The organism is Pseudomonas sp. AA-38 (genome assembly GCF_029457475.1).
GTDB lineage: Bacteria > Pseudomonadota > Gammaproteobacteria > Pseudomonadales > Pseudomonadaceae > Aquipseudomonas.
This window is the reverse complement of record NZ_CP120359.1, coordinates 229,804-458,216: the sequence shown is the minus strand read 5'-3', so window position 1 is coordinate 458,216 and position 228,413 is coordinate 229,804. Positions and strand designations below refer to the sequence as shown.

The 228,413-nt window shown below is 64.6% G+C and carries 202 protein-coding genes, 1 tRNA gene, 1 pseudogene and 1 riboswitch (1 of these 205 running past the window's edge); of the genes and pseudogenes, 96 read left to right on the top strand and 108 right to left on the bottom strand.

Going from position 1 to position 228,413, the window contains the following annotated elements:
* The first annotated feature begins 90 nt into the window (after positions 1-90).
* On the top strand, positions 91-486 hold the full coding sequence (locus PVE35_RS02075) for a YkgJ family cysteine cluster protein (protein WP_013713689.1): 396 nt from the start codon (positions 91-93) through the stop codon (positions 484-486).
* Between the two features lie 3 nt (positions 487-489).
* Here the strand turns inward: PVE35_RS02075 and PVE35_RS02070 are convergent, their stop codons facing one another.
* The 4 genes from PVE35_RS02070 to choX form a co-directional block, all read right to left on the bottom strand.
* Positions 490-966 (bottom strand): thioesterase family protein, encoded by a 477-nt coding sequence (locus PVE35_RS02070; protein ID WP_277373615.1) that lies wholly within the window; start codon positions 964-966, stop codon positions 490-492.
* A 122-nt stretch (positions 967-1,088) separates the two neighbouring features.
* Positions 1,089-2,054: an L-carnitine dehydrogenase gene (locus tag PVE35_RS02065; RefSeq protein ID WP_268180863.1), complete on the bottom strand. Its 966-nt coding sequence runs from the start codon at positions 2,052-2,054 to the stop codon at positions 1,089-1,091.
* A 118-nt stretch (positions 2,055-2,172) separates the two neighbouring features.
* Positions 2,173-3,057, bottom strand: coding sequence for a 3-keto-5-aminohexanoate cleavage protein (locus tag PVE35_RS02060; RefSeq protein ID WP_277373614.1), 885 nt, complete (start codon positions 3,055-3,057; stop codon positions 2,173-2,175).
* A 96-nt stretch (positions 3,058-3,153) separates the two neighbouring features.
* The gene (gene choX / locus PVE35_RS02055) at positions 3,154-4,086 is read right to left on the bottom strand and encodes a choline ABC transporter substrate-binding protein (protein ID WP_277373613.1); all 933 of its coding nucleotides are present in this window, start codon (positions 4,084-4,086) and stop codon (positions 3,154-3,156) included.
* Positions 4,087-4,312: 226 nt separating this feature from the next.
* Here choX and PVE35_RS02050 point away from each other — a divergent pair, with 226 nt between their 5' ends.
* Positions 4,313-5,263 carry a GlxA family transcriptional regulator gene (locus tag PVE35_RS02050; RefSeq protein WP_277373612.1) on the top strand — a complete coding sequence of 317 codons (951 nt, stop codon included), beginning with the start codon at positions 4,313-4,315 and terminating at the stop codon, positions 5,261-5,263.
* 34 nt (positions 5,264-5,297) lie between these two features.
* Here PVE35_RS02050 and PVE35_RS02045 read toward each other — a convergent pair whose 3' ends face one another.
* Genes PVE35_RS02045 through PVE35_RS02030 form a run of 4 tightly spaced genes read right to left on the bottom strand, consistent with a single transcriptional unit; the run spans position 5,298 to position 10,424 of the window.
* Entirely contained in the window at positions 5,298-5,519 is a 222-nt protein-coding gene (locus PVE35_RS02045) for a formate dehydrogenase subunit delta (protein WP_268180859.1), read from the bottom strand.
* A complete protein-coding gene (gene fdhF / locus PVE35_RS02040) occupies positions 5,516-8,392 on the bottom strand; it encodes a formate dehydrogenase subunit alpha (RefSeq protein ID WP_277373611.1) in 2,877 nt (958 codons plus the stop codon). Before fdhF ends, PVE35_RS02045 begins: the two co-directional genes overlap by 4 nt.
* Positions 8,389-9,948: a formate dehydrogenase beta subunit gene (locus PVE35_RS02035; protein WP_277373610.1), complete on the bottom strand. Its 1,560-nt coding sequence runs from the start codon at positions 9,946-9,948 to the stop codon at positions 8,389-8,391. Before PVE35_RS02035 ends, fdhF begins: the two co-directional genes overlap by 4 nt.
* Positions 9,942-10,424 carry a formate dehydrogenase subunit gamma gene (locus PVE35_RS02030; RefSeq protein WP_268180856.1) on the bottom strand — a complete coding sequence of 161 codons (483 nt, stop codon included), beginning with the start codon at positions 10,422-10,424 and terminating at the stop codon, positions 9,942-9,944. The genes PVE35_RS02035 and PVE35_RS02030 overlap by 7 nt, the downstream gene beginning before the upstream one ends.
* Before the next feature lie 487 nt (positions 10,425-10,911).
* Between PVE35_RS02030 and PVE35_RS02025 the strand changes: the two genes are divergently transcribed.
* The 7 genes from PVE35_RS02025 to PVE35_RS01995 all read left to right on the top strand — a co-directional run bounded on the left by PVE35_RS02025 (position 10,912) and on the right by PVE35_RS01995 (position 19,302).
* Positions 10,912-11,889 carry a dipeptidase gene (locus tag PVE35_RS02025; RefSeq protein ID WP_013713683.1) on the top strand — a complete coding sequence of 326 codons (978 nt, stop codon included), beginning with the start codon at positions 10,912-10,914 and terminating at the stop codon, positions 11,887-11,889.
* Positions 11,890-12,058: 169 nt separating this feature from the next.
* The gene (locus PVE35_RS02020) at positions 12,059-12,589 is read left to right on the top strand and encodes a 4-vinyl reductase (RefSeq protein ID WP_268180855.1); all 531 of its coding nucleotides are present in this window, start codon (positions 12,059-12,061) and stop codon (positions 12,587-12,589) included.
* A 100-nt stretch (positions 12,590-12,689) separates the two neighbouring features.
* On the top strand, positions 12,690-14,750 hold the full coding sequence (dgcA, locus tag PVE35_RS02015) for a dimethylglycine demethylation protein DgcA (protein WP_268180854.1): 2,061 nt from the start codon (positions 12,690-12,692) through the stop codon (positions 14,748-14,750).
* 101 nt (positions 14,751-14,851) lie between these two features.
* Positions 14,852-16,813: a dimethylglycine demethylation protein DgcB gene (gene dgcB, locus PVE35_RS02010; RefSeq protein ID WP_277373609.1), complete on the top strand. Its 1,962-nt coding sequence runs from the start codon at positions 14,852-14,854 to the stop codon at positions 16,811-16,813.
* Between the two features lie 37 nt (positions 16,814-16,850).
* On the top strand, positions 16,851-18,083 hold the full coding sequence (locus PVE35_RS02005; RefSeq protein WP_277373608.1) for an electron transfer flavoprotein subunit alpha/FixB family protein: 1,233 nt from the start codon (positions 16,851-16,853) through the stop codon (positions 18,081-18,083).
* A gap of 30 nt (positions 18,084-18,113) precedes the next feature.
* Complete coding sequence (locus PVE35_RS02000) at positions 18,114-18,887, top strand: electron transfer flavoprotein subunit beta (protein WP_277373607.1); 774 nt, start codon at positions 18,114-18,116, stop codon at positions 18,885-18,887.
* 163 nt (positions 18,888-19,050) lie between these two features.
* The gene (locus tag PVE35_RS01995) at positions 19,051-19,302 is read left to right on the top strand and encodes a hypothetical protein (RefSeq protein WP_268180850.1); all 252 of its coding nucleotides are present in this window, start codon (positions 19,051-19,053) and stop codon (positions 19,300-19,302) included.
* Positions 19,303-19,464: 162 nt separating this feature from the next.
* Here the strand turns inward: PVE35_RS01995 and PVE35_RS01990 are convergent, their stop codons facing one another.
* Positions 19,465-20,556 (bottom strand): GlxA family transcriptional regulator, encoded by a 1,092-nt coding sequence (locus tag PVE35_RS01990; RefSeq protein WP_268180848.1) that lies wholly within the window; start codon positions 20,554-20,556, stop codon positions 19,465-19,467.
* 671 nt (positions 20,557-21,227) lie between these two features.
* On the opposite strand from PVE35_RS01990, the gene PVE35_RS01985 reads away from it, so the two are divergent.
* From PVE35_RS01985 to PVE35_RS01935, 11 genes are all read left to right on the top strand, one after another.
* Positions 21,228-22,124, top strand: coding sequence for a glycine betaine ABC transporter substrate-binding protein (locus tag PVE35_RS01985; RefSeq protein ID WP_268180846.1), 897 nt, complete (start codon positions 21,228-21,230; stop codon positions 22,122-22,124).
* A 944-nt stretch (positions 22,125-23,068) separates the two neighbouring features.
* A complete protein-coding gene (locus PVE35_RS01980) occupies positions 23,069-24,274 on the top strand; it encodes a glycine betaine/L-proline ABC transporter ATP-binding protein (RefSeq protein ID WP_268180845.1) in 1,206 nt (401 codons plus the stop codon).
* On the top strand, positions 24,267-25,151 hold the full coding sequence (locus PVE35_RS01975) for a proline/glycine betaine ABC transporter permease (protein ID WP_268180844.1): 885 nt from the start codon (positions 24,267-24,269) through the stop codon (positions 25,149-25,151). Before PVE35_RS01980 ends, PVE35_RS01975 begins: the two co-directional genes overlap by 8 nt.
* Positions 25,152-25,179: 28 nt before the next feature.
* Complete coding sequence (locus PVE35_RS01970; RefSeq protein ID WP_277373606.1) at positions 25,180-26,124, top strand: choline ABC transporter substrate-binding protein; 945 nt, start codon at positions 25,180-25,182, stop codon at positions 26,122-26,124.
* Between the two features lie 211 nt (positions 26,125-26,335).
* Positions 26,336-27,187 (top strand): glycine betaine ABC transporter substrate-binding protein, encoded by an 852-nt coding sequence (locus PVE35_RS01965; protein ID WP_268180842.1) that lies wholly within the window; start codon positions 26,336-26,338, stop codon positions 27,185-27,187.
* A 135-nt stretch (positions 27,188-27,322) separates the two neighbouring features.
* Entirely contained in the window at positions 27,323-27,913 is a 591-nt protein-coding gene (gene betI, locus PVE35_RS01960; RefSeq protein ID WP_268180840.1) for a transcriptional regulator BetI, read from the top strand.
* A gap of 199 nt (positions 27,914-28,112) precedes the next feature.
* Positions 28,113-29,585, top strand: coding sequence for a betaine-aldehyde dehydrogenase (betB, locus tag PVE35_RS01955; protein WP_268180838.1), 1,473 nt, complete (start codon positions 28,113-28,115; stop codon positions 29,583-29,585).
* Positions 29,586-29,680: 95 nt separating this feature from the next.
* On the top strand, positions 29,681-31,372 hold the full coding sequence (gene betA, locus PVE35_RS01950) for a choline dehydrogenase (RefSeq protein WP_277373605.1): 1,692 nt from the start codon (positions 29,681-29,683) through the stop codon (positions 31,370-31,372).
* 175 nt (positions 31,373-31,547) lie between these two features.
* Positions 31,548-32,963 carry a multidrug transporter subunit MdtD gene (gene mdtD, locus PVE35_RS01945; protein ID WP_268180834.1) on the top strand — a complete coding sequence of 472 codons (1,416 nt, stop codon included), beginning with the start codon at positions 31,548-31,550 and terminating at the stop codon, positions 32,961-32,963.
* A gap of 50 nt (positions 32,964-33,013) precedes the next feature.
* Positions 33,014-34,387: an ATP-dependent RNA helicase DbpA gene (gene dbpA / locus PVE35_RS01940; RefSeq protein WP_277373604.1), complete on the top strand. Its 1,374-nt coding sequence runs from the start codon at positions 33,014-33,016 to the stop codon at positions 34,385-34,387.
* Between the two features lie 346 nt (positions 34,388-34,733).
* A complete protein-coding gene (locus tag PVE35_RS01935) occupies positions 34,734-35,969 on the top strand; it encodes a diguanylate cyclase (protein WP_268180830.1) in 1,236 nt (411 codons plus the stop codon).
* A gap of 294 nt (positions 35,970-36,263) precedes the next feature.
* Here PVE35_RS01935 and PVE35_RS01930 read toward each other — a convergent pair whose 3' ends face one another.
* Positions 36,264-37,001, bottom strand: a complete 738-nt coding sequence (locus PVE35_RS01930) for a transporter substrate-binding domain-containing protein (RefSeq protein ID WP_277374843.1) — start codon at positions 36,999-37,001, stop codon at positions 36,264-36,266.
* Between the two features lie 225 nt (positions 37,002-37,226).
* Between PVE35_RS01930 and PVE35_RS01925 the strand changes: the two genes are divergently transcribed.
* Together PVE35_RS01925 and PVE35_RS01920 are read left to right on the top strand one after the other, a co-directional pair.
* Entirely contained in the window at positions 37,227-38,363 is a 1,137-nt protein-coding gene (locus PVE35_RS01925; protein WP_277374842.1) for an NAD(P)/FAD-dependent oxidoreductase, read from the top strand.
* Positions 38,364-38,474: 111 nt separating this feature from the next.
* A complete protein-coding gene (locus PVE35_RS01920) occupies positions 38,475-40,286 on the top strand; it encodes an SLC13 family permease (protein WP_277373603.1) in 1,812 nt (603 codons plus the stop codon).
* A 27-nt stretch (positions 40,287-40,313) separates the two neighbouring features.
* Here PVE35_RS01920 and PVE35_RS01915 read toward each other — a convergent pair whose 3' ends face one another.
* Complete coding sequence (locus PVE35_RS01915) at positions 40,314-41,048, bottom strand: glutathione S-transferase N-terminal domain-containing protein (RefSeq protein ID WP_277373602.1); 735 nt, start codon at positions 41,046-41,048, stop codon at positions 40,314-40,316.
* 962 nt (positions 41,049-42,010) lie between these two features.
* Between PVE35_RS01915 and yccS the strand changes: the two genes are divergently transcribed.
* The 4 genes from yccS (at position 42,011) to PVE35_RS01895 (ending at position 47,218) form a co-directional block, all read left to right on the top strand.
* Entirely contained in the window at positions 42,011-44,188 is a 2,178-nt protein-coding gene (yccS, locus tag PVE35_RS01910) for a YccS family putative transporter (RefSeq protein ID WP_268180825.1), read from the top strand.
* 198 nt (positions 44,189-44,386) lie between these two features.
* Positions 44,387-46,093 (top strand): diguanylate cyclase, encoded by a 1,707-nt coding sequence (locus PVE35_RS01905; RefSeq protein ID WP_268180823.1) that lies wholly within the window; start codon positions 44,387-44,389, stop codon positions 46,091-46,093.
* 62 nt (positions 46,094-46,155) lie between these two features.
* Positions 46,156-46,638, top strand: coding sequence for a transcription elongation factor GreAB (locus PVE35_RS01900; RefSeq protein ID WP_268180821.1), 483 nt, complete (start codon positions 46,156-46,158; stop codon positions 46,636-46,638).
* Between the two features lie 346 nt (positions 46,639-46,984).
* Positions 46,985-47,218: a DUF2789 domain-containing protein gene (locus tag PVE35_RS01895; protein ID WP_277373601.1), complete on the top strand. Its 234-nt coding sequence runs from the start codon at positions 46,985-46,987 to the stop codon at positions 47,216-47,218.
* Between the two features lie 82 nt (positions 47,219-47,300).
* Here the strand turns inward: PVE35_RS01895 and PVE35_RS01890 are convergent, their stop codons facing one another.
* Genes PVE35_RS01890 through PVE35_RS01880 form a run of 3 tightly spaced genes read right to left on the bottom strand, consistent with a single transcriptional unit; the run spans position 47,301 to position 49,428 of the window.
* Positions 47,301-47,792, bottom strand: a complete 492-nt coding sequence (locus PVE35_RS01890) for a M48 family metallopeptidase (RefSeq protein ID WP_268180817.1) — start codon at positions 47,790-47,792, stop codon at positions 47,301-47,303.
* A 45-nt stretch (positions 47,793-47,837) separates the two neighbouring features.
* The gene (locus PVE35_RS01885; protein ID WP_277373600.1) at positions 47,838-48,938 is read right to left on the bottom strand and encodes a PQQ-dependent sugar dehydrogenase; all 1,101 of its coding nucleotides are present in this window, start codon (positions 48,936-48,938) and stop codon (positions 47,838-47,840) included.
* Positions 48,939-48,951: 13 nt separating this feature from the next.
* Positions 48,952-49,428, bottom strand: a complete 477-nt coding sequence (locus tag PVE35_RS01880; RefSeq protein WP_268180814.1) for a hypothetical protein — start codon at positions 49,426-49,428, stop codon at positions 48,952-48,954.
* Positions 49,429-49,786: 358 nt separating this feature from the next.
* Here PVE35_RS01880 and PVE35_RS01875 point away from each other — a divergent pair, with 358 nt between their 5' ends.
* Positions 49,787-50,470 (top strand): polysaccharide lyase family 7 protein, encoded by a 684-nt coding sequence (locus PVE35_RS01875; RefSeq protein WP_268180813.1) that lies wholly within the window; start codon positions 49,787-49,789, stop codon positions 50,468-50,470.
* Positions 50,471-50,556: 86 nt separating this feature from the next.
* Here PVE35_RS01875 and fba read toward each other — a convergent pair whose 3' ends face one another.
* The 7 genes from fba to PVE35_RS01840 all read right to left on the bottom strand — a co-directional run bounded on the left by fba (position 50,557) and on the right by PVE35_RS01840 (position 58,126).
* Entirely contained in the window at positions 50,557-51,621 is a 1,065-nt protein-coding gene (gene fba, locus PVE35_RS01870; protein WP_268180811.1) for a class II fructose-bisphosphate aldolase, read from the bottom strand.
* 169 nt (positions 51,622-51,790) lie between these two features.
* Positions 51,791-52,084: an MliC family protein gene (locus PVE35_RS01865; protein ID WP_268184167.1), complete on the bottom strand. Its 294-nt coding sequence runs from the start codon at positions 52,082-52,084 to the stop codon at positions 51,791-51,793.
* Positions 52,085-52,127: 43 nt separating this feature from the next.
* Positions 52,128-52,313, bottom strand: coding sequence for a hypothetical protein (locus PVE35_RS01860; RefSeq protein WP_268180809.1), 186 nt, complete (start codon positions 52,311-52,313; stop codon positions 52,128-52,130).
* 99 nt (positions 52,314-52,412) lie between these two features.
* Complete coding sequence (locus PVE35_RS01855) at positions 52,413-53,573, bottom strand: phosphoglycerate kinase (protein ID WP_268180807.1); 1,161 nt, start codon at positions 53,571-53,573, stop codon at positions 52,413-52,415.
* Between the two features lie 86 nt (positions 53,574-53,659).
* On the bottom strand, positions 53,660-54,775 hold the full coding sequence (epd, locus tag PVE35_RS01850; RefSeq protein WP_277373599.1) for an erythrose-4-phosphate dehydrogenase: 1,116 nt from the start codon (positions 54,773-54,775) through the stop codon (positions 53,660-53,662).
* Positions 54,776-54,860: 85 nt separating this feature from the next.
* Complete coding sequence (gene tkt / locus PVE35_RS01845) at positions 54,861-56,861, bottom strand: transketolase (RefSeq protein ID WP_277373598.1); 2,001 nt, start codon at positions 56,859-56,861, stop codon at positions 54,861-54,863.
* A gap of 110 nt (positions 56,862-56,971) precedes the next feature.
* Positions 56,972-58,126, bottom strand: a complete 1,155-nt coding sequence (locus PVE35_RS01840; protein WP_277373597.1) for a TDT family transporter — start codon at positions 58,124-58,126, stop codon at positions 56,972-56,974.
* 111 nt (positions 58,127-58,237) lie between these two features.
* On the opposite strand from PVE35_RS01840, the gene PVE35_RS01835 reads away from it, so the two are divergent.
* The 3 genes from PVE35_RS01835 (at position 58,238) to metK (ending at position 61,388) form a co-directional block, all read left to right on the top strand.
* Positions 58,238-59,119 carry a LysR family transcriptional regulator gene (locus PVE35_RS01835; protein WP_277373596.1) on the top strand — a complete coding sequence of 294 codons (882 nt, stop codon included), beginning with the start codon at positions 58,238-58,240 and terminating at the stop codon, positions 59,117-59,119.
* A 74-nt stretch (positions 59,120-59,193) separates the two neighbouring features.
* Complete coding sequence (locus PVE35_RS01830; RefSeq protein WP_277373595.1) at positions 59,194-60,201, top strand: metalloregulator ArsR/SmtB family transcription factor; 1,008 nt, start codon at positions 59,194-59,196, stop codon at positions 60,199-60,201.
* Entirely contained in the window at positions 60,198-61,388 is a 1,191-nt protein-coding gene (gene metK / locus PVE35_RS01825; protein WP_268180795.1) for a methionine adenosyltransferase, read from the top strand. Before PVE35_RS01830 ends, metK begins: the two co-directional genes overlap by 4 nt.
* Before the next feature lie 250 nt (positions 61,389-61,638).
* Here metK and PVE35_RS01820 read toward each other — a convergent pair whose 3' ends face one another.
* Positions 61,639-61,857, bottom strand: a complete 219-nt coding sequence (locus tag PVE35_RS01820) for a hypothetical protein (RefSeq protein ID WP_277373594.1) — start codon at positions 61,855-61,857, stop codon at positions 61,639-61,641.
* A gap of 97 nt (positions 61,858-61,954) precedes the next feature.
* Between PVE35_RS01820 and ligB the strand changes: the two genes are divergently transcribed.
* Together ligB and PVE35_RS01810 are read left to right on the top strand one after the other, a co-directional pair.
* A complete protein-coding gene (gene ligB, locus PVE35_RS01815; protein WP_277373593.1) occupies positions 61,955-63,697 on the top strand; it encodes an NAD-dependent DNA ligase LigB in 1,743 nt (580 codons plus the stop codon).
* Positions 63,698-63,716: 19 nt separating this feature from the next.
* Positions 63,717-64,136 carry a DUF1090 domain-containing protein gene (locus tag PVE35_RS01810; RefSeq protein ID WP_268180789.1) on the top strand — a complete coding sequence of 140 codons (420 nt, stop codon included), beginning with the start codon at positions 63,717-63,719 and terminating at the stop codon, positions 64,134-64,136.
* Here PVE35_RS01810 and PVE35_RS01805 read toward each other — a convergent pair.
* Entirely contained in the window at positions 64,130-64,579 is a 450-nt protein-coding gene (locus tag PVE35_RS01805; protein ID WP_277373592.1) for a cytochrome c, read from the bottom strand. The two genes, PVE35_RS01810 and PVE35_RS01805, sit on opposite strands and share 7 nt — an antisense overlap.
* A gap of 138 nt (positions 64,580-64,717) precedes the next feature.
* On the bottom strand, positions 64,718-65,104 hold the full coding sequence (locus PVE35_RS01800; protein ID WP_268180786.1) for an MAPEG family protein: 387 nt from the start codon (positions 65,102-65,104) through the stop codon (positions 64,718-64,720).
* A 257-nt stretch (positions 65,105-65,361) separates the two neighbouring features.
* Here PVE35_RS01800 and PVE35_RS01795 point away from each other — a divergent pair, with 257 nt between their 5' ends.
* Complete coding sequence (locus PVE35_RS01795; RefSeq protein ID WP_277373591.1) at positions 65,362-65,724, top strand: cupin domain-containing protein; 363 nt, start codon at positions 65,362-65,364, stop codon at positions 65,722-65,724.
* Between the two features lie 47 nt (positions 65,725-65,771).
* Here the strand turns inward: PVE35_RS01795 and PVE35_RS01790 are convergent, their stop codons facing one another.
* Positions 65,772-67,100, bottom strand: a complete 1,329-nt coding sequence (locus tag PVE35_RS01790; protein ID WP_277373590.1) for a tetratricopeptide repeat protein — start codon at positions 67,098-67,100, stop codon at positions 65,772-65,774.
* A gap of 237 nt (positions 67,101-67,337) precedes the next feature.
* A riboswitch (S-adenosyl-L-homocysteine riboswitch) is annotated at positions 67,338-67,429 on the top strand.
* A 21-nt stretch (positions 67,430-67,450) separates the two neighbouring features.
* Between PVE35_RS01790 and ahcY the strand changes: the two genes are divergently transcribed.
* The 4 genes from ahcY (at position 67,451) to PVE35_RS01770 (ending at position 73,385) form a co-directional block, all read left to right on the top strand.
* The gene (gene ahcY, locus PVE35_RS01785; protein WP_277373589.1) at positions 67,451-68,842 is read left to right on the top strand and encodes an adenosylhomocysteinase; all 1,392 of its coding nucleotides are present in this window, start codon (positions 67,451-67,453) and stop codon (positions 68,840-68,842) included.
* Between the two features lie 96 nt (positions 68,843-68,938).
* Positions 68,939-69,784, top strand: coding sequence for a methylenetetrahydrofolate reductase [NAD(P)H] (metF, locus tag PVE35_RS01780; protein ID WP_277373588.1), 846 nt, complete (start codon positions 68,939-68,941; stop codon positions 69,782-69,784).
* A 77-nt stretch (positions 69,785-69,861) separates the two neighbouring features.
* Positions 69,862-71,235, top strand: a complete 1,374-nt coding sequence (gene ppnN / locus PVE35_RS01775; RefSeq protein ID WP_277373587.1) for a nucleotide 5'-monophosphate nucleosidase PpnN — start codon at positions 69,862-69,864, stop codon at positions 71,233-71,235.
* A gap of 269 nt (positions 71,236-71,504) precedes the next feature.
* Positions 71,505-73,385 (top strand): DEAD/DEAH box helicase, encoded by a 1,881-nt coding sequence (locus PVE35_RS01770; protein WP_277373586.1) that lies wholly within the window; start codon positions 71,505-71,507, stop codon positions 73,383-73,385.
* A gap of 228 nt (positions 73,386-73,613) precedes the next feature.
* On the opposite strand, the gene PVE35_RS01765 is transcribed toward PVE35_RS01770, so the two are convergent.
* Positions 73,614-74,189: a YceI family protein gene (locus PVE35_RS01765; RefSeq protein WP_277373585.1), complete on the bottom strand. Its 576-nt coding sequence runs from the start codon at positions 74,187-74,189 to the stop codon at positions 73,614-73,616.
* Positions 74,190-74,245: 56 nt separating this feature from the next.
* Complete coding sequence (locus tag PVE35_RS01760; protein ID WP_268180773.1) at positions 74,246-74,791, bottom strand: cytochrome b; 546 nt, start codon at positions 74,789-74,791, stop codon at positions 74,246-74,248.
* Between the two features lie 249 nt (positions 74,792-75,040).
* On the opposite strand from PVE35_RS01760, the gene PVE35_RS01755 reads away from it, so the two are divergent.
* The 3 genes from PVE35_RS01755 to PVE35_RS01745 all read left to right on the top strand — a co-directional run bounded on the left by PVE35_RS01755 (position 75,041) and on the right by PVE35_RS01745 (position 78,960).
* Complete coding sequence (locus PVE35_RS01755; RefSeq protein WP_277373584.1) at positions 75,041-76,444, top strand: adenosylmethionine--8-amino-7-oxononanoate transaminase; 1,404 nt, start codon at positions 75,041-75,043, stop codon at positions 76,442-76,444.
* A gap of 98 nt (positions 76,445-76,542) precedes the next feature.
* Complete coding sequence (locus tag PVE35_RS01750; protein WP_277373583.1) at positions 76,543-77,268, top strand: 16S rRNA (uracil(1498)-N(3))-methyltransferase; 726 nt, start codon at positions 76,543-76,545, stop codon at positions 77,266-77,268.
* 207 nt (positions 77,269-77,475) lie between these two features.
* On the top strand, positions 77,476-78,960 hold the full coding sequence (locus PVE35_RS01745; protein WP_268180767.1) for an alanine/glycine:cation symporter family protein: 1,485 nt from the start codon (positions 77,476-77,478) through the stop codon (positions 78,958-78,960).
* Positions 78,961-80,005: 1,045 nt separating this feature from the next.
* Here PVE35_RS01745 and PVE35_RS01740 read toward each other — a convergent pair.
* The 10 genes from PVE35_RS01740 to pilG form a co-directional block, all read right to left on the bottom strand.
* Positions 80,006-80,617: a LysE family translocator gene (locus PVE35_RS01740; RefSeq protein WP_277373582.1), complete on the bottom strand. Its 612-nt coding sequence runs from the start codon at positions 80,615-80,617 to the stop codon at positions 80,006-80,008.
* 70 nt (positions 80,618-80,687) lie between these two features.
* Complete coding sequence (locus PVE35_RS01735; RefSeq protein ID WP_277373581.1) at positions 80,688-81,494, bottom strand: AraC family transcriptional regulator; 807 nt, start codon at positions 81,492-81,494, stop codon at positions 80,688-80,690.
* Positions 81,478-81,948 (bottom strand): chemotaxis protein CheW, encoded by a 471-nt coding sequence (locus PVE35_RS01730; RefSeq protein ID WP_268179609.1) that lies wholly within the window; start codon positions 81,946-81,948, stop codon positions 81,478-81,480. Before PVE35_RS01730 ends, PVE35_RS01735 begins: the two co-directional genes overlap by 17 nt.
* A gap of 10 nt (positions 81,949-81,958) precedes the next feature.
* Complete coding sequence (locus PVE35_RS01725; RefSeq protein ID WP_268179611.1) at positions 81,959-82,978, bottom strand: chemotaxis protein CheB; 1,020 nt, start codon at positions 82,976-82,978, stop codon at positions 81,959-81,961.
* On the bottom strand, positions 82,975-90,216 hold the full coding sequence (locus tag PVE35_RS01720) for an Hpt domain-containing protein (RefSeq protein ID WP_277373580.1): 7,242 nt from the start codon (positions 90,214-90,216) through the stop codon (positions 82,975-82,977). Before PVE35_RS01720 ends, PVE35_RS01725 begins: the two co-directional genes overlap by 4 nt.
* 25 nt (positions 90,217-90,241) lie before the next feature.
* On the bottom strand, positions 90,242-91,102 hold the full coding sequence (locus PVE35_RS01715) for a protein-glutamate O-methyltransferase (RefSeq protein ID WP_268184410.1): 861 nt from the start codon (positions 91,100-91,102) through the stop codon (positions 90,242-90,244).
* Between the two features lie 66 nt (positions 91,103-91,168).
* Complete coding sequence (locus PVE35_RS01710; protein ID WP_268179615.1) at positions 91,169-93,205, bottom strand: methyl-accepting chemotaxis protein; 2,037 nt, start codon at positions 93,203-93,205, stop codon at positions 91,169-91,171.
* Between the two features lie 84 nt (positions 93,206-93,289).
* Positions 93,290-93,826: a chemotaxis protein CheW gene (locus tag PVE35_RS01705; RefSeq protein WP_268179617.1), complete on the bottom strand. Its 537-nt coding sequence runs from the start codon at positions 93,824-93,826 to the stop codon at positions 93,290-93,292.
* A gap of 108 nt (positions 93,827-93,934) precedes the next feature.
* On the bottom strand, positions 93,935-94,300 hold the full coding sequence (gene pilH / locus PVE35_RS01700) for a twitching motility response regulator PilH (protein ID WP_268179619.1): 366 nt from the start codon (positions 94,298-94,300) through the stop codon (positions 93,935-93,937).
* A 46-nt stretch (positions 94,301-94,346) separates the two neighbouring features.
* On the bottom strand, positions 94,347-94,754 hold the full coding sequence (gene pilG, locus PVE35_RS01695) for a twitching motility response regulator PilG (protein WP_268179621.1): 408 nt from the start codon (positions 94,752-94,754) through the stop codon (positions 94,347-94,349).
* A gap of 245 nt (positions 94,755-94,999) precedes the next feature.
* Here pilG and gshB point away from each other — a divergent pair, with 245 nt between their 5' ends.
* The 8 genes from gshB to PVE35_RS01655 all read left to right on the top strand — a co-directional run bounded on the left by gshB (position 95,000) and on the right by PVE35_RS01655 (position 103,072).
* Positions 95,000-95,956, top strand: a complete 957-nt coding sequence (gene gshB, locus PVE35_RS01690; RefSeq protein WP_268179623.1) for a glutathione synthase — start codon at positions 95,000-95,002, stop codon at positions 95,954-95,956.
* Positions 95,957-96,042: 86 nt separating this feature from the next.
* Positions 96,043-96,939 carry an energy transducer TonB gene (locus PVE35_RS01685; RefSeq protein WP_277373579.1) on the top strand — a complete coding sequence of 299 codons (897 nt, stop codon included), beginning with the start codon at positions 96,043-96,045 and terminating at the stop codon, positions 96,937-96,939.
* A gap of 110 nt (positions 96,940-97,049) precedes the next feature.
* The gene (locus tag PVE35_RS01680) at positions 97,050-97,619 is read left to right on the top strand and encodes a YqgE/AlgH family protein (protein WP_268179626.1); all 570 of its coding nucleotides are present in this window, start codon (positions 97,050-97,052) and stop codon (positions 97,617-97,619) included.
* The gene (gene ruvX, locus PVE35_RS01675) at positions 97,616-98,053 is read left to right on the top strand and encodes a Holliday junction resolvase RuvX (RefSeq protein ID WP_268184412.1); all 438 of its coding nucleotides are present in this window, start codon (positions 97,616-97,618) and stop codon (positions 98,051-98,053) included. The genes PVE35_RS01680 and ruvX overlap by 4 nt, the downstream gene beginning before the upstream one ends.
* A gap of 26 nt (positions 98,054-98,079) precedes the next feature.
* Entirely contained in the window at positions 98,080-98,586 is a 507-nt protein-coding gene (gene pyrR / locus PVE35_RS01670; RefSeq protein WP_268179627.1) for a bifunctional pyr operon transcriptional regulator/uracil phosphoribosyltransferase PyrR, read from the top strand.
* A gap of 11 nt (positions 98,587-98,597) precedes the next feature.
* Positions 98,598-99,605 (top strand): aspartate carbamoyltransferase catalytic subunit, encoded by a 1,008-nt coding sequence (locus tag PVE35_RS01665; RefSeq protein ID WP_268179629.1) that lies wholly within the window; start codon positions 98,598-98,600, stop codon positions 99,603-99,605.
* A complete protein-coding gene (locus PVE35_RS01660) occupies positions 99,605-100,876 on the top strand; it encodes a dihydroorotase (protein WP_277373578.1) in 1,272 nt (423 codons plus the stop codon). Before PVE35_RS01665 ends, PVE35_RS01660 begins: the two co-directional genes overlap by 1 nt.
* 288 nt (positions 100,877-101,164) lie before the next feature.
* Positions 101,165-103,072: a beta-ketoacyl synthase gene (locus tag PVE35_RS01655; RefSeq protein WP_277373577.1), complete on the top strand. Its 1,908-nt coding sequence runs from the start codon at positions 101,165-101,167 to the stop codon at positions 103,070-103,072.
* 141 nt (positions 103,073-103,213) lie between these two features.
* Here the strand turns inward: PVE35_RS01655 and cysQ are convergent, their stop codons facing one another.
* Together cysQ and nudE are read right to left on the bottom strand one after the other, a co-directional pair.
* The gene (gene cysQ, locus PVE35_RS01650; protein ID WP_268179632.1) at positions 103,214-104,032 is read right to left on the bottom strand and encodes a 3'(2'),5'-bisphosphate nucleotidase CysQ; all 819 of its coding nucleotides are present in this window, start codon (positions 104,030-104,032) and stop codon (positions 103,214-103,216) included.
* Positions 104,029-104,595 carry an ADP compounds hydrolase NudE gene (nudE, locus tag PVE35_RS01645; protein ID WP_268179634.1) on the bottom strand — a complete coding sequence of 189 codons (567 nt, stop codon included), beginning with the start codon at positions 104,593-104,595 and terminating at the stop codon, positions 104,029-104,031. Before nudE ends, cysQ begins: the two co-directional genes overlap by 4 nt.
* Before the next feature lie 125 nt (positions 104,596-104,720).
* Between nudE and yrfG the strand changes: the two genes are divergently transcribed.
* The gene (yrfG, locus tag PVE35_RS01640; protein WP_277373576.1) at positions 104,721-105,377 is read left to right on the top strand and encodes a GMP/IMP nucleotidase; all 657 of its coding nucleotides are present in this window, start codon (positions 104,721-104,723) and stop codon (positions 105,375-105,377) included.
* 8 nt (positions 105,378-105,385) lie between these two features.
* Here yrfG and PVE35_RS01635 read toward each other — a convergent pair whose 3' ends face one another.
* Positions 105,386-106,426, bottom strand: coding sequence for a zinc-dependent alcohol dehydrogenase family protein (locus PVE35_RS01635; RefSeq protein WP_268179637.1), 1,041 nt, complete (start codon positions 106,424-106,426; stop codon positions 105,386-105,388).
* A 136-nt stretch (positions 106,427-106,562) separates the two neighbouring features.
* Between PVE35_RS01635 and PVE35_RS01630 the strand changes: the two genes are divergently transcribed.
* From PVE35_RS01630 to PVE35_RS01610, 5 genes are all read left to right on the top strand, one after another.
* Positions 106,563-107,042, top strand: coding sequence for an Lrp/AsnC family transcriptional regulator (locus tag PVE35_RS01630; protein ID WP_268179639.1), 480 nt, complete (start codon positions 106,563-106,565; stop codon positions 107,040-107,042).
* Between the two features lie 76 nt (positions 107,043-107,118).
* A complete protein-coding gene (locus PVE35_RS01625) occupies positions 107,119-108,015 on the top strand; it encodes a LysR family transcriptional regulator (RefSeq protein ID WP_268179641.1) in 897 nt (298 codons plus the stop codon).
* Between the two features lie 95 nt (positions 108,016-108,110).
* A complete protein-coding gene (fdhD, locus tag PVE35_RS01620) occupies positions 108,111-108,926 on the top strand; it encodes a formate dehydrogenase accessory sulfurtransferase FdhD (protein ID WP_268179643.1) in 816 nt (271 codons plus the stop codon).
* The gene (locus tag PVE35_RS01615; protein ID WP_277373575.1) at positions 108,923-111,253 is read left to right on the top strand and encodes an FdhF/YdeP family oxidoreductase; all 2,331 of its coding nucleotides are present in this window, start codon (positions 108,923-108,925) and stop codon (positions 111,251-111,253) included. The genes fdhD and PVE35_RS01615 overlap by 4 nt, the downstream gene beginning before the upstream one ends.
* A gap of 77 nt (positions 111,254-111,330) precedes the next feature.
* Positions 111,331-111,768 carry a hypothetical protein gene (locus PVE35_RS01610; RefSeq protein WP_277373574.1) on the top strand — a complete coding sequence of 146 codons (438 nt, stop codon included), beginning with the start codon at positions 111,331-111,333 and terminating at the stop codon, positions 111,766-111,768.
* Here PVE35_RS01610 and PVE35_RS01605 read toward each other — a convergent pair.
* The 6 genes from PVE35_RS01605 to PVE35_RS01580 form a co-directional block, all read right to left on the bottom strand.
* Positions 111,762-112,532: a DUF4824 family protein gene (locus PVE35_RS01605; RefSeq protein WP_277373573.1), complete on the bottom strand. Its 771-nt coding sequence runs from the start codon at positions 112,530-112,532 to the stop codon at positions 111,762-111,764. The genes PVE35_RS01610 and PVE35_RS01605 overlap by 7 nt on opposite strands.
* On the bottom strand, positions 112,529-113,593 hold the full coding sequence (locus PVE35_RS01600) for a DUF2157 domain-containing protein (RefSeq protein ID WP_277373572.1): 1,065 nt from the start codon (positions 113,591-113,593) through the stop codon (positions 112,529-112,531). The genes PVE35_RS01605 and PVE35_RS01600 overlap by 4 nt, the downstream gene beginning before the upstream one ends.
* Before the next feature lie 106 nt (positions 113,594-113,699).
* Positions 113,700-114,134, bottom strand: coding sequence for a thioesterase family protein (locus tag PVE35_RS01595; RefSeq protein ID WP_277373571.1), 435 nt, complete (start codon positions 114,132-114,134; stop codon positions 113,700-113,702).
* 97 nt (positions 114,135-114,231) lie between these two features.
* Positions 114,232-115,395, bottom strand: coding sequence for an iron-containing alcohol dehydrogenase (locus PVE35_RS01590; RefSeq protein ID WP_277373570.1), 1,164 nt, complete (start codon positions 115,393-115,395; stop codon positions 114,232-114,234).
* A gap of 121 nt (positions 115,396-115,516) precedes the next feature.
* A complete protein-coding gene (locus PVE35_RS01585) occupies positions 115,517-117,307 on the bottom strand; it encodes an acyl-CoA dehydrogenase C-terminal domain-containing protein (protein WP_277373569.1) in 1,791 nt (596 codons plus the stop codon).
* The gene (locus PVE35_RS01580) at positions 117,304-118,545 is read right to left on the bottom strand and encodes a 3-hydroxyacyl-CoA dehydrogenase (RefSeq protein ID WP_277373568.1); all 1,242 of its coding nucleotides are present in this window, start codon (positions 118,543-118,545) and stop codon (positions 117,304-117,306) included. The genes PVE35_RS01585 and PVE35_RS01580 overlap by 4 nt, the downstream gene beginning before the upstream one ends.
* Before the next feature lie 97 nt (positions 118,546-118,642).
* On the opposite strand from PVE35_RS01580, the gene PVE35_RS01575 reads away from it, so the two are divergent.
* Positions 118,643-119,551 (top strand): LysR family transcriptional regulator, encoded by a 909-nt coding sequence (locus tag PVE35_RS01575; RefSeq protein ID WP_277373567.1) that lies wholly within the window; start codon positions 118,643-118,645, stop codon positions 119,549-119,551.
* Here PVE35_RS01575 and PVE35_RS01570 read toward each other — a convergent pair.
* From PVE35_RS01570 to PVE35_RS01560, 3 genes are all read right to left on the bottom strand, one after another.
* Positions 119,548-120,831 (bottom strand): MFS transporter, encoded by a 1,284-nt coding sequence (locus PVE35_RS01570; protein WP_277373566.1) that lies wholly within the window; start codon positions 120,829-120,831, stop codon positions 119,548-119,550. The two genes, PVE35_RS01575 and PVE35_RS01570, sit on opposite strands and share 4 nt — an antisense overlap.
* A gap of 1 nt (position 120,832) precedes the next feature.
* The gene (locus PVE35_RS01565) at positions 120,833-121,753 is read right to left on the bottom strand and encodes an aldo/keto reductase (protein WP_277373565.1); all 921 of its coding nucleotides are present in this window, start codon (positions 121,751-121,753) and stop codon (positions 120,833-120,835) included.
* A gap of 221 nt (positions 121,754-121,974) precedes the next feature.
* Positions 121,975-122,142, bottom strand: coding sequence for a hypothetical protein (locus tag PVE35_RS01560; RefSeq protein ID WP_268179662.1), 168 nt, complete (start codon positions 122,140-122,142; stop codon positions 121,975-121,977).
* Between the two features lie 261 nt (positions 122,143-122,403).
* On the opposite strand from PVE35_RS01560, the gene PVE35_RS01555 reads away from it, so the two are divergent.
* The 5 genes from PVE35_RS01555 to PVE35_RS01535 are packed head-to-tail and all read left to right on the top strand — an operon-like array spanning position 122,404 to position 126,344.
* Complete coding sequence (locus PVE35_RS01555; protein WP_268179664.1) at positions 122,404-122,880, top strand: hypothetical protein; 477 nt, start codon at positions 122,404-122,406, stop codon at positions 122,878-122,880.
* 46 nt (positions 122,881-122,926) lie between these two features.
* Positions 122,927-124,048, top strand: a complete 1,122-nt coding sequence (locus tag PVE35_RS01550) for an ABC transporter permease (protein ID WP_277373564.1) — start codon at positions 122,927-122,929, stop codon at positions 124,046-124,048.
* A complete protein-coding gene (locus PVE35_RS01545) occupies positions 124,045-124,830 on the top strand; it encodes an ATP-binding cassette domain-containing protein (RefSeq protein ID WP_277373563.1) in 786 nt (261 codons plus the stop codon). The genes PVE35_RS01550 and PVE35_RS01545 overlap by 4 nt, the downstream gene beginning before the upstream one ends.
* Entirely contained in the window at positions 124,831-125,748 is a 918-nt protein-coding gene (locus tag PVE35_RS01540; RefSeq protein WP_277373562.1) for an MlaD family protein, read from the top strand. It abuts the gene before it with no gap.
* Positions 125,745-126,344: an ABC-type transport auxiliary lipoprotein family protein gene (locus tag PVE35_RS01535; protein ID WP_277373561.1), complete on the top strand. Its 600-nt coding sequence runs from the start codon at positions 125,745-125,747 to the stop codon at positions 126,342-126,344. Before PVE35_RS01540 ends, PVE35_RS01535 begins: the two co-directional genes overlap by 4 nt.
* 116 nt (positions 126,345-126,460) lie before the next feature.
* Here the strand turns inward: PVE35_RS01535 and PVE35_RS01530 are convergent, their stop codons facing one another.
* The 3 genes from PVE35_RS01530 to hslO all read right to left on the bottom strand — a co-directional run bounded on the left by PVE35_RS01530 (position 126,461) and on the right by hslO (position 131,164).
* Positions 126,461-128,383 carry a RecQ family ATP-dependent DNA helicase gene (locus tag PVE35_RS01530; protein WP_277373560.1) on the bottom strand — a complete coding sequence of 641 codons (1,923 nt, stop codon included), beginning with the start codon at positions 128,381-128,383 and terminating at the stop codon, positions 126,461-126,463.
* Between the two features lie 182 nt (positions 128,384-128,565).
* Complete coding sequence (locus PVE35_RS01525) at positions 128,566-130,107, bottom strand: phosphoenolpyruvate carboxykinase (protein ID WP_277373559.1); 1,542 nt, start codon at positions 130,105-130,107, stop codon at positions 128,566-128,568.
* Between the two features lie 169 nt (positions 130,108-130,276).
* Positions 130,277-131,164: an Hsp33 family molecular chaperone HslO gene (hslO, locus tag PVE35_RS01520; protein ID WP_277373558.1), complete on the bottom strand. Its 888-nt coding sequence runs from the start codon at positions 131,162-131,164 to the stop codon at positions 130,277-130,279.
* 197 nt (positions 131,165-131,361) lie between these two features.
* Between hslO and PVE35_RS01515 the strand changes: the two genes are divergently transcribed.
* Positions 131,362-132,156 carry a phosphatase PAP2 family protein gene (locus PVE35_RS01515; protein WP_277373557.1) on the top strand — a complete coding sequence of 265 codons (795 nt, stop codon included), beginning with the start codon at positions 131,362-131,364 and terminating at the stop codon, positions 132,154-132,156.
* Between the two features lie 7 nt (positions 132,157-132,163).
* Here the strand turns inward: PVE35_RS01515 and PVE35_RS01510 are convergent, their stop codons facing one another.
* Positions 132,164-132,595 carry a S4 domain-containing protein gene (locus tag PVE35_RS01510; RefSeq protein WP_268179679.1) on the bottom strand — a complete coding sequence of 144 codons (432 nt, stop codon included), beginning with the start codon at positions 132,593-132,595 and terminating at the stop codon, positions 132,164-132,166.
* Between the two features lie 186 nt (positions 132,596-132,781).
* Between PVE35_RS01510 and PVE35_RS01505 the strand changes: the two genes are divergently transcribed.
* From PVE35_RS01505 to PVE35_RS01495, 3 genes are read left to right on the top strand one after another with little or no spacing between them, the layout of a single operon-like run.
* Positions 132,782-133,189, top strand: coding sequence for an ATP-dependent zinc protease (locus tag PVE35_RS01505; RefSeq protein ID WP_268184413.1), 408 nt, complete (start codon positions 132,782-132,784; stop codon positions 133,187-133,189).
* Positions 133,186-134,091 carry a 30S ribosomal protein S6--L-glutamate ligase gene (gene rimK / locus PVE35_RS01500; RefSeq protein ID WP_268179680.1) on the top strand — a complete coding sequence of 302 codons (906 nt, stop codon included), beginning with the start codon at positions 133,186-133,188 and terminating at the stop codon, positions 134,089-134,091. The genes PVE35_RS01505 and rimK overlap by 4 nt, the downstream gene beginning before the upstream one ends.
* Positions 134,088-134,984 (top strand): LD-carboxypeptidase, encoded by an 897-nt coding sequence (locus PVE35_RS01495; RefSeq protein WP_277373556.1) that lies wholly within the window; start codon positions 134,088-134,090, stop codon positions 134,982-134,984. The genes rimK and PVE35_RS01495 overlap by 4 nt, the downstream gene beginning before the upstream one ends.
* A gap of 15 nt (positions 134,985-134,999) precedes the next feature.
* Here PVE35_RS01495 and PVE35_RS01490 read toward each other — a convergent pair whose 3' ends face one another.
* Both PVE35_RS01490 and ompR read right to left on the bottom strand, forming a co-directional pair.
* Positions 135,000-136,316 (bottom strand): ATP-binding protein, encoded by a 1,317-nt coding sequence (locus PVE35_RS01490; protein WP_268179684.1) that lies wholly within the window; start codon positions 136,314-136,316, stop codon positions 135,000-135,002.
* Between the two features lie 103 nt (positions 136,317-136,419).
* On the bottom strand, positions 136,420-137,157 hold the full coding sequence (ompR, locus tag PVE35_RS01485; protein WP_268179685.1) for a two-component system response regulator OmpR: 738 nt from the start codon (positions 137,155-137,157) through the stop codon (positions 136,420-136,422).
* Positions 137,158-137,362: 205 nt separating this feature from the next.
* On the opposite strand from ompR, the gene PVE35_RS01480 reads away from it, so the two are divergent.
* The 4 genes from PVE35_RS01480 (at position 137,363) to PVE35_RS01465 (ending at position 142,124) form a co-directional block, all read left to right on the top strand.
* On the top strand, positions 137,363-139,690 hold the full coding sequence (locus tag PVE35_RS01480; RefSeq protein WP_268179686.1) for a Tex family protein: 2,328 nt from the start codon (positions 137,363-137,365) through the stop codon (positions 139,688-139,690).
* On the top strand, positions 139,687-140,073 hold the full coding sequence (locus tag PVE35_RS01475; protein WP_277373555.1) for a PaaI family thioesterase: 387 nt from the start codon (positions 139,687-139,689) through the stop codon (positions 140,071-140,073). The genes PVE35_RS01480 and PVE35_RS01475 overlap by 4 nt, the downstream gene beginning before the upstream one ends.
* 160 nt (positions 140,074-140,233) lie before the next feature.
* Positions 140,234-141,814 carry a glutamate--cysteine ligase gene (gene gshA, locus PVE35_RS01470; protein WP_277373554.1) on the top strand — a complete coding sequence of 527 codons (1,581 nt, stop codon included), beginning with the start codon at positions 140,234-140,236 and terminating at the stop codon, positions 141,812-141,814.
* Positions 141,815-141,923: 109 nt separating this feature from the next.
* The gene (locus PVE35_RS01465) at positions 141,924-142,124 is read left to right on the top strand and encodes a ribosome modulation factor (protein WP_277373553.1); all 201 of its coding nucleotides are present in this window, start codon (positions 141,924-141,926) and stop codon (positions 142,122-142,124) included.
* Between the two features lie 60 nt (positions 142,125-142,184).
* Here PVE35_RS01465 and argA read toward each other — a convergent pair whose 3' ends face one another.
* From argA to PVE35_RS01445, 4 genes are all read right to left on the bottom strand, one after another.
* The gene (gene argA, locus PVE35_RS01460; RefSeq protein ID WP_277373552.1) at positions 142,185-143,483 is read right to left on the bottom strand and encodes an amino-acid N-acetyltransferase; all 1,299 of its coding nucleotides are present in this window, start codon (positions 143,481-143,483) and stop codon (positions 142,185-142,187) included.
* A 69-nt stretch (positions 143,484-143,552) separates the two neighbouring features.
* Positions 143,553-144,719: an acetylornithine deacetylase gene (argE, locus tag PVE35_RS01455; protein ID WP_268179695.1), complete on the bottom strand. Its 1,167-nt coding sequence runs from the start codon at positions 144,717-144,719 to the stop codon at positions 143,553-143,555.
* A gap of 69 nt (positions 144,720-144,788) precedes the next feature.
* Positions 144,789-146,060: an inorganic phosphate transporter gene (locus PVE35_RS01450; RefSeq protein WP_277373551.1), complete on the bottom strand. Its 1,272-nt coding sequence runs from the start codon at positions 146,058-146,060 to the stop codon at positions 144,789-144,791.
* 39 nt (positions 146,061-146,099) lie between these two features.
* Positions 146,100-146,777: a TIGR00153 family protein gene (locus PVE35_RS01445; RefSeq protein WP_268179699.1), complete on the bottom strand. Its 678-nt coding sequence runs from the start codon at positions 146,775-146,777 to the stop codon at positions 146,100-146,102.
* A 113-nt stretch (positions 146,778-146,890) separates the two neighbouring features.
* On the opposite strand from PVE35_RS01445, the gene PVE35_RS01440 reads away from it, so the two are divergent.
* Together PVE35_RS01440 and PVE35_RS01435 are read left to right on the top strand one after the other, a co-directional pair.
* On the top strand, positions 146,891-148,246 hold the full coding sequence (locus tag PVE35_RS01440) for an inorganic triphosphatase (RefSeq protein WP_268179700.1): 1,356 nt from the start codon (positions 146,891-146,893) through the stop codon (positions 148,244-148,246).
* A gap of 67 nt (positions 148,247-148,313) precedes the next feature.
* Positions 148,314-148,982: a DUF502 domain-containing protein gene (locus PVE35_RS01435; RefSeq protein WP_277373550.1), complete on the top strand. Its 669-nt coding sequence runs from the start codon at positions 148,314-148,316 to the stop codon at positions 148,980-148,982.
* 14 nt (positions 148,983-148,996) lie between these two features.
* Here the strand turns inward: PVE35_RS01435 and PVE35_RS01430 are convergent, their stop codons facing one another.
* The gene (locus PVE35_RS01430; RefSeq protein WP_277373549.1) at positions 148,997-149,464 is read right to left on the bottom strand and encodes an Lrp/AsnC family transcriptional regulator; all 468 of its coding nucleotides are present in this window, start codon (positions 149,462-149,464) and stop codon (positions 148,997-148,999) included.
* Positions 149,465-149,591: 127 nt separating this feature from the next.
* On the opposite strand from PVE35_RS01430, the gene PVE35_RS01425 reads away from it, so the two are divergent.
* From PVE35_RS01425 to PVE35_RS01410, 4 genes are all read left to right on the top strand, one after another.
* On the top strand, positions 149,592-149,918 hold the full coding sequence (locus tag PVE35_RS01425) for a hypothetical protein (protein ID WP_268179706.1): 327 nt from the start codon (positions 149,592-149,594) through the stop codon (positions 149,916-149,918).
* Positions 149,919-150,064: 146 nt separating this feature from the next.
* Positions 150,065-151,849, top strand: a complete 1,785-nt coding sequence (locus PVE35_RS01420; RefSeq protein WP_277373548.1) for a GspE/PulE family protein — start codon at positions 150,065-150,067, stop codon at positions 151,847-151,849.
* Between the two features lie 237 nt (positions 151,850-152,086).
* Complete coding sequence (locus PVE35_RS01415; protein ID WP_268179709.1) at positions 152,087-152,332, top strand: NfeD family protein; 246 nt, start codon at positions 152,087-152,089, stop codon at positions 152,330-152,332.
* Between the two features lie 102 nt (positions 152,333-152,434).
* Positions 152,435-152,770 carry a DUF2388 domain-containing protein gene (locus tag PVE35_RS01410; RefSeq protein WP_268179710.1) on the top strand — a complete coding sequence of 112 codons (336 nt, stop codon included), beginning with the start codon at positions 152,435-152,437 and terminating at the stop codon, positions 152,768-152,770.
* 131 nt (positions 152,771-152,901) lie between these two features.
* On the opposite strand, the gene PVE35_RS01405 is transcribed toward PVE35_RS01410, so the two are convergent.
* From PVE35_RS01405 to desA, 3 genes are all read right to left on the bottom strand, one after another.
* Positions 152,902-154,200, bottom strand: a complete 1,299-nt coding sequence (locus PVE35_RS01405; RefSeq protein WP_277373547.1) for an OprD family porin — start codon at positions 154,198-154,200, stop codon at positions 152,902-152,904.
* Positions 154,201-154,624: 424 nt separating this feature from the next.
* A complete protein-coding gene (locus tag PVE35_RS01400; protein ID WP_277373546.1) occupies positions 154,625-155,596 on the bottom strand; it encodes a sensor domain-containing diguanylate cyclase in 972 nt (323 codons plus the stop codon).
* A gap of 106 nt (positions 155,597-155,702) precedes the next feature.
* The gene (desA, locus tag PVE35_RS01395; RefSeq protein ID WP_277373545.1) at positions 155,703-156,893 is read right to left on the bottom strand and encodes a delta-9 fatty acid desaturase DesA; all 1,191 of its coding nucleotides are present in this window, start codon (positions 156,891-156,893) and stop codon (positions 155,703-155,705) included.
* Between the two features lie 178 nt (positions 156,894-157,071).
* Between desA and PVE35_RS01390 the strand changes: the two genes are divergently transcribed.
* Positions 157,072-159,363: a GGDEF domain-containing phosphodiesterase gene (locus tag PVE35_RS01390; RefSeq protein WP_277373544.1), complete on the top strand. Its 2,292-nt coding sequence runs from the start codon at positions 157,072-157,074 to the stop codon at positions 159,361-159,363.
* Between the two features lie 4 nt (positions 159,364-159,367).
* On the opposite strand, the gene cysW is transcribed toward PVE35_RS01390, so the two are convergent.
* The 10 genes and pseudogenes from cysW to PVE35_RS01340 form a co-directional block, all read right to left on the bottom strand.
* The gene (cysW, locus tag PVE35_RS01385) at positions 159,368-160,195 is read right to left on the bottom strand and encodes a sulfate ABC transporter permease subunit CysW (RefSeq protein WP_268180612.1); all 828 of its coding nucleotides are present in this window, start codon (positions 160,193-160,195) and stop codon (positions 159,368-159,370) included.
* The gene (gene cysT, locus PVE35_RS01380) at positions 160,192-161,031 is read right to left on the bottom strand and encodes a sulfate ABC transporter permease subunit CysT (protein WP_268180610.1); all 840 of its coding nucleotides are present in this window, start codon (positions 161,029-161,031) and stop codon (positions 160,192-160,194) included. The genes cysW and cysT overlap by 4 nt, the downstream gene beginning before the upstream one ends.
* Positions 161,032-161,286: 255 nt before the next feature.
* Positions 161,287-162,303 carry a thiosulfate ABC transporter substrate-binding protein CysP gene (cysP, locus tag PVE35_RS01375; RefSeq protein ID WP_277373543.1) on the bottom strand — a complete coding sequence of 339 codons (1,017 nt, stop codon included), beginning with the start codon at positions 162,301-162,303 and terminating at the stop codon, positions 161,287-161,289.
* 230 nt (positions 162,304-162,533) lie between these two features.
* Positions 162,534-162,749 carry a TOBE domain-containing protein gene (locus PVE35_RS01370; RefSeq protein ID WP_003242436.1) on the bottom strand — a complete coding sequence of 72 codons (216 nt, stop codon included), beginning with the start codon at positions 162,747-162,749 and terminating at the stop codon, positions 162,534-162,536.
* 150 nt (positions 162,750-162,899) lie between these two features.
* Positions 162,900-163,664, bottom strand: a pseudogene (gene ssuB, locus PVE35_RS01365) (aliphatic sulfonates ABC transporter ATP-binding protein); the annotation flags it as partial.
* The gene (gene ssuC, locus PVE35_RS01360; protein ID WP_277373542.1) at positions 163,661-164,455 is read right to left on the bottom strand and encodes an aliphatic sulfonate ABC transporter permease SsuC; all 795 of its coding nucleotides are present in this window, start codon (positions 164,453-164,455) and stop codon (positions 163,661-163,663) included. The pseudogene ssuB and the gene ssuC, both read right to left, overlap by 4 nt.
* 241 nt (positions 164,456-164,696) lie before the next feature.
* On the bottom strand, positions 164,697-165,845 hold the full coding sequence (gene ssuD, locus PVE35_RS01355; protein WP_277373541.1) for an FMNH2-dependent alkanesulfonate monooxygenase: 1,149 nt from the start codon (positions 165,843-165,845) through the stop codon (positions 164,697-164,699).
* Positions 165,846-165,903: 58 nt separating this feature from the next.
* Positions 165,904-166,869, bottom strand: a complete 966-nt coding sequence (locus PVE35_RS01350) for a sulfonate ABC transporter substrate-binding protein (RefSeq protein WP_277373540.1) — start codon at positions 166,867-166,869, stop codon at positions 165,904-165,906.
* 163 nt (positions 166,870-167,032) lie between these two features.
* Positions 167,033-167,626 (bottom strand): NADPH-dependent FMN reductase, encoded by a 594-nt coding sequence (gene ssuE / locus PVE35_RS01345; protein WP_268180603.1) that lies wholly within the window; start codon positions 167,624-167,626, stop codon positions 167,033-167,035.
* Between the two features lie 9 nt (positions 167,627-167,635).
* Positions 167,636-168,274, bottom strand: a complete 639-nt coding sequence (locus tag PVE35_RS01340; protein WP_277373539.1) for a peroxiredoxin — start codon at positions 168,272-168,274, stop codon at positions 167,636-167,638.
* Between the two features lie 291 nt (positions 168,275-168,565).
* Between PVE35_RS01340 and PVE35_RS01335 the strand changes: the two genes are divergently transcribed.
* Entirely contained in the window at positions 168,566-169,591 is a 1,026-nt protein-coding gene (locus tag PVE35_RS01335; protein WP_277373538.1) for an AraC family transcriptional regulator, read from the top strand.
* Between the two features lie 148 nt (positions 169,592-169,739).
* Here the strand turns inward: PVE35_RS01335 and PVE35_RS01330 are convergent, their stop codons facing one another.
* A complete protein-coding gene (locus tag PVE35_RS01330) occupies positions 169,740-170,723 on the bottom strand; it encodes an AraC family transcriptional regulator (protein WP_277373537.1) in 984 nt (327 codons plus the stop codon).
* Between the two features lie 206 nt (positions 170,724-170,929).
* On the opposite strand from PVE35_RS01330, the gene antA reads away from it, so the two are divergent.
* From antA to antC, 3 genes are read left to right on the top strand one after another with little or no spacing between them, the layout of a single operon-like run.
* The gene (gene antA, locus PVE35_RS01325; protein WP_277373536.1) at positions 170,930-172,318 is read left to right on the top strand and encodes an anthranilate 1,2-dioxygenase large subunit; all 1,389 of its coding nucleotides are present in this window, start codon (positions 170,930-170,932) and stop codon (positions 172,316-172,318) included.
* Positions 172,315-172,809 (top strand): anthranilate 1,2-dioxygenase small subunit, encoded by a 495-nt coding sequence (gene antB, locus PVE35_RS01320; protein WP_277373535.1) that lies wholly within the window; start codon positions 172,315-172,317, stop codon positions 172,807-172,809. Before antA ends, antB begins: the two co-directional genes overlap by 4 nt.
* 10 nt (positions 172,810-172,819) lie before the next feature.
* A complete protein-coding gene (gene antC, locus PVE35_RS01315) occupies positions 172,820-173,854 on the top strand; it encodes an anthranilate 1,2-dioxygenase electron transfer component AntC (protein ID WP_277373534.1) in 1,035 nt (344 codons plus the stop codon).
* Positions 173,855-173,953: 99 nt separating this feature from the next.
* Here the strand turns inward: antC and PVE35_RS01310 are convergent, their stop codons facing one another.
* The 12 genes from PVE35_RS01310 to kdpF all read right to left on the bottom strand — a co-directional run bounded on the left by PVE35_RS01310 (position 173,954) and on the right by kdpF (position 188,446).
* Positions 173,954-175,468 carry a PAS domain-containing methyl-accepting chemotaxis protein gene (locus PVE35_RS01310; RefSeq protein ID WP_277373533.1) on the bottom strand — a complete coding sequence of 505 codons (1,515 nt, stop codon included), beginning with the start codon at positions 175,466-175,468 and terminating at the stop codon, positions 173,954-173,956.
* Between the two features lie 140 nt (positions 175,469-175,608).
* On the bottom strand, positions 175,609-176,541 hold the full coding sequence (locus PVE35_RS01305; RefSeq protein WP_277373532.1) for a transporter: 933 nt from the start codon (positions 176,539-176,541) through the stop codon (positions 175,609-175,611).
* A gap of 35 nt (positions 176,542-176,576) precedes the next feature.
* The gene (locus tag PVE35_RS01300; protein WP_268180589.1) at positions 176,577-177,098 is read right to left on the bottom strand and encodes a flavin reductase family protein; all 522 of its coding nucleotides are present in this window, start codon (positions 177,096-177,098) and stop codon (positions 176,577-176,579) included.
* A gap of 13 nt (positions 177,099-177,111) precedes the next feature.
* The gene (locus PVE35_RS01295) at positions 177,112-178,350 is read right to left on the bottom strand and encodes a styrene monooxygenase/indole monooxygenase family protein (protein ID WP_277373531.1); all 1,239 of its coding nucleotides are present in this window, start codon (positions 178,348-178,350) and stop codon (positions 177,112-177,114) included.
* A 77-nt stretch (positions 178,351-178,427) separates the two neighbouring features.
* Complete coding sequence (locus tag PVE35_RS01290) at positions 178,428-179,222, bottom strand: SDR family oxidoreductase (protein WP_277373530.1); 795 nt, start codon at positions 179,220-179,222, stop codon at positions 178,428-178,430.
* 3 nt (positions 179,223-179,225) lie between these two features.
* Entirely contained in the window at positions 179,226-180,473 is a 1,248-nt protein-coding gene (locus PVE35_RS01285; protein ID WP_277373529.1) for a dienelactone hydrolase family protein, read from the bottom strand.
* A gap of 100 nt (positions 180,474-180,573) precedes the next feature.
* Positions 180,574-181,266 carry a response regulator gene (locus PVE35_RS01280; RefSeq protein WP_277373528.1) on the bottom strand — a complete coding sequence of 231 codons (693 nt, stop codon included), beginning with the start codon at positions 181,264-181,266 and terminating at the stop codon, positions 180,574-180,576.
* On the bottom strand, positions 181,266-183,917 hold the full coding sequence (locus PVE35_RS01275; RefSeq protein ID WP_277373527.1) for a sensor histidine kinase KdpD: 2,652 nt from the start codon (positions 183,915-183,917) through the stop codon (positions 181,266-181,268). The genes PVE35_RS01280 and PVE35_RS01275 overlap by 1 nt, the downstream gene beginning before the upstream one ends.
* A 10-nt stretch (positions 183,918-183,927) precedes the next feature.
* Positions 183,928-184,485 (bottom strand): potassium-transporting ATPase subunit KdpC, encoded by a 558-nt coding sequence (gene kdpC, locus PVE35_RS01270; RefSeq protein WP_277373526.1) that lies wholly within the window; start codon positions 184,483-184,485, stop codon positions 183,928-183,930.
* A gap of 101 nt (positions 184,486-184,586) precedes the next feature.
* Positions 184,587-186,644 (bottom strand): potassium-transporting ATPase subunit KdpB, encoded by a 2,058-nt coding sequence (kdpB, locus tag PVE35_RS01265; RefSeq protein WP_277373525.1) that lies wholly within the window; start codon positions 186,642-186,644, stop codon positions 184,587-184,589.
* A 13-nt stretch (positions 186,645-186,657) separates the two neighbouring features.
* Positions 186,658-188,346 carry a potassium-transporting ATPase subunit KdpA gene (gene kdpA / locus PVE35_RS01260; protein WP_277373524.1) on the bottom strand — a complete coding sequence of 563 codons (1,689 nt, stop codon included), beginning with the start codon at positions 188,344-188,346 and terminating at the stop codon, positions 186,658-186,660.
* 10 nt (positions 188,347-188,356) lie between these two features.
* Complete coding sequence (gene kdpF, locus PVE35_RS01255; protein WP_017676012.1) at positions 188,357-188,446, bottom strand: K(+)-transporting ATPase subunit F; 90 nt, start codon at positions 188,444-188,446, stop codon at positions 188,357-188,359.
* A gap of 1,059 nt (positions 188,447-189,505) precedes the next feature.
* On the opposite strand from kdpF, the gene PVE35_RS01250 reads away from it, so the two are divergent.
* The gene (locus PVE35_RS01250; protein WP_277373523.1) at positions 189,506-190,054 is read left to right on the top strand and encodes a HEPN domain-containing protein; all 549 of its coding nucleotides are present in this window, start codon (positions 189,506-189,508) and stop codon (positions 190,052-190,054) included.
* A gap of 104 nt (positions 190,055-190,158) precedes the next feature.
* Positions 190,159-190,563 carry a hypothetical protein gene (locus PVE35_RS01245; protein ID WP_277373522.1) on the top strand — a complete coding sequence of 135 codons (405 nt, stop codon included), beginning with the start codon at positions 190,159-190,161 and terminating at the stop codon, positions 190,561-190,563.
* 244 nt (positions 190,564-190,807) lie between these two features.
* On the opposite strand, the gene PVE35_RS01240 is transcribed toward PVE35_RS01245, so the two are convergent.
* The gene (locus PVE35_RS01240; protein WP_277373521.1) at positions 190,808-191,677 is read right to left on the bottom strand and encodes a LysR family transcriptional regulator; all 870 of its coding nucleotides are present in this window, start codon (positions 191,675-191,677) and stop codon (positions 190,808-190,810) included.
* Positions 191,678-191,831: 154 nt separating this feature from the next.
* Between PVE35_RS01240 and PVE35_RS01235 the strand changes: the two genes are divergently transcribed.
* Both PVE35_RS01235 and PVE35_RS01230 read left to right on the top strand, forming a co-directional pair.
* Positions 191,832-192,809: a hypothetical protein gene (locus PVE35_RS01235; protein ID WP_268180572.1), complete on the top strand. Its 978-nt coding sequence runs from the start codon at positions 191,832-191,834 to the stop codon at positions 192,807-192,809.
* A 128-nt stretch (positions 192,810-192,937) separates the two neighbouring features.
* On the top strand, positions 192,938-193,705 hold the full coding sequence (locus PVE35_RS01230) for a sulfite exporter TauE/SafE family protein (protein ID WP_268180570.1): 768 nt from the start codon (positions 192,938-192,940) through the stop codon (positions 193,703-193,705).
* Positions 193,706-193,928: 223 nt separating this feature from the next.
* On the opposite strand, the gene PVE35_RS01225 is transcribed toward PVE35_RS01230, so the two are convergent.
* The 4 genes from PVE35_RS01225 to PVE35_RS01210 all read right to left on the bottom strand — a co-directional run bounded on the left by PVE35_RS01225 (position 193,929) and on the right by PVE35_RS01210 (position 198,478).
* Positions 193,929-194,744: an ABC transporter ATP-binding protein gene (locus PVE35_RS01225; RefSeq protein WP_268180569.1), complete on the bottom strand. Its 816-nt coding sequence runs from the start codon at positions 194,742-194,744 to the stop codon at positions 193,929-193,931.
* Positions 194,741-195,793, bottom strand: a complete 1,053-nt coding sequence (locus tag PVE35_RS01220; protein WP_277373520.1) for an iron ABC transporter permease — start codon at positions 195,791-195,793, stop codon at positions 194,741-194,743. The genes PVE35_RS01225 and PVE35_RS01220 overlap by 4 nt, the downstream gene beginning before the upstream one ends.
* Positions 195,794-195,802: 9 nt before the next feature.
* Positions 195,803-196,795 (bottom strand): ABC transporter substrate-binding protein, encoded by a 993-nt coding sequence (locus PVE35_RS01215; protein WP_277373519.1) that lies wholly within the window; start codon positions 196,793-196,795, stop codon positions 195,803-195,805.
* 444 nt (positions 196,796-197,239) lie between these two features.
* Positions 197,240-198,478, bottom strand: coding sequence for an MFS transporter (locus tag PVE35_RS01210; protein ID WP_268180563.1), 1,239 nt, complete (start codon positions 198,476-198,478; stop codon positions 197,240-197,242).
* 256 nt (positions 198,479-198,734) lie between these two features.
* Between PVE35_RS01210 and PVE35_RS01205 the strand changes: the two genes are divergently transcribed.
* On the top strand, positions 198,735-199,364 hold the full coding sequence (locus PVE35_RS01205; RefSeq protein WP_277373518.1) for a class I SAM-dependent methyltransferase: 630 nt from the start codon (positions 198,735-198,737) through the stop codon (positions 199,362-199,364).
* A gap of 6 nt (positions 199,365-199,370) precedes the next feature.
* Here the strand turns inward: PVE35_RS01205 and PVE35_RS01200 are convergent, their stop codons facing one another.
* The 10 genes from PVE35_RS01200 to dadA all read right to left on the bottom strand — a co-directional run bounded on the left by PVE35_RS01200 (position 199,371) and on the right by dadA (position 209,794).
* A complete protein-coding gene (locus PVE35_RS01200; protein WP_277373517.1) occupies positions 199,371-199,676 on the bottom strand; it encodes an NIPSNAP family protein in 306 nt (101 codons plus the stop codon).
* A 106-nt stretch (positions 199,677-199,782) separates the two neighbouring features.
* Positions 199,783-201,924, bottom strand: coding sequence for an acetyl-CoA hydrolase/transferase C-terminal domain-containing protein (locus PVE35_RS01195; RefSeq protein ID WP_277373516.1), 2,142 nt, complete (start codon positions 201,922-201,924; stop codon positions 199,783-199,785).
* Between the two features lie 203 nt (positions 201,925-202,127).
* Positions 202,128-203,444 (bottom strand): FAD-binding oxidoreductase, encoded by a 1,317-nt coding sequence (locus tag PVE35_RS01190; RefSeq protein WP_277373515.1) that lies wholly within the window; start codon positions 203,442-203,444, stop codon positions 202,128-202,130.
* Positions 203,445-203,545: 101 nt separating this feature from the next.
* The gene (locus PVE35_RS01185; protein ID WP_277373514.1) at positions 203,546-204,913 is read right to left on the bottom strand and encodes a glutamine synthetase family protein; all 1,368 of its coding nucleotides are present in this window, start codon (positions 204,911-204,913) and stop codon (positions 203,546-203,548) included.
* 121 nt (positions 204,914-205,034) lie between these two features.
* Positions 205,035-205,214, bottom strand: coding sequence for a hypothetical protein (locus PVE35_RS01180; protein WP_277374945.1), 180 nt, complete (start codon positions 205,212-205,214; stop codon positions 205,035-205,037).
* Positions 205,215-205,348: 134 nt separating this feature from the next.
* On the bottom strand, positions 205,349-205,771 hold the full coding sequence (locus tag PVE35_RS01175) for a c-type cytochrome (protein ID WP_346772060.1): 423 nt from the start codon (positions 205,769-205,771) through the stop codon (positions 205,349-205,351).
* Between the two features lie 192 nt (positions 205,772-205,963).
* The gene (locus PVE35_RS01170; RefSeq protein ID WP_268180555.1) at positions 205,964-206,512 is read right to left on the bottom strand and encodes a cupin domain-containing protein; all 549 of its coding nucleotides are present in this window, start codon (positions 206,510-206,512) and stop codon (positions 205,964-205,966) included.
* A 251-nt stretch (positions 206,513-206,763) separates the two neighbouring features.
* Positions 206,764-207,837, bottom strand: coding sequence for an alanine racemase (gene alr, locus PVE35_RS01165; protein WP_277373513.1), 1,074 nt, complete (start codon positions 207,835-207,837; stop codon positions 206,764-206,766).
* Positions 207,838-208,108: 271 nt separating this feature from the next.
* On the bottom strand, positions 208,109-208,456 hold the full coding sequence (locus tag PVE35_RS01160; protein WP_268180551.1) for a RidA family protein: 348 nt from the start codon (positions 208,454-208,456) through the stop codon (positions 208,109-208,111).
* 39 nt (positions 208,457-208,495) lie between these two features.
* Positions 208,496-209,794: a D-amino acid dehydrogenase gene (dadA, locus tag PVE35_RS01155; protein WP_268180549.1), complete on the bottom strand. Its 1,299-nt coding sequence runs from the start codon at positions 209,792-209,794 to the stop codon at positions 208,496-208,498.
* 156 nt (positions 209,795-209,950) lie between these two features.
* Here dadA and dadR point away from each other — a divergent pair, with 156 nt between their 5' ends.
* On the top strand, positions 209,951-210,439 hold the full coding sequence (gene dadR, locus PVE35_RS01150) for a transcriptional regulator DadR (RefSeq protein WP_197857795.1): 489 nt from the start codon (positions 209,951-209,953) through the stop codon (positions 210,437-210,439).
* Between the two features lie 61 nt (positions 210,440-210,500).
* Here the strand turns inward: dadR and PVE35_RS01145 are convergent, their stop codons facing one another.
* Complete coding sequence (locus PVE35_RS01145) at positions 210,501-210,854, bottom strand: YkgJ family cysteine cluster protein (protein WP_074677774.1); 354 nt, start codon at positions 210,852-210,854, stop codon at positions 210,501-210,503.
* 190 nt (positions 210,855-211,044) lie between these two features.
* Here PVE35_RS01145 and PVE35_RS01140 point away from each other — a divergent pair, with 190 nt between their 5' ends.
* Positions 211,045-212,346 carry an FAD-binding oxidoreductase gene (locus PVE35_RS01140; RefSeq protein WP_277373512.1) on the top strand — a complete coding sequence of 434 codons (1,302 nt, stop codon included), beginning with the start codon at positions 211,045-211,047 and terminating at the stop codon, positions 212,344-212,346.
* A 163-nt stretch (positions 212,347-212,509) separates the two neighbouring features.
* Here the strand turns inward: PVE35_RS01140 and PVE35_RS01135 are convergent, their stop codons facing one another.
* The gene (locus tag PVE35_RS01135; protein WP_277373511.1) at positions 212,510-212,728 is read right to left on the bottom strand and encodes a DUF1127 domain-containing protein; all 219 of its coding nucleotides are present in this window, start codon (positions 212,726-212,728) and stop codon (positions 212,510-212,512) included.
* A 162-nt stretch (positions 212,729-212,890) separates the two neighbouring features.
* Here PVE35_RS01135 and PVE35_RS01130 point away from each other — a divergent pair, with 162 nt between their 5' ends.
* Positions 212,891-214,342 (top strand): PLP-dependent aminotransferase family protein, encoded by a 1,452-nt coding sequence (locus tag PVE35_RS01130; RefSeq protein WP_277373510.1) that lies wholly within the window; start codon positions 212,891-212,893, stop codon positions 214,340-214,342.
* A 148-nt stretch (positions 214,343-214,490) separates the two neighbouring features.
* Here the strand turns inward: PVE35_RS01130 and PVE35_RS01125 are convergent, their stop codons facing one another.
* Positions 214,491-215,648, bottom strand: a complete 1,158-nt coding sequence (locus tag PVE35_RS01125; protein WP_277373509.1) for an MFS transporter — start codon at positions 215,646-215,648, stop codon at positions 214,491-214,493.
* 107 nt (positions 215,649-215,755) lie between these two features.
* Complete coding sequence (locus PVE35_RS01120; protein ID WP_277373508.1) at positions 215,756-217,249, bottom strand: aldehyde dehydrogenase; 1,494 nt, start codon at positions 217,247-217,249, stop codon at positions 215,756-215,758.
* Positions 217,250-217,494: 245 nt separating this feature from the next.
* Here PVE35_RS01120 and PVE35_RS01115 point away from each other — a divergent pair, with 245 nt between their 5' ends.
* The gene (locus PVE35_RS01115; protein WP_268180538.1) at positions 217,495-217,854 is read left to right on the top strand and encodes a cupin domain-containing protein; all 360 of its coding nucleotides are present in this window, start codon (positions 217,495-217,497) and stop codon (positions 217,852-217,854) included.
* Between the two features lie 350 nt (positions 217,855-218,204).
* Positions 218,205-219,290 carry a methyl-accepting chemotaxis protein gene (locus PVE35_RS01110; RefSeq protein WP_277373507.1) on the top strand — a complete coding sequence of 362 codons (1,086 nt, stop codon included), beginning with the start codon at positions 218,205-218,207 and terminating at the stop codon, positions 219,288-219,290.
* Between the two features lie 258 nt (positions 219,291-219,548).
* Here PVE35_RS01110 and gabT read toward each other — a convergent pair whose 3' ends face one another.
* Positions 219,549-220,829, bottom strand: a complete 1,281-nt coding sequence (gene gabT, locus PVE35_RS01105; protein WP_268180536.1) for a 4-aminobutyrate--2-oxoglutarate transaminase — start codon at positions 220,827-220,829, stop codon at positions 219,549-219,551.
* Positions 220,830-221,056: 227 nt separating this feature from the next.
* The gene (gene gabD, locus PVE35_RS01100; RefSeq protein ID WP_277373506.1) at positions 221,057-222,508 is read right to left on the bottom strand and encodes an NADP-dependent succinate-semialdehyde dehydrogenase; all 1,452 of its coding nucleotides are present in this window, start codon (positions 222,506-222,508) and stop codon (positions 221,057-221,059) included.
* A gap of 342 nt (positions 222,509-222,850) precedes the next feature.
* On the opposite strand from gabD, the gene PVE35_RS01095 reads away from it, so the two are divergent.
* From PVE35_RS01095 to PVE35_RS01085, 3 genes are all read left to right on the top strand, one after another.
* Positions 222,851-222,927: transfer RNA gene (locus PVE35_RS01095), tRNA-Arg, on the top strand.
* Positions 222,928-223,079: 152 nt separating this feature from the next.
* Positions 223,080-223,253 (top strand): hypothetical protein, encoded by a 174-nt coding sequence (locus PVE35_RS01090; protein ID WP_277373505.1) that lies wholly within the window; start codon positions 223,080-223,082, stop codon positions 223,251-223,253.
* A complete protein-coding gene (locus PVE35_RS01085) occupies positions 223,235-223,423 on the top strand; it encodes a hypothetical protein (RefSeq protein ID WP_277373503.1) in 189 nt (62 codons plus the stop codon). The genes PVE35_RS01090 and PVE35_RS01085 overlap by 19 nt, the downstream gene beginning before the upstream one ends.
* Positions 223,424-223,432: 9 nt before the next feature.
* Here the strand turns inward: PVE35_RS01085 and PVE35_RS01080 are convergent, their stop codons facing one another.
* A complete protein-coding gene (locus PVE35_RS01080; protein ID WP_277373502.1) occupies positions 223,433-224,863 on the bottom strand; it encodes an HD domain-containing phosphohydrolase in 1,431 nt (476 codons plus the stop codon).
* A gap of 98 nt (positions 224,864-224,961) precedes the next feature.
* Here PVE35_RS01080 and PVE35_RS01075 point away from each other — a divergent pair, with 98 nt between their 5' ends.
* From PVE35_RS01075 to PVE35_RS01060, 4 genes are all read left to right on the top strand, one after another.
* Positions 224,962-225,732, top strand: a complete 771-nt coding sequence (locus PVE35_RS01075) for an alpha/beta hydrolase (protein ID WP_277373501.1) — start codon at positions 224,962-224,964, stop codon at positions 225,730-225,732.
* Between the two features lie 248 nt (positions 225,733-225,980).
* Positions 225,981-227,102 carry a Fic family protein gene (locus tag PVE35_RS01070; protein WP_277373500.1) on the top strand — a complete coding sequence of 374 codons (1,122 nt, stop codon included), beginning with the start codon at positions 225,981-225,983 and terminating at the stop codon, positions 227,100-227,102.
* Positions 227,103-227,272: 170 nt separating this feature from the next.
* A complete protein-coding gene (locus tag PVE35_RS01065) occupies positions 227,273-228,187 on the top strand; it encodes an NERD domain-containing protein (protein WP_277373499.1) in 915 nt (304 codons plus the stop codon).
* A 112-nt stretch (positions 228,188-228,299) separates the two neighbouring features.
* Positions 228,300-228,413, top strand: the start of a protein-coding gene (locus PVE35_RS01060; protein WP_277373498.1) for a nucleoid-associated protein. It continues 894 nt past the right edge of the window; 114 of the gene's 1,008 nt are visible here — the first part of the coding sequence; its start codon is at positions 228,300-228,302; the stop codon falls past the right edge of the window.

Below are 228,413 nucleotides of genomic sequence, written 5' to 3'. Positions count from 1 at the left end.
CAACCGCCAGCCGGTGCTTCACAAACGCCAAACGCCCGCTATCATCGCCGCCCCGTGACAGCAGCGGCACAGACCGCACCATAGCCAACCATGATCAAACCCCGCCTGATAGCCGCTGCAGAGATAGACCGCCTGGAAACCTGGGCCAAATACACGGCCGACATGTGCCATAGCTGCATGTCCAGTTGCTGTACCCTGCCGGTGGAGGTACGCCTGAACGACCTGATCCGCCTGGAGCTGGTGGACGAATTCGAGCGTAGCGAGCCGCCGAAAAACATCGCCAAGCGCCTGCAGAAGGATGGCGTGGTCGAGCGCTTCAACCAGAAGTCGGGCATCTTCACCCTGACGCGCATGTCCAACAACGACTGCCTGTTCCTCGACCGCAAGACGCGCCTGTGCACCGTCTACGAGAAGCGCCCGGACACCTGCCGTCATCACCCCAAGGTTGGCCCACGGCCAGGGTATTGCGCATACAAGCCAAAATAATGCTCAGCGGCGCAAGCCGATAACCCGCCCCACACAGGTGGGTTGCGCCAACGCCTGATGCTCGCGGGCCAATCGCGCCACGCTGCCAGCCACCTGCTCGTCGAAGAGCGCCGCACGGCCCAAGGCGCTGTCGATGTTCATCAGCATCTGCTCGCTTTCCGCCAGGCTGGCGTCTTCGCCAGGTCGGTACAGCGCATGGTGGATATGCAGGCGTTTGGCGTCATGCGCCAGCAATTGGGTACGCACCTCGACCAGCTCGCTCGCCTTCACTTCCGCCAGGAAGTTGAGGTGGCACTCCAGGGTGTACAGGGTATGCCCGGTGCGGGCGCGACCGGCCTCGTCCAGGCCCAGCGCATCCATCAGCGCATCGGTGGCATGGCTGAAGATCAGCAGGTAGAAGGCATCGCGCAGATGGCCGTTGTAGTCGACCCAGTCGATGGAGATGGTGGTTTGGTAGCTGGTCAGCGGCTTGGCTGGCATACAGGCGACTCCTGAAATGCCCCTCTCCCCCAGCCCCTCTCCCGCAAGCGGGAGAGGGGGGCGGTTCGGAGCCGTTGGATATCTCCGCGTAGGGTGCGCTGTGCGCACCGGGAGTGGCTCGGTTACTCGGCGAAGGCGAAACCATGCCTGGCCTTGGTCTGGCGGATCGCCTCCAGCACCGCCAGCAGGCAGTCGTCACGGTAGCGCTCCAGGGCATACAGGCTGCGCTCGCCCTGCTGCTCGGCCGTGCCTTCGACCACCGCGTCGATCAGTCCTTCGGTCAGCTCCGGTGCCTCTAGGTATGTCCAGGGCAGCTTCAGCGCGGGGCCGAACTGGGCCATGAAGTGGCGCATGCCGGCCGGGCCGCCGGCCAGGGTGTAGGTCAGGAAGCTGCCCATGAACGACCAGCGCAGGCCAGCGCCAAAGCGGATCGCATCGTCGATCTCACCGGTGGTGGCCACGCCGTCGTTGACCAGGTGCAGCGCCTCACGCCATAGCGCTTCGAGCAGGCGGTCGGCGATGAAACCCGGCACCTCCTTACGCACGTGCAGCGGGCGCATGCCCAGGCCCTCGTAGACCTGCATGGCCGCCTGCACCGCCTCGGGCGAAGTCTTCGCCCCGCCCACCACCTCCACCAGCGGCAACAGGTACACCGGGTTGAACGGATGGCCGACCACGCAGCGCTCGGGATGCGTGGCATCTGCGTAGAACTCGCTGGGCAGCAGGCCCGAGGTGCTGGAGCCGATCAGCACGTCCGGGCGTGCGGCGGCGCTGATCTTGGCGTGCAGCTCGCACTTGAGGTCGAGTCGCTCGGGGGCGCTCTCCTGAATGAAGTCGGCATCACGCACGCAGTCTTCGATGCTGCTGACGAAGCGCAGGCGCTCAAGCGAGGCGCCGGGCGCCAGCCCCTGTTCTTGCAGCGCCGGCCAGGCATTGGCCAGGCGCGTGCGCAGCGCCTGCTCGGCGCCGGGGGCCGGGTCCCAGGCGATGACGTCGAGGCCATGGGCCAGGGCGCGGGCGATCCAGCCGGCGCCGATCACGCCGGTGCCGAGGGCGGCGAAGGTCTTGATATCGGTAACGAAGCTCATCTCGGGTTCCTTGCTGACTATGGCCCGGAGGCAATCCGGGAGAATTTCACCTGCCAATCCCCGGATTTCATCCGGGCTACGGGAATGGGCCCTCTCCCATAAAGGGAAGAGAAAATCGCTAGCGACGCTTGAGCTTCATCTTTTCCCGCCCCTCGGCCGGGGTCAGGGCGCGGCCGCCGAGGCGTTCGATGATCTCGATGGCGCGCTCGACCAACTGGCCGTTGCTGGCGTGCACGCCGCGATCCAGCCAGATGTTGTCCTCCAGCCCCACCCGCACATGGCCGCCGAGCAGCATGGCCTGGGCCACCATGGGCATCTGCATGCGGCCGATGCCGAAGCCGGCCCAGGTAATGCTCGGCGGCAGGTTATCGGCCATGGCCTTCATGCTGGTGGTGTCGGCCGGCGCGCCCCAGGGAATGCCCAGGCATAGCTGGATCAGCGGGTCGTCCAGCAGGCCTTCCTTGATCATCTGTTTGGCGAACCACAGGTGGCCGGTGTCGAAAATCTCCAGCTCGGCCTTCACCCCCAGCTCGGTGATACGCCTGGCACCGGCACGCAGTTGTGCGGGAGTGGAGACGTAGATGAAGTCGCCATCGCCGAAATTCAGCGTGCCGCAATCCAGGGTGCAGATTTCCGGCAGCAGCTCCTCGACATGCGCCAGGCGGGTGAGCGGCCCGACCAGGTCGGTGCCGGCGCCGAATTCCAGCGGCTGCTCGCCGCGGCCGATTTCCAGATCGCCACCCATGCCGGCGGTGAGGTTGATGATCACGTCGGTGTCGCTCTCGCGGATGCGCTCGACCACTTCGCGATACAGCGCCACGTCGCGGCTCGGCTTGCCGGTGTGCGGGTCACGCACGTGACAGTGAGCGACGGTGGCGCCGGCCCTGGCGGCCTCGATGGCAGCAGCGGCGATTTCCTTGGGGGTGACCGGAATCGCCGGATGCTTGCCAACGGTGTCGCCGGCGCCGGTCACCGCGCAGGTGACGATCACTTCGTAATTCATCTTCGACTTTCCTTTCCAGGGGCGAACGGGGGCCGACGGCGTGGCCGCAGACCTTGAATCGGGGGAATCGGCGCCGGCTCGCCCGGCGCCCCGCTGTCAGTTGCCGGCGAGCAGCGCCGCGTTGGCCGGCTTGCCGTCGAAGGTGGTGACGCCATCGAGCCAGGCCTCGACCACCTGCGGGTTGGCCTTGATCCAGTCACGCGCCACCTGCGCGGGTGCCTTGCGCTCCATGATCGGCTGCATCAGCACGGCTTCCTGCTCGCTGGTGAAGCGCAGGCCGGTGAGCAGGCGGTTGGCGTTGGGGCAGCGCTGGGCATAGTCCGGCGCGGTGACGGTGGACACGGTGGCGGCACCATCGTTGGGGCCGAACACGTCCTCGGTGCCGGTCAGGTAGGTAATGGGCATCGACAGGTTCATCGGGTGCGGCTTCCAACCGAAGAACACCACCGGCTTCTGATTGCGCACGGCACGGCCGACGGCGGCGAGCATGCCGGCTTCGCTGGACTCGACCAGCTTGAAGCCGCCAAGGCCGAACTGGTTGCTGTCGATCATCTTCTGGATCGCCGTATTGGCGCCGGAGCCGGCCTCGATGCCGTAGATCTTGCCGCCCAGTTCGTCCTTGAACCTGGCAATGTCGGCCAGGGTCTTCAGGCCCTTGTCGGCGGTGTAGCTGGGCACCGCGAGCACCGCCACGGCATCGCTCAGCGACGGCTCGGCGGCGACCTTGACCGCACCGGCATCGAGGAAGGGCTTGATGTTGTCATCCATGATCGGCTTCCAGTAGCCGAGGAAGGCATCGAGCTGACCCTTCTGGATACCGGCGAAGATGATCTGCTGCGAGGCCTGAGTCTGCTTGGTTTCATAGCCCAGGCCCTGCAGCAGTTCGCTGGCGACGGCGGTGGTGGCGACCACGTCGGTCCAGCCGACGGCGCCGATGCGGACGGTCTTGCAACTGGCGTCATCGGCCAGCAGGGAGGTACTGAACAGGCTCAGGGTGCAGCACGCGACCAGCGCGGAAAGACCTTTCATCTGGGTGCTCCTCATCGTGTCACAGCGGTTTTATTTCGTTCTTCTAGAGGCTCTGAGAGCCCCCACCGTGCTCGGGATTGCTGACTCCCGATGAAAGTAACTTACGCTTGGTTTCGGCGCCTGATTCGCACTTGGACGACCATTCGTTGACCTATGCCGACTTTCTGCTTGTATGAAAGCCATGTCTCGGTATGCGTAGCCCCCCCTGCAACGGTGACGTATTTGTATGCCTCAGACCTTCTGCTTTCTGCTACTGTCCGGTTTCTCGATGATGGGCCTGATGTCGGCCATCGAGCCGCTGCGCGTGGCCAACCGTTTTCGCGGTGAACTGTACCGCTGGCGCCTGCTCAGCCAGGACGGCAAGGCCGTGCAGGCCAGCAACGGCATGTCGCTCAACGTCGACGACAAACTGCAACTGCCGGATGACACCTATACGCTGTTCGTGGTGGCCGGTTTCGAGCCGCTGGCGCACTACGACCACCACCTGGCGCACTGGCTGCAGCGGCGCGAGGCCGAGCTGGCCGTGCTCGGCGGTATCGATACCGGCAGCTTCGTGCTGGCCGAGGCCGGGCTGTTCCAGCACCAGCGCCTGACCCTGCACTGGGAGGCCATCGACGCCTTTCGCGAGCGCTACCCGGCGCTGCTGGTCACCCAGGAGCTGTTCGAGATCGACGGCAAGCGCATCACCAGCGCTGGCGGCACCAGCAGCCTGGATCTGATGCTGGGGCTGATCGGCCAGGCGCACGGCGAATCACTGGCGGTGCAGGTATCCGAGCAGTTCGTGGTCGGCCGCATCCGCACGCGTCTGGATCACCAACGCATGCAGGTGGCCAGCCGCTACGACCTGCACAACAAGAAGCTGGTACGGGTGATCGGCGAGATGGAGCGCGAGTGCGAGCAACCGCTGTCCAGTGAGGCCCTGGCCAACAAGGTCGGCATCAGCCTGCGCCAACTGGAGCGGCTGTTCCGTCATCATCTGCACACCACACCATCGGCCTTCTACCTCGGCCTGCGCCTGGACAAGGCGCGCCAGTTACTACGGCAGAGCGATCTGAGCGTGCTGGAGGTGAGCCTGGCCTGCGGCTTCGAGTCGTCGAGTTACTTCTCACGCTGCTACAAGGCGCATTTCGACGTGACGCCGAGCGAGGACAGGCACGAACGCCTACCCCACGGCTGAAAGAAGCGTGCCCGGAACCGGGCACGCACTGGTATCAGGCCGAGCGGCCCATCTCGGTGAGTGCCGACTGCACCAGAGGGTGCAGGTTCTCCCCCCGGCGCTCCAGTTGCCAGGCCATCAGCTCGATGCGCATCGCTGGCGTCCAGAAGCTCTGAATGTGCTGCTGAACGCCCTTGACCGCCTGTTCCTGGTCCGGCTCGGTGGCGAAGAACTGGGCGATCTGGTTGGCCATCTTGACCAGGTTTTCCGCACTCATCGACGCACCTCGGCTTTCTCTCGTTTACGGCGCTCGCTGAGCAGACGCTGCTGCTCGTCGCTGAAGGCCTGGTAGCGTTTCTGCCATTCCGACGGCTGGTACACGCGCGTTACTTCCACCGCCGTGACCTTGTATTCGGGGCAGTTGGTCGCCCAGTCGGAGTTGTCGGTGGTGATCACGTTGGCACCGGACTCGGGGAAGTGGAAGGTGGTGTACACCACCCCCGGCGCCACCCGCTCGCTGACCTTGGCGCGCAGCACGGTCTGCCCGGAGCGGCTGCCCACGCCGACCCAGTCGCCGTCGGCGATACCGCGGCTTTCGGCGTCGCTCGGGTGGATCTCCAGGCGATCCTCCTCGTGCCAGGCGACGTTATCGGTACGTCGTGTCTGCGCGCCGACGTTGTACTGGCTGAGGATGCGGCCGGTGGTGAGCAGCAGCGGGAAGCGGCTGTTGACCTTCTCCTCGGTCGGCACGTAGCCGGTGAGCATGAAGCGCCCCTTGCCACGCACGAACTCTTCGATGTGCATGGTCGGCGTGCCGTCCGGCGCCTCGTCGTTGCACGGCCACTGCAGGCTGCCGTGGCGATCCAGCTTGTCGTAGCTGACGCGGGTGAAGGTGGGCGTCAGGCTGGCGATCTCGTCCATGATCTGCGACGGGTGCTGGTAATCCATCTTGTAGCCCAGCGCTTCGGCCAGGGCGATGGTGGCTTCCCAGTCGGACTTGCCGGCCAGCGGCTCCATCACCTTGCGCACGCGTGAGATGCGCCGTTCGGCGTTGGTGAAGGTACCGTCCTTCTCGAGGAAGGAGCTGCCCGGCAGGAACACGTGGGCGAACTTGGCGGTTTCGTTGAGGAAGATGTCCTGCACCACCACGCATTCCATCGCCGACAGCGCAGCGGTGACGTGCTGGGTGTTGGGGTCGCTCTGGGCGATGTCCTCGCCCTGGCAGTACAGCGCCTTGAAGGTGCCGCCGAGCGCCGCCTCGAACATGTTGGGGATGCGCAGGCCCGGATCGGGCTGCAGGGTCACGCCCCAGGCCTGCTCGAACTGGGCACGTACCTCGTTGTTGGACACGTGACGGTAGCCCGGCAGCTCGTGCGGGAAGGAGCCCATGTCGCAGGAGCCCTGCACGTTGTTCTGCCCGCGCAGCGGGTTGACGCCCACACCTTCGCGGCCGATGTTGCCGGTGGCCATGGCCAGGTTGGCGATACCCATGACCGTGGTACTGCCCTGGCTGTGCTCGGTGACGCCCAGGCCGTAGTAGATGGCCGCGTTGCCACCGGTGGCGTAGAGGCGTGCTGCCTCGCGGATCAGTTGCGGGTCGACGCCGCAGATCGGCCCGAGCACTTCCGGCGAGTTCTCCGCCTGGCTGACGAAGGTGCTCCAGCGGGCGAAATCCGCCGCCTCGCAGCGCTCGTCGACGAACGGCTGGTTGACCAGACCCTCGGTGACGATGACATGGGCCAGGGCATTGAGCATGGCCACGTTGGTGCCCGGACGCAGTGCCAGGTGGTAGTCGGCACGGGCGTGCGGCGAATCCACCAGGTCGATGCGGCGCGGGTCGATGACGATCAGCCGCGCCCCCTGGCGCAGGCGGCGCTTGAGCTGGGAGCCGAATACCGGGTGGGCGTCGGTGGGGTTGGCACCCATCACCAGGATCACGTCGGCCTGCATCACCGAGTCGAAGCTCTGGGTTCCGGCGGACTCACCCAGGGTCTGCTTGAGGCCGTAGCCGGTCGGCGAGTGGCAGACGCGGGCGCAGGTGTCGACGTTGTTGTTGCCGAAGCCGGCACGCACCAGTTTCTGCACCAGGTAGACCTCTTCGTTGGTGCAACGGCTGGAGGTGATACCGCCGATGGAATCGCGCCCGTATTTGAGCTGGATGCGACGGAACTCGCTGGCGGCGTAGGTCACCGCCTCGTCCCAGCTAACTTCCTGCCAGGGGTCGTGGATGCTCTTGCGGATCATCGGCTTGGTGATGCGATCCGGGTGGGTGGCATAGCCCCAAGCGAAGCGGCCCTTGACGCAGGAGTGGCCATGGTTGGCCTGGCCGTTCTTGTCCGGCACCATGCGCACCAGTTCGTTGCCCTTCATCTCGGCACGGAACGAGCAGCCGACGCCACAGTAGGCGCAGGTGGTGATCACGCTGCGCTCGGGCTGGCCCTTCTCGACCACGCTCTTTTCCATCAGCGTGGCGGTCGGGCAGGCCTGCACGCAGGCGCCGCAGGACACGCACTCGGAGCTGAGGAAGTCGTCGCCGCCGGCAGCCGCCACGCGCGACTCGAAGCCACGGCCCTCGATGGTCAGGGCGAAGGTGCCCTGGGTTTCCTCACAGGCGCGCACGCAGCGGTTGCAGACGATGCACTTGCTCGGGTCGTAGTCGAAGTAGGGGTTGGAGGTGTCCTTGGCTTCGCTCAGGTGGTTGGCGCCGTCGTAACCGTAACGCACCTCACGCAGACCGACCTGGCCGGCGACGGTCTGCAGTTCGCAGTTGCCGTTGGCCGAGCAGGTCAGGCAGTCCAGCGGGTGGTCGGAAATGTACAGTTCCATCACGTTGCGGCGCAGGGTCGCCAGCTTGGAGGTCTGGGTACGTACCACCATGCCTTCGCTGACCGGCGTGGTGCAGGAGGCCGGGTAGCCGCGCATGCCGTCGATCTCCACCAGGCACATGCGGCAGGAGCCGAAGGCTTCCAGGCTGTCGGTGGCGCAGAGTTTGGGAATGGTGGTGCCGAGCATGGCGGCAGCGCGCATCACCGAGGTGCCGGCCGGCACGCTGATGCTGCGCCCGTCGATGCTCAGGCTGACCTGCACCTCGCTTTCGCGAGCGGGGGTGCCGAAGTCGGTGTCAGTGGCGGGGTCGAAATAGCTGATCATTGTTCTGCCTCCGAGGTCTTGAGCCCGAAGTCGCCAGGGAAGTGCTTGAGCGCACTGCTGACAGGGAAGGCGGTCATGCCGCCGAGTGCGCACAGCGAGCCATGGGTCAAGGTATCGCAGAGATCCTTGAGGATGATCACCTGCTCGTCGCGCGCAGCGTCGTCGCTGGCTGCCAGCAGGCGGTCGACCACCTCGACGCCACGGGTCGAGCCGATGCGGCAGGGTGTGCATTTGCCACAGGATTCCTCGGCGCAGAACTCCAAGGCGAAGCGCGCCATCTGTGCCATGTCCAGGCTGTCATCGGCCAGCACCACACCGCCGTGACCGAGCATCGCGCCCATGGCGGCGAAGGCTTCGTAGTCCAGTGGTGTGTCGAACTGCGAGGGGGGTACCCAGGCGCCCAGCGGGCCACCGACCTGCGCCGCCTTGATCGGCCGGCCGCTGGCGGTGCCGCCACCGTACTCTTCCACCAGCTCGCGCAGGGTCAGGCCGAAAGCCCGCTCCACCAGCCCCCCCTGGCGGATGTTGCCGGCCAGCTGGAAGGGCATGGTGCCCAGCGAGCGGCCCATGCCGAAGTCGCGGTAGAAGGCGGCGCCACGCGCCAGGATCACCGGCACCGAGGCCAGGGTGAGCACGTTGTGCACCAGCGTCGGCTGGCCGAACAGGCCTTGCAGCGCCGGCAGCGGCGGCTTGGCGCGCACCGTGCCGCGCTTGCCTTCCAGCGATTCCAGCAGCGAGGTTTCCTCACCGCAGATATAGGCGCCGGCGCCGACCCGCACTTCCATATCGAAGGCACGGCCGCTGCCGGCCACGTTGGTGCCGAGCCAGCCGGCCGCGCGGGCGACCTCGATGGCTTCGCGCAGCGCCTGCACGGCCTGCGGGTATTCGGAACGCACGTAGACGTAACCCATGGTGGCTTCGACCGCCAGGCCGGCGATCGCCATGCCCTCGATCAGCACGAAGGGGTCGCCTTCCATCAGCATGCGGTCGGCGAAGGTGCCGGAGTCGCCTTCGTCGGCGTTGCACACCACGTATTTCTGCGCGGCCTGGGCGCCGCGCACGGTGCGCCACTTGATGCCAGCCGGGAAGGCAGCGCCGCCACGGCCACGCAGGCCGGACTCCAGCACTTCGGCGACGATGGCGTCACCCTCCATGCCGATGGCGCGGGTCAGCCCCTCGAAGCCGCCAGTGGCGCGGTAATCCTCCAGCGCGGTGGGGCGGGTGATGCCGGCGCGGGCGAAGATCAGGCGCTGCTGGCTCTTGATGAAGGGCAGTTCCTCCACCAGGCCGACGGCGCTCGGATGCTGATTGCCACCACTTTGCAGCGCATCGAGCAGGCTACCGGCCTGGTCGGCGCTCAGCGGGCCGAAACCGAGACGGCCTTCGCCGCTGTCGACTTCCAGCAGGGGCTCCAGCCAGTACATGCCGCGCGAGCTGGTGCGTTGGATCTCGACTGCCAGTTGCCGACGTTCGGCCTCGTCACGCAGGGCGTCGGCCAGTTGATCGGCACCCACGGCGCGGGCGATGGAGTCGCAAGGTACATAGAGCTTCAGCATGGCGTTTTCTCCAGGCAGCCCTCGACCAGTTGCTGCAGGCGCTCGGGGGTTACCCGAGCGTGCAGTTGACCGTCCAGTTCCAGGGCCGGCGAGCAGGCGCAGGCGCCCAGGCAATAGACCGGGCGCAGGCTGATCTGGCCGTCCTCGCTGGTGCCGTGGTCATCCAGCCCGAGGTGCTCGCGCACCTGTGCGGCCAGTTGCTTGGCACCGCGACTCTGGCACGACTCGGCCAGACACAGGCGCAGGATGTGCTTGGCCGGCTCACTGGTGCGGAAGTCATGGTAGAAGCTGATCACCCCACGCACTTCGGCCTGGGTCAGGTTGAGGGCATGGGCGATTTCGGCGATGGCGACATCGGGTACGTAGCCGATGCCTTCCTGGATGGCATGCAGGACGGGCAGCAGGGCACCGGGGGTGTCCTTGTGTTCGTCCAGCACGCCTCGAATCAAAGGCAGGTGAAGCGTCTCATCAGGCATTACAGCGTTCCTCGGTCACAGGCCATGCGTGGCGTCATCGCAGCCTGGAGGTTTCGGCTGTGGCGATCCGGCTTGCCACGGCAGCAGCGCGATCACCAACTAGAAAGGCCAAAGCCGGGCGTCTGCGCGCACGTACCTGGGCATTAGCGGAGCTTGCCATTCCCGCGCCAGAGAAATTGCACTCCAGCGACGCCATGCATACTGAAACCGACGCCGCAGACGAACAGCTCCCCCTTCATTCTTTATAGACCCTTGCGCTTCGACTCACCGCCTGGGCGCCCCGCTTCGCCCAAATGACAGGCAGCCTGCGTACCCTGAGCGGGCACGAAAGCGACGTACCGAAGCCCACATGTCCATCCGCGACCGGCTTGACGTTTTCGGCAATCCCCCAGTCGTTTTTGCGCGATAGCGGCCAAATCCCCAGGGATATGCTCCCCCAAAGCGCCGACAGCCGATTCGGCGCAGCAGAACCCAAGGGGACAGCCTGATGAGCCCAGCCGAATTGCACGCCGACAGCATCGTCATCGACGGTCTGATCATCGCCAAGTGGAACCGCGAACTCTTCGAGGACATGCGCAAAGGCGGCCTGACCGCCGCCAACTGCACCGTGTCCGTGTGGGAGGGTTTCCAGGCCACCGTCAACAGCATTGCTGCCAGCAGCAAGCTGATCCGCGAGAACAGCGACCTGGTGATGCCGGTACGTACCACCGCCGACATCCGCAAGGCCAAGGAGCTGGGCAAGACCGGCATCATCTATGGCTTTCAGAACGCCCACGCGTTCGAGGACCAGATAGGCTACGTCGAGGTGTTCAAGCAGCTCGGCGTGGGCATTGTGCAGATGTGCTACAACACCCAGAACCTGATCGGCACCGGCTGCTACGAGCGTGACGGAGGCCTGTCCGGCTTCGGCCGCGAGATCGTCGCCGAGATGAACCGCGTCGGCATCATGTGCGACCTGTCGCATGTCGGCTCGAAGACTTCCGAGGAAGTGATTCTCGAATCGAAGAAGCCGGTGACCTACTCCCACTGCCTGCCTTCCGGCCTGAAAGAGCACCCGCGCAACAAGTCCGACGAGGAGCTGAAGTTCATCGCCGACCACGGCGGCTTCGTCGGCGTGACCATGTTCGCCCCCTTCCTGGCCAAGGGCATCGACTCGACCATCGACGACTACGCCGAAGCCATCGAGTACGTGATGAACATCGTCGGTGAAGACGCCATCGGTATCGGTACCGACTTCACCCAGGGTCACGGCAAGGAATTCTTCGAGTACCTGACCCACGACAAGGGCTACGCCCGTCGCCTGACCAACTTCGGCAAGATCATCAACCCGCTGGGTATCCGTACCGTAGGCGAGTTCCCCAACCTCACCGAGACCCTGCTCAAACGCGGCCATTCCGAGCGCGTGGTGCGCAAGATCATGGGCGAGAACTGGGTGCGCGTACTGGCTGACGTCTGGGGCGAGTAAGCCTTTTTAACAGCCCCTCTCCCCCGGCCCCTCTCCCATAAATGGGAGAGGGGAGCAAAGCGGCCGGCATGCATTTGAAGTCATGCATGCACGGACAGCCCCCTCTCCCGCTTGCGGGAGAGGGTTGGGGAGAGGGCAAAAAAACCAACGAATTCTGGAGTTTGCACACATGGCCACCCACGCCCCCGAAATGCCCATCCTGGTAGACGACGAAACCGGCGTATGGACCACCGACGCCCTGCCGATGCTCTACGTGCCACGGCATTTCTTCGTCAACAACCATATCGGCATCGAGGAAGTGCTCGGCGCCGAGAAATACGCCGAGATTCTCTACAAGGCTGGCTACAAGTCCGCCTGGCACTGGTGTGAGAAGGAAGCCGAGTGCCATGGCCTGTCCGGCGTGGCGGTGTTCGAGCACTACATGAAGCGTCTGTCGCAGCGCGGCTGGGGTCTGTTCAAGATCCAGTCCATCGACCTCGACGCCGGCACCTGCGAAGTGCGCCTGGATCACTCGGCCTTCGTCTACGTCTACGGCAAGTGCGGGCGTCCGGTCGACTACATGTTCACCGGCTGGTTCGCCGGCGCCATGGATCAGATTCTGCAGGCCCAGGGCAGCAGCATCCGTACCGTGGCCGAGCAGGTCTACGGTGCCTCGCAGGAAGGCCACGACCATGGCCTGTTCCGCGTCAAACCGCTGTAAACAATAAAAGGTATTCGCGAGGGCTTCAGCCGCGACCCAATCGCCACTGAAGCCCCTCTCGACAAAAGGCCCCAGGCCGCTTTTCCGTGAGGGTGCCGCAATGGCTTTCGAAGCAATGTTCCAGCCGATCCAGATCGGCAAACTGACCATCCGCAACCGCGTGCTCTCCACTGCGCACGCCGAGGTCTACGCCACCGACGGCGGCATGACCACCGAGCGCTACGTCAAGTATTACGAAGAGAAGGCCAAGGGCGGCATCGGCCTGGCCATCTGCGGCGGTTCGTCCGTGGTCGCCATCGACAGCCCGCAGGAATGGTGGAGTTCGGTCAACCTGTCCACCGACCGCATCATCCCGCACTTCCAGAATCTCGCTGACGCCATGCACAAGCACGGCGCCAAGATCATGATCCAGATTACCCACATGGGCCGCCGCTCGCGCTGGGACGGTTTCAACTGGCCGACCCTGATGTCGCCGTCGGGCATCCGCGAACCGGTGCACCGCGCCACCTGCAAGACCATCGAGGTGGAGGAAATCTGGCGCATCATCGGCAACTATGCCCAGGCCGCGCGCCGGGCCAAGGAAGGCGGTCTGGACGGCGTCGAGCTGTCCGCCGTGCACCAGCACCTGATCGACCAGTTCTGGTCACCGCGCGTGAACAAGCGTACCGACGAATGGGGCGGCACCTTCGAGGGCCGCATGAAGTTCGGCCTGGAAGTGCTCAAGGCCGTGCGCAAGGAAGTCGGCGACGACTTCTGCGTGGGCATGCGCATCACCGGTGACGAGTTCCACCCGGACGGCCTGTCCCACGAGGACATGAAGCAGATCGCCGCCTACTACGACGCCACCGGCATGCTCGACTTCATCGGTGTGGTGGGTTCGGGCTGCGACACCCACAACACCCTGGCCAACGTCATCCCCAACATGAGCTTCCCGCCGGAGCCCTTCCTGCACCTGGCGGCCGGCATCAAGGAAGTGGTCAAGGTACCGGTGCTGCACGCGCAGAACATCAAGGACCCGAACCAGGCCACCCGTATCCTCGAAGGCGGCTACGTGGACATGGTCGGCATGACCCGTGCCCACATGGCCGACCCGCACCTGATCGCCAAGATCAAGATGGGCCAGATCGACCAGATCAAGCAGTGCGTCGGCGCCAACTACTGCATCGACCGCCAGTACCAGGGCTTGGACGTGCTGTGCATCCAGAACGCCGCCACTAGCCGTGAATACATGGGCGTGCCGCACATCATCGAGAAAACCACCGGCGTCAAGCGCAAGGTGGTGATCGTCGGCGGTGGCCCTGCAGGTATGGAAGCGGCTCGCGTCGCCGCCGAACGTGGCCACGACGTGACCCTGTTCGAGAAGCAGGAGCAACTGGGCGGGCAGATCACCCTGGCCTCCAAGGCGCCGCAACGTGATCAGATCGCCGGTATCACCCGCTGGTACCAGCTAGAGCTGGCGCGCCTGGGCGTCGACCTGCGCCTGGGCACCGCGGCCGATGAAGCCACCATCCTCGACCTCAAGCCCGGCATCGTGGTGCTGGCCAACGGGGGTCACTCCTTCATCGAGCAGAACGAGCACTGGGGCGCCGCCGAAGGTCTGGTGGTGAGCAGTTGGGACGTGCTGGCCGGCAAGGTGGCACCGGGCAAGAACGTGCTGGTGTACGACACCATCTGCGAATTCACCGGCATGTCGGTCGCCGACTTCCTCGCCGACAAGGGTTCTCAGGTGGAGATCGTCACCGACGACATCAAGCCGGGCGTGGCCATGGGCGGTACCACCTTCCCCACCTACTACCGCAGCCTGTACCCGAAAGAAGTGATCATGACCGGCGACCTGATGCTGGAGAAGGTCTACCGCGAAGGCGACAAGCTGGTCGCCGTGCTGGAGAACGAATACACCGGGGCCAAGGAAGAACGGGTGGTCGACCAGGTGGTGGTGGAGAACGGCGTGCGTCCTGACGAATCGCTGTACTACGCACTCAAGGACGGTTCGCGCAACAAGGGTCAGATCGACGTCGAGGCGCTGTTCGCGATCAAGCCGCAGCCCTGCCTCTCCGAGTCGGGCGACGGCTACCTGCTGTTCCGCATCGGTGACTGCGTGGCCCAGCGCAACACCCACGCGGCGATCTACGACGCCTTGCGCCTGTGCAAGGACTTTTAAGCAGCCGTAAGCCGCAAGCTGCAAGCTGCAAGCAGAGGCGCCCGTCGCTTTCAGCTTGAGGCTTGCAGCTTGAAGCTTGTAGCTGCCCCTCGGGGGCTCTCATGCTAAACACCATTCTGCCAATCCTGCTCTTCGCCGCCCTGGCCCTTGCGGTCATTGGCGCGGCCAAGCGCTTCTTCATGTGGCGTCGCGGTCGTCCTGCCAAGGTCGACTGGATAGGCGGCCTGCTGAAGATGCCGCGCCGCTATCTGGTGGATCTGCACCATGTGGTCGAGCGCGACAAGTACATGTCCAAGACCCACGTGGCCACCGCCGGCGGTTTCGTCCTGGCGGCCGTGCTGGCCATCGTCGTGCACGGTTTCGGCCTGCATAACCGCATCCTCGGTTTCGCCTTGCTGGCGGCCACCGTGCTGATGTTCGTCGGCGCCCTGTTCGTCGCCAAGCGTCGCCTCGACCCGCCATCGCGCCTGTCGAAAGGCCCGTGGATGCGCCTGCCCAAGAGCCTGCTGATGTTCGCCGCCAGCTTCTTCATTGCCACGCTACCGGTGGCCGGGATTCTGCCGGTCGGTTTCGGTGGCTGGGTGCTCGCGGCGATTCTCGCCGTTGGTGTGGCCTGGGGTGTGTCCGAGCTGTTCTTCGGCATGACCTGGGGCGGGCCGATGAAGCACGCCTTCGCCGGCGCCCTGCACCTGGCCTGGCACCGCCGCGCCGAACGCTTCGGCGGTGGCCGCTCGACTGGCCTGAAAGCGCTGGACCTGGATGACCCGAAAGCCCCGCTGGGCGTGGAAAAACCCACCGACTTCACCTGGAACCAGTTGCTCGGCTTCGACGCCTGCGTGCAGTGCGGCAAGTGCGAGGCCATGTGCCCCGCCTTCGCCGCCGGCCAGCCGCTGAACCCGAAGAAGCTGATCCAGGACATGGTCATCGGCCTGGCCGGTGGCAATGACGCCAAGTTCGCCGGCAGCCCCTACCCGGGCAAACCGCTGGGCGAACACAGCGGCGGCCCGCATCAGCCGATCGTCGACCTGAACGGCAAGGCCCTGGTGGATGCCGAGACCCTGTGGTCGTGCACCACCTGCCGCGCCTGCGTCGAGGAGTGCCCGATGATGATCGAGCACGTCGATGCCATCGTCGATATGCGCCGTCACCTCACCCTGGAAAAGGGCGCCACCCCGAACAAGGGTGCCGAGGTGCTGGACAACCTGATCGCCACCGACAACCCGGGCGGCTTCAACCCCGGCGGTCGCCTGAACTGGGCCGCCGACCTGAACCTGCCGTTGCTGGCCGACAAGGGCGAAACCGATGTGCTGTTCTGGGTCGGCGACGGCGCCTTCGACATGCGCAACCAGCGCACTCTGCGTGCCTTCGTGAAGATCCTCAAGGCTGCTGACGTCGACTTCGCCGTACTCGGCCTAGAAGAGCGCGACAGCGGCGACGTGGCTCGCCGTCTGGGTGACGAAGCGACCTTCCAGCACCTGGCCAAGCGCAATATCGCCACCCTGGCCAAGTACCGCTTCAAGCGCATCGTCAGCTGCGACCCGCACAGCTTCCATGTGCTGAAGAACGAGTACGGCGCCCTCGGCGGCCACTATCAGGTGCTGCACCACAGCACCTTCATCGACGAGCTGGTGCGCAAGGGTTCGCTGAATCTCGGCCAGAGCAAGGCCGCCAGCGTGACCTATCACGACCCCTGCTACCTCGGCCGTTACAACGGCGAGTACGAGGCGCCCCGCGCCGTGCTCAAGGCCATCGGCATCGAGGTCAAGGAGATGGAACGTTCGGGCTTCCGTTCGCGCTGCTGTGGCGGCGGTGGCGGCGCACCGATCACCGACATCCCCGGCAAGCAGCGGATTCCCGACATGCGCATGGTGGACATCAAGGAAACCGGCGCCGAGGTGGTGGCCGTAGGCTGCCCGCAGTGCACCGCGATGCTCGAAGGCGTGGTCGCACCGCGCCCGGAAATCAAGGACATCGCCGAGCTGGTGGCCGAGGTGCTGATCGAAGCCACCGAGGTGCCAGCCAAGCGCCCGGCCACCAAGCGCGAACTGGCGGAGGTGCAGTGATGAAACGACGCTCCCAGTCCATTCAGGAGGCCCAGGCATGAGCGATATCATCCGCCGCGACCCTCGTGCCGAGTGGATCGCCCGCAACCGTCTGCACCCGCTGCACGCGGCCATGCAGAGCCAGAACCAGACCAGCTGGATGGGGCCCAACGGCATCATCCGCAAGAACCCACACGCCATCGCCGCCGGCTTCGTCGGCCCGGCCGGGCTCAAGCGCATCGACCGCAGTGGCGCCCAGCAAGGCACCGGCGGCAAGCGCAGCAGTGCCAGCACCGAGGTGCAATTGCCGCTGCACGTGGTCGAGCAACCAGCCTTCCACGTCTGCGTGGTGCCGGACATGGTTGGCGGACGCCTGTCCAGCCATGACAAGGATCTGCTCGGCCTGGCCCGCAACCTGGCCGGCGCCAGCGGTGCCGTGGTGGCCGTGGTGTTCGGCGAGGACAAGGAAAGCGCCTTCGACACGGCAGGCGTCGACCGCCTGCTACGTATCAGCGGCGAAGCCTTCGACGGCTACGCCCCGGAAACCCGCGTGCTGGCCTTGAGCGCCGTGGAAAGCCAACTGGCACCGCGCCACTGGCTGCTGCCCGACAGCCGCACCGGTGGCGGCGAACTGGGCCGGCGCCTGGCCGCCAAGCTTGGCGAACGCCCGGCCACGCGCGTCTGGCAGGTGGCCGGCGAGCAGGCCATCGGCCGTGCCGGCAGTGGCCAGCAGGACATCCAGCGTGCCCTGCCGCGGCTGATTCTCGCCGCAGTCGAGTGCGCCGAGCCGGTCAGCGAGACACGTCACGAAGTACGGCCACTGGAATTGGAGGCGAAAGTCGCCCACAGCCTGCCGCGCATCGAGGATCTCGGCCCGGTGGCCGTGGATCCGGCCCAGATTCCCATGGCCGAGGCCGAGTTCATCCTCTCCGGCGGCAACGGTGTGAAGGACTGGAACCTGTTCCACCAGGCCGCCGTCGCCCTCGGCGCCACCGAAGGCGCCTCGCGCGTGGCGGTGGACGATGGCTTCATGCCGCGTGATCGCCAGGTTGGCGCCACCGGCACCTGGGTCACCGCCCGCGTCTACCTGGCCGTCGGCATTTCCGGCGCCATCCAGCACCTGCAAGGCATCGGTGCCTGCGACAAGGTGGTGGCGGTGAACATGGATCCCGGCTGCGACATGATCAAACGCGCCGACCTCTCGGTGATCGGCGACTCGGCGGCCATCCTCCAGGCCCTGATGGAACGCGTCGCCGCCTGGCGCCAGGAGGGCAAGCGTGATGCGGCCTAATCCTCATGCATACGGTTCGAGGTTGCCAACATGACTGACCTGAATATCGTCGCCCTGGTTTCGGTCGGCGCCCACCCGACCTCGGGCCGTCCGCGTCGTGCCGAGCAGGACGCCCGCGCGGTGGAGCTAGGCCTGCGCCTTGCCGGCCAGAATCTGCAGTTGCTGCATGCCGGCGATCCGCAGGCCGAAGCCCTGCGTGGCTACCTGGGCATGGGCCTGGATCAGCTCGACGTACTGGAACAACCCGAAGGGGCCGACGCCCTGCCACTGCTGGTGGACTACCTGCAGGGCAGTCGCACCCAGTTGGCGCTCACCGGCAGCCAGGCGGAAACCGGCGAAGGCTCCGGCATGTTGCCGTTCCTCCTGGCCGAACGCCTGGGCTGGCCCATGGTGGTCGGCCTGGCCGAGGTGGAAAAGGTGGAAAACGGCGTGGCCCAGGTGCTGCAAGCCCTGCCACGTGGTCAGCGGCGCCGCCTCAAGGTACGCCTGCCGTGCGTCGCCAGTGTCGACAACGCCGCCCCTGTCGCCCGCCAGAGCGCCTTCGGCCCGGCCCGCCGCGGCCAGATCGAAGCGCACGAGGTAACCGTGGTGGACGACCCGCTGCTGGCCGAGGCCAGCCTGCAACCGGCCAAACCACGGCCCAAGCGCCTCAAGGTGATCAAGGCCAAGACCGGCGCTGAGCGTATGAAAGCCGCCACGGCCAAGGCCAGTGGCGGCGGCGGCAAGGTGCTCAAGGACGTCTCGCCGCAGGAAGGCGCGGAGGCCATCTTCAAGTTGCTGGTCGAAGAAGGCGTGCTGCGCTAACAGATGCCAGGAAGACATCCAGTCCTGACAGGCTGGAACAGGGGTTCGCTCGAAGCCAAGGCTTCGAGCCGACCACCGAGCGAACGAAACGCGTAATATCCTGGATACCCTGTCGACTCGCCTGGGTTTTCAAACGCTTGCCTTGTCATAAGGAGCCACGACCATGATGCATGCCGACCTGATCGACCAGGAAGACTTCCGCGAGCGCCTGGTGGCGCTGGGCCTTAGCATTCCTCCGGGCACCTCGCCGGAGCAGGCCTGCGAACTCGCCGTCAGCGGCCTCAGCGCCGAACGCGCCATGGCCCTGCGCCAGTTGGTGGAAGAACTGCTCGGCGGCAGCGCCACCTTGCTGCCCAACGTGCGCGAGGCCATCAGCCGTCATCTGCTGCCAGCGCTGGTGCCCAAGCCTGCCTGAGCGATAGTGTTCTCGGTCTGGTGCGCATGGCGCACCCTACGAGCCTGAGCAGAGCCGGTGACTCCGATCTCGTTACCCCGGATTGTATCCGGGCTACAAGCTGGGTTTCACCTCAAAAGCAAACGGGGCGCCACTGGCGCCCCGTTTTCATTGCGGCTCGACTCAGATCCGCACACTGGCAAAGGTCGACTCGCCCTGGGCACGGCTGAGCGCCAGCACGGCGCTGGAGTTGACCTGATGCTCGGGAATCGGCAGCAGCATCACCAGATTGTTGCCCTGCTGCCCGGCACGCTCGTCGCGTGGCGGAATGCCGAAGTATTCGCGGTAGCACTTGGAGAAGTGCGGCGTGGAGACGAAGCCACACACCGAAGCCACTTCGATGATCGACATGCTGGTCTGCTTGAGCAGTTGGCGCGCACGGATCAAGCGCAGCTTGAGGTAGTAGCGCGACGGCGAGCAGTGCAGGTACTTCTGGAACAAGCGCTCGAGCTGGCGCCGGGAGATGTCGACGAAGCAGGCCAGCTCGTCGAGGTCGATCGGCTCTTCGAGGTTGGCCTCCATCAGCGCGACGATCTCCTGCAGCTTCGGCTGGTTGCTGCCAAGCATGTGCTTGAGCGGCACGCGTTGGTGATCCTGCTCGTTGCGGATGCGCTCGTAGATGAACATCTCGGAGATGCCGGCGGCCAGTTCGCGGCCATGCTGCTGGCCGATCAGATGCAGCATCATGTCCATCGGCGCAGTGCCGCCGGACGAGGTGTTGCGATTGCGGTCGATGGAGAACAGACGGGTGGTGATGGCCGCACGCGGGAAGGCTTCCTGCATCGAGGCCAGACACTCCCAGTGCACGCTGCAGTCGTAACCGTCGAGCAGACCGGCCTTGGCCAGTGCCCAGCTACCGGTGCACACTGCGCCCAGTTGACGGCCTTGACGCGCCTGCAACTGCAGCCAGCTGACATGCTCACGCTTGACCGCATGCTGGATGTCCACGCCGCCACAGACGATCACCGCATCCAGCGCCGGCGCGTTGCTCATGGCGGCATCCGGAGTGATCTGCAGACCGTCGCTGGCCACCACCGGCTGGCCATCGTGGGTGAGGGTATGCCAGCGATACAGCTCCTTGCCGGAAAGCTGGTTGGCCATGCGCAGGGGTTCTACCGCCGAGGCGAGCGAGATCAGAGTGAAATTGTCCAGCAGCAGAAAGCCGACGGATTGCACACGGTTTTGGGGCTGCGCCCCTTGGCTGAACTGCGACATCGGTGTAGCCCTCACGCTAAGCACGGTATCGACCCGCCAGGGGCGGGTCGTTGTTTTGTTATGGCGCTGATTCTAGACCAGCTAGTCATGACTAACAGGCAAAGCTCGTGCCTAAATTGATCATGCCTTCAATAAAAAATCAGAGTCGCGCCACTCGGGCTTTCCAAGGCGTCGAAAAGACGCCTGCCACGGACATGCAATGGCCCATTTCAGAGAGCCTTGTGCATTTCGGTAGCACTGCCAAAGGTATCCCCTGCATGGGCACTCAGGGGCAGTAACGGATGAGCGGTAACAGATGGTGTTACACACTGCGCGCAGGCGCATTCGTCACGCACCAAAAACTGGCGGCAAAAGCTCCACTCGCCCCAGTAAGACTCAACTGCGCGAGCGTTCTGCCATCACTGCAAGGCCCGGTCTAGACAGCCTGAGCTGCGCTGCGGCGGATCGACCATCAAGCCACGACAGGCTCCCGAGCCCAAGCCGCCCGGCATCCCTGCCAGACGACGCCAAACCAGCCGAGCTGCACCCGCTTCGGTCGATTACTCCACGCAAGCGATACAGAACGTCTGTCCTGGATATGTGGAGGTCGTTTTTCGCCCGACAGACGGCCCATCAATTGCTTTGCAGTCAGCCTTCGACTCACGTCCTCTCGAACCAGGCAGGAGTGCTCCATGCAAAGATTCGCTCATTGGTTGTTCGCGTTTGCTCTGCTGTATGTCGCTCACCTGCAGGCCGCCGAAGCCGAGCGCTGCGAACTGATCACCTTCGCCGATGTCGGCTGGACCGATATCACCATGACCACCGCCGTCGCCCGCCTGGTGCTCAACGACCTGGGCTATCGCACCAGGGTGAAGCGCATGCTCCTTCCGCAGACCTACCAGGCGCTTTCGGACGGCCAGATCGATGTATTTCTCGGTAACTGGATGCCGGCACAGGCGCAGCTGATAGAACCCCACCTGCAAAGCGGTCGCATCGAAAAGCTGCACACCAATCTGCCAACCGTTCGCTACACCCTCGCCGTACTGGAACCGGCCTACAACGCCGGCCTGCATGATTTCGCCGACATCCAGCGCTTCAAGGACGAGTTGAGCGGGCAGATCTTCGGCATCGAACCCGGTAACGAGGGCAACCAGATGGTCAAGAACATGATCCGCGACAACGTCTTCGGCCTGGGTGGTTTCACCCTGGTGGAAAGCAGCGAGAAAGGCATGCTCAACCATGTCGAACGCGCCCAGCAGCTAGGCAAATCGGCCGTGTTCCTCGGCTGGGAGCCGCACCCGATGAACGACCGCCTGCGCATGTTCTACCTTTCCGGTGGTGACCAGTATTTCGGCCCTAACTACGGGGCCGCTCAGGTCAACACCGTGGCGCGTGGCGGTTTCAGCAGCGAATGCCCGAACCTGGCCCGCTTGTTTCGCAACATGACCTTCACCATCGCGGCGGAAAATCAGTTGATGAGCGGCGTATTGGAGGGCAATACCAACCGCCGCCGGGTGGCCAAGGAGTGGCTGGAGAACAATCCCGCGATGGTCAGCACTTGGCTCGAAGGCGTGCAGCGACGGCCCTGAGGAATGACATTGCAAGACGGCAAACACGCTCCCAAGTGCGAACGAAGGCAGCCTTTGCTGAGCCCGTTTTTAACTGGGGCCGTGTCAGCGGGCACCTGAACTCGCCACCCTGACAATGCACTGGAGGCAGAACTTTTTCCGGGGCGAGATGACCTTTTTCCGCGTGTCACTGTCAATTTTTTTCAACACAAGCGCAGCCCCCATGAGACGGCGCCTGCAGCCCCACTAGCGGCCTCCGAACCGCGCCGCACGGGGCTTCCAGGCTTGACCTGGGGGTAAAAAAATCTGTTAAGGTTTTTAAGGTGTTCATCAGAACCACTCATTCGGTCTCAGGTACAAGAGGCATCCGGCGTCCTGGAGCGGTCGCCTGCCGACGGCTCCTCAGCGGCGAAAAGGCAGATACGCAGTGAACAGCGTCATGTCGTCGCCCACTACGTCAGAGTCGTAATTCGATAATTGCGCAGCCTCCAAGGCTATATCGTTGAGTCAGCCGACTACGTCACTGCCGACTCCCGAAGAGGAGCAGCAGACCAGGGCCCACTACCCTGGACCGAAGAATACAAGCGCTGGCCCAGCACCCATGCGGCGCCAGCCCAACAAGAAATTTCGGATGTACGCATGCTTCAGGAAGAAGCGTGAAACCCCAAGGGACTGGATTTCGAAACACTGCCAGAGGGTTTGGAAAGCGGTTTGCAGCACGGCAAGGCAACCATCACTCATCGACACGATTCAACGGCGCGACGGACTGCAGTAGCAGCCGCCAGCGTGCCGACCGCGTGTGTTCGAGTATCAGCTCCCCGCCAGCGCAGCGAAACGTTCGCCAACCTCGACTTTCAGAAAACACCCACAGATATCAGAGGCCTGTCATAGCTGTTCTACGCTCAGATGACGCGTGCCCAGCCGTGCCGGCGCCGAAAGACTATCGCCTGAAGGGGAAACGTCCCATGCAGTCTGGAAAGATCGTGGTCGAGCACCTGTACAAGGTTTTCGGCTCCAACCCACAAGAAGCCATCGACCTGCTCAAGGAAGGCTGGAGCAAGGAGAAGATCCTTGCCGAGAAAGGCGCGGTGATTGGTGTCAGCGACGTGTCGTTCAGCGTCGAAGAGGGCGAGATATTCGTCCTCATGGGCCTGTCCGGCTCTGGTAAATCCACACTCATCCGCCTGATCAATCGCCTGGTCGAGCCCAGCGCCGGCGACGTCTACATCGACGGGCAGAACGTGGCCAAGCTGCCGCAGTCGCAATTGATCGATCTGCGCCGCCGCGACATGAGCATGGTCTTCCAGTCCTTCGCCCTGATGCCCTCGCGCAGTGTGCTGGACAATGCCGCCTTCGGCCTGGAAGTGGCCGGCGTCGGGCGCAAGGAACGCGAGCAACGCGCGATGGAAGTGCTCAAGCAGGTCGGCCTCGACACCTTCGCCCACAAATACCCGAACGAACTCTCCGGTGGCATGCAGCAGCGTGTCGGCCTGGCGCGCGCCCTGGCGGTGAACCCGTCGATGATCATCATGGACGAGGCCTTCTCCGCTCTCGACCCACTCAAGCGCCGCGAGATGCAGGACGTGCTGCTGGAGCTGCAGAAGACCCATCGCCGCACCATCATCTTCGTCTCCCACGACATCGAAGAGGCCATGCGCATCGGTAGCCGTATCGGCATCATGGAAGGCGGCCGGCTGATCCAGGTCGGCACCCCGCAGGAGCTGATCGAGAAGCCCGCCAACGAATACGTGCGCAACTTCTTCGATACCGTCGACACCAGCCGCTACCTCACTGCTGGCCAGCTCAAGGCCGACAGCGTGCCCACCTACGTGTACAACGGCAAGGCGCCGGATGCCACGCGCATCTGCAAGGAATTGCAGGCACTGGACAAGCACTATGCTTTCATCGTCGACGAGAACAATCACTTCCAGGGCTCCATCAGCCTGGAGAAGATCGCCCTGATGGTCGATGGCGACGAACCCCGGCCACTCGAGAACGACGCCCTCAAGCAGGTCATCCCGGTACCCGAAGACATGCCGCTGGAAGACGTCATCAGCCGCCTGGTGGACAACGAAGGGCCGATCCCGGTGGTGGACGCCGAAGGTCATTACTGCGGAGCCATCAGCAAGGGCCGTCTGCTGACCCGCCTGCAGGGAGAATCCTATGAATGACAGCAAACTCGACCTGGGTAGCTGGGTCAACGACGTCGTCCAGCACCTGCTGGACAACTACAGCGGTGTGTTCGACAACATCGGCAAGGTAGTCAGTGGCTTCTCCGAAGGCATCGAAAGCCTGCTGATGCTGCCGCCAGCCTGGTTGCTCATCGCCATTTTCGTCGGCCTTGGCCTGTGGCGCATTGGCGTGCGCTTCGCGGTCTTCACCGCAGTTGCGTTCATCCTCATCGTCATGACCGGTTTCTGGGAGCAGACGGTGGTGACCCTGGGGCTGACCTTCTCCTCGACGTTGATCAGCCTGCTGCTGGGCATCCCCCTGGGCATCTGGGCCGCGCGCAGCGAGCGCGTGGCCACCATCATCCGGCCGATTCTCGACTTCATGCAGACCATGCCGGCGTTCGTCTACCTGATCCCGGCCGCCATGCTCTTCGGCCTGGGCCGCGTGCCCGGCATCATCGCCACGGTGATCTTCGCCATGCCGCCGGCCGTGCGCCTGACCAGCCTGGGGATTCGCCAGGTGAACAAGGAGATCGTCGAGGCCGGCCAATCCTTCGGCTGCACCAGTCGCCAGTTGCTGTTCAAGGTGCAACTGCCCAACGCCATGCCGTCGATCATGGCCGGGGTCAACCAGACCATCATGATGGCCCTGTCCATGGTGATCATCGCCTCCATGGTCGGTGCTGGCGGTCTGGGTAACGACGTACTGGCGAGTATCCAGCGTCTGGATATCGGTCTAGGCTTCGAGAGCGGCATGGCCGTGGTGTTGCTGGCGATCATCCTCGACCGCATCACCGAGAGTTTCGGCACCAAGCAGCCTGCCAAGCGTGGCGTGTTCGCCTGGTTCAGCGGCAAGCTGCAGCGCCAGTCCACCTAATTCGTTTCACTTCACAGGGAACCGCAAGATGAAATCGTTCAAGACCACCGCCGCCATCGGCCTGCTGTCGTGCGCACTGATACAGGGCGCCATGGCCGCAGAGCCGGCGAGCTGCAAGCAGGTGCGTTTCGCCGAGATCGGCTGGGCCGACATCGCCGCCACCACCGGCGTGGCCATGACCCTGACCGAAGGCCTGGGCTATCAGCCTCGCAAGATCATGGCATCGGTGCCCATCGCCTTTACGGGCGTGAAAAGTGGCCAGGTCGATGTATTCCTCGGTTACTGGGCCCCCTCGATGGACTCGGTGATCGAGCCCTTCCTCAAGAACGACGGGGTCAAGGTACTGCCCAAAGCCAACCTCGAAGGGGCCAAGTACACCCTGGCCGTGCCCACCTACGCTGCCGAGGCTGGCCTCAAGAGCTTCGAGGACATCGCCAAGTTCAAGGATCAACTGGGCGGCAAGATCTACGCCATCGAGCCGGGTAACGACGGCAACCTGCTGATCGACGGCATGATCAAGAAGAATCAGTTCGGCCTCGGCGACTTCCGCATGGTCGAGTCCAGCGAGGCCGGCATGCTGGTACAGGTGTCGCGCGCCATCAAGAAGAAGGAGCCGGTGGTCTTCCTTGGCTGGGCACCGCACCCGATGAACACCCAGTACGGCATCACCTACCTGGCCGGTGGCGATGACGTGTTCGGCCCCGATTACGGCGCAGCCAAGGTCTACACCGTGGTACCGCCGGATTACGAAGCACGCTGCGAGAACGTCGGCAAACTGCTGAACAACCTGCAGTTCACCGTCGAAATGGAAAGCCAGCTGATGGAGAAGGTACTGGAGAAGGAAAATCCGCAGGACGTCGCCAAGGCCTGGATCAAGGCCAACCCGGCGGTGCTGGACAAATGGCTGAGCGGCGTGACTACCTTCGATGGTCAGGATGGCATCGCCGCCGTGAAGAAATACGTCGGGCTGTAAGAAGCCACGACCCGATTCGGGCGCGTACCCCAGGGTGCGGAGCCCGGAAACCTCCTCGCTTGACGCTAGCGGCCGATTTCCGGCCGTGACGGGGGAGACCTTGCCCGCGAACCCACAAACTGCTGCGCAACCGGGTTTCGCAAGGCCCGCAATGAGAACGAGCCAGTCAACGATTTTGCAACTGCCACTCAACTGACGGAGCATCAACAATATGCGCGTACTCAAACACCTCTGCCTTGGCGCTGCAGCCCTGGCCATCGGCATGGGCAGCGCCCTGGCTGCCGACAAACCCACTCTGAAGATCGGTTACGTGAATGGCTGGGACGATAGCGTCGCCGTCACCTATGTCGCCGGTGAAATCCTGCAAAGCAAACTCGGCTACAAGGTCGAGCTCAAGCCGGTCGAACCCGCCATCATGTGGCAGGGCGTGGCCCGCGGCGACCTCGATGTCACCCTCTCCGCCTGGCTGCCGGCCACCCACGGCGAGTACTACGAGAAGCTCAAGGACAAGGTGGAAATCCTCGGCACCAACTATGCGGGCGCCAAGATCGGCCTGATCGTGCCGGACTACGTGCAGGCCAAGAGCATCGAAGACCTGGAGAAATACGCCAAGGACTTCGACGGCAAGATCACCGGCATCGACGCCGGTGCCGGCGTGATGCGCCGCACCGAAGACGCCATCAAGCAATACAACCTGTCCAGCATCAAGCTGATGCCGAGTTCCGGCCCGGCCATGGCCACCGCCCTGACCCGCGCCGAGAAAGGCCAGAAGGCGATCGTGGTCACCGGCTGGATTCCGCACTGGATGTTCGCCAAGTGGAAACTGCGCTTCCTCGAAGATCCGAAGAAGGTCTTCGGTGACGACGAGCATGTCGACACCGTGGCCAACCCCGACCTGAAGACCAAGGCCGCCGACGCTGCTGCCTTCCTCAGCAAGATCTCCTGGAGCGGTGAGGAAGTCGGCTCGGTCATGCTCGCCATCCGCGAAGGCGCCAAGCCGGATCAGGCCGCCAAGGACTGGATCGCCAAGAACCCGGAGCGCGTGGAAAGCTGGTTGAAATAAGGTCATCCGGTATCCAGACGAAGCGGGCTGCGGCCCGCTTCGTCGTTTCTGCTGCCAGAACAAGCGCCTCGTTTAATTGATCAGGCGATCAAAAACCGCCTAGACTGCGCCCTCCTGTTTCCCATGGAGAGCCCCATGCCCAAGGTCGGCATGCAGCCTATTCGTCGTTCGCAACTGATCGCCGCCACCCTGGAAGCCGTTGACCAGGTCGGCATGGCCGATGCCAGCATCGCCTACATCGCCCGTCTGGCCGGTGTCTCCAATGGCATCATCAGCCACTACTTCAAGGACAAGAACGGCCTGCTCGAAGCCACCATGCGCCACCTCATGCAAGCGCTGCGCGATGCCGTGGCCGAACGCCGCCAGGAGCTGGTCGAGGACAGTCCGCGCGCCCATCTGCGCGCCATGATCGATGGCAACTTCGACGACAGCCAGGTCAGCGGCCCGGCGATGAAGACCTGGCTGGCATTCTGGGCCAGCAGCATGCACCAGCCAGCGCTACGGCGCCTGCAGCGGGTCAACGATCATCGCCTTTACTCCAATCTCTGCGGCCAGTTCCGTCGTACCCTGCCGCAGGATCAGGCGCGCCTTGCCGCCCGTGGCCTGGCCTCGCTGATCGATGGTCTCTGGCTACGCGGCGCGCTGTCCGGCGAAGCCTTCGACACCGAACAGGCGCGCCGCATCGCCTACGACTATCTCGACCTGCAGTTGGCCAAGGCGTCGTAGGGTGCGCTGTGCGCACCGCGTACAACTCCTTTCTCTGATCATTTAGATCGCTCGGTGCGCACAGCGCACCCTACGGACGGCCGTGCATCCTGCCTGCATGTCGTATTTGGTGGCGCCCTGTCGTTTTTATTGATTGATCGTTCAATTTAAATAAAATAGGCTGCTCTCCAAGCAGATAACCGAATGCAGAGGACAACCCATGCCCCGTTTCGCCGAACAGCAGCTCTACATCGGTGGCCAGTACGTCGCCGCAAGCAGTGGAGCCACCTTCGACAGCATCAACCCGGCCACCGGCGAGGTGCTGGCCAAGGTGCAATGTGCCAGCCAGGCAGACGTGGATCGCGCGGTGGCCAGCGCTACCGAGGGGCAGAAGGTGTGGGCGGCGATGACCGCCATGCAGCGCTCACGCATCCTGCGCAAGGCGGTGGATATCCTCCGTGCGCGCAACGATGAGCTGGCCGAGCTGGAAACCCTCGACACCGGCAAGCCCTTGAGCGAAACCCGCTACGTCGACATCGTCACCGGTGCCGACGTGCTGGAGTACTACGCCGGCCTGATCCCGGCCATCGAGGGCGAGCAGATTCCGCTGCGCGAAACCGCCTTCGCCTACACCCGTCGCGAACCGCTGGGCGTGGTCGCCGGCATCGGCGCCTGGAACTACCCGATCCAGATTGCCCTGTGGAAATCCGCACCGGCCCTGGCTGCCGGCAACGCGATGATCTTCAAGCCCAGCGAGGTCACCTCGCTGAGCGCGCTGAAACTGGCCGAGATCTACACCGAGGCTGGCCTGCCCGCCGGGGTGTTCAACGTGCTCACCGGCAGCGGCGCCGAAGTGGGCCAGTGGCTGACCGAGCATCCGGGCATCGAGAAGATTTCCTTCACCGGCGGCACCGTCACTGGCAAGAAGGTGATGGCCAGCGCCTCCAGCTCCAGTCTCAAGGAAGTGACCATGGAGCTGGGCGGCAAATCGCCCTTGATCATCTTCGAGGACGCCGACCTGGATCGCGCCGCCGACATCGCGCTGATGGCCAATTTCTACAGCTCCGGTCAGGTGTGCACCAACGGCACGCGCGTGTTCGTGCCGCGCATGCTGCAGGCGCGTTTCGAGAGCAAGGTGCTGGAGCGGGTCAAACGCATCCGCCTCGGCGACCCGCTGGATGACGCCACCAATTTCGGCCCACTGGTGAGCTTCGCCCATATGGAGCGGGTGCTCGGTTACATCGAAAAAGGCCGCAGCGAAGGCGCGCGCCTGCTGATCGGCGGCGCGCGCGTTACCGAGGGCGACTACGCCAAGGGCGCCTACGTAGCGCCGACCGTGTTCACCGACTGCCGGGACGACATGACCATCACCCGCGAGGAGATCTTCGGCCCGGTGATGAGCATTCTGATCTACGACGACGAAGCGGAAGTGATCCGCCGCGCCAACGACACCACCTACGGCCTGGCCGCCGGTGTGGTGACCCGTGACCTGAACCGTGCACACCGGGTGATCCACAAGCTGGAAGCCGGCATCTGCTGGATCAACACCTGGGGCGAATCGCCAGCCGAGATGCCGGTGGGCGGCTACAAGCAGTCCGGCGTCGGCCGCGAAAACGGCCTGGTCACCCTCGGCCACTACACCCGCATCAAGTCGGTGCAACTGGAGATGGGCGATTACGCCTCGGTGTTCTGACGAAAACAGCCACAAGCGGCAAGAAAAACCAAAGCGGCACTTGCTTCTACTTGCAGCTTGAAGCTTGCCGCTTTCACCCGGAGGGTGCTGCTCTTATGGAATACGACTACATCATCATCGGTGCCGGCTCGGCCGGTAATGTCCTGGCCACCCGTCTGACCGAGGACGCAGACGTCAGCGTATTGCTGCTGGAAGCCGGTGGCCCTGACTATCGCCTGGATTTCCGCACCCAGATGCCCGCCGCCCTGGCCTTTCCGCTGCAGGGCCGGCGCTACAACTGGGCCTATGAAACCGACCCCGAGCCCTACATGAACAACCGCCGCATGGAATGCGGGCGCGGCAAGGGCCTGGGCGGCTCATCCTTGATCAACGGCATGTGCTACATCCGTGGCAACGCGCTGGATTTCGACAACTGGGCCAAGGCCAAGGGCCTGGAAGACTGGACCTACCACGACTGCCTGCCGTACTTCCGCAAGGCCGAGAGCCGCGACATCGGCCCCAACGATTACCACGGCGGCGACGGCCCGGTCAGCGTGACCACGCCCAAGGTCGGCAACAACCCGCTGTTCCACGCCATGGTCGAGGCCGGCGTGCAAGCCGGTTATCCGCGCACGGATGACCTCAACGGCTACCAGCAGGAAGGCTTCGGGCCGATGGATCGTACCGTCACTCCGGAAGGCCGCCGCGCCAGCACCGCACGCGGCTATCTGGATCAGGCACGGGCGCGGCCCAACCTGACCATCGTCACCCACGCCACTACCGACCGCATCCTGTTCGATGGCAAGCGTGCCAACGGGGTGAGTTACCTGCTCGGCAAGGCCAATGACGCGACCATCGCTCACGCCCGTCGCGAAGTGCTGCTGTGCGCCGGCGCCATCGCCTCGCCGCAGATCCTCCAGCGTTCCGGGGTCGGCCCCGCCGCATTGCTGCGCGAGCTGGACATCGCCCTGGTGCACGAGCTGCCAGGTGTCGGCCAGAACCTGCAGGATCACCTGGAAATGTACCTGCAGTACGCCTGCACCCAGCCGGTGTCGCTGTACCCGGCGCTCAAGCTGCTCAACCAGCCGGGCATCGGCGCGCAATGGCTGTTCGCCGGCAACGGCATCGGCGCCAGCAACCAGTTCGAGGCCGGCGGCTTCATCCGCACCCGCGAGGAATTCGCCTGGCCCAATATCCAGTTCCACTTCCTGCCGGTGGCGATCAACTACAACGGCAGCAACGCGGTGAACGAGCACGGCTTCCAGGCCCACGTCGGCTCGATGCGCTCGCCCAGCCGTGGCCGCATCCAGCTCAAGTCCAAGGATCCGCGCCAGCACCCGAGCATCCTGTTCAACTACATGAGCCATGAGCAGGACTGGCAGGAGTTCCGCGATGCCATCCGCATCACCCGCGAGATCATGGCGCAACCGGCGCTCGACCCTTACCGTGGGCGCGAGATCAGCCCGGGCATCGATTGTCAGAGCGATGCCGAACTGGACGCGTTCATCCGCGAGCACGCCGAAACCGCCTTCCACCCGTCCTGCTCGTGCAAGATGGGCGAGGACGACATGGCGGTGGTGGACGGGCAGGGTCGCGTGCATGGCCTACAGGGTCTGCGCGTGGTGGATGCCTCGATCATGCCGGAGATCATTACCGGCAACCTCAACGCCACCACCATCATGATGGCCGAGAAGATCGCCGACCGGATTCGCGGGCGCCAGCCGCTACCACGCAGCACCGCGCCCTACTTCGTCGCTGGCGAGCGACCAGTGCGTGGGCAACCGCAGCGAGAAGTCTCGGCGGCCTGACAGTGGCGGGGGCACGTGCCCCCTATCGCGAATGAATTCGCTCCTACACGAAGGGCTCGTGCCGCTGGGGCAGGGGCGGTAGGAGCGAATTTATTCCCGCTGGCGTCGTCGAAGCAGAGCATTGCCCGTGATAATGGCGCACAGGCCATAGTCGCCAACCACTGCCGGACGCCTCATGCAGACCACCCTCCCTCAACTCGACCCACGCACCGCCCGCCTGTTGCCCTGGATCGTCGCCATCGCCTTCTTCATGCAGACGCTGGACGGCACCATCCTCAATACCGCCCTGCCGGCCATGGCCGCCGATCTCGGCGAGAACCCGCTGCGCATGCAGTCGGTGGTGATCGCCTACATGCTCACCGTGGCCCTGCTGATCCCCGCCTCGGGCTGGATCGCAGACCGCTTCGGCACCCGGCGCATCTTTTACGGCGCCATCGCCCTGTTCAGCCTCGGCTCGCTGCTGTGTGCGCTGTCCGACTCACTCGCGATGCTGGTCGGCGCGCGGGTCATCCAGGGCCTCGGCGGCGCCCTGATGATGCCGGTCGGGCGCCTGGTGGTGCTGCGCGCCTACCCGCGAACCGAGCTGGTGCGGATCATGAGCTTCATCACCCTGCCCGGCCTGCTCGGCCCGCTGATCGGCCCCACCCTGGGTGGCTGGCTGGTGGAGGTGGCGAGCTGGCACTGGATCTTCCTGATCAACCTGCCGGTCGGCCTGCTCGGCTGCTGGGCGGCCATGCACTACATGCCGGATCTGCGCGGCTCACAGCGCAGCCGCTTCGATACCCAGGGCTTCCTGCTGTTCGGCGCCGCCATGCTGCTGATCACCATAGCCCTGGAAGGTCTCGGCGAGCTGAACCTGCCCACCCTGCGCGTGACCCTGCTGCTGGTCGGCGGCCTGGCCTGCCTGGCGGTGTACTGGCTGCGCGCGGCGCGCATCGCCGAGCCGCTGTTCTCGCCCAACCTGTTCGCCACCCGTACTTTTGCCACCGGCATCCTCGGCAACCTGTTCGCCCGCCTGGGCAGCGGCGCCCTGCCGTTTCTCACCCCACTGCTGCTGCAGGTGGCCATGGGCTACTCGCCGGCTCAGGCCGGCATGAGCCTGATTCCCCTGGCGCTGGCCGCCATGGCCGCCAAACCCCTGGCCAAGCCACTGATCGACCGCCTCGGCTATCGCCGCATCCTGACCAGCAACACCCTGCTGCTCGGCGCCCTGATCGCCAGCCTGGCGCTGGTCGACAAGGACACCTCGATGCTGCAACTGATCGTGCAACTGAGCCTGATCGGTGCCTGCAACTCGCTGCAGTTCACCGCGATGAACACCGTCACCCTGATCGACCTGGGCAACGACGAAGCCAGCAGCGGCAACAGCCTGCTCTCGGTGGTGGTGCAATTGGCCATGGGCCTTGGGGTGGCTTCGGCGGCTGCGCTGCTCAGTGGTTTCAGCCGTGAATTGAGCGAGGTACAGCAGGCCTTCCAGGCCACCTACCTGTGCGTGGGGCTGCTGTCGATGCTGGCGGCGGCGATCTTTCTCCAGCTCGACCCGATGGATGGCCGGCGCAGCCGTCTGGTCGAGGTGCCACCGGAAGACTGAGGCGGCCTGCTACACTGCCGCCCCAATCCTTCCAGCCGGACACCCCAGTCGTGAGCGCCACTGCCTTTTCCAGCCTGCCCCTGTCCGCCGCCATGCAGGCCAATCTCGCCGCCCTCGGCTACAGCGAGATGACCGCCATCCAGGCCGCCAGCCTGCCGCTGATCCTCAAGGGCCGCGACCTGATCGCCCAGGCCAAGACCGGCAGCGGCAAGACCGCCGCGTTCGGCATCGGACTGCTGCACCCGCTCAACCCACGCTATTTCGGCTGCCAGGCATTGGTGCTGTGCCCGACCCGCGAACTGGCCGACCAGGTGGCCAAGGAGTTACGCCGCCTGGCCCGCGCCGCCGACAACATCAAGGTGCTGACCCTCTGCGGCGGCGTGCCCTTCGGCCCGCAGATCGGCTCGCTGGAGCATGGCGCCCACGTCATCGTCGGCACCCCCGGCCGGGTGCAGGAACACCTGCGCAAGGGCACGCTGAAGGTGGACGGCCTCAACACCCTGGTGCTCGACGAAGCCGACCGCATGCTCGACATGGGCTTCATCGACAGCATCGCCGAGATCATCGAGCAGACCCCGGCGCGCCGCCAGACCCTGCTGTTCTCCGCCACCTATCCAGCCAGCATCGAACAGCTCGCCGCACGCTTTCTGCGCAGCCCGGAACGGGTGGAAGTGCAGGCTCTGCACGACGATGGGCAGATCGAGCAGCGCTTTTACGAGATTGCCCCAGCACAGCGCCTGGACGCCGTCGCTGCCCTCTTGCGGCACTTTCGCAAGCAGCCGGCGGTGGCCTTCTGCGCCACGCGCCAGCAGTGCAGCGAGCTGGTGGAACGCCTGGAAGCCGAGAAGATTTCCGCCGCAGCCCTGCATGGCGACCTTGAGCAGCGCGAGCGCGACCAGGTGCTGGCGCTGTTCGCCGGGCGCAGCCTGAGCGTGCTGGTGGCTACCGACGTGGCCGCCCGTGGCCTGGATATTGCCGGGCTGGAACTGGTGATCAACGTCGAGCTGACGCGTGACGCCGAGGTGCATATCCATCGCATCGGCCGCAGCGGTCGCGCGGGCGAGAAGGGTCTGGCGGTAAGCCTGGTGGCACCGGCCGAGGCAGGGCGCGCGCAAGCCATCGAAGCCCTGCAGGGTCAGACGCTGGCCTGGTATCCGCTGCCAGCGGACAACCCCGCCGTCAGCCTGCTGCCGCCGATGCACATGCTGTGCATCGGCGCCGGGCGCAAGGACAAGCTGCGCCCCGGCGACATTCTCGGTGCGCTGACCGGCGACGCCGGCCTGAGTGGCGAGCAGGTGGGCAAGATCGCCCTGTTCGAGCACCAGGCCTATGTCGCGGTACAACGCGACGCCGCGAAAAAAGCCTTGCAGCGCCTCACAGAAGGCAAAATCAAAGGCCGCTCGCTCAGGGTGCGCATGATCTAGCAGGCTGTTGAAAAACTACCTCGGCTTTGGCTTCCTGCGTCGCTCTACCTCCTGCATCCATGCAGTCGTGCGTTGCCATTGCTGCGTTAAAAACAGGCTCGTGCGCGAGTCCGATCAAAATGCTCATTTACAACTCGTAAACCCGAGTGCGGGCCCAGTGCTTTTTGACTCACTGCGTTCGCCCTTCGGGCCAGCCTTCGGCTGTTACTCCCGCTGGTCGTTGCGGCCGTTTTTGCGGGGCCGCCATCGGTATTGCACTGGCTGCCTCGCCTACGTTCTTCAACGGCCTGCTAATCTGTAACAATCACTGGCCAGCACCACGCCAAGAAGGGGCAGGATCCACTCAATGCGCAATATCCTGGTTATCGAGGACAGCCCGCTGGTACTGAAGATCCTCGCCCACCTGTTCCGCCACGAACCGGATCTGGAGCCGGTCTTCTGTGCCTCGCTGGCCGAAGCCGAAGTGATGCTGGAAACCTCGGCCGGGCTGTTCTTCGCCGCCATCGTCGACCTGCACCTGCCGGACGCCCCCGATGGCGAGAGCGTCGATCTGGTGATGCGCTACCGCCTGCCGTGCATCGTGCTCAGCGGCAGCTACAACGAGCAGCGCCGCGACGAGCTGCTGATGAAAGGCGTGGTCGACTACGTGCTCAAGGAAAGCCAGCACTCCTACGAATACGCTTTCCGCCTGTTGCACCGGCTGGATCACAACAGCCATATCAAGATTCTCATTGCCGACGACTCCAACGCCCAGCGTCGCTATATCCGCCACATCATCGAACCGCACCATTACCAGATACTCGAAGCCACCGATGGCCAGGAGACCCTGCGCCTGCTCGCCGAGCAGCCGGACATCGACCTGCTGATCCTCGACCATGCCATGCCCGGTGTCAGCGGTTTCGATCTGGTGAAGATGCTGCGGCAGAAACTCAGGCTCAGCGAGCTGATCATCATTGGCGTCTCGGCCGACCCCAAAGGCTCGCTCAGCGCGCAGTTCATCAAGCATGGCGCCGACGATTTCCTGCGCAAGCCGTTCTGCCCCGAGGAGCTGAACTGCCGGGTGATGAACACTCTGGAGCGCCGTGACCTGCTGCAGGCCCTGAAGAAGGCCGCCGAGTACGATGCCCTCACCGGCCTGCGCAATCGCCGCTCCTTCTACGAGCGCGGCGTGCGCATGATCCAGCAAGCACAGCAGGCTGGGCAGCCTCTGAGCGTGGCCATGCTCGACATCGATCACTTCAAGCACATCAACGACGGCTTTGGCCACGCCAGCGGCGACAGCGCCCTGGTGGTGTTCGCCAAGGCCTTCGTCAGTATCTTTCCCGATGCGCTCACGGGGCGCTTGGGTGGCGAGGAGTTCGCCCTGCTCAGCCAGCTCGATACGGCCAGGCTCTGCGAGATGCTCGAACAATTACGCCAGCGCTGCGCTGCCCTGCACTATGCCAAGGAAGCACCGCCGCTATCCTTCAGCGCCGGCCTTTATCACGGCCCGACCGAGGATCTGGAAAGCATGCTGCACGAGGCCGACCAGCGCCTTTACAAAGCCAAGCAGCTTGGCCGGGCGCGCACCGTCACCGACTGATGGGCACCTCTAAAAACTACCTCGGCTTTGGCTTCCTGCGTCGCTCTACCTCCTGCATCCATGCAGTCGTGCGTTGCCATCGCTGCGTTAAAAACAGCCTCGTGCGCGAGTCCGATCAAAATGCTCATTTACAACACGTAAACCCGAGTGCGGGCCCAGTGCTTTTTGACTCACTGCGTTCGCCCTTCGGGCCAGCCTTCGGCTGTTACTCCCGCTGGTCGTTGCGGCCGTTTTTGCGGGTCCGCCATCGGTATTGCGCTGACTACCTCGCCTACGTTTTTAGAGGTGCCCTGATCAGAGGCCCATGCCATGACGGCGAAAGGTTTCGGCGTAACGGCCGTCGGCCTGCATGGCCTGGATCGCCTGATCGAAACGCGTGGTGATCTCGGCATGCCGCGGGTGGCTGAGGCGCACCAGAATCCGCAGGCCGTTCTCGCTCAATGGTGTGGGCAGAAACTCCAGCTCATCGCGCAGGGGGGCCAACTCACGCCCCAGGTGATAACGCGCCACCCATTCGTCCTCCAGGGCTAGCTGCACACGCCCGGCATGCAACATGCGCGCAGCACTCTCGAAGCCACTGACGCCGACGCGTTGCAAATGCTCGTCGTGGTCGAACTCTGGCGAATAGGCATAGCCACGCACTACGGCAATGCGATAGGGATAGAGGTCGACGAGCCGGGTAAAGGCGATATTCGCCCCCTTGCGCTGGATCAGCCGAATACGATTGAGCAGGTAGGGCTGGGAGAAGTGGCCGAACAAGGTGCGCTCGTCGCTGAACCAGGCATTGATCAGCACATCGTGCTCACCACGCTTGAGGCCCAGCACGGCTCGCTGCCAGGGTGCCTCGCTGTAGACCGTGCGGTAACCGGCCTGGTGCAGCGCCTGCTGCACCAGATCACTGGCCAGGCCATTGTGCGGCAAGCTGTGATCGTTGAATGGCGGCCAGGGGTCGGCCACCAGACGTAGCAACTCACCGGCGACCAGCGGTGGCGACAGCAGCGCCAGCAGAAACAGGGCACGCACGCTGAACATGTCCGGAGCGGTTCCTTTTTCCATGGCAGGGTCTTTAACTCATAGCAGGTGCTGTGCCACAAGTCATATCCAGCCTAGGGGCTGTTGCCGTTTCACGCACGGCCGCGTCGAAACGACAACAGACCCTAGGTTAAGATGCGCGCACTTTAGCCCAGATCGAACCCTCGGGGAGTCCATCCGTTGCAAACCGACGTACTGATCATCGGTGCCGGCGCCGCCGGCCTGATGTGCGCCGCCAACGCAGCGGCGCGTGGGCGCTCCGTGCTGGTGCTGGATCATGCCAACAAGGCGGGCAAGAAAATCCTCATGTCCGGCGGCGGGCGCTGCAACTTCACCAACCTGTATTGCGAACCGGGCAACTTCCTCTCCGGCAATCCGCACTTCTGCAAATCGGCATTGGCGCGCTTCACCCAGTGGGATTTCATCGGCCTGGTGGCCAAGCACGGCGTGCCCTATCACGAGAAGAAACTCGGTCAACTGTTCTGCGACAACAAGTCCAGCGACATCCTCGAACTGCTGCTGGCCGAATGTGCCGAGGCCGGCGCCGAGCTTCGCCTGAACACGGCGGTGCACCGCATCGAGAAAACCGCAGACGGCTTTCATCTGAGCAGCGACATCGGCGAGCTCGACTGTCAGTCGCTGGTGATTGCCACCGGCGGGCTGTCGATTCCGACCCTCGGCGCCACCGGTTTCGGTTACCAGGTGGCCAGGCAGTTCGGCCACGAGGTGCTGCCGACCCGCGCAGGCCTGGTGCCCTTCACCCTTACCGATCCGCAGCTCAAGGCGCTGTGCACGGAGCTCTCCGGCACTTCGGTGGAGGACTGCCGGGTGAGCTGCAATGGCCAGAGCTTCGTGGAGAACATCCTGTTCACCCACCGCGGCCTTTCCGGCCCGGCGATCCTGCAGATTTCCTCCTACTGGCAACCGGGCGATACCGTGCATATCGATCTGCTGCCGCATATCGACCTGCCCGAGTGGCTGGCCTCGCAGCAGCGCGAGCGCGGCAACAGCGAGCTGAAAACGCTGCTGGCCGAACTGTTCACCAAAAAGATGGCGGCCCTGCTGGTGGACGCCTGGTTCACCAACAAACCGCTCAAGCAGTACACCCCGGGCGAGTTGAAGGCCATCGCCGAACGTCTGGGCGACTGGCAACTGGTGCCAGCCGGCACCGAGGGCTACCGCACCGCCGAGGTCACCCTGGGCGGGGTGAACAGCGACGAGGTGTCATCCAAGACCATGGAATCGCTCAAGGTGCCTGGGCTGTATTTCATCGGCGAGGTGCTGGACGTCACCGGTCATCTGGGCGGCTTCAACTTCCAGTGGGCCTGGGCGTCCGGTTACGCAGCCGCGCAATACGTCTGAAACCGAAAATGGTGCGCCCCAGCCGATAACGTAGCTGGAACTGCCGACGCGGCGCAGACTCTGCTATGAACAGCAGACGCGAAGCTGCGTACAACAAGGACGCCCCGCCTCATGACCTTCGAGCAAGGCCAGATATTCCTCATTCTCGTTGCCAGCATGGGCTTGTTCATCTGGGGGCGCTGGCGTCATGACGTCGTGGCGCTCGGCGCATTGCTGGCCTGCGTCATCGCCGGCCTGGTGCCCGAACGCGAGGCCTTCGCCGGTTTCGGCCACCCGGCGGTGATCACCGTCGCCTGCGTGCTGGTGCTCAGTCACGGTCTGCAGCGCACCGGCGCGGTCAGCCGACTGGCGCAGCGCCTGCTGCCCAGCGGCGCAGGCAAACTGCTGTCCATCGCTGCGCTGACCAGCCTTGGCGCCCTGCTCTCGGCGTTCATGAACAACGTCGGCGCGCTCGCCCTGCTGATGCCCATTGCCCTGCAGATTGCCGCACGCCTGGAGTTGCCACCGGGGCGCGTGCTGATGCCACTGGCCTTCGGCACCATTCTCGGCGGGATGACCACCTTGATCGGCACGCCGCCGAATCTGATCGTCTCCAGCTTCCGCGCCCAGCATGGCGGCGGCGCCTTTGCCATGTTCGATTTCAGCCCGGTCGGCGTCGCCGTGGCGCTGGCCGGCGTGCTGTTCATCAGCCTGCTGGGCTGGCGCCTGGTGCCCAGGCGCGAAGTGGGTAACGCCGCCAGCTTCGACACCGGCCATTACCTGACCGAGGCGCGCGTCAAGGAAGGCGGCAAGGCCCAGGGCAAGACCCTGCGCGAGATCGAACAACTGCTCGATGAGGCCGACGCCCAGGTGGTGGCCATGGTGCGCAACAAGCTGCGCCTGACCGCGCCCAACCCACGGCGCGTACTGCAGGCCGACGACGTGCTGGTGATCGAGGCCGACCCGCAGGAGCTGGGTGAAGTGCTCGGCCAGCTGGATCTGTTACTGGAGGCCGAACGTGAAGCCAAGGAGGCCGAACAGAAGGAAGACAAGGACGGCGAAACCGAGAAGAAGGCCAGCCACAGCGAAGACCGCGCCATGCAGGAGTTGCTGGTCAAGCCCGACTCCTCGCTGATCGGCCGCTCCGCCAGCAGCACGCGCCTGCGCAGCCGCTATTCCATCAACCTGCTGGCTATTTCCAGGCAGAGTCACCGTTCGATCAAACGCCTGCGCTCGACCCCGTTCCAGAGCGGCGACGTACTGCTGATGCAGGGCAGCGCCGAGGATATCGGCGAGTTCGCCAACGACTACGATTGCGTACCGCTGGCCGCCCGCGCGATCAACATTCCCGACCCACGCCAGGCCAACCTCGCGCTCGGCATCATGATCCTGGCCATCGTCGCCGCGGCCTTTGGCCTGCTGTCCACGGCGATCGCCTTCGCTTGTGGGGTACTGGCCTACATGCTGCTGCGCCTGGTGCCGTTGCGCGCCGTTTACGAATCCATCGACTGGCCGGTGATCGTGCTGCTCGGTGCCTTGATCCCGGTGGCCGGGGCGATGTCCACCACCGGCGCGGCCGACCTGCTGGCACGGGTGCTGATGGAAAACCTGGCACAGGGCAACGCCACCATCACCCTGACCCTGCTGCTGATCGTCACCATGACCCTGTCGGATTTCATGAACAACGCGGCGACCGCCGCAGTGATGTGCCCCATCGCCCTGAGCGCCGCCAACCAACTCGGCGTCAGCCCGGATGCGCTGCTGATGGCGGTGGCCATCGGCGCATCCTGTTCGTTCCTCACGCCCATCGGCCACCAGAACAACACCCTGATTCTCAGCCCGGGCGGCTTCCGCTTCGGTGATTACTGGCGCCTGGGGCTGCCCCTGGAAATACTCGTGGTGCTGATCAGCGTGCCGCTGTTGCTGTGGGTATGGCCGCTTTGAAGCGGCGCATTACCTTGCCTGCTGCACTCAGAACGAGGCCCGCCTGATCGGGCCATGCTCGCGCTCATAGGCCAGACGAATGCGCGTGAACCAGGCACCCAAGGCCGAATCCTCGGCCCAGGGCTGCGCGCCCAGGCACCAGGCCCAGAGCAGCATGCCGGCCAGCAGGTAGTCGCAAGCACCGGGGGCCTGGCCTTCGAGGAAGGGCTGATCACGCAGCCACATTTCCAGCGGCGCAACGCCTTCGCGGAACAGCCGTTCGCCGCCCTGCGGGTCGGCGAAGTCTTCCAGACGCATGCCCAGCATCTGTTCGCGGCTGCTGCGGAAATACTCGCGGTCAGCCGGATCGATCACCTGCCCGATCCGCGGGAGCAGGATTTTCAGCAGCGGTATGCGCACCATGTGAAAGCTCAGGCGCTCCACCAGGCGTGCGCGCTCGGCCGCCAGCCCATCGCCGAGCAGTGGCCGCTCTGGGTAGCGCTGATCCAGGTAGGCGAAGATGGCCAGGCTGTCATGTACCGACTGGCCGTCATCCACCAGTACCGGTACCAGCTTCTGCCCGGAGAATTCGATCAGCGCCTTCTCGCCGAAGCGGATCGGCCGACTGTGGAAATCCAGCCCCTTGTGCGCCAGGGCCAGGCGCACCCGCCAGCAATAAGGGGAAAACAGCAGTTCGCGATCGGCACCGCACAGTTCATACAGCTCTCGCATGGTCTTCTCCTCGATATCCAGCGCGAACGGCTCTTCTTTGGCAAAGAACATAGCGCAGGCTCATCGTGCAACCAACGCCGCCATCACCACCTCGACAAGGCTTTCCCAAAGGGCGAACGCGGAGAGTGAAACGCTCGAGGTCTTGATACCGGACTGGCAAGTTTGTGTTGGCGTGTTGGTTGTTCGGGTGCTTGTTCCTAATTGCCGCGTTTTTGCTGATGTTTCTGGTTTCGCCCTCCCGGGCGAGTCACTTTTGACGGGCAAAAGTAACCAAAACCCTCCGCCCGGTCATCCGGCCCTCGCTGCGCGAGGGTTCGCTCACTCCATCGCCGTTCCAGAGGCCCTCCTGGGCGGGCTCTGCACGCGCCTGAACCTGCGGTAACCCAGAAGTAGCGTGGAGTGCTTGAACATGGGTCAGCCTTAGGGCTGACCTGAATGCCGGCTACAAGCCGGCAAGCTGTTCAAGCGAATGAAACTATGCGAATGAAAGTTTTAGTTTAATTCGGCAGCCAAATCGCGGCTCCACAGCTACCAGAGCAAGCCGGGCATGCCCGGAACCGATGTACGTTCAGGCGCGCAAATTCCCCCTTCAGGAGGCCGAACGTAGGCACTGCGCAGGGGGCGAGCGGCATGGATGCCGCGAGAGGCGTAATGGGCCAGGGATGGCCCTTGTAAGCCGACCCCGGAGCGGTGCCGGAGTGAGGGAAGTCGAGCGCAGCGAGACCCGGATGGCGGGGGTGCGTTTCTTTTGCTTACTTTTCTTTGCGCAGTTCAAAGAAAAGTGAGTCGCCCGAGGGGGCGAAACCCGGAATCTCTGAAAACACCCAAAGCGGCGCCCAGAACACCAAAAAAGCCCACCCTCAGAACACAAACTTGCCAGTCCGGTATCAAGCCTGACTGCCTCGAGGGCCTCTATCTTGAGCCTGTTTTAAACGCCCCGATGACTACGCAGGTAGTTCTTAGAGGCGCCCGACTCGGGTAGTCTGCTCGCATCGTTTCAAACAAGGCCTCGTATGCCCCGCCCCAGCCTTCGCCAATCCCTTCGTCGCCTCTGGGCACTGGACAAGTTCAGCAGTGGCCTGCGGGTGTTCATCGCCCTGGCCGGCGCCCTCGCGCTGTGCTGGTGGCAGGGCTGGACCCACGACCTGATCCCCTTGTTTCTCGGGGTGATCGCCTGCGCCCTGACCGAGACCGACGATAGCTGGCAAGGCCGCCTGGGCACCGTGCTGGTGACCCTGCTGTGCTTCAGTGCGGCGGCTTATGCGGTGGAGTTCCTCTTTCCCTATCCCTGGCTGTTCGTCATCGCCCTGGCGCTGTCCACCTTCGCCCTGGTCATGCTCGGCGCCCTGGGCGAACGCTTCGCCACCCTTGGCTCGGGCACGCTGATCCTCGCCGTGTACAGCATGATCGGCGTCGAACAGCGCGGCGGCGTCGCCGGCCTGTGGCTGGAGCCCTTGCTGCTGGTGGCCGGCGCGGCCTGGTACGGGCTGCTGTCGGTGATCTGGCACGGTCTGTTCACCCACCAGCCGGTGCAACTGGCGCTGGCCCGCCTGTTTCGCGAACTGGGCCGCTATCTCAAGCTCAAGGCCGCGCTGTTCGAGCCCCTGCGCCAGCTCGACGTGGAGCCCCGGCGCCTGGCCCTGGCGCAACAGAACGGCCGGGTGGTGTCGGCGCTCAATGCGACCAAGGAGATCATTTTGCACCGGGTCGGCAATGCCCGCCCCGGGCCGAAGGTCAATCGCTACCTCAAACTGTACTTCCTCGCTCAGGACATTCACGAGCGCGCCAGTTCCTCGCACTACCCCTACAACGAGCTGGCCGAAGCCTTCTTCCACAGTGACGTGCTGTTTCGCTGCCAACGCCTGCTGCGCCTGCATGGCGAGGCCTGCGAGCGCCTGGCCGGCGCCATCGAGCTGCGCCAGCCGTTCGAGTACCGCGAGCTGTGCAGTCAGGCGCTGGAGGATCTGCACGCCTCGCTCGATCACCTGCACCTGCAGAGCAACCCGGCCTGGCGCAGCCTGCTGCGCTCGCTCGGCGCCCTGGCCGGCAACCTGGCCAGGCTCGATCAGTTGCTGAGCAACGCCAGCAATCCCGACGCCCTGGCCGAGGAGCAGGACAATACGCTGCTCGACCGCGAGCCGCATTCGCTGCGCGAAGTGGTCGAGCGCATCGGCCAGCAGCTCACCCCGACCTCGCTGCTGTTTCGCCACGCCCTGCGCCTGTCCATCGCCCTGGCCGCCGGCTACGGCCTGCTGCATCTGATCCACCCGGCGCAGGGTTACTGGATCCTGCTGACCACGCTGTTCGTCTGCCAGCCCAACTACGGCGCCACCCGCCTCAAGCTGGTGCAACGTATCGCCGGTACCCTGCTGGGCCTGGGCCTGGGCTGGGCGCTGTTCGACCTGTTCCCCGATCCGCGCGTGCAGGCACTGTTCGCGGTGGTCGCCGGGGTGGTCTTCTTCACCACCCGCGCCACCCGCTATACCCTGGCCACCGCCGCCATCACCCTGCTGGTGCTGTTCTGCTTCAACCAGGTCGGCAATGGCTACAGCCTGTTCATCCCACGCCTGGTCGATACCCTGCTCGGCGGTCTGATCGCCGGCCTGGCGGTATTCCTGATCCTGCCGGACTGGCAGGGCCGGCGCCTGGGGCGCATGCTCGCCGGCACCCTGAGCTGCAACAGCGCCTACCTGCGCCAGATCATGACCCAGTACGCTCAGGGCAAGCGCGACGATCTCGGCTACCGCCTGGCCCGGCGTAATGCGCACAATGCAGATGCCGCGCTGTCCACCACCCTTGGCAATATGCTGATGGAGCCCGGGCACTTTCGTAAGGACGCCGACCTGGGCTTCCGCTTCCTGGTACTGTCACACACCCTGCTCAGCTACCTCTCGGCACTGGGTGCGCACCGTGGCGAACGCCTGCCCGAGACCGAACAGGCCCGCCTGCTGGAACACGCCGAACGCATCGCCTGCAGCCTCGACGAGATCGCTGCGTGCCTGCGCGACCAGCGACCATTGGCCATCCATAGCGACAGCGAAGAGCACCTGGCCGAGGAACTGGAGCAGATTCCGGAAGACGCCGACGAGCGCCAGCGTCTGGTGCAGACGCAACTGGCCCTGATCAGCCGCCAGCTAGGGCCACTTCGCACCCTAGGCAACCATCTGCAGAAAGAACGCAATCGGCGCTGAAGCCGAATCTTGGCGCCATTTAGCCGGCACATAGCGATTTTTCGCTGCACGCTAGCGACACAAGGCAGCTTTCTGCCAGTATGCGGAGCACGTCAATGATTCGGCCTTATCCCGATGTCTGCAGCCCGCCCTCCGGCATATCCGACACTGCTATGGTCGTTACTGGTTCTGTGCCTGCTGCTGCCTGACGCCCATGCCATGACCCGCCTCGGCGATGACACCCCGCCCATCGACCTGCAAGCGGTCGCCTATTACCTCGCCGACCCACAGGCCAACCTCAGCCTGGCCGACGTACAGGCCGCCACTGCCCCCTTCCGCCCAGCCAGCGAGCGTCATGATCTCGGCTTTGGCTACGTACCTGGGGTGATCTGGCTGCGCCTCGAGTTGCAATCCAGTGCCCATGAAATACGCCACTGGCGCCTGGAGCTGAACTACGCCTCGCTGGACGAAGTGCGCCTCTACGATGTCGGCACTGACGGTGTACGGCACGCGCGCAGCGGGGATACCGTGCCCTATCCCGAGCGCGCCATCGGCCATCGCTACCCGGTGTTCGAGATCACCCTGCAACCGGGCGAGCAGCGCACCCTCTACCTGCGCGTCGACACCCGCGGCAGCATGACACTCAGTGGTGGGCTGATGTCGGAACACGACTTCGAGCAGCACAGTCAGAACGGCTATCTGGTGCACGCCATCTACTGCGGCGTGCTGATTGCCCTGGCCCTGTACAACCTGCTGCTGTTTCTCGCCCTGCACGAGCGGCCTTTCCTCAACTACGTGCTGTTCATGGCCGTCTTCGCCCTCGCCGTGCTTTCGCTCAACGGCTTCGGCGCACAATACCTGTGGCCGCACGCCGCGCCCTGGACCAACCGCATGCTGCCCTTCAGCCTGACCCTGGCGGCGCTGCTGGCAGCGGTGTTCGCTCGCAGCTTTCTGGATACGCGCAAATGGCTGCCGCGCTGGGACCGCGTGCTGCAGATCCTCTGCGCAGCCACCGCCCTGGCCTGCCTGGCCACCCTGCTGCTGCCCGTGCAACGCGCCCTGCAGACCATGTCCCTGACTGGCCTGAGCGTGACCCTGACCCTCTTGCTCACCAGCTTCGTCTGCATCGGCTACCGCGTGCCGGGGGCACGCCTGTTCGCCCTGGCCTGGCTGATGCTGCTCGGCGGCGCAGTGACTCTGGCACTGCGCAACTTCGCCCTGCTGCCCTCGAACTTCTTCACCCTGTATGCCATGCAGATCGGCTCCGCACTGGAGATGATCCTGCTGTCGTTCGCCCTGGCGGCACGCTTCATCGAGCTCAAACGGCAACGCGAAGCCTCCCTGCAGATGAACGAGCGCAGCCTGGAAAAGCGCGTTTACGAGCGCACCCAGGCGCTGGAGAATGCCAACCGACGCCTCAGCGAACTGGCCCTGCTGGATCCGTTGACCGGCCTGGCCAACCGCAACGCCCTGCAGCAGCATCTCGATCAGGCCCTGCAACGCAGCCTGCGCGGCCATGAGTTGCTGGCAGTCATGCTGATCGATCTCGATGGCTTCAAGCCCATCAACGACCAGCACGGCCATGCCTTCGGCGATCTGGTGCTGGCCGAGGTCGCCCGACGCCTGCGCCACTACCTGCGCGAGGTGGATCTGCCGGCGCGCCTGGGTGGCGATGAGTTCGTCGCCGTCTGCGAACGCGTGCTGTCGGCCGAAGACGCACAGGATCTGGCCAAGCGCTTGCTGGAAGGGCTGGACACGCCCATGCATATCGAAGGCCGCACGGTACGCGTCGGTGCCAGCATCGGCATCGCCCTGAGCTATGGTGCGGACGACGCCACCCGCCTGATCCGCCGCGCCGACAAGGCGATGTACCAGGCCAAGGCCGAGGGCCGCAATCGCGTGCGCCTGTGCCAGGAACAGGCCTGACGGGCTGGACAGCGGCACGCCGGCCTGGGATAAACGCGGCTTTCCCGCTCGCGACACCGACCATGGACAAGCACCAGCTCCTGCAGCAGGTCTTGCAGCACCTGCAAGCCGACCTCGATCAGGCCCATCAGGCGGCGCTCAGCGCCCATGAAACGGCAACCCACGAAGAGAACGTCGCCGAGAACAAGTACGACACCCTCGGCCTGGAAGCCGCCTACCTGGCCAGCGGCCAGGCGCGCCGCGTCGAAGAACTGCGCCAGACCCTGATCACCTGGCGCCAGCTAAGGCCACGACCGTTCGACGACGCCCATGGCATCGAACTGGGCGCATTGATTCTGCTGGCCAGCGAAGACGGCCACGAGCAGTGGCTGTTTCTCGGCCCGCAGGGCGCCAGCATGAAACTGCAGCACGCCGGGCAGAGCATTCAGGTACTGAGCAATGCCACACCGCTGGGGCGCCTGCTGCTCGGCAAACACCCTGGCGATGAAATTACCCTGTCGATGGGCCAGCGGCTGCAGGCCTTCGAGATATTGACGGTCGATTGAGGGCGCCTCTAAAAACGTAGGCGACGACTGCATGGATGCAGGAGGTAGAGCGAAGCAGGAGGCCCGAGCCGAGGCAGTCAGCGCAATACTGATGGCGGCCCCGCAAAAACAGGCGAAGAAAGCACTGGGCCCGCATTCGGGTTTACGTGTTGTAAATGAGCATTTGACCGGGCTGGCGTTCCAGCCTGTTTTTAACGCCGCGATGGCAACGCACGACTGCATGGATGCAGGAGGTAGAGCGACGCAGGAAGCCAAAGCCGAGGTAGTTTTAGAGGTGCCCTCGAGCGGAACTATCTGCACCTGGGCGAGGTAATTAACGATGAACCTCACACTTGGAGAGCCCACCATGGAAAAGCCCGTCCATAGCCTGCCCGCGCTGTTCAAGCAGCTCGGCTTGCCTGACGATGCCGCCAGCATCAACGCTTTCATCAGCACCCATTCGCCACTGCCAGACGCCTGCAAACTGTCGGAGGCGCCGTTCTGGACGCCGGCCCAGGCCGCGCTGCTGCGCGAGGAAATTCTCGAAGACGCCGACTGGGCAGAAGTGGTCGACCAGCTCAACCTGCGCCTGCACGGCTGAGCATGTAGGGTGCGCCGTACGCACCTTGAATGAAAAGACAATGTCCGTGGTGCGCATAGCGCGCCCTTGATCTTGCACGCTATCAGGCCGAGCCCGTCATCTCGCGCCAGGTCAGGTACATGCGCAGGTCGAACTCGATCTGCACATAACCCGGCAGCATGTGCTCGCAGAGCTTGTAGAAGGCCTTGTTGTGCTCGGCCTCCTTCAGGTGAGCCAGCTCGTGCACCACGATCATCTGCAGGAAGGCCGGCGCCGCATCACGGAACAGCGAGGCGACGCGAATCTCCTTCTTCGCCTTGAGCTTGCCGCCCTGCACCCGCGAAATCGCCGTATGCAACCCGAGGGCACGATGGGTGAGATCGAGGCGGTTGTCGTAGAGCACCTTGTCGATGGCCGGCGCGTTCTTCAGGTGCTCCTGCTTGAGTGCCATCACGTAGGCATACAGCGCCTTGTCGCTCTGCACCTCGTGACGGCCCGGATAGCGCTGCGCCAGGTAGTCGTCCAGAAGATCGTCGGCAATCAACTGGCGCACCTGCTGCTGGATGGCCACAGGGTAGCCCTGAAGGTATTTCAACGAAACGGATCCATGTGAAGGAACGAGCCTGCAGTGTAACGCGCCTCAGTCGGCCGGTACGACCCGTAGCAGCCGCCCCTCGGCATTGTCGGTGAGCAGGTAGAGGGCGCCATCCGGCCCGCTGCGCACATCGCGGATACGCTCACCCAACTCCTCGAAGAGGATTTCCTCACCGGCCAGCATGTTGTCCTGTACGCGGATACGCCGCACGCTGCGTTCGGCCAGGGTGGCGGCGAACAGGTCACCCTGCCAGGCGGGGAACAGCGCACCGTGGTAAAGGGTCAGGCTCGCCGGTGCGACCGAGGGCGTCCAGTGCAGCAAGGGCGCGCTCAGGCCCGGCAGTTCGGTATAGGGGCTGACCCGCGCGCCGGTGTAGTCGACACCGAAGGTCGCCAGCGGCCAGCCATAATTCTGCCCGGCCTGGATCAGGTTCAATTCGTCGCCGCCGCGCGGGCCATGCTCATGGCTGTACAGCCGCCCGCTCTTGGCATCGAAGACGATGCCCTGCACGTTGCGGTGGCCGAGGCTGTAGATCTCCGCTGCCGCGCCTCGCTGGGCCAGCAACGGATTGTCCGGCGGCACGCTACCGTCGCGGTTCAGGCGCACGATCTTGCCCAGATGATTGCCCGGGTTCTGCGCTTGCTCACGCCAGTCGAAGCCATCGCCCAGGGTCAGCACCAGAGTCTTGTCGGCGAGAAAGGCGATGCGCCCACCATAGTGAGCAGCGCCAGCCTTGAGCGGCTGCGCGGTGAACAATACCTCGAGATCCTGCAGCTCGTCGCCGACCAGACGCGCACGGACCAGCCGAGTGTTGTTGGCCTCGCTATCACCATGGGCGTAACTCAGGTAGAGCCAGCGATTGTCCGCATAGTCCGGATCCAGCGCCACCTCCATCAGCCCCGCCTGGGCCGCGATGAAGGCCTCCGGCAGCCCGGCGATGGGGCCCTGCGCCAGGCGACCATCCGCCTCGATCAGGCGTAGACGCCCGACCCGCTCGGTGACCAGCATGCGCCCATCCGGCAGGAAGGCCAGCGACCAGGGGTACTCCAGCCCCTCGGTAAGGGTCTCGATACGGTAATCCTCGGCTTGCACCGAAAGGCTGAGCACGAGTGCAGCGCCCAGTGCGGCGAGAAAGGGTTTCAACATGGCAGCGACCTTGTCACGGCGAATCGGAATGGGTTGGCTGCGTTCTGTAGCGCGCGCGCCGTGCGAGCTGACCGAAGAGCAGCGCGCCGGCACTGCCGCAGGCCATCAGCCCCAGAGTGCCCAGGGGTTCACGGTCGGCGGCGATCAACGTCGGCATCGGCGCCAGGGCATTGGCCAGGGCCAGCGCCAGCCAGATCGCACTGGCGCCTGCCACCAGAAAGATGACCCAGCGCAGATGGCGCAAGTGCCGCGCCAGCCAGAGCGCCAGCGGCAGGGCGATGACGAAGCCGGCACTGGCCAGCAGTGCGAAGGTGGGGGCAAAACCGAGCAGATCCAGGCCGGTGGTACCCAAGCGCACACCGAACGGAACCGGTGCGCCCAGCGCCTGCAGGGCAGCGAGGTTGCTTTGCGTCTGAAAGATCGAGGCGAAGCTGCTAGCCAGCAACACGGCAAGGACGAAGGCGGACAGCAGGCGCGGCAGGCTGTGCATGAAAGGCAGTTCCGAGCGGTAATGCCCGGATTATGGCGTAGGCCGCCGTTCGCCACGGCCTGGGTGTTTTACAGGGTTTTACCTAGGGTTCGTTGCCGCTTCACGCACGGCCAGATAAGGATGATTCTCCACTTCAGAAGAGACTTTTTATTGACGCCAATAAAACGACGAACGGTGCTCACGCATTGGCCAGAATTGCCGTTATAAAGCGCGCCACGAGCGCAGCCAGCGCTCGTGACAGGCAGCCCTGCCACCTTCTAGCTCGCGTGTCACCCGCTGGAACGCCAAGTAAGCCGTTACTGACTCCTGGACGAGATGTGCCCCCCGACTGAAGTTTCCTCTTTCAGGAGCTTTGAGCATGATCGAACTCGCCATGTGGAATCTCAGCATTCCAGTCGGCGTACCCGCCACCACCATCGAGACCCGCATACTGGCCGGTGGTTATCAGGATCACTATTTCCAATCCAAGGATGGCGCCATCTTCTTCTGGTCACCGGTCAACGGCACCACCACCGAGAGCGCCAAGTACCCGCGCAGCGAGCTGCGTGAGACTTACCCCGACGGCAACCTGCGCAACTGGACCTACCCCGGCGCCGATCACTTCCTGCGCGCCGCGCTGAGCGTCAGCCAGGTGCCGTCCACCGGCAAGATCGTCATTGGCCAGATCCATGCCTACAAGAGCTCGATGCCGCTGCTCAAGCTGGAGTACCAGTACAAGACCAAGACGGCTACCGGCAATATCGTCGCCAAGGTGCGCATGACGCCGGACGCCGAAATCCAGACGGTGACCGTGGCCAGTGGCATCCTGCTCAATCAGGCGTTCAGCTATGCGATCAACCTCAAGCCTGATGGCACCCTGGCGATCCAGCTCAACAACAAGAGCTGGAGCACCCACCTGGACACCTCCTGGGCCGCCAAGCCGCTGTACTTCAAGGCCGGCGTCTACACCCAGGACAACACCGGCTACGAGACCGAAGCAGGGGCCGCGCGCTTCGATCAGCTAAGCATCGAGCATCGCGCGCTGGTCAGCAGCGCACCTTGAGGAGCAAACGGCAGGCATGAAAAAGCCGCGACGCTTGCGCAGTCGCGGCTTTCGGGCGGACGCGGCGGGCGTCTGCCCGCAGTCGATCAGTTGACCTTGGCGGTCAGTTCGCCGCTGGCGTAACGCTTGAACATGCCTTCCAGGGAGATCGGCTTGATCTTCGAGGCATTGCCGGCGGTGCCGAAGGCCTCGTAGCGGGCGATGCAGATGTCGCGCATGGCTTCGATGGTTTTGGCGAAGTACTTGCGCGGGTCGAACTCGGCCGGGTTCTGCGCCATGAAACGACGGATGGCGCCAGTGGAGGCCAGACGCAGGTCGGTGTCGATGTTGACCTTGCGCACGCCGTGCTTGATGCCTTCGACGATCTCTTCGACCGGCACGCCGTAGGTTTCCTTGATGTCACCACCGTACTCGTTGATGATCGCCAGCCAGTCCTGCGGCACCGAGCTGGAGCCGTGCATCACCAGGTGGGTGTTGGGGATGCGCTTGTGGATTTCCTTGATACGCTCGATGGAGAGCACGTCGCCGGTCGGCGGCTTGGTGAACTTGTAGGCGCCATGGCTGGTGCCGATGGCGATGGCCAGGGCGTCGACCTGGGTGGCCTTGACGAAGGCTGCGGCTTCTTCCGGGTCGGTCAGCAGTTGGCTGTGATCCAGCACGCCTTCGGCGCCGACGCCGTCTTCTTCACCGGCCATACCGGTTTCCAGGCTACCCAGGCAACCCAGCTCACCTTCCACGGACACGCCGCAGGCATGGGCGAAGGCCACGGTCTGCTGGGTGACGCGCACGTTGTAGTCGTAGTCGGCTGGAGTCTTGCCGTCTTCCTTCAGCGAGCCATCCATCATCACCGAGGAAAAACCCAGTTGGATGGAGCGCTGGCACACGTCCGGGCTGGTACCGTGATCCTGGTGCATGCACACCGGGATATGCGGGAATTCTTCGATCGCGGCAAGGATCAGGTGGCGCAGGAAGGGTGCGCCAGCGTACTTACGGGCACCGGCGGAAGCCTGGACGATGACCGGCGAATCGGTCTTGTCGGCGGCTTCCATGATCGCGCGCATCTGCTCGAGGTTGTTGACGTTGAAGGCCGGCACGCCGTAGCCGAACTCAGCGGCGTGGTCGAGCATCTGGCGCATGCTGATAAGTGCCATCTTTTGAAGCTCCCGATATGGGTTGTTTGATATGCAAGCCTGCCGCAGGGGCAGGCTCGGTTCAAGCCTGGAAACACAGCCGCAAGCTACAAGCTGCAAGCGACAAGTAGAAGCGCGAGCAGCACCCCACGCTTTTCTTGCAGCTTGAGGCTTGGAGCTGGTAGCTACTCTATTGTGCCTTGCAGCCCCGGCCGATCAGGTCGTCAGTGGCCGTCCAGTACACCAGCCCTTCGTCACCCTTGGTGTGGAAGGACAGATTGCCGTCACTGTACAGCGCACCGGAAGCAGCCGGCTCCAGCTTCAGGCGGTGCACGACGTCGTCGCCACCCAGGCGCACATCGACCTGCTCGCCCTCGCTGTCAGCCAGGCGCCAGAACACCTCGGCCTGGCTGTCGCAGACCCAGCGGGTCCACTGCTCAGGCGCCGTCTGCTGCTGGCTGCACGCCCCCAGCAGCAGCGTCATGGCGGTCAGCGCCGTCAGTCTTGCAATCATTCAGTACTCCTTGTCAGCAACGCTGCTCTGCGGGCTCACCCGTCGGCTGGCCGCTGTTCTGTTCGATCTGCTGGTCGTTCTGCGTGGCCGGGGTTTCGATCTGCGCGGGGCTGAATACCTCGCAGGCCGACTCCCGTGCGCCACCGGCACAACCGGCCAGTACCAGGGTGATGCATCCCAACGCTGCTAGCTTGCCCATGACATGACTCCTTGTTCAGGGGTTCAGTTTCAACAGACCACTCGATCACGCCAGGGTTTTATGCACGAGGCGAAAGACCTGCGCCCTTCGCCTCACTAGTCACTTGGCGCGCTGCTCCAGCACCTCGACCGCCGGCAGCACCTTGCCTTCGACGAACTCGAGGAAGGCACCACCGCCCGTGGAAATGTAGGAGATCTGCTCGGCCACGCCGTACTTGTCGATGGCCGCCAGGGTGTCACCACCGCCGGCAATGGAGAACGCCGGGCTTTCGGCGATGGCCTGGGCCAGGGCCTGGGTGCCGTTGCCGAACTGGTCGAACTCGAACACGCCGACCGGGCCGTTCCACAGGATGGTCTGCGAAGCCTTGAGCATCTCGGCGAACTGCTTGGCGGTCTGCGGCCCGATGTCGAGGATCATGTCGTCCTCGGCCACGTCCTTGACTGCCTTGACGGTGGCTTCGGCGTCCTCGGCGAAGGCCTTGGCCACCACCACGTCCACCGGCAGCGGCACGCTGACCTTGGCGGCGATGGCCTTGGCGGTGTCGACCAGGTCGGCCTCGTACAGCGACTTGCCCACCGGCAGGCCGGCTGCGGCGAGGAAGGTGTTGGCGATGCCGCCGCCGACGATCAGCGAGTCGCAGATATCGGCCAGGGAGTTGAGCACGTCCAGCTTGGTGGACACCTTGGAACCGGCGACGATGGCCAACATCGGGCGAGCCGGCTTGTCCAGGGCCTTGCCCAGGGCATCCAGCTCGGCGGCCAGCAGCGGGCCGGCGCAGGCCACCTTGGCGAACTTGGCCACGCCATGGGTCGAGCCCTGGGCGCGGTGGGCGGTGCCGAAGGCGTCCATGACGAACACATCGCACAGCGCGGCGTACTGCTGAGCCAGCTCGTCAGTGTTCTTCTTCTCGCCCTTGTTGAAGCGCACGTTCTCCAGCAACACCAGCTCGCCGGCCTTGACCTCGACACCGCCAAGGTAGTCCTTGACCAGCGGCACGTCGCGGCCGAGGGCCTTGCTCAGGTAGGCCGCCACCGGCGCCAGGCTGTCTTCCTCGCTGTAGACGCCCTCTTCCGGGCGACCCAGGTGCGAGCAGACCAGTACCGCAGCGCCTTTTTCCAGCGCCAGCTTGATGGTCGGCAAGGATGCGAGGATGCGCGCGTCGCTCTTGACCACGCCGTCCTTCACCGGAACGTTGAGGTCTTCGCGGATCAGCACACGCTTACCGGCGAGGTCGAGATCGGTCATCTTCAGAACGGTCATAGTTCAGTCCTTCACGGAGGCTGGTTGCGCCAAACCACAAGTGGCTGCGCGTCGGCGATACTGCGTTAAAAACAGGCTCAGAATGCTCATTTACACCTCGTAAACTGCGCTTCTTCGCCTGTTTTTGCCTTGTCTCGCTCTAGCTCGCTCACTTGTGGATTGGCTTGATTGGCTGTTGATAGGAAATGTTCGGCGACATCGAGCATGCGGTTGGCGAAGCCCCACTCGTTGTCGAACCAGGCCAGCAGGTTGACCAGACGCGGGCCGGACACGCGGGTCTGGCTGCCGTCGACGATGGCCGAATGCGGGTCGTGGTTGAAATCGCAACTGGCGTGCGGCAGCTCAGTGTAAGCCAGCAGGCCCTTGAGCGGCCCGCTTTGCGCCGCCTGGCGCAGCACCTGATTGATCTCGGCGGCACTGGTGTCACGGGCGGTCTGCAGGGTGATGTCCAGACACGAGACGTTCACCGTCGGCACGCGGATGGCCTTGGCCTGGATGCGCCCGGCCAGCTCCGGCAGCAGGCGCTCGATACCGCGCGCCAGGCCGGTGGACACCGGAATCACCGACTGGAAGGCCGAGCGCGTGCGACGCAGGTCTTCGTGGTGGTAGGCATCGATCACCGGTTGGTCGTTCATCGCCGAGTGGATGGTGGTAATGGAAACGTACTCCAGACCCACCACCTCATCGAGAAGTTTCAACAGCGGCACGCCGCAGTTGGTGGTGCAGGAAGCATTCGACACCAGGCGCTCGCTGCCCGTCAGGCAATCCTGGTTGACGCCGTAGACGATGGTGGCGTCGATATCCGCCTCGCTGGCCATCGGCTGCGACAGCAATACGCGCGGCGCACCGGCGGCGATGAAACGCTCGGCCTCGGCGCGCGTGGTGTACTGCCCGGAGCATTCCAGCAGCAGGTCGATATTCAGCGCTGCCCAGTCGATGGCTTCCGGCTCGCTCTGACGCAACACCTTCACGCAATCGCCATTGATGTGCAGGCAGTCGCCATCGACCTTCACCTCGCCGGGAAAGCGCCCGTGGGTGGAGTCGAAGCGGGTCAGGTATTCGAGACTGGCCTGGTCGGCCAGATCGTTCAGCGCAACGATTTCCAGGCGTGCCCCGGCGCCACGCTCGTGCAAGGCACGCAGCACGCACCGACCGATGCGGCCGTAGCCGTTGAGGGCAACGCGATAGGGGCGTCGTGGCATAGCGGCAAGCCGCAAGCTTCAAGCTGCAAGTAACAGCCGCAGGCAGAGCACATCCCTGCTTGCGGCTTGCAGCTCGTGGCTGGCGTCAGTCCTCCAGCAGGTCTTCGGCAGTGGCAACGACGTTGTCGACGGTGAAGCCGAACTCCTCGAACAGCGCGGCAGCCGGCGCCGACTCACCGAAGGTGGTCATGCCGATGATGCGCCCTTCCAGACCGACGTACTTGTACCAGTAGTCGGCGTGCGAGGCTTCGATGGCGATGCGCGCCCCCACTTCCAGCGGCAGTACGGCCTGCTTATAGGCGGCGTCCTGCTGGTCGAACACGCTGGTGGACGGCATGGACACCACGCGCACCTTGCGCCCCTTCTCTTCCAGCTTGGCCGCTGCCTGCATGGCCAGACCGACTTCCGAACCGGTGGCGATCAGGATCAGCTCCGGCTCGCCAGCGCTGTCCTTGAGCACGTATCCGCCACGCTCGATATCACTAAGCTGCTGGGCATCGCGGCTCTGGTGCGGCAGGTTCTGGCGGCTGAACACCAGGGCGCTGGGGCCGTCTGTACGCTCAATGGCATGCTTCCAGGCCACGGCCGATTCCACGGCGTCGCAGGGACGCCAGGTGTCGAGGTTCGGCGTGCCACGCAGGCTGGCCAGTTGCTCGATCGGCTGGTGGGTCGGGCCATCCTCGCCGAGGCCAATGGAGTCGTGGGTGAACACGTAGAGCACGCGCTTCTTCATCAGCGCGGACATGCGCACGGCGTTGCGCGCGTATTCCATGAAGATCAGGAAGGTGGCGCCGTAAGGCACGAAGCCGCCGTGCAGGGCGATACCGTTCATGATGGCGCTCATGCCGAACTCGCGCACGCCGTAGAACAGGTAGTTACCGGAAGCGTCCGCTTCCGAAACGCCCTTGCAACCCTTCCACAGGGTCAGGTTGGAGCCGGCGAGATCCGCCGAACCGCCGAGGAATTCCGGCAGCAGCGGGCCAAATGCGTTGAGGGTGTTCTGGCTGGCCTTGCGGCTGGCGATGGTCTCGCCCTTCTCGGCCACTTCACGCACGTAGGCGGCGGCCTTCTCGGCGAAGTCGGCCGGCAGCTCGCCGGCGATGCGGCGTTTGAACTCGGCAGCCAGCTCGGGGAAGGCGGCGGCGTAAACGGCAAACCTGTCGTTCCAGGCGGCTTCGGCGGCAGCGCCGGCAGCCTTGGCGTCCCACTCGGCGTAGATCTCGGCGGGAATCTCGAACGGGCCATGGTTCCAGCCCAGCGCGGCGCGGGTCAGGGCGATCTCGTCATTGCCCAGCGGCGCGCCGTGGCACTCTTCCTTGCCCTGCTTGTTCGGCGAACCGAAGCCGATGGTGGTCTTGCAGCAGATCAGGGTGGGCTGATCCAGGGTCTTGCGCGCGGTCTCGATGGCGATCTTGATCTCTTCGGCGTCGTGCCCGTCGACATTGCGGATCACCTGCCAGCCATAAGCCTCGAAGCGCTGCGGGGTGTCGTCGGTGAACCAGCCCTCGACCTCGCCGTCGATGGAGATGCCGTTGTCGTCGTAGAAGGCGATCAGCTTGCCCAGGCCCAGGGTGCCGGCCAGGGAGCAGACCTCATGGCTGATGCCTTCCATCATGCAGCCGTCGCCGAGGAACACGTAGGTGTGATGGTCGACGATGTCGTGGCCTTCGCGGTTGAACTGCGCGCCCAGCACCTTTTCGGCGATGGCGAAGCCGACGGCGTTGGCGATGCCCTGGCCGAGCGGGCCGGTGGTGGTCTCCACGCCCGGAGTGTAGCCGTACTCCGGATGGCCCGGCGTCTTGCTGTGCAGTTGACGGAAGTTCTTCAGGTCGTCGATGGACAGGTCGTAGCCGGTCAGGTGCAGCAGCGAATAGATCAGCATCGAGCCATGACCGTTGGACAGCACGAAGCGGTCACGGTCGGCGAAGCTCGGATTGCTCGGATTGTGCTTGAGGTAGTCGCGCCACAGCACCTCGGCGATGTCCGCCATGCCCATGGGGGCACCGGGGTGGCCGCTGTTGGCTTTCTGCACGGCATCCATGCTGAGGGCACGAATGGCATTGGCTCGCTCACGACGGCTGGGCATCGCTGAAATCTCCTACGGGGGCTGCTTCACGAATGAAGGGGGCGAAAAAGGCGGCCATTTTCGCCCAGCCGGCCCCCCTGGAGCAATGACAGATAGTCGCAGAAGGCGAATCAACCGGCTTGCTCGCTCAATACGCTCACCGCCGGGCTTGCCGGATTGCCCAGACAAGGCGCCCGGAACAGCTCACCGTGCCAGACCCCGGCCAGGGTGCGGCTGAACACCAGCGACCAGACCGCCGCAAGCTGTACCGCCAGTACCAGGCCGATCAGCCCGAACATGGCCAGCCCGGTCAGGTGCTGCAGCTCGAAGGTGGCCAGGGTGAACACACCCAGAGGGAAGATGAAGCCCCACCAGCCCAGGTTGAACGGCATGTTGTCGCGAATGTAGTGGCGGGTGAACAGAATGGCGATCACCAACCACCACAGCCCGGCGCCCCATAGCGCCAGGCCACCGACCAGGCCGAAATTCTGAGCCAGTTCGGCGGCGCCAGCCAAGGCGGTGCCGGCGAAGGCAGCAGGCGCTGCCTGCCCTAGGCTCAGCAGGCCCAGGCAGCCCGTGGCCACAGGCCCCAACGGCAGCCAGCTAGTGGCGGCGAAATCGGTATCCGGCAGTTTGTGCAGGGCCAGGCGCAGCAGCACCAGGGTGATCAGGGGAAACACCAGCGACAGCGACAGGCCCCAGAGCACGAAACCGGCGACCAGCAACTGCCTCGCGGCCTCGACGGGCAGATGGGGCGCCAGGGCACCGGCCGTGCTGGCCGCCACCTCCGGAGCGACTATGGGTAACAGCCAGACGGCAGTGAGTTTTTCCAGCGCATGATCCTGTCGGGTGAACATCAGATAGGGCACCAGCAATGCGCCGAGCAGCGCCAGCGCCGCATCCAGCCACCACAGCAGATGGGCCAGCGCGTAGACACCCTCGCCCCAGCGCGGCACACCAAACAGCAGCAGCCCCTTGATCAACACCGCCAGCCCCATGGGAATGGCGCCCAGGAACATCGACTGCACCGGATGCAGCAGCATGGGCCACAGGGTGTCGCGGAACAGCACCAGGCGCATCACGAACAGCAAGCTGAACAGGGCGAACTGCAACACAGCGAACAACCACAAGCCCTCGGCCAGCAAGAACAGCCCCGGTAACTGCCAGGGCAAGTGAGCGATGACCAGCGCCAGCACACCCGTGCCCATGGTCGCGGCGAACCAGTTGGGCGTGAAGTGGCGAATGAAGGCCAATGGCTCTGGCAAACGGCTGAAAGGGCGCGGCATGGTCGGGTGATCCCGTGGCATGGATGACGCGCACAGGTTAAGAAGCGCCTTGCCATATTTAAAATACATATTCAGCATCCAAAGCATGCCTTTCATTTATACAAGAGCAGCATGAACCTTCATCACCTCAAGGTCTTTCTCGCCGTGGCCGAGGCCGGCAGCATCAGCGCTGGCGCCGAGCGCCTGCACATCAGCCAGCCAGCGGTGACGCGGGAGATTCGCGACCTCGAAGCCAGCCTCGACCTGCGCCTGTTCGACCGCCTGCCGCGCGGCGTACAACTGACCGAAGGTGGCCTGCGCCTGCTGGACTACGCACAACGCATCTTCACCCTGGAAAGCGCCGCCGAGCGCGACCTGCGCGACTTCGCCCAGGTGGAGCAAGGGGAATTGCACATGGGCGCCAGTGCCACCCTGGGCGCCTACCTGCTACCGCCCTTGATCAGCCGCTTTCGCCGCGAGCATCCGCACATTTTCATCAGCCTGGAGGTGAGCAACACCGACGTGGTGACCCGGCAACTGGACGAGGGCCGCATCAGCCTCGGCTTCGTCGAAGGCCCCTTCGCCCAGGAGGCCTACGCCCATTGCCTGCTGGCCCGCGATGCCTTGCTGCCGGTGGTCGCCCCGAGTCACCCGCTGGCCCGCCACCAGCGGCTCGACGCCGCGCAGTTGCAGGCCTACCCGCTGTATATGCGCGAACCCGGCTCCGGGGCGCGCAACAGCATCGAACAGGCCTACCGCGACCACGGCCTGGAACCTTGCGCCGGCATGGCCATCGGCAGCACCGAGACGCTCAAGCGCCTGCTCGCCGACGGCCAGGGCATCGCCTGGCTGTCACAGCGGGTGGTGGAGCGCGAACTGGCCAGTGGCGAGCTGCATCACCTGCCAGTGCAGGATCTACAGATCGAGCGCGAGCTGCACGTGCTGTGGCGCCAGGGTGCCAGCCTCAGCCCCGCCCCCGCAGCCTTCCTGGCGTTGAGCGAGACGCTCGACTAGCCAGCAAGGCCAATATCAAAATTTTTTGATATTGGCCTTGCTGTATGAAAAATGACCGACTAGACTGCGCCTCCATGACCTTACGCGCACCCGAGTTGGCATTCGACCCCTGCGACACGCTCGCCGCCCTGTGCAAGGCCGGCGGCGATCCGTTGCGTCTGAATGTGCTGCGCGTGCTGAGCAACGATTCGTTCGGCGTGCTGGAGCTGGCGCAGATATTCGCCATGGGCCAGTCAGGCATGAGCCATCACCTCAAGGTACTGGCCCAGGCCGGCCTGGTGGCCACCCGCCGTGAAGGCAATGCCATCTTCTATCGCCGCGCGCTGCCTGTAGGTACGCTGCACGTTGCGCTGCTGGAAGAGATCGACGGCCTGCCGCTGGCCGATGCCCTGCAGGCGCGCATCGCTGCCGTACATCGTCATCGCGCAGCGGTCAGCCGCGATTTCTTCGCCCGCATCGCCGATAACTTCCAGGCTCAGCAGGATCTGATCGCCGGCTTGCCGCAGTACCGCGACAGCCTGCTCACCCTGCTCGACGCCCTGCACCTGCCGGCCTCGGCCAGCGCCCTGGAAATCGGTCCCGGCGATGGCGCCTTCCTGCCCGAGCTGGCCCGGCGCTTCGCCCGCGTCACCGCGCTGGACAACAGCGAGGCGATGCTTGAGCTGGCGCGCCAGCGCTGCCAGGCCGAAGGCCTGAGCAACGTCGAACTGCGCCTGGCCGATGCCCTCGACGAGGCGCAGCCGAGCCGCGCCGACTGCGTGGTGCTGAACATGGTGCTGCACCATTTCGCCACCCCGGCCGAAGCCTTCCGGCAACTGGCGCGGCACGTCGAACCCGGCGGCAGCCTGCTGATCAGCGAGCTGTGCAGCCACGACCAGAGCTGGGCGCGCGAAGCCTGCGGCGATCTTTGGCTAGGCTTCGAGCAGGACGACCTGTCGCGCTGGGCCAGCGCCGCCGGGCTGATCCCCGGGGAAAGCCTCTATATCGGTCTGAAGAACGGTTTTCAGATTCAGTTACGGCACTTCGCCCAGCCTGGCGAGCGAAGCGCTCCACGTTACGGCACACAAGGAACCCACCCATGAGCGAATACTCCCTGTTCACCTCCGAGTCCGTGTCCGAAGGGCATCCGGACAAGATCGCCGACCAGATTTCCGATGCGGTGCTCGACGCCATCATCACCCAGGACAAGCACGCCCGCGTGGCCGTGGAAACCCTGGTCAAGACCGGCGTGGCCATCGTCGCCGGGGAAGTCACCACCAGCGCCTGGGTCGACCTGGAGCAGATCGTCCGCGACGTGATCAACGACATCGGCTACACCAGCAGCGACGTCGGCTTCGACGGCGCCACCTGCGGCGTCATCAACATCATCGGCAAGCAGTCGGTGGACATCGCCCAGGGCGTCGACCGCTCCAAGCCGGAAGACCAGGGCGCCGGCGACCAGGGCCTGATGTTCGGCTACGCCAGCAACGAGACCGACGTACTGATGCCGGCACCGATCCGCTTCTCCCACGCCCTGGTCGAGCGCCAGGCCGAAGCGCGCAAGTCTGGCCTGCTGCCGTGGCTGCGCCCGGATGCCAAATCCCAGGTCACCTGCCGCTACGAGAACGGCAAGGTCGCCGGCATCGACGCCGTGGTGCTGTCCACCCAGCACAACCCGGACGTGTCGCTGAAAGACCTGCGTGAAGCCGTGATGGAGCTGATCATCAAGCACAGCCTGCCGGCTGAACTGCTGCACAAGGACACCCAGTTCCACATCAACCCGACCGGCAACTTCGTCATCGGTGGCCCGGTGGGCGACTGCGGCCTGACCGGGCGCAAGATCATCGTCGACAGCTACGGCGGCATGGCCCGTCACGGCGGCGGCGCCTTCTCCGGCAAGGACCCGTCCAAGGTCGACCGCAGCGCCGCCTATGCCGGCCGCTACGTGGCCAAGAACATCGTTGCCGCCGGCCTGGCCGAGCGCTGCGAGATTCAGGTGTCCTACGCCATCGGCGTGGCCCAGCCCACCTCCATCTCGATCAACACCTTCGGCACCCACAAGATCGCCGAAGACAAGATCATCAAGCTGGTACGCGAGGTGTTCGACCTGCGCCCCTACGCCATCACCAAGATGCTCGACCTGCTGCATCCGATGTACCGCGACACCGCCGCCTATGGCCACTTCGGCCGCAACCCGGTACAGAAGACCGTCGGCGACGACAGCTTCACCACCTTCACCTGGGAGAAGACCGATAAGGTCGAAGCCCTGCGCGCAGCCGCCGGCCTGTAACCGCCGCCCGCAAAAAAGCCCCGCCAGCGCGAGCTGTGCGGGGCTTTTGCGCTTATACGCCTCAGGCTCTGTACGAAAAGTCGTCGAGCGGAGGTCAGGCGATACCGATGGCGGCCCCGCAAAAACGGGTGAGGAACAGACTGGGCTCGCATTCGAGTTTACGAGCTGTAAATGAGCATTTGACCGGGCTGGCGCTCCAACCCGTTTTTAACGAAGCATCACCGAGCGCAGGCACTTTTCGCACAGAGCCTCAGGAAATCTTGAGGCCGCCGCCGAGGTACATCATCCCCAACCCAATCGTCATGAACAGCAACGGAGCACGCATGGGCGGCTCGTACAGAGCGAAGATACCCTGCGAGACAGGCGGGAACATGAAGTTGAGCACGACGCAGATCAAGGACACCTGGATGCCACGCGCCACCGACCAGACCCAGGCTCCCAAGGCGATGAAGAATCCGACGATGACCATTTACCGCTCCTTGGCTAGAGTAAAAGAGTAAAAATGACGCGAGACAATAGCAGCCCGCTGACTAGCCAAAAAGCTCCCCAAGGTTCACGGAGGAACCATGCGCAATCCGCTCGCACTCTTCATCCTGGCCGCTCCTCTCTGGTGCCACGCCAATTCCCCCTGCCCCGACTGGCCTGAAGCCAGGGCCGCCAACGAGCTGGCCACGCTGCAAACCCAGATCGCCACCTGGGACGACGCCTACCACAATCACGGCCACAGCCCGGTGGCCGATGAGCTGTACGACCAGGCGCTTGCTCGCCTGAGCGACTGGCAGAGCTGCTTTGGCACCCCTCAGCAGGATCCCGCCAGCGCCCTGACCGGCGCCGTTACCGAGCTGGCCCATCCCTTTGCCCAGACCGGCCTGCGCAAGCTCGACGAAGCCGCCATCGGCCAATGGATAGTCGGTCGCGACGACCTGTGGATCCAGCCCAAGGTCGACGGCGTCGCCGTCACCCTGGTCTACCTGCAAGGCCGTCTGCAACAGGCCATCAGCCGTGGCAACGGACACAGCGGGCAGGACTGGACGGCCCATGCTCGGCAGTTACCCGCCATTCCTGAAGATCTACCACAAGCGCTGGATGCCACCTTGCAGGGTGAGCTGTACTGGCGTCTGGACGGCCACCAACAGGCACGTGACGGCAGCGCGGGGGCACGCGGCAAGGTCGCCGGCCTGATGGCACGGCAAAGCATCACCCCTGATGAGGCCGCCCAGGTCGGCCTGTTCGTCTGGGACTGGCCGGATGGCCCGCCAGACATGCCACAGCGCCTGGCCGGCCTGCAGCGTCTGGGCTTTGCCGACAGCAGTCGCTACACCCAGCCACTCGCCGACCTGGCACAGGCCAGGCGCTGGCGCCAGCACTGGTATCGCAGCGCCCTGCCCTTCGCCAGCGATGGCGTGGTGCTGCGCCAGGGCCAGCGGCCAAGCGGTCAGCGCTGGCAGGCTGCACCGCCGCACTGGGCGGTGGCCTGGAAATACCCGGTCAGCCAGGCCCTGGCCGTGGTGCAGAAGGTGCAATTCAACATCGGGCGCAGCGGGCGCATCAGCCCGGTGCTGGAACTGCAGCCGGTGCAGCTCGATGATCGGCGCGTCCGCCGCGTCGCCGTCGGCTCGCTGCAGCGCTGGCAAAACCTGGACATCCGCCCCGGCGACCAGGTGGCCATCCGCCTCTCCGGGCTGACCATTCCTCAGCTCGAGGAGGTGATCTGGCGCAGCCAGCAGCGTGCCGACGTGCAGGTACCGCGCGCCGAGTCCTATCACGCGCTCAGTTGCTGGCGCAGCAGCGCGCAGTGCCAGCAGCAGTTTCTGGCGCGCCTGGCCTGGCTGAGCGGCAAGCACGGTCTGGACATGAGCGGCGTCGGCCCCGGCACCTGGAGCAGCCTGCCGCTGCATGGCCTGCTGGACTGGTTGGAATTCGATGCCAGCCAGCTCCAGGCGCTGCCCGGTATCGGCCCAAGACGCGCCGCGCAGCTACAGGCGACCTTCCAGCAGGCCAAGGACAAAACCCTGTGGCAATGGTTGAGCGCCCTCGGCGCACCTCCGGGCTTCGACAGTGACCCTCACGCCGACTGGCCCAGCCTGCTGGCTCGCAGCCGGGACGACTGGCGGCGCCAACCGGGCGTGGGACTCAAGCGTGCGGATCAGTTGCAGGCGTTCTTCGCCCACCCGGAAGTGCAGCGCCTGGGGGCGCAACTGCAGCGTGCCGGAGTGGCTGCTTTCCAAGCGCACCCAAGGATCGAATCTGGATCCGGAGTCGCCGCTTCGGCCGAACCTCAGGCAGTGCCAGGGGTCACCTCCCAATAGGCACTCACGAGGAACTACCATGATCCGTCAAGCCACAGTGTTCGGCCTGCTGCTCACCGCCGGGCTGAACGCCACCCCCGTATTCACCGCCCAGGCCGAGTTCGACTGCGCCAGCAAGCGCCAAGTCCTGCAGGACAAACTCGCCGCTGCCGAGCAGCGCGGCGATGAACAGGCCCTGGACGGGCTGCGCCGGGCGCTGGGTAATGTCGATGCCTATTGCGACGACGTCTCCCTGCATCGCCAGCGCCTGGCCAGCGTGGAAGAAGCCCGCCAGGCCGTACAGGAACACGAGCAGGCATTACGTGAGGCCCTGGGCGAGGGCGACCAGAAGAAGATCGCCCAGCGTCAGGCCGAGCTGGCCGAAGCACGTGCCGAACTGCAGCAGGCCCAGGCCGAAGCGGAGGCAGAGGCAGAGGCAGAGGCAGAGGCCGATCAGTAGGCGCGAAAGGCCTTGTGGCAGGCTTCGCAGCTATCCTCGACGCCTTGCATGGCCGGCTCCAGCGTCGAGCGCCGCAGTGGCGTGGAAGTAGTGGCCTGCACCAGCGCAGCGGTAGCCGCCTCGAGATCGCGGGCCATTTCATGGAAACGCGCCTGGCGTTGCCACACCTCATCGGTGGCCTTGCTGCGCTCGTCGTCACGCACCTGGGGGAAGTGCTGCCAGGGCTCGTGCGACAGCTTGTCCAGCTTTGCCGCACCGGAGATGAAAGCCGCTTCGTCGTAGGGAATGCGCCCACGCAACATGCCGCCCAGGTTCTCGCTGACCTTGAGCATCTGCTTGAACAAGGCCTGGCGCTTGCCCAGCGGCGAATCAGGGTCGACGCCCCCGCAGGCCGCCAACATCAGGCAGGCACAGGCGAGCAGCAACAGTTTCTTCAGCGTCATCGACACGACTTCCTGGCGACATGGGGGCGCCAGTATCGCCACTTGCCGAAACCAGGCCAAGCCCGCAAATGTCGCAGAAGCGTGCAGATCCTTCCGCTGTCAGCCTGGATTCAGCCAGGGCTGGCAGTCGCTGGGCAATCAGGCCGAGACCACGAACAGCGCGACGATCACGCCCATGCCGGCAAACCAGACCAGCGAGCGCAGCACACCCCAGCCGGCCAGGTAGCAGAGCAGATACAGCACACGGCTGACGATGAAGGCAACGGCCAACTGATCGAGCAGCCCTTGCGCGGCACCACCGGCCAGGTGGGCGATGATCACTGCAGCAGCGAAGGCAGGCGTGACCTCGAAGCCGTTTTGCTGGGCATTGTCGGCCCGCTTGCGCCAGCCTTGCAGGCTACCGAGAAAGGCGCGCGGATCCTGATTGGCGCGCGGCCCGTAGCCAGGGCCGAGGAACTTGGCGCTGGCGGTTCCCAGATAGGGCAGGACAATGGCGATCAGTACGCACCAGTAGGCGAGGGTCATGAGGCAGCTCCGCAGCAGGATAGGGAAGGCTCAGCTTGGCCTCTCGCCCCCATCACGTCCATGGCTACAACGAGGAGCGGACAAGGCATTGCAGCCAATGATCAGGGCGATCAGGCGCTGCGCTCGATCACCACGATCATCGTATCCATGCGTCGAGGCGCTTCCCTGGCTGCCGATGTCGCAGATGCGCATGGCTCGAACGCTCGGGCCTGCTAGCGTGGGCAAAGACCTCAACCCTTCGACGAGTGAGAACCCACATGCTGCACAGCATCAAGCAAGGCATCACCCTGGACGAACTGGAACTGAGCGGCACGCTCGAAGACATCGGTGTCGAGATGATCGACGGCGATAACGCCATGTACGCTCTCACCACCTTCGCCACCGAGGACGAATCGGTCAGCGCCGGCTACTTCGGCGTGCGCCGCAGCCGCTTCCGCCTGCCCTATACCTTCCATGAGCAAGCCGTGGTGACCCTCGGCGAAGTGAAGATCACCAACGAGGCCACCGGCGAAACCGCCCACTACAAGGCCGGCGACGCCTTCTTCGTCGCCAGCGGCACCAACACCCTCTGGGAGGTAGTGAGCGATAGCTTCACCAAGCATTACCTGGCCGTTGACTGAAACGCCTAGGTGAGCGGATAGTGCCTGTGCCGCAATTCGCCCAGGCACTAGAGTGCCCGAACCTGTTCCGCCTTGAGCTGGTTGTAAGGACTTCTGGGCTTGTGCGACAGGCGCTCACTGATCAAGGCACTGGCGAGCGGTTTATGTCTGGACCGAATCGCCGCCTCCAGCAAGGTGCGAGAGAACACATCGCGCTGAATCAAGCTGCCGCCGAACAAGTGGGTCTTGTTCTTGATGCCCATCAGACGGTCGATGCTGGTCGCGTAGTCAGCACGCGCGAATGCCAGAATGGCCTCGCAGACCGGCAATCCCACCTCTCGCGTCATGAAATGGTTGGAGGTCGACGCATCTCCTTCGCGCAGATAGTCACGTAGCGTCACTACCAACCTTGCGGCTATATCCAGTTGCCCACTGGCACAGTAGGCGATAACGGCATGGGCATCGTTGAAGGCATAGAAACACTGATCGATCTTGGGGCTCCAGGTCTCGGCCAGGCACTGTGCCCGTGCACTCACATCATGCCCCTCGAGATATACACGCCAGAGTACCGATGAGCCATCCAGCAGCACCATCGGCAAGGGGGCGACACCCGGGAAGTTGATGTAACGGTCGTAGGCGTCCAGGGCGCCGGCCAGGTCGTTCGCCTCGAGCAGGAACAGATCCAGATGCACGGCATTGTGGGAAACCATGCCGTTATCAACGGCCCAGGTCGCCTCGTGCTCGCGCATGAAGTGCAGGCCCTCGGCGAACTTGTTCTGCATTTCCAGCGAATGAGCCAGCGCATGAATACCCCAGATGTCTCCAGGGTTGCGCGCCACGGCTTGCCGCGCCGTGTGTTCGGCCAGCTCATAGTGACCGGCCTCCTCCTGGCCGAACGCGAGCATGCCCAGCAGATAGCCGTAGCAGGGGTGCTGCGTGTCCCACGCACCCAGCACCCGGGAGACGCGATCACGTAGATTGAGGGCATCGCCGACGAAGAAATCGATCTGGTGACCACTGAGCAGCGCCAGCAGATCGGTGGGGTACTCGATCAGCAGGGCATCGAATAGCTGCGACGCTTTGTGCAGGTCGCCGCCCACCCAAGCCTGTAACGCCGCCAGATGCATGCGCTCGCGGCGATTCAGCTTACCGCCGTCGACACCCTGAGCCTGCGCCAGGCTGTCACAGGCAGGCTGCAGGTCGGCACGATCGGTGCTCCACAGGGCAATGTGGGCGTTGAACACCTGCCCCATGGCGAAGGTCGGCTCGATGGCCAGCATGCGCTCGACATGGGCAGTAGGGTCAGCGAAGCGGCAGAGCACGGTCACCGCCTCGTTGTACTGGCCCAGAGCCTCTGGGCTATGCACGGTCACATCCAGGTTGCTCAGGTCTTTCATGCTTGCTTCCCCCCTATTGAAGGTCATCGGGCGCGTCCACCACACCAAGGCAGGCGTTCAGGCCAAGCGGCCCTGACGCTTTAGCACCACGACCTTTGCAAACATAGGGCCAGTGATTGGAAAACCCTGTGACACCCCCACCCTCGAAGCCACGACGGAAAACCTTGGGCAGCGCCGCCCGGCTCGCTATAATCCACAGGCTTCACGCGACCGGCACTGCCCGGTCGCTCCCGCCACCCGTCCGAGGGGCGCTGCAGCAAGTCGGTCAATGCCGGCTTGTCAGGCTCGGATGGGGCGTTATCCAAACGCATCAACGGCGCCCATTCGCAGACAACGAATGGAGAGCTTTCATGAGCGCTTTCAACGACTACAAGGTCGCCGATATTTCCCTGGCCGACTGGGGCCGCAAGGAACTGACCATCGCCGAATCCGAGATGCCGGCACTGATGGGCCTGCGCCGCAAGTACGCCGCCAGCCAACCGCTCAAGGGCGCCAAGATTCTCGGCTGCATCCACATGACCATCCAGACCGGCGTGCTGATCGAGACGCTGACCGCCCTGGGCGCGGAAGTGCGCTGGTCGAGCTGCAACATTTTCTCCACCCAGGATCAGGCCGCGGCCGCCATCGCCGCCGCCGGCATCCCGGTGTTCGCCTGGAAGGGCGAGACCGAAGAGGAGTACGAGTGGTGCATCGAGCAGACCATCCTCAAGGACGGCCAGCCGTGGGACGCCAACATGGTGCTGGACGACGGCGGTGACCTGACCGAGATCCTGCACAAGAAATACCCACAGATGCTGGACAAGATCCACGGCATCACCGAAGAAACCACCACCGGCGTGCACCGCCTGCTCGACATGCTCAAGGCCGGCACCCTGAAAGTCCCGGCGATCAACGTCAACGACGCCGTGACCAAGAGCAAGAACGACAACAAGTACGGCTGCCGCCACAGCCTCAACGACGCCATCAAGCGCGGCACCGACCACCTGCTGTCGGGCAAGCAGGCGCTGGTCATCGGCTACGGTGACGTAGGCAAGGGCTCGGCCGCTTCGCTGCGTCAGGAAGGCATGATCGTCAAGGTCTCCGAGGTCGACCCGATCTGTGCCATGCAGGCCTGCATGGATGGCTACGAGCTGGTCTCGCCCTACATCAATGGCATCAACGACGGCACCGACGCCTGCATCGACAAGGCTCTGCTGGGCAAGATCGACCTGATCGTCACCACCACCGGCAACGTCAACGTCTGCGACGCCAATATGCTCAAGGCGCTGAAGAAGCGCGCCGTGGTCTGCAACATCGGTCACTTCGACAACGAGATCGACACCGCCTTCATGCGCAAGAACTGGGCCTGGGAAGAGGTCAAGCCGCAGGTGCACAAGATCCACCGCACCGGCGCCGGCCAGTTCGACCCGGCCAATGACGACTATCTGATCCTGCTGGCCGAAGGCCGTCTGGTGAACCTGGGTAACGCCACCGGCCACCCGAGCCGCATCATGGATGGCTCCTTCGCCAACCAGGTACTGGCGCAGATCTTCCTGTTCGAGCAGAAGTTCGCCAACCTGCCGGCCGAAATGAAGTCCGCTCGCCTGACCGTGGAAGTGCTGCCGAAGAAGCTGGACGAAGAAGTGGCACTGGAGATGGTCAAGGGCTTCGGTGGCGTGGTCACCCAACTGACCCAGCAGCAGGCCCAGTACATCGGCGTGTCCGTGGAAGGCCCGTTCAAGCCGGATACCTATCGCTACTAACAGCAGCTACAAGCCGCAAGCCGCAAGCTGCAAGAGGAAACGACTCCACTTGCAGCTTGGGGCTTGAGGCTTGCCGCTGAGAAGGGAACCTTCTCCATGTCTCAAGAACGTCGCTACAGCTTCGAGTTCTTCCCCGCGAAGACCGAAGCCGGGCATGAAAAACTGCTGGACGTGGCCCTCCAACTGGCTGCGTACCAACCCGATTTCTTCTCCTGCACCTATGGCGCGGGCGGCTCGACCCGTGACCGCACCCTGAGCACCGTGCTGCAGCTCGATGGCGAGGTGAAGGTGCCCACGGCACCACACCTGTCCTGCGTCGGCGACTCCAAGGCCGAGCTGCGCGAGCTGCTGCACACCTACAAGGCGGCCGGTATCAGGCGCATCGTCGCCCTGCGCGGCGACCTGCCATCCGGCATGGGCATGGCCAGCGGCGAGCTGCGCTATGCCAACGAACTGGTGGAGTTCATCCGCAGCGAGACCGGTGATCACTTCCACATCGAAGTGGCCGCCTACCCGGAGATGCACCCGCAGGCACGCAACTTCGAGAGCGATATCGCCAACTTCGTGCGCAAGGCTAAGGCCGGTGCCGACAGCGCCATCACCCAGTACTTCTTCAACGCCGACAGCTATTTCTACTTCGTCGAGCGCGTGCGTAAGCTGGGTGTGGACATCCCCGTGGTGCCAGGCATCATGCCGATCACCAACTACAGCAAGCTGGCCCGTTTCTCCGACGCCTGCGGCGCCGAGATCCCGCGCTGGGTGCGCAAGCAACTGGAAGCCTACGGCGATGACAGCGACAGCATTCGCGCCTTCGGCGAACAGGTGATCACGGAAATGTGCGAACGCCTGCTGCAAGGCGGAGCGCCGGGCCTGCACTTCTACAGCATGAACCTGGCTGGCCCCAGCCTGGCCATCTGGAACAATCTCAAGCTACCGCGTTAAGGTGCTTGTCTTCGGGCTGTCCGCCACGGACAGCCCGCCGCTCTTGCCTCCTCGCCTCGCCCCGAAGGATCGTCCGTATGCTCAAACGCTCCAAGATCAATGCCTCCGTCAGCCCCAAGGGCAGCCTGGAAACCCTCTCCCAGCGCGAAGTGCAGCAACTGCGCGAAACCGGTTCCGGCAGCGTCTACCGCCTGTTCCGCCAATGCGCCCTGGCGATCCTCAATACCGGCTCGCACAGCGACAACGCCAAGACCATCCTCGAGGCCTACCCGGATTTCGAGGTGAAGATCCACCAGCAGGATCGCGGTATTCGCCTGGAGCTGCTCAACGCGCCGGCCGATGCCTTCGTCGATGGCGAGATGATCGCCAGCACCCGCGAGATGCTGTTCAGCGCCCTGCGCGACATCGTCTACACGCAGAGCGAGCTGGAGAACAAGCGCATCGACCTGGACAGCTCCGAAGGCATCACCGACTACGTCTTCCACCTGCTGCGCAACGCCCGCACCCTGCGTAGCGGCGTCGAGCCGAAGATGGTGGTGTGCTGGGGCGGTCACTCGATCAGCACCGAGGAGTACAAGTACACCAAGAAGGTCGGCCACGAGCTGGGCCTGCGTGGCCTGGACATCTGCACCGGCTGCGGCCCGGGCGTGATGAAGGGGCCGATGAAGGGCGCCACCATCAGCCACGCCAAGCAGCGCAACCTCAAGGGCCGCTACCTGGGCCTGACCGAGCCGGGCATCATCGCCGCCGAGGCACCGAATCCCATCGTCAACGAACTGGTGATCCTGCCGGACATCGAGAAGCGCCTGGAAGCCTTCGTGCGCGTCGGCCACGGCATCATCATCTTCCCCGGTGGCGCCGGCACGGCCGAGGAGTTCCTCTACCTGCTGGGCATCCTCACCCACCCGGACAACCAGGAGCTGCCCTTCCCGGTCGTGCTCACCGGGCCGAAGAGCGCGGCGGCTTACATGGAGCAATTGCATGCCTTCATCGGCGCTGCTCTGGGTGAAGGGGCGCAGCAACGCTACCGCATCATCCTCGACAACCCGGCCGAGGTGGCGCGCGCGATGCACGCTGGCATCAAGGAAGTGGAGCGTTTCCGTCGCGAGCGCAACGACGCCTTCCACTTCAACTGGCTGCTGAAGATCGACGAGGGCTTCCAGCACCCCTTCGAGCCCACCCACGCCAACATGGCCAGCCTCAACCTGACCCGCCAGCAGCCGCTGCACGAGTTGGCCGCCAACCTGCGCCGCGCCTTCTCCGGCATCGTCGCCGGCAACGTCAAGGAAAACGGCATCCGCCTGATCGAGGAGCATGGCCCCTACGAGATTCGCGGCGAGAGCAGCATCATGCAGCCGCTGGATCGCCTGCTGCAGGCCTTCGTCGAGCAGCACCGGATGAAGCTGCCCGGCGGCAGCGCCTACGAGCCCTGCTACCGCGTGGTTTCCTGAGCCACACGGGGCAGAACGTCGCGCATGCGGCGCCTCACAAGCGGCCGGCCCGTTAACGGGCCGGTTCGAGCCATCCTGTGATCCATCCGACAGGCTGATAGGTGCGCAACGCGCATGCTCTGTTATACTCGGGACTTCCCGCCAGGCTTGCGCCCGGATGCTGGTTCTCGGAAGCCAGCAGTACCGGACGGGATCATGCTCCCCCAACGCGTGATTCAAGCCAGGCTCTACACCCCCAGGGCCACGCCCTCACTAGTACAGGATTGCTCATGTCCTTTGCCTCCCTCGGTCTCTCCGAGGCTTTAGTCCGTGCGGTCGAATCCGCCGGCTACACCCAGCCCACTCCGGTGCAACAGCGGGCCATTCCCGCCGTGTTGCAAGGTCGCGACCTGATGGTGGCGGCCCAGACGGGTACAGGTAAAACGGGCGGTTTCGCCCTGCCGATCCTAGAACGCCTGTTCCCAGGCGGTCACCCGGATCGCGAACAACGTCACGGCCCGAAACAACCGCGCGTGCTGGTGCTGACCCCCACCCGCGAACTGGCCGCCCAGGTGCATGACAGCTTCAAGGTCTATGCCCGCGATTTGAAATTCGTCAGCGCCTGCATCTTCGGCGGCGTTGGCATGAACCCGCAGGTGCAGGCCCTGGCCAAGGGTGTCGATGTGCTCGTGGCCTGCCCCGGCCGGCTGCTCGACCTGGCCAACCAGAAGGCCATCGACCTGGCCCACGTCGAGATCCTCGTGCTCGACGAAGCCGACCGAATGCTCGACATGGGCTTCATCCATGACGTCAAGAAGGTGCTGGCCAAGCTGCCGGCACAGCGCCAGAACCTGCTGTTCTCGGCCACCTTCTCCAAGGACATCACCGACCTGGCCGGCAAGCTGCTGCACAACCCCGAACGCATCGAGGTCACCCCACCGAACACCACGGTCGAGCGCATCGAACAGCGTGTGTTCCGCCTGCCGGCCAGCCACAAGCGTGCCCTGCTCGCCCACCTGATCACCCAGGGTGCCTGGGAGCAGGTGCTGGTGTTCACCCGCACCAAGCACGGCGCCAACCGCCTGGCCGAATACCTCGACAAGCACGGCCTGCCGGCCGCCGCGATCCATGGCAACAAGAGCCAGAACGCGCGCACCAAGGCCCTGGCTGACTTCAAGGCGAACAAGATGCGCATCCTGGTCGCCACCGACATTGCCGCCCGCGGCCTGGATATCGACCAGTTGCCGCACGTGGTCAACTTCGAGCTGCCCAACGTCGAGGAAGACTACGTGCACCGCATCGGCCGTACCGGCCGTGCCGGGCGCAGCGGTGAGGCCATCTCCCTGGTCGCCCCGGACGAGGAAAAGCTGCTCAAGAGCATCGAACGGATGACCAAGCAGAAGATCCCCGATGGCGACCTGATGGGCTTCGACGCCAGCGCCGTGGAAGCGGAGCGCCCAGAAGTGCGCGAGCCACGCCAGCCGCGTGGCGGGCAACGTGGGCAGAAGCCCCAGAAGGCTCAGAACGGCGGCGACAACAAAACCAAGGCCGAGCATGAAAACGGTGGCCGCAAAGACAAGGGCAAGGATGCTGGCAAGGATCAACCTGCCAAACCTCGCCGCGACCGCAAGCGCCGCTCGCCCAAAGGCGACAGCGCAGCGGCCAGCCCGGCCGTGCCGGCATTGCCGCCGAACCGTGACCCGGAAGAATTCCTCGACGACGAAATCGACAACTTCGGCAACCGCGTCGACTACGTCAGCCCCAACCAGAACAAGTCGCAATCGCGTGGCCGTCGCGGTGGCGCTGGCAGTGGCGGCGCCCAAGGTGCTGCGCGCCCGGCAAACAAGCCGCCACGTAACAATGGCGGTGCCAAGCCGGCTGGCCAGCAGGCTGGCAAGGGTCGCCGCCAAGGCGGTGGTGGCCAGGGCCGTAACGGTGCTGGCGGCTCACGTCGCCCTGCCCACGATGGCCGCATCACCTCGCTGGACCGTGACGAGTTGCCGCGCGCCGAGGCGGCCGTGCGCAATCCGCGCGAGCGCCAACCGGTAATCGTGCACAAGAGTTCGCGCCTGGATCGCTTCCCGACCCCGGAGCAGCTCGACGAACTGGCCAACGGCAGCCGCCCGCGCGGCGAGAAACCGGCCCTGCTGACGCGCAACCGCGACGAGTAAGCGCGGGACACAGGAAACGCCGCTGGGCTCCGGCGGTTATCCTGCCGCGCCAGCGCACCAACAAGAACGCCGCCCTTAAGGGCGGCGTTCTTGTTTACGGAAAGAGGCTGGTGAAGAACCAGCCCTCTCCCGCCCTTCGGGCACCCTCGGCTTTAGCTCCTGCATCCTTGCAGTCGTCTCCCATTAAATGGGAGAGGGTCATCAGCTAGCCTCGAGCGGCCGCTTTCTTTACTGGCGAATGCCTTCGACCGAAATGATCAGCTCGACGGTTTCCGAAGCCGGGCCGAGATCCTTGGTGATGTCGAAGTCCTTGAGTTTCAGGGTGGTGGTGCCCTCGAAGCCGGCACGGTAGCCGCCCCATGGATCCTTGCCTTCGCCGATAAACTTGGCGGCGATCACCACCGGCTTGGTCACGCCGTTGAGGGTCAGGTTGCCGGTGATATCGGCGGTGCCTTCACCGGTGGACTTGACCGAGGTGGACTCGAAGGTCGCGGTGTCGTGCTTGCTCACGTTGAGGAAGTCGGCGCTACGGATGTGCTTGTCACGTTCGGCGTGGTTGGTGTCGACGCTGGCGGTCTTCAGGGTAACGCTGACGCTGCTGGCCTCGGGCTTGGCGGCATCGAAGCTAAACTTGCCGTCGAAGTCCTTGAAAGTGCCGTACAGCCAGCTATAGCCCAGGTGGCTGATCTTGAAGTTGACGAAGGCATGCTGGCCTTGTTTGTCGATCATGTAGTCGGCGGCCATGGCCTGAGTGCCGATCAATGCAGAACCGAGTGCCAGTGCAGCGAGGGTTTTCTTCAGCATCTTGAGTCTCCTTGCAGGTCGTAGCGTAAATGGGCGAATCGTTCGCCCGGTATGGATCAGCGGCCGAACATGCGCAGCAGCGTGCTGTCACGGTCGATGAAATGATGCTTGAGTGCCGCCAGGCCATGGATGCCGGCGAAGATCACCAAGCCCCAGGCGAGAATGCGGTGGATGTCACCGGCGACGTCTTCCTGGTCAGGGATGGCGGTAAGCGTGGCCGGCACGCTGAACAGGCCGAACACCTCGATACCCCGCCCATCGGCGGTGGAGATCAGGTAACCGGAAATCATCACGCCGAACAGGCCGAGATACAGCAGGCCATGGCCCAGCTTCGAGGCCAGGCGGGTCAGCGCGCCATGGCTGGCCAGCGGTGCCGGCGCCGGATTGGCCAGGCGCCACAGCACCCGCAGCAGCATCACTGCGAACAGCAGGATGCCGATGCTCTTGTGCAAGGACGGTGCGTCCTGGCGCCAAGGGTCGTAGTAACTCAAGCCCACCATCCAGTAACCCAGGGCGAAAAGGCCGAACACGGCCAGAGCCACCAGCCAGTGCAGCGTGATGCTGACCAGACCGTATCGTGCGAGGGTGTTGCGCCACTGCATATCGTGCGTCCGTGAAAGTGAGTGGGAAAAGACTAGCGAGAAACGTATCGAATTAAAGAGGAATTTTTCGCTTGGAAATATCGAGAAATACGATATTTAGACGGTTCATCGACCAAGGAGCTTAGTCGCGAGCGGCACGCCGAAGTTGCCACAGCGCCGCCAGACGGCAGGCCGCGCAGGATGGACGGCAACGGGCGCGCCCCGGGCAGCATCTGTTAGGCTGTGCGGCCGAGAACAGGGAGACCCGTGATGAGCCTGAACGCCCCTTGGATGCAACGCGACCTCGAAGTCCTCTGGCACCCCTGCACCCAGATGAAGGATCACGAGCGCCTGCCGCTGATCCCCATACGCCGTGGCGAAGGCGTGTGGCTGGAAGACTTCGCCGGCAAGCGCTACCTGGACGCCGTCAGTTCCTGGTGGGTCAACGTCTTCGGCCATGCCAACCCGCGCATCAATGCGCGCATCCGCGAGCAACTGGAGAGCCTCGAACACGTCATGCTCGCCGGCTTCACTCATGAGCCGGTAATCGAACTGTCCGAGCGCCTGGTGCAGATCACCCCGGCCGGGCTGAACAAGGTGTTCTACGCCGACAACGGCTCCTCGGGCATCGAGGTGGCGCTGAAGATGAGTTTCCACTACTGGCTCAACAGCGGCCAGTCGAACAAGAAGCGCTTCGTCACCCTGAGCAACAGCTACCATGGCGAGACGGTGGCGGCGATGTCGGTGGGCGACGTGTCGCTGTTCACCGACACCTACAAGGCGCTGCTGCTGGACACCCTCAAGGTGCCCAGCCCGGACTGCTACCTGCGCCCCGAAGGGGTGAGCTGGGAAGAGCACTCGCGCGCCATGTTCGCCCACATGGAGCAGACGCTGGCCGAGCACCACCACGAAGTCGCCGCTGTGATAGTCGAGCCGCTGATCCAGGGCGCCGGCGGCATGCGCATGTATCACCCGATCTACCTCAAGCTGTTGCGCGAGGCCTGCGACCGTTACGACGTGCACCTGATCCATGACGAGATCGCCGTCGGCTTCGGCCGTACCGGGACGATGTTCGCCTGCGAGCAGGCCGGCATCACCCCGGACTTCCTGGTGCTGTCCAAGGCGCTCACCGGCGGCTACCTGCCCATGGCTGCCGTGCTCACCACCGATGAAGTCTATGCGGCCTTCTACGACGAATACGCCACCCTGCGCGCCTTCCTCCATTCGCACACCTACACCGGCAACCCGCTGGCTTGTGCAGCGGCCCTGGCGACCCTGGACATCTTCCGCGATGACGACGTGATCCAGCGCAACAAGGCCCTGGCCCTGCGCATGGCCAGCGCCACCGCGCACCTGGCCGATCATCCGCACGTGGCCGAAGTACGCCAGACTGGCATGGCCCTGGCCGTCGAGATGGTCGCCGACAAGGCCAGCAAGACCGCCTACCCCTGGCAGCAGCGCCGTGGTCTGCGCGTCTACCAGCATGCGCTGGAGCGCGGCGCCCTGCTGCGCCCGCTGGGCAGCGTGGTGTACTTCCTGCCGCCCTATGTGATTACCCCGGAACAGATCGATTTTCTCGCCGAGGTGGCCAGCGAAGGCATCGACATCGCCACCCGCGAGTCAGTCAGCGTGGCGGTGGACGGCCGCTACCCGGATCACCGCGATCCGGGCTAAGGGAAGCGTCAAGCTGCAAGCGACAAGCCGCAAGTAACAGCAGGAGCGCCTGGTGCTTTAAACTTGCGGCTTCAAACTTGCCGCTTGTAGCTGCCTTTATGCGCCTATCCCGCTTCTTCATCGATGCCCCTCTGTCCCTTGGCCAGCACGACTTGCCCGAGGCGCAGGCCCATTACATTGCGCGCGTACTGCGCCACGGCGTCGGCGATGCCGTGCAACTGTTCGATGGCAGTGGCCAGGAATACCGCGGCGAGCTGATCGAGGTGGGCAAGAAGAACGTGCGGGTCGAGCTGCGCGAGGCCATCGCGGGCCTAACCGAATCCCCCCTGCAGATTCACCTGGGCCAGGGCCTGTCGCGTGGCGAGCGCATGGATTGGGCGATTCAGAAAGCCACCGAGCTGGGTGCCAGCGAGATCACCCCGATCGTCTCCGAACGCTGCGAGGTGCGCCTCAAGGACGAACGCGCCGACAAGCGCCTGGCCCATTGGCGCCAAGTGGCGATCAGTGCCTGCGAGCAATGCGGCCGCTCGGTGGTGCCAGTGATCCATCCGCCGCTGGAACTGACGGCCTGGCTGCAGCGAGTCGAAGCCGATCTGAAACTGGTGCTGCACCCGGTCGCCGAAGCCCTGCACAGCCATGCCAGACCGAGCAACCTGGCCTTTCTCATCGGCCCGGAAGGTGGCCTAAACGACGCAGAAGTAGAACAGGCCAGACAAGCGGGCTTTCAGCCGGCACGCCTGGGGCCACGGGTCTTGCGTACGGAAACCGCGCCAGTGGTCGCCCTCAGCGTCGCTCAGCAACTTTGGGGCGATCTGCAGGGGTAAATGTCGCCTTGACGTAACAAATTGTGACCTCGAGAAATTACAAGACCGACCGTCTTTGTCATGCTTTTCGCGCCGCGTGCGCGACCCGCTTTACCAGCACAGCGCTCCCGGCAGAGGTCGGCACCTCGCAGCGTCGCCCCTCTTCCTATAACAAATCAACGGGTATCGGCACTGCCCAAAAGGCGACCGCAGACCCAGGAGCATTGCATGAACGAACTGGTCTCGACCCTCAACGGGCTCGTCTGGAGCCCGGCACTGATCTACCTTTGTCTCGGCGTGGGTTTGTACTTCTCTTTACGTGGCCGCTTTCTCCAGGTTCGCCATTTCAAGGAAATGATCCGCCTGATGTTCACCGGCAAGACCGACGAACACGGCATCACCTCGTTCCAGGCCCTGACCATGACCCTCGCCGGCCGCGTCGGTACCGGCAACATCGCCGGTGTGGCCACCGCCATTACCTTCGGTGGCCCAGGTGCTGTGTTCTGGATGTGGATGGTAGCCTTCCTCGGCGCCAGCTCGGCCTTCGTCGAGTCCACTCTCGGCCAGGTGTACAAGGAAAAGCTCAACGGTGAATACCGTGGTGGCCCGGCCTTCTACATCGAGCGTGGCCTAGGCCTGAAGTGGTACGCCTGGCTGTTCGCCATCGTCACCGTGTTCGCCTGCGGCCTGCTGCTGCCGGGTGTACAGGCCAACTCCATCGCTTCCAGCGCCAACACCGCCTTCGGCATCGACCCGAACGTCACCGCTGCCGTGCTTGCCGTACTGATCGGCCTGATCATCTTCGGTGGCGTCAAGCGTATCGCCCACTTCACCCAGGTGGTGGTGCCGTTCATGGCGCTGGGCTACATCCTGGTGGCCCTGGTGATCATCCTGCTCAACATCGAGCAACTGCCGAGCGTGATCGCGCTGATCTTCAAGAGCGCCTTCGGCCTGGAGGCCGGTTTCGGCGCCATTGTCGGCATGGCCATCCAGTGGGGCGTCAAGCGTGGCGTGTACTCCAACGAAGCCGGCCAGGGCACCGGCCCACACGCCTCGTCCGCAGCGGCCGTCAGCCACCCGGCCAAACAGGGCCTGGTGCAGGGTTTCTCGGTGTACGTCGACACCCTGTTCGTCTGCTCGGCGACCGCCTTCATGCTGCTGATCACCGGCCAGTACAACGTGCAGGCCCCCGATGGCAGCGCGTTGTTCACCGGCATCGCCGGCGTGGCGGCCGGCCCGGGCTACGTGCAGACCGCGATGGAGAACATGATGCCCGGCTTCGGCAACGCCTTCGTCGCCATCGCCCTGTTCTTCTTCGCCTTCACCACCATCCTGGCCTACTACTACATCGCCGAAACCAACATCGCCTACATCAACCGCAAGGTGAAGCGCCCCATCCTCACCCTGCTGCTGAAGTTCGGCATCATCGCCGCGACCGTCTACGGCACCGTGCACACCGCCACCTTCGCCTGGGATCTGGGTGACCTCGGCGTGGGCCTGATGGCCTGGCTGAACATCATCGCCATCCTGCTGATGCACAAGGTCGCCTACAAGTGCCTGAAGGATTACGAAGAGCAGCAGGATCAGGGCAAGGATCCGGTGTTCCACCCCGAGAAGCTCGGCATCAAGAATGCTGACTACTGGAGCAACCACACCTCGGAAGACAACCTCGCCGCCGAGAAGGCAGAAGAAGCGCAGCAATTGCAGCGCTGACACTTCTGCCTGGGTCATCCGGGACGAACCCCGGATGACGTCGGCAGCGCCACAGAAAATCCGATGTCGCCATGGCGACATCGGATTTTTTGTTTTGGGGTATTGGATCAGGGGTGGTTTGATTGATACCGGACTGGCAGGTTTGTGTTCTTTGTTGGTTGTTCTTGTGTCAGTTCCGAATTGCCGCGTTTTTGCTGATGTTTTTGGTTTCGCCCTCCCGGGCGAGTCACTTTTGCAGGGCAAAAGTAACCAAAACCCTCCGCCCGGTCATCCGGCCCTGGCTGCGCCAGGGTTCGTTCACTCCATCGCCGCCCCAGAGGCCCGCAGCGGTGGGCCATCCATGGCCCATCGCGGCTCTCGGCTTTGGCATCCTGCGTCGCTCTACCTCCTGCATCCATGCAGTCGTCGCGGCATCCATGTCGCTCAACCTCTTCCACGGCGATTCCGTTCGCCCTCCTGGGCGGGCTCTGCACGCGCCTGAAACCGAGGTAACCCAGAAGTAGCACGGAGTGGTTGCACATGAGGTCAGCCTTAGGGCTGACCAGAATGCCGGCTAAAAGCCGGCAAGCTATTCAAGCGAATGAAACTACGCGAATGAAAGTTTTGGTTTAACCCGGCGGCCACGTCCTGGATCCACTATTACCAGAGCACGCCGGGCATGCCCGGAACCGATGTACGTTCAGGCGCGCTAACTCCCCCTTCAGGAGGCCGAACGTAGGCATTGCGCAGGGGGCGAGCGGCATGGATGCCGCGAGAGGCTTAAAGGGCCAGGGACGGCCCTTGTAAGCCGACCCCGGAGCGGTGCCGGAGTGAGGGGAGTCGAGCGAAGCATGACGGGGACGCCTAGTTCCGGATGGCGGGGGTGCGTTTCTTTTGCTTACTTTTCTTTGCGCAGTTCAAAGAAAAGTGAGTCGCCCGAGGGGGCGAAACCCGGAATATCTGAACACGTCGTAGCGGCGCCCAGAACACCAACACAGACCAACAAGACCCCCACAAACTTGCCAGTCCGCTATCAAACCAGCCGCAAAGAATTTCCTGCAAACCACTAAAACCCACGCAAGGTAAGCGCTGCCAACGCCAGCAACAACACCCCACAACCGGCATAGCTCAGGCGATGCCAGAGCAACGAGGTGTTGCGCCGCAACCAGTCCACCAGCGCCGCGCAAACGAAACACCAGAGCAACGAAGCCAACATGAAGCCGGCGAAGAACACCAGCATCTGCTCCCCAGTCGGCGTGCCCTCTACGATGCCGGCCAAGGCGCTACCCAAGGCGCCCCAGAACACGATGTTCTTGGGGTTGGACAGCGACAGCAGCGCGCCAGCGGCGAAGGCGCTGCGGGCCTGAGCGCCACCCTCTTCTCCCTGTTGCGGCGGCTGCCAGGCATCGCGTAGGCCCTGCACGCCGAGCCAAGCCAGATAGGTAGCACTGGCCAGAGTCAGCGGCACACGCACGCTGTCCTGGCTCAGCAACAGCACCAGGCCGCTCAGGCCGATCAACGCCCACAGCGCATCACCGATCAACGAGCCCAACTGCACCAGCAGCGCTGGTCGGTAACCACCACTGAGCCCCCGGCGCAGGGTTTCGCTGAACACCGCCCCTGGCGAAACCACGAACGCCAGGCCGAACAGCACGGCGGCGAGGAAAACCGTCAACATCGTTAGCACTCCACTGCAACAAGGCGCCGATTATGGACGGCCGCGAGGCACCTGGCTTGAACCGGATTGCTCAGCGGCGCAGCAGCGCCTGATAGCGCCCAGGGCTGAGGCCATAGGCCGCACGGAAATGGCGATTGAGATGGCTCTGATCGGCAAAGCCCAAGGCATGCGCCACCGCGCTGGGTGCCATACCCTGACGCAGCAGGCCCTGGGCACGCCGGGTGCGCAGTTGCATGGCCCATTGCCGGGGGCTGAGGCCGGTGTGCTTCTGGAAGCTGCGCAGCAGATGGAACTTGGACAGGCTCAGTTCGGTGGCCATTTCATCCAGGCTGGGAGTGGCCTCCAGACGCGCCGCCAGCAACTCCTGCAAGCGTCGCACCGCCAGGTGCCCAGCCTCGCGCGGCGCGGCCAGGCTGACACCGGCACCCCGCACCACGCGCCCGAGCAGCAGCGTCACCTGCTCCTCGCCACGCTCGCGCAGCAGGGCATCATCGCTCAGGCAGGTGTTGACTGCAGCCGCCAGCTCGCTGGTCAGGGCCGGGGCGTATTGCCAGGGCCGCACGAACTGCAGCCGCTCATGGCCAAGGCTATTCGCCAGATAGTCCACCGGCACATACAAGCCGACATAGTGCCAGGGCTGGCCCGGCAGCACCCCACCGCTCTGGATCTCGCCGGGGTTGTAGGTGGTGATGCAGCCAGCGCCGGCGCTGAAGGTGCGACCATCGAGCCACACCTGCTCCTCGCCGAGCAGATTGGCGCTGATGACGAGTTCGTCATGACTGTGCTTGTCGAACTGCTGGCCCAGCGCCGCACGGCTGGCCACCTCGATGGCGCCCAGACGCGCCAGGCGCAGGCTGCCGTCAGATGAGCCCGGCATCTTCGAGCAACTGCTCGAGGCCGATCAGATCGGGAATGCGCACCACGTCCTCGCCGAGGCGCGCCGCGCCCAGCTCCAGTGGCGCCAGGTCGACCTCGGCGGCCGGCAGCTCGCGCTCGACCTTCAGCGAGCGCGGAATGCCCTGCACCAGCAAGGCGATGAACTTGACCTTGGGGCGCCCGCCCAAAGCATTGAGCACCGCCACCCGCGCCCGGCTCGCCACCTGGGCTTCGCCGCCGCTGGCCGCCTCGAAGGACAGCAGCGGCAGGCGCAGGTCACGCCAGGCGATCTCGCCGAGGTACCAGTCCGGCATGCCCTCGCTGGCTTGCGGTGCACGGTAGGGAATCAGCTCGGCTACCGCCACGTTGGGCAGCAGCAAGGTGCGGTCGGCCAGCGGCACCAGCAGGCCGGTGAGGCTGTCGGCGCTGTTCTGGGTAGCAACGGCTTGGCTCATGAAAACGTCCTCAACTGCAATGTTCGGCAAGCTGATCGACCAGCGCCGAGGCCAGTTCGCGGGGGTCGCCGCTGAAGCTGCTGTAACCGCCCTCGCGCAGGCTGTCCGGCATGCTCGGGCTGGCGCAGCTCTCGCCGCGTTGCGTCCAGATCACCCCACCCTGGCGCTGGACGTAGGCCGCGGCGGCACTGCCGTCGCTACCCATGCCACTGAACACGATGACACCACACTGGGCACCGTAATGCTGCGCCAGGTTGAGCATCATCTGGTCGATGGAAGGGCTGTAGGGTTCCGGCCAGCCACGCTCGGCAATCTGCATGGCGCCATCGTCGGCAAAACCCAGTTCATGGCTGATCGGCACTACCACCACTTCGCCACAGCGCACCAGGTCGCCATGCCGCGCTGGGTTGACGTGCCACTGGCTGTGCCGACCGACCGCCTGCGGCAGCACCGCCTCGAAGCTGGCATCGATGTGCTGGGCATAGAGAAAGCCGATGGGCAGACCGCCCGGCAAGGCATCGAGAAACGCCTTGACCGCCGCCGGCCCGCCCAGAGAGGCCGCCAGCAACCAGACCTGACGCGCCGGTTCACCAGCCCGTAGCTGGGTTTGTGCCAGCACCTGCGGTAGCTCTAGGCGGGCCGGGCGCTGCGCCTCGTCGAGCAATGCCTGCAGGCTCGGCCCCACCGCCTGGGCCGAGTCACCCACCAGCCGCTTGAGCTTGCCGAACAGGCTGCGCTCCCAACGCGGATAGTTTTCCGAATGCCGCTCCGGAGCATGCCCTTCGCCGAACAGCACAGGCGCGCTGGCGCGCTCGAGCAGGCTGTCGACCAGCGGCGAGTCCTCGGATTGCGCCAGATCCACCAGCCACAGGTCGGTTTCACAGGCAGCCAGGGCCGCTTCATCGAGGCGCGCCGGATCGCTGTTGAGCACCACCTGATAACCACCACTGATCAGCGCCTGCTGCAGCACATGACGCTGCAACGAGGTGTCGGCGATGACGGCGATACGTGCTGCGGTTCTTGGCGTCATGCTCGCTTACCCCGCTGGCTATCCACCAGCTTTGCGATGCTATCGAGCAACAGGGACTCCTGATAAGGCTTGCCGAGGTACTGGTTGACGCCGATGCTCATGGCACGCTCGCGGTGCTTCTCGCCGGTACGCGAGGTGATCATGATGATCGGCAGATCCTTGAGCTGTTCGTCATGGCGCACCAGGGTCGCCACCTCGAAGCCATCCATGCGCGGCATCTCGATGTCCAGCAGCATGATGTCGGGCTTGTGCTCCTGCAATTGGGCGATGGCGTCCACCCCGTCCTTGGCGGTCATCACGTTCATGCCGTTGCGTTCGAGCAGGCGGCTGGTGACCTTGCGCACGGTGACCGAGTCGTCCACCACCATGACCAGGGTCGGCCGCTCGGCTTCCAGCTCTTCGCCGGCCACGGGCGCCTGCTCGAGCAGACGCGGCGCCAGTTGGCCGAGCAGGCGGGCATGCAGGCTGCGGATGGTGGCCAGCAGATCGAGGATCACCACCACGCGGCCGTCACCGAGGATGGTCGCACCGGAAATACCGGGCACCCCGGCGAACTGCGGGCCGAGGCTCTTTACCACGATCTCGCGCGAACCGGCCAGGCTGTCCACCTGCACGGCCACCGCATGTTCGCTGGAACGCACCAGGATCACCGGCAGCGGCAGGCTCTGGCCCACCAGTTTCGGGTGCTGGCCGTTGTTCAGCAGGTCACCCAGATATTTCAGCTCGTAGGCCTGGCCGGCGTACTCGAAGCGCGGCGCATCGGGTGCGTAGTAGGCTTCCAGCTCGTAGGGCGACACCCGCACGATACCTTCGATGGTGTTCAGCGGAATGGCATAGAGGTCTTCGCCGGAATAGACCATCAGCGCGCGGTTGACCGACACGGTGAATGGCAGACGGATGGTGAAGCGTGTGCCCTGGCCCGGCTCCGAATCGATGCTCATGGCACCGCCGAGCTGCTTGACCTCCGAGTGCACCACGTCCATGCCGACGCCACGTCCGGAGATCTGCGTGACCTTCTCCGCCGTGGAGAAACCGGCCTCGAGGATGAACTGCAGCACCTCGTGGTCGCTGAGATCGCTGCCTTCAACCATCAGGCCACGTTCGATGGCCTTGCGTCGCACGGCGTCGAGGCGGATACCGCCACCATCGTCGTCCAGGGTGAGGACGATATCGCCCCCCTCGCGGCTCAGGTTCAGGCGAATGGTGCCGACCTCGGGTTTGCCGGCGGCACGGCGTACCTCGGCGGCCTCGATGCCGTGGTCGACGGCGTTGCGCAGCATGTGCTCCAAGGGCGCGACGATGCGCTCGAGCACGGAGCGATCCATCTCGCCTTCGGCGTTAGCGACGACGAATTCCACCTGCTTGCCCAGCTCGCTCGCCACCTGGCGAACGATGCGACGCAAACGCGGCACCAGACGGTCGAAGGGCACCATGCGCGTGCGCATCAGGCCTTCCTGCAACTCGGTGTTGACCCGCGCCTGCTGCAGCAACAGGGTTTCAGCGTCGCGGTTCTTCGCCGCCAGGGTTTCCTTCAGGTCGAGCAGGTCGGACGCCGACTCGAACAACGCGCGGGAGAGCTGCTGCAGTTGCGAGTGACGGTCCATTTCCAGCGGGTCGAATTCTTCGTAGCCGGCACGTTCGGCCTCGGCCTGGTAGCGGCTGAGAATCTGCGCCTGGGTTTCGGTATCGAGGCGGCGCAGTTGGTCACGCACGCGGTCGATGGTCGCCTCCATCTCGCTCAGGGTGAAGCCGACATCGCTCACCTGCTGCTCGACACGGCCGCGGAAGATCGAGGTTTCACCGGCCAGGTTGACCAGCCCCTCGAGCAGCTCCGCCGGCACCTTCACCAGTTCCTGCGGGGCGCGGCGGGCAAGCGCTTCCTGAGCGGCCTGCTGGGCGCGCTGAACGAACGGCAGCACCTTGTCGGCCTGTACCTGCACGGGCTGCTCGCTGGCCGCGACTATGGCGCTGGCGGCTTTCGGCGCTGACGGCCTGGGCGCTTCATCGGCGCTGGAGGCCGCAGCCGGTTCGGGGCTGCTGTCCTGGCCGGCGTCGAGACGCTGACGCAGTTGATCCAGTTCCCGCTGCAGCCCCTCGAAGGCGGACTGCACATCGACGGACAGGCTCTCGGACCAGGGCGCATCGCCTTGCAGAGCATCGCTCAGGCGCTGTTCCAGGGCATGACTCATGTCGCCCAGGCGCTTCTGCCCAGCCAGACGTGCACCGCCCTTGAGGGTGTGCAGGATGCGCTGCATCTCGTCGATGGCACTGGCGTCGTCGCGCTGCGCTTGCCAACGGTCGATGGCCGCTTCCATGGCCTGCAGCAGGTCGTCGCCCTCTTCCAGGAAGATTTCCAGGATGTCGCTGTCGGCCTCGCTGTCCGCGCTGGCCTCGGACGCGGGCTTGAGCTGCACGGCCGTGGGAATGCTCAGTTGCTCGTCAGGGTTGGCGCGGAAGCGTTTGATGGTTTCGATCAGGGCATCGCCCTGCGGCACGGCCTGCTTGTCGCGAACCGCCTCGAGCATCTGTGCCAAGCGGTCATGACAAGCCTGCAGCAGGTCGAACAACACCGGGCTGGCGCGCAGTTGTCCAGCACCCAGGCCCTCGTAGAGGAATTCCAGCTCATGGGCCAGGTCGCCGATCTCGCGCACCTCGGCCATGCGCGCCCCACCCTTGAGGGTGTGCAGGTCACGCTGAAGGGCTTCCAGCTCCAGGCTGTTGTCGACATCGTCCATCCAGCGCTGCAAGGCCGCACCGGCGCTGTCGATGATGTCGAAACCTTCCTCGAGGAAGATTTCCACCAGTTCGGGGTCACGCTCGTCATGCCAGTTCGCGGGCACCGCAGCCTGCGGCTCAGGCGCTGGCACGAATTCCGTTTCCAGCACGTCGGCTACGGGCTCGGGCTCGGGCTCGGGCTCGGGCTCGGGCTCGGCAACAGCATCGCTGGGGGGTGACGGCTCGGGCAACTCGGGCTCATCGGGCTCGACTGGCGTCTCATCAGCTACGACCGGCTCGCTCTGCGGCTCATCAGCCAGGGCATCCGACTCATCGACCTGCTTCTCGGCTTCGCTCGCCGCGGCGGACTGGTCAAGAGCAGTGGGTTCGTCCAGCGCCGTGACGGGGCTCAGACCCTGGGCCGCACCGCCCTGACGAAAACGTCGGATGGCCTGGATCAGATCCTCGCCGCTGCTCAGTGCCTGGCGCGCTTGCAATTGTTCGAGCATCTGCGCCAGGCGGTCATGGCTGCGCTGCAGCAGATCGGCCAATTCGGCCGAGTAGCCATAGCGACGATCCACCAGGCCTTCGTAAAGCGACTCCAGCTCGTGGCCCAGGTCACCGATGGGGCGAATCGCTGCCATCCGCGCGCCACCCTTGAGGGTGTGCAGGTCACGCTGCAGAGAAGACAGCGGCAGGGTGCTGTCCGGCTCGCCAAGCCAGCGCTCCAGTGCCTGGCCAGCGCTGTCGAGGATGTCCACCGCCTCTTCGAGGAAGATCTCCACCATTTCGTCGTCGAGATCGGCGTCCGGCATTTCGGCCGCCAGCTTGTCCAGGCTGACATCCGCCGCATCTTCGGCCTGCAGCGCTGCGGTGGCGCTGTCCAGGTCGACGACTTCGAGCCCCTCGGCGCCCGGTGCCAGCAGGGCCAGCTTGGCCGGATCGAGGGCCTCTTCGAGCAGGCTGCGTAATGCCGCGACACGCTCGGGCTGAGGGGTGACCTGCAAGGCCGCCGCCACCTGATCCATCATGCCGATCAGGGCCTCATGAGCCTTTTCCGCCTCGTCGAAGAAGCGCTCGCTGACCGCCAGGCTGCCTTCTTCGACGGCACCATAGATATCCAGCAGCGCCTCGCACAGCTCATCGATCTGTGGCAGCTCGGCCATCTCGGCCCCCCGGCCGAGGGTGGTCAGCTCTTCCAGTAGGGCGGACAGCTCCTGGCGCTCGGAGGGGTGTTCACGCCATTTGCGCAACAGCTCCTCGGCATCGAGCAGGATGTCCATGCCTTCGGCGAGGAAAATACCGATCAGTTGCGGATCGCGCGCCTCACCGCTGCGCCCCAGCCGTTCGCCTTCGGCCTGATCCAGGCGCGACTGGTGCATGGCATGCACACGCTCGATGAAGGCTTCGGCCCCCTCGATGGGCGCCAGCGGCTGGTTCTCGAGCTGATCGAGACCAATACGGAAGAGCTGCTCGGCCTCGCTGAGCAGTTCGGCACAACTCAGATCGATCTCGACCAGGTTGGTCTTGAACTCCTTGACCAACTTCTCCAGCGGCGCGGCGATTTCCGCCATCGGCAGGATACCTGCCATGTAGGCGCTGCCCTTGAGCGTATGCAAAGCACGCTGCAGTGCATCGGTCACCGGCTGCGGCAATTCACGGGCACAGTCGGCCAGGAAGCCGACCAGGGTTTCCAGGTGGGTTTCCGCTTCGTTGCGGAAGATTTCCAGCAACTGTGGATCGAGGGGCTCGCCATCGAGCGGCTCGCTGTCCAGTGGCTGCTCATCGCTTGGCTCGACCTCGGCCGGGGCGACCTCATCGGCAGTGACGGTAGCCTCGACAGCGCCCACGGGCTCGGCTACCTCATCGGCTTCCGGGGCGTCAAACTTTGGGGCAGGCTGCCCCTTGGCCAGGGCATGCGCCGTGGCGGCCAACTGGTCGACATCGTCACGCTGGCGCTGGGCCTTGGCGGCGAACTCGTCGACCAGCGCCGGCATCAGCGCCACCACGTCGAGCACCACTTGCTGCACCGGGGCACTCGGTTCGATGCTGCGATCGAGCAAGCGGTTGAGCAGGTTCTCGATGGACCAGGCCAGCTCGCCGATGACCAGTGCCCGCACCATGCGGCCACTGCCCTTGAGGGTATGGAAGGCGCGACGCACCTCGATCAGGGCATTCTTGTCGTCATTGTCGGCCTGCCATCTGGGCAGGTACTCGGCGATGGTCTCCAGCACCTCGCCGGCCTCTTCGATGAACACCTCGAGCAGGTCTTCGTCGACCGGTTCCTCGTCGGCAGGCGGCGGTAGCAGGCTGGGCGGCACCTCGGCAGCGGGCGGGTTGATGGCCTGCACCGGGGCGGCCATGACATCGGCCATCGACAGCGGCTTCGGCTCCTCGTCCGGAGCGGCGGCGACCGGCTCGGGCGCGCTGGGCAGCTCCACCTCCGGCAGGTCGAGATCCGCCAGTTCCAGATCATCCCAGTTGCTCTCGGCGGGCGGCTCATCCTCGGCGAGCTGCCAGGATTCGTCCGCCAGCTCGAACCTGCCTTCATCCAGGGATTCGCCGTCGGCCTGGGGCTCTGGCAACGGCTCGAGCGGTTCCAGGTCGAGGGAGAAATGCTCCAGCGGCTGGTCGATGACCGTCTCGTCGAGTTCCAGCGGCTCGGCATCGAGCAGCCAGTTGCCGTCCTGCGCTAGCTCGGGCGTGGAGGGCTCTTCGCTCAGGGGCTGTTGCAGCAGGCTGTCCTCGGCACCGAGCAGCTCGATCTCCTGCAGCGGATCGGCCAGCGGTGCCAAGGGCTCGGGTTCGGACTCGGGGACGTCGAGGATCGACGGCTTGGCCTTCAGCGGATAACCGAGCGATTCCAGGCTCTCTTCGGCGACATCGAGAATCATGTCCCCCGCTGCGCCATGGTCTTCGCTGAGGCGTTCGAGGTAATACTCGACGCTGGTGATGGCATCGGCCAGGGTGTCCAGGCTTTGCCAGTTGGGCACCGCCTTGCGCGCCAGCAGTTGCTCCTGGATGTAGCGGTTGCAGGCCGCGAGCAGCTCGGCTGCACGCGGCAGCGGGATCATCGCCAGCCCGCCGCGTACCTGGGTCAGCAGCTCCGGGGCACGCGCCAGATGCTCGTGGTTCCACTGCGAGGCGATGAACTCGATGATCGCGTCCTTGGCCTGCTCCAGGCCGTTGCGCGCCTCCTTGATGACCAACTGGTGAATCTGCCCCACGTCGGTGGTGGGCAGATGGCTCTGTTCGCTCTGGCTGTCTTCGCTGGGGCCAACCATGCCGGCCAGGGTCGCTTCGACGTAGAGCAGGGCACCGGCCACATCCATCAGCACGGCATCGCTGGGCTCGCGCTGCCCCAGGGAGAGGCCATGCACGACATCGATCTGGTCGAGGATCACCTTGCGCGGTTGGGCGAAACCGAGCACGGCCAGGGTATCGGCGATCTGCTTGAGCGGCGCCAGCAGGGCGTCCAGTTCGCTGGGGCGGCTGCGGTCGCTGCGCACGAACAGGTCGAGGCTGTCCTTGACCCGCACCAGCTCCTCGCACAGCGCTGCCACCACCGAACGCATGGCGTCGCGGTCGGGGCCGGCCAGGCGGGCGCGCTCCTCGTCCACCACTTCGCTGTCCGGCAGCGCGTCGTCGAGGCGGTACTGTTCCTTCAGGGCACGAATGCGCGGCGACTGCGCCGGCGCCTTGGCCACGTAGAAGAGCAGGTTCTTGGTCAGTTCGTCGGGGGCAGGCTGGTTGATGCCATCGGCGCCCTGCTCGACCAGGCGTTTGAGTTCCTTGTCCACCTGACGCAGCAGGGTGCGCACCGAGGTGCCGTTGACCACGCTGCCATTGGCCAGGCCTTCGACCATGCCCGAGGCGATCTGCCACAGGGCGCCCAACGGAGCGTCCTTGCACAGGTTTTCCAGGCGCGCGAAGACCCGCGCCATGTAGCCCAGATTGGTGGCCAGATCCTGATTGCGGATGATGCCGACCAGAGCCATCTGCAGCATCTGCCGCAGCTTGCGCAGCAACACCGGCAGCTCGGCGGTGCGCAGGCGTGCCAGGCCACCTTCCGGCAGTGCCGGCTGGCGGGTGGACATGTCCGGGGAGAACAGGCTGGTTTCCGACAACAACTTCTCGCCACGAGCGGCGCGCAGGTCGTTGAGCAGCGGCAGCACCACCATGGGCAGGTCGCGCCGCGCACTCTGGATGCGGTCAAGGTAGGCCGGCAGTTGCAGGATGGCCTGCATCAGCACTTCCAGAGCCTCGCCCTGGTTGGCCACACGGCCTTCCATCAGAGCCTTGGCCAGTTGCTCCATTTCTTCGGCGAGCAGCGCGGCGCCGTAGAACTCGACCATCTGCAAGGTGCCGTGAACCTGGTGCACGTAGGTCAGGCAGAAGCGCATGCGCGTCGGATCCTGCGGGTTCTCGACGAACGCCTCCAGAGCCTGCCGCGCCTGCTTCAGGGTTTCCGCAATCTCGCCTTTGACCCACTCCAGGGCGACATAATCATGCCGATCACCCATAGCCACTCCACTCATAAACTTGGCCTTATCCCTTGCGGGTAAACGCCAGAACTCGCTCGTCGGCCAGCGGCACCAGTTGCGGGTGCTGCCAGCCGGCTACCTCACCCACGCCCACGACCAGCAATCCTCCCGGCACCAGGCTCTCGACCAGGCGATTGAGGATGTCGCGACGGCGCCAGCGGCGGAAATAGATCAGCAAGTTCTGACAAAAAATCACATCCATGCCGGACATCGGCGCCGTGGCCAGTTCCAGCACATTGAGCCGGGCACAGCACACACGTGCCGCCAGGCTCGGTACCACCTTGAAACGTCCATCGGCCTGCGCGAGAAAATAGCGTTCGCGCAGCTCACTGCTCACCTGTTCCAGGCGGCGCGCCGAGTAGCAGCCTTCGCGGGCCTTCTCCAATGCGCCCAGGCTGATATCCGTGCCGGTTACCGCGAAGTGCTCCGGCGCCTCGCTGCCCTGCAATGTCTCGGCCGCCAGGATGGCCAGGGAATAAGGCTCCTCACCACTGGAGCAGCCCACGCTCCATAGCTCCCAGGGCTTGCCCAGCCCGCCCGCCAGGCGCTCCTGCAGGTACTGCCCGAGCACCTCGAACGAAGGCTGATGGCGGAAGAAGCGGGTCTCCTGCACGGTCAGACGATCCAGCAGGGTCGACCACTCCACCGCACCACGCGGCCCATCGGTCACCTGGCGGTAGTAGCTGGCGTAATCCGTCACGCCCAGTTCGCGCATGCGCGCGCTCAGGTTGGTCTGCAGGAATGCACGGCGTTGCTCGCTAACGACCACGCCGGTGCGCTCTTCGAGGAGCGTCTGCCAGTCGTGGAAATCGGCTTGCGACATGTCGGCCACGGGCGACAACGCCCAGATGCCGGCTGGCTGCATACCCTGCCCCTCGCCCTTTGTCATGGCTGTCACGCGGCAGTCGCGTCGGCCCGCCGCTCTCCTTTATCAGGCGTCCGGGAGGGTGAAACCGGAAACCGACTTGCGCATCTCACTGGCCATCTTGGCCAGGTTACCGATGCTGCGCGCGGTGGCGGTGGTACCCGAGGACGTCTGCGAGGTGATTTCCTGAATCACGTTCATGGTGTTGGAAATGTGGCCGGCCGAAGAGGCCTGCTGCCGTGCAGCGTTGGAGATGTTCTGGATCAGCGCCGCGAGGGTTTTCGATACCTTCTCGATCTCCTCCAGGGCCACCCCGGCGTCCTGCGCCAGGCGGGCACCGCGCACCACTTCGGAAGTCGTCTGCTCCATGGAGATAACGGCTTCGTTGGTGTCGGTCTGAATGGTTTTCACCAGCGCCTCGATCTGCTTGGTCGCCGCCGAGGAACGTTCTGCGAGGCGTTGTACCTCGTCCGCTACCACGGCGAAGCCGCGGCCTGCATCACCGGCCATGGACGCCTGGATCGCGGCGTTCAGGGCGAGAATGTTGGTCTGGTCGGCAATGTCGTTGATCAGGCTTACGATGTCACCGATCTCCTGGGACGATTCACCGAGGCGCTTGATCCGCTTCGAGGTGTCCTGGATCTGCTCACGGATGTTGTCCATGCCGGTGATGGTGTTGTGTACGACTTCGTTGCCCTTGTTGGCGATGGCTACGGAACGTTCCGCTACCGCCGAGGATTCGCTGGCGTTCGCCGATACCTGGTCGATGGACACGGCCATCTCGTTGATCGCCGCGGAAGCGCCGGCAATTTCCTGCGCCTGGTGCTCGGAGGCCTCGGCCAGATGCATGGCAGTGGCCTGGGTTTCCTGGGCGGCCGAGGCCACCTGCACGGCAGTCTGGTTGATGGTGGCCACCAGGTCGCGGAGCTGGTCGATGGAGTAGTTGATGGAGTCGGCGATGGCGCCGGTGAAGTCTTCGGTCACCGTCGCGGCCACTGTCAGGTCACCGTCGGCGAGGTCGGCGATCTCGTCGAGCAGACGCAGAATCGCCGCCTGGTTGCGTTCGTTCTTCTCGGCGGTTTCGGCCAGACGGCGGTTGGTTTCACGCACCATCACCAGGCCGATGAGGATGATCGAACCCAGTGCCAGAACGCCCAGCGCATAACCGAACAGGGTGTTGATGGTGCGCCCTTCGGCCTGCCCCTCGAAGCCGACGGCCAGTTCCGAGGCCTTGTCCAGCAGGGTCTGCGAGACGGTGAAGATGGAGTTGGCCGACTCACGCACCTGGAACAGTTCCGGCGAGGTTTCCAGAATCTCGTCCACCGAACCAGACACGAACTCGAACAGCTCGGAGATTTCCGAGAGGCGCTCCTGGGCCTCTGCGTCGGTCACCTGGCTGATCTCCATGGCCGCATTGCCTTCGAGCATGGCATTGAGCACGCGGCCGAACAGGCTGGCGTCACGACCGAACATGTCGGCGGCCTGCACCGAATCCTCGTCGCCGGCCAGCACCTTGTTCACCGAGCCAAGAATACGCTCGGCCAGCAACGACTGACGCTGGGCCACGGCCACCTGGGCCGCCGGCGCGCCACTTTCCAGGAGGATGTCGACCACCTCCTCGTACTCGACCTGCAACTGCGGAATGGTTTCGGCCAGGGTGGCGGCCACCTGGTGCAACGACAGTACGGTCTGCTCGCTGGCCAGGATAGCGTCGGCATTCTGCCGCAGGCTGTCCCAGTCCTGCTGCACGGCTGCCATCTGCGGCGCCACCGCCTCGGGTGCCGGCGGCAGCCCGGTTTCGGCGTCCCCGTCGGTGAGGAAGTTCCAGCGCTGCTGGAAGTCGTTGCGCGCATCGCGCAGCAGGCCGAAGGCCTCGGACTTGCCGGTGGCCGCTTCCGTGGCGTTCTTGGCGATACGCTGGGACAGGACGCGCAGCTCACCGGAGTGACCGATGTACTCGGTGTCGTAGTTCGACTGCGTATTCATGTACGCGAAGTTGGCGAACTCCAATATGATGGAGACGATCAGCACCACGAACAGGCCCGCGATCAGCGCACTGCTACGCGCTCCGCCCAACAAGTTGCTTGCATTGAGTTTCTTCATTATCTGGCCCCCGCCTGGACCAACCGCACAACGGCTTTCGTGTAACGCCAAAAGGCCGACAAAGCCGACCCAACCGAAAATCTTCTAATAAGCGACATCGAGGAACGCCTGGTCTCGTATCAGAGCCTGTGGACTGAAGACCAACCAGGGTTGCTCACGCTGGAATAGCCCGTGGATGAAGGGCTGCATGCTCGCCTCCAGAGGCGGTAGCTGCTCGGAAAAGCTATCCACGGGGAAATGCTGCATACCGAAGACTTCGTCGACCGTAAGGCCTGCGAAGATGTCCTGGTGATCAACGACCAGCACGCGGCGCAACTTGCGCAGCGGCGACAGCTCATTGCCGAAGAAACCACACAGATCCATCACCGGCAGCAAACGACCACGAACGTTGGCCACACCCTTGACCCAGCTCTTGACCCCCGGCAACTGGGTATAACGCGGCTCGTGGAGCACCTCGCCCACTTCCCCCATCGGCGCCACGAAATAGCGCTCGCCCATGCGAAAACCGATGCCGCTCCAGGTCTGCACCGCCGCCTGCTGGGATGGCAGGCCGGCTGCCAGCGCACGACAACGCTGGTCGATGTCGAGCAGAATCTGGAAAGGGGTCAATACGTCCGACATGCCCGCCCTGGCCTTCTTATGGAGTATTCGGACGACACGGCATCAGGGCACCTCTAAAAACGACCTGCGCTGCCATCACTGCCTCGCCTGGTTTTTTAGAGGTATCCATCAACCGGCCAGTACCGAGTTGAGGGTTTTCAGCAGCGTATCTTCGTCGACCGGCTTGGTCAGGTAATCCTTGGCGCCCTGGCGCTTGCCCCAAACCTTGTCGGTTTCCTGATCCTTGGTGGTGACGATGATCACCGGGATATGACTGGTTTCGGCATCCTTGGTCAGTTGACGAGTCGCCTGGAAACCATTGAGGCCGGGCATGACGATATCCATCAGCACGACGTCGGGTTTCTCCTGGCGGGCCAGGGCCACGCCGTCAGCACCATTTTCCGCCTTCAGCACCTGATGGCCGTGCTTTTCCAGCATGGCGGTCAGTTTGTACATCTCGGTCGGGGAGTCATCAACTATCAGAATTCGAGCCATGGTGTTTCCCAATACAGAAGAGGCGTACGACCCGTGGGCCGCGACGTCAGGAGGCTTGTTCTACCGGAGTGAAGTCCGGCACATGAGTCTTGATGGCACCGAGCAGCTCTTCCTTGCTGAAGGGCTTGGTCAGATACTGATCGGAACCCACGATGCGTCCTTTGGCCTTGTCGAACAGACCATCCTTGGAGGACAGCATGATCACCGGGGTGGATTTGAAAGCACTGTTGTTCTTGATCAGGGCACAGGTCTGATAACCATCGAGACGCGGCATCATGATGTCGACAAAGATGATGCTTGGATGGGTGTCGGCGATCTTGGCCAAGGCATCGAAGCCGTCGACCGCAGTGATGACTTCGCAGCCCACCTTCTTCAGCAAGGTTTCCGCAGTGCGACGAATCGTCTTCGAGTCGTCGATCACCATCACTTTCAAGCCGTCGCAATGCTGTTCCATGTTTGCCCTACCATCGCCTCGGTGAGTCGTTCATTTACTTGCTTTCAGTATGCCTGAGGCCCTGTTACCGGAGGGCGTGCGCACCACCGACGGGCCTTTGTAGCACACTCTCCAGATGCAATCTATAAGCCCGCCGGGGCGCTCAGCACCCTTGACCACCGCCCCGCCTGACGCCACCCTGACAGCCCTTACCCGGCACAATCCACAAGGCTTGCGCCCCTTTCTTTCCTGCGGAGAGTCACCCCATGAGCCTTCGTCTCGGGATCGTCATGGATCCCATCGCGGACATCAGTTTCAAGAAAGACAGCTCGCTGGCCATGCTGCTGGCGGCCCAGGCTCGCGGCTGGTCGCTGCTCTACATGGAACAACGGGATCTTTACCAGGCCCGCGGCCAAGCCCGAGGCCGCATGCGCCCGCTGAAGGTATTCAACGACGCGCAGCACTGGTTCGAGCTTGCCGACGAGCAGGACAGCCCCCTTGCCGAACTGGACGTGATCCTGATGCGCAAGGATCCGCCCTTCGATAACGAGTTCGTCTACTCCACTTATCTATTGGAACAGGCCGAGCGTGACGGTGTACTGGTGGTCAACCGGCCACAGAGCCTGCGCGACTGCAACGAAAAATTCTTCGCCACCCAGTTTCCTCAATTCACACCACCGACCCTGGTCAGTCGCCGGGCCGATATTCTGCGCCAGTTTGCCGATGAGCACCGTGACATCATTCTCAAACCCCTGGATGGCATGGGCGGATCACAGATATTTCGCCACCGTGCCGGCGACCCCAATCTCTCGGTGATTCTGGAAAGTCTCACTCAGCATGGACAGCAACAGATCATGGCGCAAGGCTACCTGCCAGCGATCTTGGAGGGCGACAAGCGCATCCTGATGATCGATGGCGAGCCGATCCCCTACTGCCTGGCGCGCATTCCCGCTGCTGGCGAAACGCGCGGCAACCTGGCCGCAGGCGGCCGCGGCGAAGCTCGCCCACTGACCGAGCGGGACAAGGAGATCGCCGCGGCCGTCGGCCCCACGCTACGGGAAAAGGGATTGATCTTCGTCGGCCTCGACGTGATCGGTGAGCACCTGACGGAAATCAACGTCACCAGCCCCACCTGCATCCGTGAGATCGATGCGGCCTTCGATACCCGTATCGGCGAACGCCTGATGGCCTGCATCGCCGAAAAACTTGGCGCAAAAGCTTGACGCAAGTGGCAGCCTGGCGCTTCAAGCTTGCAGCCTGAAGCGCCGCGCCGCAGACTGCGCGTCACTCAAAGCAGACCCGATGTGCGATGAACGCAGCAACCCCTACACCCACCGTCAGCTCGACCAAAGTGCGCCCGGCCGACCGCCTGGGCTTCACCCTGTTCGTCGCGGCAGCGCTGCACATCGCCCTGATTCTCGGAGTCGGCTTTACCCTGGAGCCGCCGCCGCAGATCAGCAAGACCCTGGAAATCACCCTGTCCACCTTCAAGAGCGAGGACAAGCCCAAGGAGGCGGACTTCCTCGCTCAGGACAACCAGCAGGGTAGCGGCACCCTGGAACAGGCGGCCGCGCCGAAGACCACCGAACAGGCTCGCTTTCAGGACAGCGAGGTACGCAAGGTCACCCCGCCCAGCGCACCGCAGCAACCGGCCAGCAAGCAGGAAGCGCCGAAGGCGGCCGTTGCCACCCGCGCGCCCCAGCAGCAGAAAACCCCGGTCAAGCGCGAAGAAAGCAAACCCGCGCGCGAAACCAAGCCGGCGCCGGTCTTCGACTCCGCGCAGCTCTCGGCGGAAATCGCCAGCCTGGAGGCCGAGCTGGCCCAGGAAGTTCAGGCCTACGCCAAGCGCCCGAAGATCTACCGCCTCAGCGCCGCCTCGACCATGCGCGACAAGGGCGCCTGGTACAAGGACGAGTGGCGCAAGAAGGTCGAACGCATCGGCAATCTCAACTACCCCGATGACGCCCGTCGCCAGCGCATCTACGGCAGCCTGCGCCTGCTGGTGTCGATCAACCGCGACGGCAGCCTTTATGAAGTGCAGGTGCTGGAGTCCTCCGGCCAGGCCGTGCTCGACCAGGCCGCCCAGCGCATCGTGCGCCTGGCCGCGCCCTATGCCCCCTTCACCGGCGACCTGGCCGACATCGACCGTCTGGAGATCATCCGCACCTGGCGCTTCGAGCGCGGCGACCGGCTGTCGAGCAATTGATAGGAGTAGCTGCAAGCTGCAAGCCGTAAGAAAAGCCACCCTCACCCACCAGGCTTTTCGCTTTTACTTGCAGCTTGTGGCTTGCAGCTTGCGGCTTCAAACTACCCGTCATGAAGACTTCAGCCCCCACTTCGCTCAAGCATCACTTTCTGATCGCCATGCCGCACATGGCCGATCCGAACTTCGCGCAGACCGTCACCTACCTGGTCGAGCACAACGATCAGGGCGCCATGGGTCTGGTGATCAACAAGCCCAATGGCCTCAACCTGGCCGACGTTCTGGAGCAATTGCGCCCTGACGAAGAGCCGGCGGCGCTGTGCCACAGCCTGCCGATCTTCGCCGGCGGCCCGGTGCAGACCGATCGCGGTTTCGTCCTGCACCCGGCTGGCCAGCAGTTTCAGGCCACCCTGGATCTGGGCGAGCTAGGCCTGTCCACCTCGCAGGACGTGCTGTTCGCCATCGCCGACGGCAATGGCCCGGAGCGTTACCTGATCACCCTCGGCTACGCCGGCTGGGAAGCCGGGCAACTGGAAGCCGAGCTGGCCGAAAACGCCTGGCTGACCTGCCCGGCCGATAACGCCATCCTCTTCGATCTGCCCTTCGACCAACGCCTGAATGCCGCCGCCGCATGCCTGGGCGTCAACCTCAGCCTGCTCACCTCGCAGGCCGGGCACGCCTGATGAGCGACAAGCCACTACGCCTGCTGCTGGGCTTCGATTACGGCACCAAGCAGATCGGCGTCGCTGTCGGCCAGGTGATCACCGGCCAGGCCCGCGAGCTGTGCACGCTCAAGGCGCAGAACGGGGTGCCGGACTGGAGCCGCGTCGAAGCGCTGATCAAGGAATGGCAGCCGGACGCCGTGGTGGTCGGCCTGCCACTGAACATGGACGGCACGCCCAGCGAGATGAGTGCCCGCGCCGAGAAATTCGCCCGTCGCCTCAATGGCCGCTTCAACCTGCCAGCCTATACCCACGACGAACGCCTGACCACCTTCGAGGCCAAGGGCCAGCGCCTGCGCGAGGGTCAGAGTGGCGGCTATCGCGAGCGCCCAGTGGATGCCCTGGCCGCGGCGCTACTGCTGCAAGGCTGGCTCGAGGAACATTGCCCGGGCTGAACCTGTCGGCCCGCAACGAGGAGTCTGTGATGCTACCCAACCCCAACGACCTGCTGCCAGCCATGGCCAGCGCGCTGACCCAGCACCTGAACCAGCGCCAGATCGGCGAACCCCGCTTCATCGGCATCCGCACTGGCGGCGTCTGGGTCGCCCAGGCCCTGCTGGCCGCACTGGATCGCGATGACGCCCTGGGCATCCTCGACGTGTCGTTCTACCGCGACGATTTCACCCAGAACGGCCTGCACCCGCAGGTGCAACCGTCCGAGCTGCCGTTCGAGATCGAGGGCCAGCACCTGGTGCTGATCGACGACGTGCTGATGAGCGGCCGTACCATCCGCGCCGCGCTGAACGAACTGTTCGATTACGGCCGCCCGGCCAGCGTCACCCTGGTCAGCCTGCTCGACCTCAATGCCCGCGAGCTGCCGATCCGCCCCGACGTGGTCGGCGCCACCCTGTCGCTGGCGGCCAACGAGCGGGTAAAATTGTCCGGCCCCACGCCGCTGACCCTCGAACTCCAGACGCTCGCCAACTGAGACTCCCTGCGATGACGCCACTCGCCGCCAAGCGCCCGCTGCAACTGAACGACCAAGGTCAGTTGCGCCACTTCCTCTCACTCGACGGCCTGCCCCGCGAGCTGTTGACCGAAATCCTCGACACCGCCGACTCCTTCCTCGAAGTCGGCGCGCGGGCAGTGAAGAAGGTCCCACTGCTGCGCGGCAAGACCGTGTGCAACGTGTTCTTCGAGAACTCCACGCGCACCCGCACCACCTTCGAGCTGGCCGCCCAGCGCCTGTCGGCCGACGTCATCAGCCTCAACGTTTCCACCAGCTCCACCAGCAAGGGCGAGACGCTGTTCGACACCCTGCGCAACCTCGAGGCCATGGCCGCCGACATCTTCGTCGTGCGCCATGCCGATTCCGGCGCCGCGCACTTCATCGCCGAGCACGTGTGCCCGAACCTGGCGATCATCAACGGTGGCGACGGCCGCCATGCGCACCCGACCCAGGGCATGCTCGACATGCTCACCATCCGCCGCCACAAGGGCGACTTCGAGAAGCTCTCGGTGGCTATCGTCGGCGACATCCTGCACTCGCGGGTGGCGCGCTCGAACATGCTGGCGCTGAAGACCCTGGGCTGCCCGGACATTCGCGTGATCGCACCGAAGACCCTGCTACCCATCGGCCTGGAACAAAGCTACGGCGTGCGCGTGTTCAGCGACGCCAACGAAGGCCTCAAGGACGTCGACGTGGTGATCATGCTGCGCCTGCAGCGCGAGCGCATGCAGGGCGGCCTGCTGCCCAGCGAGGGCGAGTTCTACCGCCTGTTCGGCCTCACCGAGCAGCGCCTCAAGCTGGCCAAGCCGGATGCCCTGGTGATGCACCCGGGCCCGATCAACCGCGGCGTGGAGATCGAATCGGCAGTGGCCGACGGCCCGCAGTCGGTGATCCTCAACCAGGTCACCTACGGCATCGCCATCCGCATGGCCGTGCTTTCCATGGCCATGAGCGGGCAGAACGCCCAACGTCAACTCAATGCCGAGGAGGCCAACTGATGCGTACCGCAATCCTCGGCGCCCGCGTGATCGACCCGGCCAGCGGCCTGGATCGGGTCAGCGACCTCTATATCGATGGCGGCAAGCTGGTCGCCATCGGCCAGGCACCAGCCGGTTTCGCTGCCGACAAGACCCTCGACGCCCAAGGCCTGATCGCGGCCCCCGGCCTGGTCGACCTGTCCGTGGCCCTGCGCGAACCAGGCTACAGCCGCAAGGGCAGCATCGCCACGGAGACCCTGGCCGCAGCGGCCGGCGGCGTCACCAGCCTGTGCTGCCCGCCGATCACCAAGCCAGTGCTGGATACCCCCGCAGTGGCCGAGCTGATCCTCGACCGCGCTCGCGAAGCCGGGCACACCAAGGTCTTCCCCATCGGCGCGCTGAGCAAGGGTCTGGCCGGAGAGCAGCTTGCAGAGCTCGTTGCGCTGCGCGATGCCGGCTGCGTGGCCTTCGGCAACGGCCTGGACAACTTCCGCAGCGCCCGCACCCTGCGCCGCGCCCTGGAATATGCAGCCACCTTCGATCTGCAGGTGATCTTCCACTCGCAGGATGCCGACCTGGCCGAAGGCGGCCTGGCCCACGAAGGCCCCACCGCCAGCTTCCTCGGCCTGGCCGGCATCCCGGAAACCGCCGAGACCGTGGCCCTGGCCCGCGACCTGCTGCTGGTGGAACAGAGCGGCGTGCGCGCGCACTTCAGCCAGATCACCAGTGCCCGTGGCGCCGAACTGATCGCCGATGCCCAGGTTCGTGGCCTGCCGGTGACCGCCGATGTGGCGTTGTACCAGTTGATCCTCACCGATGAGGCGCTGATCGACTTCTCCAGCCTGTACCACGTGCAGCCGCCGCTGCGCTCCCGTGCCGACCGTGACGGTCTGCGCGAAGCGGTGAAGGCGGGTGTGATCTCGGCCATCGCCAGCCACCACCAACCACACGAGCGCGATGCCAAGCTGGCGCCCTTCGCCGCTACCGAGCCAGGTATCAGCAGCGTGCAACTGCAACTGCCGCTGGCCATGACTCTGGTGCAGGACGGTCTGCTGGATCTGCCAACCCTGCTGGCACGCCTGTCCAGCGGCCCGGCCGCCGCGCTGCGCCTGCCGGCAGGCAGCCTGAGCGTCGGCAGCGCAGCCGATATCCTGCTGTTCGATGCGCAGGCCTCCACCGTCGCAGGTGAGCAGTGGTATTCCAAGGGCAGCAACTGCCCCTTCATTGGCCATTGCCTGCCCGGCGCGGTGCGCTACACCCTGGTCGACGGGCATATCAGCTACCAGGGCTGAACCGACGCAAGCCCACCAGCCGGCGGGCTTGCGTAGGGTGCGCTATGCGCACCAGCCTCTAGAAGGTTCTTGGTGCGCACGGCGCACCCTACCCCCGGTTCATTGCCCCGCCCATCCGCGACACACCCCATTCTCGCCACGACATTGGACGCGAGCGTGACTCGACAGTCATGATCCACGTCAGGTTAGGCAGCCGAAATTTTCCAAACGCCACCGCCCTATGACCCCACCCGCGCCCACTGGCGCCGGTTCGGCGTCGCGCTGGCCTTGTTCAGGAGCTCTTGAGTTATGTCGCGCTTACCTGTGATCGTGGGTTTTGGGGGTTACAACGCAGCCGGGCGCAGCTCCTTCCACCATGGTTTCCGTCGCACCGTGCAGGAGTCGCTGGAACCCCAGGCGCGCCAGGAGACCCTGGCCGGGCTGGCGCAAATGATGAAGCTGGTGCGCGTGGTCGATGGCCAGTACCAGGATCAGCACGGCCAGCCGCTGAGCCTGGCCGAGATCGAAAGCCGCTACGCCAAGGACATTCTCGCCGGCACTCTGGTGCGCCGCATCGAGCAGCAGCACCTGGATCCGGACGCGGCGCACTGGCAGAAAAGCATCGGCGTCGCCCCCGCCAATGGCGCGAGCCTCAGCTTCGTCACCCTGCGCAAGCAACTGCCCGAGCCACTGCCGGCCAACTGGTCGGTGGAGGAGCTGGAGGGCAACGAAGTGCGCGTCACCCTGCACGATAGCTGCGAGTTCAAGGTGGACAGCTACCGCCCACTGGCGGTGAAATCCGCCGGCCAACTGCCCACCGGCTTCGAGCCGAGCGAGCTGTACAACTCGCGCTTCCATCCGCGCGGCCTGGCCATGACCGTGGTCGGCGTCACCGACGCGCTGCGCTCGGTGGGCATCGACTGGCAGCGCATCGTCCAGCACGTGGCCCCGGACGAGATCGCCGTGTTCGCCAGTTGCATCATGAGCCAGCTCGACGAGAACGGCTTCGGCGGCATGATGCAGTCGCGCCTCAAAGGCGGCCGCGTCACCGCCAAGCAACTGGCCCTGGGCCTGAATACCATGCCGGCGGACTTCATCAACGCCTACGTGCTCGGCAGCGTCGGTACCACCGGCAGTATCACCGGTGCCTGCGCCAGCTTCCTCTACAACCTGCAGAAAGGCATCGAGCAGATCGCCGCGGGCAAGGCGCGCGTGGTCATCGTCGGCAGCAGCGAGGCGCCGATCAACCAGGAGTGCATCGAGGGCTACGGCGCTATGGGCGCGCTGGCCACCGAGGAAGGCCTGCGCCAGATCGAAGGCAAGAGCGAGGTGGACTTCCGCCGCGCCAGCCGCCCGTTCGGCGACAACTGCGGCTTCACCCTGGCCGAAGCCTGCCAGTTCGTGGTGCTGATGGACGACGAACTGGCCCTGGAACTGGGCGCCGACATCCACGGCGCGGTACCGGACGTGTTCATCAACGCCGATGGGTTCAAGAAGTCCATCTCCGCCCCCGGCCCGGGCAACTACCTGACCGTGGCCAAGGCCGTGGCCAGCGCCGTGCAATTGCTCGGCCTGGACGCCGTGCGTAACCGCAGCTTCGTTCATGCCCACGGCTCCAGCACCCCGGCCAACCGCGTCACCGAGTCGGAGATTCTCGACCGCGTCGCGGCGGCCTTCGGCATCGAGCAGTGGCCGATCACGGCGGTGAAGGCCTTTGTTGGCCATTCCCTGGCCACTGCCAGCGGTGACCAAGTGATCGCCGCCCTTGGCGCCTTCAAGTACGGCATCGTGCCCGGCCTGAAAACCATCGATGCCGTCGCCAGTGACGTCCATCAGGCCCACCTGAGCTTGTCCACCGAGGATCGCAAGCTGGGTGAGCAGGCACTGGACGTGGCCTTCATCAACTCCAAGGGCTTTGGCGGCAACAACGCCAGCGCGGTGATCCTCGCACCACATGTGGCCGAGCGCATGCTGTGCAAGCGCCACGGCCAGGCCGCTTTCGACGCCTACCTGGCGCGCCGCGAGGGCACCCGTGCCGCCGCCGCCGCTTATGATCAACAGGCGCTGCAGGGCAAGCTGGACATCATCTACAACTTTGGCAACGACATGATCGACGACCAGGCCATCTCCATCACCACCGAGGAAGTGAAGGTGCCCGGCTTCGAGCAGCCGCTGGTGTTCAAGAAGGATGCGCGTTACAGCGATATGCTCGATTGAGCAAAGCGCCGCGATGCCGAATCCGTAGGATCGAGGGATGCCGCTACCGGCGCTCAGTCGTAGGGTGCGCCATGCGCACCAGCCGTATGACCGTGCCAATCAGGGTACGCACGGCCTAGTCGGCCCCGCGCACCCTACAGGTCACAGACTGCGCGCCAGCTCGATCAGCTCGCCACGCCACTCGGCAGCAGCAGGCAAGGCCAGAAACGAGGAGTTGAGGAAGGATTCGCGCGCCTCGTAGGTCAAGGGTGCGCCGGCCAGATCCAGGACCTCGCCACCCGCACCTTCCAGCACCCCCTGCGCCGCTGCGGTGTCCCATTGTGAGGTGGGCGCCAGGCGCGGGTAACAGTCGGCATTGCCTTCGGCCAGCAGGCAGAACTTCAGCGAGCTGCCGATATTTGCCAGTGCCGGCTCACCAAAACGGGCGGCCAAACCGGCGAGCAAGGTTTCTTGGGCGGCACTGGAGTGACGCTTGCTGGCCACCAGGGTAAAGCCCTGCGCAGGTGCCAGGCGCACGCGAATCGGTTGTTCATCACCCGACACATCGCTGCGCCAGGCACCCAAACCGGCGCCGCCGTAATAGCAGCGCCCGCTGGCGGGAATACCAACCACGCCGAAGACCACGCGGCCACGCTCGATCAAGGCGACATTGACGGTGAACTCTTCGGAACCGGCAATGAATTCCTTGGTGCCATCGAGCGGATCGACCAGCCACCAGCGCGTCCAGGCAGCGCGCTCGGCCAGCGGGATATCGGCGGCCTCTTCCGACAGCACCGGCACCTCCGGCGCCAGCGCCTGCAGGCCATCGAGAAGAATATGGTGCGCGGCCAGATCGGCGGCGGTCACTGGCGAGGCATCGGCCTTCTCCGTTACCGCAACGTCGCTACGCCAATAAGGCAAAGTCGCCGCGCCGGCTTCACGCACCAGCTCGATCACCTGGGGAATATAGGGATGGCTCACGGGCGGAACTCCCCGCGCTGGGTCAGCAGGTCACGCACCAAGTACAGCGCGGCCAGTGCCCGGCCTTCGCTGAACTGCTCATGCTGGGCCAGGCTGGACAGCTCACGCAGGCTGATGCGATCGACCCGCATCGGCTCGGGCTCATCACCCGGCAGACGCTCCTCGTACAGATCACGCGCCAGCACCACCTTGATCTTCTGGCTCATGTAGCCGGGCGACAAGCTCAGCTCGGTGATGTACTCCAGCTCGTGAGCGCCAAAACCAGCCTCTTCCTTGAGCTCGCGGTTGGCCGCTACCAGCACGTCCTCGCCCGGCTCGATCAGCCCCTTGGGCAGCGAGAGCTGGTAGTCGTCGGTACCGCCGCAGTATTCCTCGACCAGCACCGCATGCTCGGCATCGAGCATGGCCACCACCATCACCGCGCCGTAGCCCGGCCCCTTGCCGACCAGTCGCTCGTAGGTGCGCTCGGCGCCATTGGAAAAACGCAACTGCACCTCCTCGACACGGAACAGGCGACTGCTGGCGACGATCTCGCGAGCGAGAACCGTGGGTTTTTGACGCATGGGGCGACTCCTTGGCGAAACCTGGTCGGTTATCATACAGCGGCTTTGACGATTATCCCCGGCGCAGATTGCGCGTTCGCGACGCTGGCCGGCAGATTCACGACCTCTACTCATCAGGCGCGCCCATGCCCCATCTGCCCTGGCACCAGATCGACACCGTCCTGCTGGACATGGACGGCACCCTGCTCGACCTGCACTTCGACAATCACTTCTGGCTCACGCACCTGCCCCAGCGTTACGCCGAGCACCATGGCATCAGCCTGGCGCTGGCCGAGGCCGAGCTGCTGCCGCTGTTTCGTGAACATGCCGGCACGCTGAACTGGTACTGCACGGACTTCTGGAGTCGCGAGCTGAACCTTTCGATCCGCGAACTCAAGCGCGAGGTGGCCCACCTGATCGCCCCGCGCCCGGATGCCGTGGCGTTTCTGCGCGCCCTGCGCGAAGCCGGCAAGCGGGTGGTGCTGATCACCAACGCGCACCGCGACTCGCTGTCGCTGAAGCTGGAGCGGGTGGAACTGGCGCCCTGGTTCGAGCGCCTGATCAGCTCCCACGACTACGGTTTCCCCAAGGAAGATCAGCAGTTCTGGTTCGCCCTGCGCCAGGACGTCGGCTTCGACCCGGCGCGCAGCCTGTTCATCGACGACAGCCTGCCGATCCTGCGCAGCGCCGGTCGCTTCGGCGTCGCCCATCTGCTCGCCGTGCGCCAGCCGGACAGCCAGGCCGGGCCGAAGGACACCGAGGAGTTCGCGGCGGTGGAGGATTACCGCGCACTGCTGCCCTGAGCAGCCTGCTAGAACTCGGTGACCACGGTGACCCCGGCCACACTCGAACGCTCCATGGCCATCAGCGCCGCCACCGACTGTTCCAGGCTGATGGTCTGGCCGATCAGCCTTTCCGGTGCCAGCTTGCCGGAGCGCATCATTGCCAGCATGGCGTCGTAACGATGCGCCTGCATGCCATGGCTGCCGATGATCTCCAGCTCGTGAGCGATGACCCTGTCCATCGGCACGCTCGGATTGGCGTGATCGGCCAGCATCAGGCCGACCTGAATATGCTTGCCGCGCTTGCGCAGGCTCCTGATCGAGTTGACGCAGGTAAGCGGATGGCCCAGGGCGTCCAGCGAAACATGCGCGCCGCCACCGGACAGCTCGGCGACAGCAGCGGCGACGTCGTCGCAGCGGCTGGCATCGAGGGTGGCCACCGCCCCCAGCGAGCGGGCCAGGGCCAGCTTGTCCTCGGCGATGTCGATGGCCACCACATTGGCGCCGATGGCATTGGCGATCATCACCGCCGACAGCCCGACGCCACCACAACCATGCACCGCCACCCATTGCCCGGCGCTTACCCGGCCCTGATCGACCACGGCACGGAACGAGGTAACGAAGCGACAGCCCAGGCTGGCCGCCGTGGCGAAGTCGAGCGATTCAGGCAAGGGCACCAGGTTGAGATCGGCATGCTGAATGCCGACGTACTCGGCGAACGAGCCCCAGTGGGTAAACCCCGGCTGGAACTGATGATCGCATACCTGATGATTGCCGCTATGGCATTGCCCGCAATGGCCGCAGCCGCTGACGAAGGGCACCGTCACCCGGTCGCCCACCTTGAAGCGGCGCACGTCACGGCCAACCGCTGCCACGATTCCGGCGAATTCATGCCCCGGAACATGCGGCAACTGGATATCGGGGTCGTGCCCCATCCAGCCATGCCAGTCGCTGCGACACACGCCCGTGGCCATGACCTTGATCACCACACCATCGGCCACCGGTGTCGGGTCGGCCACCGTCATCACCCTGGGAGGAGCGGAAAAACGCTCGTAAACCACCGCTTTCATGTTGCTGAGCCTCGCGTTGCGTCGATGGCTCCATGCTAGAGCGAGAGCCAGAAATTACCTTTCCATTTGCGCCCGGCCATCTGCCAGAATGGCAAGAATCTTTCAGCATTGACATCAAACAGAGCAGACTCTCGCCATGATCATCTTGGACAGGGTGGATATCGGCATTCTCGAACGCTTGCAGCGCGATGGCCGCCTGAGCAACGCCAGGCTCGCCACGGCGCTCTCGATCAGCGAGACCCCTTGCTGGCGACGCCTCAGGCGCCTGGAAGAAGAAGGCGTCATCGAGGGCTACCAGGCCAATCTCAATCGCCGCAAGCTGGGCCTGGGCGTCATGGCCTTCGTCCAGCTCACCTGCACCGAGCATGACGAAGCCACCACCCGTGCCTTCGAGGCCATCATCGCCACTTCGGCCAATGTCCTGGCCTGTCACAACACAACGGGCGAAGCCGACTTCCTCCTGCAGGTGGTGGCCAGGGACCTGGACGACTACAGCCTGTTCGTCGAGCAGGTGCTGAGAAAGCTCCCGGGTGTCTCGGCCATTCGCTCCAACCTCTCGCTGCGCGAACTGAAATCATCCAGCCGCCTGCCGCTTTCCTATGGCGGGCTCGACTGAGCCAGCAGCATGCTTGCCACCGAGCTGTAATCGGTTACCACTCGCCCACTAGAATCCGGGCAGACCAGGAGTGCCCATGGATATCAAGCAACTGAAATTTCTCGTCGCCCTCGACGAAACCCGCCACTTCGGCCAGGCCGCGGCGCGTTGCCACGTGACCCAACCGACCCTGTCCATGCGCCTGCGCCAACTGGAAGAAGAGCTGGGCCTGGAGCTGGTACGGCGTGGCCAGCGCTTCGAGGGTTTCAGTGCCGAGGGCGAGCGTATCCTCGCCTGGGCCCGCAGCCTGCTCGCTGCCGAGGATGGCCTGTACGCCGAGGCCGCCGCCTGCCGTGGGCACCTGGTGGGCACCCTGCGCCTGGGCGTGGTACCACTGGCCAGCTTCGACCCGATGCACCTGGTCAGCCTGTTCGCCGAGCAGCATCCCAGCCTGAACTTCCAGTTGCACGCCCTGAGCAGCGAACGGATCATCGAGGGCCTGGGGCGCAACCAGCTCGATCTAGGCCTGTCCTACCTCGACCGTCTGGATCGCCAACACTTCGCCTGCCTGGAACTGGCCGAAGCGCGCATGGGGCTGCTGTTCTCACCCCAGCACTTCCCCTTCGCCAGCAACAGCCTGCGCTGGGACGAGCTGGCAGCCGTGCCACTGGGCCTGCTTTCCAGCGGCATGCACTTTCGCCAGTCCATCGATCACAGCTTCCGTGCGCGCGGGCTGAGCCCCCGAGTGCGCCTGCAAACCGACGCCGTGCATCAGTTGACCCGTGCTGTCAGTGCCGGCTTGTGCTGCAGCATCATGCCACTACAGACCGGCGACTGGCCGGCCGCTCCGCACCTGCGCCTGCTGCCCATCGAAGACGCGCACACCCTTGCCCCCATGGGCCTGATCCGGCGTCGTGGCGCTCCCGATTCGCCGCTGGCGCAGGCCTGCTTCGAGGCCGCGGAACAGTGGCTGGCGCGTCATTCGGCAGATTGATAGACCCTGTCGATCAAGATATCGAATCATACGATTAGACGACCGCCGAGCAACGGCTTAGGCTAGCTGAGTCAAATTGTCTCAGGGAGTCAACGATGCCCCAGCGCAAAGCCTCCCCAGCCGCTTCCAGCGCCTACAGCTACGCCGAACTGGGCTCTCGCCAGGCCCATCAGGCCGCACTGGCCGAAGAATGCGCCCTGGCCATCAGCTACAACGATCTGAACCAGGCGGTGATGATGGTTTCGCCCCATCACCTGGAAGATTTTGCAATAGGTTTCAGCCTCGGCAATGGCTTGATCAGCTCTATCGATGATATCTATGACATCAGCATCCGCGGCCTCGCCGAGAGCCGCGAGGCGCGTCTGGAAGTCAGCAGCCGCTGCTTCTGGGCGATCAAGCAACAGCGCCGGCAAATGGCCGGCAGCAGCGGTTGCGGCCTGTGCGGTGTGGATGCTCTGGAACAGGCACTGCCTAAGCTGCAGGCACTGCCCGGAGCGCCGCTGCCCCCTCTGGCGCACCTGCAGGGCCTGCGTGAACGCATTGGCGAACAGCAGCAACTGGCCCGCAACAGCGGCGCCCTGCATGCCGCCCTGTTCATCGATGGGCAAGGCGAGATCCGCCTGTGCCGCGAGGACATCGGCCGCCACAACGCCCTGGACAAACTGATCGGCGCCCTGGCCCGCCAGCGTATCGACACTGCCACCGGCTTCGCCCTGGTCACCAGCCGCTGCAGTCTGGAGCTGCTGCACAAGGCCGTGCGCGCCGGCCTCGGCACTCTCGTCAGCCTGTCGGCGCCCACCGCCCTGACCGTCGAGTGGGCACGCCGCCATCGCCTCAACCTGATCCATCTTCCCCATCACAGTACGCCACGGGTCTACAGCCCGGCGCCCGTTCCTGAAGAATCCGCATGAGCCTGCAACCCGTCGACCCGCGTTACAAACCCTACAGCGGCCCCGCCGCCGGCTGGGGTGCGCTGAAGAGCGTCACCCGCTTCTGGCTGGACAGCAAGCAGCCGTTCAAGAACCTGCGCGCCCTGCTCAAGACCAACCAGAATGGCGGCTTCGACTGCCCCGGCTGCGCCTGGGGCGATTCGCCCGAGGACGGCCGCATCAAGTTCTGCGAGAACGGCGCCAAGGCGGTCAACTGGGAAGCCACCAAGCGCCGCGTGGACGCCAGCTTCTTCGCCCGTTACACGGTCAGCCAACTGCGCGAGCAGAGCGACTACTGGCTCGAATACCAGGGTCGTCTGACGCACCCGATGCGCTACGACGCCAGCACCGACCGCTACGTGCAGACCTCCTGGGACGAGGCCTTCGCCCTGATCGCCGAGCACCTCAAGGCGCTGCCGAGCCCGGATCAGGCCGAGTTCTACACCTCCGGTCGCGCCAGCAACGAGGCGGCGTACCTCTATCAGTTGTTCGTCCGCGCCTACGGCAGCAACAACTTCCCCGACTGCTCGAACATGTGCCACGAGGCCAGTGGCGTGGCGCTGATCGAAAGCATCGGAGTCGGCAAGGGCACCGTCACCTTCGCCGACTTCGAGCATGCCGACGCCATCTTCGTGTTCGGCCAGAACCCCGGCACCAATCACCCGCGCATGCTCGAACCGCTGCGCGAGGCGGTCAAGCGCGGCGCCCAGGTGGTCTGCTTCAACCCGCTCAAGGAGCGCGGTCTGGAACGTTTCCAGCACCCGCAGCATGCCCTGGAGATGCTCACCAACGGCTCCGAACCGCTCAACACCGCGTTCTTCCGCCCGGCCCTGGGCGGCGATATGGCCGCCGTGCGCGGCATCGCCAAGTTCCTCCTGCAATGGGAACGCGAGGCGCAAGCCAAGGGCGAGCCGCCCGTGTTCGACCACGCCTTCATCGCCGAACACACCGATGGCCTGCAGGCCTATCTGGAGACGGTGGACGCCACCGACTGGCAGCATATCGAGCAGCAATCCGGGCTGCCTCTGGCCGAGATCGAGCAGGCCGCGCGCATGTACCGCCGCGCCGAGCGGGTGATCATCTGCTGGGCCATGGGCCTGACCCAGCATCACCATTCGGTGCCGACCATCCAGGAAATCGTCAATCTGCAATTGCTGCGCGGCCAGATCGGCCGCCCCGGTGCCGGCCTGTGCCCGGTGCGCGGCCACAGCAACGTGCAGGGTGACCGCACCATGGGCATCAACGAACGCCCGCCGGCAGCATTGCTCGATGCCCTGGAAAAGCGCTTCGGCTTCAGCGTGCCACGCCACGACGGCCACAACACGGTGGAGGCGATCAACGCCATGCTCACGGGCCAGGCCAAGGTGTTCATCGGCCTCGGCGGCAACTTCGCCCAGGCCACCCCGGACAGCCCGCGCACCCATCAGGCCCTGATGAACTGCGCGTTGACCGTGCAGATCAGCACCAAGCTCAACCGCAGCCACCTCACCGTCGGTCGCGACGCGCTGATCCTGCCCTGCCTGGGGCGTACCGACATCGACCGCCAGGCCGGCGGCCCGCAAGCGGTGACGGTGGAAGACTCGTTCAGCATGATCCACGCCTCCTACGGCCAACTGGAGCCGCTGGCCGGCAGCGACATGCGCTCGGAGCCGGCCATCATCGCCGGTATCGCCAAGGCCACCCTGGGCGACCACCCGGTAGCCTGGGACGCGCTGATCGCCAACTACGAGCGCATCCGCGAGCTGATCGCCGACACCATCCCCGGTTTTCAGGACTTCAACCGCCGCGTCGCCAACCCTGGCGGTTTCTACCTCGGCAATTCGGCCAGTGCGCGAACCTGGCAGACCAGCAGCGGGCACGCCCGGTTCATGGCTCATGCGCTGCCGCAGAGCCTGATCCACTCGCGCATCCGTGACAGCGGCCAGCAACCGGACCTGATCCTGCAGACCCTGCGTTCGCACGACCAGTACAACACCACCATCTATGGCCTCGACGACCGCTACCGGGGCGTGCGCGGCCAGCGCAACGTGGTCTTCGCCAACGCGGCCGATATCCGCCGCCTGGGCCTGACCCCGGGGCAGAAGGTGGACATGCTGTCGCTGTGGGACGATGGCATCGAGCGCAAGGTGGAAGGTTTTACCCTACTGGCCTTTGACATCCCCGCCGGCCAGGCTGCGGCCTACTACCCGGAAACCAACCCGCTGGTACCGCTGGACAGCTATGGCGTCGGCAGCCACACCCCGACCAGCAAGTTCGTCGCCATACGCGTCCTGCCGGCGCAGAACAGCACGCTGCTGGCGGCGAGCTGACGGGAGGCGTGGAACCTCGCTCGGGGCCAGCAGGTCAATGGCATGACGCCGAAACACGGCTCCCTGACGAGGTTTTCATGAAGTCACTGCAACTCTTCTTCCTTTCCCTGGGCATAGGTAGTGGCGGCTACGCTTTCGCCGACAATACCGAGGCCGGTCTGGGCGGCGCATTGGGTGGTGTGGTCGGCGCGATGGTTGGCCAGCAGGTCGGCGGCAATACTGGCGCGGCGGTGGGTGCGGGCCTGGGCGGCGCAGCCGGCAGCATGGTCGGTGCGGATCGCCGCAGCCGCACCGAAGCAGCCATTGGCGGCGGCCTGGGCGCGGCGGGCGGCAACGTGCTCGGCCAGCAGGTCGGTGGCAATACCGGCGGCCTGGTCGGAGCCGCCGTCGGTGGCGGCGCCGGCGGGGCGCTGGGCAACCACATGGGCAACGCCAGCTACGACGATGATCGGCGCGGCAAGCACCGCCACCACCACCACGGCAAGAAACACAAGAAGCACTGGCGCCGTCACTGACGGATGCCGAGCACCCAGGGTTCATGGCGGCGTCCGAAGGCGACTTCGACCTGCGCCTTGAACCCTGATCGCTCGTAACTGCGCGGCCAGCCCCGGGCCAGTTCGCGATAGGCGTAGGGAAGGCTCAGGCGGTCGTTCGCAAGATCGATGATCGCGCCGTAACCGGCCTCCCCGGCCTGGCGATAAGGTTCCATATGCCCGGCCAGCACGACCTGGCGCTGCCGATCGGGCCAGCGCTTTCGCAGTACCTCGGCATCGGGCCCCGCATCCACCAGTACCAGGCGGCTGGCCTGCTGCTGCTCGTGCAACAGACGTCGGCGGCGCTCGTCACGCTCGCGCTGCAGCACCTGGCTCTCGGGTCTGCTGCGCAACTCCATTTCGGCGGCCTGCAAGGCCTGGCGCGCCTGCTCGATCTGGCGCTGGTAGGCCGGCCCATCCAGTTCGAGCACCAGCCAGACTTCGCGCTGCGCTTGCCGCATCAGGGCATCTCCGTCCGAGCCGTGCGCAAACCCCAGCTCGCGCAACTTGGCTTCGTCCAGCCAGGGCAATTGCCCTCCATGGCCGGGGCGTTGCCAACTGAGCTGCAGGCGCAATACCTCCTCGCCCTCGCCAGGCAGCCAGCCACTCTGGACGCGCTGCAATTCGCGCTCACTGAGCAGCAGCCGCGCCTCGGGCTCACCGCTCCGGTTGTACCAGACGCCACCCAGGGCGAGTGCATTGCTCAGCAGCACCACCCCCAGGCCCAGCCACAGCGCACGCTTCATGGCGCACCGCCTGGCGCGCTACGCCGCCAACGTTGCAGCACCACCAGAAGCAGCAAGGCGATCAGCCCGAGCAGGAGGAAGAACAGGTAGTGCGGCAGCAACAGCCACCACCAGTCGAACAGCTTGGCGAAGAGCATGATCAAGGCGAAGACCAGACCGGTATTGACCACCTCGCCCCAGCCGCGACGGATGCCGAGCCACATCGTCGATCCCGCGAGAACGAAGCCGAGCACCTGGTAGAAGGCCTCGATCCAGTTCGATGGCCAATCGAGGTAGCTGCCGCGCCCCCAATAGGACAGCACCAGCACCGGGCCGAGCAGGTAGAGCAGCCCCATCACCCGATAGCAGGCGGCGAACCCCGGATAACGCCGCTGCTCGAGCCACTGCGGCACGAGCAGCAGCACCACCAACGGCATGAACAGTTCCGGCCGCTCGCCCAGCGTCCACCAGTGCCAGCCTGCCCAGTCGCCGATGCGCGCGGCGACGAACAGACCGATGCACAGCAGCGCCACCACCAGCAGCAGGCGTTGCTGGCACGGGTAGGCCAGCAGCAGGGCCAGCGCCGCCCAGGGCAGCAGGGCCTTGTCCGAAAGCGTGATATTGAAGATCTGCCCGAGCATCGACAAGTTCAGCACGAAACAGACGAACGCCAGCACCGCAGCCAGCCTGGCGTAGTAGCCCGAGCTGTCACGCGCCTGCAGCCAGAAGCACAGCAACAGGCTACCCAGGGCACTGCCGAGCAGGATGGCGACTTGCGCGAAAGCGTCGAACAGCCCCCAGAACTGGTAGAACAGGAAGAACAGCCCGGCCGCCAGCGCCAGCGAGCCGAACAGCGAGGCCAGGCGCATGCCCAGCGACAACTGCCGCGCGCGGGCATCGGCATCGATATCCAGCGCCTCGCGATAGTGCGCCAGCAAGCCTTGATGGTGGCTGGCGACGGCCTGCGCCTGCGCCTCGCTCAGTTGCAGCACCTGCTCCCGGCGCAGCTCGGCCAGCTCCTCGCGAAAGGCGGTGATACGGGCGGCGCGCTGCTGCGCCTGCTCACGCTGGAGTTCGGACATGGGCACTCCCCGGCGGTTGACAGCCCACAGCCTAGCAGGCCAGGCCCGAAGGTGCGCACGGCGCGGGGTATGTGGCTCTGGGTAGGATGCGCCATGCGCACCGCTCTCATTCCCTCAGCAATGCCGCCAACGCCGAGCGCAGCGGCTCGGGAATGGTCACCGGGCGGTTGCTCGCGCGCTCGACGAAGACGTGCACGAAGCGCCCGGCGGCACAGGCCTGTTCCTCGCCAGCTTTGAAGATCGCCAACTCGTACTGCACCGAACTGTTGCCCAGCTTGCCGACGCGCAGCCCGACTTCGATGGCATCGGGGAAGGCGATGGAGGCGAAGTAGTCGCAGGCCGAGCTGACCACGAAGCCCACCACCTCGCCGTCGTGGATATCCAGACCGCCTTCGGCGATCAGGTAGGCATTCACCGCGCTGTCGAAGTAGCTGTAATAGGTGACGTTGTTGACGTGGCCGTAGAGGTCGTTGTCGTGCCAGCGCGTGGTGATCAGCTGGAAGTGGCGGTAGTCGCCACGCAAGTGTTGGGGTTGGCTCATCGAGAGTCCTTTGGATGGTGTGGTGCGCGCGGCGCACCCTACGACGAAATAGCGCCGACACGTAGGGTGCGCCGCGCGCACCAGCGGCAATGTCGCTTCAATAGGCCGCCTGATAAATGGCCAGTGCCTGCTGCTCGTTCATTTCGCGCGGATTGTTCACCAGCAGGCGCTGCTGCAGCATGGCGTCCGCCGCCAGCGTGGGCAACATCGCCTCGCTCACCCCGGCATCGCGCAGGCGGGTCGGCAGGCCGCTGCGCTGGCTGAAAGCGGCCAGTGCCTCGATCAGTTGCTCGGTCTGCGCCGCCGCGCTGCCCGCACGCAGACGCTCGCCCAGTACCAGCGGCGCCAGCTCGGCGTACAGCGGTGCGGCCACCGGCGCGTTGAAGGCCAGCACCTGCGGCAGCACCAGAGCATTGGACAGGCCATGAGGAATGTGGAAATGCCCGCCCAAGGGGTAGGCCAGCGCATGCACCGCCGCCACCGGCGCGTTGGCGAAGGCCTGCCCGGCCAGGCAGGCGCCGAGCAGCATGGCCTGGCGCGCCTCGCGGTTGCCGCCGTTGTGCACCACTTCGTCGAGGTTAGCCGCCAGCAGGCGCAGCGCTTCACGCGCCAGCAGATCGGAAAGCGGGTTCTTCTTCAACGCACTGGTGTAGGCCTCGATGGCATGCACCATGGCGTCGATGCCGGTGGCCGCAGTGACCGCCGCTGGCAGGCCGAGGGTCAGGTCGGCGTCGAGCAGGGCCAGATCGGGCAGCAGCAGCGGCGACACCACACCCATCTTGGTGGTTTCGCCGGTGGTGACGATGGCGATGGGCGTCACCTCGGAGCCGGTACCGGCGGTGGTCGGCACCTGGATCAGCGGCAGGCGCCGGCCACGGGCATTGCCGACGCCATAGATATCACCCAACGCCTGAGCACAGTCGGGATGCGCCAGCAGCGCCACCAGCTTGGCCACGTCCATCGAGCTGCCGCCACCGAAGCCGACCACCAGCTCCGCCCGCATCTCCCGGGCCTGTGCCACGGCCGTCAGCACCACGGCCTCGGGCGGGTCGGCCAGCACCTGGTCAAACACCTGCACGGCCATGCCAGCGCGGGTGAAGCCCGGCAACAGTGGTTCAAGCAGGCCCAGCCGGGTGATGCCGGGGTCGGTGACGATCAGCACGCGCTGGGCGCCGCGCTCGCGGCAAAGTTCGGCCAGGCGCAGGCTGGCGCCGGATTCGCAAAGCATCTGCGCGGTGGTGGCGAAGCTGAAGGGATGCATGGGATTGCTCCTCTTGTTGTAGCCCGGATGCAATCCGGGGTTGATCGTGCAATCGGTGGCGGATGGTGCGCACAGCGCACCCTACTTCTGTAGGGTGCGCCGCGCGCACCAATCACCCACGTTAGAAGGCGAAGCTGTCCTCGGCCATGGCCATCAGACACCCCGCTCCACCCAACAGCGCCTCGCGGTGCGCGCTGGCGCGCGGCAGCATGCGGCGCAGGTAGAACTCGGCGCTGTGCAGCTTGGCCTGGTAAAAGTCCGCCTCGCCGCTGCCCGCGTCCAGCACATCCTGCGCCCGCGCCGCAGCCTGCAGCCAGAAGCCGGCCAGCAGCACATAGGCAGAGTACTGGAGAAAATCCACCGAAATGGCACCGATCTCCTGCGGATCGCGCTGGCAGGCGGCAATCACGTCACTGCTCAGTTCACGCCATTCGCCCAGGCGGGCCTGCACGACGCTCGCCATTTCCTTCAGCGCCGGGCGCGAGGCCTGGACATCGCACAGTGCGCTGAACTCGCCCTGCAAGGCACTCAATTCGGCGCCACCATCAGCCAGCAATTTGCGGCGGATATAGTCCAGTGCCTGGATGCCATTGGTGCCTTCATAGAGCTGGGTGATGCGGCTGTCGCGCATCAGTTGCTCCATGCCCCACTCACGAATGAAGCCGTGGCCGCCATAAACTTGCACAGCATGGCTGGCCACTTCCTGGCCCATGTCGGTGAAGAACGCCTTGACGATGGGAATCAGCAGCGCCGCGCGCTTGCCGGCCGCCTTGCGTGCCTCGGGCGAGTCGGCGCCGTGCTCCAGATCGAGCTGGCGCGCGGTATAAGCAGCCAGCATGCGGCAGCCCTCGACCAGGGTCTTCTGGGTTAACAGCATGCGCCGCACGTCGGGGTGAACGATGATCGGGTCGGCCGCCTTGTCCGGCGCCTGCACACCGGCCAGGCCACGGGACTGCAGGCGTTCACGGGCGTAGCGCAGCGCACCCTGGAAGGCCGCCTCGCCTATGCCCAAACCCTGCAAGCCGACCTGAAAGCGCGCATCGTTCATCATGGTGAACATGCAGGCCAGGCCCTGGTTGGCCTCGCCCACCAGCCACCCGATGGCACCGTCGAAGTTCATCACGCAGGTGGAGGCGCCCTTGATGCCCATCTTGTGTTCGATGGCGCCGCAACTCAGAGCGTTGCGCTCACCCGGTGTGCCCTCGGCAGTGGGCAGGAACTTGGGCACCAGCAGCAGGCTGATGCCCTTCACCCCGGCCGGGGCATCCGGCAGGCGCGCCAGCACCAGGTGAATGATGTTTTCCGACAGATCCTGCTCGCCGCCGCTGATGAAGATCTTGTTGCCGGTGACCCGGTAGCTGCCATCGGCCTGCGGCTCGGCGCGGGTGCGCAGCAGGGCCAGGTCGGTGCCGGCCTGTGGCTCGGTCAGGCACATGGTGCCGATCCACTGGCCGCTGACCAGCTTGTCCAGATACTGCTGTTTCAGCGTTTCGCTGCCGTGCTTGTGCAGCGCCAGCACGGCGCTCTCGGTCAGCCCGGAATAGATGCGAAAGGACAGCGACGCGCCCATCAGCATCTCATGGAAGGCAAAGGCCACCAGTTGCGGGAAGCCCTGGCCACCATACTCCTGCGGCCCGGTCATGCTCGCCCAGCCGTTGTCCACGTACTGCTGGTAGGCCTCGCGAAAGCCACGGGGCGTGGTCACGGCGCCCTCGTTCAACTGGCAGCCCTCTTCGTCGCTGTTGCGATTGAGCGGGGCTATCTCGCCAGCGGCGAATGCCGCCGCTTCTTCCAGCACGCCGTCGATCAGCTCGCGATCCAGGCCGTTGCCCAGGCGCTGGCAGTGCTCCGCTGCATCGAAGAGTTCATGCAGCACGAAGCGCATATCGCGCAATGGCGCCTGATAGCTCATACCCGGCCCTCCTGTACGTCAGCGAAGCCTTTGTTGTCGCCGGCCAGGCGCTCGATCAGCGCCGCCGGCTGCCAGTGTGCGCCGAAACGCTCGCTCAGGTGCAACAGGCGCTGACGGATGGCCGCGACGCCCTCGCCGTCGGCCCAGGCCATCGGCCCGCCGCGCTCGGCAGGGAAGCCGTAGCCGTTGAGATAGACCAGGTCGATGTCGTGGCTGTTGCTGGCGATCTTCTCCTCGAGAATCTTCGCCCCCTCGTTGACCAGCGCCAGCAGGCAGCGCTCGAGGATTTCCTCGTTGCCGATAGCGCGGCGGCTGAAACCCAGGCGCTCGGACTCGGCCTGCACCAGCGCGTCCACCTCGGGGTCGTGCTCGGCCTGGCGACTGCCCGGCGCGTACAGGTAATAGCCCTTGCCGCTCTTCTGACCGAAGCGGCCCAGCTCGCACAGGCGGTTGTCCACCTGCACCGCCGGGTCGTCCTGGCCCTGGCCGGCCAGCTCACGGGCACGCCACTCCAGATCGATGCCGACCACGTCGTACATGCGGAACGGCCCCATGGCGAAGCCGAAGCCCTGCAAGGCAGCGTCCACCTGATGCGGCCAGGCGCCTTCGAGCAGCAGCATGCGCGCCTCGCGCACGTAGGTGTGCAGCATGCGATTGCCGATGAAACCGTGGCAGTTGCCGGCCACCACCGCCACCTTGCCCATGCGCGCGCCCAGTTCCTGAGCGGCCTCGAGCACGGCCAGCGCAGTCCTGGCACCGCGCACGATTTCCAGCAGTTTCATGATGTGCGCCGGGCTGAAGAAGTGCAGACCCAGCACGAATTCCGGCCGCGAGGTGACGGCGGCGATGGCGTCGATATCCAGCGCCGAGGTATTGCTGGCGAGGATGGCGCCGGGCTTCATCACCGCGTCCAGCTCACGGAAGATGCTTTGCTTGAGTTCGAGGTTCTCGTACACCGCCTCGATCACCAGGTCGGCCTCGGCCAGCGCCGCGTAGCCGTCCACGGCCTCGACGCGCGCGCGCCGCGCTGCGGCCTCGGCCGAGTCGATACGGCCCTTGGCGACGTTGTGCGCCCAGGTTTGCTCGGCCATCTCCAGGCCGGCCTCGACCATCTGTGGGTTGTTGTCCAGCCACAGCACGCGCAGGCCGGCATTGGCCAGGCTGATGACGATACCGCGGCCCATGGTGCCGGCGCCGATCACGGCGGCACAGCGAAGCGGCGAGACGATGTTGTTCATTGTTGTTCCTCTCGAAAGGCGCCCAGAAGCTTGGGTCACCATAAGCAAGCGGCTACTATTTTTGAAATTTAGTCTTGTGATACGACGTATTCAGTAGATGAATTTCGCCAATTTCGACCTCAACCTGCTGCGCGTGCTCGATGCCCTGCTGCGCGAACAGAACGTGTCCCGCGCCGCCGAACGTCTGGCTCTGAGCCAGCCGGCGGTGAGCAACGCGCTGAATCGCCTGCGCGAGCTGCTCGGTGACCCGTTGCTGGTGCGCGTCGGCCGGCGCATGCAGCCCACGCCACGGGCGCTGGCGCTGGAAGCGCCGATCCGCAGCGCCCTGCGTCAACTGGAACAGAGCCTGAAGGCCGGCGAGACCTTCGAGCCGGGCGAGAGCCGCCAACGCTTCCGCATCGCCGTCACCGACTACGTCGAACTGGTGTGCATGCCGCGCCTGCTCGACCGCCTGAGCCGACGCGCACCGAACATCGGCATCGATATCCACCACCTCGGCCCCGGCCTGCCGCAGGAGGCACTGGACAAGGGCGAACTGGATCTGGTGCTGGGCCGCTTCGACGAGATACCCGCGCGCTTCGCCCGCCGCCACTGGATGAGCGAGACTCTCAGACTGGCGGCACGCAACGACCACCCGCTATTGCAGGGCCAACCGGATCTGGCCACCTTCCTGCGCCTGCGCCATCTCTGGGTGCACGGCGGGCAGACCCGCGGCATGGTCGACCAATGGCTGGGCGAGCAGGGCCTGGCGCGGCAGATTCTCTACACCACGCCGAACTACCTGCAGGCGGCGCACATCGTCGCCGGCAGCGAGCTGACCGCCGTGCTGCCCACCGCTCTGGCCCGGCATTTCGCCACGCTGCTGCCGCTGCGCCTGTACGACCTGCCGTTCTTCCTCAAGCCCTTTCACCTGGAGGTGATCAGCCTGGCGCAACGCCAGCGCGACGCTGCCTTGCACTGGCTGATCGAGGAAATCGTCGCACTGGCCGCACCAGGCGCATCCTAAACGCGGGTCTGCCTATCCGCGCGCCCTCCCAGGTACCAGCCCAGCGCCCCCCACAGGGCGGCGCACAACGCACCGACCATGGCCACCAGCCAGGCGCCATGGCCGAGCATGTCCAGCCCGGCCTTGGCCCAGCCGCTGAGGGCGTCGCCGCCGCGATAGACCACCGTGTCGATGAAGTTCTTCGCCTTGTACTTGCTCTCGGCATCCAGCGGCGCGAAGAGCATCTCCCGCCCTGGCCGCACGAAGGCGTACTCGCCGATGCGCCGCACGATCATCAGGCCCGCCAGCATGGCGAAGGTCGGCGCCAGCGCCAGGCCGATGAAGCCCAGGCAGACCAGCGCCGGCACGGCGGACAGCAGCACGCGCACGCCGAGCCTCTGCGCCACCCGGCCGGTGATCAACACCTGCGTCACCAGAGCCCCTGCCTGCACGATGAAGTCGATGATGCCGAAGATCCGCACCTGAACCGCGCGCTGCGGGAACAGCTCGGCAACCAGGCGCGCCTGCTCGAAGTAGAGAAAGGTACTGACCGAGGTGAGCAGCAGGATGAACGCAGCGATACCCAGCAGGTAGCGCGAGCCCAGCATGCGCGTGAAGCCGCTGAAAGGGTTGCCCGGCACCGGCCTGCACGGGTTTTCGCTGGGCGGGGCCCCCGGCCGGCCGGCACCTGCCTGTTCACGCCAGCGCATAAGGTAGCGCTTGAGCGCGACGGCCAGGCCCAGGAGCACGGCGGCCAGCAGCATCAGCCCCGACTCGCCGAGGCTGCCGACCAGCACGCTGCTGAGCAGCGGCCCGCACAAGCCGCCGACACTGGCACCGGCGGCGATGAAGGCGAACAGGCGGCGCGCCTGGGCCCCGTCGAACACATCGGCCATCAGGCTCCAGGCCACGGAGACGACGAACAGGTTGTAGACCGAGATCCACACGTAGAACACCCGTGCCAGCCAGACGCTTTCATGGTCGAGGCGAAACAGCAGAACGAACGCCAGCAAGTTGAGGCAGAAGAAGCCGTACACCCAGTCGATGAAATGCAGGCGCGGGACGTTCGAGTTGAGCCAGGCCAGGAGCGGAACCGCCAGCAGCATGACCACGAAGGTGGCGCTGAACAGCCACTGCAGGTTGTTCACCCCGCCGGCAATGCCCATCGCCTCGCGGATGGGGCGCAGCATGAAATAGCCGGCGAACAGGCAGAAGAACAGGGCGAAAGCGGCCAGCACCGCGCCCAACTCCCCCTCTTCGGCATTGATCGCCCGCGCCAGGCGCCGGCCGAGCACCTGCATCTCAGGCGAACAGCTCGACGATGCGCTTGCGCTGCGCCGCGTCGGGCAGGCGGCCCTGCCCGGCCTGCAGGTTGTCGGCCATGTAGCGCGGGTTGGAAGTGGCCGGGATCACCGCCGTCACGGCTGGGTTGGCAAGGATGAACTTGAGCATCAGTTGCGCCCAGGAGGTGGCGCCCAGCTCCACCGTGACCCAATCGGGCAGCGTTTTACCGCGCACGCGCTCGAACAGTGCGGCGCGCTGGAAAGGGCGGTTGATCAGCACGGCGATGCCCTTGTCGGCGCAGTAGGGCAGCAGCTCGCGCTCGGCGTTGCGCTCGCCGATGGAGTAGTTGAACTGGACGAAATCCACCGGCTCCTCACGCAATACCTCGAGCAGGCGCTCATGGGCGGAATCCAGGTAATGGGTCACACCGATGTAACGCACCCGTCCCTGCTCCTTGAGCTCACGCAGCAGCTCGAGCTGGGTGCGGGTGTCCTGCAGGTTGTGCACCTGCATCAGGTCGATGGTGTCGCTGCGCAGGGCGGCAAAGCTGGCCTCGATCTGCCGCCGTCCCGCCTCACGCCCGGTGGATGACACCTTGCTGGCCAGGAACAGCTTGCGCCGCAGGCCGTTCTCGGCCGCCAGCGCCCCGCACACGGCCTCGGCACGGCCATAGCTGGGCGCGGTATCCACCAGGCTGGCGCCACTGTTGGCCAGGGTACGCAGCACCTCGCGCAGCGGTTTCAGGGCCTTGTCGTCCAGCGCCACGTCATGGGTGCGCGAGGTGCCCAGACCGATCACCGGCAACGCCTCGCCACTGCTGGGAATGGGCCGACTGAGCAATGCACCGGCAGCGAAGCTGGCGGATAACGACCAGGGCGTCAGGGCGGCCAATACCGCCAGGCTGGCACCACCCTGGAGAATCTGTCGACGACTGGCCATGACGGGACTCCTCTGGACGGCAATCCATTGGTTATAGGCACAGAAGAGGATCAGACCAAGGCGCAGGAGATGCGCGATGTCATCAGAATGAAATGTCCGAAGCGGGCTAGAGGCCCATCATGCGGGGGAATTGAGGCAGGATGCGGCCTAGACCGCGCAATATGCGGTTACGAAAAACCCTGCTGCGCCAAGGCGGGCGACGCAGCAGCGGGGCAAATGGCTCAGGCGACGCGGGCGGACTGTTCGCTGATCAACATGCCGTGAGCGACCGTGTAGCAGCGATGACCGTTCTGCAGCGTCAGCGGGCTGCGGTTGGCAATGATCCACCCCCTGCTCAGCAGCAGTTCGATGTGGGCACGCAGCGCGGGCAGGTGGCGTTGCTCTTTCATGGCAGTAGTTCCTTCACTGGCAGGTCATGTGTCGCCCACAGGGCAGACGCATGCGTGATATGGGTCACACAAGTGTACTGGCCTCCTGCCAGCCCCACCAGCGCCCGGTTCATACAAAATCTTGTAGGAAATTCGCCATGCCCGGCCCGCGCCATGGCTGCGCCAACGCCGTCCCCCGGGGTATGCCGGCTTGGCCACAGCCTCTTTCATCCCGCATCTGCTGTGGTTAGAGTCAGCCACGAACCTCCTGCGAGCACCTTCATGAGCCTGGCCACCTGGGAACTGCTGTCCTACATCGTCACCGTGGTGGCGCTGCCGTTCGCCATCACCGTGTTCCTCGTCGAGCAGCGCAAGGAAAGGCAGAACGAGGAAGACGCCACCTGGCAGCAGGTGTCCGATGCCTACATCGACTTTCTCGAAGTGGTGCTGGCCAATCCGGACCTGCGCCTGCGCAGCCAGCACGCCACCGCCAACCTCAGCGAGGAACAGCAAGAGCGCATGCTGGTGATCTTCGACATGCTGGTCTCGCTGTTCGAGCGCGCCTACCTGCTGCTCTACGAGCCGAAGATGGACGCGAAACGCCAGCGCCGCTGGCATTCCTGGGAGGATTACATGCGCGAATGGAGCCGCCGCGAGGATTTCCGCGAGCGCCTGCCGCACCTGTTGCGCGGTGAAGACCCGGACTTTGCCGCCTATATTCAGCAACTGGCCCAGGAAGAGGCACAGAGCGCGGGATGAGCGGCGCAACTGGCCTGAGGCGCCCGTGCGGCGCTAAGCTGTGGCGATGACCACTCCCTACCTGACTTCGCATCAGACCAGCGGCCTGCGGCTGGGCGGCGACTGGACGCTGGCCCACTACGGCCTGCTCGAGCCGCAGGTGCTGGCTCTGCGCGAACGCCTGCGAGGCGAGGAAGCCGTCGACCTGAGCGCCCTGGCTGCACTGGATACCGCCGGCGCCGGGCTGCTGGTGGAGCTGTTCGGCAGCCAGCGCCTGCGCCAGTTGAGCCTGCAGGCCGAACTCAGCGAGCAGCGCCGCGCCCTGCTGCTGGCCGTGGCCGACGCCATGGCCGGTGAAGAACCGCCGGTGGAGCACGCCAAGCCCTCGGCCATGCGCGAAGTGCTGGGGCATATCGGCGTGGAAATGCAGGAGATGTGGGAGCAGACCACCGCCCTGCTCGGTTTCATCGGGCTGGCCCTGAGCAGCCTGCTGGCATCGCTGCTGCGGCCGCGAAGCTGGCGCGTCACGGCGCTGCTGGCCAACCTGGAACAATGCGGCCTCAATGCCGTACCCATCGTCGCCCTGTTGACCTTCATGGTCGGCGCGGTGGTGGCCTTTCTCGGCGCCACCATCCTCGCCGACTTCGGCGCCAGCATCTACACCGTGAACCTGGTGGCCTTCTCCTTCCTGCGTGAGTTCGGCGTGCTGCTCACCGCCATCCTGCTCGCCGGCCGTACCGCCAACGCCTTCACCGCGCAGATCGGCTCGATGAAGGCCAACGAGGAGATCGACGCCATCCGTACCCTCGGCCTCGACCCCATCGAGTTGCTGGTGCTGCCACGCCTGCTGGCCATGCTCATCGCCCTGCCCATGCTCACCTTCGTCGCCATGCTCAGCGGCCTGCTCGGCGGCGGTATGGTCTGCGCGGTGGCCTTGGACATTCCGCCGGTGATGTACCTGTCGATCCTGCAGGAGAACGTCGAGCTGCAGCATTTCCTGGTAGGCATCCTCAAGGCGCCGATCTTCGCCTTCCTGATCGCCCTGATCGGTTGCCTGGAGGGCTTCAAGGTCAGCGGCAGCGCGCAGTCGGTGGGTGAGCACACCACCTCGGCGGTGGTGCAGTCGATCTTCGTGGTGATTCTGCTCGACGCCCTGGCGGCGCTGTTTCTCATGGAGATGGGCTGGTGAGCCGGGAAAGCATCATCGAGGTACGCGACCTGGGCAATCGCTTCGGCAGCCAGGTGGTGCACCAGCATCTGGATCTCGACCTGTACCGTGGCGAGATCCTCGGCGTGGTCGGCGGCTCGGGTACCGGCAAGTCGGTGCTGCTGCGCAGCATCGTCGGCCTGCGCCAGCCCAGTTCGGGCAGCGTGCGGGTGTTCGGCCAGCAATTGTCCACGCTGACGACCACGCAGCGCTCGCAACTGGAACGGCGCTTCGGTGTGCTGTTCCAGCGCGGTGCGCTGTTCTCCTCGCTGACCGTCACCGAGAACATCGCCCTGCCGTTGATCGAGCATGCCGGGCTGTCGCGGGCCAGCGCCGAGCGCCTGGCCCAGGTCAAGATCGCCCTCGCCGGCCTGCCGCAGAGCGCCGGCGACAAGTATCCCAGCGCGCTGTCCGGCGGCATGATCAAGCGTGCTGCCCTGGCCCGCGCCCTGGCGCTGGATCCGGACATCCTGTTTCTCGACGAACCCACCGCCGGCCTCGACCCCATCGGCGCGGCGGCCTTCGATCAGTTGATCCGCACCCTGTGCGACAGCCTGGGTCTGAGCGTATTTCTGGTCACCCATGACCTGGACACCCTCTACAGCATCTGCGACCGGGTGGCGGTGCTGGCGCAGAAGAAGGTGCTGATCGCAGACCGCCTGGATGTGGTGGCAGCCAGCGACGACACCTGGATTCAGGATTACTTTCACGGCCCGCGTGGACGCGCAGCCGCACAGGCCGCCAACGCGGCCAGGAGCGATTGAATGGAACCCAGAGCCCATCACGTGCTGATCGGCCTGTTCACCGTGATCACGGTGGGCGCCGCCCTGCTGTTCGCCCTGTGGCTGGGCAAGGTCGGTGCCGACAAGGCCTTCAGCGATTACGAGGTGGTCTTCCACGAAGACGTGACGGGCCTGTCCAAGGGCAGCGCGGTGCAGTACAACGGCATCCGCATCGGTGACGTCATCGCCCTCGGCCTGGATCCTAGGGATCCGAGCATCGTCCGGGCGCGCATCCGCGTCGGCGGCGACACCCCGATCAAGAGCGATACCCACGCCCGCCTGGCAATCACCAGCATCACCGGCCTGGCGGTGATCCAGCTCTACGGCGGCACCACCGGCAGCACCCTGCTCAAGGGCGAAGACGGCAAACTCGCGGTGATCATCGCCGATCCTTCGCCGCTGTCACGGCTGATGTCCAATGGCGAGGATCTGGTGCTGGGCATCACCCGCCTGCTGGATCAGGCCAACCGCCTGCTCTCGGACGACAACACCGCGCACGTCAGCCGCACCCTGGCCAATCTGGAACAGGCCACCGCCGGCCTGGCCGGGCAGCGCCAGGAACTGAGCACCGCACTGCAGCAGGTGGCCAGCGCCACCCGTGAGGCCGGCGAACTGCTGCGCACAGCCAACCATCTGCTCGCCGGCCAGGGCAGCCAGACCCTGGAGAACACGGAACGCCTGACCGCCTCGCTGGAGCGCAGCAGCCGCACTCTGGAGAAGCTGCTCGACAGCAACCGCCAGGCGCTGGACAGTGGCATGCAGGGCCTCGGCCAGCTCGGCCCGGCCATCGGCGAGCTGCGCGACACACTTGGCGCGCTGCGCAGCTTCTCGCAGCGTCTGGAACAGGATCCAGCCGGCTACCTGCTGCGCAACGACAGCATCAAGGAGTTCCAACCATGAAGCGTCTTTACCTCCTGCTGCTGGCCAGCCTGCTCGGTGCCTGCTCGCTGCTGCCGCAGAGCGAACCGCTGGACACCTACCTGCTGCCCGCCACGCCGCTGCCAAGCCAGACGCCCGCCGTCGACTGGTCGCTACGCATCAATACCCCGAGCAGCGGCCAGCTACTCGACGGCACACGCATCGTGGTACTGCCCGAGCCCGGCCAGATCAACACCTACCAGGGCGCGCGCTGGAGCGAGCGCACGCCGCAACTGCTGCGTCAGCGCCTGCTCGACGCCTTCAACGACGACGCCCGAATCGCCGCCCTGAGCACCGAGGATCAGCACCTGAAAGCGGATCTCGAACTGGTCAGCGATCTGCGCCGCTTCCATAGTCAGTACCGCGACGGCCGCCCCGAGGCGCTGATCCAGCTCGATGTGCGTCTGGTGGACGTGCGCGATCAGCGCATCCTCGCCAGCCGCCGCTTCAGCGTCAGCCAGCCGGCGAGCGATACCTCGGTGGCTGCGGTAGTGGTCGCCTTCGGCCAGGCCGGCGACCGCCTGGCGCAGGAACTGGTGGACTGGACAGTGAGCGAAGGGCAGCGCGTTACTCCGTAGGGTGCGCCGTGCGTACCGAGCACATCAATCCTTGGTGCGCGCAGCGCACCCTACACGGGCAGGCGGCGCGGCGACGAGTATGGCGTTTGCCGCACGGCAAAGCGCACGCGCTGTGACTAACCGCCCTGCAACCAGGCGCGAACCTCGGCGTAGGGGTAATCCTCCAGCGCGGCAAAGCCGGCCAACTGGCGCGCCTTGAGCTTGGTCAGCAGCGGCGTGGTCACCCCACAGAGAAAGCGCGTCAGGCACTCGTGGCTGGGCATCTGCCCGGTGTGCTGTTGGTGCTTCTCGACGAAGGCGGCGCACAGCGCCTGGGGATCGCGCGCGCTCAACGGCGGCAGCTCAGGGGCTGGCGGCAGCGTGGCAACCTGGCCCTGGCATACCGAACAATGGCCACAACGCTCAGGCGCCTGTTCATCGCCAAAGTACAGCGCCAGGCGCCGACTCAGGCATTCACGGCTCTCGAACAAGGCGAGCATGGCCTGGATGCGGGCGATTTCACTGGCCTCGTGGGCGCGAAAGTGCGTGTGCAGGTCACTGGCCAGGGTGTCCAGCGCGAACTCGGCATCGAGCACGGCATAGACCTCGGTCATCTGCTTGCTTTCCACCTCGACCCAGCCCTTTTCCTGAAAGTAATCCAGCGCCTTGACCACCCGCGCCCGCTCGGCGCCGTGGTCGCGATAGAGCGCATCGAAGTCCAGGGTGCTCCAGGTGCGGGCACGGCGCGAGCTGATCAGAATGGCTTCGACGAACTGCCGTCGCTCACCCTCGAACTTCGCCAACAGCACGTCGTCCTCCAGCAGCAGCTTGAAGCGGTACTCGGCGAAATAGGCATAGCGCGGCGCGATGATGCCGCGCAGTTCCAGTTGCACCAGCAGGGTCTTGAGCGGCAACGCGCGGATATTGCTCGCCTCCGATAGCTGATTGAGCATCAGCTCCCACTGCCCGCCTGCGCCCGCCGCACGCAGCTCCTCCAGCACCACGCGAATCCCGCCCAGCTCCGGGGTATCGCCGTAGACGAAGTTCTCCAGCACGCTCAGGCCATCACGACTAGCCAGTACAAGGCAGTCCGAGACCTGGCCGTCGCGCCCGGCACGGCCGATTTCCTGGCTGTAGTTCTCCACCGACTTGGGCAGGTCGAAGTGCACCACGTTGCGAATATCGCGCTTGTCGATGCCCATGCCGAAGGCGATGGTGGCGACGATGCACTCCAGCTCACTGGCCATGAAACGGCGCTGGATCGACTCGCGCGCCTCATGGGCCATGCCGGCGTGATAGGCGCTGACGGCCAGGCCCTGCCCCTGCAGGCGCTCGGCCACCTGCTCGGCAGTCTTCTGCTGGGTGACGTAGACGATACTGGCCTGGCCGCGACGTGGCGCCAGCCACTGCTGCAAACGCTGCAGCTTGGCGCCACCGGGCACGGGCTCGACCAGCAGGTTGAGGTTGGCGCGATAGAAGCCGGTGGTGACCACGTCCGCCTCGGCGATGGCGAACTTCTCGCGCATGTCGGCGATCACCTTGGGCGTGGCCGTGGCAGTCAGCAGCAGCACCTGGGCGATGCCGAACTGGCGCTGGTAGTCGGGCAGCTTGAGGTAGTCGGGGCGGAAGTTATGACCCCACTCGGAGATGCAGTGCGCCTCGTCCACCACCAGCAGGGAGATCGGCACCTGAGCGATGAAGTTACGAAAGCGCTCGTTCTTCAGGCGCTCCACCGAGATCATCAGGATCTTCAGCTCGCCACTGCGCGCGCGGGCCATGACCTCGGCGCTCTGCTCGCGGCTCTGCGCCGAATCGATGCTGGCCGCGGCGATGCCATGGGCATGCAGGAAGGCAAGCTGATCCTGCATCAGTGCCAGCAGCGGCGAGATCACCAGGGTCAGGTGCGGCAGGTGCAGGGCCGGTAGCTGATAGCACAGCGACTTGCCCGAGCCGGTGGGGAAGATCGCCGCCGCCGAGCGACCGGCGAGCACGGCACTGATCACAGCTTCCTGGCCAGGACGCAGACTATCGAAACCGAAGACGCGTTTGAGGGTGGACATCTGCTTTCACTCCTTTGAAGCAGCTACAAGCGGCAAACCTCAAGTGACAAGCCTACCGAGTCGGCTTCGAGCATATCGCCAAAAACGAAAGTCCGCTTTTGCTTTTACTTGCAACTTGTGGCTTGCAGCTTGCCGCTAAAAGAAAGAAACCGCCCGAAGGCGGTTTCTTTTTGGGGCTCGGCTTAGAGTTGCGGGCCGGCGTTCTTGATCGCGTCGCTGACATCGAACTTGGCGAAGTTGTCGATGAACAGCTTGGCCAGGCCCTTGGCGGCTTCGTCGTAGGCGTTCTTGTCTGCCCAGGTGTTGCGCGGATTGAGCAGGTTGGTCTCGACGCCCGGCACCGACTTGGGCACGTCCAGGTTGATGATCGGCAGGTGCTCGGTCTCGGCACCGATCAGCGCACCGCTCTGGATGGCGGCGATCACACCACGGGTGGTGGGGATGTTGAAACGCTTGCCAACGCCGTAGCCACCGCCAGTCCAGCCGGTGTTGACCAGATAGACCTTGGAGCCGAAGGCATTGATGCGCTTGATCAGCAGCTCGGCGTAGACGCCGGCCGGGCGCGGGAAGAACGGCGCGCCGAAGCAGGTGGAGAAGGTGGACTTGATGCCGCCGCCCGAACCCATCTCGGTGGAACCGACCAGCGCGGTGTAGCCGGAGAGGAAGTGGTAGGCCGCCTGCTCGTTGTTGAGGATCGACACCGGCGGCAGTACGCCGGTCAGGTCGCAGGTCAGGAAGATCACCGCATTCGGCTCGCCGCCCAGGTTCTTCTCGCTGCGCTTCTCGACGTACTCCAGCGGGTAGGCGGCGCGGCTGTTCTGGGTCAGGCTGTCATCGGCGTAGTTCGGTACACGCTCTTCGTCGAGCACGACGTTTTCCAGCACGGTGCCGAATTGGATGGCTTTCCAGATCACCGGCTCGTTCTTCTCGGACAGGTCGATGCACTTGGCGTAGCAACCGCCCTCGACGTTGAACACCACGCCTTCGCCCCAGCCGTGCTCGTCGTCACCGATCAGGTAACGCGACTCGTCGGCAGACAGGGTGGTCTTGCCGGTGCCGGACAGGCCGAAGAACAGAGTGACGTCGCCTTCTTCGCCAATGTTGGCGGCGCAGTGCATCGGCAGCACGTCCTTTTCCGGCAGCAGGAAGTTCTGCACGGAGAACATGGCCTTCTTCATTTCACCGGCGTAACGCATGCCGGCGATCAGCACCTTGCGCGCAGCGAAGTTGATGATCACGCAGCCATCGGAGTTGGTGCCGTCACGCTCAGGCACGCACTCGAAGTTGGCGACGTTGAGGATCTGCCACTCGGCCTTGCCAGCCGGGTTGTAGGTCTCGGGATTGATGAATAGCTGACGGCCGAACAGGTTCTGCCAGGCGGTGGCGGTGGTCATCTTCACCGGCAGATAGTGGGCTTCGGCAGAACCTACGTGAACGTGGGAGACGAAATGATCCTGGGCGGCGTTGAACGCCTCGACGCGATCCCACAGGGCGTCAAACTTGTCGGCCGGGAACGGGCGGTTGATATTGCCCCAGGCGATCTGCGCCTCGGTGCTCGGCTCCTGAACGATGAAGCGATCAGCAGGCGAGCGGCCGGTGCGGTGGCCGGTGCGTACGACCAGCGCGCCATTGGCGGCCAGTTCCCCTTCACCACGGCGAATGGCTTCTTCGACCAGTTGCGCGGCGCTGATGTCGGTGTACACGGCATTGTTGGCTTGCGTCATGAGGATCCCCGTCGGCCGCTGGCCGAGTCTTCCGAACGTTGTGTAGTACAGGGGCAACTGCAACTACACGGTAAAAAAGTCGCGGGAGTATGCCAGAAAAGCGAACGGCTTGGCAGCCTCCGATCCGATCCAGCGCCAATAGTGACAGTCTATTGGCGCGAGAGGTTCATCAGTGACGGGTCTGCGACGGCGCTTCGCTGCCGGCCCCAGCGAACAGTTGGGCGATGTCGGCGGCATCGAACACATAGCGCTCGTTACAGAACTGGCAGTCGATCTCCACGCTGCCGCCCTGCTCGGCCAGCAGGGCTTCGGCATCGGCCTGGCCGAGGCTGGCCAGGGCACTGGCGGAGCGCTCGCGGGAGCAACTGCAGCGAAACTGCAGGGGCTGCTCATCGAACAGGCGCACGTTGTCCTGATGGTAAAGGCGGTGCAGCAAGGTCGGGTTGTCCAGCGCCAGCAACTCCTCGCTGCTGAGGGTGTCGGCCAGGGTCAGCACGTGGTTCCAGCTTTCGCTGCGTGCCTCGGGCTCGGTCTGGTGGTGCGGCGGCAGTTGCTGCAGCAGCAGGCCACGGGCACGCTGGCCGTCAGCCTTGAGCCAGAAGCGGGTGGGCAATTGCTCGGAACTGGCGAAGTAATTGGACAGGCACTCGGCCAGATCCACGCCGTCGAGGGCGACGATGCCCTGGTAACGCTGGCCCTTGGCCGGATCGATGGTGATGGCCAGCACGCCATCGGGCATCAGGCTCTGCAGATCGGCATCGGCGCCGATCTGCTCGCCGTCGTAGCGGGCGATGCCGCGCAGTTCACGGGCGCTGGAGCATTCGACCATGAGCAGCGGCAGCGGCCCTTCGGAACGCACCTGCAGCACCAGCAGGCCGTCGAACTTGAGGGTGCCGACCAGCAGCGCGGCAGCGGCCATCATCTCGCCGAGCAGTTGCGCCACCGGCTGCGGATAGGCGTGCTTGGCCAGCACGTGGGCATAGCTTTCACGCAGGGCGACCAGCTCGCCGCGCACATCGGTGTCGTCGAATAGGAAGCGTTGGCTGAAGTCGTTCATGGCGGTCTGCCCAGGGTCTGCAAAAAAGGCTGGCGATTTTATGCACAAATGCCTCTGCAACCAAGGCCCGGACGTCGAGCGCCTTCTGCCTGAACACGGCCTGAACCAAGCACCAAGTCACATTGCATGCCCGAGACAAGGGCCTAATATGCGCGCGCTTAGGGTAGAGCCGTCATATTTCTGCAAAGGGACTTTTCATGCCAACCCCATTCCTCAATACGCAGTGGCGCCCAAAACCACTGTTGACCTGCCATATCGTCAGCCTGCTGCTGCTCGCCAGTTGGCTGTGGCAGCCTACGCGGCAACTGTGGGACGCCTTCGATCTGTGGCTGTTCCACCTGCTCAACGACCCGGTGCATGCCGGCGGGCTGTGGGCGCATATCTGGGCCATCGGCAGCATGCGCCCGGTGGATGCCGGCGTCGGTGTGGTGATGCTGGCGGTGATGCTCAAGGCCGGCCTGGTGTTCGAGGGGCCACAGGTACGCCGCGCGCTCTATGCCTTCCTGGCCATGCTGGTGGTGATGCTGCTGATTCGCGTGCTGTTTTCCGACCTGGTCGAGTACATGGGCTGGCAACGCCAGAGCGCCTCGCTGGCGGTGGAAGGCAGCGCCCGGTTGACCGAGATGTTCCCGGCCTGGGAAGAGCGCTGGGATCTCAAGGACAGCGCCAGCCGCAGCTTCCCCGGCGACCATGCTTCGGTACTGATGATCTGGGCCTACTTCATGACCTTCTTCGCCCGTGGCTGGCGCCTGGCGCTGGTCTGGACGATTGCCGTGATCGGCATGCTGCCGCGCCTGGTGGCCGGCGCGCACTGGGGCTCGGACGCCTTCGTCGGTGGCGTGCTGCTGAGCCTGATCGGCATGGCCTGGGGCTGCTACACACCGCTGGGTTACCGCGCCAGCGAGTGGCTGGAGAAGATCAGCCTGCCGTTCACCTCACGCCTGGCCAGGCTGCCGCTGTTAGGCAACATCAGCGTCGTCAGCGGGCGCTGACACGCTCCTACAAATCTTCATCGTCCCAGGGGTGGCGCAGGCCGCCGCTCTGCTGTTCATTGAACTGATGGATCTGCCGGCGCTGCTTCTTGCTCGGTCTACCCTCGGTCTGCACGCCAAGGGCGCCGGCCTTGCGTAGCGCCGCAGCCTGCTCGCGGCGGGCAATGCTTTCTTCCGTCTCGCGATAGAGCAACTGCGCCTCCGGCGCGCCACGGCGCACGGCGGAAAGCGCCAGCACCTGCACGGTGCGCTCGTCGAAACCGGTGCGCAGCACGTACTCGTCACCCACCTTGGGCTCCTTGCCGGGTTTGCAACGCTCGCCGCGATGATGCACCTTGCCCCCTTCTATGGCCGCCTTGGCCAGGGCACGGGTCTTGTAGAAGCGTGCCGCCCACAGCCATTTGTCCAGCCTGACCTTGTCGTCGTCTTTTTCGCTCATCTCACACTCTGTTGGTTCAAGCATGCCGCTCATGCGTGCATCCCTGATGCAGTTGTCACACAGCGCATCTAGAATGCGCGGAACTATAGGCCCTGTCAGTCACGGGGGAACACTGTCGTCGTGAAAAACATCGACCCTCTCAGCGTGATCGGCCTGCGCGAATGGATCAACCTGCCCGAGCTCGGCATCATCGGCCTGCGTGCCAAGATCGATACCGGCGCCAGTACCTCCAGCCTGCATGCCAGCGATATCCAGCCGTTCCAGCGCGACGGCGAGGACTGGGTGCGCTTTACCGCCTATCTCGGCACCCAGGTGCAGCGCCGCCACCGCTGCGAAGCGCCGCTGGTGTCGGTGCGACGCATCAAGAGCTCCAATGGCCAGGTACAGAACCGCTACGTGATCCGTACCGAGCTGGCCCTGGGTGATCGCCTGTGGCCTGTGGAATTCACCCTGGCCTGCCGCAAGACCATGCGCTACCGCGTGCTGCTCGGCTCCAAGGCGCTGGTCGCCGGTGGCCTGCTGGTCAACCCGGCGCTGAGCTACGTGCAAGACAAACCCGCCCTGCCCTCATCCCTTTCATCAGGTGCCCAATGAAAATCGCCGTGCTGTCGCGCAACCCGCGTCTGTATTCCACCCGCCGTCTGGTGGAGGCTGGCGAGCAACGCGGGCATGAGATGCAGGTGATCGACACCCTGCGCGCCTACATGAACATCGCCAGCCACAAGCCGCAGATCCACTACCGTGGCCAGGCGCTGGAAGGCTTCGAGGCGGTGATCCCGCGCATCGGCGCCTCGGTGACCTTCTATGGCTGCGCGGTGTTGCGCCAGTTCGAGATGATGGGCGTCTACCCACTCAACGAATCGGTGGCCATCAGCCGCTCGCGCGACAAGCTGCGCGCCCTGCAACTGCTGTCGCGCAAGGGCATCGGCCTGCCGGTGACCGGTTTCGCTCACTCGCCGGACGACATTCCCGACCTGATCCAGATGGTCGGCGGCGCGCCGCTGGTGATCAAGGTGCTGGAGGGCACTCAGGGCATGGGTGTGGTGCTGGCCGAGACGCACAAGGCCGCCGAGTCGGTGATCGAGGCCTTCCTCGGCCTCAAGCAGGACATCATGGTGCAGGAATATATCAGCGAGGCCGGCGGCGCCGACATTCGCTGCTTCGTGGTCGGCGACAAGGTGATCGCGGCGATGAAGCGCCAGGCCAAGGCCGGCGAGTTCCGCTCCAACCTGCATCGCGGCGGCAGCGCCAGCCTGATCAAGATCACCCCGGAAGAGCGCATGACTGCCGTGCGTGCGGCCAAGGTGATGGGCCTGAACGTGGCCGGTGTGGATATCCTGCGCTCCAACCATGGCCCGCTGGTGATGGAGGTGAACTCCTCACCGGGCCTCGAAGGCATCGAGACCACCACCGGCAAGGACGTCGCCGGCATGATCATCGAGCACCTGGAGAAGAACGCCGAGCACGGCCAGACTCGCACCAAGGGGCGCGGATGAGCACGCCGTTCGACGGTAGCCTGGCGCTGATCGCTCCCGCCTCGGCCATCGCCGAAGAGGTGCTGGAAGCGACCCTGGCCCAACTCGACGTCTTGGGCATCCGCTATCACCTGGGCCGGCACGTACGCACCCGTCACCGCTACCTGGCCGGCACGCCTGAGCAGCGCCTGGACGACCTGCATCAGGCCTTTACCCTGCCCGACATCGACGCCGTCTGGTGCCTGCGCGGGGGCTATGGCTGCGCGCAACTGGTGGCGGATATCGACTGGACGCTGCTGCAGCAGGCCAGCCCACGCCCGCTGATCGGCTTCTCCGACCTGTCGATCCTGCTCGAAGCCTTTGCCCGGCATGAGCTGCCGGCCATCCATGGCCCGGTGGCCACGGTCCTGGGCCATCAGGCACTGGCGGCGCCGGGTGGCCAGCGCGAGCGGCTGGCCTCGATGCAGGCGCTGTGGAGTCTGCTCGCGGGGCAACACCGGCAGTTGCCGGTACGACATATCAGCGGCCCGCAACAGGCCATCGAAGGCCGCTTGCAGGGTGGCAACCTCACGGCTCTGGCCAGCGCCTGCGGAACCCCTGCCGGGCTGCGCCTGGCAGAAGACTCGATCCTGATTCTGGAAGACGTCGGCGAGCCCTACTACCGCCTGGAGCGCAGTCTCTGGCAACTGCTGCACGGCTTCGCCGGGCGCAAGCCGCGGGCATTGTGCCTGGGCAGTTTCACCGACTGCCCTCGGCGCGGGGTGCATCACAGCCTCGAAGAAATCTTCGCCGAGTACCTGGCACCACTGGGCATCCCGCTGTATGGCGACCTGCCCAGTGGCCACGGCGATGCCAATTTCCCCTGGCCCTACGGCCAACACGCCCGTCTGTTCGGCGACAGCCTGACCTGGTAATCCGCCGCCCCGTTCTCAGACCGCATCGCGCGGCAACAACAACCCCAGTGGCAAACGCACCCGCGCCTCCAGGCCACCGCCGCTGCGGTTGCGCAGCTCGACGCTACCGCCGTGCTGCGCGGCGATGCGCTTGACGATGGCCAGGCCCAGGCCGGTGCCACGTCCGCCACGGGCGCGATCGCCGCGAATGAAGGGGTTGAAGATGCTGTCCAGCTCGGCCGGGTCGATGCCGGTACCGCGATCGAGCACGCTCAGCACCACGTAGGGCGCGTTCTGGTCGCCGGCCAGGCTGGCGACCACTTCCACCGCATCGCCACCGCCATGATTGAGGGCGTTTTCCACCAGGTTGGTGAGCAGGCGCTTGATCGACACGCGCCGTAGCGGGAAGGGCGGAATGCTCTCAAGGCACAGGCGCACGCGCTCGCTGCCCTGGTTGTAGGGCGCCAGGGTTTCGCGCACCAACTCGGGGAAGTCGGCTTCCTCCACCGGCTCGCCGCGACCATCGCGGATGAAGGCGAGGAACTGGTCGAGGATCGCGTCCATGTCCTCGATATCGCGCACCATGTCGTCGGTCAGCTCGGAATCGTTGTCCATGAACTCCAGAGCCAGGCGCAGGCGCGTCAGCGGCGTGCGCAGGTCGTGGGAGACGCCGGCCAGCATCAGCTCGCGCTCGCGAGAGGCCTGCTCGACATCCTCGGCCATCTGGTTGAAGGCGCGGTACACCTCGGTCATCTCGCTTGGCGTATCGCTGATCGGCAGGCGCACGCTGCGCCCCTGGCCAAGCTGGCGGGCAGCGAACACCAGACGCTTGAGCGGGGCGTTGAGTTGGCGCACGAAGATCCAGGCGGCGCCAGTGGAAATCAGGCCAATGCCGAGAAACCAGCCGAGCACGCTCCAGATACGCTGCCCGCGCAAGGGGTGCGGGTACATGGGCACCCGCACCCAGCCGTCGCCAAGGCTCGGCGCGCGCACCCAGAGCGCGGGCGGCGTGGTCGCACGCACCCGGGTTTCGGTGTCAGGGCCGAGTTCGGTCTGCATCTGCCGCTGGAAGATTTCGCTGTACGGCCAGTGTTGCTCGTTGGGCGGCACCTGATCGCTGGGCGTGCGCTTGAGGCCGGCGGCCTCGGCGATGTGATCGCGGTCGTCCGGATTGGCGGCCCAGTAGGCGCGCAGGGTCAGTGCTGCGCCGTGGCTGTACTGGCGGTCGACCAGTACGTCTTCGTTCATCATCAGATAAACCAGGGTCAGCGCCTTGGAGAACAGCACGACGACGAGCACCAGCCAAAGGGTACGGGCGAAGAAGCTTTGCGGGAACCAGACAGGAGCCTTCACGAGCGGCAAGCCCCGGAGGTGCAGCTACAAGCCTCAAGCCTCAAGCTACAAGTGGTTGTACCGCCCGCTTTTTCCTGCAGCTTGTGGCTTGCAGCTTGCAGCTTCATTTATTCCCGTCCGGCACGAAGACGTAGCCCACGCCCCAAACGGTCTGGATATAACGCGGCTTGGACGGATCCGGTTCGATCAGGCGGCGCAGGCGGCTGATCTGCACGTCGATGGAGCGCTCCAGAGCATCCCACTCGCGGCCACGGGCCAGGTTCATCAGCTTGTCGCGAGTCAGCGGCTCGCGCGCATGTTGTACCAGGGCCTTGAGCACGGCGAACTCGCCGGTGGTGAGCATGTGCACCTCATCGCCCTTCTTCAACTCGCGGGTGGCCAGCGACAGCTCGTACTCGCCGAAGCTGACCTTCTGATCCTCGGTGCCCGGCGCACCCGGCACCACGGGAGCCTGCCGGCGCAGTACGGCCTTGATGCGCGCCAGCAGCTCGCGCGGGTTGAAGGGTTTGGCCAGATAATCGTCGGCGCCCAGTTCCAGGCCCTGGATGCGGCTGCCCTCGTCGCCCTTGGCGGTGAGCATGATGATGGGCATTTGATTGCCCGCCTCGCGCAGGCGGCGGCAGGCGGAAAGGCCATCCTCGCCCGGCAGCATCAGGTCGAGCACCACCAGATGGAACAGCTCGCGAGCCAGCAGGCGGTCCATCTGCTCGACGTTCTCCACCGCGCGCACCCGATAGCCCTGCTCATCGAAGAAACGCTCGAGCAGGCGGCGCAAACGGGCGTCGTCATCGACGATGAGAATCTTCTCGCCTTCGGCAACTGGGGCAGCGGACTGGGTCATGGCGTCTCCTTGGGCAGCCGTACTGATGACGGCAAGTGGCGGCATTATCGCTCAGGCGCATGGCTGGGCGCCTCAGCCATTGTTAGCAGATTTTTCCCCGAATGGTTCTCAGCAGCCGTGAATGCGGTGTTTATAATGCGCCGCTTTCGTTCTGGCCAGCATGCTTGCGGCCACCCTAGTCGTTCCAGTGTGGGTAGCTTTATCTATGGACAGCATCAACAACCGCATCGCCGAAGAGCTGGGCGTGCGCCCGCAGCAAGTCGCCGCCGCCGTGGCCCTGCTCGACGAAGGCTCCACCGTGCCTTTCATTGCCCGTTACCGTAAAGAGGTAACCGGCAGCCTCGACGACACCCAACTGCGCCATCTGGAAGAGCGCCTGCGCTACCTGCGTGAGCTGGACGAGCGCCGCGTGGCGATCCTCGCCAGCATCGAGGAACAGGGCAAGCTGACCCCGGAGCTCAAGCGCGAGATCGACCTGGCCGACACCAAGACGCGCCTCGAAGATCTCTACCTGCCGTACAAGCAGAAGCGCCGCACCAAGGGCCAGATCGCCCTGGAGGCCGGCCTCGGCGAACTGGCCGACGCGCTGTTCGCCGACCCGAGCCTGGCACCGGAAGCCGAAGCCGAGCGCTTTATCGACGCCGACAAGGGCTTCGCCGATGTAAAAGCCGTGCTCGAAGGCGCCAAATACATCCTCATGGAGCGCTTCGCCGAAGACGCCGCGCTGCTCGACAAGCTGCGCAGCTTCCTCAAGGACAACGCCACCCTCAGCGCACGCCTGGTACCGGGCAAGGAAAACGAAGGCGCCAAGTTCAGCGACTACTTCGAGCATGACGAGCCGCTCAAGGGCGTACCGTCGCACCGTGCGCTGGCGATCTTCCGCGGCCGTAACGAAGGCATTCTCAGTGCCAGCCTGAAAGTCGGCGAAGAGCTGCCAGGCACCCTGCACCCGTGCGAACTGATGATCGGCGAGCGCTTCGGCCTCGAGAACAAGGGCCGCGCTGCAGACAAGTGGCTGAGTGAGGTGGTGCGCTGGACCTGGAAGGTCAAGCTGTACAACCACCTGGAAACCGACCTGCTCGGCGAGCTGCGCGAGAAGGCCGAGGACGAGGCGATCAGCGTGTTCGCCCGTAACCTGCATGACCTGCTGCTGGCCGCCCCGGCCGGCCCGCGCGCCACGCTGGCGCTCGACCCGGGCCTGCGCACCGGCTGCAAGGTGGCCGTGGTCGACGCCACCGGCAAGGTGCTGGAAACCGCCACCGTCTACCCGCACGCCCCACGTAACGACTGGGACGGCACCCTGGCGATCCTCGCCAAGCTGTGCGCCAAGCATGGCGTCGACCTCATTTCCATCGGCAACGGCACCGCCAGCCGCGAGACCGACAAACTGGCCGCCGAACTGATCAAGAAGGTGCCGGGCCTCAAGCTGACCAAGGTGATGGTCTCCGAGGCCGGCGCCTCGGTGTACTCGGCCTCGGAACTGGCCGCCCGCGAATTCCCCGATCTCGACGTGTCGCTGCGCGGTGCAGTAAGCATCGCCCGCCGCCTGCAGGATCCGCTGGCCGAGCTGGTGAAGATCGACCCGAAATCCATCGGCGTCGGCCAGTACCAGCACGACGTCTCCCAGCTCAAGCTGGCACGCAGCCTGGACGCCGTGGTCGAGGACTGCGTGAACGCCGTTGGCGTGGACGTGAACACCGCCTCTGCCGCCCTGCTGGCACGCATCTCCGGCCTCAATGCGACCCTGGCGCAGAACATCGTGCAGTACCGCGACGCCAACGGCGCCTTCGCCTCGCGCGCCGAGCTGAAGAAGGTGCCGCGCCTGGGCGAGAAGACCTTCGAGCAGGCTGCCGGCTTCCTCCGCGTGATGAACGGCGACAACCCGCTGGATGCCTCGGCGGTACACCCGGAAACCTATCCGCTGGTCGAGCGCATCGCCCAGGACACCGGCCGCGATATCCGCTCGCTGATCGGCGACTCGGGCTTCCTCAAGCGCCTGGATCCGGCCAAGTTCACCGATGAGCGCTTCGGTCTGCTGACCGTCGGCGACATCCTCAAGGAACTGGACAAACCCGGCCGCGACCCGCGCCCGGAGTTCAAGACCGCCGAGTTCCAGGAAGGCGTGGAAACCCTCAATGACCTCAAGCTGGGCATGGTGCTCGAAGGCGTGGTGACCAACGTCACCAACTTCGGTGCCTTCGTCGACATCGGCGTGCATCAGGACGGCCTGGTGCACATCAGCGCGCTGTCGGAGAAGTTCATCAAGGACCCGCACGAGGCGGTCAAGGCCGGCGACGTGGTCAAGGTCAAGGTGATGGAAGTGGACATCCCGCGTAACCGCATCGCCCTGTCCATGCGCATGGGCGACACCCCCGGCGAGAAAGTCGAGGGTGCGCGTGGCGGCCAGCGCAGCAGCGGCAACCGTGGCGGCAACACACCGCGCAGCGAGCGCCATTCCAGCCAGGACAAGCCGGCTCCGGCCACTGGCGGCATGGCTGCCCTGTTCGCCAACGCCAAGCAGTTGAAGAAATGAGCGACGCACAGGAAATAGGCGCCAGCAGCGCCTTTTCCCGCCTGCTCGGCCTGGAGATTCTCCAGGTCGGTGGCGGTGAGGCGCGCGTGCGCCTGACTCTCACCGATGAGCTGCGCAACCTGCACGGCAAGCTGCACGGCGGCGCGCTGTTCTCGCTGATCGACACCGCCATGGGCCAGGCCAGCCACAGCCTGGGCGATGGCAACCCGAACAGCGTGACCCTGGAATGCAAGATCAACTACATCCGCCCGGTGTCCGAAGGCAGCGTGCTGTGCCATGCCAAGGTGCTGCATGCCGGGCGCCGCACCCAGGTAGTGGAAGCCGAAGTGCTGCAGGGCGACAAGCTGGTCGCCAAGGCACAAGGCACCTTCGCCTGCATATAAGCAGCCGCAAGCTGCAAGCCATAAGCTGCAAGGGAAAGACATAACGTGCGCAGCCGGGAGCAAGCGGTTCCTGCCTGCGCCCTCTTACTTGAGGCTTGCAGCTTGAAGCTTGTTGCTGCAGTCCTCATATTGTGGCGACTGCCCAGTTAGGAATTGCATCTTGAGCGACCTTCTCTCCCGCCGCCTGGCCCAGCTCGGCGAGCCGGCCAACCTGTCCCTGCTGGGTGAATGCCTGCACGGTATCGAGCGCGAATGCCTGCGCATCGACCACGACGGCCAACTGGCCCTGACCCCGCATCCGCAGGCCCTGGGCTCGGCGCTGACCCACGCGCAGATCACCACCGATTACTCCGAGTCACTGCTGGAATTCATCACCGGCACCGCCACCGATCCGGCGCAAACTCTGGACGAGCTGGAACGCATCCATCGCTTCACCAATGGCAAGCTCGACGGCGAGCTGCTGTGGAGCGCCTCGATGCCCTGCCAGTTGCCGGACGAGGAGACCATTCCCATCGCCCGCTACGGCAGCTCGCACATCGGCCGGCTCAAGTACGTGTACCGCAAAGGCCTGGCGCTGCGTTACGGCAAAACCATGCAGTGCATCGCCGGTATCCACTACAACTTCTCCCTGCCCGAAGGGCTGTGGCAGTTGCAGCAGCAGAGCGAAGGCAGCGAGCAGAGTGCACGCGACTACCAGTCGGCACGCTATATCGCACTGATCCGCAACTTCCGCCGCTATAGCTGGTTGCTGATGTACCTGTTCGGCGCCTCACCGGCGCTGGACAAGGGCTTCATGCGTGGTCGCCCGCACCAGTTGCAGGAGCTGGATGCCAGCACCCTGTACCTGCCCTATGCCACCAGCCTGCGCATGAGCGACCTGGGCTACCAGAGCAACGCGCAAGCCGGCCTGACTCCCTGCTACAACGACCTGGCCAGCTATACCGACAGCCTGCGTCTGGCAGTCGGTACGCCCTACCCGGCCTATGTCGAAGCCGGCACCAAACGCGGCGACGAGTGGTTGCAGCTCAATACCAACATCCTGCAGATCGAGAACGAGTACTACTCGAGCATCCGTCCCAAGCGCGTCACCCATAGCGGCGAACGGCCGATCCAGGCGCTGATGAGCCGTGGCGTGCAGTACGTGGAAGTGCGCTGCCTGGACATCAATCCCTTCCTGCCGCTGGGCATCGACCTGGCCCAGGCCCGCTTCATCGACGCCTTCCTGCTGTTCTGCGCGCTGGAAGACAGCCCGCTGCTGGAAAACGGCGAGTGCAGCAACTGCACCAGCAATTTCCTCAAGGTGGTCAAGGAAGGTCGGCGCCCCGGGCTGCACCTGCAGCGTGGCGGTCAGCCGGTGGAACTCAAGAGCTGGGCCGGCGAGCTGCTCGAACGCATCCTGCCGCTGGCCGAGATGCTCGACCGCGCCCAGGGCAGCACTGCCCATGTCGAAGCCCTGGCCCAACAGCAAGCCAAGGTGGCGGACGTGGAGATGACCCCCTCGGCGCAGGTACTGGCGATTCTGCGTCAGGGCCAGAGCTTCACCGAGTTCGCCCTGCAGCAAAGCCGTCAGCATGCCGAGTATTTCCAGTCCCAGCCGCTGGAGGCCGGACAACAGGCTGCGCTGGAACAGGCCGCGCGCCAGTCGCTGGCCGAGCAGGCCGAGCTGGAGGCACAGGAAGAAGGCGATTTCGACGCCTTCGTCGCCGCCTACCAGGCCAGCATTCTCGCCCTGGCCGTGTGAACCTCGTCACAAAGCCTGCCAGCGGAGCAAAAGGCCGGACGGGCGGCCAGACGACCGCTCGGGCGACCAACTAGCATGAATTCAACGGACTGATATGGGAGCACGCCAGATGGCGCCCGAGCGACACGATGCCTCGCCGCAATGGAGCCTGGAAGGCCTCACCAAGGCGTACCAGCAGGGCTACATGGCCGGCCTCACCGGCCAGGCCAAAGCCCGCCAACCCTACGCCGAAGACATTCCGGCCGCCGCCTGGGAGGCCGGCTGGGACGATGGCCAGGAGAAGTGGCGCCTGCACCAGCACAGTGCCTGACGAGCGGTAGCCCGGATGCAATCCGGGCCTTTCCCTCCCCATTCGGGGGCGCAACGCACCCTACAGGGCTTTCTCGAACACCTTGGAATTGCGCTGATAGTTGTACAGCGAGGCGCGCGCTATCGGCATGCGCTCGACGCTGCTGGGCTCGAAGCCACGTTCGCGGAACCAGTGCGCGGTGCGCGTGGTGAGCACGAACAGGGTCTTGATGCCCTGCGCCCGCGCCCTGGCCTCGATACGCTCGAGCAGTTCGTCACCCCGGCCGCCGTGGCGGTAGTCGGGGTTGACCGCCAGGCAGGCCAGCTCGCCACAGTCCGAATCGGCGATGGGATAGAGCGCGGCGCAGGCGATGATCAGCCCCTCGCGCTCGACGATGCTGAACTGCTCGATCTCCCGCTCCAGCACCTCGCGCGAACGGCGCACCAGAATGCCCTGCTCCTCCAGCGGGCGAATCAGCTCGATCAAGCCGCCGACATCCTCGATGGTCGCTTCACGCAACGACTCGAACTGTTCCTGAGCCACCAGGGTGCCATTGCCGGCGCGGGTGAACAGCTCGCTGAGCAACGCGCCGTCCTCGGCGTAACTGACGATATGGCTGCGCTTCACCCCTCCCCGACAGGCCTGGGCAGCGGCATCGAGCAATTCGCCCTGGTAGTTGCTGCCCAGGCGCGCCAGATGCGCTGGCACCTGCTGTGGGCGCAGCTCGCGCACCAGCTTGCCGTGCTCGTCGAGCAGGCCGTCCTCGGCGCCGAACAGCAGCAGCTTGTCGGCCGCCAGGTCGATGGCGGCGCGGGTGGCGACATCCTCGCAGGCCAGGTTGAAGATCTCCCCGGTGGGCGAATAGCCCAGCGGCGACAGCAGCACGATGCTGCGCTCGTCGAGCTGGCGATTGATGCCCTTGCGGTCGATGCGCCGTACTTCGCCGGTGTGGTGATAGTCGATGCCATCGACCACGCCGATCGGCCGCGCGGTGACGAAGTTGCCGCTGGTCAGGCGCAGGCGCGAGCCCTGCATCGGTGAGGCGGCCATGTCCATCGACAGGCGCGCCTCGATGGCGATTCGCAACTGGCCGACGGCGTCGATCACGCACTCCAAGGTCGGCGCATCGGTGATACGCAGGTCGCGGTGGTAATGCGGAGTCAGGCCGCGAGCCGCCAGGCGCGCCTCGATCTGCGGGCGCGAACCATGCACCAGCACCAGGCGCACGCCGAGGCTGTGCAGCAGCACCAGGTCGTGGACGATATTGGCGAAATTGGGGTGGGCGACACCCTCACCCGGCAGCATGACCACGAAGGTGCAGTCGCGGTGGGCGTTGATATAGGGCGAAGCGTGGCGTAGCCAGGTGACGTAGTCGTGCATGTAGAGATCCGTGGGCTTCGAGACGTTTTGGGCGGGTGCGAGCCGCCATGTTCGGTTGGAAAGTCGGTCTCATCGTCGCTGCACGTCGTCACTCCGGGTCAGGCAATAGTGCTGGATCAGTTGCCGTAGCAGCGCCACGGTCGGTTCGATGCGGGCCAGCTCCAGGTGTTCCCCGGGCTGGTGCGCGCATGCGATGTCACCGGGGCCGAGCACCAGGGTCTCGCAACCAAGGTGCTGAAGATAAGGCGCCTCGGTGCCGAATGCCACCGCTTGCGCCGTATGCCCAGTCAGCCGCTCGGCCAGGCGCACCAGCTCGGCGTCAGCGCTTTGCTCGAAGGGCGGCACGGCCGGGAACAGCGGGCCGTAGTCGATGCGCACTTCATGCTTGAGTGCCAGCGGCTGCAGCTTGCCGCGGATGGCCGCACGCAACTGCTCCGGATCCATGCCCGGCAGCGGGCGCAGGTCGAACTCCAGGGCACACTGGCCACAGATGCGGTTGGGGTTGTCGCCGCCGTGTATGCAGCCGAGGTTCAGCGTCGGTTGCGGCACGCTGAACTGCGGGTTGTTGAACTCACGCTGCCACTGCGCGCGCAGGCCACGCAACTCGCCCATCACGTCCTGCATGGCCTCCAGCGCGCTATGGCCGAGCGCCGGATCGGAGGAATGGCCACTCTGGCCGAGGATGTCGATGCGCTCCATCATCACGCCCTTGTGCAGGCGAACCGGCTTGAGGCCGGTCGGCTCGCCGATCACCGCCGCGCGGCCAAGCGGCCTGCCGGCATCGGCCAGGGCACGGGCGCCGGCCATCGAGCTTTCCTCGTCACAGGTGGCGAGAATCAGCAGCGGTTGCTGGAAAGGCTGATCGAGCAGCGGACGGACAGCCTCGATGACCAGAGCGAAGAAGCCCTTCATGTCGCAACTGCCCAGGCCCACCCAGCGGTCGCCCACCTCGGTCAGCTTGAGCGGGTCGCTCTGCCACAGCGCGGCATCGAAGGGCACGGTATCGCTGTGCCCGGCCAGCACCAGGCCACCGGGGCCGGTGCCACGGCTGGCGAGCAGGTTGAACTTGCCGGGGGCGATCTGCTGGGTTTCGCAGGCGAAGCCCAGCTCACCGAGCCAGGTGGCGAGCAATTCGATGACGGGAGCGTTGCTCTGATCCCAGTTGGGCTGGGTACAGCTCACCGACGGCGCGGCGATCAGCGCAGCGAACTGCTCTCGAAAGGACGGCAAAGGCATCGGCGCTCTCCTGGGTCGGAGCCCCCATGATAGGGGCATCCAACCTCAGGTGAAACCGCCAGAGCGGAATCAGACGCCGCCGAACAGCCCGCGCAGAATGAAGAAGAAGATGATCGACAGCACCGCGCCAGCCGGCAGGGTGATGATCCAGGAGAGGAAGATCTTGCCAATCATGCCCAGGTTCAGCGCACCGATACCGCGCGCCATGCCGACACCGAGAATGGCGCCGACCAGGGTGTGGGTGGTGGACACCGGCAGGCCCAGGCCCGAGGCGCTGACCACGGTGGTGGCGGCGGCCAGTTCGGCGGCGAAGCCACGGCTGGGGGTCAATTCGGTGATTTCCTTGCCGATGGTGGCGATCACCTTGTAGCCGTAGGTAGCCAGGCCGACCACGATGCCCAGCGCGCCCAGCAGCAGGATCCAGCCCGGTACGATGGATTTTTCGCCAGCGGCCAGGTCACCGCCGCTCTGGATCACGCCGACGATGGCGGCCAGCGGGCCGACCGCGTTGGCCACGTCGTTGGAGCCGTGAGCGAAAGCCATGGAACAGGCAGTGAAGATCATCAGAATGGCGAACACCTTCTCCACGCTGGAGAAGTGGAAGGCCTTGTCCGCTTCGGCATCGACATGGATGCGGCTGAGCAGGGCGATGCCAATCAGCATGACCAGCACGCCGATGCCCAGCGAGAGGAAGAAGCCCTCGGTGCTGGAGAGGTTCAGACCAACGTGCTTGAGGCCCTTGCTCAGGGTCATCAGCGAGATCATGAAGCCGGTGATGAACATGTACAGCGGCACGAAGCGCTTGGCATTCTTGAATGGGTTATCGGTGTCGATGATCAGCTTCTGCACGCTGACAAACAGGCAGAAGGAAATGATGCCCGCCAACATGGGGGTGACCACCCAACTGGCGACGATGGGACCGACGCCGCTCCAGTGCACGGCATCCACCGACACGCCCACGGCGGCGAAGCCGATCACTGCACCGACTATGGTGTGGGTGGTGGACACCGGCCAACCGCGCATCGACGCCACCAGCAGCCAGGAACCGGCGGCCAGCAAGGCCGACATCATGCCCAGCACCATCAGGTTGGGGCTGATCAGGCTGGCATCGACGATGCCGTTCTTGATGGTTTCGGTCACCTCACCGCCGGCCAGGTAGGCGCCGCAGAACTCGAAGACCATGGCAATGATGATCGCCTGTTTGATGGTCAATGCACGCGAGCCAACGGATGTACCCATGGCGTTGGCTACATCGTTGGCCCCGACACCCCAGGCCATGAAAAAACCGAAAAGACAGGCAAGTACGAGCAGAACCAGCCCGTAGTCCGCAATCAGAGACATAAAGTTAGTTTCCGTAGATCCCAGAAAGGACGCTGGCGCTTAGCGCGCCAGCAGTTGTTCCAGTCGGTTGCCCACTCGTTGGGCACGGTCGGCGACATCGCCGACCCAGTCGATGATCTGATAGAGGAACATCACATCGACCGGGGGAAGATCCTTCTCCAGCGTGAACAGGTTGCGGCGCACCTCGATCTGCAGGCGGTCGGTGTCATTCTCGATCGCACCGAGCTCCTCGATCAGGTTTTCCACAAGCTCCGCCTCGCGACCGGCGAAACCGGTCTCGAGCAGTTCGTCCAGCTCGTTCATCGCCTTCAACGCTTGCGCGCTGGCGTCCACGCTGCGCTGCACGTAGGTGCGCATCAAGGGCTGCAACGCCTGCGGAATGGCCATCTGCCGACCAAGCATCAGGCCGGCGATGTCCTTGGCACGGTTGGCGACTTTGTCCTGTACACTGAGCAGTTCCAGCAGATCCGAACGCGGAACCGGCAGGAACAGGCTCTTGGGCAGGTGCAGACGCACGCTCTTCTTGAGCTTGTCCGCCTCTTGCTCGAGCCGGGACATTTCCTGTTGTACCTGTTCCACCTTGGCCCAGTCTTCGGCCATCACGGCCTCGAAGAAAGGCACCAGGTTCGCCGCGCATTCATGCGCCTTGGCGATATGCTGTTGCATGGGGCCGATGGGAGAACGGCCGAACAGGCTGACAAAAGGGTTGATAGGCATAGGGTAAATCCCCGTTTTGTGAAGGGCGCAAGTATAGGGATCGGCCTTGCCGACCGCCAGCGCGCATCATCGGACTGTCACAATTTCATATCTAGGCGTCATACCTGCTGACCATGGTCAAAGAAACCGAAATCAAACTGCGCGCCAGCCGTGCCACCCTGGCCGCACTGCGCGAACACCCGCTGCTGAAGAAGCGCAACAAGAGCGGCTGGCAGCGCACCCCACTGTTCAACCAGTACTACGATACGGTGGATCGCCAACTGGCTGGGGCCAAGGTCGCCCTGCGCCTGCGCCGCGATGGCGAGCAATTCATCCAGACCCTCAAGTCACGCGGGCAGAGCGTGGCAGGCCTGTCCGAGCGCAACGAATGGGACTGGTACCTGGACAAGCCCGAGCTGGATCTCGGCAAGCTCGATGATCAGTGCTGGCCGGCCAGCCTGGCAGAGCTGGACAAGAGCAGCCTGATGCCGCTGTTCACCACCGACTTCGTCCGTGAGAAGGCCGAGATCGCCTGGGGTCGTGGCAAGGCCAAGGTGGTCATCGAAGCCGCACTGGATCTGGGTAAGGTAATCGCTGGCGAAGGCGAGGAAGAAATCTGCGAGCTGGAGCTGGAACTGCGTCAGGGCGAACCGGCGGCCTTGCTGGAACTGGCCTGCGAGCTGGCCGAAGGCCTGCCGCTGATGCCCTGCGACATCAGCAAGGCCGAGCGCGGCTATCGCCTGTTCGACGCCGGCAGCTACAGCCTGAGCCTGCCGGCACCTAGCCTGAGTGGCGAAATGAACCTGGACGATGCCTTCACCGCCCTGGCCTGGCACCTGCTCGGCGCCAGCCAGCGCCTGGCCGAACAGTATCGCTGGAACGGCCATTGGCGTCTGCTGGCCGACTGGATCGAGCGCCTGGGTGAACTGCGCGCGCTGCTTGGCAGCCTCGGCCAGGCCGTGCCGCGCGCCAGCAGTCGTGAGCTGCGCCAGGGCCTGGACGCCCTGCTCGACGACTGGCGCCCACGCCTGCAAGCCGGCCAGGCCGACGAATCGATGCGCCAGGCGGCGCCAGCCCTGTTCGCCAGCGAGCTGGATTCGCCACGTTGGGGCCTGCTCTCGCTGCAATTGGCGCGCTGGCTGCTGGCCGGAGCCTGGCGCGAAGGGCGCAATGCCCGCGGCCAACGCCAGGGCGAAGCCGCCGTGAGCAACTGGCTGAGCACGCAACTGGCCGAAGAAGCCAATGCGCTCAACCTGCGCCATTACCAGAGCCAACCGCAGCGCCTGGTGGAACAGTCACCACGCCTGGAACGCCTGCTGGTCTGGCTGCGCCTGGCACGCCAGGTGCTCGACCTGAGCGAGGCCGATCGCCTGTATGGCGAGCTGAGCAAACTGAGCGAACTGGCGCAACAGCACGCCGAAGCCGAGGCCATCACCGAGCAGTGCATAAAAGTGCAACAGTTGCGGGCCTGGAAAGCTCTGCTGCGTTGAGCCAGCATATGAGGCCGGCGGCCCGCTGCCGCCCGGCCTTGCCTGTCCCTCGACGGAACGACCCCACATGCTCCGAAGCAGCCTGAAATCGCTCCTCACCACCTGGCTGACCGGCCTGCTGGCCCTGTTGCCGCTGGCCCTGACCCTGGCGCTGCTGGCCTGGATCGTCGGCCTGCTCAACCGCCTGATCGGCCCGGCCACCCCCATCGGTCAGGTGTTCGCCGCCCTCGGCCAACCCTTCGTCAGCAACAGCTACATGGCCTGGCTGCTGGGCACGCTGGTGTTGGTGGCCAGCCTCTATCCTCTGGGCCTGGCCGTACAACTGGGCCTGCGCAAACCCCTGACCTGGCTGCTCGACCGCACCCTGCGGCGCACGCCGGTACTGGGCAATCTGTATAACCTGGCCGACCGCTTCGTCGGTCTGCTGGACAAGAGCAAGAACCCGGACATCGCCACCATGGCGCCGGTCTGGTGCTTCTTCGGCGGCGACGGCGCCGCCGTGCTGGCCCTGCGCCCCAGCTCGGAGAGCATCGAGCTGGAGGGCCGCGCCTATTGCGCCATTCTCGTGCCCACCGCGCCCATCCCCATCGGCGGTGGCCTGCTCTACGTGCCGGTGGACTGGATACGCCCGGCGGACATGGGCGTCGAGCAATTGACCAGCATCTATGTGTCCATGGGCCTTACCCCACCGACCAAGCGCGAGCCGGCAGCGCCGAAGCCAACTCCCGCCCCCTGAAGCCGCAACAGCCCCTAACCCAGCGGCAGACTGGTGGTGGACTTGATCTCCGACAGGGCGACGATGGAGTTCACCTCCTGAATGCCCGGCACCAGCGACAGCTTCTCGAAGAAGAAGCGCTCGTAGGCCTCGATATCGCGGGTGACGATGCGCAGCATGAAGTCCACCGCGCCCATCAGTACGTGGCATTCCAGCACCTCGGGAAACTCGCGCATGGCCTCGGCGAACTCGGTGAGATTGGAGCGACCATGGGCATCGAGCTTGACCTGAGCGAACACCTGGGTCTGCAAACCAATGCGCTTGCGATCGAGCAGGGTCACCTGCTTGCGGATCACCCCCTCCTCCTTGAGGCGCTGGATACGCCGCCAGCACGGCGACTGGGACAAACCCACCCGCTCGGCGATCTCGGCGGTGGAGAGGCCGGCATCCTCCTGCAGCAGGCCAAGAATGCGCTGATCGTAGGCATCCAGAGTGACGGACATAAAAATTCCTATATATCTTGATTATCAGGCAAGTCTATCCACGAAAACTGCCAAAACCCAGAAAATCAGGCAGAACTTTTGTTCGCGCAAGGCAGAAACTTGAGCAAAACCAGCTCGAGTCACCGCCATGCCCGACACCACGCCCTTTCCCACCGTCCAAACCCGTCGCGATCCCTGGCAGGAACGCCCCGCTGCCGGCGTGGCCTACCACCTGCGTACCGACGCCGAAGCCGAGGTGCTGTGCCGCCTGCTGGGCCTTTTCGCCCAGTTGCAGTTGCTGCCCGATGCCCTGCAGGTGACACGCCGCCAGGACGATCTGCATATCGAGCTGCAGGTGCAGGGCCTGTCTGTACACCGCGCTGGCGTACTGGCGCAAAAACTGCGCGGCCTGGTGTGCGTCTGGGAGGTGGACTGGCGCCACCTGGATCACAGCTTGAGCAGCGAAGTGGCCTGAAACGGGCTTTCACCCCTGCCAGGCCTTCGCCCCACCCCTGCTTTTCGGGCATGCTAGGGTCTGTTGCCAATTCACGCCCCACGCGTCGAAACGGCAACGGAGCCTAATCCGGCTACCCTTGTTCAGGCCGATCCCGAGGAGCTCGCATGTCCGCCTTACACACCACCCCCCCCGACCGCGTGCTGGATCTCGGCGATCTGCTGCGCGAACTGGTCGCCGAAGGGCGCGTGGAGCAGGACGTCGCCGAGCAATGCCTGGCCATTCGCCGCAGTGCTGTGAACAACCAGCAGCACCCGCTGGAATTCCTCGCCGCACAGCAGGTGGACGACCTGGCGCGACCGGGTAAGAAACTCGACCTGGAAACCCTTACCGTCTGGCTGGCCAAGTTCGCCGGCCAGCCCTACCTGCGCATCGACCCGCTGAAGATCGACGTGCCGGCCATCACACCGCTGATGTCCTACGCCTTTGCCCAACGTCACAAGATCTTGGCCGTGGCAGTGGACAGCGAATGCGTCACCATCGCCAGCAGCCAGCCGCTGGTGCATAGCTGGGAAGCCAACCTGATTCACGTGCTCAAGCGCCCGATCAAACGCGTGGTAGCCAACCCGGTGGACATCCAGCGTTTCACCACCGAGTTCTACCGCCTGGCCCGTTCGGTCAGCGGCGCCAGTGCCACCGACCAGAAGATCAGCGGGGTCGGCAACTTCGAGCAACTGCTCAGCCTCGGCGCGCAGGATCAGGAGCCGGACGCCAACGATGCACACATCGTCAATATCGTCGACTGGCTGTTCCAGTACGCCTTCCAGCAGCGCGCCAGCGATATCCACATCGAGCCGCGCCGCGAGCAGGGCACGGTGCGCTTTCGCATCGATGGCGTGCTGCACACCGTCTACCAGTTCCCGGCGCAGGTCACCATGGCGGTGGTCAGCCGCCTGAAGAACCTCGGCCGCATGAACATCGCCGAGAAACGCAAACCGCAGGACGGCCGGGTCAAGACCAAGACCCCGGATGGCAACGAGGTGGAACTGCGCCTGTCGACCCTGCCCACCGCCTTCGGCGAGAAGATGGTGATGCGTATCTTCGACCCGGAAGTGCTGCTGAAAAGCCCCGACCAACTCGGTTTCTCCCCCGAGGATCTGCGTCGCTGGGCCAGCATGACTAGCCAACCCAACGGCATCATCCTGGTCACCGGCCCCACCGGCTCGGGCAAGACCACCACGCTCTACACCACGCTCAAGCAGCTTGCCACCGAGGAGGTGAACGTCTGCACCATCGAAGACCCCATCGAGATGATCGAAGGCGCGTTCAACCAGATGCAGGTGCAACACAACATCGACCTCACTTTCGCCAGCGGCGTGCGCGCGCTGATGCGCCAGGATCCGGACATCATCATGGTGGGCGAGATCCGCGACCTGGAAACCGCGGAAATGGCCATCCAGGCGGCGCTGACCGGCCACCTGGTGCTCTCCACCCTGCATACCAACGATGCCCCCAGCGCCATCACCCGCCTGCTCGAACTGGGCGTGCCGCACTACCTGCTCAAGGCCACCATTCTTGGCGTCATGGCCCAGCGTCTGGTGCGTACCCTGTGCCCCCATTGCAAGGCGCCGGTGCAACTGGACGAAGACACCTGGAACGGCCTGACCCGCCCCTGGAGCTCGCCCCTGCCGACCCAGGCGCACCATGCCGTGGGCTGCCTGGAATGCCGCGAAACCGGCTACCGGGGCCGCGCCGGGGTGTACGAGATCATGCTGCTCAACGACGCCATCAAGCCGTTGATCACAGCCGATACCGACCTCACCGCCCTGCGCCGCGCCGCCTTCAAGGACGGCATGCGCAGCCTGCGCCTGTCCGGCGCGCAGAAAGTCGCCGCCGGGCTGACCACCATCGAAGAGGTATTGCGCGTCACGCCACAGAGCGAACAGCGTTAGGCTCTGTTGCCGCTTCGCGCACGGCCGCGACAGAGCGACAACAGCTCCTAGCCGCGCCCGGCAATGTGACCGATTTCCCATGCCTGCGCCCGGCAGCGCCTGGGTCTGCACAACATGCGTAATGGTCGGCAGTTGGCCATCCATGGCTATGCTTAGATGCGGAATTCAGGCAATGGAGTCCGCAATGCATCACAACGGGATCGAAACAGGCGCACTGACCATGCGAGCCAGGCGTACATGACGGAGTATCTGCACCACCTTGCGTTCTGGGACTGGCTGGCCCTGGCGACGCTGCTGCTACTCATCGAGGTATTCGGCGCCGGCGGTTATCTGTTGTGGATCGGTCTGGCCGCCGTGATCACCAGCGCCCTCACCTTCCTGCTGGGGCTGTCATGGGCCTGGCAGATCGGCCTGTTCGGCCTGCTGGCAGTGGTTACCGCCCTGCTCTGGCGCAGCCATCAACAACGCCGCGTACAGACCTGAGCCACTCGCGACCTGCCCCTGCGCCACCTATCGGCCAAGGGGAACCATCGTGCCAATTGGCCACTCTCAGGATCATCGATCACTGCATTTAGGAGTGCCACCATGCGCTTTCTGAACCGAGCCGCCCTGGTGCTGGGCGGCTGCATGCTGGTCCAGGCGGCCTCGGCCGATGGACTGCTGCGCGACATCCTCTCCTCGGGCGCCACCACGGCGTCTACCTACCTCACCTTCAAGGATCGCAAGCTGGTGGCCGCTGCCGAAGAAGACGCAAGCAGCTTCGTCGCCAGTGCCGGAGAGATCCGTGGCCCGCATCTGGAGGCGGCACTGCAGAAGCTGCGAGCAGACAACCCGCAGTTGCAGCAGGCGGACGACATGGCGCTGGCCAGCGCCATCCTCGCCACCTCGACGAACGCGCCGCAACGTCTGGCTGCGGAGTGAGGAAAAGGGGTTCGCGGAATCTCTAGTAGATCGCCCCCCCGCATAAAACCCAACCGCAAAAAAAGCCCGCCTCCTGGGAGGCGGGCTTTTCAACAACACCACAGGCAGAGACATCGCCCCTGCCAGCCCCCTTACATCAGCGGCAAGGTGTAGCTGACGATCAGACGGTTCTCGTCGATGTCGTTGGCGAAGTTGGAACGCACGGTCGCGTTACGCCAGCGCACACCCAGGTTCTTCAGCGCGCCTTCCTGGAAGACGTACATCAGCTCGGTGTTGCGCTCCCACTCGCGGCCTTCGGAAGCGGTACGACCACGATCGACGTTGTCACCGGTCAGGTAACGGGTCATGAAGGTCAGGCCCGGAATGCCGATGGAGGCGAAGTTGAAATCATAACGAGCCTGGTAGGACTTCTCGTCCTTGTTGGCGAAGTCACTGATTTGAACGTAGTTGACCAGGAACGGATCGGTACCGTTGATATAGGCGAAGCCGGTGTCGCCACTCATCTTCTGGTAGCCCAGGCCGAAGGCATGGCCGTCCAGACCGTAGGTAACCATGGCGCCGAAGGCCTTGTTGTCGACGTTGCTGCGGTTGCCGTCGTCAGTGGAGCGGGCGTAACGCACGTCGGTCTTCAGGCTCTGCTTGTCGCCCAGCGGCAGGACATGCACGAGGTTGAAGGAGTGCTGCTTGTACAGCTCGTCCAGGTTGGAATAGTAGTAACCGCCGGTCAGCTCCTTGGTCAGCTTGTAGGTGCCGCCAATGAAGTCGAAGGAGTCGGTGGTGGAGCCATCACGAAGGGTGATGCCTCGGGTGCCGGCACTACCAGTCCTGCTATTAAAATTATTGGTGATTGCGATGTCTTCGTAGTCACCGGAGTTGCGGTGGTTGACCTCACGCACGTGCGCGGCTTCCAGCATCAGGCCATCGATTTCCTGGGAGACGATGTGGCCAGCCTCGAAGACCTGGGGCAGCAGACGGCCGTCGCTGGAGGCGATGGCGGCGTTCTTGAACTGCATCTGACCAACACGCAGGGTGCTGTTGGAAATCTTGGCCTTGGCAGCTACGGCCAGATCCGAGTAGTTGTCCTGGGAGCCAGCCTTGCGGGAACGATCCGGAACCAGCAAGCCGCTGTTGCCAGTGCCACCACCGGAATTCAACTTGAAGCCGAACATGCCGATGGCGTCGGCCCCGAAGCCCACGGTGCCATCGGTGAAACCGGAGTTCATGCGCAGGATGAAGCCCTGTGCCCATTCGTCCTGCTTGGACTGCGACGGGGTCGGGGTATCGTTGTTGTCCTGACGGAAATCACGGTTGAAGTAGAAGTTACGGGCTTCCAGGCTGACTTTGGTATCACCGACCAGATCGGCGAAGGCCACTTGGCTCAGACCCAGGGTGCCGGCGGCTACGGCCAGTGCCAGGGAGGTCTTTCTCATTATGTTTCTCTCCAGTGTGTTTAAGGTGACACATCGCCCCCGAACACTGGCTTCAGCACGAAGAGGCAGGCTCGGAGCGAATGGGGTGCGCGCGGGCACGAACGATCCCTGGCGGATGTTCATTGGCATGCGCTCGAATTCAGGAAGGAAACAACGATGGAAAGCCCAAGTGAGCGGGCAGGCAGAAACAGGGAACTTGGTTCATAGTCAGCACTCACATCGTTGTTATTGTGCGCCAGCTTCCATTGGCCGGGCTTGGATGCGAATGCCTAGGCAGATAGCGTGCCAATCGATCCCTGTGCCAAGGTAAAGCCCACCGTGCAAGGTTACATTTTTCAGGCTGCGCGATGAAACTTTTATTAATCGCCTGACGCAGGCAGCTTTCCGCCTATGCAAAGTTCATTCTTGGCGGAAAACCGCCACGTCAACCTATGACGATCTGGTTCTTGCCCTGGCGCTTGGCCCGGTACATGGCCTCGTCGGCACGGGCATAGAGAGCTTCCAGGTTGGCATCCTTGGGGGTGAGCACGGTCAGCCCCTGACTCAGGGTCACGCCGAAACTCTTGCCTTCGTGCTGGAAGCTCAGGCGCTGCACCTCTCGCTGCAAGCGCTCGGCCACCTGCAGCGCCACGGCCTGCTCGCAACCGGGGAACAAGGCGGCGAACTCTTCCCCGCCGATACGTCCGAACAGGTCATCGCGACGCAGCGCGGTGGCCCCGCAGTGCGCCAGACGCTGCAATACCTGATCGCCGACCTGATGACCATAGCGGTCATTGATCTGCTTGAAGTCATCCACATCCAGCAGCAGGAACGCCATGGGCGTACCGGATTGGCGGGCTCGCTCGAACTCGCTCCGAGCGCACTCGAAGAAGTACCGACGGTTGCTGCTCTGGGTCAGCACATCGGTAGTGGCCAGGCGGTGCAGCTCGCCTTCCAGGCGTTTCTTCTCGGTGATGTCTTCGGCGATGCCGACGATGACGGTGCCGCCCCCAAGCTCCTGCCTGGGACTGACGAAGCATTTGTCGCTGATCCAGCGTAATTGCCCATCACTGCGCAGGATGCGGTACTCGCGCTGCTCCACCGCGCCGGTCTCCAGCACCTTGGCCAGGCTTTCGGCAGCGTAATCGAGGTCGTCGGGGTAGATGCTGTTGCGCCACTCGTCGTAGTCGGCCAGCAGCAAGGCGGCGGAGCGCCCGAATATCCGCTCATAGGCAGGGCTGACGTAGATGATCCGCTGCTCATCCCAGTCGAAAGCCCAGAGCACAGCATTGACGCTGCCGAGCAAGCTGCTGAACAGTTGTTCGCGCTCACGCAGCCGCTCCACTTCGGCACGACTGTGCAGCAGCGCCAATGTCAGCTCCTCACGCTTGCTTACCGCACTATCCTGTTCGTCCATCACTGCCGCCATAGAACCCCTCTAACCCTGAAATTGAGCGTAGTGGGTTTTGGACAAAGACAAAGGCCTGCCGTTCGGCAGGCCTTTTGCCAGCAGCGCAAGGGCTTCAGGCCAATGCAGCCGACGGACGCAACGAGTAGGTCTTGAGCTGATCGGCGAACTCGCGCAGCGACTGGATGCCACTGGCCTCGGCCTCGTGCACCCATTGCTTCATCGCCTCGAGCATGTCGTGGCCGTTGCTGCTGGTCTTGACCCAGATCTGCTGCAGCGCCAGGCGCTTCTCGTAGATCACCTTGAGCGCCTGGCTCTGCGCCAGCAGGTCGGCGATGCGCGCATGATGCTGGTCATGCAGCAGGCTCGGTTCACGAGACAGCAGGCGCTTGGCGCGGTGGAAAAGGTGACGAACGGACTCGTCGGCCTTGGCCACTTCCTGTTTCACCAGCGGCGCGATCACCAGCTTGCGATACTGCGCCATGATCTGGAAGCGGTTGTTTAGGATGGCCATGGCGGTGTCCATGTCCAGGTTGCGCTTGCCTTCGACCTGATGGGCGATAGGCGCGACACGCTGCACCTGCGCCAGGCCCAGGAAGCTGAACAGCTTGATCCAGGCCCACCCCATGTCGAACTCCCACTTGCGCACCGACAGCTTGGCGCTGTTGGGGTAGGTGTGGTGGTTGTTGTGCAATTCCTCGCCGCCGACGATGATGCCCCAGGGCACCAGGTTGGTGGCGGCGTCGCGGCACTCGAAGTTGCGGTAGCCAACAGCATGGCCCAGGCCGTTGATCACACCAGCGGCCCAGAACGGAATCCACATCATCTGCACCGCCCAGACGGTCATGCCGAGCACACCGAACAGGGCCAGGTCGATGATCGCCATGAGGGTCACGCCGCCGATGGGATAACGGCTGTAGACGTTGCGTTCGATCCAGTCATCCGGGCAGTTCTTGCCATAGATGCGCAGGGTGTCCTGGTTCTTGGCTTCGGCGCGGTAGAGTTCCGCGCCCTTGCGCATGACCGTGCCCAGCCCCTTGATCACCGGGCTGTGCGGGTCGTCCTCGGTTTCACATTTGGCGTGGTGCTTGCGGTGGATGGCCGTCCACTCGCGGGTGTTCTGGCCCGTGGTCAGCCACAGCCAGAAACGGAAGAAGTGTTTGAGAGCAGGATGCAACTCCAGCGCACGGTGCGCGGAGTAGCGGTGCAGGTAGACGGTGACGCTGACGATGGTGACGTGCGTCATCAGCAGAGTGACTGCCACCAGTTGCCAGACCGAAAGATCGAGTAGACCGTTGTACCACATGAGCGCTGTTGCCTCTTGATAGGTGTAAGCGGTTTGCCCTACAAGGGCCAACCTTTCTGCATTATCCCCGAGCCATGTCAGAAAACCAGATGGACTTTTAGATAAGAATGTTTCAGCCAGGCCCATCGCCAAGGACAGCCGGCATGTACACACAATAACAGGAGCGACCTTGCTCGCCATGCGTATCGATAGAACCACCTTGCGTCTGACCCTGGCTTACCTGCTGGTCGCCTCGCTGTGGGTGCTGCTCAGTGACCAGTTGCTCGACCTGCTCGCTCCCGCCCAGTACAAGCACCTGCAAACACTCAAGGGACTGCTGTTCGTCACCTTCAGCGCCTTCCTGCTGTATGCCCTGCTGCGTCGGCATGCCATTCACTACCGCCGCGCGCAGCGGACCATGAGCACCAGCGAAGAGCGTCTGCGCCTGGCGCTGGATGCCACCCGTGACGGCCTGTGGGATCTGGATATGAACAGCCAGCGGGTGTTCTATTCGGATAGCTACGCGGCCCTGCTTGGCATCGACAAGGCCGCCCTCGGCGACACCCGCGAGCAATGGGCCGAGTACCTGCACCCCGATGACCGTCAGCGCGTGCTGGAGAAGATCGACCTCAACCTGCAAGGCACCCAGTACGAGAACGTCTACCGCCTGCGCCATGCCGACGGCAGCTACCGCTGGATCCATTCGCGTGGCCGGTTGCTGTGCAACGCCGCCGGTCAGCCCATGCGCTTCATCGGCATTGCCAGCGATATCACCCAGCGCCGCGCAGACGAAGACAGCCTGCGCCAGGCGGCCGCGGTGTTCGACGCCACTCAGGAAGGCGTGCTGGTCACCGATGCCAGGCAATGCATCGTGCACGTCAACCCGGCGTTCTCGCGCATCACCGGCTACAGCCGCGAAGAAATCCTCGGCCAGGCTCCAACCCTACTCAAGTCCGGGCGTCACGACAGTGCCTTCTACCACGACATGTGGCATGCCTTGGAGCGCCACGGCGCCTGGGCCGGCGAGGTGTGGAACCGGCGCAAGAGCGGCGAGATCTACCCGCAATGGCAATGCATCCGGGTGATTCACGATGCCCAGGGCGCGATCAGCCATTACGTGGCGGTGTTCTCCGACATCACCGCCCTCAAGCGTTCGCAGCGCGAGCTGGACTACCTGGCCCACCACGACCCGCTGAGCAACCTGCCCAACCGCCTGCTGTTCACCGAACGGGTGGCGCATGCCATGGAGCGCAGCCAGGAGTCACGCTGCGGCGCCGTGCTGCTGCTCGATCTGGATCACTTCAAGCACATCAACGAAAGCCTCGGGCATAACGTCGGCGACCTGCTGCTCAAAACCGTCGGCGAACGTCTGCAAGAAGTCATTCCCAGCGGCGTGACCCTGGCTCGCCTGGGCGGCGACGAGTTCGGCCTGCTGCACGAGCAATGCCATGAAGCGGCGCAGGCTGCCGAACTGGCGCAAATCCTGCTCAACAGCCTGCATGCGCCCTTCCGCCTCGATGGCAACGAGCTCTACATCAGCGCCAGCATTGGCATCAGCCTGTTTCCCAACGATGCCGAGGGCGTCGAACAGGTGCTGCGCAATGCCGACTCGGCGCTGTTCAAGGCCAAGAGCACGGGCCGCGAAAGCTTCGCCTTCTACGCTCAGGAGCTGACCGATTACGCCCGGCAACGGGTGGAACTGGCCAGCAGCCTGCGCCATGCCCTGGAAAACGGCGAACTGCGCGTGTTCTACCAGCCCCTACACGACCTGCATAACGGCAACCTGGTGGGCATGGAGGCCCTGGTGCGCTGGCAGCACCCCGAACGCGGCCTGGTGTCACCGGTGGAGTTCATCCCGGTGGCCGAGGAAAACGGCATGATCGGCGCCATCGACGCCTGGGTGCTCGAACAGGCCTGCGCGCAGATGGTGCGCTGGAACCTGGAGCGCAACGGCCCGCAGTTCGTCGCGGTGAACGTATCCAGCCGCCTGTTCGGTCGTGTCGAGCTGGATCTGCACGTCGCTCAGGTGCTGGCCAAGACGAACCTGAACCCGGCGCAACTGGAGCTGGAGGTGACGGAGAGCGCGGTGATGGAAGACCCCGCAGCAGCGCTGACCCTGCTGACCCGCCTGCGCGCATTGGGCGTGCGTCTGGCCATCGATGACTTCGGCACCGGCTATAGCTCGCTGGCCCGCCTCAAGCGCCTGCCGGTGCACAAGCTCAAACTCGACCAGAGCTTCGTGCGCGGCCTGCCGGACGACCCGGAAGACGCCGCCATCGCCCGCGCGGTGATCGCCCTCGGCCACAGCCTGGGCCTCAAGGTGCTGGCCGAAGGCATCGAGGAAGCGGCCCAGGCCGACTTCCTGCGAGAACTGGGCTGCGACTATGGCCAGGGCTATCACTTCGGCCATCCACAGCCCGCCGCCGTGCATGACCAGGCAAGGGCGGCGCAGCGCATTCAGGCAGCGCAGCCGCCTGCTGCGGGTAATTGAGGGATCAGGCCTCGGCGCGTTGCAGCAGGCGGCGCTGACGCCACTCCATGAAGGTCTTGAGGAACAGTGTGAGCAGCGCCATGCACGCCAGCAGCCCGGCCGCGGTGAAAGCCGCCGCTGGCTTGTAGTCGTTGTTGAGCTGATCGACCAGCAGCGGCAAGGTCAGGGTCTGGTTGATGATGGTGCCGGAGACCACCGACACCGCGCCGAACTCGCCCACCGCGCGGGCGTTGGTCACCACCACGCCGTACAGCAGCGCCCACTTGATCTTCGGCAGGCTGATGCGGCGGAAGATCTGCCAGCCGCTGGCGCCCAGGCACATGGCGGCGGTTTCTTCGTCCTGACCCTGGGCCTGCATCACCGGAATAAGAATGCGCGCCACGTAGGGTGCGGTGACGAACACCGTGACCATGACGATGCCCGGCCAGGCGAACATCAGTTGCAGGCCCTGATCGTAGAACCAGCGGCCGATGAAGCTTTCCAGGCCGTAGACCACCAGGTAGCAGAGGCCGGCGACCACCGGCGACACCGCGTAGGGAATGTCGATCAGGGTGGTCAGCAGCTTGCGCCCACGGAAATCGTAGTGGGTCACGCACCAGGCCAGACAGATGCCGAAGCACAGGTTCAGCGGCACGGTGATCGCCGCCACCAGCAGGGTCAGGCCGATTGCATGAAGCATGTAGTCTTCGTTCAGGTTGCGCCACAGCAGGTCGAGCCCACCGGCCAGGGCCTTGGTGAAGATCAGTGCCAGCGGCAGCAGCAGAATCAGTGCCACCAGCGTCAGACCGAGTGTTACCAGCGCCCATTGGCGCCAATCCTGAGGCTTTTTCATCGACCTTGCCGTTGCCATGCGAACAGACGCCCCTGCACGACCTGCAGGAGGAACAGAAGAGCCAGCGACGCGAGCAGAATCACCGAAGCGATGGCTGCGGCCGCCGGGTAATTGAATTCCTGCAGACGGACGAAAATCATCAGCGAGCTGACCTCCGTCTGATAAGGAATGTTGCCAGCGATCATGATCACCGCGCCGAACTCACCGAGGCTGCGGATAAATGCCTGCGAACCGCCGGTGACCAGTGCCGGCGCCAGGGTCGGCAGGATCACCTTGCGGAAGGTCTGCACACGGCTGGCGCCGAGGGTGCGCGCGGCTTCCTCGTATTCCGAGCCGAGATCCTGCAGCACCGGCTGCACCGTGCGCACCACGAAGGGAATGCTGGTGAACACCATGGCCACGACGATACCGGTGTAGGCATAGGCCACCTTGAAGCCCAGCCACTGACCGATCCAGCCGTTGGGCACCAGCAAGGTGGCCAGGGTCAGGCCGGCCACCGAGGTGGGCAGGGCGAACGGCAGGTCGATCAGCGCATCCACCAGGCGCCGCCCGGGAAAGTCGTAGCGGGTGATGATCCAGGCCAGCAGCAGGCCGATCACCAGCACCGCCAGGGTCGAGTAGAACGCCGCCGAGACGGTCACTTTGTAGCTCTGCACCACGCGCGGGTCGCTGATGGCGAACCAGTACTGCGCCCAGGTCATGTCGCTGACGTACAGAAGCAGCGCCGACAGTGGCAGCAGAATCACCAGGGAGAGATACAACACGCTGACGCCGAAGCTCAGGCCAAAGCCAGGCAGCAGCGGGGTCTGTCGGAAGAACAGCGTCGGTTTGCTCACGAAAAAAGCTCGGCTCTACAAATGCAGTTGGCCGCCAATAAGGCGGCCAATAGACCAATACGATGCTTGCCCAGTGTCACAACACGGATCACATGTCGACATGTGCTCGGGTGCTTTGGGGTAGGGTGCGCCGTGCGCACCGTGAAGACCGCAGTGCGTGCTTGGTGCGCACGGCGCACCCTACGAAAAGCCGTCCGACCGACAGTTGATCCGTGGTGTAACACCAGGGCGGGTTACACCCACCCTGCGTCCAGGTCAGCGACCGGCCGCCAGAAGTTGGTCAAGAATACCACCGTTGTCGAAATGCTTGGCGGTGATCTCGTCCCAGCTACCCAGCACCTCGGTCGGGTTGATCAGGCGCACCGGGGCGAACTGGGCCTTGGTCGCCTCGACCACTTCCGGGTTGTGCACGCGGTAGTTGTAGCGGGTCAGCAGTTGCTGGATGTCCTTGCTGTACTGGAAGTCGAGGAAGGCCTTGGCCTGCTCACGGGTACCGCGCTCATCGGCCACCTTGTCGACGATGGCTACCGGGAATTCGGCCAGCACGCTGACCTCCGGTACCACCACCTGCAGGTTGGCGGACTTGAACTCGTCACCCTTGGCAATGTTGATCACTTCCGACTCGAAGGTCAGCAGCACGTCGCCTTGGCCGTTCTGGGCGAAGGCCACGGTGGCGCCACGGCCGCCGGTGGGGAAGTTCTCGACGTTCTTCAGCAGCTTGCCGACGAAGGCCTTTACCTTCTCCTGGTCGCCGTTGAATTTCTCGTTGGCGAACAGCCAGGCGCCCAGGTAGCTGTAGCGGGCGTTGCCGGAAGTCTTCGGGTTGGGGAATACCAGTTTCACGTCATCGCGAATCAGGTCGTCCCAGCTCTTGATGTTCTTGGGGTTGCCTTCGCGTACCAGGAAGGCGGTGGTGCTGTAGTACGGCGAGCTGTTGTTGGGGAACTGCTTGGCCCAGTCGGCGCGCAGCAGCTTGCGCTTGGCCAGGATGTCCACGTCCGGCACCTGGTTGAAGGTGACCACGTCGACCTTCTTGCCCTGGATGATGTCCTGCGCCTGGCGCGAGGTGCCGGCGAAGGACTGGATGATCTTCACCTCCTTGCCGGTCTTCTCCTTCCAGTACTCGACGAACTTGGGGTTGATCTCGCCGAACAGCTCGCGGGCGATGTCGTAGGAGGCGTTGTGGAACGGCGTGTCGGCAGCGGCATGGCTCAGCGAGCCAGTCAGCAGGGTGGCACTGGCCACGGTGGCCAGAACGATCTTCTTCAGCATCTAAGGAATCCTTATCGAGAGCGGTGCCTGCAGGCAGGCGTTTTGATGGCTCGATTCTGCAGAAAAAGCATATAGCCGAAAAATATCTTTTTCTTATCTCTTTATAACAAGACTTGCAGAAGACGATCAGCCACAAGGGCCGACAAGGATAAGGCATGTCGCCCGGCCAGGCGAACCGAAGGCGCCAGGAAGCTTGCCCCGGCCATTGCGGCCGGGGCCATGGAGGAGCGTCAGAGCTTGGCGATGGACACCTCGGTGGACTTGACGAAGGCGATCACCTCGCTGCCCACCTGCAGTTCCAGCTCGCGCACGGAGCGGGTGGTGATCACCGAAGTGACGATACCGGCGGCAGTCTGCACGTCGATTTCCGACAGTACGTCACCGATGACGATTTCCTTGATGCTGCCTTTGAACTGGTTGCGCACGTTGATGGCTTTGATGGTCATGGGATTTTCTCCTGGGGTCGAAAGTCAGCGGCAAGCTTCAAGCTGCAAGCCTCAAGTAGAAGCCTGCGGTTCTTGCTCGAAGCTTGTAGCGTTGGTTTTTTGCTTTGCTGCTTTTACTTGAAGCTTGTGGCTAGCAGCTTGCGGCTGCTCTATGGGGTCGGGTGGTGTGGGCAAACCCGGTTGCGCCAGCACGCGGTCGAGCACGCGCGCTTCCAGCGCCGCCAATTGCGGCGAACCATGGGCACGCGGGCGCAGCAGGTGTACGTCGAGGTCGAGGCCGATCCGACCGTCCTCGATGAGGATCACCCGGTCCGCCACGGCCACCGCCTCGGCCACGTCATGAGTCACCAGCAGCACGGTGAAGCCATGCTGCTGCCACAGGCGTTCGATCAGGCGCTGCATCTCGATACGGGTCAGCGCATCCAGCGCGCCCAGCGGTTCGTCGAGCAGCAGCAGGCGCGGGCGGTGGATCAGCGCACGCGCTAGCGCCACACGCTGCTTCTGCCCGCCGGATAGCGCCGCCGGCCATTCATTAGCGCGATCCGCCAGGCCGACCGCCCCCAATGCTTCCTCGGCCTGCTTGCGCCAGTCGCCGGAAAGCCCCAGACCGACGTTGTCGATCACCCGCTTCCAGGGCAGCAGGCGCGAGTCCTGGAACATCAGGCGGATGTCCTCACGCACGGCGTCGAGCGAGCCATTGCCAGCCAGCAACTGGCCGCCGCTGGGCTGATCCAGCCCGGCCAGCAGGCGCAGCAAGGTGCTCTTGCCACAGCCGCTACGGCCCACCACGGCGACGAACTGGCCAGCCGGGATATGCAGGTCGATGCCCTTGAGCACCTGGCGCTCGCCGAAGGTTTTCTCGATCTTCTCGATGGCCAAGGGGATGCCTTGGCGAATGCTGTGCAGCGCCGTCATTGAGCACCTGCCTTGGCCTGATAAGCCGGGTGCCAGCGCAGCCACACACGTTCGAGGCCACGGGCGGCAACATCGGCCAGCTTGCCAAGCACTGCATAGAGCAGGATCGCCAGCACCACCACGTCGGTCTGCAGGAATTCACGGGCGTTCATCGCCAGGTAGCCGATGCCGGCGCTAGCCGAGATGGTTTCCGCGACGATCAGGGTCAGCCACATGAAGCCGAGAGCGAAACGCACGCCGACCAGGATCGATGGCAGCGCGCCGGGCAGGATCACCTGCCAGAACAGGGCGAAACCCTTCAGGCCATAACTGCGCGCCATCTCCACTAGCGCCGGATCGACGTTGCGGATGCCGTGGTAGGTATTGAGGTAGATGGGGAACAACGTGCCGAGTGCGACCAGGAACACCTTGGCCGCCTCGTCGATGCCGAACCAGAGGATCACCAGTGGGATCAGCGCCAGGTGCGGCACGTTGCGGATCATCTGCACCGAGCTGTCGAGCAGGCGCTCGCCCCATTTCGACAGGCCAGTGATAAAGCCCAGCAGCAGGCCGATACCACCGCCGATGGCGAAGCCGATGCCGGCGCGCTGGCCGCTGATCGCCAGGTGCCGCCAGATTTCACCGGAGGCCAGCAACTCCCAGCCGGCGGCGAGCACGGCGCTGGGTGCCGGCAGGATACGGCTGGACAGCCAGCCACTGGCCACCGCCAGTTGCCAGGCGGCCAACAGCCCCAGCGGCAAGGCCCAGGGCGCGGCGCGCAGGGCCAGTTTGTGAAGGGTCGTGTTGCTCATGCTTGCCTCGAAGAATTCTGTGCTTCTGTTCCCGGATTGCATCCGGGCTTCAAACCCTCTCCCATGAGTGGGGAGGCGGAGGCGATCCGTAGGGTGCGCCATGCGCACCAATGGCAGCGCAGGCAATCGCGGTGCGCGCAGCGCACCCTACGATTCACTCAGTAGCCGGATGCAATCCGGGGAATTCGTGCGCCAGTCCCCCTCTCCCATTTATGGGAGAGGGCTGGGGAGAGGGCGCCTTTCAACTCGCCGAAACCGCCTTCGGCAAAATGTCGCTGGCGATCATTTCGCCGAACGGGCTGACATAGCCGCGACTCTCCGGACGTTGCGGCTGGGCCACGTCCAGGTGCGGGAACAGCAGTTCGGCGACTCGATACGACTCCTCCAGATGCGGGTAGCCAGAGAAAATGAAGGTGTCGATGCCCAGCTCCGCGTATTCCTTGACCCGCGCCGCCACGGTCGGGCCATCGCCGACCAGCGCGGTGCCGGCGCCGCCGCGCACCAGACCGACACCGGCCCAGAGGTTCGGCGACACTTCCAGGTTGTCCCTCTTGCCGCCATGCAGCGCGGCCATGCGTTGCTGGCCGACGGAGTCGAAACGCGCCAGCGACGCCTGGGCACGGTCGATGGTGGCCTGATCCAGGTGGCTGATCAGCCGATCCGCCGCGGCCCAGGCCTCCTCGTTGGTCTCGCGCACGATCAGGTGCAGACGAATGCCGAAGCGCACTTCGCGGCCTTGCTTGGCCGCCTTCTCGCGCACCTGGGCGATCTTCTCGGCCACTGCGGCCGGCGGCTCGCCCCAGGTCAGGTACAGCTCGACCTGCTCGGCGGCCAGATCCTGCGCCGCGTCGGATGAACCACCGAAATACAGCGGCGGACGCGGCTGCTGGATTGGCGGATAAAGCAACTTGGCGCCCTTCACCTGGATGTGCTTGCCGTCGTAGTCGACGGTTTCACCCTCCAGCACGCGGCGCCAGATGCGGGTGAATTCGACGGAGGCTTCATAACGTTCGGCATGGGACAGGTGCAGGCCATCGCCGGCCAGTTCGTCCGGGTCACCACCGGTCACCAGGTTGAACAGCGCCCGGCCATTGGACAGACGATCCAGGGTCGCTGCCTGGCGCGCCGCCACCGTGGGCGAAATGATCCCGGGGCGTAGGGCGACGAGGAACTTGAGGTTCTGCGTGACCGGGATCAAGGATGCCGCCACCAGCCAGGAGTCCTCGCAGGAACGCCCGGTGGGGATCAGCACGCCGCCATAGCCGAGGCGGTCGGCGGCCTGAGCGATTTGCGTGAGATAGCCGTGGTCGACGGCGCGCGCGCCTTCGGCGGTGCCGAGGTACTGACCATCGCCATGGGTGGGCAGGAACCAGAAGATATTGAGGCTCATGGAGAGGTTTCCTTTTGCGAAAGCGTTGACCTAGCCCGGATGCAATCCGGGTTACGGATTACTGGGCCTGGGCAATCTTGGCCGGTGGTTGCCAGACCACCTCGGCAATGCTCAGGCGTCTGGGGATCAGCCTGAGATCGCTGAAGGTGTCGGCGATTTTCTGCTGCGCACTCGCCACCTCGGGGGTGAGCAACTGCGCCCCGTAGTTCTGCCGCTCGACGGCAGCACGGGTGATCTCGGGGGACAACCCCAGTAGCGGTGCGACCTGCGCGGTGGCTTCGTCGAGGTGAGCACGCGTCCATTCACCGATCTGGCGAATTTCCTCAACCAGCGCGGCTACCACCTCAGGATGCTTCTCGGCGAAGGGGCGTGCGGCCAGATAGAACTGGTGATTGCTCACCAGACCGCTGCCATCGCGCAGGCTGCGCGCCTGCAGTTGCTGCTCGGCGGCGGCCTGGAACGGATCCCAGATCACCCAGGCATCGACGCTGCCGCGCTCGAAAGCAGCGCGGGCATCGGCGGGCGGCAGGTACACGGGTGTGATATCGGTAATGCTCAGACCGGCCTCCTCCAGCGCGCGCACCAGCAGGTAGTGCACGTTGGAGCCCTTGTTCAGGGCGACCTTCTTGCCCTTGAGTTCGGCGACGGAAGTGATCGGCGAATCCTTGGGCAGCAGAATCGCTTCGCTCAGTGGCGCAGGCGGCTCGAAGGCCACGTATAGCAAGTCGGCACCCGCCGCCTGGGCAAATACCGGCGGCGTCTCACCTGTGGTGCCGAAGTCGATGGAACTGACATTGAGCCCTTCGAGCAACTGCGGGCCGGCGGGAAACTCCGTCCATTGCACGTTCACGCCCTGGGCGGCGAGGCGTTTTTCCAGGGCACCGCTGGACTTGAGCAGCACCAACGGGCCGTATTTCTGGTAACCGATACGCAGTGTCTCGGCTTGAGCTTGAGTGATGGCGCCGAAGGCAAGGGTCGCGGCAAACAGGGCGACCAGACTCCGACGCAAAGTATTGGCGCCCATGGCGACCTCCTTTGCGAGTTGAGTGTGGGCCTGCTTGCCCGTTGGCGGGCGAGTAAGGCGGGGAAGCAGCCGCAAGCTTCAAGCCTCAAGTCGCAAGCGGGTGCACCCGCTGTTGCTCTGGCTTCTACTTGCAGCTTGTAGCTTGCAGCTCATCGCTGCTCTTTCAGATGCTCCAGCGGGCGTTCACCAGCCGGTCATTCAATAGCTTCGGATCGATTGGCTTTGGCCGTCGTGCCAGGGCTGCGCCCAGTTGTTCCAGTGCTTCGTCGAGACGTTCGCGTAATTCATCATCGATCTGCGCGGGCCTGTCCCCTTCCGGGTAGGCGATCTGCTTGTCCACGGCGAACACGCCGGAGAGCATTTCCTGCGCCTTCAGCGCCGCCAGCACCGGCTTGAGCGCATAGTCCACCGCCAGCAGGTGCGCCGGGCTGCCGCCACTGGCCAGGGGCAGTACCACCTTGTGCGCCAGGACGCGCTCGGGCAGCAGATCCAGCAGCACCTTAAGCGCACCAGTGAACGACGCCTTGTACACTGGCGTGCCGATCACCAGGCCGTCAGCACTGGCCACCACGGCCTGCAAATGCTGCACGGCCGGGCTATCGAAGCGAGCATGCAGCAGATCCTCGGCGGGAAAATCACGCACCTTGAGCAGGCTCACTTCCACCTGCTGCACCTCGAGACGATGACGCACATGATCCAGCAGCACCTCGGTGCGCGAACGCGCCGCAGGACTGCCGGAGAGCAATACGACGTGCATGCTCGATCCTTACTTGTTGGGCTGCGGGGTCAGGCGCAGATAGGGCTTCACCGCGCGATAGCCTTTGGGGAAGCGCTGCTTGAGCTCGGCCTCGTCCTTCAGCGACGGCACGATCACCACGTCTTCACCGTCCTGCCAGTTGGCCGGCGTGGCCACCTTGTAGTTGTCGGTCAGTTGCAGCGAGTCGACCACGCGCAGAATCTCGTGGAAGTTGCGCCCGGTACTGGCCGGATAAGTGATGGTCAGGCGCACCTTCTTCTGCGGGTCGATGATGAACAGCGAACGCACGGTCAGGGTGTCGTTGGCGTTGGGGTGGATCAGGTCGTAGAGGTCGGACACCTTGCGGTCGGCATCGGCGATGATAGGAAAGTTGACCCGGGTGTTCTGCGTCTCATTGATGTCGTCGATCCACTTGATGTGCGAGTCCACCGGGTCGACGGACAGCGCGATGGCCTTGACGCCGCGCTTGGCGAATTCGTCCTTGAGCTTGGCGGTGAAGCCCAGCTCGGTGGTGCACACCGGGGTAAAGTCGGCCGGGTGGGAGAAGAGGATGCCCCAACTTTCGCCCAGCCATTCATGGAAGCGAATGCGGCCTTCGCTGGAATCCTGCTCGAAATCGGGGGCGATATCGCCCAAGCGGATGGTCATGGTGGTGTTCCTCGGCAGCGGTTGACGTGGAACTCACTATGCTCAGACTAGAAAAATATTAAAAAGAATAAATAACGATTTATTTATTCCAAAAATATAAAGGGCGTTATTCGCCCAAGCCCTCCGACTTGGCCCGACGCTTGCTCGATCCCCAGGCAAAGGCCGCACCGCTTGGTAGCGGCCCAGAAAAAACGCCACGGCTATCCACTGCCTGCAGCCACTATCCGAATACTGCAGCGTTCTGGAAGACCGTTGGTGCACAGATGCCTTGTATGAGTGCAGGAGACCGTGATGAACCTGAGTCAGAGCGTGCCCGGAGGCGGCGAGCGTTTCCAATCTACCCGCATCTTTTCGCCGGAAAACCAGTTGTTTCTCTTGAGCGATACCGACAAGGTGCGCGAGAACGTCAGCCGCGTGTTCAAACCCCACGACCTGCAGCCGACGCACTCAGGAGAGGGCGTCAGCGCCTGCATGCACCATGTCAGTCGGGGCCGGCTGTCGCTCAATCGCCTGGAATATTCCACCGATGTGATGATCGATCCGGGCCGCCTGGAACGTTTCTATCTGATTCAGATTCCCATGGCCGGTAACGCCGAGGTGCGCTGCGGTAACCATCGCTTCGATTCGACGCCACAGGTCGCCTCGGTGCTGTCGCCGCAGCTACCAGCGCAGATGCGCTGGCAAGGCGGCGCGGCGCAACTGGCCATCCGCATCGACAGCGACGACATGGCCCACCACTGCCGCCAGCACCTGGCACAAAGCCCCGAGCACCTGCCGGCCTTCGATCCGCGCCTGGATCTGAACAGCACCGGCGGTGCCTATTTCCTGCAATTGCTCGGGGTGCTGCTGGAGGCCATGGCCGACGAGCAACACCCCATTCACCAGCCGCTGGTACTGCGCCAGTTCGAGTCGGCATTGCTCAACGCCCTGCTCTACGGCGTGCAGCACGATGTGCAGCAGCAGTTGCACGAATGCAACGTGAAGAGCGTCTCGCCCTACTTCGTCAAGCGCACCGAGGAATACATCCGCAGCCACCTGCACGAGCCGCTGAGCATCGAGTGCCTGGCCGAGCAGGCCGGCGTCAGCGTGCGCACCCTGTATGCTGGCTTTCGCAACTTCCGCAATACCAGCCCGATGGCCTACCTGCGCGACCTGCGCCTGGAGCGGGTACACCAGGAGCTGACCCAGGAGCAGCAGAGTTCGGTCACCGAAGTCGCCTTCAAATGGGGCTTCGCCCACCTCGGCCGCTTAGCCCAGGAGTACAAGCGGCGCTACGGCGAGCTGCCGTCGGCCACCCTGCGTTATCGCAACGGCTGATAAAGCGCAGGTAGGAGCAGTTGTAGGAGCCGGCTTGCCGGCGATCAGTGGCCTGGGAGGATCGCCCGCAAGCGGGCTCCTACAGGGATGTTGCGCGGTGCACTCATCCGAGCATCGGTGCCCATCCCTATCGCGGATAAATCCGCTCCTAACGACGAGCGTTCTCCAACGTCTGCGAGGGACTTTCACCGAAGGCCTTGCGGTAATCGGCGGCGAAGCGGCCGAGGTGTGAAAAACCCCACTCCAGCGCCGCCGCCGAAACACTAGCCGCTGGCCGTGGCGCCAGCAGCGCGGCGCGCACGGCCAGCAGGCGCTGCTGGCGCAGGTAGCCCATGGGCGTGTTGCCCAGGTGGCGGTGAAAGGCGTCGTAGAGGCGCTGCCGCGATACCCCGGCGGCGGCCTCCAGATCGCCCAGGCCAATCTCATCACGGGCATGTTCGGCGATGTAGCGACAGGCACGCTGCAGATAGGCCGGGCGTTCGTCCGAGCCCTGCGCCGCGAGCAGCGGCGACAGATCGTTCGGCTGCGCCAGCAGCAGGCCACGGATCAGCAACGTCTCCAACTCATGCGCCAGCGCACCCTGGGCGAACAGCAGGCGCCCGGCGGCGAAATCGCGGCAGAGCTGCGCCACCATCTGCCACCAGGCGGCCACCTGCGGGTCGTTCAGATCCATGCGCGGGGCGAACTCCACCGCGCCCGACACGGGGCGCTGCAACCACTGCTCGGCCACCTGCTGCACGGCCTCGCGGCGGAACACAACCTGCCATTTGCGGCAATTGCCGGCCAGCTCCAGGGCCTGGGGCACGCTCGGCGATACGACCAGCCCTTGGCGCCGGTCGGAACGCAGGCTGCCCTGTGGCCCATGCAGCATCTGCCGGCCACTGATCGGCAGGCTGATGCTGTAGCCATCCAGACGGCTGAGCGTGCCCACGCCGATGGTCACGTCGGTGCCATAGGCCACGCGCCCGAGCACCGTGCCCAGGCCCGGCAGGCGCAGGCCATCGTGCTCGAAGCTCAGCCGCGCCGGGCGCCGCACCTCCAGTTCGTGCGGCCCGCAGATCGAGGCCATCCAGGCCTGGGCGGCGTCGGGGTTGCAGTGAGCGGCATGCAGGGCGGCGGCCATGAGGGTCATGACGAAACTCCTCGAACAGGGGTCGAGTAGCAGTCTCCACGCACGCGCCGGCTAGAACTATCCATTTCCTGCAGTTCTTCCCCGCTGCAGGCAACTATCGACCGCGTTCCAGAAAAAACGGATAGCACTTCACGATTCAGCGGATAGTTCGCGAACCGGCGCGGGGCTTCAATCGGGGCGAGTCTCCCCTACAGAGGACACCCCTGATGAGCATGCGCAGCGTTTCCCAATGGCAGGACTACATTCGTGGCTGCCTCGACTTCCGCCCTGCCGAGGGCGTTTACCGGGTCGCCCGCGACCTGTTCACCGAACCCAAGCTGTTCGACCTGGAGATGGAGCTGATCTTCGAGAAGGTGTGGATCTATGCCTGCCACGAAAGCGAGATCGCCCAGCCGAACGACTTCATCACCATGCGCGCCGGGCGCCAGCCGCTGATCATCACCCGTGACGGCAACGGCGAACTGCACGCGCTGATCAACGCCTGCCAGCATCGCGGCGCCACCCTCACCCGCGTCGGCAAGGGCAACCAGTCCACCTTCACCTGCCCCTTCCACGCCTGGTGCTACAAGAGCGACGGGCGTCTGGTGAAGGTCAAGGCGCCGGGCGAATACCCGGAAGGCTTCGACAAGGCCACCCGAGGCCTGAAGAAGGCGCGCATCCAGAGTTACAAGGGCTTCGTCTTCGTCAGCCTGGACACCCAGGGCAGCGACTCACTGGAAGACTACCTGGGCGACGCCAAGGTGTTCTTCGACATGATGGTGGCGCAGTCGCCCACTGGCGAGCTGGAAGTGCTGCCGGGCAAGTCCACCTACACCTACGACGGCAACTGGAAGCTGCAGAACGAGAACGGCCTGGACGGTTATCACGTCAGCACCGTGCACTACAACTACGTGTCCACCGTGCAGCACCGCCAGCAGGTCAACGCCGAGAAAGGCGGCGCCAGCAGCACCCTGGACTACAGCAAGCTGGGCGCCGGCGATGCCGAGACCGATGACGGCTGGTTCTCCTTCAAGCACGGCCACAGCGTGCTGTTCAGCGACATGCCCAACCCCACCGTGCGCCCCGGCTACGCCAGCGTGATGCCGCGCCTGGTGGCCGAATACGGCCAGGCCCGCGCCGAGTGGATGATGCACCGCCTGCGCAACCTGAACATCTACCCGAGCCTGTTCTTCATGGATCAGATCAGCTCGCAACTGCGCATCGTGCGCCCGGTGGCCTGGAACAAGACCGAGATCATCAGCCAGTGCATCGGCGTCAAGGGCGAATCCGCCGCCGACCGCACCAGCCGCATCCGTCAGTTCGAGGATTTCTTCAACGTCTCGGGCATGGGTACGCCGGACGATCTGGTGGAGTTCCGCGAGGCCCAGCGCGGCTTCCAGGCGCGCCTGGAGCGCTGGAGCGATATCTCTCGCGGCAGCCACAAATGGGCTGAAGGGCCGACGCCAAACAGCGAGGCCTTGGGCATCCAGCCGGTGCTCACCGGCACCGAATTCACCCACGAAGGCCTCTACGTCAACCAGCACCGCGCCTGGCAGCAACGCCTGCTCGACGGCCTGGCGCACAAAGCCCTGCAACCTGCCGAGGTGTCCGCATGAACCCGAACCTGCACTACGCGGTGGAGCAGTTCCTCTACCGCAAAGCCGCCCTCTGCGATGCCCAGGACTGGGACGCCTACATCGAACTGTTCGATGAGAACAGCGAGTACCACCTGCCGCAGTGGATCAGCGAGCACGAGTACGTGCAGGACCCGCAGCAGGGTCTGTCGTACATCTACTACGCCGACCGCTCGGGCCTGGAGGATCGCGTGTTCCGTCTGCGCACCGGCAAGTCGGCGGCCTCCACGCCGCTGCCGCGCACCCTGCACCAGATCAGCAACCTGCGCCTGCATCGGCTCGACGACGGCCAGCTCGAGGCGAAGGTCGGCTGGAACACCCTGTACACCCGCCACGGCGTTTCTGAGCAGTTCTACGGCCAGGCCACCTACCACCTGCGCGAGCTGGGCGAAGGCGACTTCCGCATCAGCCGCAAGCACGTGTTGCTGCTCAACGACACCATCAACTCCGTGCTCGACTTCTACCACCTCTAGGAGGCACGCCATGAGCCATAACGTCGCGCTCAGCTTCGCCGACGGCAAGACGCTGTTCATCGGGGTCAAACCCGGTGAGCTGCTGCTCGACGCCGCCCTGCGCCAGGGCATCAGCCTGCCGCTGGACTGCCGCGAAGGCGTCTGCGGCACCTGCCAGGGCCGCTGCGAAGCGGGCCGCTACCAGCAGGATTACGTCGACGAGGAAGCCCTCAGCGAACGTGACCTGGCGCAGCGCAAGATGCTCGCCTGCCAGACCCGCGTGCAGTCCGATGCCGCCTTCTACTTCGACCTCGACTCCAGCCTGTGCCACGCCAACTCGCTGGAGCGGGTCGAAGCCGTGGTCACGGCGCTCGAACAGGTGTCGCCGAGCACTGCCATCCTCCACCTCGACGCCCTCACCCAGGGCGGCACCCTACGCTTTCTACCGGGCCAGTACGCACGCCTGAAGGTGCCGGGCACCGATCAGTGGCGCGCCTACTCCTTCGCCAACCGGCCCAACGAGCAGAACCACCTGCAGTTCCTCATTCGCCTGCTGCCCGACGGGGTGATGAGCAACTTCCTGCGCGAGCGTTGCCAGGTCGGCCAGCACCTGGAGCTGGAACTGCCCCTGGGCAGCTTCTACCTGCGCCAGATCGAACGGCCGCTGCTGCTGGTGGCCGGTGGCACGGGGCTGTCGGCGTTCCTCGGCATGCTCGACGAGATGGCCGAGCGCGGCGGCTGCGGCCAACCCGTGCGGCTGTTCTACGGCGTGAACCAGGACGCCGACCTGTGCGAGCGCGAGCGTCTGGAGAGCTACCGCGGGCGCATCGCCGACTTCGACTATCTGCCGGTAGTCAGCCAGCCCTCACCGGCCTGGAGCGGCCTGCGCGGCTACATCCCCGAGCACTTCGACCGCAGCGCGCTGGCCGCCCAGCCCTTCGACATGTACCTGTGTGGCCCGCCGCCGATGGTCGAGGCGGTGCGCAGTTGGCTCGACGAGGCGGGGCTGGTCGACACCCGCCTGTACAGCGAGAAGTTCCTGCAAAGCGCCGGTGCCCGGCGCTGATCGAGTAAGGCTGGCACCTGCGCCACGTGCGTGGGGAGCCGGCTTGCCGGCGATCAGGGCATCGGCGGATCGCCCGCAAGCGGGCTCCTACAGGCCACCTCAACGATCGAAATAGCGCGCCAACTGGATCAATGCCGCCGCCTGCTCATGCAGGCTGGCGCCCAGGCGCTCGACCTCGCGGGCCTTGTCCGCACTCTGCGCGACGTCGGCAACGGCGCCCTGCACCTGCTCGTCGAGCAGGCCGATGACCTGTTCCTGCTCCTGCATGGCCACGGCGATCTGCTGGCCCAGGGCGTTGACCCCTTGCAGGCGTTCATCCACGTCTTCCAGGCCATGCAGCATCTCGCGCAACTGGCCGTCGGTGTCCTGTGCCAGCGCCTGGCAGCGCCCGGCCTGTTCGCCATTGCGCTCGGCCGCCTGTTGCAGGCGCTCCAGCAGCGGGCGGATCTGCGCCGTCGCCACCTGGGTGCGTGATGCGAGTTGGCGCACCTCGTCGGCCACCACGCCGAAGCCGCGCCCGGCCTCGCCAGCGCGCGCCGCCTCGATGGCGGCATTGAGCGCGAGCAGGTTGGTCTGCTCGGCAATCTCGGCGATCAGGCGGGTGAAACCGGCGATATCGCCGACCGCCGCACCCACCTGCCGAGCCGCCGTGGCGGCATCGGTCACCGCCATGTCGAGCTGGCCCAGAGCCGCCTGGGCACGCTGGGCGAGCTGGCGGCTATGGCTGGTCTGCGCGCTGGCATCGGCGGTGCCCTGACTGGCGCCATGCACGTTGCCTGTCACCTCCTGGATGGTCGCCGCCAACTCGTGCAGAGCAGTGGCAGCCTGATGGTTGCTGTCGCGCTGCACGTCGAGGCGCGCCGCCTCGTGACGGATCAGGCTGGCGACCTCGGCGGCGCGCTGTTCCAGTTGACCACCGGCGGCACCAATGCGCAGCAGCGCCGTCTGCAAGCGTCGCGCCTCGCTGCGCAGGGCCAGGACCAGACGCCCGGCCAGGGGTTCATCGTCGAGAAAACCGGACAGCCAGGGATCGCTGCATAGCACTCGGCCACCTTCCAGCAGGCTCTGCACACGCCGCGCCTGGCGCCGCTGCGAGAGCAGCCCCGCGCCCAATACGCAGCCCAGTGCCAGGCCCTGTTCGGCCCAGCCCATGGACAACAGCGACGCGCCTGCCAGCAAACCGGTCGAAGCCGCCAGCCAGGGCCAGGCGCCGTGCAACCAGCCGCGCAGGGCGCGCCCCGGTGTCCGCCCACGGCACACCCGCGCCAGGCCCCGTTCGGCACGCCGTTGCGCGGCCTCGTCCAGCGGTTGGTACAGCGCGCCATAACCGCTGATGCCCAGTGCGCCATGCACCGGTTTGATATACAGCTCCAGCCACAATGCCCGGCCATCGCGATGGCGGTTGCACAGCGGGCCGAGCCAGGTGCGTTGCTGGCCGAGGGTGCGCCAGAGATGAGCGAACAGCGCTGGCGGCATGTCGGCATGGCGCAGCAGGGCGAAGGGTTGTTGCAGCAGTTCGTCAGCCCGGTAGCCGTGGTATTCGGCGAAAGCCGGGGTGCAGAAAGTGATCCGCCCGTTGAGGTCGGTGCGGCAAATCAGCGGATGGTCGTCCATCGCGGCTCTCCGGTTCGGGCCACCGGCCAGCCTCGGCACGCCCGAGTCGCGGCCGGTAGCGGACAATCACAGGCGCCAGCACGGCGCGCCAGAAAAAGGCCTGCCGGAGGGGCGCCGGCAGGCAATCGATGCAAGCGGGATCAGAAGTGGTGGATGTAACGCACCTGCAGGCGGCTGCCATCCGGGCGGTTTTCCACGTCCTGCTCGAAGTAGGCGTTGACCACCAGGTGGTCTTCCTGAGAGAAGCTGTACATCGCCCCCGGGCCAATGGCCCAGACCTTCTCGCGGCGGCCGGAGACCTCGTGGCCGTCGACCTTGGTATCGCTGATCTGCTTGAGCCAGTAGCCGTTGAGGCCCAGGCGCAGTTGCGGAGTGACCGCGTACTCGGTGGCAAAGTTGGCGTGCAGCGCCTGCCCGGCCTGGATGTCGGACACGTCGCCGAAGGCATAGCTGGGGTCGTCATTGCGGAAGTTGTACAGGTAGTGCGCACGCACCGAGGCCGACCACTTGGGGTTGAACCAATAGGTCGCCGCCCAGTAGGGGTTGAACGACACCGCGTTGTTGCCTGGGTTGATGTCGCGCTTGTCGCTGTACTCGCCGGTCGGCAGGTTCACCTGCAACTCGATGCGGTGCACGAAGCGCGGGCCGTCCGGGCCCATGATAGGGTCGAACTGGATGAACGGCCCGACCAGCAGATCGCCCATACCATCCTGTGCCTTCAGCGCGGCGTTATTCAGGCCGTCATCCACATCCATCTTGGTGACGATCGGCAGTACGGTGTTGAGACCGAGACTAGCGTTGCCCAGGCGCAGATTGGACAGGTAACTCACCTGCGTCACCGCCACCTGGTAATCGAGTTCGGTCTTCGGCAGACCGATGCGATCACCGTTTTCATCGCGCAGGCGGTCGGCGCTGTAGCGCTGGTAGTACTGCTGCAAGTACCAACCGGGGCCAGCCGGCAGGCCACCGTCGAGAAAGCTGGTCAGCCCCAGGTTGACCACGGGCAGGTCATAGGCCTGGGCGCCGCTGGTGGCGATTGCCAAGGCCAGCGGCAGGTAGCGGATCTGAGACATGCAAGGCTCCTGTATTTGTCGTTTTGGCGGCAGGCTCAGAGGGCGGTGGCAGGATGCGCGACGGCGACCCGGTACTGCCCGGCATGGAAGACCAGCGGTTCTCCGCCGCTGTGTCGGTAGTGCTCGATCTCACCGAGGAAGATCAGGTGGTCGCCGCCCTCGTACTGCGTGCCGTTACGGCACACCAGGGTGGCGATGGCGCCATTGAGCAGGGGCACGCCAGCCGGCCCTTCCTCGCAATCGATGCCGGCGAACTTGTCCGCTGCAGGTCGAGCGAAGTGCCCGGACAGGCCATGCTGGTCGCTGCCCAGCACGTTGATAGCGAAGTGGCTGGCGGCGAGGAAGTCCGGCAGGCTCGGCGCCGTGCGCGCCAGGCTCCAGAGCACCAGCGGCGGGTCGAGCGATACCGAGGAGAAGGAGTTGGCGGTCATGCCCACCCGGCGCCCGTCGGCGGTGCGGGTGGTGATCACCGTCACCCCGGTGGCGAACTGGCCGAGCAGGTTGCGCAGGCTGCGCGGCTCGACACCCTCGACTGCGATAAGCGTGGAATCGGTCATGGCGGTCTCCTGATCAGGCGGCACGGCTCATATGGCTCTGGATGAAGTCCTGGCACTGCGCGGCGTCGAACCACCAGGGCGCGAAGCGGCGCGGGTCGTCGAAGGCGTTGGCGATCTGCGCGGCGATGGCCTGCGACTGGCTGGCGGCGCCGAGCAGTTCGAGGATGTGCGGTGGCGGCGGGGTGAGCAGGCTGTTGGTCCACTTGACCACCTGGCCGGCGTAGTCCCAGTAGCGCTCGAAGGTCTGCTGCATCCACTCCGGGGTGAAGGCGGCGTCGCCCTGGACGAGGATGGCGTCGAGGTAGACCTTGCTGCACTTGGCGGCGTTGTTCGAGCCCTGGCCGGTGATCGGATCATTGACCACCAGGGCGTCGGCCATGCCGAACACCGTGCGCCCGGAGGGCAGGCGCAGCACTGGCTTGCGCACCATGGGGGTGAAGCGCCCGGCGAGCACGCCACCGGCATCGGTCAGCTCCAGATTGCGGCAGCGCTCGGCCTCCCAGGGGGCGTAGCGCTGGACGATCTCCAGGCTGCGTTCGAGGTGCTGCTCGGGCGAGGTGACGTCCTGCCAGCAGTCCATGGGGCCACCGGGCACGCCCTCGAAGACCATGATCTCGCACGGCCCGCTGAGGGTCAGGGCGGGGAACACGAAGTACTCGCCGACGCCGGGAATCAGGTTGAAGGCCACCCGCGAATAGGGCGACTTGGGCGTCATGCCCTTCACGTAAGTGAGCGCCAGGGCGCGTTGCGGCTGCTGGAACACGGTGCGCTCGGTGTCGCGGGCGAACAGGTTGACCACCTCGCCCTTGCCGGCGGCGAGCAGGGTCAGGTCATGGCTCTGGGTCAGTTGCTCCAGCTCGGGCAGGCCGACGTCCTGGATGATCAGCTCGCCGCCACGGCGCTCGAACTCGTCCATCCAGGCCGGCATCTTCAGGCGCTGGTCGACGGCCTGGGCGTAACGATCCAGGCGCGCACTCCAGTCGATCAGCTTCTCGCCCGGGCGCTCGGGGTTGGGCACGCTCAGGCCGATGCCTTCCACCGCTGGGCATTGCTCCTCCCAGAAGTTCAGGCCGAGGTCGCGCTCGGTCTGCAGGGCGTTGTTGAACATGCATTGGCTGGACATCACCTTGCCGCTGCGCACCTGCTCGCCTGTGCGATTGGTGGTGAGGGTGACGTGGTAGCCCTGGGCGAGCAGGCCGATGCCCAGTTGCAGGCCGGCCTGGCCGGCCCCGACGATGGCGATTCGACGCATGGGAGTCCTCCGGGGAGTCGAGTGACGGGTTGGGGTGAAACCGTTGAAAAGGCGCCAGAAGGGATTGCTCATGGGGCTCACTCCCGTTCGGCGAGACGTGGGATGGCCGGCTGGTTGCGTTCCGGGCCCATCACCGAGTAACCACCGTCCACCGCGTAGTCGGCGCCGGTGACGAAGCTGGCCGCCGGCGAGCAGAGGAAGGCGACCACCTGGGCCACCTCCGCCGGCTCGCCCAGGCGCCCGAGCAGGTGGAAGTCGGCGGCGACACGGTCGGCATGGGCGCGGTCGCCGCCACTGACCTCGGCGATCACCCGCGACCAGGTCCAGCCCGGCGATACCGAGTTGACGCGGATGCCCAGCGGCGCCAGATCCATCGCCATGCTGCGGGTCAGTTGCAGCATGGCGGCCTTGGACACCGGGTAGATCCAGCGCCCGGTCTGCGCGCACTGCGCGGAGATCGAGGTGAAGTTGACCACCGCGCCACGACGCGCCTGCAGGTCGGCGCTCAGCGCCTGGGTCAGCATCACCGCCGACACCAGGTTGATGTCCAGCGCGCGCAGCCAGTCGGCACGGGTCGAGGCCAGGCCGTCGTCGAGGTAGGTGCAGGCCAGGTTGACCAGCAGATCGACCTGGCCGAACTGCCCGTGAATGCGGGCGATGGCCGCCGCCACGGCGGCATCGTCGGTCAGGTCCAGGGCGATGAACAGCGCGCCGCTGCCCAGCTCATCGGCCACGGCGGCGCCCTGCGGGTCGATGTCGAGAATGGCTACGCGGGCACCGGCGGCGAGCAGCGCCTCGGCCACCGCGCGGCCGATCAGGGTGGCGCCGCCGCTGATCACGGCGACCTTGCCGTCGAGACTGTGCAGGTTCATGGCTCAGCCCTCGATCAGCTTGCCGGCGCTGGTGGGCCAGCTCGGCATCAGGGTGTTGGAGGGCAGGCCCTCGTCGAGCAGCTTGTGCGCGGTTTCGGCACCGGCCACCGGCAGGCCCTCGGGATCGAGCAGACCGATCTGCACCAGCACGCTGGCCTGATCCCAGTAGATGTGCTCGTGGTACAGCTTCGGCCCACGGAACTTGACCACCCCGAGCATGGGGATCTCGACGAAGCGGCCGGTGGGCGCGATGCCGGGCAGCAGCCAGTCGATCTCCTGGTCATGGGTGAAGCTCATGATGAATTCGTCGACGATCTGCGAGGCGCCGATGGTGCGCGAGATCGGCGTCAGCGCCATGTCCTTGGGGTTGCCGTGGACGAAGTGGTAGCGGTAGAAGCGCGCCAGCTCGCGGTAGCCCACGCCGCCGGTCATGGTGGGGATATGGTTGACGTAGGGCTCGGGCACCATGGTGGCCATGGTCGCCGGCACGTCACGGGTGTCGAACTCGTGGCGGATGTGTTCCTCCCACAGGTCGGAGAGGTTGTAGTCCGGGCCGATGGTGCGGCGCAACGCGGCGATGCTGCGCTCGTGGGCCAGCAGCGCCGAAGGCTTGTGGTAGTGGTGCCCAGCCGGGCGGGCGAAGGCATGATCGACACCGGGATAGACGTAGGCCTCGGTGCCCGGGCGCTGCGCCAGCGCCGCGACGATGGCCTCGCGAGCCGGCGCCGGGCAGAAGCCATCGAGCTCGGCGAGGTGCAGCACTAGGCGGCCCTGCAGCCCTTCCAGCTCGTGCAGGGCATTCTCGATGCCGACCCCGTAGTAGCCCACGGCGCAAGCCACCTGCGGCAGGCGACAGCCGGCCAGGTAGGCGAGCTTGCCACCGAGGCAGTAGCCGACCACGCCGAGCCCGGCCTCACTGCATTCGGGCAGGGTCTTGAGGAAGCTCAGGCTGGCGTCGATATCAGCCACGCCGAGGTGCTCGTCGAAGGCCTGGTACAGCGCCAGGGCCTTGTCGAAGTCTTCCAGGGTGTAGCCTAGCTCGACACCCGCCTGCTGACGCCAGTACAGATCCGGCACCAGCACGGTGTAGCCTTCCTCGGCCAGGTGGTCGGCCACCACGCGCATGGCCTCGTTGACCCCGAAGATCTCCTGGCAGAGCACGACGCCCGGCCCTTTGCCGTCGACCGAAACGGCCAGATAGGCGGCGAACTGGCCATCCTTCGCGGGAACTTGAATGTAACGACCTTGCATGGCGGCGACTCCAACGATTGCTTGCGTTGGATCGATCTTCCGCCGGACGAACCTGTCGCTCTATCCGCTCAGTGCCGGGGATATCCGTCAGGTGCGTGGTTTATTGCGAGTCGCGCAGGCGATAACCGACACCGGCCTCGGTGATCAGATAGCGTGGCGCGGCCGGGTCGTCGCCGAGCTTCTGCCGCAGGTGGCCGACCACCACGCGCAGGTAATGGCTGTCGCCGGCGTGACTGGGGCCCCAGATATCACGCAGCAACTGTTGCTGGGTGACCACCCGCCCGAGGTGCTGGGCGAGCAGCGCCAGCACCGCGTATTCCTTGGGCGTCAGGGCGATTTCGGCACCGTCGAGGCTGACCCGGCGATAGGCCAGGTCGATGTTCAGCGCGCCACAGGCGATGCTCGCCGGCAGCGCTTCGCGGCCCTGGCCCTGGCGCAGCAGCACGCGCACCCGGGCGAGGAATTCCTGGATGCCGAACGGCTTGGTCACGTAGTCATTGGCGCCGCCGTCCAACGCCAGCACCTTTTCGCCCTCGCTGGCGCGCACCGAGAGCACCAGCACCGGCACCTGGCTCCATTCGCGCAGGCCGCGCAGCACCTGCTGGCCATCGAGGTCGGGCAGGCCGAGGTCGAGCACGACGAGATCGGGGTTATGCAACGCCGCCTGGGCCAGGCCGTCTTCGCCGTTGGCCGCCTCCAGCACCCGGTAGCCCTGGGCGCTGAGGGCGATACGCAGGAACTTGCGGATCTGCGCCTCATCGTCGATCAGCAGAATGCTCGGCCCCTGGCTCATCAGTCTTCCTCGGCGGCTTGCGGTTGCGTGGTCAGCGGCAGGTGCAGGGTCAGGCTGGCGCCACGGCCATCGAGGCCCTCGCCGACCGTGACGCGACCGCCGTGAGCGCCAACCATGCCTTGGCAGATGGCCAGGCCCAGGCCGGTGCCCTGGCCGCCGCGATCACCCCGCGCAGCGGTGTAGAACATGTCGAAGATCTTCGCCCGTTCCGCCTCGGGAATGCCAGGGCCCTGGTCGGCGACGACGAAGCGCAGCTCCTGTTCGTCGTATTCCAGCGCCACGCGCAGGCGGCCACCGGGCGGCGAGAAGCGCGCGGCGTTCTCCAGCACGTTGACCAGCGCCTGCTCGATCAGCGCCGCATGCACACGCAGCAGCGGTGGCTCCGGCGGCAGCAGGCACTCGACCCGCAGCGGCGCGAGCACCGCGCGCAGGCGTTGCAGGGCGCTGGCGACGATGTCGCTGGGCGCCACCCAGTCGCGCGCCAGCTTGAGTCCGCCGTGGCCGAGGCGGGTCATGTCGAGCAGGTTCTGGATATAGCGGTCGAGGCGCTCGGCTTCGTCGCGGGTGCCCTCCAGCAGCTCGGTGCGATCCGCCGCGGGGATGGCATCACCCAGCGCCAGCAGGCTGTCGATGGAGCCGCGCATGGCGGTCAGCGGCGTGCGCAGGTCATGCGATACCGAGGCCAGCAGCGCGCTGCGCAGTTCCTCGGTCTGCCCGTGCAGGCGCGCGGCCTCCAGCTCCTCGGCCAGTTGCGCACGGGCCAGGGCCTGCGCCAGCGGTTGGCCCAGGGCGGCGACCAGGCGCCGGCGCTCGTCCGCCAGCGGCGCGCTGTCGGCGCTCTGCAGGCCGATCAGCAACAACGGCCCCTCCTCGCCACAAAGCGGCCACCACCACCAGCGGCTGCTGGGCAGAGTATCGGTAGCGCGCCCGGCAGGCTGCTCATGCTGCCAGGCCCAGTCAGCGGCGGCGCGCTCGGCATCGGCCAGCTCGGTGTGCTGGCCGCCCTCGTGCTGCCATTGCCCATCCGCGTTGCGCGACAGCAGGGTCAATTGCATCTCCGCCCAGCCGCCCAGTTGCTGCTCGGCCACGGCCAGCACAGCCTGGCGGTCGGCAGCGGCGGTGAGCTTGCGCGACAGCTCCAGCAGCGCCGTGGTTTCGCCCTGTGCCTGACGCAGCGCCTGCACCTGGCGGCGCTGACGGCTGGCCAGGTTGCCGGTCAGCCCGGCCATGAGCAGGAAGAACAACAGGGTCAGCACGTCCTCCTGACGCTGGATGCGCAGGGTCAAGGTCGGCGGAATGAACAGGAAGTTGTAGGCCAGGAACGACAACCCCGAGCAGGCCAGCGCCGGGCCCAGGCTGCTGCGCACCGCCACCAGCAGCACGGCGGCGAGGAACACCAGGGAGATGTTCGGCAACTCCAGCACCTGCGCCAGGCCGAGGGAGATCAGCGTGGCACCGGCGGCGGCCAGCGTGGCCCACAGGTAGTCGCGCCAATGCGCGGCAATGCGTGTGCGCCGGCCCGCCGCAGGCTGAGCAGCGGCCGCATCCAGCACGCTCACCTCCAGCCCAGCGCCAGCCGCCAGCAGGCGTTCGCCGAGGCCGCGCCCGAACCAGCGCCGACGCAAACGCGGCGTGCTGCTGCCGACCAGGATCAGGCTGGCGCGACGCTCACGGGCATGGTCGAGCAGCGTGCGCGCCACCGAGTCGCCGTGCAGCGTCACCACTTCGCCGCCGAGGCGCTCGGCCAGGCGCTGCGCCGCTTGCAGCCGCGCCCGTTGCTCCTCATCCATGGCTGCGCGACTGTCCACATGCACCACCGACCAGGGCAGATGACGCCGCTCGGCCACCGCGCAGGCGTGGCGCACCAGGCGCTCGGCCTCGCCGTCGCCGTCCACTCCCACCAGCAGGCGGCCGAGCACGCTGGGCGCGGCCTGGCCGAGCTGGCGATAGCGTTGGTCGAGGTCCGCATCGACCCGTGCGGCGGCGGTCTGCATGGCCAGCTCGCGCAGCGCGGTGAGGTTGGTCGGCGAGAAGAAGGCGTCGATGGCCGCCCGCGCCTGCTCGGGCATGTACACCTTGCCGTCGCGCAGGCGTTCGAGCAGCTCACGCGGCGGCAGATCGACCAGCTGGATCTCGTCGGCTTCCTGCAGCACCCAGTCGGGCACGGTTTCGCGCACCTGCACGCCGGTGATATCGCGGACGCGGTCGTTGAGGCTTTCCAGGTGCTGGACGTTGACCGTGGTGTAGATGTCGATGCCGGCAGCAAGCAGCTCCTGCACGTCCTGCCAGCGCTTGGCGTGGCGGCTGCCGGGCGCGTTGCTGTGCGCCAGCTCATCCACCAGCGCCAGCTTGGGTGGGTCGGCCAGCAGGCCGTCGAGATCCATCTCGCTCAGCTCCAGGCCGCGATACGGCAGGCGCAATGGCGGCTGTTGCGGCAGGCCCAGCAGCAGCGCCTCGGTCTCGCTGCGGCCGTGGCTTTCCACCACCCCGGCGCGCAGCGCCACGCCCTGGCGCAGTTGCGCATGGGCGGCCTGGAGCATGGCGTAGGTCTTGCCCACGCCCGGCGCCGCGCCAAGGAATACCTTGAGCCGGCCACGGCCTTCGCGGGGCAGGTCGGCGAGCAGCGCTTCTGCGCGCAGGCTGTCGTTCATCGAACACTCGTCACGGGGAAGAAGTGGAAGGATTGTCGGCCAGCGCCAGGTTCAGGGCCAGTACATTGACCACGGCCGGGCCGAACAGCGGGCGCTCGGTATGCGCCTCGACCAGACGCAGCAGCTCCACTTGCGACAGGCCACGTGCCTGGGCGATGCGCGGCACCTGCCAGGCAGCGGCCTCAGGCGATAGCTGCGGGTCGAGGCCGCTGCCCGAGGTGGTCACCAGTTGCATCGGCACTGGCGCCTGGCCGCTCAGGTTGGCGCTGGCCTGTTCGATGCGGGCGCGCAGTTTCGGATTACCGGCTGACAGGTTGCTGGCAGCGCTGGCCACGGTGGCGTAATCGCCGGCCGAAGGGCGCGGCTGGAACCACTGATCGCCGTCGAAGGCCTGGGCGATCAGACGGCTGCCGCGTACCTGGCCGGCATCATCACGCACCAGGCTGCCGGCGGCCTGATCGGGGAAGGCCACCTGGGCCACCCCGGTGACCGCCAATGGATAGACCACGCCAGTGAGCAGGGTCATCAGCGCCAGAGTGGCAATGGCGGGGCGGATTGAGTTGAGCATGATGAGTCTCCAAATAGGCGAATCGCTTGTCTCCCCTCTCCCGCTTGCGGGAGAGGGGCCGGGGGAGAGGGAGCTGACCGCGTGTGAACGAAACAACGTGGTTACACCCAACCCAACCCCACCAGCAGCAGGTCGAGCAGCTTGATCCCGACGAAGGGCGCCACCAGCCCGCCGAGGCCGTAGATCAGCAGGTTGCGCCGCAACAACTGGCCGGCGTCCAGCGCCTGGATGCGTACGCCGCGCAGCGCCAGCGGGATCAGCGCGACGATGATCAGCGCGTTGAACACGATGGCCGAGAGGATCGCGCTCTGCGGGCTGTGCAACTGCATCAGGTTGAGCGTGCCGAGCTGCGGGTAGATGCCGGCGAACAACGCCGGGAGGATGGCGAAGTACTTGGCCACATCATTGGCCACCGAGAAGGTGGTCAGCGCGCCTCGGGTCACCAGCAGCTCCTTGCCCACCTGCACCACGTCGATCAGCTTGGTCGGGTCGCTATCCAGATCCACCAGGTTGGCGGCCTCGCGAGCGGCCTGGGTGCCGTCGTTCATGGCCAGGCCGACGTCGGCCTGGGCCAGCGCCGGGGCGTCGTTGGCGCCGTCGCCGCACATCGCCACCAGCTTGCCTTCGGCCTGCTCGGCGCGGATGCGTGAGAGCTTCTTCTCCGGCGTGGCCTCGGCAATCACGTCGTCGACACCCGCCTCGGCGGCGATGGCAGCGGCAGTCAGCGGGTTGTCGCCGGTGACCATCACGGTGCGGATGCCCATGGCGCGCAGCTCGGCGAAACGCTCGCGGATGCCCGGTTTGACCACGTCCTTGAGGTGGATGGCGCCAAGCAGGCGACCATTGCCGGCCACCAGCAACGGTGTGCCGCCGCTCTGGGCGATCTTCTCCACCTCGCGCGCCAGCGGCGCTGGCAGCTCATCACGGCCCAGGCCGAGGTAGGCCAGCACCGCATCCACCGCGCCCTTGCGGTAGGCCACGCCACCAACATCAGCGCCGGACAGGCGCGTCTCGGCGCTGAAAGCGATCAGGGTCATGCCGCTGCGGTCGGGTACCTCCATCGGGTGCAGGGATGCCAGGTATTCGACGATGGACTTGCCCTCCGGCGTGTCGTCGCCCTGCGAGGCCAGCAGCGCCGCCTCGGCCAGCTCCGGCGTGGTGACGCCCGGCGCCTTGAGCATGGCGCTGCAGCGACGGTTGCCGAAGGTGATGGTGCCGGTCTTGTCCAGCAGCAGCGTGTGCACGTCGCCGGCGGCCTCCACGGCGCGGCCGGACTTGGCGATGACGTTGAGGCGCACCAGGCGATCCATGCCGGCGATGCCGATGGCCGAGAGCAGGCCGCCGATGGTGGTGGGGATCAGCGTGACCAGCAGCGCCGCCAGGTAGATCAGCGGCAAGTCGCCACCGGCGAAGCGGGCGAACGGCTGCAGCGTGGCCACCACCAGCAGGAAGATCAGGGTCAGGCCGATCAGCAGGATATCCAGCGCCACCTCGTTGGGCGTCTTCTGTCGGCGTGCGCCTTCGACCAGGGCGATCATGCGGTCGAGGGTGGACTCGCCGGGGTTGGCGCTGATCCGCACCAGCAGCCAGTCCGACACCAGGCGGGTATTGCCGGTGACCGCCGAGCGGTCGCCGCCGGACTCGCGGATCACCGGCGCGGACTCGCCGGTAATCGCCGCTTCGTTGACCGCTGCAACGCCTTCGATCACCTCGCCGTCGCCGGGGATCAATTCACCGGCCTCGACCCGCACCACATCGCCCTTGCGCAAGCTGCTAGCCGGCACGGACTGGAACTGCTCGCCGACCTGTTTGTTCGCCATCAAGCCCTGACTGCCGGACTTCAGGCTGTCGGCGCGGGCCTTGCCACGGCCCTCGGCCAGGGCCTCGGCGAAGTTGGCGAATAGCACGGTGAACCACAGCCACAGGGCGATCTGCACGCCTAAGGCAGTGCTTACTGCAGGGTTGGGGACGAAGCACAGCACGCTGGTGACCAGCGCCGTCAGCTCCACCACCAGCATCACCGGCGAGCGCACCAGTTGGCGCGGGTCGAGCTTGACGAAGGCCTGCTTGAGGGCCGGGCGCCACAGCGCGCCGAGGCCGGTCTGCGGCTGGCTGCTGGACGATTGGGCGCTGCGTTGCGCCGTTACGGGGGCATTCATCACGGTTTCTCCTTCAGAACGCCAGGTGTTCGGCCAGCGGGCCCAGGGCCAGCGCCGGCATGAAGGTCAGGCCACCCACCAGGAGGATGGTCAGGGTCAGCAGCACGACGAACAGCGGCCCATGGGTGGGAAAGCTGTTCTGCCCTTGCGGCGCGGCGCGCTTGGCCGCCAGGCTGCCGGCAATCGCCAGCACCGGCAGGATGTAGCCGAAGCGCCCGAGCAGCATGGCCAGGCCGAGCATCAGGTCGTGGTAGGGCGTGTCGGCGCCGAAGCCGGCGAAGGCCGAGCCGTTGTTGCCGGTGGCCGAGCCGTAGGCGTACAGCGCCTGGCTGAAACCGTGCGGGCCGGGATTGCCGATGGACGCCGACGGGCCGGCGAAACTCACCGCCAGAGCGCCGAACACCAGCACGCCGAGCGGCATCACCAGCAGCGTGGCGACCATCAGGCGCACTTCGCGGGCTTCCAGCTTCTTGCCCAGGTAGGCCGGGGTGCGGCCGATCATCAGGCCGGCGAGGAATACCGCGATCAGCACGAACAGCAGCATGCCGTAGAGGCCGGCGCCAACGCCGCCGAAGACGATCTCGCCGAGCAGCATGTTGACCAGCGGCACCAGCCCACCAAGGGCGCTGAAGCTGTCGTGCATGGCGTTCACCGAGCCGTTGGACGCCGCCGTGGTGGCCGTGGCCCAGAGCACCGAGGCAAAGCTGCCAAAGCGCGCCTCCTTGCCCTCCAGCGAGCCGACCTGCTCGATGGGCAGCCCCGCCAGCGCCGGGTTCGGCTGCAACTCCGCCCAGGCGCACACACCCAGGCCGATGACGAACAGCAGCAGCATGCTGGCGAGGATCGCCCGGCTCTGGCGCAGGTCACGCACGTAATGGCCGAAGGTGAACACCAACGCCGCCGGGATCAACAGGATCGACGCCAGCTCCAGCAGGTTGCTCAGCGCCGTGGGGTTCTCGAACGGATGCGCCGAGTTGACGCCGAAGAAGCCGCCGCCATTGGTGCCCAGTTGCTTGATGGCGATCTGGCTGGCCGCCGGCCCCATCGGCAGGGTCTGCTGACTGCCCTGCAAGGTGGTGGCGGACACATAGTCGCTGAAGTTCTGCGGCACACCCTGCCACACCAGCAGCACGGCCAGCACCAAGCACAGCGGCAGCAGGCCGTAGAGCACGGCACGGGTGATGTCGACCCAGAAATTGCCCAGGCGGTCGCTGGACTGCCGCGCCAGACCCCGGCACAGCACCACCAGCACCGCCAAACCCACTGCCGGGCTGACGAAATTCTGCACGCCAAGGCCGAGCATCTGGCTGAAATAACTGAGCTGCGCCTCACCGCTGTAGGCCTGCCAGTTGGTATTGGTGACGAAGCTCACCGCCGTGTTGAACGCCAGTGGCAGGCTCAGTCCGGCGAGCTGCTGCGGGTTGAGCGGCAAGGCGCCCTGCAGCAGCAGAATGCTCATCAGCGCCAGCAGGCAAACCAGGGTGAAGGCCAGCAGCGCCAGGGCGTATCCGCGCCAGCTCTGCTCCTGCTCCGGGTCGACGCCGGCCACGCGGTAGCACAGGCGCTCCAGCGGCAGCAGTACCGGGCTGAGCCAGGTGCGCTGGCCCTCCATCACGCGATAGAAGTAGCGCCCGAGAAAGGGTGCCGGTGCCAGCACCAGCAGGGAAAAGGCCGCCAGCAGCAGCCAGTCGTAGTCATGCATGGCCGTCTCCTCAACCACGCCCTGCGGTGAGCAGCGCCACCAGCAGATAGGCGAAGAGGCCGACCACCAGGATCAGCGACACACCATCGATTGCGTTCATATGCAAAGCTCCACGATGCGGGGAATCCGCTCGCGAGCATTGTCGAAAGGCTGCCCGTAAAAATTCGATTGCCGCCCCGCCGCCGGGGCGTAAAGAAATCGTATTGATACAGAGGGATCAGCCCTGTGGGAGGCGCTTCAGCGGCGACAGGGCCGCTACGCTGCATGGACGTGGCACCCGTAGGGTGGGCGGCGCACGAACACCGCACCAACAGGGCACCTACCAACTCGATGCGCCGCGTAACCCACCAAGCAATGGCAAGCCGCGCGTAAGGCATATGCGCGAAGCAGCACCCCGTTGGAGGGCGTATTGGGCGTGAGTCGCGGCGCGGAACTGGACATGGCCCGGCGGACTGTTCGCTGGCGCTCCTGAGGCCGTCCTACAGCGGTCGGCGTTCCGGTTCGCCCTACGATCAGCCGGCCAATTTAGCTATAGAAGATGAAGCCGAGCGACATCGCACGAAAAACCACCAGGCCCACGTAACCCTTACCCCGCCTGGCTCAAAGAGGTTTTCCCAGACCTTATCCACAGCGCTTTCCCCAGATTCTGTGCACGACTCCCACAAAGGCGCTCCCACTCTGCCCGGCTGTTGAAAACTCGAGCCAAGTGTTTGATTAAAAGCGATATTCCGTCTGGCAATAACGCCAGCAAATCATCATTGGGCAAAAACTGAACGGCCTGATGAGACCCGCTTGAATGCTAAGCGCGGAGGGCTTTTGCAAAGGTTATCCACAGTGGTGTTAACAGATTTTGTGGGTGGGTTTGGGAAGGTCTGGACTGCCACCGTGACACGAGAAAATGGCCGGGATGGCATTTTGCCCACGAGGAATGGACAGCTCAGTGGTGGATGGAATAGGTTTCTGGCTTGGTTCTGCTGGTGCAGTGATCCAGCAGATTGGGCTTGCCGTTATCTCTGTCGTGTTTCTCTCCAGGGGCTGTCGCGTTTCACGCGAACACCCTCAATCGAAACAAGGACTTGCAGGACGACAAGGAAGATTGTCGCGACAGGTATCGCGTGGAAACGTGAAATGAATGTCGTCTAATTAATAGTTAGAAATCATGCCGTCCAACGCAAATATAAAACTCAAGCAACGACTACAAGAGATTGACGAAGTAATATCTGCACGCAACGCAATATGTCCTGCAGGTGCCGGAAAGCCTGCCCAGAGAAAAGGAGCTGCAGTTATTAAAGCCGGAACAACGCTCCTCGCAGCTGTATTCGAGGGTTTTGTAGAGGAGCTATACGAAAAATCGCTAGATCTTTTACATCCGACGCTAATCAACGAGGTAAAAGAACTAAAAAAGCATACAAGCGAGAAAAATCACAACGCCAACAATCACCAGGTAAATAATTTATTCTTTTATGTCGGCATACCATGGATTATGCAATCAAGTAAAATTCGCTGGCAGAAATTCTCAAATACAGAAGTAAGAAAGACACTAGGCGCCCTATCTAGCGCCCGAAATAAAATAGCCCACGGCGGGAGCCACTCCGTCACAAAAACCCAACTCGTATTCTGGCGTAATTTTATTGAGCGCCTAGCTGACAAGCTTGACCTTGTAGTTGCTGATCATATCGAGACAAAAACGGGAAACCGCCCATGGTAACCTCCAACTAGAGAATGGGTATAGATTTACTTTCCGGGCACAAATAATGCGGATCAAAAGATAAATTCACCTCGTTTCTTCAAACTTTAAATCGAGCAAACTCAATGGATAAAAACCAACTTGTTTGGGATCACTTCAAATTCAACGCAGAGCAACGACTTAAGGGCTTCAATTTCTTCGTTCTACTCTCCATTTTTGCCGATGGCGGTGTTTTCGCTGCTCTCGAAAAAGGCTTAAACCCTAAACTCCTAATCTTGCTCGGTCTATTTATCATCTTGCTTTCAATTGTCTTCTGGCTGGTAGATAGCCGCAGCCGTCAACTCATAAACCTGACCATTCCCGCCTTGAAGGAAATGGAGTCTTCATTCCCTTCAAAATTTAAACTATTCGCTATTGACGCCGCGCATCAGGGCCCCATTATTAGATATACCTTTGCTATCCGCGCATTACTCGTCGCGCAGCTTTTATTTGGCCTCGGCATCGTTCTGTATGGTTATTGCCCATGGTAGCCGCACAGGAAAATAGGTGACATACCAGCAAATACCCCAGACAACCTCGCCCACGGTGGATGAAAAGGGGACAGGGGAAACGGGGACAGATTTATTTACTGTCCTTGCGGCCTAAATAGTTTCAGAATTTCGGTGCGCGCAGCGCACCCTACGATAAGAACGCCGATGCATCAGCAGCAAAGAATGCAGACAATATCTGAGCACCTCTGTCTTGCCTCGCGCGCTCCTGCAACACGTAGCCGAGTCACAGCCCCTTGAATTCATTCCTCAACAACTCAGCAAAAGCATCCTTGGCTCGATGGAAGCCCACATGTTTGTTCCAGACGAAATAATTCTGTACCGGCGATAACTGGCTGAAGGTGTAACCACTGATATTGCCGATTCTCTTGAACTGCTCGAAGACTCCAACCGGCACCAGGGATACCCCGGCACCCGCACTGACACAACCGAGGATGGTTCCATAGCTGGCGATGCTGGTGATAGAGGCGGACACGTCATGTTCGCTCAGCCAAACTTCGAGTGCGCGCCGGTAGGGGCACCCCTCGGGCCACATGAAGATGTTCACCTGCTTCAGATCCTCTGGTGCACGTATTTCGCCGACGGAGGGCGAGGCAATTATTACCAGAGGTTCCTTGTACACCTCTATTTGCACGATGTCGGGATGCCCGGAGTTGACTGCGATGATTGCACCATCCAGCTCATGCCCGGCCACATCGCTGATCAATTGCGACCAGGTGCCAGTGCTGAATTGCATCTGAACATCGGGATAAAGGTGGTGATACCTGGATAACAAGGCGGGTAGCCGCCCTGTTGCAGCCGATTCGATAGCGCCAATTTTCAATACGCCAGAAGGCGGTGCGTCAGGATCGAGCGCTCTCCGCGCCTCTTGGCAAAATGCCAGTATCTTGTTGGCATAAGCTAGGAACAACTCACCCGACGGACTGACGACCAAACCTCGCCCATGGCGGATGAACAGCGCCACCCCCAACTCCTGCTCCAGGAGTTTCAACCGATTCGTAATATTGGATGGGACGCAGTGCAGCACTTTTGATGCTTGCACGATACTGCCCTGCTCGGCGACCACTTTAAACATCTTTAGCTGTGCCAATTCCATTGCAACATCGCTCATTTAAAGTGAATGAACGACTGAATATAAGTTACTTGATCGGGGCACTCAAGCAACTTAGCGTTCGCCAAACCACCGCCATCAGGTGGTTGGCACAGCCAACGCATTGAATAGTCACCCCTTTAAGGATAAAGGTGAAACAATGACCGTCCCCTTACTGAAAAGCCATTCCGTAGTTTCTCGGCAATGTATATCCATGCAGCAATTTGGCGAAGCATTCATCGAGGCCCTGCCCAAGCATATCAGCGCCTTGAAAATACCTGGCCGCCTGCTCAGCAGCAATTCGCGTAGAGCCCCCATTCCCGCCCATATCGAGGACGTAGCCAGCCTCCAGCAAGCAATGCATGAAGTGCTTTGCCATGACACCACCCAGGAAGCACAAGGCTGGGCAGAGCGGTGTTTCAAGGCGTTTCTGGCGAAGAAGGCAGTGGATGCTGGCGTTCTGAAGTTCTTCAACGGCTGGAATGAAACTCACAAGACCACCAGTTTGGTGTCCGCAAAGATCATCATGCGTCTGGCCGCAGATGCTGTTTCCATCCCCGCGGAGCTAAAGACCAGTTACAGCAACGTCATGTCGCACATGCACGAGGTGGCGAAAGACGATTTCGGACTGGGCCATGAAGGCCACGATGGCATGTATCACTACATGACCGATGCGTTGGGAGCTTCGCGCTGGGTAGAGCGTCAGTTCGTCGTCGACGAGTGCAATGCGTTTTCCACGTTTCTCTACAAGGTGGGTATAGCGGAACATAAATCCGCCTTGGACTCTGTCGAGCACAGGCAATCCATCATGACCGCCATGATGACCTCGATTGCCTCGGAATTGTGGAACGGGCGAGAGTACAACTTCGTTGCCCAATACATCGAAGAAAAACTCTTGTCGTGCAATCCCTCCTTGGGCCTCGATAAACAGGCACTACGCAATGCCAAGGGCTACGTCATGGGGCACTCAGGCGAAGTAGAGAATCGCCATGGGCTGCATGCATTGGCCGCCGCTCAGGCTTATGCCCGTACCCTGGGGATAGGCTTCGACATACCGGAACTCAAGAGCGTGATGCTGGATTACAACCAGCGTGTAGGCAGAGCTTTCCAGAGCCTTTATCGCGAACTGACCCACTGAAAGGAAGCACGAAAACATGTGGCCATTGCGCATGTACAACCAACCGGAATGGTCACAGCAGTGCCGCCGTAGAACGCACAGCGCCCTCATGGTCGCCACACGAACATACCAGAGCCGGTACATGCTCCATGGGCATTGAACATGTCGTCTTTAGCCTGGGCTTCTTTGCTTTCTGCGGTGGTTTGATCGATGCGGCGGTCGGCGGCGGCGGCCTGGTACAGGTGCCTGCACTGCTGCATGCGCTGCCTCAACACAGCCTCGCCACCGTGTTCGGCACGAACAAGCTGGCGGTTCTCTTGGGAAATATCTCTTCCATCTCAAGCTACCTGAGAAGGATAAAGATCGTCTGGAGACTGCTGCTCCCGACGATGCTCTCTGCTTTCGTATTTTCTTTCCTGGGGGCGTTCTCCGTCTCGCTGATCCCCAAGGCGCTGATGGAATATGCCGTCTTCGTGGTTTTGATCGCCATGGCCATCTATACCTTCGCCAAGAAGGACTTTGGCCAGCTACAAACTAACCTGCGATACGGCAAGCGAGAAGTATTGCTAGGCATATTCTTCGGCGCGCTGCTCGGCTTCTACGATGGCGTATTCGGCCCTGGCAGCGGCAGCCTGTTGCTCTTCGTGTTCGTCAAATATTTCGGTTTCGATTTCCTGAACGCCTCGGCCTCCGCCAAGCTCGTCAATCTGGGTACGTTCAGCGCGGCGCTACTGTTCTTCGCGCCATCAGGCAACGTGTTGTGGCTGGCAGGCGGCATCGTGGGACTGTGCAACATCGCAGGATCGCTGACCGGCGTTTTCCTGGCTCTGCGCTATGGCAGCGGGTTCATCCGTATCTTTTTCCTGATCCTGCTGTTGTTTCTGATTGGCAGGATGGGGATGTCCCTGTTTTTCTGAGCAGGCGGCCCATGCCTCGGCATCGATGCCCACTCCATGTATTGATCAGCGCAGTTCATGCGAATGAAAGTTTCGGTTTCATTCTTGTCATTCCCCCTACGCCTCGTACAGAAAAAGCCCCCGGATTTCATCCGGGCTACGGCGCAGAGCAATACCGTGCGGGGCCAGGCGCTACGGGTGACGATGCGGCACTCATTCGGCTCGTCGAAGGCGCAGCCTGATCTCAGAGCTGTGCGGCGAGCGCTTCCCGTGCACTGTTCGCCTGACCACCGAGCGGCTGCACCACCGGGCGCCCCTGGCGGTCATGCAGGATGTCCACCTCCACGCCATAGGTGCTTTGCAGCAATTCTGGATTGACGATGCTCTGCGGGTGGCCGCTGGCGGCCAGTGTGCCGTCGACCAGTACCAGCAGGTTGTCGGCGTACTGACAGGCCAGGTTGAGGTCATGCAGCACCACCACCGTGACCAGATTGCGCGCACGAGTCTCGTGGCGCACACGGTCGAGCAAGGCGATCTGGTGACGCAGGTCGAGTGCGCTGACCGGCTCGTCGAGCAGCATCACCTTGGGTTCGCGCATCAGCACCTGAGCGAAGAAGGCCATCTGCCGCTGGCCACCGCTGAGCGAGCCGATGCTGCGCCCGGCCAGGTGAGCGATGCCGACCTGAGCAAGCTTCTCCATGGCACGTTCGAGCACGGCATCATCGAGGCGCAGACCGATCCGCCCGAGATTGCCCAGCACCACCACTTCGAGTACGGACAACGTCACTTCGGTGCTGCAATCCTGCGGCATGTAGGCGAACGCACGCCGCCAGGCATCGAGTACACGGCGCGGCGCATTGGCGGCGAGGCGCTGCCCGCCGTGCTCGATGCAGCCAGCGGCCAACGGCAGATCGCCAGCCAGGGCGCGCAGCAGGGTGGTCTTGCCCGTGCCGTTGGGGCCAAGCAACACATGGATGGAGCCCGCCTGCAAGGTGGCGCTGAGGCCATGCAGAATACGGCGCCCAGAGCGGTTGAGGCTGAGGCTGTCGAGCTGGATCATGCGTGGCCTCGCTGCGGTGCGAAGATCAGCCAAAGCAGGAATGGCACGCCGACGATGGCGGTGACGATGCCGATGGGAAACAGCGCGCCCGGAACGATGGATTTGGACAGAACCGATGCGGCCGACAACATGAAGGCACCACAGATGGCAGAAAGCGGCAGCAGAAAGCGCTGATCCTCTCCCACCAGCATGCGCGCGATATGCGGCGCTACCAGCCCGACGAAACCGATCACGCCGACGAAGCTGGTGGCCGTGGCAGTCATGATCGCCACCAGCAGCAGGATCTTCAGACGCAGCCAACGAATGTTCACACCGAGGCTCACCGCGCGGCTTTCTCCCAGGCTCAGGGCCGCCAGCTTCCAGGCATCCCCCATGAGGATCGCGCAGCAGACCAGGGTGGCCCCGGCGGTGATGCTCAGGGTCGTCCAGGTGGCCTTGCCCAGATTGCCGAACAACCAGAACAGGATCTGCTGCGAGAGCTCTGGCGATGACAAGAACTGCACCAGCGACAGCAGCGACTGGAACAGAAAGAGCATGGCAATGCCGCCGAGGATGATGGTGTGGCTACCGGCATGGCGCAGCGTGGCCAGGGCGAACAGAAAGGCCACCGCGAGCATGGAGCAGGCAAAGGCGCCCAGCGGCACACCGATCAACGGCCCCAGCCCGAAGCTGCCGAAGGCCAGGCTCAGCGCAGCGCCGAAACCAGCAGCGGCCGCCATGCCAAGCGTATAGGGGCTGGCCATGGGGTTGTTGAGCAGGGTTTGCATCTGCGAGCCCCCTGCCCCCAAGGCGGCTCCAACGGCGAGCGCCATGAGCGCCACCGGCAAGCGCAGGTCGTGGACGATGGTATCGGTCATCGCCTGGCGCTCACCGATGTTCAGCAGCGAACGCAGCACCTCCCAGGGCGAAAGCATGGAGGGACCGGTGGCGATATCCAGCACCAGGCAGGCGCCACACAAGAAGGCGAACAACAGGCAATTGCGCCAGCGCTTGCGCTCACGCAAGCGGTGCTCGGCAATGGCGCTGATTTCGAGTTGCGAAAGGCTCATGGGCAGGGCTTAGTCGTTGACGCCGATGGCATAGGTGCCTTCCGGCGCGATGGGCAGGTATTTGCGGAAGTAGTTCATGTAGTTGGCCACCGGGTCGAGGTCAGCGAACAGATCCGGGTATAGCTGCTTGGCGATGAACTGCATCAGGGCGAAGTCACCCAGGCTGCGCGACGCGCCCTGGTAGACACCATACAACCGACCCTCGCGGATGGCCGGCAGTTCCGCCCAGCCGGGACGGCTGGCGAACGCCTGCAGTTGCTTGCGTGCCACCGCCGGATCGACGCCCGGCCCCATGCTCAGAGCGCTGGGGTTAGTGTTGTCTTCACGCCCGGAAATGATGATCACCTCGGGGCGCGCCACCAATACCTGCTCGGGGTTGATCGGCCCCCACCACTCCACATAGGGCGCGGCGATGTTGTCACCACCGGCAGCGGTAGCCATGGCGCCCCACATGTTCTTGCCGTAGGTGAAGGAGTATTCGGCCGGCCCCTTGTTGCCGAACTCGATGTAGATGCGCGGCTTGGGCTTATGGGCGGCGGCGATACGGCTGTGGATATCCTCGATGGCGGCGGTGTAGAGATCGGCCAGTTCGCGGGCGCGGGCCTGCTGGCCGGTGATTTCGCCCAGCAGCAGGGTGGAGGCGACATGTCGCTCCAGCGTCTGCGCGTTGTAATCGATGACCAGCACGGGTACGCCGGCCTTCTCCAGCCGTGCGATCTCATCAGGCAGGGCCTGGTACTGCCAGACGGTGAGCAACAGCAGATCGGGATTGAGGCTCAGCACCTTCTCGACCGAAAAACTCTGCGTCTCCACCTCACCAACATCCGCCAGTTGCGCGATGGACGGGCGCTGAGCGACGTGTCGCTTCCAGTTCTCCGGCACCTTGCGCTCCCAGGCACCACGGGAAATACCCACCACCGCATCGAACGCCGTCTCGCCACCAACGGCCATGTAATCTTCGAAATTGAAGCCCAGCACCACGCGCTTGGCCGGCAGCGTCATTTCCACACTGCGGCCCAGAACGTCAACGACCTGCTGAGCCTGGCAAAGACTAGAAAGAACACTGGCAATAAGCATTATCAGTAACAGGCCAAGGCGGTGCGCGATCATGTTTCTCGTCATCCGGTCTTCTCTGGTGGTCGCAAGAACGCCAAGCCTGGCGCTCGCTGGATATGCACGCAATCGCACGGTCAAGGCCCGAGGCATGACGCCCACGCGGCAGCTATACGAAACTCGTCGAGCGACGGTCAGGCGAAATCGGCGGCGGCCCTGCAAGGACGGGCGAGGATCGCACCGGCATCGCGCTCGCGTTGACGAGCGCTAAATCGGGCTGGCGGGCCAGGCCGTTGGCAAAGAGGCATCACCGCTGAGCAGGCAGTATTCGTACATAACCTGGCTCGACTGCGCGCCGATTCTACATGCTTTTGTTCCGCCTGCCCCGTGCGACTATGGTTTGTCCGGCGAAGCATCCTCGAAGCGATCCACCTTGCGCAGGCTCTTGAAGCCGAGCATCCAGCCACCCGTCACCGTCAGGGTGCAGGCGCAGCCGATCAGCGCCGCCGGCACCACGCCGAACCAGGCGGCGCTGGTGCCAGCGCGGAATTCGCCCAGTTCGTTGGAAGAGCCGATAAACAGCATGTTCACCGCATTGACCCGGCCACGCATGGCGTCCGGCGTGGAGAACTGCACCAAGGATGAGCGGATATACATGCTCACCATGTCTGCGCCACCAGCCACCACCAGCGCGGCGAACGACAGCCAGAACAGGCTGGACAGGGCGAACACCAGATTGGCCACACCGAACAGCGCCACCGCGCCGAACATCACCAGGCCGACATGGCGGTTGAACGGCTTCATGCTCAGGTACAGACCGACGGACACCTCACCGATGGCCATGGCGCTGCGCAGCAGGCCAAGGCCGGTCGGGCCGACTTCCAGCACTTCCTGAGCGTAGATCGGCAGCAACGCCACCACGCCGCCGAGCAGCACGGCGAACAGATCCAGCGAGATGGTGCCGAGGATGATCGGCCGCGTGCGGATGAAGTGGATGCCAGCGGTGAAGCGCGCCCAGGCGCTGGACTCCAGGGCCTGCATCTTCTCGGCATAGAGCACCGGCACGCGCTGTAGCAGCATGCAGCCGGCGAGGAAGCAGACCAGGCACACCGAGTAGGTCAGCCCGCCGCCACCGATGGCATACAGGCCTCCACCGATCACCGGCCCGGAGATGGTCGCACCACGCATGATCATGCTGTTGGCAGCAATGGCCGCCGCCAGCCGCTCGCGCGGCACGATCTGTGGCAGCAGACTGGACAGCGCCGGCCCGGTGAAGGCACGCCCGCAGCCGTAGAGCACCAGCACTGCGTAGTACCAGGTGACCGGCGCTCCACTCAACGACAACCACAGCAGCGCCCCGGCACACAGGCCCTCGACCAACCAGCTAAGCATGAGGATCAGCTTGCGGTCGTAGCGGTCGATCAGGTCGCCGGCCGGCATCAACAGCAGCAACATGGGGATGAACTGCGCCAGGCCAACATAGGCCAGCGACAGTGGATCGCGGGTCAGGTCATAGACCTGCCAGGCCACCACGATGGCCTGGATCTGCACGGCGAAGACCACCACGATGCGAGCGATGAGAAATGGCAGGAAGCCGGGCAGGCGGTATACGGAGGCAGGGGCAGCGGACACGACAGATATCTCGGAAGCGTGACCGGTGGGTTCCGGTCGAGGTGAGCCGGGCAATCTAAGGCAAAGCCCAGGCCAGGAGCAAACGAACGAACAGGCTGTTGCACAGATTGCACCGATATGCGGTGGAATCTGTCATCTCCGTGGAGATGACGGTTCATGAACCGTGGTGGATCGATAGAGCGCGATCCACCCTACGCCTGGCCTACCCTGAGGCGCAGTGAAGGGGTTTAATGTCTCTTTTTGCCGGAACACCACCATGCCCCTGAGCCCTGAGCAACTCGCCCAGATCAGCGCCCTCACCCTGGCCCATTACCAGGGCAGCGCCGAGGACTTTCGCGAGGGCACCCGCGACCATGACGTGAGCCAGAACATCGCCGCGCTGCTGCGCCATATCGAGGGGGCCGCGCCCTGGCGCATCCTCGATTTCGGCTGCGGGCCGGGGCGTGACCTGCGCACCTTCAGTGGCCTCGGCCACGAAGCCATCGGTCTGGATGGCTGCGCCGAGTTCGTCGCCATGGCGCGTGCCGACAGCGGCTGCCAGGTATGGCAGCAGAGCTTTCTCGAACTGGAGCTGCCGACCGCGCACTTCGACGGCATCTTCGCCAATGCCAGCCTGTTCCATGTGCCGGATCAGGAGCTGCCGCGCGTGCTCGGCCAGTTGCACACGGCGCTGAAACCCGGCGGCGTGCTGTTCAGCTCCAACCCGCGCGGCGACAACCAGGAGGGCTGGAACGGCCCGCGCTACGGCAGCTATCACGACCTCGAACGCTGGCGCACCCGGCTCACCGCTGCCGGTTTCGTCGAGCTGGAGCACTACTACCGCCCCGCCGGCCTGCCCCGCGAACAACAGCCCTGGCTGGCCAGCGTGTGGCGGCGGCTGGGCTGAGGCCGTTCAGCCAAGCACCGGGCGCATGAAGCTGCGCTCGTAGCTGATCACGCAGCGCGTTTCCTCGGCGTACCGGAAGGCCGCCTGGCATTCGGCATCGGCGAAGGAGTCCTGCCGATAGCGCTCGTAGTCCGCCAGGCTGGGGAAGCTGAAAAGCGCCAGGGCCACGTTGTTGGCCCCCTCCGATGGCAGGAAGTAACCGTGGTGCGTGCCGCCGAACTTTGCCACCAGGGGAATCCACAACTTGGCGTAATGCTCGAATGCATCGAGCTTGTAGGGGTCGATGATGTAGCGCAGGTAGCAGGTGATCATCCGGGTTTCCTTGTGCTGAAACAGGTCTGGATATGAACACATGCCGGGATCGAGCCGCCACCCGGTTTGCATCGGCCCTGCAGAATGCCGGGCCAGGGGAACAGCGTCAGCCGGCCCAGCTCCCGCTGGTCGCCTGCAAACCCGCCAACAGCAAGCGCTGATACAGGGCTTCGCGCACGCCCTCCGGCGCCTCCAGCCCCATGCGTCGCATGTGCTCGGCGAAGGCCGCCGGCTCCGGGGCATCGAGGGTGGCCTTGCCCAGCTCCAGCACCTCGCTCAGGCGCAGTTTGCTCTTGAGCCAGTTGAGGGCGCGCAGCAGATCCTGCTCCACGGGGCTGAAGTCGCAGCCCAGAGGATATTCATCCAACAATGCCCCATGCCGTTCGCGCAGTTGCTCCAGACGCTCGGGCAGGTTGTGGGTGAAGCGCTCGTCCAGGCAAAAATCCTCAGGCAGCTTGCCGGCCTGTTTGGCCTGCTCGATCAACTGCGGCTGGAAGCGCGAGTCGCTGATGTTCAGCAGTGCCTCGATCACCTGGGCATCGGTCTTGCCGCGCAGGTCGGCGATGCCATACTCGGTCACCACCATGTCGCGCAGGTGTCGGGGAATGGTGGCGTGGCCATACTCCCAGACGATGTTGGAGCTGAGCTCACCGCCTGACTCGCGCCAACTGCGCAGCAGCAGGATCGAGCGCGCATCCTCCAGCGCGTGGGCCTGGGCGACGAAGTTGTACTGCCCACCGACGCCGCTGAGCACCCGGCCGTCCTCCAACTGGTCGGCCACGCCGGCACCGAGCAGGGTCATGGTGAACACGGTGTTGATGAAGCGGGCATCGCGACGCTGCAGGCGCTTGAGCGCCTCCTCGCCGTACAGCTCGTTGATGTAGCGGATGCCGGTCATGGCGAAGCGTTGGCGCTCGGCGTCATCGAGCTCACGCAAGCGCTGATAGAAGCTTGCCGGGCCGAGGAAGAAACCACCATGTAACACCACCCCGGCGCCGGCGCTGCCGAGGCAGGCTTGCAGGCGCGCCTGCGTCTGCGGGTCGCGCAAATCCGCCGCCACGCGGCTGCCATCTGGCCAGTGCAGGTAGCCGTCCTGCCACTGCACATCGCCTTGCAGCAGGCCGCTGCCGCGCAACCAGTGCAGGTCGTCCGCCCTCAGTTGCGCCGGCAGCCCGATATCGAGCAAGGCCTGCACACTGCGCAGGCGGCCCTGCTCGTCCAGCGCACCGCTGTCGGCCAGACGTTGCAGGCGCAGATCCGCGTAGACCTGGCGCCGCACCAGACCGGCCTCGGCCAGGGCCAGCAGGCCGTTGACGAACATTTCGCTGCAGCCGTACAGGCCCTGGTCGAGGGGTTGCAGGCCGCCATTGGCGGTGATCGCCTGCGCCCAGTGCTCCGCACCAAGATCCTGTAACAGGGCGCGATAGCCGCTGTTGTCCTGCTGCCGCGCCATCAACGCCGCCGCCAGGGCATCCCCCATCGAACCAATGCCGATTTGCAGGGTGCCGCCATCGCGCACCAGGGTGCTGGCCAGCAGGCCGATGCAATGATCCTGCAGCGACACCGGCATGTTCGGTGTGGAGAACAGCGTGGTGCGCTCGTCCTCGACTATGTGAATGTCGAACGTCTCGCGCGGCACCTCGGCATCGCCCGCCATGTACGGCAGGTCACTGTGGATCTGGGCCACGCTGAGGATGGTTTCGCCGGCGGCGCGACGGCGTTCCAGCAGGGGCAGCAGGTCGAGGCTCACGTCCGGGTTGCAGCTCAGGCTGAAGTGCTCGGGCTGCCCAGCATCGGCAGCAACGAGCTGGGCCACCACGTTCAACCCCTTGGCATTCAGGTCACGGGCGACGTGGCTGTAGTTGCTGCTGATGTAATCCTGCTGCGCCGGCTCGCACTCCAGCAGGCTGCCCGGTTGGAAGAAGAACTGCTCGACCCTGACATTGGCCGGCAGCTTGTCGCCGTGCAGATCGGCGAGAAAATCCAGCTCGGGGTAATCACCGAAGACCCGCTCGACGAAGGGCTCGAGAAAGCGTTGCTGCAGCTCCTGACCAGCGCGCGGACGCGCCAGGCACAGCGCCGTGTAGATGGTCAGTTGCCGCTCGGGCATCTGCCGCACCCGCGCATAGAGCGCGTTGACCCAGCGATTGGGCTTGCCCAGCCCCAGCGGCAAACCGAGGTGGATGGGCCCGTCGATTTCGCTCAGTACGCGGTCGACGGCTTGCTCGAGGGTACAGGTGTACGGCATCTGGCGCTCCTCAGGACATCCCTGGCAATTGCGGCTTGGACTGCATCGTCAGCGTCATGGTTGCATGGTGACCCTCCGCATAGAATGGCCCTTGCGGCGCGAAAGCGCACAAGTGAGGTCACACCCGCAGGATGGGGAGAGTCACGCGATACCCGTCACGCTGCTCCGGGTATCGCTGCGCTCGCCCCAGGCTACGCCCCTTCTCAGCGCAGCTTCTCCAGCATCTGGTAGTACCACATGCCCGCCGCCAGCATCGGGTTGCCGAGCTGGTCGCCCAGCGGCACCTTGATGTGCTTGCAGGCGGCGAAGGTGTCGAACTGTTCCAGATCGCCGGTGATCGCCTTGGCCATGATCTCGCCCATGATGTGGCTGGTCGCCACGCCGTGGCCGGAGTAGCCCTGGCAGTACCAGACGTTGCTCGAAAGCTTGCCCAGTTGCGGGATGCGGTTCATCACGATGCCCATGGCGCAGCTCCACTGGAAGTCGATCGGCACACCCTTGAGCTGCGGGAAGGTGCGCTCGATGCACGGGCGCAGCTCGCCGGCGATGTCCCGTGAATCACGCCCGGAGTAGTTGGCGCCACCGCCGAACAGCAAGCGGCCGTCGCCGGTAAGGCGGTAGTAGTCGAGCACGAAGCGGCAGTCGTAGACCGCCAGATCGAAGGGGTTGATTGCCTCGATCTGCGTCTGGCTCAAGGGGGCGGTGGTGACGATACCGCCCATGGCCGGGAAGATCAGGCCCTTGAGTTTGCGCCGCTCCAGCTTGTGATAGACGTCGCCGGCCAGCAGCACCTGCTTGGCCTCGATGCGCCCGCCCTTAGTCACCACTGCCGGACGCGGGCCATGGACGATATCCAGCACCTCGGAGTGCTCGAAGATCAGCGCGCCCAGGCTCTCAGCTGCCCTGGCTTCGCCGAGGCACAGGTTGAGCGGGTGCAGGTGCATGTTGCGGGTGTTCTTCAGCGCGCCGCAGTACAGCTCGCTGCCCAGTTGCGCACGCACACCGGCGGCATCGAGCAGGGTGACATCGGCCTCCATGCCACGACGCTGCGCTTCCTCAAAGGAGGCCTTGAGCTCGTCCATGTGGCTGGGCTTCATCGCCGTATGCAGGTGGCCGTGCTTGAGGTCGCAGTCGATACCGTATCTGGCCACGCGGTTCTTGATGATTTCGTGGCCGCGCCAGCGCAGGTGCCAGATGAAGTCGTCCACCTCCTCGCCCAGGGTATTGCGCATCTGCTTGCGCATGGCCTCATCGCCGGACAGGCTGCCGGTGACCTGGCCGCCGTTGCGCCCACTGGCACCCCAGCCGACCTTGTGGGTTTCCACCACGGCCACCTTGAGGCCACGCTCGGCCAGCTCCACCGCCGTAGCGATACCGGTGAAACCACCACCGATGATGGCCACGTCGACGGTCACGCTGCCCTGCAGCGTCGGGTAGTCGCTCTCGAAGTTGAGCGAGGCCGCGTAGTAGGACGGCGCACGCTCGGCGGCGGGTTTGACGGGTTGCTCGATCGTGTTCATTGCAAAATCCTTGTGGCGGTTGCCGCCGTAGGGTGCGCCGTGCGCACCACAAATGGGGTCGGTGCGCACGGCCTAGGCAGCCCCGCGGCACCCTACGAATGTCAGGCGTTACTCAGATACCAGCGCCAGTCCTGCTCGCCGACTTCGCCCATGAACTGGCGGTATTCGGCGCGCTTGACCGCGAGATAAACCTTGAGGAACTCGGCGCCAAAGGCTTCGCGCGCCCAGCCTGAATCTTCCAGCGCCTGGATCGCCGCCGACCACTGGGTCGGCAGATGTTCCGTGGCCTGGGCATAGCCATTGCCCTCCACCGGTGCGCCGGGGTCGAGGCCTTCGCGAATGCCCCGGTGAATGCCGGCGAGGATCGCAGCGGCAGCGAGATAGGGGTTGGCATCGGCACCGCAGATGCGGTGCTCGACATGCCGGGTGTTCGCCGGGCCACCGGGCACGCGCAGGCTGACGGTACGGTTATCCACACCCCAGGTGGGCGCCAGCGGCGCATAGCTGTTGGCCTGAAAACGGCGGTAGGAATTAGCGTTGGGGCAGAACAACAGCAGCGAGTCGAGCAGGCAAGCGAGCATGCCGCCCACAGCCTGGCGCAGCAGCGGCGTACCGGCGGGATCTTCACTGGCGAACAGATTGTTGCCCTGCCCATCGGCCAGGCTGACATGCATGTGCATGCCAGTGCCGGCCAGGTGGTCGAAAGGTTTGGCCATAAAGCAGGCCTGCATGCCATGGGCATGGGCCACGCCCTTGACCAGGCGCTTGTAGCGCACCGCCTGATCCATCGCCGCCAGCGCCCGGCCATGCTCCAGGGTGATTTCCACCTGGCCGGGAGCGTATTCGGAAATCGCCGTGCGCGCCGGAATGCCCTGCGCCTTGCAGGCGGCATAGAGATCGCGCAGGAAGGGTTCGATCTGCTCCAGCTCACGCAGGCCGTAGACCTGGGTCTGCCGTGGGCGGCCGCCGTCGGCATCCAGCGCCGGCTGCGGGCGGCCCTGGGCATCGCGCTTCTGGTCGAGCAAATAGAACTCCAGCTCGCAGGCCATCACTGGGTAGTAACCATCGTCTTCGAGCTGCTCGATCACCCGGATCAGCAACTGGCGAGGATCGGCCGGCGTGGCCGGCAGGCCTTCGCTGGGGTGCATCGACACCTGCACGGCGGCGGTGGGCATCTGCCGCCAGGGCAGGCGCACCAGGCTGCCGGGCAGCGGGTAGGCGCGGCAGTCGATATCACCGACATCCCAGACCAGGCCGGTGTCCTCGACGTCCTCGCCCTGGATGCTCAGGCCGAGCATGGTGCTCGGCAGCGGCCGGCCGCTTTCGTACAGTGCCAGCAGTTCCTCGCGGTGCAGCAGCTTGCCGCGCGGCACGCCATTGGCGTCGAGGATGAACAGCTCGATCAGTTCGATATCGGGATTGCTGGCCAGGAAATCCTGGGCTTCCTGCACAGCAGCGAAAGTCGTCATGTTGCGCTCGCTTGCGCCAGTGGGGCGCTCGGTGTCCGCACGGCCCGCTCGCTTCGTGAACGGGTTGCACAGGCAGACAAGGTGATAGCAGCGGCTGCGGACATGGCGCAGCCATCGGTTCTCAGCGGGCGGGGACGGCGTCCGGCGGGCGCGCGTGGCGGCAGTGCCACAAGGCCCAGAAGGCGAGGATGATGCTCAGCAGCGGGTTGAGCCGCTGCAACAGACGCCTGCGCGCCGGGGCGCGGTAGAGCGGAACATGGACTTGGCAGGCCAGGGAGATCATGGCTTGGCAGCGTCGCACAGGGTTTGACGTGCGTTAAATCGGGTTTTTCAAACCTTCGGATTGCAACTGGCTAAACAATCAACTCGCACACTGCCCGAACGACGCGCAGAAAAAAGCCGCCTCTGGGGCGGCTCTTCGTGGAAGCGTCGGGCTTACAGGCCAGACATCTTCTTGATCGCGGCGCGCAGCTCGTCTTCCGAGCAATCGGCACAGGTGCCTTTCGGCGGCATGGCGTTGATGCCGGAGATGGCCTTGGCCAGGATGCCGTCGAGGCCGCCCTGGTGGTCGGCGCGGTCTTTCCAGGCAGCGGTGTCACCGATCTTCGGTGCGCCCAGCACGCCGGTGCCATGGCAGGCGTTGCAGTGCTTGGCAATGATGTCATCGGCGCTGCGCGCACCACCACCGGCAGATGCGGCGACGGTTTCCACGCCCTTGCATTCCTCACCCATGACGCACACTTCACCGACCGGCTTGAGGCGTTCGGCAATGGCTTCATCGGTCGTGGCCTGAGCAGTCACTGCCCACAGGGCCAATACGACAGCCGGAGCTGCCAGCATGTTCTTCATCAGATTCACGGTACACCCTCTTCGTGGCTAGTCACGCCCGCGGCCACGGTTTCGCGAGCGGGCGACAGTATAACGATTAGCCAGCCTGGCTGAAACAACACATTTGTCGCAGGAAAGCAGCCATAAGTCTCAAGCCGCTAGCGAAACGGGTCGCCCCAGTGCTGCTACTTGCAGCTTGAAGCTTGTGGCTTGTAGCTGCCTTTAAAAATTCGCCGGCGAGGTGGCGCTGATCAGCCGCGCGGGCACGTCGAAGGGATTGCGAAAGCGATGTGGCTTGCTGCTCTCGAAGTAGTAGCTGTCGCCCGGCTCCAGCACGAACACCTCGTTGCCGACGGTCAGCTCCAGACGGCCTTCGACCAGCATGCCGGCTTCTTCGCCTTCGTGGGCATACATGTCGTCGCCAGTGTCGGCACCGGCCGGGTAGGTTTCGTCGAGGAAGGCGATGGCGCGGCTGGGATGGGCCTTGCCGATCAGCTTCATGGTGATGGCGCCACTGCAGATGTCGGTCAGCTCGGCCGCACGGTAGACCACCTGGGTCTGGTTCTCCTGCTCCAGATCGAGGGAGAAGAACTCCACCAGCGACATGGGGATACCACTGAGCACCTTCTTCAGCGAACTGATGGAGGGGCTGACGCTGTTCTTCTCGATCATCGAGATGGTGCTGTTGGTGACGCCCGCACGCTTGGCGAGTTCACGCTGGGATAGACCTTTGAGCTTACGAATCGATTGCAGGCGAACGCCGACGTCCAATGTGGTTGCCCTCCCTCAAGAGGTGGATACGGAAAAAGTGTCCGTATCATGGCATAGCGTTCGGAATTTACAACAGCAGCGTGCAGACTCCCCTACAGGACACCTCTAAAAACGTAGGCGAGGCAGGCAGCGCAAGGCAAAAACAGGCGAAGAAGCGCAGTTTACGTGTTGTAAATGAGCATTCTGAGCCTGTTTTTAACGCCGCGATGGCAACGCAGGTAGTTTTTTGAGGTGCCCTACAGAAGGCGGGCTCAGCCCCCGACATAGTGCAGCGGCGCCCGGCGCAGGTTGCAGAAAATCTGGTAGGGAATGCTGCCCGCCGCCATGGCCACCTCACTGGCCAGCACCTGCTTGCCCCATAGCTCGACCCGGCTGCCCAGGCCGGCCTGCGGCAGGTCGGTGAGGTCGACGGTGAGCATGTCCATCGATACACGGCCGATCAGGCGGCTGAGCTGGCCATCCACCGCTACCGGGGTGCCGGTCGGCGCATGCCGTGGATAACCATCGGCATAGCCCATGGCGACCACACCGACGCGGGTCGGCCGCTCGGCGATGAAGCGCGCGCCATAGCCGACCGGCTCGCCGGCCGGCAGTTCACGCACGCTGATGATCTTGGATTCCAGGGTCATCACCGGCTGCAGGCGCGCCGCCTGCTCCTGCGCCTGCTCGAACGGCGTGGCGCCATACAGCATGATACCGGGGCGCACCCAGTCACTCGGCACCTGTGGCCAGCCCAGCACGGCCGGCGAGTTGCGCAGGCTGACCTCGGCAGCCAGGCCCTCGCGCGCCTGCAGGAACACCGCCAGTTGCTCGGTCGTGCGCTCGCACTCAGGCTCGTCGGCGCGGGCGAAGTGGCTCATCAGCACGATCTTGCTGACCTTGCCGCTGGCCAGCAGGCGGCGATAGGCGTTCTGGTATTCGGCCGGGTGCAGGCCGACTCGATGCATGCCGGAATCCAGCTTGAGCCAGAGCGTCAGCGGCCTGCTCAGGCGCGCCTGTTCGATGGCCTCGATCTGCCAATGGGCATGCACCACGCACCACAGGTCATGCTGGTCGATCAGTGCCAGTTCGTCGGCCTCGAAAAAGCCTTCGAGCAGCAGGATAGGCGCGCGGATCCCCGCCTCGCGCAGCGCCAACGCCTCTTCGATGCAGGCCACGGCGAAGCCATCGGCCTCGGCTTCCAACGCCTGCGCACAGCGCACTGCACCGTGCCCGTAGGCATCGGCCTTGACCACGGCCAGGGCACGAGCGCCGCTCAATTCTCGGGCCAGTCGGTAGTTATGACGCAGGGCATCGAGGTCGATCAGGGCACGGGCGGGGCGCATGGTTCGCTATTTCTCACTGCTTCGCTGGTTTCGTAGCCCGGATGCAATCCGGGGCCTTGCAATTGCCATCCCCGGATTGCATCCGGGCTACAGACTATAAAAAAAGCCCGGCGGGGAACCGGGCGAGAAGCCAACACAAAAAATTGTCTGGAACAATTTTTGACGTCGCCCTGCGACGGCCCGTAAGGGCGGCCGCCAGGGATGGCAGGCCGCAAAAAATTGTCCGCACCGATGTTCGACGTCGCCCCGCGACAGCCAGGGCGAGGCCGCCTCAGACAGCCGCCACCACACACATCTCCACCAGCACTTCGGGCTTGTACATCTGCGCCTCGACGCAGGCGCGCGCCGGTGCGTTGCCCTCGGCGACCCAGGCGTCGTACTCGGCGTTGAGGCCGCCGTAGTCGGCCATGTCCTTGAGGAAGATGGTCAGCGAGAGAATCTTGCTCTTGTCGCTACCGGCCTCGGCCAGCATCTTGTCGATGTTGGCCAGGGTCTGACGGGTCTGCTCGCGGATGTCGCCGCCGAAGTCATCGGCCAACTGGCCGGCGAGGTAAACGGTGCCGTTGTGGATCACCACTTCGCTGTAGCGCTTTTCCACATGCAGGCGCTGGATCGACATAGGGGTAAAGCTCCTTCGATTACAGGGGCACGCAGGCTATCAGGTACGCAACGGCTGCGGTGCACCGTGCACTTCACGCGCCTTGCGCGAATAACGCGAGATATCCAGGCCGTCGGCGCTGATCTGCGGGCGCTTGTTGGCCATCAGATCGGCGAGCAGGCGACCGGAGCCGCAGGCCATGGTCCAGCCCAGGGTGCCGTGGCCGGTATTGAGGAACAGGTTGCGGTAGGCGGTGGCGCCGACGATGGGGGTGCCATCGGGGGTGGCCGGACGCAAGCCGGTCCAGAAGTCGGCGCGCTGCAGGTCGCCGCCTTGCGGGTACAAGTCGGCGGTGATCATTTCCAGGGTTTCGCGGCGACGCGGGTTGAGCGACAGGTCGAAACCGGCGATCTCGGCCATGCCGCCCACACGGATGCGATTGTCGAAACGGGTGATGGCCACCTTGTAGGTCTCGTCGAGGATGGTCGACTTGGGCGCCATGTCCGCATCGACGATGGGCACGGTCAGCGAATAGCCCTTGAGCGGGTACACCGGGGCGCGGATGCCCAGCGGCTTGAGCAGTTGCGGGCTGTAGCTGCCGAGGGCGAGCACGTAGCGGTCGGCGGTTTCCAGCTTGCCGTCGATCCACACGCCGTTGATGCGCTCGCCCACGGCGTCCAGGCGCTGGATGTTCTGGCCGAAACGGAACTCGACGCCGAGCGCCTTGGCCATGTCCGCCAGCTTGGTGGTGAACATCTGGCAGTCGCCGGTCTGATCGTTGGGCAGGCGCAGGGCACCGGCCAGCTTGTGTTTGACGCCAGCCAGCGCCGGTTCGACGCGGGCGATGGCGTCACGGTCGAGCAGCTCGAAGGGCACGCCGGAGGCTTCCAGCACGGCGATGTCCTTGGCAGCGGCATCGACCTGGGCCTGGGTGCGGAACAGTTGGGTGGTACCGAGCTGGCGGCCTTCGTAGGCGATGCCGGTCTCGGCGCGCAGCTCGTCGAGGCAATCGCGGCTGTACTCGGACAGACGCACCATGCGCTCCTTGTTGATCGCATAGCGGCTGGCGGTGCAGTTGCGCAGCATCTGCGCCATCCACAGGTACTGGTCGACGTCACCGGTGGCCTTGATCGCCAGCGGCGCGTGTTTCTGCAGCAGCCACTTGATGGCCTTCAGCGGCACGCCCGGGGCGGCCCAGGGCGAAGCGTAGCCGGGGGAGACCTGGCCGGCGTTGGCAAAGCTGGTTTCCAAGGCCGGGCCATCCTGGCGGTCGACCACCACCACCTCGAAGCCCTGACGGGCGAGGTAGTAAGCACTGGCGGTACCAATCACACCGCTGCCGAGAACCAGAACACGCATGTTTTTCTCCCCGCCGCGCCCAAGGCACGTACGTTACAGGCCATTGTTGTCGATGGGCGCAGTATAGGAAGAGCCGTGCAGTGCTTTTCACCATATACACAGCTATATTTGGCGAGAATTCTCGGCAAAAAGCCGTTTTACAGAGGCGGATTCCCCATGAGAACCCAGCATCAAAGCCGTCGTGAACTGGACAAGATCGACCGCAATATCCTGCGCATTCTGCAGGAGGACGGGCGCATCAGCTTCACCGAACTGGGCGAGCGCGTGGGCCTGTCGACCACGCCCTGCACCGAGCGCGTACGCCGCCTGGAGCGCGAAGGGATCATCATGGGCTACCACGCCCGCCTCAACCCGCAGCACCTCAAGGCCAGCCTGCTGGTGTTCGTCGAGATCAGCCTGGACTACAAGTCCGGCGACACCTTCGAGGAATTCCGCCGCGCCGTGCTCAAGCTACCGCATGTGCTGGAATGCCATCTGGTGTCCGGCGACTTCGACTACCTGGTGAAGGCACGCATCAACGAGATGGCCAGCTACCGCAAGCTGCTCGGCGACATCCTGCTCAAGCTGCCGCACGTGCGCGAGTCGAAGAGTTATATCGTCATGGAAGAGGTGAAGGAATCGCTGGCCCTGCCCGTGCCGGAGTGAAGCAGCGGCAAGCTGCAAGCGACAAGCCTCAAGTTGAAAAGCGGCTAGCCCTGTAGGTTGTTTACACCAAGCGCTGCCGGGTGGTGGCGATCAGGCGGTGCACCTGGCGCTCCACCGCCGGCTCGATGGGCTGCTCCGGCCCACGTCCATGCGGGCACGGCAGGTTCGGCGTGGTGCCGAACAGGCGGCAGATCAGCGGGCGCTGGTCATACACCTCGCAGCCGTTCGGCCCCAGATGCACGCAGTTGTACTCGGCCAGCGCCGCGTCGTGTTCGGCATCGCTCTTGACCGGCAGGCGCGCCAGCTCCTCGGACGAAGCCGTGACCGGCCCACAGCAGTCATGGCAGCCTGGCACGCAGTCGAAGCGCGGAATCTGCCGGCGCAGGTGGTCGATCTTGCGGTCGGTGCAGCTCATGTTCGGTGATCCTGAAACGGAACCGACAGTCTAGCGTAGCCCGGATGCAATCCGGGGCCGCCCATTGCCGAACCCTGTCTGCGCGGCGACGGACGAAACCACAGGCATTTTCCACTAACCTCTTGGCGCACTGCCGCTACCGCGCTTATTCTGCGTTGAATTTTCCACACAGCCATTCAGGATTTCGCACATGAACGCCCGCGTTCACCAGCCTCAGCATGCCGCGTCCTACTATGCCGCCAGCCTCAATCGCCAGTTGGCCTACCCGCCGCTGCAAGGCGAGGTGAAGGTGGACGTGTGCGTGATCGGTGGCGGCTTCAGCGGCCTGAACACGGCCATCGAACTGGCGCAGAAGGGTTTCAGCGTGGCCCTGCTGGAGGCCCACAAGATCGGCTGGGGCGCCAGCGGGCGCAACGGCGGACAACTGATCCGCGGCGTCGGCCATGGCGTCGAGCAGTTCGAGTCGGTGGTCGGCACAGAAGGCGTGCGCCAGTTCAAGCTGATGGGCCTGGAGGCGGTGGAGATCGTGCGCGAGCGCGTGGCGCAGTTCCAGATCGACTGCGACCTGACCTGGGGCTACTGCGACCTGGCCAACAAGCCCGCCCACCTCGATGACTTCGCCACTGACAAGGCCGAGCTGGAAAGCCTCGGCTACCGTCACGAGCTGCGCCTGATCCCCAAAGAGCGCGTGCATGAGGTGGTGGGCTCGGACAACTACCACGGCGCCATGATCGACATGGGCTCTGGGCACCTGCACCCGCTCAACCTGGCGCTCGGCGAAGCGGCGGCGGCGCAGTCGCTGGGCGTGCAACTGTTCGAGGATTCAGCCGTCACCCGCATCGATTACGGCAGCGAAGTGCGCGTACACACCGCCAGCGGGCAGGTGCGTGCCAACACCCTGGTACTGGCCTGCAATGCCTACCTCAACGGGCTGAACTCGCAGTTGGGCGGCAAAGTACTGCCCGCCGGCAGCTATATCATCGCCACCGAGCCTCTGTCCGAAGAACAGGCGCGGCAACTGATCCCGCAGAACATGGCGCTGTGCGACCAGCGCGTGACGGTGGATTACTACCGCCTCTCCGCCGACCGCCGCCTGCTGTTCGGCGGCGCCTGCCACTACTCCGGGCGCGACCCGGCGGATATCGCCGGCTACATGCGGCCGAAGATGCTCAAGGTGTTCCCGCAACTGGCCAACGTGCGCATCGACTACCAGTGGGGCGGCATGATCGGCATTGGTGCCAACCGCCTGCCGCAGATCGGCCGGCTCAAGGATCAGCCCAACGTGTTCTACGCTCAGGCCTATTCCGGCCATGGCGTGAACGCCACGCACCTGGCCGGCAAGCTGCTCGGCGAGGCCATCGCCGGCCAGGTTGGCGGCGGTTTCGAGCTGTTCGCCAAGGTGCCGCACATGACCTTCCCCGGCGGCCGCTACCTGCGCTCGCCCTTGCTGGCGCTGGGCATGCTCTGGCATCGGTTGAAGGAAGTGCTGTAAGCGGATCCGCCTGGCGTGGCTCAGGCCGGTGACAGGCATTGGCGCTGTCTGATGCGCCGCCTGGTGGGTTACGCAGCGCACGAACCTGGCCGTGGCTGGCAGAGCGGTGTACGGCGCTGCTAACCCACCCTACGACGCCAATGCCCGAGTCTGGATTTATACGCTAGAACATCTTCCACAACGGCAGGCACGCTTCGCGATTGGCCTCGGCGCGGGTCAGACCGATGTCGGCCAGGGCCTCGTCGCTCAGGTGGCGCAGCTCACGGCTGGTGTGGAAACGGCGCCAGACGTTCGTCCAACTCCACCCCTGCTCAGGCTGGGCTGGCGCCTCACGCAGGCCGATGCTGCCCGCTCCTCTGGCTACCTCGTCGATCACACGCATGGTTCCGTCCTCCTGGTGCGTTCATGGGAAACCAGCATGCACCGGGCAGAAAAACCATGACAGATTCAAAAAACCTCTATTAACTCCATACAGAACGGCTCCTATTCCATCTGCATGGCGGAATAATGGCCAATCTGTACTGGTTTGGCGGACGAGGTTGCCATGACGCTGTACCTGAACCTGGCCGAAGAGATCGGCATACGCATCAAGCAGGGGCTTTACCGGCCGGGTGATCGTCTGCCCTCGGTGCGCAACCTGAGCCAGGAGCACGGCGTCAGCCTGAGCACGGTGCAGCAGGCCTACCGCCTGCTGGAAGACCAGGGCCTGGCCACGCCGCGCCCCAAGTCGGGCTACTTCGTCTGCGCGCCGCGCCAGGCACCAGCGCTGCCGCAGATCAGCCGGCCGGCGCAAAGGCCGGTGGAAGTCTCGCAGTGGGATCACGTGCTGGAGCTGATCAGCAGCACCGCCCAGCCGCACGTTCTACAGCTAGGCCGGGGCCGTCCGGACATCAGCGGTGCCACCCTCAAGCCGCTGCTGCGCAATCTCTCGCGCCAGGCGCGGCGCCAGGAGCCCGAAGTGCTCACCTATGGCGACATACGCGGCGAGCTTCGCCTGCGCCAGCAGATCGCCCGGCTGATGCTCGACTCCGGCTGCCGCCTGGCCGCCGAAGACCTGGTCATCACCACCGGCTGCCATGAAGCGCTGTCGGCGGCGATCCGCGCCATCTGCCAGCCAGGGGACATAGTCGCCGTGGACTCGCCCAGCTTCCATGGCGTGATGCAGGCGCTCAAGGGCTTCGGCATGAAGGCTCTGGAACTGCCCACCGACCCGCTCACCGGGATCAACCTCGACGCCCTGGAAATGGCCCTGGAGCAATGGCCGATCAAGGCCATCCAGCTCACGCCGACCTGCAACAACCCGCTCGGCTACATCATGCCCGAGGCCAACAAGCGCGCCCTGCTGGCGCTGGCGCAGCGCTTCGACGTGGCCATCATCGAGGACGATGTCTACGCCGACCTGGCCTACAGCTACCCGCGCCCGCGCAGCATCAAGTCCTATGACGAAGACGGCCGCGTGCTGTTCTGCAGCTCCTTCTCCAAGACCCTGGCCCCCGGTCTGCGCGTGGGCTGGATAGCACCGGGGCGCTATCTGGAGCAGGTGGTGCACATGAAGTACCTGGGCACCGGCAGCACCGCGCAACTGCCGCAACTGGCGCTGGCCGACTACCTCGCCGATGGCCATTACGAACCGCACCTGCGGCGCATGCGCGCCCAGTATCTGCGTGGCCGTGATCTGATGGTGGACTGGGTCAGCCGTTACTTCCCGCCAGGCACGCGAGTCAGCCAGCCACAGGGCAGTTTCATGCTCTGGGTGGAGATGCCCCAGGGCTTCGACAGCCAGAAGCTCAATCGCGCCCTGCTGCCACACAGGATTCAGGTGGCACCGGGCAGCATCTTCTCGGCGGCGGGCAAGTACCGCAACTGCATCCGCCTGAACTACGCCGAGCCGCCCAGCGCGGCACTCGAAGCCGCCGTGCGGCAGATCGGCGCGACCATCGCCGAACTGCTCAAAGACACCGAGCTGGAGCAATCACAAGCGCTAACAGGCCGTTGAAAAACGTAGGCGAGGCAGCCAGTGCAAGGCAAAAACAGGTGAAAAAGCGGAGTTTACGAGTTGTAAATGAGCATTTTGAGCCTGTTTTTAACGCAGCAATGGCAACGCAGGTAGTTTTTCAACAGCCTGCTAAGCCAGTGGCGCTGAATCAGGAACGCGCGGCAGACGCCCCGTCGAATTCGGCAAAGGCACTGCGCTGGCTGGCCAGCACGATGAATACCAGGGCGCCAGCGGCCATCATCAGCGGCAGGGCATGGCCGCTCAGCCACTGGCTCACCGCGCCGGTGAGCAGCGGCCCGATCAGACAGCCCAAGCCCCAGAGCTGAGCGACATGGGCATTGGCGCGCACCAGCTCGTCATCGCGGTAACGCTCGCCAATCAGGATCAGCGACAGGGTGAACAGGCCACCGGCACTGGCACCGAAGGCGACGAACACCGGCCAGATCAGTGGCGTGTGCAAGAGCAGCGGAATCGCCAGGCTGGACAGCAGCAGCACCAGACCACAGCCACGGAACAGGGTACGTCGCGACATGCGGTCGGCCAGCCAGCCGATGGGCAGTTGCAGTACGGCATCGCCGATCACCACCACGCTGACCATCAGCAGCGCCACCTCCTGGGTGAAGCCCTGGCGCAAGCCGTAGATCGGCAGCAGGGTCAGCATCATCGCCTCGAAGGCGGCGAACAGCATCACCGCCCAGGCAATCGCCGGCAGCTTGCGGCAGAACACCGGCAGGCCCCGGCCCGAGGCGCTGTGCGCATCCACACTGGGGGCGCCGCTGCGGCCAAGGAGGATCAGCGAACCGCCGATCAGTAGCCCCACGCCCGTCCAGAAGCCCCGGTCGCTGTCCGTGCCCAAGGCGGTGAGCAACAAGGGGCCGCTGAGCTGGCTCAGCGCATAGCCGGTGCCATACAGCGCCACCAGACGCCCGCGCCACTTCTCCACGGCAAGCTGGTTGATCCAGCTCTCACCGAGCACGAACACCACGGTAAGCGCCACACCGATGAACAGGCGCAAGGCAACCCACACGGCATAGTTCTGCACCAGCGCCAGCCCGGCCACCGACAGCGCGCCGAGCAGCAGGCACAGTTGCATCAGCAAGGTGGTGCCGAAGCGCGCCGCCAGACGCCCGGCCAGCGAGGCGCCAAGCAGCACGCCCACGGCCGGCGTGGCCGCCATCACACCGATGGCGAAGGAATCGTAGCCCCAGCTCTCCAGGCGCAACGACACCAGCGGCATGGTCACGCCCAGCGCCAGGCCGATGCTGATGACCGCCGCGCAGACGGCGAAATAAGTGCCCCAACGCATGGCCAGATTCCTTCTTTGTCGTGGCGGGAATGCAAAACGGCTGGACTTCCCCAGGAAGCCCAGCCGCTTTCACTTGCAGCTTATGGCTTGCAGCTTGCGGCTGCTTTTCAGAGCTTGATCCAGGTGGCCTTGATCTCGGTGTACTTGTCGAAGGCATGCAGCGACTTGTCGCGGCCATTGCCGGACTGCTTGAAGCCGCCGAATGGCGCGGTCATGTCACCGCCGTCGTACTGGTTGATCCACACGCTGCCGGCACGCACGGCGCGGCCGACGCGGTGGGCACGGGACAGGTTGCTGGTCCAGATGCCTGCCGCCAGGCCATAGACGGTGTCGTTGGCGATGGCCACGGCTTCGGCCTCGTCATCGAAACCGATCACCGACAGCACCGGGCCGAAGATCTCTTCCTTGGCGATGCGCATGGCGTTGCTCACGCCGTCGAAAATGGTCGGCTCGACATAGGTGCCACCGGTTTCCTCCAGCACGCGATTGCCACCGGCCACCAGCTTGGCGCCGTCTTCGTGGCCGGCCTGGATGTAGCTCAGCACGTTGTTCATCTGCGTGCTGTCCACCAGCGCGCCGACGTTGGTCGCCGGATCCAGCGGATGGCCCGGTTTCCAGGCCTTGATGGCCTCGACCACCATGGGCACGAACTGGTCCTTGATGGAGTTTTCCACCAGCAGGCGCGAGCCGGCGGTACACACCTCGCCCTGGTTGAAGGCGATGGCGCTGGCGGCGGCCTCGGCGGCGGCCTTGAGGTCCGGCGCATCGGCGAAGACGATGTTCGGGCTCTTGCCGCCGGCCTCCAGCCAGACGCGCTTCATGTTCGATTCGCCGGCGTAGATCATCAGTTGCTTGGCGATCTTGGTCGAGCCGGTGAACACCAGGGTGTCGACGTCCATGTGCAGCGCCAGGGCCTTGCCCACGGTATGGCCGAAGCCCGGCAGCACGTTGAACACACCGGCCGGGATGCCGGCCTCGATGGCCAGTTGGGCGATGCGGATGCCGGTCAGCGGCGACTTCTCGGAGGGTTTGAGGATCACCGAGTTGCCGGTAGACAGCGCCGGGCCGAGCTTCCAGCAGGTCATCAGCAGCGGGAAGTTCCATGGCACGATGGCGGCGACCACGCCCACCGGCTCGCGGGTGACCAGGCCCAGCTCATCGTGCGGGGTGGCGGCCACTTCGTCGTAGATCTTGTCGATGGCCTCGCCGCTCCAGCGGATGGCGCGGGCGGCGGCCGGCACGTCGATGCCCAACGAGTCACCGATGGGCTTGCCCATGTCGAGGGTTTCCAGCAGGGCCAGCTCTTCGGCGTGAGCCTCGAGCAGATCGGCGAAGCGAATCATCACCTGCTTGCGCTTGACCGGCGCCAGGCGCGACCACACGCCAGAGTCGAAGGTGGCGCGGGCGTCCTTGACCGCCAGCTCGGCGTCGGCCTGGTCGCAGCTCGCCACCAGGCCAAGCACGCGGCCGTCGACCGGGCTGATGCACTCGAAGGTGGCGCCGGACTCGGCGGTACGGTACTGCCCATGCACGAAGGCACGGGTTTCGATGTTCAGGGTCTTGGCGCGCTGTTCCCAGTCGGCACGGGTCAGATCAGTCATTCCGGCATCCTCTCTTGTGGGCCTGGGTGCGCCCGCGAGGGCAGGCACCGGCAAAAATCGGGTCAGGCCAGCGCGCTGGCCGAAGCTGTTCGCCACACTAAACCAGCGGCACAGGGGTTTTCAATATTTTTGACAAAAACAACGAATAATCCCTTGTCATGTTCGTTTTTCCACACATAGACTGCTGCGAATCCAGCCCTGCGACAGTATTCCAGCCAACCATCTCGTCACTACGGAAGCGCCAGATGAACATCGAGCAGATCGTCGACTTCGCCCAGGCCGGCAGCGCCGCAGAGCACTACCGCCCCGCCCCGGAAAAGGTGCTCAAGGGTGACCCGGAGCAGAGCGTGCGCAACCACTACAGCAGCCCTTGCGGCCAGTTCAGTACGGGCATCTGGGAAGGCGCCGTGGGCCAGTGGACGGTGAACTACACCGAGCACGAGTACTGCGAGATCCTCCAGGGCGTTTCCGTGCTGCGCGACGCCGAGGGCAACGCCAAGACGGTGCGCGCCGGCGACCGCTTCGTCATCCCCGCCGGTTTCTCCGGTACCTGGGAAGTGCTGGAAACATGCCGCAAGGTGTATGTGATCTTCGAGCCCAAGTAAGTTCCCGACTCCTGTTGCTTGTCACCCTTTGGCCCGCCATGCGCGTAATGCTGTTCGCTTAAGCTGCGGTCGGGCTCGAGCAGTCCCCTCGCCCCTCAGGGGAGCGGGTTAGGGCGGGCCGCGTTCGGAGAGGAGGCCGGCAGACTTGCGGCGTTTTCAGCCCTCTCCCCCAGCCCCTCTCCCATAAATGGGAGAGGGGAGCAAAGCGCACACGACCTCATGTGAACATGCATTGCGCCATGCGCGGGCCTTTTTCTGCCCATACGCCTGCTCGGCGTCAATATCGGGCAGAAAACCGCATAGCACACTGACACCATGCAGACGCTTATGCCCCATGGGAGTTGCCCCGAATGTTCAACCGTAAACTGCGCCAGCAATGCCATGATCAGCAACGCCAGATCGAGCGCCTGGAGGCCGAAAGACAGGCCATGCAGCGCGAGCTGGAAGATGCCCGCGAACTCTTGCGCCAGACGCAACAAGAACAGAACCAGCTCAATGCCATGAGCCGCTTTCACGAGCAGCTCCAGCAGGAGCTGGGCCATTTTCAGGAATCGCTCTCGGCCACCCGCGATGGTGTGGTGGTGCAAGCCGAACAGTTGCGCGTCGATGTCGACAAACAGCGCGAGCATCAGGACGTGTTCCACCAGACCGCCACCCTGCTCGCCGGCTTTTCCGCCGCGCTCGGCAGCATGTCCGAGCAGGGCGTACAGAGCGTGCAGAGCGTCGAGCAACTGCAAGGGCGGGTTGGCGACATCAGCCGTATCGTCGAATTGATCAAGGCGATTTCCGATCAGACCAACCTGCTGGCCCTCAACGCCGCCATCGAAGCGGCCCGTGCAGGCGAGCAAGGCCGTGGTTTCGCCGTGGTCGCCGACGAAGTGCGCGCCCTGGCCCAGCGCACCCACCAGGCCACACAGGAAATCAGCCAGCTCGTCACCGGCATCAACCAGGACACCGAGCGCGCCAGTGGCGCCATCGGCCTGCTCTCAGGCGAGGCCTCGCGGCTATCGACGGAGGTCTCGCAGTCGGCCGATACCCTGGACAGAATGGTCGAACTCGGCGCGCACATGAACGGGCTGATCGAGCGCATCGCGCTCAGCTCCTTCTGCGAGGCGGTCAAGCTCGACCACCTGCTATTCAAGTTCGACGTCTACCAGCGCCTGCAGCACCAACACGCCAATACCGAACTGGTCGATCATCAGCACTGTCGCCTCGGCCACTGGTACCAGAATGCCGAGACCATTTCCCGCTACGGCAATACACGCGCCTACCAGCAACTGGAGGCACCGCACCGCCAGGTGCACGGAGCTGCCCAGGAAGCGCTGCACGCCGCCCAGGCAGAGGATTGGGAACGTACCCTGCAGGCCGTGGCGCAAATGGAACGGGCCAGCCACGAGGTCAACCAGCAGCTCGACGCGTTGAGCCGCGCACACTGAGCCCAGGGGTAATGCCAAACCGTAGCCCGGATGCAATCCGGGAGCTCTTCGGCACACGCACGGCCACCGACCTCATGCCCGCGCGAGGGGATTCAGCGGCGCTGCAGCAGCAGGCGTAGACGCTGCCCTCCGCAACCCAAGCCCCGGATTTCATCCGGGCTACGGCTTACTTGCTCCAGGCAAAAAAAGACCCGCACGCGGCGGGTCTCAGGTGCGCCCGGCCTGGTGAGCCACGGGCGCAGATACAACAGAAATGACTCAGGCCAGTTCGTCGAAGCACTCGGCGACAATGGCGATGCCTTTTTCCAGTTGCGCATCAGGAATGGTGACGGGCATCAGGAAGCGGATGACGTTGTAGTAGGTGCCGCACGACAGCAGGATCAGGCCCTTCTCGCGCGCACGGGCGACGATCTTGCCCACCAGCTCGGCAGCCGGCTTGTGCACGTCACCGCCCTCGAACAGCTCGATGGCCACCATCGAACCCAGGCCACGCACGTCACCGATCACCTTGTGCTTCTCGGCGATGGCCTTGAGGCCCGCCTTGAGCTTCTCGCCCACGGCGTTGGAACGCGCCAGCAGGTTCTCCTCGTCGAACACCTTGAGCACGGCCAGGGCCGCGGCGCAGGCGATCGGGCTGCCGGCATAGGTGCCGCCCAGGCCGCCGGGGGCGATCTTGTCCATGATCTCGGCCTTGCCGCACACGCCGGAGATCGGGAAGCCGCCGCCAACGGACTTGGCGAAGGTGGTCAGATCCGGCACCACGCCCAGTTGCTCGGTGGCGAAGAAGGTGCCGGTACGGCCGGCGCCGGTCTGCACTTCGTCAGCGATCAGGAGGATGCCGTGCTGGTCGCACAGGGCGCGCAGGCGCTGCATGAAGGCCGGCGAGTTGACGTAGAAACCACCCTCGCCCTGCACCGGCTCGATGATGATGGCGGCGATGTCCTGCGGCTGCGCGTCGTTCTTGAAGATGCGCTCGATGCTGGCGATGGACTCGTCTTCGCTCACGCCATGCAGCGGGCACGGCGCCTGGGCACGGTACACGCCTGCGGGCATCAGGCCCATGCCGGCGGAGTAAGGCACCACCTTGCCGGTCAGCGACAGGGTCATCATGGTGCGGCCGTGGTAGGCGCCGGTGAAGGCGATCACGCCGGCGCGGCCAGTGGCAGCACGGGCGATCTTCACCGCGTTCTCGACAGCCTCGGAGCCGGAGGTGACCAGCAGGGTCTTCTTGGCGAAGTCACCCGGCACACGCTTGGCGATTTCTTCGCACAGCTCGATGTAGGGCTCGTAGGCCAGCACCTGGAAGCAGGTGTGGCTGAGCTTGGTCAGTTGCTCCTGCACGGCGGCCACCACCTTCGGATGCAGGTGGCCGGTGTTGAGTACGGCGATGCCGCCGGCGAAGTCGATGTACTCACGGCCTTCGACGTCCCACACGGTGGCGTTCTCGGCGCGCTCGGCGACGATCGGGTGGATCTGGCCGACGCCACGCGGTACGGCGGCCTGGCGGCGTTGCAGCAGGGATTCGTTGGTCTTGCTCATGGTGTCCTCATGGCCGTCATCGGGCGGCTCGGTTCAAGGAAATGCCTCTGGAGGGGGATCGCCGCAGCATACGATGATCGACTGCGTCGGGCCGCCGGAGGCGGGGGAAATTCTGGCTCGTTACAACCGCACCAAGCGCGTCGCGAGCCCGTAGGGTGCGCCGTGCGCACCACCAGGGTATTTCAAGCGAGGCGCGGAGCCGATTACCCCGCGCTCTCGCCAGCGGATCAGATACCGCCCAGGCACATGTACTTGATCTCGAGGTAGTCCTCGATCCCGTACTTGGAACCTTCGCGGCCCAGGCCGGAAGCCTTGACGCCGCCGAACGGCGCCACTTCGTTGGAGATCAGGCCGGTGTTGATGCCCACCATGCCGTACTCCAGCGCCTCGGCCACGCGGAACACGCGGCCCAGGTCGCGGGCATAGAAGTAGGAGGCCAGGCCGAACTCAGTATCGTTGGCCATGGCGATCACCTCGGCCTCGTCCTTGAAGCGGAACAGCGGCGCCAGCGGGCCGAAGGTCTCTTCCTTGGCCACGGCAGCGCTCTTCGGCACGTCGAGCAGAATGGTCGGCTCGAAGAAGGTACCACCCAGGGCATGCGGCTTGCCGCCCAGGGCCAGCTTGGCGCCTTTACCCACGGCGTCCTCAATGTGCTCCTGCACCTTGGCCACGGCCTTGCCGTCGATCAGCGGGCCGGTGGTGGTGCCCTCTTCCAGACCGTTACCGATCTTCAGCTTGGATACGGCGGCGACCAGCTTCTCGGCGAAGGCGTCATAGACGCCGTCCTGCACGTAGATGCGGTTGGCGCAGACGCAGGTCTGGCCGTTGTTGCGGTACTTGGAAATCAGCGCGCCTTCCACGGCGGCATCCAGGTCGGCGTCATCGAAGACGATGAACGGCGCGTTGCCACCCAGCTCCAGCGACACCTTCTTGATGTCCTGGGCGCATTCGGCCATCAGCTGGCGACCGATCTCGGTGGAGCCGGTGAAGGACAGCTTGCGCACGATGGGGTTGCTGGTCAGCTCGCCACCCACTTCGCCGGCGCTGCCGGTGACCACGCTGAGCACGCCTTTCGGAATACCGGCACGCTCGGCCAGCTCGACCAGGGCCAGGGCGGAGAACGGCGTCTGCGAAGCCGGCTTGATCACCATGGTGCAACCGGCAGCCAGGGCCGGGCCGGCCTTGCGAGTGATCATCGCGGCAGGGAAGTTCCACGGGGTGATGGCCGCAGTCACGCCGATCGGCTGCTTGATCACGATCAGGCGCTTGTCCGGCTGGTGGCCGGGGATCACGTCACCGTATACGCGCTTGGCTTCCTCGGCGAACCACTCGATAAAGGAGGCGGCGTAGGCAATCTCGCCCTTGGCCTCGGCCAGCGGCTTGCCCTGCTCCAGGGTCATCAGGCGGCCCAAGTCATCCTGGTTTTCCATCAGCAACTCGAACCAGCGACGCAGCTTGTTCGCACGTTCCTTGGCGGTCAGCGCACGCCAGGCCGGCAGCGCCTTCTCGGCGGCCTCGATGGCGCGGCGCGTCTCGGCGCGGCCCATCTTCGGCACCTGGCCGATGATCTCGCCGGTCGCCGGGTTGTTCACGGCGATGGTCTGGCCGCTGTCGGCATCGAGCCACTGGCCATCGATGTAGGCCTGTTGGCGGAACAGTTGGGCGTCTTTCAGTTGCATGGCAGTCTCCTTCGGATTCCGACGCCCAGGCGTCGGGGGGTGGAGTCATGGACACGAACCACGCCGCGCGAAGAGCGCTGCATGGGCCTGGTAAAAAGTTAAGAGCCGCTGATTGGCGAAGGGTTCGGGATGAGCGAACACTGCGTTTGAAATCTCAAACGAATCCTAGGAGCGGCAAGGGTAAAGGGCAAGACCCGGAAGGGCTGAAACCGCTAAATAATGACAAAAAACTTGGGAAAAGGGCCTGGAGCAGGGTGAAAAGTGTAAAGTGCGTTCGGAATAACACACACTCGTGCACGATGGACGCTAAGCGCCTAGATGCGTATGATTGCGCCCCGCAACGCATCCGTAGCTCAGCTGGATAGAGTACTGCCCTCCGAAGGCAGGGGTCGTGGGTTCGAATCCCGCCGGATGCGCCATTTCAGAAGCCCGCCATCGTGCGGGCTTCTTCGTTTCTGTTGCCCGGGAATATGAGCTTCTTATAGCGTTGGGGTGGCAATGAATGCGGCTACACGCCGCCCCCCTTGGCAACAAGCATCGTTTACGGATGAACCGGAGGTGAGTGGTTGACATGGCCAATAGCGACCCGATTCTCTACAGCACGGAAGGCGGCCTGGCGCAGTTCAAATTGCGCGACATGGAGGGTCAGCCCTGGTTGACGCAACTGGAAATGGCCGAGCTGTATCAGACCAGCAATCGGTACCTGTGTAGCACGGGGGAACATGCATGGATATTCTGCCGCTGATCGCCATCGCATTCGTGGTGCTCTTCATCTATTCCTGGCAACGCTCGCGGCCAAGACGCCGCCCTCATGGCAGAAAACGCAGTGGCCTGAGCGGGCAGGACTCCAGCCCAGGATTCGGCGACGGGGATTTCGGCTCGGGCGGTGATGGCGGGGGCGGCGGCGGCGACTGATTCGCCGCCTCAGATCACCCCCAGCGTCAGCGCCTTCAAGGTCGCAGCCGCACGCGTCGAACACTGCAGCTTGCGAAACACGCTCTCGACATGGGTACGCACCGTGCTCGGGCTGATGCCCAGGTCGCGCGCCACTTCCTTGTTGCTCGCTCCGCTGCTGATGCGTTGCAGGATCTGCGTCTCGCGCTCACTGAGCAGGCCGTTGCCGGGCTTGCTGGCCAGCGGCGCCTGTTCACCGTGTGCGGCATTGATCACCGCCTGGCAGGCGCGTGGGTCGAAGCGGCCCTGCTCGGCCTCGTCCTGCAGCAACCGGGCGGCCTGGCCATCGCTGAATGCAGCGCGCCATGGGCGTTCGCTGCGCAGTGCCTGCCAGGCCAGCGCAGCGCTCAGCAGGCGGTGTTCGACGCCCAGGGCGTCGCCGCTCAAAGAACGGAAATAACCACTGCCATCGAGCCGCTCGTAGGCATGCGCGGCCAGTTGCCCGACCTCGCTCAGGCCGCCGATCTGGCTGCAGGCACGGTGCGTCCAGTACGGCACCAGGCGCACCGATTCGAGGTCACCGTCGAGCAGCGGGCCGGGTGTGCTCCAGATTCGATTGGGCACCGCCGCACGGCCCAGGCCATGGATCAATGCCGCCTTGGCCAGCAGCTCGATACGCGGCTCGGGCAAGCCCCAGAGCCGGCCGGCATCGCGCACCAGGCTTGCGGCCTGGCGTGAATGACCGGCCAGCCAGGGCAGCTTGAGGTCGATCACATCGCCCACCAGAGTCAGGGCAACCGCCGCGCCGCTGGTGGCCTGGCTGCCCTCTGGCGAGCGCAGGGCGTGCAGCCAGTCGGCTGCCTGGCGGGTGAGCTCGGCCACCAGCGCGGCCGGGTAACGCCGATCGCCCTGGGCGCCGATCCACTGCAACGCCGCTTCCAGGCCATGCACGCGCGAGAGGATTTCCAGATCGCCGGCCAGCACCACCGGGTAGACCACCTCGGGGATGTCGGGATGACGCAGGCCCAGCGGCCGGCCGCTGCCATCGAAGCACTCGAAGATATGCCGCAGCCCCACCTCCACCTCTGCCGGCAGATCGAGCGTGCGGGCCACCTCGCCGGCCACTTCGCAGTGCACCACGGCCAAGGGTGTAGTACGCAGCATGGCGCGCTGGCCGGCCGCATCCAGGGTGTGCGCGAGCATGTCACGACGCCCGCCGACGTCATCCCCGAACAAGCGCATGAAGCCATCGGCGTTGGCGGTACAACCGGACCAACGCAACAGCGCCACTTGCCGCGCCGCATCGACTTGCGCCTGATTGCCGCCGCAAGCCTGCACCAGCCATTGCGCCAGGCGCGCGGTACGGCGCGACTGGTCGATGGGCTGGCCCATGCTCAGGTCACCCACCATGGCCAGGGCCAGCATGGCGTCTTCGAGCGCGACGGCGTCATTCACCTGCATTGCAGCTCTCCTTTTTCGCCGGCCTCGGATAAACGACCGATACCGCGACACCGGCGCATTATCGACACTGAACTCCCCCAAGCACAGGAGATTCAATCATGTTCAACGCCAAGCCCCTCATCCTCGCACTCGCCATCGCCAGCCCCCTCTTCGCCGCCAGCAGCCAGGCAGCCGAGAGCAAAGCGTCGGTGGTCATCGTCCACGGCGCCTTCGCCGACGGCTCCGACTGGGCCAAGGTCGTGCCGCTTTTGCAGAACAAAGGCATCAAAGTCACCGTCGTGCAGAACCCGCTGACCTCGCTGGCCGACGACGTAGCTGCCACGCAGCGCGTACTGAACAATCAGGAAGGCGACGTGGTGTTGGTCGGCCACTCCTGGGGCGGCACGGTGATCAGCCAGGCCGGTGCCGACGAGAAGGTGCGCAGCCTGGTGTATGTCGCGGCCTTTGCACCGAACGCCGGCCAGGCCAGCAAGGAGCTCTACGAGGGTTATCGCACCGCGCCGGGCTCGAGCCAGATCGCGGCGGACAAGAATGGCTTCCTCTACCTGACGCCCCAGGGCATGGCCACCGACTTCGCCCAGGATCTGCCGGCCGAGCAGACCGCGGTGATGGCCGCCACGCAGGGCCCGATCCGCGCAGCCGCCTTCGATGAGCGCACCAGCGTCGCGGCCTGGCAGCAGAAGCCGTCCTGGTACATCGTCGCCAGCGATGACCGCATGATAGTGCCGGAGATGCAGCGCGACTTCGCCAAGAAGCTCGGCGCGCAGACCACCGAGCTCGCCGCCAGCCACGTGCCGCAACAGTCACGCCCGGCCGACGTGGCCAAGGTGATTATCCAGGCGGTGGAAAAGACCCAGGCGGCTCGTTAAGCGCAAGGCCGAGCGCAGGGTGGGCAGATGCTCGCCCTGCCTCGCGATTTGCAGGATAGCGGCTAGCGACGGCCAGGGGTGCGAAGCGATTGGCCGCTCCGAGTAGCTGCTGCCCACATGCGAATCCACGCTGAACGCGGCAGGTTATAGAGCAAGGGAGGATTGGACACTGAGCCGAATAACCGCCATTATCGGCTCACTCAGTGAGCCGAATAGGCTCGTTAATCGGCTCACAGATGAACAGCCTTATGAATGACCCGCTCTGGATCTGGCAGCAGCCCGACTGGCCACACTTCGGTTGGCAAGCCGAAGCACTTGCCCCGCTGCTGCGTGCCTGCACCCAGGCTCAGGGGCGTTTGCTCGGCATGCTCGGCGCAGTGGGCAGCGACACCGAAGCGCAGAGCAGCCTGGATGCCCTGCTGCAGAACATCCTCACCTCTTCCGCCATCGAGGGTGAACAACTGAATGTCGGCTCGGTGCGCTCATCGCTGGCAAAGCGCCTGGGGCTGAACGAAGCAGGCCGCACCACCTCCCGCTCCGAAGGGCTGGCAGAGCTGCTGCTCGATGCCACCCGCGAACACCAACAACCGCTGGATATACAGCGATTGTTCACCTGGCACCGCTGGCTATTCCCCAGCGATGACCCACTGCTGGTGCGCCCCCTGCACATCGGCGCACTACGCGGCAATGAGCCCATGCAGGTGGTTTCCGGTCGTATCGACCGCCCGACCGTGCATTTCGAGGCCCTACCCCGCGCCGGGCTGGAAGCGCAACTGGCGGACTTTCTCGCCTGGTTCGAGAGCAGCCGCAGCGATGGCGGGCTCGACCCCTTTCTGCGTGCCGGCATCGCCCATTTCTGGTTCGTGACCCTGCACCCCTTCGATGATGGCAATGGTCGCCTCACCCGCGCCATCACCGATCTGGCATTGGCTCAGGGCGAACAACAGGCCATCCGCTTCTACGCCATGTCCGCGAGCATCCTCGATGACCGCGCCGGCTATTACCGCGCCCTCGAAGCCAGCCAGAAAGGCGGCCTGGATATCACCGCCTGGCTGCAGTGGTTTCTCGCCACCTTGCTCAACAGCCTGGAACAGGCCCTGGCCCACATCGACCGCGTACTGGCCAAGGCGCGCTTCTGGCAGAAGCACCGCAGCCAGGCGCTATCAGCCGAGCAGATCAAAGTGCTTAACCGCCTGCTCGATGGCGGTGAAGCAGGTTTCGAGAATGGCATCAGCGCGGCGCAATACCAGGCCGTGGCCAAGGTCTCCAAAGCCACCGCGACCCGTCATCTGAGCGACCTGCTGGAGAAGGGCTGTATCGAGCGGCTGCCCGGTGGAGGGCGCAGTACTCGATACCAGATAGCACGCTGAGCATCTGAGGCGACTGGATCAGCCTTTGGTGCGTCATCGCGCCATAGGACGATGGTCTCAATCCCCTTGAGCACTTGAAAGCAATTAGCCATTATCCGAAGCAGTGCCAGGCACCTGGATTTCGGCACATCTGCTCGCCCGTCCTTCAAGCAGCCACTCAAGGAAGAAAAATGGATTTCACCCCGATAGTCGCCCAGGTCTGGGGCATGCTGGTCTGGTTCATCCCGGCAGCCCTGCTGATCGGCCTGCTCAAATCGCCTTGGGCCAAGGGGCATATCGGTGAACTGCTGGTGCGCCTGTTCGCCCACTGGCAATTGGACAAACAGACCTACCGCCGCCTGCACAACGTCACCCTGAAGGGTGCCTCTAAAAACGTAGGCGAGGCAGCCAGCGCAAGGCAAAAACAGGCGAAAAAGCGCAGTTTACGAGTTGTAAATGAGCATTTTGAGCCTGTTTTTAACGCAGCGACGGCAACGCAGGTAGTTTTTAGAGGTGCCCTGAATACGCCGAACGGCACCACACAGCTCGACCACGTATTCCTCTCGCCCTACGGCATCTTCGTGCTGGAAACGAAGAACATGAGCGGCTGGATCTTCGGCAGCGAGAAGCAGGCGCAGTGGACGCAGAAGCTCTACAAACGCAGCTTCAAATTCCAGAACCCGCTACGGCAGAACTACAAGCACCTCAAGGCGCTGGAGGCCACCCTTGGCGTCAGCCCCGAGCATCTGCATTCGGTCATCACCTTCATCGGCGGCAGCACCTTCAAAACCGAAGTGCCGGCTAACGTCACCCAGGGCATCGGCTTTATTCGCTATATCCAGTCATTCCAGCAGCCGGTATTCAGCGAGGCTGAAGTCGACGCCATGCTTCACGCCCTGCAAACGGGCCGCCGAGCCCCAACCCTCGCCACGCACCGCGAGCATGTGCAGAACCTCAAGCGCCGTAGCGACCCGACAGCCGATCGGCAATGTCCGAAATGCGGAAGCGCGCTGCTGATTCGCACGGTGAAGACAGGGCCGAAGGCTGGGCAGCAGTTTTGGGGGTGTTCGGGGTTTCCGAAGTGCCGGACGATGCAGCATCGCTAAAGTTTTTGAGAAAACTGGAAACTGCGGCTTGTGCACTATTACTAGCTAGAGTTGAAGAGGGTCTGGCCTAATATGTGGCATCACTATGCGAAATGAAATAAAGGAAAAACAAATGGAAATTGGTGAGTCAGTTGTTCAGTCGGTCATCCTGCACCAAATTGGAAACCGCCTAAGAGAAGAGCCTTTAATATTAGCAGATCAATGCTTTTCCCTTACGAACAGTATC

Excerpts from the sequence above, each read along its gene's own strand:
- PVE35_RS01595 (WP_277373571.1), bottom strand. The coding sequence starts at position 114,134 with ATGAGCCAACCCCAACACTTGCGTGGCGACTACCGCCACTTCCAGCTG.
- PVE35_RS01190 (WP_277373515.1), bottom strand. The coding sequence starts at position 203,444 with ATGAACACGATCGAGCAACCCGTCAAACCCGCCGCCGAGCGTGCGCCG.
- PVE35_RS01605 (WP_277373573.1), bottom strand. The coding sequence starts at position 112,532 with ATGAAGCGTGCGCTGTGGCTGGGCCTGGGGGTGGTGCTGCTGAGCAAT.
- choX (WP_277373613.1), bottom strand. The coding sequence starts at position 4,086 with ATGAAAGGTCTTTCCGCGCTGGTCGCGTGCTGCACCCTGAGCCTGTTC.
- antB (WP_277373535.1), top strand. The coding sequence starts at position 172,315 with ATGAACCCGAACCTGCACTACGCGGTGGAGCAGTTCCTCTACCGCAAA.
- PVE35_RS01735 (WP_277373581.1), bottom strand. The coding sequence starts at position 81,494 with ATGCCGGGCTCATCTGACGGCAGCCTGCGCCTGGCGCGTCTGGGCGCC.
- PVE35_RS01280 (WP_277373528.1), bottom strand. The coding sequence starts at position 181,266 with ATGAGCCAGGGGCCGAGCATTCTGCTGATCGACGATGAGGCGCAGATC.
- antA (WP_277373536.1), top strand. The coding sequence starts at position 170,930 with ATGAGCATGCGCAGCGTTTCCCAATGGCAGGACTACATTCGTGGCTGC.
- pilG (WP_268179621.1), bottom strand. The coding sequence starts at position 94,754 with ATGGAACAGCATTGCGACGGCTTGAAAGTGATGGTGATCGACGACTCG.
- kdpF (WP_017676012.1), bottom strand. The coding sequence starts at position 188,446 with ATGAACGCAATCGATGGTGTGTCGCTGATCCTGGTGGTCGGCCTCTTC.
- PVE35_RS01765 (WP_277373585.1), bottom strand. The coding sequence starts at position 74,189 with ATGCTGAAGAAAACCCTCGCTGCACTGGCACTCGGTTCTGCATTGATC.
- PVE35_RS01725 (WP_268179611.1), bottom strand. The coding sequence starts at position 82,978 with ATGACGCCAAGAACCGCAGCACGTATCGCCGTCATCGCCGACACCTCG.
- PVE35_RS01575 (WP_277373567.1), top strand. The coding sequence starts at position 118,643 with ATGAATTTCGCCAATTTCGACCTCAACCTGCTGCGCGTGCTCGATGCC.
- cysW (WP_268180612.1), bottom strand. The coding sequence starts at position 160,195 with ATGAAAAAGCCTCAGGATTGGCGCCAATGGGCGCTGGTAACACTCGGT.
- PVE35_RS01525 (WP_277373559.1), bottom strand. The coding sequence starts at position 130,107 with ATGACGCAAGCCAACAATGCCGTGTACACCGACATCAGCGCCGCGCAA.
- PVE35_RS01515 (WP_277373557.1), top strand. The coding sequence starts at position 131,362 with ATGCCAACCCCATTCCTCAATACGCAGTGGCGCCCAAAACCACTGTTG.
- PVE35_RS01760 (WP_268180773.1), bottom strand. The coding sequence starts at position 74,791 with ATGCAGTGGCGCAACACCCTCGCACGATACGGTCTGGTCAGCATCACG.
- PVE35_RS01350 (WP_277373540.1), bottom strand. The coding sequence starts at position 166,869 with ATGGGCGCCAATACTTTGCGTCGGAGTCTGGTCGCCCTGTTTGCCGCG.
- PVE35_RS01985 (WP_268180846.1), top strand. The coding sequence starts at position 21,228 with ATGCAAAGATTCGCTCATTGGTTGTTCGCGTTTGCTCTGCTGTATGTC.
- ahcY (WP_277373589.1), top strand. The coding sequence starts at position 67,451 with ATGAGCGCTTTCAACGACTACAAGGTCGCCGATATTTCCCTGGCCGAC.
- kdpB (WP_277373525.1), bottom strand. The coding sequence starts at position 186,644 with ATGAATGCCCCCGTAACGGCGCAACGCAGCGCCCAATCGTCCAGCAGC.
- argA (WP_277373552.1), bottom strand. The coding sequence starts at position 143,483 with ATGCACGACTACGTCACCTGGCTACGCCACGCTTCGCCCTATATCAAC.
- PVE35_RS01465 (WP_277373553.1), top strand. The coding sequence starts at position 141,924 with ATGGCGCCCGAGCGACACGATGCCTCGCCGCAATGGAGCCTGGAAGGC.
- PVE35_RS01530 (WP_277373560.1), bottom strand. The coding sequence starts at position 128,383 with ATGTCCACCCTCAAACGCGTCTTCGGTTTCGATAGTCTGCGTCCTGGC.
- PVE35_RS01540 (WP_277373562.1), top strand. The coding sequence starts at position 124,831 with ATGGAACCCAGAGCCCATCACGTGCTGATCGGCCTGTTCACCGTGATC.
- fba (WP_268180811.1), bottom strand. The coding sequence starts at position 51,621 with ATGGCACTTATCAGCATGCGCCAGATGCTCGACCACGCCGCTGAGTTC.
- dadR (WP_197857795.1), top strand. The coding sequence starts at position 209,951 with ATGAGAACCCAGCATCAAAGCCGTCGTGAACTGGACAAGATCGACCGC.
- PVE35_RS01200 (WP_277373517.1), bottom strand. The coding sequence starts at position 199,676 with ATGATCACCTGCTACCTGCGCTACATCATCGACCCCTACAAGCTCGAT.
- PVE35_RS01390 (WP_277373544.1), top strand. The coding sequence starts at position 157,072 with ATGCGTATCGATAGAACCACCTTGCGTCTGACCCTGGCTTACCTGCTG.
- ssuD (WP_277373541.1), bottom strand. The coding sequence starts at position 165,845 with ATGAGCCTCAATATCTTCTGGTTCCTGCCCACCCATGGCGATGGTCAG.
- PVE35_RS01980 (WP_268180845.1), top strand. The coding sequence starts at position 23,069 with ATGCAGTCTGGAAAGATCGTGGTCGAGCACCTGTACAAGGTTTTCGGC.
- PVE35_RS01755 (WP_277373584.1), top strand. The coding sequence starts at position 75,041 with ATGAGCCTGAACGCCCCTTGGATGCAACGCGACCTCGAAGTCCTCTGG.
- PVE35_RS02045 (WP_268180859.1), bottom strand. The coding sequence starts at position 5,519 with ATGAGTGCGGAAAACCTGGTCAAGATGGCCAACCAGATCGCCCAGTTC.
- PVE35_RS01680 (WP_268179626.1), top strand. The coding sequence starts at position 97,050 with ATGAAGACTTCAGCCCCCACTTCGCTCAAGCATCACTTTCTGATCGCC.
- PVE35_RS01600 (WP_277373572.1), bottom strand. The coding sequence starts at position 113,593 with ATGTCCGAACTCCAGCGTGAGCAGGCGCAGCAGCGCGCCGCCCGTATC.
- PVE35_RS01220 (WP_277373520.1), bottom strand. The coding sequence starts at position 195,793 with ATGAGCCTTTCGCAACTCGAAATCAGCGCCATTGCCGAGCACCGCTTG.
- PVE35_RS01130 (WP_277373510.1), top strand. The coding sequence starts at position 212,891 with ATGACGCTGTACCTGAACCTGGCCGAAGAGATCGGCATACGCATCAAG.
- PVE35_RS01975 (WP_268180844.1), top strand. The coding sequence starts at position 24,267 with ATGAATGACAGCAAACTCGACCTGGGTAGCTGGGTCAACGACGTCGTC.
- PVE35_RS02065 (WP_268180863.1), bottom strand. The coding sequence starts at position 2,054 with ATGAGCTTCGTTACCGATATCAAGACCTTCGCCGCCCTCGGCACCGGC.
- PVE35_RS02060 (WP_277373614.1), bottom strand. The coding sequence starts at position 3,057 with ATGAATTACGAAGTGATCGTCACCTGCGCGGTGACCGGCGCCGGCGAC.
- PVE35_RS01750 (WP_277373583.1), top strand. The coding sequence starts at position 76,543 with ATGCGCCTATCCCGCTTCTTCATCGATGCCCCTCTGTCCCTTGGCCAG.
- PVE35_RS01420 (WP_277373548.1), top strand. The coding sequence starts at position 150,065 with ATGTCCGCCTTACACACCACCCCCCCCGACCGCGTGCTGGATCTCGGC.
- pilH (WP_268179619.1), bottom strand. The coding sequence starts at position 94,300 with ATGGCTCGAATTCTGATAGTTGATGACTCCCCGACCGAGATGTACAAA.
- PVE35_RS01705 (WP_268179617.1), bottom strand. The coding sequence starts at position 93,826 with ATGTCGGACGTATTGACCCCTTTCCAGATTCTGCTCGACATCGACCAG.
- PVE35_RS01990 (WP_268180848.1), bottom strand. The coding sequence starts at position 20,556 with ATGTCGCAGTTCAGCCAAGGGGCGCAGCCCCAAAACCGTGTGCAATCC.
- PVE35_RS01570 (WP_277373566.1), bottom strand. The coding sequence starts at position 120,831 with ATGCAGGTGCTCGGCCGGCGCCTGGCGCGGGCGATCAATGCCGAAGAG.
- PVE35_RS02030 (WP_268180856.1), bottom strand. The coding sequence starts at position 10,424 with ATGCCTGATGAGACGCTTCACCTGCCTTTGATTCGAGGCGTGCTGGAC.
- ssuE (WP_268180603.1), bottom strand. The coding sequence starts at position 167,626 with ATGCACGTCGTATTGCTCTCCGGCAGTCCTGCGGCGCGTTCGCGCACC.
- PVE35_RS01250 (WP_277373523.1), top strand. The coding sequence starts at position 189,506 with ATGCCGTCCAACGCAAATATAAAACTCAAGCAACGACTACAAGAGATT.
- betB (WP_268180838.1), top strand. The coding sequence starts at position 28,113 with ATGCCCCGTTTCGCCGAACAGCAGCTCTACATCGGTGGCCAGTACGTC.
- PVE35_RS01295 (WP_277373531.1), bottom strand. The coding sequence starts at position 178,350 with ATGCGTCGAATCGCCATCGTCGGGGCCGGCCAGGCCGGCCTGCAACTG.
- PVE35_RS01415 (WP_268179709.1), top strand. The coding sequence starts at position 152,087 with ATGACGGAGTATCTGCACCACCTTGCGTTCTGGGACTGGCTGGCCCTG.
- kdpC (WP_277373526.1), bottom strand. The coding sequence starts at position 184,485 with ATGCTCAACTCAATCCGCCCCGCCATTGCCACTCTGGCGCTGATGACC.
- gshB (WP_268179623.1), top strand. The coding sequence starts at position 95,000 with ATGAGCCTTCGTCTCGGGATCGTCATGGATCCCATCGCGGACATCAGT.
- PVE35_RS01715 (WP_268184410.1), bottom strand. The coding sequence starts at position 91,102 with ATGCAGCCAGCCGGCATCTGGGCGTTGTCGCCCGTGGCCGACATGTCG.
- PVE35_RS01085 (WP_277373503.1), top strand. The coding sequence starts at position 223,235 with ATGGATATTCTGCCGCTGATCGCCATCGCATTCGTGGTGCTCTTCATC.
- PVE35_RS01425 (WP_268179706.1), top strand. The coding sequence starts at position 149,592 with ATGCCCGACACCACGCCCTTTCCCACCGTCCAAACCCGTCGCGATCCC.
- PVE35_RS01590 (WP_277373570.1), bottom strand. The coding sequence starts at position 115,395 with ATGCATCCCTTCAGCTTCGCCACCACCGCGCAGATGCTTTGCGAATCC.
- PVE35_RS01665 (WP_268179629.1), top strand. The coding sequence starts at position 98,598 with ATGACGCCACTCGCCGCCAAGCGCCCGCTGCAACTGAACGACCAAGGT.
- gabT (WP_268180536.1), bottom strand. The coding sequence starts at position 220,829 with ATGAGCAAGACCAACGAATCCCTGCTGCAACGCCGCCAGGCCGCCGTA.
- PVE35_RS01435 (WP_277373550.1), top strand. The coding sequence starts at position 148,314 with ATGCTCCGAAGCAGCCTGAAATCGCTCCTCACCACCTGGCTGACCGGC.
- PVE35_RS01480 (WP_268179686.1), top strand. The coding sequence starts at position 137,363 with ATGGACAGCATCAACAACCGCATCGCCGAAGAGCTGGGCGTGCGCCCG.
- PVE35_RS01450 (WP_277373551.1), bottom strand. The coding sequence starts at position 146,060 with ATGTCTCTGATTGCGGACTACGGGCTGGTTCTGCTCGTACTTGCCTGT.
- PVE35_RS01275 (WP_277373527.1), bottom strand. The coding sequence starts at position 183,917 with ATGAACGACAGCCTGCGCGCAGAAGCGCTGCTCGCCGACCTGCCCCGC.
- PVE35_RS02020 (WP_268180855.1), top strand. The coding sequence starts at position 12,059 with ATGGCCACCCACGCCCCCGAAATGCCCATCCTGGTAGACGACGAAACC.
- PVE35_RS01215 (WP_277373519.1), bottom strand. The coding sequence starts at position 196,795 with ATGACGCTGCCGGCCAAGCGCGTGGTGCTGGGCTTCAATTTCGAAGAT.
- PVE35_RS01070 (WP_277373500.1), top strand. The coding sequence starts at position 225,981 with ATGAATGACCCGCTCTGGATCTGGCAGCAGCCCGACTGGCCACACTTC.
- epd (WP_277373599.1), bottom strand. The coding sequence starts at position 54,775 with ATGCCACGACGCCCCTATCGCGTTGCCCTCAACGGCTACGGCCGCATC.
- gabD (WP_277373506.1), bottom strand. The coding sequence starts at position 222,508 with ATGCAACTGAAAGACGCCCAACTGTTCCGCCAACAGGCCTACATCGAT.
- hslO (WP_277373558.1), bottom strand. The coding sequence starts at position 131,164 with ATGAACGACTTCAGCCAACGCTTCCTATTCGACGACACCGATGTGCGC.
- PVE35_RS02025 (WP_013713683.1), top strand. The coding sequence starts at position 10,912 with ATGAGCCCAGCCGAATTGCACGCCGACAGCATCGTCATCGACGGTCTG.
- PVE35_RS01550 (WP_277373564.1), top strand. The coding sequence starts at position 122,927 with ATGACCACTCCCTACCTGACTTCGCATCAGACCAGCGGCCTGCGGCTG.
- PVE35_RS01340 (WP_277373539.1), bottom strand. The coding sequence starts at position 168,274 with ATGACCATCCGCTTGGGCGATATCGCCCCCGATTTCGAGCAGGATTCC.
- PVE35_RS01820 (WP_277373594.1), bottom strand. The coding sequence starts at position 61,857 with ATGGTCATCGTCGGATTCTTCATCGCCTTGGGAGCCTGGGTCTGGTCG.
- alr (WP_277373513.1), bottom strand. The coding sequence starts at position 207,837 with ATGCGCCCCGCCCGTGCCCTGATCGACCTCGATGCCCTGCGTCATAAC.
- PVE35_RS01770 (WP_277373586.1), top strand. The coding sequence starts at position 71,505 with ATGTCCTTTGCCTCCCTCGGTCTCTCCGAGGCTTTAGTCCGTGCGGTC.
- yrfG (WP_277373576.1), top strand. The coding sequence starts at position 104,721 with ATGCCCCATCTGCCCTGGCACCAGATCGACACCGTCCTGCTGGACATG.
- PVE35_RS02005 (WP_277373608.1), top strand. The coding sequence starts at position 16,851 with ATGAGCGATATCATCCGCCGCGACCCTCGTGCCGAGTGGATCGCCCGC.
- PVE35_RS01245 (WP_277373522.1), top strand. The coding sequence starts at position 190,159 with ATGGATAAAAACCAACTTGTTTGGGATCACTTCAAATTCAACGCAGAG.
- PVE35_RS01410 (WP_268179710.1), top strand. The coding sequence starts at position 152,435 with ATGCGCTTTCTGAACCGAGCCGCCCTGGTGCTGGGCGGCTGCATGCTG.
- PVE35_RS01875 (WP_268180813.1), top strand. The coding sequence starts at position 49,787 with ATGATCGAACTCGCCATGTGGAATCTCAGCATTCCAGTCGGCGTACCC.
- PVE35_RS01895 (WP_277373601.1), top strand. The coding sequence starts at position 46,985 with ATGGAAAAGCCCGTCCATAGCCTGCCCGCGCTGTTCAAGCAGCTCGGC.
- betI (WP_268180840.1), top strand. The coding sequence starts at position 27,323 with ATGCCCAAGGTCGGCATGCAGCCTATTCGTCGTTCGCAACTGATCGCC.
- PVE35_RS01795 (WP_277373591.1), top strand. The coding sequence starts at position 65,362 with ATGCTGCACAGCATCAAGCAAGGCATCACCCTGGACGAACTGGAACTG.
- PVE35_RS01305 (WP_277373532.1), bottom strand. The coding sequence starts at position 176,541 with ATGTCTCAGATCCGCTACCTGCCGCTGGCCTTGGCAATCGCCACCAGC.
- fdhD (WP_268179643.1), top strand. The coding sequence starts at position 108,111 with ATGCCCCAGCGCAAAGCCTCCCCAGCCGCTTCCAGCGCCTACAGCTAC.
- PVE35_RS01090 (WP_277373505.1), top strand. The coding sequence starts at position 223,080 with ATGGCCAATAGCGACCCGATTCTCTACAGCACGGAAGGCGGCCTGGCG.
- PVE35_RS01915 (WP_277373602.1), bottom strand. The coding sequence starts at position 41,048 with ATGTTCTTTGCCAAAGAAGAGCCGTTCGCGCTGGATATCGAGGAGAAG.
- PVE35_RS01830 (WP_277373595.1), top strand. The coding sequence starts at position 59,194 with ATGACCTTACGCGCACCCGAGTTGGCATTCGACCCCTGCGACACGCTC.
- PVE35_RS01230 (WP_268180570.1), top strand. The coding sequence starts at position 192,938 with ATGGGCATTGAACATGTCGTCTTTAGCCTGGGCTTCTTTGCTTTCTGC.
- PVE35_RS01405 (WP_277373547.1), bottom strand. The coding sequence starts at position 154,200 with ATGAGAAAGACCTCCCTGGCACTGGCCGTAGCCGCCGGCACCCTGGGT.
- tkt (WP_277373598.1), bottom strand. The coding sequence starts at position 56,861 with ATGCCCAGCCGTCGTGAGCGAGCCAATGCCATTCGTGCCCTCAGCATG.
- PVE35_RS01240 (WP_277373521.1), bottom strand. The coding sequence starts at position 191,677 with ATGGAATTGGCACAGCTAAAGATGTTTAAAGTGGTCGCCGAGCAGGGC.
- argE (WP_268179695.1), bottom strand. The coding sequence starts at position 144,719 with ATGCCTTTGCCGTCCTTTCGAGAGCAGTTCGCTGCGCTGATCGCCGCG.
- PVE35_RS01930 (WP_277374843.1), bottom strand. The coding sequence starts at position 37,001 with ATGTTCAGCGTGCGTGCCCTGTTTCTGCTGGCGCTGCTGTCGCCACCG.
- PVE35_RS01970 (WP_277373606.1), top strand. The coding sequence starts at position 25,180 with ATGAAATCGTTCAAGACCACCGCCGCCATCGGCCTGCTGTCGTGCGCA.
- PVE35_RS01730 (WP_268179609.1), bottom strand. The coding sequence starts at position 81,948 with ATGAGCCAAGCCGTTGCTACCCAGAACAGCGCCGACAGCCTCACCGGC.
- PVE35_RS01135 (WP_277373511.1), bottom strand. The coding sequence starts at position 212,728 with ATGCGTGTGATCGACGAGGTAGCCAGAGGAGCGGGCAGCATCGGCCTG.
- PVE35_RS01075 (WP_277373501.1), top strand. The coding sequence starts at position 224,962 with ATGTTCAACGCCAAGCCCCTCATCCTCGCACTCGCCATCGCCAGCCCC.
- PVE35_RS01935 (WP_268180830.1), top strand. The coding sequence starts at position 34,734 with ATGCGCAATATCCTGGTTATCGAGGACAGCCCGCTGGTACTGAAGATC.
- PVE35_RS01615 (WP_277373575.1), top strand. The coding sequence starts at position 108,923 with ATGAGCCTGCAACCCGTCGACCCGCGTTACAAACCCTACAGCGGCCCC.
- PVE35_RS02070 (WP_277373615.1), bottom strand. The coding sequence starts at position 966 with ATGCCAGCCAAGCCGCTGACCAGCTACCAAACCACCATCTCCATCGAC.
- antC (WP_277373534.1), top strand. The coding sequence starts at position 172,820 with ATGAGCCATAACGTCGCGCTCAGCTTCGCCGACGGCAAGACGCTGTTC.
- PVE35_RS01140 (WP_277373512.1), top strand. The coding sequence starts at position 211,045 with ATGAACGCCCGCGTTCACCAGCCTCAGCATGCCGCGTCCTACTATGCC.
- PVE35_RS01580 (WP_277373568.1), bottom strand. The coding sequence starts at position 118,545 with ATGAACAACATCGTCTCGCCGCTTCGCTGTGCCGCCGTGATCGGCGCC.
- PVE35_RS01370 (WP_003242436.1), bottom strand. The coding sequence starts at position 162,749 with ATGACCATCAAAGCCATCAACGTGCGCAACCAGTTCAAAGGCAGCATC.
- dgcB (WP_277373609.1), top strand. The coding sequence starts at position 14,852 with ATGCTAAACACCATTCTGCCAATCCTGCTCTTCGCCGCCCTGGCCCTT.
- PVE35_RS01160 (WP_268180551.1), bottom strand. The coding sequence starts at position 208,456 with ATGTCGATCCAGCGCCTGCATGTGGAAAAGCGCTACAGCGAAGTGGTG.
- PVE35_RS01065 (WP_277373499.1), top strand. The coding sequence starts at position 227,273 with ATGGATTTCACCCCGATAGTCGCCCAGGTCTGGGGCATGCTGGTCTGG.
- PVE35_RS01495 (WP_277373556.1), top strand. The coding sequence starts at position 134,088 with ATGAGCACGCCGTTCGACGGTAGCCTGGCGCTGATCGCTCCCGCCTCG.
- PVE35_RS01905 (WP_268180823.1), top strand. The coding sequence starts at position 44,387 with ATGACCCGCCTCGGCGATGACACCCCGCCCATCGACCTGCAAGCGGTC.
- PVE35_RS01290 (WP_277373530.1), bottom strand. The coding sequence starts at position 179,222 with ATGAACCTGCACAGTCTCGACGGCAAGGTCGCCGTGATCAGCGGCGGC.
- PVE35_RS01900 (WP_268180821.1), top strand. The coding sequence starts at position 46,156 with ATGGACAAGCACCAGCTCCTGCAGCAGGTCTTGCAGCACCTGCAAGCC.
- PVE35_RS01225 (WP_268180569.1), bottom strand. The coding sequence starts at position 194,744 with ATGATCCAGCTCGACAGCCTCAGCCTCAACCGCTCTGGGCGCCGTATT.
- PVE35_RS01880 (WP_268180814.1), bottom strand. The coding sequence starts at position 49,428 with ATGCACAGCCTGCCGCGCCTGCTGTCCGCCTTCGTCCTTGCCGTGTTG.
- PVE35_RS01805 (WP_277373592.1), bottom strand. The coding sequence starts at position 64,579 with ATGACGCTGAAGAAACTGTTGCTGCTCGCCTGTGCCTGCCTGATGTTG.
- yccS (WP_268180825.1), top strand. The coding sequence starts at position 42,011 with ATGCCCCGCCCCAGCCTTCGCCAATCCCTTCGTCGCCTCTGGGCACTG.
- dadA (WP_268180549.1), bottom strand. The coding sequence starts at position 209,794 with ATGCGTGTTCTGGTTCTCGGCAGCGGTGTGATTGGTACCGCCAGTGCT.
- PVE35_RS01920 (WP_277373603.1), top strand. The coding sequence starts at position 38,475 with ATGACCTTCGAGCAAGGCCAGATATTCCTCATTCTCGTTGCCAGCATG.
- mdtD (WP_268180834.1), top strand. The coding sequence starts at position 31,548 with ATGCAGACCACCCTCCCTCAACTCGACCCACGCACCGCCCGCCTGTTG.
- nudE (WP_268179634.1), bottom strand. The coding sequence starts at position 104,595 with ATGCGTCAAAAACCCACGGTTCTCGCTCGCGAGATCGTCGCCAGCAGT.
- PVE35_RS01655 (WP_277373577.1), top strand. The coding sequence starts at position 101,165 with ATGTCGCGCTTACCTGTGATCGTGGGTTTTGGGGGTTACAACGCAGCC.
- PVE35_RS02075 (WP_013713689.1), top strand. The coding sequence starts at position 91 with ATGATCAAACCCCGCCTGATAGCCGCTGCAGAGATAGACCGCCTGGAA.
- PVE35_RS01080 (WP_277373502.1), bottom strand. The coding sequence starts at position 224,863 with ATGCAGGTGAATGACGCCGTCGCGCTCGAAGACGCCATGCTGGCCCTG.
- PVE35_RS01235 (WP_268180572.1), top strand. The coding sequence starts at position 191,832 with ATGACCGTCCCCTTACTGAAAAGCCATTCCGTAGTTTCTCGGCAATGT.
- PVE35_RS01610 (WP_277373574.1), top strand. The coding sequence starts at position 111,331 with ATGAAGTCACTGCAACTCTTCTTCCTTTCCCTGGGCATAGGTAGTGGC.
- PVE35_RS01300 (WP_268180589.1), bottom strand. The coding sequence starts at position 177,098 with ATGACCGATTCCACGCTTATCGCAGTCGAGGGTGTCGAGCCGCGCAGC.
- kdpA (WP_277373524.1), bottom strand. The coding sequence starts at position 188,346 with ATGCATGACTACGACTGGCTGCTGCTGGCGGCCTTTTCCCTGCTGGTG.
- PVE35_RS01430 (WP_277373549.1), bottom strand. The coding sequence starts at position 149,464 with ATGTCCGTCACTCTGGATGCCTACGATCAGCGCATTCTTGGCCTGCTG.
- PVE35_RS01685 (WP_277373579.1), top strand. The coding sequence starts at position 96,043 with ATGAACGCAGCAACCCCTACACCCACCGTCAGCTCGACCAAAGTGCGC.
- PVE35_RS01185 (WP_277373514.1), bottom strand. The coding sequence starts at position 204,913 with ATGACGACTTTCGCTGCTGTGCAGGAAGCCCAGGATTTCCTGGCCAGC.
- PVE35_RS01120 (WP_277373508.1), bottom strand. The coding sequence starts at position 217,249 with ATGACTGATCTGACCCGTGCCGACTGGGAACAGCGCGCCAAGACCCTG.
- PVE35_RS01625 (WP_268179641.1), top strand. The coding sequence starts at position 107,119 with ATGGATATCAAGCAACTGAAATTTCTCGTCGCCCTCGACGAAACCCGC.
- PVE35_RS01810 (WP_268180789.1), top strand. The coding sequence starts at position 63,717 with ATGATCCGTCAAGCCACAGTGTTCGGCCTGCTGCTCACCGCCGGGCTG.
- PVE35_RS01635 (WP_268179637.1), bottom strand. The coding sequence starts at position 106,426 with ATGAAAGCGGTGGTTTACGAGCGTTTTTCCGCTCCTCCCAGGGTGATG.
- PVE35_RS01110 (WP_277373507.1), top strand. The coding sequence starts at position 218,205 with ATGTTCAACCGTAAACTGCGCCAGCAATGCCATGATCAGCAACGCCAG.
- PVE35_RS01565 (WP_277373565.1), bottom strand. The coding sequence starts at position 121,753 with ATGGCCAGTCGTCGACAGATTCTCCAGGGTGGTGCCAGCCTGGCGGTA.
- PVE35_RS01995 (WP_268180850.1), top strand. The coding sequence starts at position 19,051 with ATGATGCATGCCGACCTGATCGACCAGGAAGACTTCCGCGAGCGCCTG.
- PVE35_RS01335 (WP_277373538.1), top strand. The coding sequence starts at position 168,566 with ATGAACCTGAGTCAGAGCGTGCCCGGAGGCGGCGAGCGTTTCCAATCT.
- PVE35_RS01560 (WP_268179662.1), bottom strand. The coding sequence starts at position 122,142 with ATGAAAGAGCAACGCCACCTGCCCGCGCTGCGTGCCCACATCGAACTG.
- PVE35_RS01125 (WP_277373509.1), bottom strand. The coding sequence starts at position 215,648 with ATGCGTTGGGGCACTTATTTCGCCGTCTGCGCGGCGGTCATCAGCATC.
- metF (WP_277373588.1), top strand. The coding sequence starts at position 68,939 with ATGTCTCAAGAACGTCGCTACAGCTTCGAGTTCTTCCCCGCGAAGACC.
- PVE35_RS01205 (WP_277373518.1), top strand. The coding sequence starts at position 198,735 with ATGCCCCTGAGCCCTGAGCAACTCGCCCAGATCAGCGCCCTCACCCTG.
- ompR (WP_268179685.1), bottom strand. The coding sequence starts at position 137,157 with ATGACCCAGTCCGCTGCCCCAGTTGCCGAAGGCGAGAAGATTCTCATC.
- PVE35_RS01835 (WP_277373596.1), top strand. The coding sequence starts at position 58,238 with ATGAACCTTCATCACCTCAAGGTCTTTCTCGCCGTGGCCGAGGCCGGC.
- PVE35_RS01115 (WP_268180538.1), top strand. The coding sequence starts at position 217,495 with ATGAACATCGAGCAGATCGTCGACTTCGCCCAGGCCGGCAGCGCCGCA.
- PVE35_RS01840 (WP_277373597.1), bottom strand. The coding sequence starts at position 58,126 with ATGCCGCGCCCTTTCAGCCGTTTGCCAGAGCCATTGGCCTTCATTCGC.
- PVE35_RS01440 (WP_268179700.1), top strand. The coding sequence starts at position 146,891 with ATGGTCAAAGAAACCGAAATCAAACTGCGCGCCAGCCGTGCCACCCTG.
- PVE35_RS01445 (WP_268179699.1), bottom strand. The coding sequence starts at position 146,777 with ATGCCTATCAACCCTTTTGTCAGCCTGTTCGGCCGTTCTCCCATCGGC.
- PVE35_RS01145 (WP_074677774.1), bottom strand. The coding sequence starts at position 210,854 with ATGAGCTGCACCGACCGCAAGATCGACCACCTGCGCCGGCAGATTCCG.
- PVE35_RS01885 (WP_277373600.1), bottom strand. The coding sequence starts at position 48,938 with ATGTTGAAACCCTTTCTCGCCGCACTGGGCGCTGCACTCGTGCTCAGC.
- PVE35_RS01555 (WP_268179664.1), top strand. The coding sequence starts at position 122,404 with ATGAGCCTGGCCACCTGGGAACTGCTGTCCTACATCGTCACCGTGGTG.
- desA (WP_277373545.1), bottom strand. The coding sequence starts at position 156,893 with ATGTGGTACAACGGTCTACTCGATCTTTCGGTCTGGCAACTGGTGGCA.
- PVE35_RS01925 (WP_277374842.1), top strand. The coding sequence starts at position 37,227 with ATGTGCGCCGCCAACGCAGCGGCGCGTGGGCGCTCCGTGCTGGTGCTG.
- fdhF (WP_277373611.1), bottom strand. The coding sequence starts at position 8,392 with ATGATCAGCTATTTCGACCCCGCCACTGACACCGACTTCGGCACCCCC.
- PVE35_RS01720 (WP_277373580.1), bottom strand. The coding sequence starts at position 90,216 with ATGGGTGATCGGCATGATTATGTCGCCCTGGAGTGGGTCAAAGGCGAG.
- PVE35_RS01285 (WP_277373529.1), bottom strand. The coding sequence starts at position 180,473 with ATGCAAGGTCGTTACATTCAAGTTCCCGCGAAGGATGGCCAGTTCGCC.
- PVE35_RS01400 (WP_277373546.1), bottom strand. The coding sequence starts at position 155,596 with ATGGACGAACAGGATAGTGCGGTAAGCAAGCGTGAGGAGCTGACATTG.
- ppnN (WP_277373587.1), top strand. The coding sequence starts at position 69,862 with ATGCTCAAACGCTCCAAGATCAATGCCTCCGTCAGCCCCAAGGGCAGC.
- dgcA (WP_268180854.1), top strand. The coding sequence starts at position 12,690 with ATGGCTTTCGAAGCAATGTTCCAGCCGATCCAGATCGGCAAACTGACC.
- PVE35_RS01475 (WP_277373555.1), top strand. The coding sequence starts at position 139,687 with ATGAGCGACGCACAGGAAATAGGCGCCAGCAGCGCCTTTTCCCGCCTG.
- ligB (WP_277373593.1), top strand. The coding sequence starts at position 61,955 with ATGCGCAATCCGCTCGCACTCTTCATCCTGGCCGCTCCTCTCTGGTGC.
- PVE35_RS01535 (WP_277373561.1), top strand. The coding sequence starts at position 125,745 with ATGAAGCGTCTTTACCTCCTGCTGCTGGCCAGCCTGCTCGGTGCCTGC.
- PVE35_RS01965 (WP_268180842.1), top strand. The coding sequence starts at position 26,336 with ATGCGCGTACTCAAACACCTCTGCCTTGGCGCTGCAGCCCTGGCCATC.
- PVE35_RS01195 (WP_277373516.1), bottom strand. The coding sequence starts at position 201,924 with ATGCCGTACACCTGTACCCTCGAGCAAGCCGTCGACCGCGTACTGAGC.
- rimK (WP_268179680.1), top strand. The coding sequence starts at position 133,186 with ATGAAAATCGCCGTGCTGTCGCGCAACCCGCGTCTGTATTCCACCCGC.
- PVE35_RS01790 (WP_277373590.1), bottom strand. The coding sequence starts at position 67,100 with ATGAAAGACCTGAGCAACCTGGATGTGACCGTGCATAGCCCAGAGGCT.
- PVE35_RS01865 (WP_268184167.1), bottom strand. The coding sequence starts at position 52,084 with ATGACGCTGCTGCTGGGGGCGTGCAGCCAGCAGCAGACGGCGCCTGAG.
- cysP (WP_277373543.1), bottom strand. The coding sequence starts at position 162,303 with ATGCTGAAGAAGATCGTTCTGGCCACCGTGGCCAGTGCCACCCTGCTG.
- PVE35_RS01855 (WP_268180807.1), bottom strand. The coding sequence starts at position 53,573 with ATGACCGTTCTGAAGATGACCGATCTCGACCTCGCCGGTAAGCGTGTG.
- PVE35_RS02050 (WP_277373612.1), top strand. The coding sequence starts at position 4,313 with ATGCCTCAGACCTTCTGCTTTCTGCTACTGTCCGGTTTCTCGATGATG.
- PVE35_RS01630 (WP_268179639.1), top strand. The coding sequence starts at position 106,563 with ATGATCATCTTGGACAGGGTGGATATCGGCATTCTCGAACGCTTGCAG.
- betA (WP_277373605.1), top strand. The coding sequence starts at position 29,681 with ATGGAATACGACTACATCATCATCGGTGCCGGCTCGGCCGGTAATGTC.
- PVE35_RS01330 (WP_277373537.1), bottom strand. The coding sequence starts at position 170,723 with ATGACCCTCATGGCCGCCGCCCTGCATGCCGCTCACTGCAACCCCGAC.
- PVE35_RS01310 (WP_277373533.1), bottom strand. The coding sequence starts at position 175,468 with ATGGACGACCATCCGCTGATTTGCCGCACCGACCTCAACGGGCGGATC.
- PVE35_RS01585 (WP_277373569.1), bottom strand. The coding sequence starts at position 117,307 with ATGAGCTATCAGGCGCCATTGCGCGATATGCGCTTCGTGCTGCATGAA.
- PVE35_RS01860 (WP_268180809.1), bottom strand. The coding sequence starts at position 52,313 with ATGGGCAAGCTAGCAGCGTTGGGATGCATCACCCTGGTACTGGCCGGT.
- PVE35_RS01800 (WP_268180786.1), bottom strand. The coding sequence starts at position 65,104 with ATGACCCTCGCCTACTGGTGCGTACTGATCGCCATTGTCCTGCCCTAT.
- metK (WP_268180795.1), top strand. The coding sequence starts at position 60,198 with ATGAGCGAATACTCCCTGTTCACCTCCGAGTCCGTGTCCGAAGGGCAT.
- PVE35_RS02000 (WP_277373607.1), top strand. The coding sequence starts at position 18,114 with ATGACTGACCTGAATATCGTCGCCCTGGTTTCGGTCGGCGCCCACCCG.
- PVE35_RS01740 (WP_277373582.1), bottom strand. The coding sequence starts at position 80,617 with ATGTTGACGGTTTTCCTCGCCGCCGTGCTGTTCGGCCTGGCGTTCGTG.
- PVE35_RS01510 (WP_268179679.1), bottom strand. The coding sequence starts at position 132,595 with ATGAGCGAAAAAGACGACGACAAGGTCAGGCTGGACAAATGGCTGTGG.
- PVE35_RS01710 (WP_268179615.1), bottom strand. The coding sequence starts at position 93,205 with ATGAAGAAACTCAATGCAAGCAACTTGTTGGGCGGAGCGCGTAGCAGT.
- PVE35_RS01745 (WP_268180767.1), top strand. The coding sequence starts at position 77,476 with ATGAACGAACTGGTCTCGACCCTCAACGGGCTCGTCTGGAGCCCGGCA.
- PVE35_RS02035 (WP_277373610.1), bottom strand. The coding sequence starts at position 9,948 with ATGCTGAAGCTCTATGTACCTTGCGACTCCATCGCCCGCGCCGTGGGT.
- PVE35_RS01660 (WP_277373578.1), top strand. The coding sequence starts at position 99,605 with ATGCGTACCGCAATCCTCGGCGCCCGCGTGATCGACCCGGCCAGCGGC.
- ssuC (WP_277373542.1), bottom strand. The coding sequence starts at position 164,455 with ATGAGCAACACGACCCTTCACAAACTGGCCCTGCGCGCCGCGCCCTGG.